Source organism: Chelatococcus sp. HY11 (genome assembly GCF_018398335.1).
Lineage (GTDB): Bacteria > Pseudomonadota > Alphaproteobacteria > Rhizobiales > Beijerinckiaceae > Chelatococcus.
Map to the genome: position 1 here is coordinate 677183 of NZ_JAHBRX010000001.1, position 227673 is coordinate 904855.

A 227673-nucleotide genomic window follows, 5' to 3' on the forward strand; every position below is an offset into this window, starting at 1 on the left:
TCGCGTCGCCGGCCTGTGGGCTTTTCGTACGGCGCCTGACCTCGCGGCCTCGTTGGCGCGTGAGGTCGATGAACCGCGCAAATTGTCGCGGGCGGCCCTCGAGACGCTGGCCATCATCGCCTATCATCAGCCTGTCACACGCGCTGAGATAGAGGACATCCGCGGGGTGGCGACGTCTCGCGGGACGCTCGACACGCTCCTCGAGAGTTCATGGATCCGGCTGCGCGGGCGTCGCCGGACACCGGGGCGTCCGGTTACCTACGGGACGACGGCAGCCTTCCTGACGCATTTCGGGCTTGATGCCATCGATGACCTGCCGGGGCTCGACGAATTGAAAGGCGCTGGTTTCATCGAGGGGCGCGTGCCATCGGCTTTCAGCGTGCCCCTGCCGAGCGACAGCCCCGCGCTGACCGGTGACGAGGATCCTCTGGAGGATGGTCCCCTCGAGGATAACCTGTTCGACCGGCTGAGCGAGGAGCGCGGGTCTGACGACGACAACACCTGATAAGCCTGAGCGTCGCTATTGTCCGGCATAGCGCGAGCTTCGCGGCAGTCACGCAATGGCGATGACGAAGTGCTTGTTTTCGCCGTGACGGACGCCTAGTTTCGAAGAAAGTTCAGCCCGCAGACCGTGCGGGCGATTGTGGTGCGCCGAAGGTGGTGCTCTCGGAGATTGAGTTATGGGTGGAGCTAGCATTTGGCACTGGATCGTCGTCGGCGTGATCGTGCTGCTCTTGTTCGGGCGGGGCAAGATTTCGGACATGATGGGCGACGTGGCCAAGGGCATCAAGGCCTTCAAGAAGGGCATGAGCGAGGACGAGGAGAAGGCGGCGCAGTCCACCGCCTCGGAGCCGCCGCGCCCGCTCAGCCATCAGTCCCCTCCCGGCGCGACCGTCGAGACGCCCGCCGGCGAGCGCAAGGCCGGCTAAGCACGATAATGCGCGCGGCGGCCCGGCCGCATTCATGACTAGGGTGCGATCGGATCGCCGGACGCCGTTGAGCCTGACATGTTCGATATAGGTTGGAGCGAATTACTCCTCATCGGTGCGGTGGCGCTCGTCGTCATCGGTCCGAAGGATTTGCCGCGTGCGCTGAAGACGGTTGGGCAATTCACCACCAAGCTCAAGCGTATGGCGGCCGAGTTTCAGTCCCAGTTCAACGAGGCGATGCGCGAGGCCGAGCTCGACGACATCAAGCGCAGCGTTGACAGCGTGAAGGACGCAACCAAGTCGTTCAACCCGCTCCAGAAGGTGCGGGATGAACTGCAGACGGTTCGGGACGATATCCGCAGCAGCGTCGAGAACAAGCCGGCCGATACGATGGCCTCGCCATCGCCGGTCGAACCCTCGCCTGTCACCGTCACCGAGGTGGCGGAGACTGGTGATACAGTCAGCGGCGCGACCTCCAACACGATACAGGTGTCGGCATCGGACAGCGTCGCCACGCCGCATCCGGACCATCCGCTGCCACCGCTCGATCTTGGCTTGGCCAATGTGCCCGCAACGCCCGAGCCTGCGGCGGTTCTGACCGCGGCGCGCGCGCCCGCGAAGCCAGTCGACCCAAGCAAGCCAGAAGCTCCCAAGGTCGCGCCAGCCGCGGCCGCACCGGTCACTGCCACCGAGCCGACAAAGCTCGCGGCGGCAGGTCCGGTCGGCCAGGTGGAGGAGGCGGGGGCAGCCAAGCCTGCCGCGAAGTCGAGACGGAAGACGCCTGCGACTGGTGTCGCTGATGATAGCGCAACTCCGGTGCCCCGGGCCCGGGCGGCCAAGCCGCGAGCCGCCGCGAAGCCTGCTGTTGCCGGCGGATCCGATGCCGCGGCAGGCCGCAGCGCCGAACCGACTACGGCTGGCAAGGCAAGGGCTCCCTCGACGTCGACCGCCTCAAAGCCTAAATCCGCGGCCAAGACCGCCTCCAAATCCGGGGCCGCCTCCAAATCCGGGATAGTGGCCAGATCAGGATCCGCCGCGAAGTCCAAGCGGGCTTCAGGATCCGAGAATGCCCCGCGAACGGAAATCGCTGCGCTTCCGGGCGTGGGCGAGGGTGCGCCGGCCGGCGGTTCCTCTGTGACCAAGCCTGACGTGCCGGGCGAAGGAAGCCTGACATGAGCGAGGTTCAGACCAGCGTGCCGCCCGTCGAGGAAGAACTCGACGAGGTCGAGGCCTCGCGGGCGCCTTTGATCGATCATCTCATCGAGTTGCGCTCGCGCCTGATCAAGGCGTTGATCAGCTTTATCGTGATGTTCTTCCTCTGCTTCCTCCTGGCGAAGCAGATCTACAACATCCTGGTCTGGCCCTATGTGTTCGCGGCCGGCCCTGGCGCCGACGTGCGCCTGATCTATACGGCGCCGCTCGAATATCTCTTCACCCAGATCAAGATCGCCGTGTTCGGCGCAGCCTTCCTGTCGTTCCCCGTGGTAGCGACGCAGATCTATAAGTTCGTCGCGCCGGGTCTCTATAAGAACGAGCGGCAGGCCTTCCTGCCCTATCTGGTGGCGACCCCTGTGTTTTTCGGCCTGGGCGCGGCCGTCGTCTATTTCATCGCCATGCCGATGGTGATGAATTTCTCCCTCGGCCAGCAGCAGGCGGGCGGCGCGGGCCACGCGGCGATCGAGCTTCTGCCTAAGGTCAGCGAATATCTCTCGCTGATCATGACCCTGATCTTCGCTTTCGGCATCTGCTTCCAGTTGCCGGTGATTCTCACGCTTCTGGCGCGGGCCGGGCTGATCGACAGCCAGTTCCTCAAGGACAAGCGGCGCTATGCCATCGTTGGCGTGTTCATCATCGCGGCCGTGCTGACGCCGCCTGACGTGATCAGCCAGGTAACCCTTGCCCTGCCTACGCTCCTCCTTTACGAGCTTTCTATCGTCTCGGTCCGCATGGTCGAGAAGAAGCGGGCGGAAGCCGAGGCCGCACGCGAAGCGGAGTGAGCCTTGCAGCAAGCACGCCGTTGATGATTGCCCGGCGGCTGAGATAGCACAGGCCCATGCACGACATTCGCCTCATTCGCGACAACCCTGAGCCCTTCGTGACAGGGTTGATTCGCCGTGGCTCCTCCAAGGAGGAGGCGCAAGCCCTTCTCGACAGGCTTCTCGGTCTCGACGACCGCAGGCGCGCGGCGATCGCCGCCGCCCAGTCGGTGCAGGAGCGGCGCAACGCGCTGTCGCGTGAGGTCGGCGAGGCGAAGAAGGCGAAGGATGAGGCACGCGCGCAGGCGCTGATGGCCGAGGTCGCGGCGTTGAAGGACAAGGCGCCCGAGCTCGAGGCCGAGGAGCGTGACGCGCTGGCGGAGCTCGACCGCGAGCTCGCGGCCATTCCCAACACGCCGCTCGATGAGGTGCCGACCGGCGCCGACGAGCACGACAACGTCGAACACCATCAATATGGCGCCAAGCGCAACTATGCCTTCACGCCGAAGCAGCATTTCGAGGTCGGCGAGGGGCTTGGCCTCATGGACTTCGAGACGGCGGCGAAGCTATCCGGCGCGCGTTTCGTCGTGCTCAAGGGCGGGCTCGCGCGGCTGGAGCGGGCGCTCGGCCAGTTCATGCTGGACGTCCACACCGGTGAGCACGGCTACACCGAGGTCAACCCGCCGTTGCTGGTGCGTGACGACGCCATGTTCGGCACGGCGCAGCTGCCTAAATTCGAGGACGACCAGTTCAGCGTGACGGCCGGCCGTCCCCAGGCGGATGGCTCCGCCGGCAGTCACTGGCTGATCCCGACCGCGGAAGTGCCGCTGACAAATCTGGTCCGCGAATCAATCCTTTCCGAGGAAGAGCTGCCAAAGCGATTCACCGCGCTCACCCCGTGTTTCCGCGCCGAGGCGGGCTCGGCGGGCCGGGACACGCGCGGCATGATCCGCCAGCACCAGTTCACCAAGGTCGAGCTCGTGTCCATCACCACGCCGGAGACATCCGGCGATGAGCATGAGCGCATGCTGGCCGCGGCCGAGGAAATCCTGAAGCGCCTGGAGCTGCACTACCGGGTCGTGACCCTGTGCACCGGCGACATGGGTTTTGCCTCGCAGAAGACCTACGACATCGAGGTCTGGCTCCCCGGGCAGAACGCCTATCGCGAGATTTCGAGCTGTTCGGTCTGCGGTGACTTCCAGGCGCGACGCATGCAGGCACGTTTCCGCGCGGCCGGCGCCAAGCAGACGCGGCTCGTCCATACGCTCAACGGGTCCGGCACGGCGGTCGGCCGCGCGCTGGTCGCCGTGCTGGAGACCTGGCAGAACCAGGATGGATCGGTCACCATCCCGCCGGCCTTGCGCCCTTACATGATGGGGCAGACCAACCTCGAACGTCCGGCCTGATAACTGCTCCTCAAGACGCGATCCGCCTGGTCGCGGGCGCGGGGGAGGCGGTCGTTGGCCGGGCGCATGATCCCGTCCGGAAAGTCGGGTAACTTTTCGGGCTTATGCTCTGGTCGTGGCCTCATGCGGCGACGACCAGAGATGTCCGGTTGGGCGGAGTTCCGCCCCTCCATGCAATTCGCGAGACAGGAACTGGATACGCCATGCGCATCATCGTGACCAATGACGACGGTATTCACGCGCCGGGACTGAAGGTCCTGCAGAAGATCGCGCATGAGCTGTCGGACGATGTGTGGACGGTGGCGCCGGAGACCGACCAGAGCGGCGTCTCGCACTCCCTGTCGCTCCACGACCCGCTTCGGCTTCGGCAGGTGGGCGATCGTGAGTTCGCGGTCAAGGGCACGCCCTCTGACTGCGTGATCATGGGGATGCGCAAGGTCCTCGCCGACAAGGCGCCGGACCTCGTGCTGTCCGGCGTCAATCGCGGCCAGAACGTCGCCGAGGACGTGATCTATTCCGGCACCATCGCCGGCGCGATGGAAGGGGCTATCCTCGGCTTGCCGGCGATCGCCATGTCGCAGGCTTTTCCGGCGGGGCAGCGCGACAAGACCCCGTGGGATTGCGCGGCCGCGCATGCCGCGTCGCTCGTCCGCAAGCTTCTCGAAGACGGGCTCGACGAGGGCACGCTCGTGAACATCAATTTCCCGGCCTGTCAGCCGGCTGAGGTCAAGGGCGTTGCCGTGACCATGCAGGGGCGCCGTGGCCTCGACGTGCTGCGGTTGGATGAGCGGGTGGACGGTCGCAACAATCCCTATTTCTGGCTGACGCCGACGCGCGGTACGCCGCAGCTCGCCAATGGCACCGATCTGAAGGCGCTCGCCGAGCATAAGATCTCGGTGACGCCGCTGCAGCTCAACATGACCCATGAGCCCACCATGACGCGATTTGCGCGGCTGTTTGGCTGATACGATGCCGCAACCGGCTGCTCCCTTCACGATCGCGGGCCCGCGCGTTGATACTGAACGCGGGGGCCCCGCCTCGGGTGCGGAGGAGACGGTTGCCTTCCTGCTGAGCCTCAGGGCGCGCGGCATTCGCGATACGACCCTGCTGCGCGCCATGGAGATGGTGCCGCGCGACCTGTTCGCCCCGCGGCGCTTCAGCGATCTCGCCCGGGCCGACGTCTCGCTGCCCTTGCCTTGTGGCCAGACCATGACAGCACCCGCCACGATCGCCACGATGCTTCTTTCACTCGGCGTCGAGCGCCAACACCGCGTGCTGGAGGTGGGAACCGGCTCGGGCTACGTGGCGGCCGTGCTGGGGCATCTCGGCCGGGTCGTGGTGTCCACCGAGCGTTTCCGGACATTGGCGCTGGCTGCAACGGAACGCATCGCCACGCTCGATCTCGACAATGTTGCCATCATGGCGGCTGACGGCCTGGCAATCGGCGAGGCGGGGGACAGCGAGGACGAGGATCTCGGGCCGTTTGACCGTATCCTCTTGAACGGCACCCTTGACGAGCCGCCTCCTCCATCACTCACGGCGAGGCTCGCCCCAGGCGGCCGCTTGGTAGGCGCGCGAACGACCGACGGCCGGCAACAGCTGCTTCGCATGACGCGGGCCGCCGACGGAGCGCTGACGGAAGAGCTGGGGGCCGCCATTCGTCTGCCGCCTTTGGCGCATGGCGTCGCCAAGGCGCTTTGAAGCAGGGGCGTTCTTGAAGATTGTGACGAATCGATAGCGGAAATTATCCATAACACCCCCCAAAGCAACGCTTGCTTAACCTGAATCCGTTTTTAATCAGCCTGCGGATTTGTTGCGTTGAAGTGGGTGTGTCGATGCGTGATCGTCTAGCGTCGTTGCGGCCGCGGCTGTTGTCGCGGGTGGCTATTGTGGGGCTTCTCGCGAGTGTCGCGTCCGGCTGCGGCTCGGACAGCATGCGCTTCGTCCAAAACCCCTTTTCAGACCCCTTCAAGTCGCAGGGGCATGACGAGGTCGCGACCGGCAGTCTCGGGGGCTCGGCGCCCGTCAGTGGCTACGACAGCGGGCAGGGTGGGTATGCTCCACCCGCGCAGGTCGCGAGTGCCCCGCTAGCGGCGCCCATATCCGCACCCCGCTCGACCGCGCCGGCTGAGGCTGTCGTCGGCAGCGCAACCGGCTGGACGGCGCAGGGCGGCACCCCCTTCGTGGTTGGCTCCGGTGACACGCTCGCCGCCATCTCCGGCCGTTACAACGTTCCGGTCTCTGCCCTCGTCGCCGCCAATGGCCTCAAGGGCTCGAGCGTGGCGCCGGGCCAGCAGATCACTATCCCGGTCTACAACCCCTCGGCTGCTCCGACGGTCGCCCGGCAGGTCGCGGCCGCGCCTGTCCAGCAAGTGAGCCAGTCGCTGACGGCCCAGCGCAATCAGGTCCAGTCCACGGTGTCCAACGGCCGCGCGGCGGTCGGCAATCTCGCCGCGCAGCCGCAACGCCAGGTCGCCGCGCTCGATCAGTCCGCGCGCACGCAGATTTCGAAGGTGCAGCCGCCGGCCGCTCCGCGCCTCACCACCGCCACGGTGACGAAGCCCGCGACACAGGCCGTCGACGCCGCGAAGACGCAGGTGCTCACGCCGCCGCCGGCGAAGACCACGGCAAAGCCCAGCGCGCCTGAAACGAAGCCGGCGCAGCAGGCGACCCCGGTCGCGGCGGCGAAGCCTGCTGCCGCCCAGCCGCAACCCGAGAAGCCGGCGGCTCCGCAGCAGGTGGCGGTGGCCCATCCCACCGAGCCGGAGACGACGGCGAGCATTCCGAAGGCAAGCGCTTCCGCCAACGAGTTCCGCTGGCCGGCGCGCGGTCGCGTCATTCAGGGCTTCGGCGGCCGTGGCGGGAACGAGGGCATCAACATCGCCGTGCCGGAAGGAACGCCCGTCAAGGCGGCCGAGGGCGGAACCGTCGCCTATTCCGGAAATGAGCTGAAGGGCTATGGCAACCTCGTCCTGATCCGGCATGAGGACGGCTGGGTCAGTGCCTATGCCAACAATGGCGAGCTTCTCGTGAAGCGTGGCGAGAAGGTGAAGCGCGGCCAGACGATCGCCAAGTCGGGACAGACCGGCAACGTCTCATCGCCGCAGCTGCATTTCGAGCTGCGCAAGGGCTCGACCCCGGTCGATCCCATGAATCATCTGGCCGGTCTCTGACCACCCGCAACAACTCCGCTTCCGAAACAGGAAACCCGGCACACGCGACGTGCCGGGTTTTTTACTGGTGACGCGGAGGGGCGGAGCCTGTCATCGGATGGCGCGAGGACGGGGGCATGCTGGGGAAGCAGGCCACGTTATCCTGGGACCGAGCGTAACGAGGTGCCCGGGATCCAGAAACACCAGCGTCTTGGCCATTAGGCGCTGGAGCACGGGCCGCGAGCATAGCGCATCGGTTCCGGATCCCGGGCTCGGTTTAAGGCCGCCCCGGGATGACACCGTAGTTCCTGGGCTCAATTCCGGCGAAAGCCGAAGCCCCGAATGTCGTTTCAATTCTAGCTCGGTATCACCGTGCCGATCCGGCCAGCGAGATCCTGGACGAATTGCCAGGCCGTGCGCCCGGAGCGCGCTCCACGCGTCGTCGCCCATTCCAACGCCTCGGCGCGCAGCTTGGCCTGATCATAGGAAAGGTCGAGGTGGCTGGCATAGCCGTAGACCATGTCCAGATATTCGTCCTGGCTGCATTTATGGAAGCCGAGCCAGAGGCCGAATCGATCCGACAGCGAGACCTTCTCCTCGATCGCCTCGCCGGGATTGATGGCTGTCGAGCGTTCGTTGTCCATCATGTCGCGGGGCAGGAGGTGCCTGCGGTTCGAGGTGGCATAGAACACGACATTGTCGGGGCGCCCCTCGATACCGCCTTCAAGCACCGCCTTGAGCGACTTGTAGGAGGTATCGTCCGTGTCGAAGGACAGATCATCGCAGAAGATGATGAAGCGATGATGGGAGTCTCGGATCAGCCCCATGAGACCCGGCAGGCTCTCGATGTCCTCGCGGTGGATCTCGATGAGCTTCAGGCGGCGGGCGTCGGAGGAGGGCCCGATATCGGCGAGGCGCTTGTTGGTCTCCGCGTGGACCGCCTTGACCAGCGACGATTTGCCCATGCCGCGCGCGCCCCAGAGCAGGGCGTTGTTGGCCGGCAGGCCGCGAGCGAAGCGTTCGGTATTTTCGGCGAGGGTGTCGCGCACCCGGTCGATGCCGCGGAGCAGGGACATCTCCACGCGGTTGACGCGTGGAACAGGCTGCAGCCGCGCCGGCGGGTGCCAGACAAAGGCATCGGCGGCGGAAAGGTCGGTCGGAGGCGGTGGCGGGGGCGAAAGACGCTCCAGGGCCTGGGCAATCCGCTCCAGCGTGAGATTGAGCACGCTTTCGTGAAGGCTCGGATCCTCATGCTGCTGGTTTTTCGGCGCCATTATCAGCTTCTCCGTTTCGCTCCGCAAATCTTGACCGTTGGATATTGCCTTTCTCGGGTACGGTCCATGCTCTAAGCACACGGCTGGATTGCTTTCCATCGATCGATGGGTATAGTCCGCGCCTCATACAAACGCACTCGTCTACCCGCCCTAGGGTCGGGCCTTGTTTCGGAGGGACTTCTCGTGATCACGCCAGCCTTCGCCCAGTCCACGGCTTCTGCCGGTGGCGGGGGCGACATGCTCATCCAGTTCGTCCCGTTCATCCTCATCTTCGTCATCATGTGGTTCCTGATTCTGCGTCCCCAGCAGAAGCGGCAGAAGGCCCATCAGGAGATGATCAAGAACGTTCGCCGCGGCGACACGATCGTGACCTCGGGCGGCTTCATCGCCAAGGTGACGAAGGTGGTCGACGACGGGGAGGTCGAGGCCGAGATCGCGGAAGGGGTCAAAGTACGCGTCGTGCGTGGTATGATTTCGGATGTGCGTTCCAAGGCCGAGCCGGTTAAGAGCTAAGGCGGAGGCCGCCGCCCATGCTGCGCTATTCAAAAGCCAAGATCATCTCGATCCTTCTGTTGACGCTGCTCGGCTTTGCCTATGCGGCGCCCAACCTGTTTTCCGAGACGACGCGCGAGCGTATCGCGGCATCGGTGCCTGGCTGGATCCCCGCCTGGATCGTGCCGCATCGCGCCATGGTGCTCGGTCTTGACCTGCAGGGCGGCTCGCACGTCGTGCTGGAGGTCGATGAGAACGACCTGATCCGCACGCAGGTCAACAGCCTGCGCGACGACGTCCGGCGCATCCTGCGCGAGACGCGCATCGCGCCCCAAGGCGGCATCGTGGCCTTGCCGCGCGGCATGCAGATGCGTGTGCCGAGCGAGGCGGACCGCCAGCGCCTGCTGGCGCGGCTCAACGAGCTGGCCCGTCCGGCGGGCAACGCCATCCTCGGCACGCCCGGAAACAGCACCATCAATGTCTCCGAGGGCGCGGACGGCCTCATTCAGGTCACCCTGACCGATGTGGGCGTCACCGATCGCGTCCGCCGCGCCGTTGACCAGACCATCGAGGTGCTGCGGCGCCGTGTCGATGCGCTCGGCACGACCGAGCCGAATATCCAGCGCGAGGGCGCCGGCCGCGTGCTGGTGCAGGTGCCCGGCCTGCAGGATCCCCAGCGCCTCAAGGACATTCTCGGCCGGACCGCCAAGCTGCAATTCCGCTTCATCGCGGAAGGCGGGGCTAGTCCGGGTGATGTCGACATGATCCCCTCGCGCGACAATGCTGGTCAGCCGGTTCCTGTCGAGCGGCGTGTCATCGTCGAGGGTGAGGATCTGACCGACGCCCAGCCGGCGTTCGATTCGCAGACGTCGCAGCCGATCGTCAACTTCCGCTTCAACCTGCGCGGGGCGCAGCGGTTCGGCCAGGCGACCTCGGAAGGCGTCGGGCGGCTGCTCGCCATCGTGCTCGACAACGAAGTGATCTCGGCGCCACGTATCCAGACACCGATCACCGGCGGTCAGGGCCAGATCTCAGGCAGCTTCAGCGTGCAGCAGGCCAATGACCTGGCCGTGCTCCTGCGCGCCGGCGCCCTGCCGGCGAAGCTCACGATCGTCGAGGAGCGTACGGTTGGGCCTGGTCTTGGTCAGGACTCCATCGAGGCCGGCACCATGGCGATCTACGTCGCGACGATCTTCGTGGCGTTGTTCATGCTGGCGACCTATGGCCTGTTCGGGATCTTCGCGAATATAGCCCTTCTGGTTCACGTGGTCTTCATCCTGGCCCTGATGTCGCTGCTTGGAGCAACACTCACATTGCCGGGCATCGCGGGCATCGTCCTGACCATCGGCACGGCGGTTGATTCCAACGTGCTGATCTATGAACGCATCAGGGAAGAGGCCCATGGCGGCCGCTCGATCATCTCGGCGATCGACGCGGGCTTCACCCGGGCCTTCGCGACGATCTTCGACTCGAACTCGACGATGTTGATCGCCGCCTTGATCCTGTTCTTTCTGGGATCAGGCCCCGTGCGCGGCTTTGCCGTCGTCTTTATCCTCGGTATTTTGACCACGGTGATCACCGCGGTGACCATGACGCGCATGATGATCGCGTTGTGGTATCGCGTCGCCCGGCCGAAACAACTGCCGTTCTGAACCGGAGCTTTTCGCGCGTGCGCCTGATCCGCATCGTCCCCGACAACACCAAGTTCCGCTTCGTCCGCTTCCGGCGCGTCACGATCCCGTTTTCGGCGGCGATATCGGTCATCACCGTTATCCTCGCCCTGACGATCGGATTGAACTTCGGCATCGACTTCAAGGGCGGCACGCTCGTCGAGGTCCAGGCCCGTTCGGGCAAGGCGGATGTGGGCGCCATCCGCCAGGCCGCCGAGAGCTTTGGTTTCGGCACGCCCGAGGTGCAGGAGTTCGGCAACTCGGGCGGTGTATCGATCCGCTTTCCGATCCAGGAGGGCGGCGAGGAGGCGCAGGGAACGGTGGTCCAGAAGACGCGTGACGTCTTCGAGAAGGACTACGAGTTCCGCCGGGTCGAGACGGTCGGCCCGCGTGTGTCGGGTGAACTGGTGCAGTCCGGCACGCTCGGCGTCGTGCTCGCGATCGTCGCCGTGCTCGCCTATCTCTGGTTCCGTTTCGAGCTGACCTTCGCCATCGGCGCCATCATCGGCACGATGCACGACATTCTCCTGACTGTCGGGTTCTTCGTCGTCACGCAGATCGAGTTCAATATGACCTCGATAGCCGCGATCCTGACGATCGTTGGCTATTCCCTGAACGAAACGGTCGTGGTGTTCGACCGGACGCGCGAGCTTCTGAGACGCTACAAGACTATGCCGATCGAGGAACTCCTCGATCTGTCCGTGAATTCGACGTTGTCGCGCACGTCCATGACGGCGACCACGACGATCCTGTCGCTGGTCGCGCTGGTGGTGGTGGGCGGCGAGGCCATTCAGGGCTTCGCCCAGGTGATGCTGTTCGGCGTCTTCGTCTGCACCTATTCCGCCATGTATGTCTCTACGCCCGTGCTGATCTATCTCGGCATGCGCAGTGCCCGCGCCCCGGCTCCGGCGGTTCAGGCGTCGGCGTCCGACAGCAAGAAGGCGCCGCGCCCGGCGTCCTGACGGAGGGTGTGATGGCCGAGGGCCGACGTTACGACGGTTTCGTTCCCGGCCGGTTCAAGCTCGATGCCTATGGCAACGGGGGCTTCCGTTTCGCCGAGATGTCCCACCGTGGCTCCATCCTGACCCTGCCATCCGGCATCAAGGCCTGGGACGTGACGGACCCTGACGCACTCACGGTCGGTGATTTCGCGCCTGTCATCGCCGAGGCGGCGGATATCGAACTCCTGTTGATCGGCACCGGCCTCGATATGGTTCCGCTGTCGCCCGCCATCCGGCAAGCACTCAGCGAGGCGGGCCTCAAGATCGATGTCATGCAGACGGGAGCTGCGGCGCGCACCTACAATGTGCTGCTTGCGGAGGACCGGCATGTCGCGGCCGCGCTGATCGCGGTGGGCTAGTCATGATGGCCGACGGAGCTGGCCCGGGCGACGATGCGGCCTTATCAGCGGCATTCTCCCATTGCGAGCAGCTCGTCCGCGAGGCGGACATCGACCGCTTCCTCGCGGGCCTTTTCATCCCTATCGAGAAGCGGCGCTACTGCTTCGCGCTCTATGCCTTCAGCCATGAGATCGCGCGGGTCAGGGAACTGGTCAACTCGCCACTGCCGGGGGAGCTTCGCTACCAGTGGTGGCGGGATGCGCTCGGTGACGAGGAGGCGCGCGGCGACGTCGCCGCCCATCCCGTGGCGGCTGCCCTGCTCGCGACGATCGCGCGTTTCAAGCTGCCGCGGCAGGCCCTTCTCGATCTGATCGACGCCAGGATCTTCGACCTCTACGACGATCCGATGGGGCCGACCAGCGATCTAGAAGGCTATAGCGGTGAGACGACATCGGCGCTGCTGCGGCTCGCCTCCCTCATTCTCGCCGATGGGGAGGACGCCGGCGCGGCTGATGCGGCGGGCCATCTCGGCGTCGCCCAGGCCGTGACCGGTCTCATCCGGGCGTTGCCCTGGCATCTCAGGCGCGGTCAGGTCTATGTGCCGGCGGATATCCTGGCCGAGGCCGGACTGCCGGCCGCGACGCTTCTGGCTGGGGAACGGACGCCGGCACTCGCGAAGGTCATCGCCGCCATGCGCAGCCTGGCGGAACGGCATTATCGCGCAGGCCTCGACGGGCTCGCTCAGGTGCCTTCGCGCGTCCGTCCCGTTTATCTGCCGGCGATGCTCGTGCCGGCCTATCTCCGCGAGTTCGACCGACGCGACTATGACCCCTATCGGTCGATCGTCGATCTGCCCCAATGGCGCAAGCAATGGCTGCTCTGGCGCGCCTCGCGGCGGCTGCGCTGAAAGAAAAGATCTGTCCGATCAGGCCACAGCCAGCGCCGGCTCGGGCAAGGTCGCGCGCCAACTCGCGAAATCGGCCCTCGCCCGGTCCGTCAGCGCCTTCTTCTTGGCGACGGCCTTGGCGGGGCCGCGCAGGCGCTTGCCGTCCGGGCTCTTGACCGCGCCTTCGAGCGGCGGGAACAGGCCGAAATTGACATTCATCGGCTGGAAGGACTGCGGTCCGGCATCGATGGCCGCGATGTGGCCGCCAGTGATGTGGTTGAGAAGGGCACCGAGCGCCGTCGTCGCCGGCGGCAGGGTGATCTCGCGGCCCTCGCGTTCGGCTGCGGCGAGCCGCCCGGCCATCAGTCCGACCGCCGCGCTTTCGACATAGCCCTCGCAGCCGGTGATCTGGCCGGCGAAGCGCAGGCGTGGCAGAGCCTTGAGGCGCAGGCGCGGATCAAGGAGCTTGGGCGAATTGAGGAAGGTATTGCGGTGCAGGCCGCCGAGGCGCGCGAATTCCGCGCGCTCCAGGCCGGGGATCATCCGCAGCACATCGACCTGTGCGCCGTGGCGGAGCTTCGTCTGGAAGCCGACCATGTTGAAGAGCGTGCCAAGGGCGTTGTCCTGCCGGAGCTGCGCGATGGCATAGGGTTTTACGTCGGGGTTGCGCGGATTGGTGAGGCCGACCGGCTTCATGGGCCCGTGACGCAGGGTTTCGCGCCCGCGCGCGGCCATGACCTCGATCGGCAGGCAACCGTTGAAGTAGGGAGTGTCCTTTTCCCATTCGCGGAAGTCGGTGGTTTCGCCCGCGAGCAAGGCATCGACGAAGGCCTCATATTCCTCGCGGGTCATCGGGCAGTTGAGATAGTCGGCGCCCGTGCCACCCGGACCGGCCTTGTCGTAGCGGGATTGCGCCCAGACGATGTCCATATTGATGGAATCGCGATGGATGATCGGTGCGATCGCATCGAAGAAGGCGAGCTCACCCTCGCCGGTGAGGCTCCTTATGGCATCCGCCAGCGATGGAGAGGTGAGGGGGCCAGTGGCAATGATGGCTTCGCCCCACTCATCCGGCGGCAGGCCGGCAACCTCCGTCCGGACGATCTCGACATTGGGGTGGGCGGCCAGCGCGGAGGTCACCGCGGCGGAGAAGCCCTCCCGGTCGACAGCCAATGCGCCTCCGGCCGGCACCTGGTGACGGTCTGCCATCGCCATGATGAGTGAGGACAGCCCGCGCATCTCCTGATGAAGAAGACCGACAGCGTTTGTCTCGGCGTCATCGGAGCGGAAGGAGTTGGAGCACACGAGCTCCGCCAAGCCTTCGCCTTTGTGGGCGGGCGTCGCCGTCGTCGGCCGCATCTCATGAAGGACGACGGACTGGCCGGACTGAGCGATCTGCCAGGCGGCTTCGGAGCCGGCGAGACCACCGCCGATGACATGAAGCGGGCGAGAGGAGGAAGGGGACTGAACCATGCGGCTGTTGTGGGAGCGGCCACGTCGGCCGTCAAGCTCTTACCGCCTGTCCTTATGAGTCGGACAGCAAAAGCGTGCCCGTTCTTAACACTCGGCTTCCTGGCTACACGCGGTGGCATGGCTTTCCGGAAAATGGGCTAGGTCGGCGAATCCGCTTCTGACACGTCGGCCGATTTGAGCTTACGCACCTCCAGACCCACAGCAATCACATTCGAACAGCAAGGCCGAACAACCAGAGAGTGCTCCTCGGTGAACACACAGAGCACGAGGTCGCCCCGGCGCGTGTTCCCGTCAGATGGGCAATGGACTTCTAACTCGACGCCATCCTGGGTTCTGAACTTGAAATTATCGACCGGAAATTCCGAGGAAGAACCATCGGCATTAGGCAGGATAATCGTCGCCATGAATTTCAGCTCCGCAATATCGACTGGCACAATGGTCGACAGCGGTATGGATCGATATCGGCTCCTTTGTGACGTCTGGGGCGCTATCACCGCATTCGTCGTCTCAAAACACGAACGCCCGCCAAACGGGCGGGCGTTACGAGCCAGGATCTATGTGATCCCGACGATCAGGCACCGACCTTCGTGTGCTTGCGCGCAATGAAGGGGATATCCCAACGGGACAGGCCGAGATCGTTGAGTTCGCGGTCCGACAGGCGGGACAGCTCACGGACGGTATCGCGGTAACGCAGGTAGCTGCGGATCTTGGCGAGGATATGCGTGACAATCATTTTAATCTCCTGCTGGCGAGGGGCTTCGCGGATGCTGCCGATCTCGCCTTGTTGCGATGCAGCATATAGGCCTTTGCCTCGATTTCAGGCAGGGGAGATTCTGAATGACAGTCATGCGCTGGAAGCATGTCCATGGTGCCGATAGGGTAAGAATTTAGTTACATATGGGCCGAAATCCCCAAAAAAGGGCAAAATCGAGGCTAGGAGCTATTCCGCAGCCGCTTGGTTGCGTGTGCGAAGTGGTCGCCTTTCGAGGACCTCTGCCAAGAATCTGCCCGTGTGACTGCTCGAAGATTTGGCAATTGTCTCCGGCGTGCCTTGCGCCACAATGGTGCCGCCGCCGTCGCCGCCCTCCGGGCCCATGTCGATGACCCAGTCGGCCGTCTTGATGACCTCCAGGTTGTGCTCGATGACGATGACGGTGTTGCCCTGCTCGACGAGCTCGTGCAGTACCTCGAGCAACTTGGCGACATCGTGGAAATGCAGGCCCGTGGTCGGCTCGTCGAGGATATAGAGCGTGCGGCCCGTCGCGCGCTTGGACAATTCCTTCGACAGCTTGACGCGTTGCGCCTCGCCGCCCGACAGGGTGGTGGCCTGCTGACCGACCTTGATGTAGCCGAGACCGACACGCGACAGCGTTTCCATCTTGTCGCGGATCGCCGGCACGGCATGGAACAGGTCACGCGCCTCGTCCACCGTCATATCGAGCACATCGGCGATGGAGCGCTGGCGGTACTTCACCTCCAGCGTCTCGCGATCGTACCGCTTGCCTTTGCACACGTCGCAGGTGACGTAGACGTCGGGAAGGAAGTGCATCTCGATCTTGATGACACCGTCGCCCTGGCAGGCTTCGCAGCGCCCGCCCTTGACGTTGAAGGAGAAGCGTCCCGGCTGGTAGCCACGCGCCTTGGCCTCCGGCAAACCGGCGAACCATTCGCGGATCGGGGTGAACGCGCCGGTATAGGTGGCCGGGTTCGACCGCGGGGTGCGGCCGATCGGCGACTGGTCGATGTCGATGACCTTGTCGAGATGTTCCAGGCCTCCGATGTCATCGAAAGGCGTGGGGTGCTCCAGCGCATTGTTCAGCCGCCGCGCCACCGCCTTATAAAGCGTGTCGATGACGAGCGTCGACTTGCCGCCGCCAGACACGCCCGTGACGCAGGTGAAGGTGCCGAGCGGGAAAGCCGCAGTCACGTCCTTGAGGTTGTTGCCGCGCGCGCCTGATATGGTGAGCTGGCGTCCCTTCTGTGGCTTGCGGCGCTTCGCCGGCAGGGGCACGCCGAGTTCGCCGGTGAGATAGCGGCCGGTCAGCGAGGCTGGATTGGCCAGGATGTCGTTCGGTGTGCCCTGCGCGACGATCTCGCCGCCATGGATGCCGGCGCCCGGCCCGACATCGACAACATAGTCGGCCGTCAGGATGGCGTCCTCGTCATGCTCGACGACGATGACCGTGTTGCCGAGGTCGCGCAGCCGCTTCAGCGTCTGCAGCAACCGCTCGTTGTCGCGCTGATGCAGGCCGATCGACGGTTCGTCGAGAACGTAGAGCACGCCTGTCAGCCCCGAACCGATCTGACTCGCGAGGCGAATGCGCTGGCTCTCACCGCCGGACAGGGTTCCCGAGGCGCGCGCGAGCGTGAGATAGTCGAGGCCGACGTCCAGCAGGAACACCAGACGGTCGCGAATCTCCTTGAGGATACGGCCGGCGATCTCGTTCTGCTTGGCGTTGAGCTGATTGGGAACGGCGTCGAACCAATCCCGCGCGTCGCGCACGGAGAGCTGCGCCACCTCGCTGATGTGGCGATGGCCGACCTTGACCGCGAGCGCTTCCGGCTTGAGGCGGTGCCCGCCGCAGGCCGCGCAGGGCGTCTCGCTCATGAAGCGGCCGATTTCCTCGCGCGCCCAATCGCTTTCGGTCTCCTTCCAGCGGCGTTCGAGGTTGGAGATCACGCCCTCGAAGGGCTTGTTGACCTCGTAGGCGCGCAGGCCGTCCTCATAGGAGAAGCGCACCGACGTCGCGCCGCTGCCGTAGAGGATGACGTCTTGTGCTTTCTCCGGCAGCTCGCTCCACGGTTTCGTCACCGAGAAGCCGTAGTGGCGCGCCAGCGCGTCGAGCGTCTGCCCGTAATAGGGTGACGTCGAGCGTGCCCAGGGGGCGATCGCGCCGCCGCGCAGGGTTAGCTTATGATCCGGCACCACAAGGTCGGGATCGATCCGCATCTCGTGCCCAAGCCCGTCGCAGACCGGGCAGGCGCCATAGGGATTATTGAAGGAGAAAAGCCGCGGCTCGATCTCCGGGATCGTGAAGCCGGACACCGGGCAGGCAAATTTCGACGAGAGCACATCGCGGCGGGGAGCGCCCTTGGCGTCTGTTTCGTCGGCGAACTCAATCACCGCGATACCTTCGGCGAGCTCAAGCGACGTTTCTAGCGATTCCGCCAGGCGCGCCGCGATGTCGGCGCGGACGACAACGCGATCGACCACCACGTCGATATCGTGCTTCAGCTTCTTGTCGAGATTGGGTGCGTCGGCGATCTCGTAATAAGTGCCGTCGATCTTCACGCGCTGGAAGCCGCGCTTCATGAAATCGGCGAGTTCCTTCCGGTATTCGCCCTTGCGGCCGCGCACGACAGGCGCCAGCAGATAGAGGCGCGTCTTCTCCGGCAGGGCCAGGATGCGGTCGACCATCTGGCTGACAGTCTGACTCTCGATCGGCAGGCCGGTGGCCGGCGAATAGGGCACGCCGGCGCGTGCCCAGAGAAGGCGCATGTAATCGTAGATCTCGGTGACCGTGCCAACCGTGGAGCGTGGATTCTTCGAGGTGGTCTTCTGCTCGATGGAGATGGCAGGCGACAGGCCGTCGATCTCGTCGACGTCCGGCTTCTGCATCATCTCCAGAAACTGCCGGGCATAGGCCGACAGGGATTCGACGTAGCGGCGCTGGCCCTCCGCATAGATCGTGTCGAAGGCCAGCGACGATTTGCCCGACCCGGAAAGGCCCGTGAACACGACCAGCTTGTCACGCGGGACCGCGAGGTCGACGTTCTTGAGATTGTGCTCCCGTGCTCCCCGGATGGTGAGCATGCGCGTCGGCCCATCATGGTTGAGACGCCGGCTTTCCGGCAGGACGACCGCGGCTTTCTTGACCGGTGTCGCGGCGGTCGTTGCCACGGCAATCGATGCCTTCTTGGCCGATGCCTCCTTGGCCGGTGCCTTGTTGGCCGACGATTTGGCGACCGATGATTTGGCCGTCGATGATGTGTCCGCCGGGGAGGCGGTGACCGTGGGGTTCTTCTTCGATTTCTGAGCCATGGCTCTCAACGGACAGGTGTGATCGACAGGAGCGGACGGCGCCTGGAGCGCTGAACGACGAACGACATGAAAAAGGAGCCCGCCCTTCTCACATGGCTTGTCGTCATGCGCGAGGGACGAGATCAACAGCCCGTATCCCGGGGCGGGTACGGGCAACTACATGGGCCTTCCGGTCCATTTATGCCAGTGGCTCGCGTTTTGCACGACAAAGCCCCGCGCCTCGACCCGGACGATCGCGGATCGGGTCGCGTGACAGCGTACGGTTCCGTACCGGCGCTGTTACCGGACAGATGCCTATCGAGGCCGCGGCTCCGATCTCTGAATCATCCACGTGTCTTGCATCCACGTGTTTTTGACACCGGGAGAGTTGCAGACTTTGGATATTCTGTCTAGAACAGAAAGAGAACATTTTATCGTGCCGCGGTTCGGTTTCATTGCGGGTTATCATCACGACTGCCATTGCATGTGGACAAGCCCGTGCCCTCGGGCGACGGCGGCGGGGATGATCGGCTAGTGTCCGGACCAATTGTAGGCTTTGGAATGTGCTGAGCCAGATCCCGGTGCCCGCGAGTGGAGAGCCTGCGCAGTCGTTCTGCGTCCCGTTGGGTCTCGACCGGGTGGCTGCGTTCGTGGTTTGGTTCGGCTTGGCCGTGGAGGTCCGTTATGGCAGGCAGCGTCAATAAGGTCATTCTGGTCGGAAATCTCGGGCGTGACCCCGAGACGCGCCGGCTCGGCTCGGGAGATCCGGTCGTCAACCTGCGCATCGCCACATCGGAGACCTGGCGCGACAAGGCCACCGGTGAGCGCCGTGAGCGCACGGAATGGCATAGCGTGGTGATCTTCAACGAGAACCTCGCGAAGATCGCCGAGCAATATCTGCGCAAGGGCTCGAAGGTTTATCTCGAGGGCCAGCTCCAGACCCGCAAATGGCAGGACAAGGACGGTCAGGAGCGCTACACCACCGAAATCGTGTTGCAGCGCTTCCGTGGCGAGCTCACCATTCTCGACAGCCGGGGCGGCGAGGGCGGCGGCGCCATCGAGGACGACAGCTACGGCGGTTCGCGCGGTGGCGACTTCGGCCGCGCCTCGCCCATGGAACAACGCTCTTCAGACAGGCGCCCGGCCGCGAGCGGCGGTTCGAAATACGCCAGTGACCTCGACGACGATATTCCGTTCTAGTCTGAAACGCGGCGCTGGACCCTTCCGCGCCGGGCATCGGGCATGCACGAGGCCGTCTTCGCCGATCCCTCCCCTGAAGGTTAGGGATCGGGCGTTGTTGGACAGGATGGGGCAGGATGTCCCGTCACACACCGGGAGCGCTACAGTCTCCCCACGCTAATCCCCGGACTTCTCGATGACCTCGAAGGCCAGGAACTTGGTGGTCTGCGCGTCGTTGAAATTGTCATCGGAGACGATGACCAGCGTGCGGTTGCCGTTCTCCAGCCGCGGACCGAAGTCCATGCCCTCGAAATTGTCGAGGGCAACGCCAAGGGTTGTAAGATCCAGCACGAGCGCCTTGTCGAGGGGCGTCCATGTCGCGCCGGAGAGCGCGTCGATGGCGGAGACGTCCGTCGCGTTCCGCCGGTGCGTGCGATAGAGACGGATATCGTTGCCCTTGCCCGCGCTGTAGCCGCGCTCCATGACGAGCAGCGTTTCCGCGTCGAGCGCGAGAATGTCCGATACGCCATTGTCCGCGAAGCCGCCCGCCTTGGCCGGGGCCATGCGGATCGGATCGGTCACATAGACCCATTCGGGGCCGGCCTGCCCTGACGCCACGTCGAAGGTGGCAACACGCACGGGGCTCGTTTCCGTCAGCGAGGCTTTCGGACCGTCCTGCACAAGCGCGTTTTCCAGGGCGACGATCAGGGTTGCCGCGTCCGGCGTCAGCGCCAGTCCTTCGAAGGCAAGATTGTTGCGCGGCCCGCGCTTGGCATCGACCTTGGCGTCGATGCTGACGCGGTAGCGCTCCGGCAGCTTGATCTCACGCAGGAAACGCCCGTCGGCGGTGGCTGCCCGCAGCACAGGGTCGACGCCGGTGGTCGCGTCGCCTTCGCTCGTCCAGTAGAGCGCGCCGCCTGCGGGATGAAGGCGCAGGGCTTCCGGGTCGATGCTCCGTATTGGGAATGGCTTGCCGTCCGTTTCGAGCAGTGTGACGGCCCTGTCGACTGTCACGCCGCGGAAGCCGGAGGCGTCATAGTCGAGCCTCAGGGTGTAGAAGCGGGCGGGGGCCTTCTCCGAGCGGTCGTCGCTGAGGGCGATCCAGGTCTTGCTCGCGCCGTCGAAGGCAAGCCCCGAGAGCCCACCGACCCGCGTTCCATCCACATCAGTGTGGGCGGGAAGGCTTCTCTCGCCGATGAAACGCAACGTCACGGCGCGGGGCAGGTTCTCGGCGGCGAGGGCGGCAGGCGCGAGGCCAATTTGGGTGAGGCCAACGAAGGCGGCAGCCAGCAATGAAAGGCGTGTTCGGAGCATCGGCTTGTTCCAGGAGGACCACTGACGGGCTGGCGTTGGTGCGGATCTGGGGCCCGGAAGGTCGCGACCTTAGGGCAGTCCGGCGACGGTCCGGTGACAGGTGGAGGCAGCCGGACAGGTCTTGGCTCGGGGGCGTTTGCGGCCGCCGGCGGCGGGAAAAATGCGCCGCGAATCGTCAGAATCGGCCGTTGTGCGCTTCGCGCGCGGCCGATGGATGCGGATCGAATTACCCGGTTCAGGTAAGTTATTGATATATATTGATAATTAAATCGTGAACAGGGGGTGTCAGCGCTGGCTTTTCGCCCGCGGATGCGTTAGAGCATGGTACTGGTAAAGTGCATCCCTTTCTTCGATGAGATCGCTCATGAAATCGTTGAATCAGGTGCGTTTCCCCATCATGCGGGCGGGTTGCGTCCGGCGGGCTGGGGCCTGAATGGAATGGCTGTCGTGGCATAGACCGCCCTCCATTGCGGATGAGGTCCGTTCGGACGCTCCAAAGGCCCCTTTCTGATTTTTTTGTTGGAACTCTCTCTTGGCAGATGATGACGAGAAGATCGGCGGCGGCATCGCTCTGGTGTCGATCTCCGATGAGATGAAGCGCAGCTATCTCGATTACGCCATGAGCGTGATCGTGAGCCGCGCCTTGCCGGATGTGCGTGACGGCCTGAAGCCTGTGCACCGCCGCATCCTCTACTCCATGTATGAAAACGGCTATACGCCCGACAAGCCCTATCGCAAGTCGGCGCGCGTGGTCGGTGACGTCATCGGTAAATATCACCCGCATGGCGACCAATCGATCTATGACGCGCTGGTGCGCATGGCGCAGGATTTTTCCATGCGCCTGCCGCTGCTCGACGGGCAGGGGAACTTCGGCTCCGTCGATGCCGACCCGCCGGCGGCGATGCGTTATACCGAGGTGCGGCTCGCCAAGCCCGCCATGGCGCTCCTGGACGATCTCGACAAAGACACGGTCAATTTCCAGGACAACTACGACAACAGCGAGCGCGAGCCCACGGTTCTGCCGGCGGGCTTCCCGAACCTCCTGGTGAATGGTGCGGGCGGCATCGCCGTCGGCATGGCGACCAACATCCCGCCGCATAATCTCGGTGAGGTGGTGGACGCATGCTTCGCCTATATCGAGGATCCGGACATAAGCCTCGAGGCGCTGACCGAGATCGTGCCCGGACCGGACTTCCCGACGGCCGCGACCATCCTTGGGCGTGGCGGCATCCGGTCGGCCTATTCGACCGGTCGCGGTTCGATCATCATGCGCGCCCGGGCCTCCGTCGAGCAGATCCGGAAGGATCGCGAGGCGATCATCGTCACCGAGATTCCCTATCAGGTGAACAAGGCGGCGCTGATCGAGAAGATCGCTGATCTCGTTCGCGAGAAGCGGATCGAGGGCATTTCCGACCTGCGCGACGAGTCCGATCGCGATGGCATGCGCATCGTGATCGAGCTGAAGCGCGACGCGGTCGCCGATGTGGTGTTGAACCAACTCTACCGGTTCACCGCGCTGCAGACGAGTTTCGGCGCGAATATGGTGGCGCTGAACGGTGGCCGGCCGGAACTCCTGAACCTCTATGACATGATCCGCGCCTTCGTGGATTTCCGTGAGGAGGTTGTCTCCCGGCGCACGAAGTATCTGCTCAACAAGGCTCGCGACCGCGCCCATATCTTGGTCGGCCTCGGCATCGCGGTCGCCAATATCGATGAGATCATTCAGCTCATCCGCTCGTCAGCCGACACCAATACGGCCCGCGAAGCGCTGATGTCGCGCCACTGGCCGGCCCATGACGTCGCGGCGCTGATCGCCCTGATCGACGATCCGAACCATCGCGTGGCAGAGGACGGCACCTACAGGCTCTCCGAAACCCAGGCCCGCGCCATCCTCGACCTGCCGCTGCGCCGCCTGACGGCACTGGGTCGGGACGAGATCGCCGACGAGTTGAACAAGCTCGCGGTCGAGATCGCGGATTACCTCGACATCCTGCGGTCGCGCGCGCGCATCCTGGGGATCGTGAGGGACGAGCTCGCGGCCATCAAGAATGCCTTCGCTACCCCGCGCCGCACGGAAATCCTCGATTGGGATTCCGATGTCGATGACGAGGACCTGATCCAGCGCGAGGACATGGTCGTCACCGTGAGCCACGCCGGCTATATCAAGCGTGTGCCGCTCTCGACCTATCGCGCCCAGCGGCGCGGCGGCAAGGGGCGTTCCGGCATGCAGACGCGCGACGAGGATTTCGTCACACGCCTCTTTGTCGCCAATACCCACACGCCGGTGCTGTTCTTCTCCTCGCGGGGCCAGGTCTACAAGGAGAAGGTGTGGCGGCTTCCGCTCGCCGCGCCGAACGCCCGCGGCAAGGCGCTCGTCAACATGCTGCCGCTGGTGGAAGGCGAGCGTATCACGACGATCATGCCGCTGGTGGAGGACGAGGCCAGCTGGGCGACGCTCGACGTGATGTTCGCCACCGCCTCGGGCGGCGTGCGTCGCAACAAGCTGTCGGACTTCGTGCAGGTCAACCGCGCCGGCAAGATCGCCATGAAGCTCGACGAAGGCGATTCCATAGTCGACGTCGGCATCTGCACCGAGTCGGACGACGTGCTGCTGACTACGGCCAGAGGCCAGTGCATCCGTTTCGAGACAACGGACGTGCGCGTCTTCAAGGGGCGTGACTCGACTGGTGTGCGCGGCATATCGCTGGCGGCCGGCGACAAGGTCATCTCCATGGCGATCCTGCGTCATGTGGAAGCTTCCGCCGACGAGCGCGCGGCCTATCTCAAGCTGGCGGGAGCCGCGCGTCGCGCGGCCAATGGCGAGTCCGCCAACGGCGATGCGGTCGAGGCCCAGACCGATGCCGACGCGGAGGAGGCAAGCGACACGCTCGAGCTAGGGCAGGAGCGCTACGCGGCCATGGGCGCGGCGGAGCAGTTCGTGCTCACCTTGTCTGAAAACGGCTACGGCAAGCGCTCCTCGGCCTATGAGTATCGCGTCACCGGCCGTGGCGGCAAAGGCATCGTCGCGATGGCTGTCAACAGTCGCAACGGTGCTTTGGTGGAATCCTTCCCCGTGGAGGACAACGACCAGATCATGCTCGTCACCAATGGCGGCCAGTTGATCCGCGTGCCCGTCGATGGCATCCGCATCGTCGGCCGTTCGAGCCAGGGCGTGATCGTCTTCAACACCGCCGACGACGAGAAGGTGGTCTCCGTCGAACACATCAGCGACGACGGCAGCGAGGATGGCGGTGGAATCGACGACGTCGATGAAGCCGGCGCCGACATATAGGTGCTGTCCGGCTGAGAACCTTCCAGGCACGTTGAAAAAGCCCCGGCAATGACCGGGGCTTTTTTGTTGCGCGACGGCCGGAGGCCTCCTCAAGGCGCGATAGTGGGCCATTGCATGTTATTGTTGTGATTCAGATTATTACAATTGCTTCTTGTTTCATCAGGTGAGCTTTCTGCAGTGTGAGCCCTGGCATCCGCGGCTGTCTGCACGCAAGGCTTGGCCTGATCCTTGTTTGTTGCGCGGCCGTAGCCGGCGGCGGGTCGGCCTATGTCGAACGGTTGTCATATTGAAGCTGGCGGCGGTTGTGGGCAGGATGGTGGCGTCCCGTCCTGCATCTTTCTGTTCCTCATGACTTGAGTTCGCCCCATGTCGATCTCCGCTCCGACCTATGATGATGTCGTCCGCGCGTCTGAACGCATTGCCGGCCTGGCGCATCGCACACCTGTCATGACGTCGCATACGGCTGACGAGAGGACAGGCGCATCGCTGTTCTTCAAGGCCGAGAATTTCCAGCGCGTCGGCGCCTTCAAATTCCGGGGCGCTTACAACGCGCTCGCGGCGCTTGATGATGACCAGAAGGCGCGCGGCGCGGTGGCTTTCTCCTCGGGCAATCACGCCCAGGCGGTGGCGCTGGCCGGGCAGCTTCTCGGCGTGCCCACGGTGATCATCATGCCGAAGGACGCGCCGGCGATCAAAGTCGCGGCCACGCGCGGCTATGGTGGCGAGGTTGTGTTTTATGACCGCTACGCCGAGGACCGCGCGGCCATCGGCCGGCGGATCGCCGGTGAGCGAGGGCTCGCTCTTATCCCGCCCTTCGATCATCCCGAGATCATCGCCGGGCAGGGCACGGCGACCAAGGAACTTATCGACGACGTGGGGGAACTCGACCTCCTGCTCGTGCCTCTCGGCGGCGGCGGCCTGCTGTCCGGCTCGGTGCTCGCCGCGAAGGCCCTGTCGCCGCGGTGCCGGGTCATTGGCGTCGAACCGGCGGCCGGCGATGACGGCGCGCGCTCCTTCCGCGAGGGGCGGATCGTCACCATCGATGTCCCCACGACGTTGGCCGACGGCGCGCAGACCACAGCGCTCGGGGCGATCACCTTCTCGATCATCCGGGAGCTTGTGGACGACGTGGTCACCGTGCCGGACGCGGCGCTCGTCGAGGCCATGCGCTTCTTCGCCGAGCGGATGAAGATGGTCGTGGAACCCACAGGCTGTCTCGCCGCCGCGGCTGCCTTCAGCGGCGTGGTCCCGGTCAAGGGCCAGCGGGTCGGCGTCATTCTCAGCGGCGGTAATGTCGATCTTGCCACTTTCGCGCGTTTGCTGATGCCGGCCTGATGGGGCTTGATCGACAGGCGGGAGCGTATATGCCTTCAGGGCGTTTATTGCAGGAGTTGAGCGCGCGATGCCCCATTGGCTCTTCAAGTCTGAACCGTCCACTTGGTCGTGGCAGCAGCAATGCGATGCCGGCGAGAAGGGCACGCATTGGAATGGCGTCCGCAATCATGGCGCCAAGCTGAACCTGATGGCTATGAAGATCGGCGACCAAGGCTTCTTCTACCACTCGAATGAAGGCAAGGAGATCGTCGGCATCGTCGAGGTGATCAAGGAGTATTATCCCGATCATACAGACGCTTCCGGCCGGTTTGGAATGGTTGACGTGAAGGCGGTGGAGGCGCTCCCGCAGGCCGTGACGCTGGAGGTGATCAAGACCGATCCGGCTCTCAAGGACATGGTCCTGGTCAACAACTCGCGCCTGTCCGTCCAGCCGGTGACGGATGCGGAATGGACGCATATTCTGCGCATGGCGGGCCGCAAGGAGTAGGCTGCAAAGCCTCCCTGGGTACGGGCCGATGGTGGCCTGGGCGGCCACGTCACCAGGCGACGGCGGGAGGGAAGCGATGGCCGTTGAGGCCGGACGTGTGCGCGAACTCGCGCTCGGTTTCCCGCATGCCCGGGAGGCGCCGCATATGGACCGGGTGGCGTTTCGCACGCCCCGCAAGACCTTCGCGACATTGGGCGCGGGCGCGAACGACCTCAACCTGATGTTTAATGCGGATCTTCGTGACTTCCATTGCGAACAGGAGCCTCAGGTGTTCACGCCTTTGCCGGGAGGCTGGGGGCGCATGGGAATCACCCGTTGCGACCTCGAAACCGTTGATGAGGCCACCTTGATATCGGCGCTTCAAGCCGCCTATCGGCTTGCCTTGCCTAAACCGCGGCGGCGATAAGGCTCTGGCGCCGCATCGGGGCGACACCGCCGGGCAGCCTGTTCTCAAGCGCCTTTGACGCAGGCGTGAACGCTCCGCGCTTCAATCCGCTTCAAGCCGCTCGCGGAAGCCGAGCAATTTGTGCTGCTCGACTTCGCCAAGCTTCGGATAGTCCAGGCCGAGCTTGGACATCTCGGTGATCAGGGCGGTCATGACCGCGAGCCGCGTGAACCACTTGTTGTTGGCGGGAATGACATACCAAGGTGCGGTGTCGCTCGCCGTGGCCCGGATCGCCTCCTCATAGGCGTGCATATAGGCCTTCCAGTAGGTGCGTTCGTCGACATCCTTGCTTTCGAACTTCCAGTTCTTGGCGGGGTCGTCGATACGCTGGAGCAGGCGCTTCTTCTGTTCGTCCTTCGATACGTTCAGGAAAAATTTGAGGATCAGCATGCCATTGCGGGCGAGATAGCGCTCGTGGTGGCGGATATCCTTCAGCCGGTCATCCCAGATCGACTCGGTCACGAGTTTGGGCGGCAAGCCCTCGTTATCGAGAATCTCCTGGTGGACGCGCACCACCAGCACTTCCTCGTAGTAGGAACGATTGAAGATGCCGATACGGCCTCTCTCCGGCAGGCGCTGGTGGGTTCGCCAGAGAAAATCGTGGTCGAGCTCTTCCGACGATGGCGCCTTGAAGGCATGGACCTGGCAGCCCTGCGGATTGATGCCCGACATGACGTGCTTGATGGTGCCGTCCTTGCCGGCGGCATCCATCGCCTGAAACACGAGGAGAACAGACCAAGTATTGTCGGCAAAAAGCTTTTCCTGGATGGCGCTGAGCGCGGCCACGCCGCGGTCGAGCAGATCCCGCGCGTGGTCCTTGAGGTCAAGGCCAGCGGTATCATCAGGATCGTGATCCTTAATCCGGAAGTTCTTGCCGTCGGTGATCCGATAGGGTGCGATCAGCTTGTCGAGCGCGGACAGCTCGATTTGTACCGGAAGTTTCTTCTTCTTGCCGGTCTTGTCCTCAGCGATCCGCGCGCTCTCCTTGACCGCCGCGTCGGCCAGCGCGTCGGTTGCAACCTCGGCTGGCGGAGCACTGGAGGATGGGGAGGCCGCCTTGCCGTTCTTCTTGGACGATCGGGTCATCAACACTCTCTCGCAGCACGATTGCGGCTGCCATGATAGCCCGCCGGCCCGGAAAGGATATAGCGCCTGTCGCTCGTCGCAATCCATCCGGGCTTGCAGTCGCCGGACCGCCCTTGTAAGCCTTTTGGCCCAAACGGCATCCCATTGACCGCCGCCAACACGGGGGACGCAGCAGACCATGCCGCTCGCCACAGGCTTCTATCCCGGCTCGTTCGATCCGGTGACCAACGGTCATCTCGATGTGGTGCGGCAGGCCTGCCGTTTCGTGGACCGGCTGGTGATCGCCATCGGCGTCCACCCCGGCAAGGCGCCGCTGTTCCCGGCTGGGGAGCGAGCGGAGATGCTGCGGGAGGTCTGCGACCCGGTGGGGACGGCGGCGGGTTGCGCGATCGAGATCGTCACCTTCGATGATCTCGCGGTGACCGCCGCGCGCCGTGCGGGCGCCTCGATCATGGTGCGCGGTCTCCGTGACGGCACGGACCTGAACTATGAAATGCAGATGGCGGGCATGAACGATGCCATGGCACCCGACATCGGCACGATTTTCCTGCCGTCGTCCCCGGATGTCCGCCCCATCACCGCCACCTTGGTGCGCCAGATCGCTGCCATGAAGGGTGACATCTCGTCCTTCGTGCCGGCTCCCGTCGCGGAGCGGCTCAAGGCCAAATTCGCCGGCGGTTAAAGGTCGGCCGTCCCCACCGTTCTCTTGGAGATTATCTGATGAAGCGTTCGACGAATGCGGTTGCTTCCTTCTCGTACCGCGCCCGCCTGTGCGCCATCGCCGGCGCCGCGGCCTGCGCGCTGGCTCTCTCGGTGCTGCCGGCCTCGGCCCAGACGGCCAAGCCGCATCAGGTTGTCCTCGACACCAAGGATGGGCGCGTCGTCATCCAGCTCCGTCCGGACCTTGCGCCCAAGCACGTCGCGCAGATCGAGGCGCTGACGAAGCGCGGCTTCTATGACGGCATCGTCTTCCACCGCGTGATCGACGGCTTCATGGCCCAGACGGGTGATCCGACAGGCACGGGCATGGGCGGTTCCGACCTGCCGAACATTCCCGCCGAGTTCACGAAGACGCCGTTCAAGCGCGGCACGGTCGGCATGGCGCGTTCGCAGAACCCGAATTCCGCCAATTCCCAGTTCTTCATCACCTTTGCCGACGCGGACTTCCTCAATGGCCAGTACACGGTCGTGGGCGAGGTGGTGTCCGGCATGGATGTCGTCGACAAGATCAAGAAGGGGTCGAAGGCCGACAACGGCACGGTCACCAGTCCCGACAAGATCGTCAAGATGCAGATGGCGACCGGCGCCAAGTAGACGGCTGCCAGTCATGTGTCGGCGCGGCGCTCGCCGGCGCCTGCTATCGCGTGGCGCGGGATGGGGATGAACACATTCGACCCTGTCCCTCGGCGCCAATCATGCCTATATCGTCCACCTTGATCAGCGTGGCTGCTGCGAACCGGCGACCGTCGGGCGCAATCCCGCAGCCGCATCGATAGAATCCTCGACCCAAGAAGGAACGCCCGATGGCACCGTCTCCTGAGAACACGCTTATCCTCGACACGACCAAAGGCAAGGTTGTCATCGAGCTCCTGCCGGACCTCGCGCCCAACCATGTGGCGCGCATCAAGGAACTGGCCTCGTCCGGCTTCTATGACGGCATCGTCTTCCACCGTGTCATCGACGGCTTCATGGCCCAGGTCGGCTGCCCGCACGGCACCGGCACCGGTGGCTCGGACCTGCCCGACCTGAAGCAGGAGTTCAACGCCGAGCCGCATGTGCGTGGCATCTGCTCGATGGCCCGCACGCAGAACCCGAACTCGGCTAATTCCCAGTTCTTCATCTGCTTCTCCGACGCCCGTTTCCTCGACAAGCAGTATACGGTGTGGGGCCGCGTCATCGAGGGCATGGATAACGTGGACAAGCTGAAGCGTGGCGAGCCCGTCCGCGATCCCGACAGCATCGTGACAGCCCGCGTCGGCGCCTGAACGGATATCCGGGTTCCGGCGATGCGCGTCGATCTGTTCGATTTTGAATTGCCGGAGGACCGCATTGCCACCCGGCCGGTGAAGCCGCGCGACGCCGCGCGGCTTCTTGTCGTCGGGGGCCCGGAAGGCGCCCTGGCGGATCGCGTTGTCCACGACCTGCCGGATCTGCTCTCGCCCGCCGATACGCTCGTTCTCAATGATACGCGCGTCATTCCCGCCCGGCTCGTCGGCACGAGGCGCAGGGCGGATTCATCCGCCCGTATCGAGGCGATGTTGCACAAGCGCGAGGCGAGTGACCGCTGGCGCGCCTTCGTGCGTCCGGCCAAGCGCCTCGCCATCGGGGATGTCATCCGCTTCGGCGAGGACACGGAAGGCGCCTGCCTCCTGTCCGGTCTCGATGCCACCGTGACTGAGAAGGGTGATGGCGGCGAGATCGTGCTGAAATTCGCCCTGAGCGGCCCGATCCTCGATGAAAGCATCGCCAGCCTCGGCCATATTCCGCTGCCGCCCTATATCGCCTCGAAGCGCCCCGACGATGCCGAGGATCGCGTCGATTACCAGACGGTCTATGCGGCCGAGGAGGGCGCGGTCGCCGCGCCGACGGCTGGATTGCATTTCACCGATGAGCTCTTTGCGCGGCTCGCGGCACGGGGCATCGACAGGCAATTCGTGACGCTCCATGTGGGCGCGGGGACGTTCCTGCCGGTAAAGGCCGACGACACGGCGGAGCATCGCATGCACGCCGAATGGGGCTCGGTGAGCGCCGAGACGGCGGCGGCCCTGAATGCGACCCGCGCGCGGGGCGGCCGGATCGTCGCCGTTGGCACGACCTCCCTGCGCCTCCTCGAAAGCGCGACCACGGCGGAGGGGCATGTACAGCCCTGGGCCGGCGATACCGACATTTTCATCACGCCAGGCTACCGCTTCCGCGCGGTGGATGTGCTGATGACCAATTTCCACCTGCCGCGATCCACCCTGTTCATGCTCGTCTCCGCACTCGCGGGGCTTGAGCGGATGCGCGAAGCCTATGCCCATGCGATCGCCGACGGCTATCGCTTCTATTCCTATGGCGACGCGAGCCTCTTGTTTCGTCAGGACATGCCTGATCCGGAGACTTCCCGATGAGCGACAGCTTCACCTTCTCCGTGACGGGGACTGATGGAACCGCCCGCACGGGTGAGATCCGCATGCCGCGTGGCGTCATCCGTACGCCCGCCTTCATGCCCGTGGGCACGGCTGCGACCGTCAAGGCGATGTATCCCGAGCAGGTCAAGGCGCTGGGTGCCGACGTGGTGCTCGGCAACACCTACCATCTGATGCTCCGGCCCGGCGCGGAGCGCGTCGCAGAGCTCGGCGGCCTCCACAAGTTCATGAACTGGCCCTATCCAATCCTCACGGATTCGGGCGGGTTCCAGGTGATGTCGCTCGCCAAGCTGCGCAAGATCGACGAGAACGGCGTGACCTTTCAGTCGCATGTGGATGGTGCCACCCACCTCCTGACGCCTGAGCGGTCGATCGAGATCCAGGGGCTTCTCGGCTCGGACATCCAGATGCAGCTCGACGAGTGCGTGAAGCTGCCGGCCTCCCCTCAGGACACCGAACGCGCCATGCGTCTCAGCCTGCGCTGGGCGGAACGATGCCAGCGCGCCTTCGGCGATCAACCCGGCAAGGCGCTGTTCGGTATCGTGCAGGGCGGCGAGGACAAAGCGCTCCGCATAGAGAGCGCGCGCGCTCTGGTCGACATGGATTTCAAGGGTTATGCCATCGGCGGGCTGGCGGTAGGCGAGCCGCAGGCCACCATGCTCGCCATGATCGAGACGGTCATTCCCTATCTGCCCACCACGAAACCGCGCTATCTCATGGGCGTCGGCACGCCGGATGACCTCGTGGCGGCCGTGACCCGAGGCATCGACATGTTCGATTGCGTGATGCCGACCCGCGCGGGGCGCCATGGCCTCGCCTATACGCGTTTCGGCAAGATCAACCTGAAGAATGCGCGACATGCGGATGATCCCGCGCCGCTCGATCCCACATCGAACTGCCCGGCTGCCAACAGCTACAGCCGCGCCTATCTCCATCATCTCGTCAAATCGGGAGAGATCCTCGGGATGATGCTCCTGACCTGGGCCAATCTCGCCTATTATCAGGACCTGATGGCGAACCTGCGCAGGGCGATTGTCGACAACACCCTGGAGGACGTCTCCGCAGCCATCCGCGCCGGTTGGGCCACGGCCGGGACCGGTGCGGATGACGGGGCCGATCAGGCCTCGTAGGACGGCAGGCGGACAGTCACCACGTTCGCGACGCCCCAGCGGCCCTTCTTGTCGCGTTCCATGACGAAGAAGGCGAGCCACGGTTCGCCGCGGGCATCCACCAGCCGCAGGAGCTGGGTGAGGCCGTAGGAGGTCTGCTGGATATCGTCAAAGGAGACAAGCTGCGGATTGATGATAACGGGAAACTGCTCCCGCACCATCGTCATGAAGCTGTTGCTGTCAGTGAAGCGGGCCTTGAGTTTTGGCGACACGATCGCGAAGGCGGCTGTCGCGTCCTCCTTCTTCAAGGCGTCCATCTGTTGCGAAATCGTGAGGCGAACGGCCGTGACCTCCGTGCGATCCAGGGCCACGGCCGGCGAGACGCCAAGAGCAATCATCGAAGCCAATAGCAGGGCGCGCATGCAAGCGATCCTTTCGTCGTATTCACCGGCCGGCTCGACCCCCACGGCCGGATTTCGTGGGGATCGTTTACAATCGGGACATGACAACAACGGCGCCGCAACGCTCCCGGTTCCATCCAGGACTTACACTTCGGTAACCATGGCGTTAAAAGATTCGTGAAGTTTCTACGCTACGGGCTTCAGGCGGACGCGTTTGCTAGCCGAGCGCCCCGGCGAGATCGGCGACCGCCCGGCCCGCGCGCATGAAGCCCTGCGCCTTGGCTTGCAACGCCGCCACATGGTCACGATCGTCGATGAGGCGTTGGATCGCCACGGTGAGGGCATCGGCGGTCGCTTGAGCCGCGACCTCGCCCACAGCCCCGAAGCCCACCTGTTCCGGGAGCGCGCCCACCGGCGTCACGATGGAGGGGGTCCCCAGGGCGAGACCCTCCGGGATGATGGCGGACTGGCTTGCCTCCACATAGGGGCAGATGAGGGTGTCCGCTTCGGCGATCAACCCCTGCAAGTCGGGCTGCGAGAGCCATTCCGTGCGCAGGGTGACCTGGGGCATGTCCTTGAAGGCGTCATCCGCATAGGCCTTGTCGGGCCCGCTGCCGGCGATCGTCAGGCGCCAGTCGTCACGCGCCTTCAGAGGCTCCAGCGCGGCGCGCAGCAAGCTGAGGCCCTTGTAGGCGATCAACCGGCCGACAAAGAGCAGCTGCAACGGGCGGCCAATGGGCATCGGACGCCGGTGTGCGGCTGCCGGCTGAAGGGCGTCGGCATAGAACGCGTTGATCGGGACGATCCGCAGCTTGTCGTTGACACCGCGGTGATGGGCGAGAACGTCAGCGCCGACAGCCTCCGACAGCGCGAGCACGCGGTCGGCCGCGGCGACGAGCCGCTTCTGCGTGCTTTCCTGCCACAGTCGCGCGTAGTCGCCCGGATGGGGGGTGTCGTCATGGACGACATAGGTCACGCGGGTGCCCCGTGGCACGAGATGCACCAGCGGCCAGGCGAAGGCGAAGTTCATCGGGATGACCACGCGGCGTGGCTGGAGCCGCTTCATGTCGCGGCGAAAGCGAATGGCCATTGCCAGCACAGCCTGAGCCTTTGCGAGATGCGAGCCGGCGATGCGCGGGTCAGGCTCGACGACGAGCGGCAGGCCGCTGGTGCGCGCTGCCTCCAGCTCCTCGCTGGTCTCCGAAAAGGATAGCAGAAGCCTTTCGTCAGGACGCGCCTCGGCGAGCCAATGCGCGAATTTCAGCGCGAAGACTGGTCCTCCACCGCGCCGTCCCCAGAACCAGACGAAGGTGTCTATAGACCCCGCGGTGCTCATGCGTCGCCGCGCAGTTGCTGGAGGAATCTCTCGATATTGTAGAGCTCCTCGATCCGCTCCCGCGCGGCGACGGCCCGGGTCGCGAGCGCGACTGGCGACCGCCTGATATATCGGAGAATGTCGGCGGCGGCGTCGACATCCGCATCCGCCCAGCGCGCGCCGGGCAGGGCATAGAGCCCGGAGGCGTCCTCCACCGGAATGAGCGAATAGGGAATGGGAAAGCCGCAGCTGTCATCCACGAATTCGGTGGGAGCCGACCAGTCCGTGACGGCGACGGGAACGCCGAGCCGCATCGCTTCCGCGATGGGCAGGCCGAAGCCTTCGGAACGGTGCAGGGACAGATAAAGGTCGAGATTGGCGAGCCAGGTGAGGCTCGCCTCCCGCGACAGATCCCCGGTGACGAGTTCGAAACGCGGCCCCAGGCGCTGCGCGACCTCCCGCAGTTTCGCCTCGACCGCTGGCGAGGCGGACGGATCACGCACCTTGAGCGACAGCATGGTATCCGCCTTGGTCGCGAAGGCCTTCTCGAAGGCGGCCACCACGGCGAGCGGGTTCTTGCGGGCTGTCGTCGAGCCGAAGTCACAGGCAAAGCCAACACGAAAATGGTGGCCGGGCAGGACATGGCTGGCGCGGGTGATCTCCGGCAAGGGCTCGGCGGTCAGCGGATGCACGATTTGGCGCACCGGCTGTCCGAGGGTCGTGGCGATGGCCGCGCAGCCGAACTGCGAGGTGGAGACGACCTCGTGCAGTAACTTGGCGTCCCGCTTCCAGAAATTCGGGGCGCGCTCCAGCTCCCAGAACCAGCAGCCGATCACACGCTTGCCGGCGAGAGCCCGTTTGCCGATCGCCCTCAGCGCATGGCCGGTGGTGGGGGGGACGCCGAAGAGGATCACGGTGCCCGGCCCCTCCGGCAGCGGCGGGCTTTCGATGGGAGGCAGCGCCAGCGGCTGTCGCAGCGCGGCGGTCACATCAGCCGCGAAGACGGGCTCGCCGCTTGCCTTCAGAGCCTCGAGGGCGAGGCGGGCGGCCTGGCCGAGGCCGGTGGGGGAGCGCAGCACCCCCGCGACGATCCAGGGCGCGGTGGCCTGCCGTGGCGCGGCCGGGTCCGGGCGCGGACTGATGAGCGCCGCGAGGCGCGCGTAGGCCGCCTGGCGGGGACCTTTGGGCAAGCGGCGCCAGATCGCGTGGCTGACGGCGTATAAATTCATGATTTCCATGTCATCGGGCGCGGAGAAGCGCAGCCCGGCTATAGGCCAAACTTGAGTTGCCAGCAATGTTGGTATAGTCCGCTCGGGACCGCATTTCGAAGCAGTCTAAACGTCCGTTAGGCCCCTTGCCTTAACGAGACCATGATCGCATGGAATGCCCGCGTTTTCTCAGAAGGATCGAGGCGAATGGCAAAACGGGCGCTGGTAACGGGGATCACGGGACAGGACGGGGCTTATCTCGCGAAGCTGCTTCTCGAGAAGGGCTATCATGTCGTCGGATCGATGCGCCGGACCACTGTGGCGTCTCCCCTGCGCCTCATTGAGCTCGGCATCGCTGATTCCGTCGAACTATGCGACATCGACCTCTTCGAATATAGCAACATCGCCCGCGCGCTGGAGCGCGTGAAGCCTGACGAGATCTATAATCTCGCTGCCCAAAGCTTCGTCGGCCTGTCCTTCGAGCAGCCTTTGTACACGAGCGAGATCGACGGCATCGGCGTCGCCCGTCTCCTGGAGGCGATCCGTTCGGTCGTGCCGACCGCGCGCTTCTATCAGGCCTCGACCTCCGAGATGTTCGGTAAGGTCCAGGAGACGCCGCAGCGCGAGATCACGCCCTTCTACCCGCGCAGCCCCTATGCGGTGGCCAAGCTCTACGCGCATTGGATGACGGTGAACTATCGCGAGAGCTACGGCCTGCACGCGACCTCCGGCATTCTCTTCAACCACGAGTCGCCGCTGCGCGGCCGCGAGTTCGTCACCCGCAAGATCACGCATGGGCTCGCCCGCATCAGCGCCGGCGAGATTGACCGCATCGAGCTCGGCAATCTCGACTCCCAGCGCGACTGGGGTTTCGCCGGCGACTACGTTGATGGCATGTGGCGCATGCTGCAGCAGGACGAGGCCCTCGACTATGTGCTCGCCACCGGCCGCACGACCTCTGTCCGGGCTTTCGTGGAGCAGGCTGCAAAAGCGGCCGGGTTCGATCTGGCATGGCGCGGGGCCGGCATCGAGGAAGAAGGCTTCGATACCGCGACTGGCAAGGTGATCATTGCCATCAGCCCACGTTTCTTCCGCCCGGCGGAAGTCGATCTGCTCATCGGCAATCCCGAGCGCGCCAAGACCAATCTTGGCTGGGAGGCGAAGACCAGCCTGCAGGACCTCGTCACGATGATGGTTGAGGCGGACATGCGCCGGGTGCGCGACGGCAAGTCCGGCATCTGAGGTTGAGATAAGGCAGTCGGGCCGCTTGGCTTTTTCGTGAGCAACACGGCATCGGCCGTGTTGCTTGAGTGACGGGCAGGGATCCGTCTGTCAGGTGCTGTTGATCCCTTGATAGCGTTCCCGGACCGCATTGCGACCCGCCCCGATCGCTCCCCTCCAGGGGGGTGTTGCCTCCGGCTCGACCGGCGTGTCCGCTCAGGCCTGCCCCGAACCGTCGAACTTGCTTTGATAGTTCATGACGGCCTTGATCTTGGCCGCTCTCTCGCGGCCGAACATGCGCTCGAGCGCGGTATCCGCGCGCGCCGTCAGGTGGCGATAGGCCATGCTGGAGCGCCGCTCCTCAGCGAGATCCTTGATGGACAGCAACTGCTCGACATAGGTATCGGGGCCGTGATGCGCCGCCAGATGCCGGAAGCCGTTCAATCCAGTCTGCGCGTAGGCAAAGCGGTCCCGGGCCAGTGTCGTGAGCACGCGATCAAGGTCCGCCGCCTCGGTGTCCTGTTCGATCTTGATGACGGTCTCGTTGGGCAGGTCGCCATACCAGCCCGTATTGGTGACGACGGAGGGCGCCCCGGCGGCCCAGATGCGCATCTGGCTACCCGATGCCTCGCCGATCGAGGGATAGCGCAAGTTGAAGACAAGGTCCGCCCGCGCGATCGCGCTGTCGAGGATCGGCTCCGCGACAAAGCCGACGATCGACACGAGATCGTCCAGCCGCTGCCGGCGGATTTCGGCGCGGACCGCATCAGGATCCCACAGTTCGCCGAAGATGCGCAGGCGAAATGGATGCTTTTCCCGGAAGCGCGAGAGCGCTCCCAGTATGCTGAAGAGACGGCGTTGTGGGCCGATGTAGCCGAACTGCACGAATTCCAGGACGCCAGATGTCCGCGACTTCGAGGGCGGGTTTGGCGGGGCCTGGAAGGCCAGCGGCAGCCTCAGCGCCCCGACGCCACGCGCCGTCACGGCCTCCTCGACGGCCCTGGTATGGCATACGACGGCCAGCGAGGCATCGGCGAGATAGTCGATGAACGGATACTGGCGCGCCAGCTCGTCGATATGCGGCTTGCCCTTCTCCATGTGCTGCTTGGCGGCGAGCAGCCCGGCGGCCCCATACCGCTGCTCGACGAGGGCAAGGTAGCCCGCAGGGTCCTGCCGACGGACCATGTAATCCCAATACATCGAGTGGTGATAGCTCAGCTCGTGCGCCACTAGCACGCCCGGCACCTTGAACATGACCTCGCGGATCGCCGCATGGAAGCGTCCGTCGTTGCCCATGTTGTAGAAGATGAGGTTGCTCTTGTTCAGCTTGCCGAGGTCGATGCTGCGCGGATCATAGACAATGACCTCCGCGTGCCGGGCCAGCGCGGGGTCGGAGCCCGGCTGGTCGGTCCAGAGCCTCACATCAGCGCGTGCCGACAGGGCGGGCAGGATGCGCGCGGAGAAATGGGCGATATCACTGCGGGCTGGCGGTAGCGGCGAGAACCAGTCCACCAGCGGACGAGCAGTCTGCGCGGCCATCACGCTTCCCGCAGCTCGGGCTGGGCCATGAAGGCCTCGAAGGTCGCGCGTTTGAGCGGAAGCAGCACGGAGTTCGTCGTGTCGAGGATGTCGAACCACCCATGCCCGAGATGGAACAGGCGGATGCTAGCCGCGCCCTCGTAACGCTCGGGCTCATCTCCCAGGCGTAGGCGGACGTCGAGCGTTTCACCCGGCCCGACGCTGCGGGGCAGGGCAAGCCGGACAAACTCCTGGGACAGCTCACCATCGTCGTTGAGCCAGCGAACCTCGAGCTGCACGGGGTCCAGGCCATCGTGAAGCCAGGTTACCGGGCTCTTGTTGGACAGCGAGACCTGCACGTCCAAATCCGTCGGGCGGCGGCGCGTGGCCAGAATTCCGCCACGATAGCGCCGCGGATCGGAGCTGTAGAGCTCCAGCGGCGCCTCGGAGGGGCGCAGGTTGCGCGTGCCGCGATAGAGGGTCGTCTCGCCCAACAGAACCGGGTTGCGGCGCCAGGCCATCAGCACGTCGGCGGTCTTGGCCTCGACGGCCTGGTCATAGACATCGGCCGTGCTCAGGCGGTCGGTGTCAAAGCCCGCCTTACGCATCAAGAGTTCCACCTCATGGGGCGTCCACTCGCGTTGATGGCGCCCATGGATACCCATCAGCGGCATGAAGATGCCGAATGAGTAGGGTGAATGGCCGTTGAGGAGGCGGGCGGCCGACTGATGCGACGTGATGTTGGGCGTCGTCACCAGAACCTGGCCGCCTGGGCGCGTGACGCGCGCGATCTCCTCCGCGAAGAAGGCTGGATTGACCGGCAGATGTTCAAGGATCTCCATCGCCAGGACGACATCAAAGCTCGCGTCGGGGAACGGAAGCCGCTCGCGCTCGACGTTGCACTTGACGCGATGCACGTCGAAATCAGGAACTCCAGCGACCTTGGATTTGATCGTGTAGTTCATCGGCGCCGCCGAACCGCGCTCCTCGACGGCGGATATCCACACGTCGGGCGCATAGCGCTTCAGCAGTGCGCCAAAGACGTAGGGCTCGGAAGCGCCGATATCCAGCACGCGCATGCCGGGCTTGAGATCGAGCATTGCGAGCGATGTGAGATAGCGGATGAAGTGGCGCTGGTAGTAGATCACCGCATCCGGCGTATTGAACGCCTCGTCGAGTTCGAAAACCTTGCTGAGTTCGGCGACGCTGTTGATCCCCGTCTTCGCGATGACAGGCGCGATGTCCGGAAGCACGGCGCTGGCGACAACCGCGCTCGGGCTTGGCCTGTGTGCCACGGGAGGCACGTCGATCGCGGTGGCGGCCTCGGTATGCTCGTTCGTGAGCTGCGCGATGACGTTCTGCCAGGAGATGCCCATCGATTGATAGCGATCCCACGCGGCGGAACCCATCCGCTCGGCCTGCGCGGTGTCCTCCCATATTTCATCCATCGCCGCGGCGAGGGAGGTTGGATCGGGCGCGGTAATGAAACCGCTTACGCCATCCTCGACGAATTCAAGCGGACCGCCGGAATCCGCGCAGGTCACCACAGCCTTGCGCGACAGCATCGCCTCAAGCGTCACATAGCCATAGTCCTCATCGCGCGGCGGGTAGACGACGGCCCGGGCGCGGGCGTAGGCGTCCACCATGCCGTCGTCGTTGATCGCGCCGCGCCAGATCACGCGGTCGTCGACCCCGAACTTCACGGCAAGCTCATGAAGCTCCCGTTCCTGCTGCGGGTTATCGGCGGCCCCGGCAAACATGACCTTGACCGGCGCGCGCGTCCGCGCCAGCGCCTCGACCACCAGCGACTGGCGCTTCGGGAGGGAAAGCCGGCTCGGGAAATAGAGGTAATCCTCGTATCCACGGCAATCATGGCGTTCCGCGAGCGGCGGGGGATGATACAGCGCCGTGGAGGGTACCCCGTTATACCGTTGCAGCCGCTTGGTCACGTTTTCCGAGATGGTGAAAACAGCCTTGGCGCGCCGCATGGCCAGGTTGTCGGCCTGCCGGATGGCATCCCGTGCCAGCTTGCCGTCCTCGTGAAAAAGGAGATCGCCATGGCCGGAATCCCACTCGTCATAGGCGCCGCGATATTGGTGCAGCAGCCACATCACCATGTTGGGGTGCTGGCCGAGATAGGCGGGGAACTTGAGGCCGATGGCAAGATCCACCGGGACCGCGTTGTAGTTGCTGAAATCCGTCAGCGTTGCCGCGACCATATGATCGAGCAGCGTCGACGGCGGATACCACTTGAAGGGCAGCGAGACAATTTCGGCATTGTGCCCGTAGAGACGCAGCTGGTCGCGGAGCCTGTCGGCGAGCAACTCCGCGCCGCCGCGAACGAATGGCACCTGGGCCGTGATGATCGCGATGCGCATGGCCTCAAACCCCCGGCTTGCGGGCGAGGACTGCGTAGTCACGCGGCCCGAAGAGCAGTCGCGCCACATCCTGCGGCAAGCTGCCGTCGCGCAGATAACGGTCGCGCCAGGGATGGGGATGAAGCGGACGGATCTTCACAGGTGTGAAACCGATCACTTCCATCAGGCAGGTGGTGAGCTCGGGAGGCAGCGGCTTGATATGGGTCGGGTCGAGGTGGAAGCTGAAAGCGCCCACCAGAAGGCTCTCTGGGTTGGGTGTTTCGAACAGCGCCAGTCCACCCGGCGCCAGCACCCGCATGACTTCGGACGCGAACTGCGTCAGCACCGCAAAGGGAAGGTGCTCGATGAGGTGGAAAGCGGAAATCATCGGTATCGATGCGGGGGGCTGCTCCTTCAGCCAGGCGAGGGCGTCGGCGTTCAGCACCGGCAGCCCGTGCGCGCGCGCGCTGGCGAGTTGCGCTTCGTTGTTGTCGACACCCAGGCAACGGATCCCCGCGCGTGACAGCACCTCGAGCCATTCTCCACGGCCACAGCCGAGATCCACCACGGGGCCTGTGCTGCCGACCGCGCCAATAGTTTCCTGGGCTTCCGGCAGGAAAACAGAGACCCGTTCGCGAATGTCCTCACGCGAACCGCGAAAGCGGTCCTCGAACGTGGCATAGAACGTCGTCAGGAGCGGATCCGGGGTGCCATCGGCCTTATCCTGGAGATCGGCTCGCGAGGTGCCCGCCGGCAGCTTCCGCACGTCCTCGAGCAGGAGCGAGAGGCGATGGGCAAGCTCGGTATATGAGCGCCGGGACGCGCCCCACTCGTGGTCGCCCCGGTCCATGACATCGGCCACGCGCTGCTCCAGTCCCTGCATGCGCAGGTCCAGCCGCTGCACCGTCTGGCCGACGGTTCCCTGAATGCTCGCTTCCGAACGGGCCTGCAATTCGGCGAAGCGTTGGTCTATGCGGCGGGGGTCGATGACAGAGCGAATCTCGTTTTCGATGACCGCGCGCATATCGCGGACTTCATACTCGACACGGGTGAGGCGCTCGGCAAGATCCGCCATGTCATGGCCAAGCCGTGGCAGTTCCAGACGCGCCGCGCGTGCCAGGGCCACCGGCGCGGTGGCCAGCTGATATGTGCGCCGAATGAGGGGGCCGAAGAATGGAATGCGTGCGACGCCAATCTTAAGTTTCAAGAGTAGGGACACGTATTGCTACCTCGACTGCCGCTCGATACTGACAATGGCTCTGCGATTGGAAAGCAGGTCCATATCAGCGCCACATTCTGGATATTGCACAGCATGCTGTTTCCAGCAGATGGCGCCTGTTGGCCTAGCTATATGACTGCGCCTGCCTAAGCAACGCCCGATATGGGCCTTGCGATCAAGGCAGGGGCGCATGTTTACCGCGCTTTGACACTGTTTGGTTAAGAACCTTCATTCGCGTTGCCGCGACAGGAAAATTGAGATTCTCATGGTTGTTTCAGTCTGCGTGGATGTGACACCGGTGCGATCGCGCCTCACCGGAATTGGTCACTATACGCTTGAGGTCGTCAAGGCGATATTTGATATTTCTCAGAATGAGTTATCGCGCAGTAATAATAACGATGAGGTAAGAGTTGACGTATTTGATGGCTTCCGGGTGAGGTCTATCGAGGAATTCGTCTCTTTTTCAAGAGCGCGCGAGAGCGGTAGTGGCCAATATTGGGGAGATAGGCTCGAGAAGCAGATAGGTATCCGCGCACGCGCTGTATTCGAGCGCTATGGCGGAGCGCTGGCGCGGCGCTACCACGGCCGCATCGGCCGGGGGCGCTATGACGTCTTCCATGCCATGAATTTCTTCGCGCCAGCGCCGCTCGGGCGGGTGACGATCCCCGAGATCTACGACATGTCGGTGTTGCGCCATCCCAATCTCCATCCGGAGGAACGCGTGCGGTGGTTCAACAACCGGCTCGCCTCCATTGCGGAAGCTCCGCGCGTGCTGACGATTTCAGAGTTTTCCGCCCGTGAGATCACCGATCTCATCGGGATTCCGCCAGAGCGCATACGTGTCGCCTATCCGGGCGTCGACACGCGCTTTTTTGAGCGGGAGCAGGTCGAGGATGGCGCTGTCCTGTCACGCTTCGGGATCACCAAAGGCCAATATGCCCTCAGCGTATCGACGCTTGAGCCTCGCAAGAACCTGCGCACGCTCGTCGATGCCTATTGCCGTCTGCCCGCGGAGCGCCGTGCGTCCATGCCGCTCGTTCTGGTTGGAGGGGCTGGCTGGGGCGAAATGCATTGGCCGGCAGCCACCGAGGCCCTCGTGCGCGACGGGCAGATTCGCTTCACCGGATATGTCGACGATGTGGTGTTGCGCACGCTCTATCGCGGCGCGGCGGGCTTCTTCTATCCGTCGATCTACGAGGGATACGGGATGCCGGTGACTGAGGCGCTTGCCTGCGGATCCCGGGTCGTCGTCGCCAGCGGCGGAGCCGTGGAAGAGGCCGCCCTTGGCCAGGGTTTACTGGTCGATCCGCTCGATACGCCCGCGTGGACACGGGCTTTCGAGCAGATCGGCGACGAGGCGGGCGGTGAAACCGAGGCGATGCGGGATGTCCGCCGTACCGCTGCAGCTCATCGCAACTGGCGGGAGACGGCCCGCATCACGCGGGACGTCTATATCGAGGCGGCAACGTCCTGACGCCGGCGGTAGTAAAAAATAATACGTGGATAATTTTTACGACGACGCGTGACGGCCTGCGATGCGGCGGCAGTGATTCAATGCCGCCTCGATCAAATTGTCGCTCGCCTCCGGCGTACGGAAAGCCGAATGGGCGGAGAGGGTCACATTGTCGAGGCCGGTCAGCGGGTGCGTGGCGGGCAGGGGCTCCGTCTCATAGACGTCGAGCGCCGCATGGGCGAGCTTGCCTGACCTGAGCGCCTCGATCATCGCGGTCTCGTCGACGAGAGCGCCGCGTGCCGTATTCACCAGGATGGCGCCATCCCGAACCTTGGCCAGCCGCTCACGCGAGAGAAATCCCCGGGTTTCGTCGTTGAGCAGAAGATGCAGCGACAGGACGTGGCTCTCCGCGAGCAAGGTGTCCATGTCGACGAAGGTGACGCCGGGGCAGCTCTTGGCGCTGCGATTCCAGGCGAGTACGCGCATGCCCGCACCCGCGGAGAGGCGCGCCATTTCCGCCGCTATACCACCGAAGCCGATCAGCCCGAGGGTCTTGCCGGTGAGTTGCACGCCGTTCGTCAGGCGCCACTGCCCGGCCCGGATCCCGCGATCCATGAGTGTGAAGCCCTTGGCCGCAGCCCACATCAGGGCAAAAGCACATTCGGCAACCGCCGTGTCGCCATAGCCGCGGATGAGATGCACGGTGATTCCGAGGGCGGCGAGCTCCTCCACATTCATGTAGGAGCGCGCGCCCGTACCGAGGAAGACCACGTGCTTCAGCCCCATGCATTGGCGGGCGATCTCGGTCGGAAAATGCGTGTGATCGATCAGCGCGATCTCCGCATCCGCGATGACACCCGGCAATGCCGCCGGGCGGATATCCGGCTGACGGTTGATATGCAGAGAAATGTCATCAGGGCGATGAAGTCGCTCGGCGACTGCGGCAAGGGTGGGGCTGGCATCGACAAAAACGGCCTTCACGCGGATGGGTCCTTATGTGGCGGCGAGCGGACAGTTCACTCCACGCGCTGCGAAACGGCGAGATGGTCGCAGTGCGCATATCCAATCCGGAGCAGTGCTCGCTCAAAGACAGAGCTTCACCCCGATACGATCGGAGTGCCGTCACTCTAGAGTATGCGGACGGCAGCATGAACCGCTTTTCCCCCTTAAAGGGGCGTATTCATGCTGAAAACAGTTCTCTCCGCTGCTTGGATGATCATCACGTGCAGGAGCTTCTATTTCTTGTCGCCGCCGGGCAGCGTCCATTGGCAGATGCCGCGCCCCGGGCGCCTGGGGATCAGGTCTACGTGCAGGTGATCCTCGTGATAGCCATCCGATCCCGGACCGAGAACCGTGCCGAAACGGTTGCAGGCGCTGGCTTTCAGCAGCTGCCGGGCGTTGACTGTCAGGCCGTCGCCGCGGATCGTCAGGCTCCGCTTGTTCGCGAGCGTCATGGGCCCGAGATCGAAGGCGAGGCCGTTTCCGTGAGCGGAGGGCTTGGCGCCCGCCTGCCGGTTGCGCGGTCGGCAATTGTAGGAATCCGCAACCGCGATCGCGGTGAGCGGCGAACCGGTCGCATCGGCGATCGGGACGATGTCGTCCCTGACCCAGGCGGCGATGGCAGCGGCGGTGGCGCAGGCGAGGACAGCAGGCGGACTGAGTGTGACGCGTCGGTTTTCGCCGATCAGGATTGCTTCCAGCTGAACCGGTCGTTCCACGGCGCATGCGCCCGCCACGGGGACGCGCACCGCCGGTTTGACGATCATCTGGGCGACGCCGTCGCAAGCCTTCGCCAGATCGGTTACCGCAGGCTGTTCCACGGCAGGCGGTAATGCTGGTGAGGGCGCGTCAGCACTTGCGGGGGTATCGGTGGGGGCTGGTTGAGCAGGGGGCAGGCCGATTTGCGGGGGGCGTCGCGGTGGCGCCGGGATATTGGCCAGCGGGACGGCGGGTGAAGCGCCGCCCCTCGCGGCATTGCCGGGCAAGACCGGACCGGGCGTTTCAGCGGAGGGGGGCACGGAAGATGGAGCGGTTTCTTGATGAGGGCGCGGAGGGGGCAAGGGAGCGGTCGCGGGAAGGCGCCCCGCGACCTGCCCTGCAATAAGGCTCTGGCCTGCCTTTCGCTTTTCCGGCTTCGACGCAAGATCAAGCGGTGCCGCGTTCAGACTGGATAGGCCGCAGCCAGCGAGAGCCGCGGTCAGCACCAGATCGCGGAGCTTGATCATTCAACCGCACGAACCGGTCAGCATCCGCGGCAGATACTTTTAATGGCGCGGCGGCTGCTTTCGTTGAGGCGCGCGTCAAGAATAGCCGCGCGGTCCTCGATCACCCGCCCCTCCGCTATATTCTGGCCGACGATTCCGGAAGGCGGCTGGGAGGAGGATGACGGTTGTCGGTGGACGCCGGCCGGCCGACCGATCTGTTCTCCGGACGGTGACGGCGCGGGGACGATCGCTCCAGCGGCCGGCATTCCGGGTGCTGGCGTATTCGGGATTGAGGATGACTGCGCCATCGACGAGAAGGTCTGGGTCATCGACGCCACGGCGAGGGCACCCAAGAAGAGGCTCGTGCGTCGCCACCGCGGCGACGAAGTTGGGGTCGTTAACATCTCAAGCCTCCTTTGGCACTGCACCACAATAGAAAGATCATCCTCCCATGCTCAGGTAGCTATATGCGTCCCAAGAGAAGGAGAATGAGCAGAACTATAAGAATCAATCCAAGTCCGCCGCTCGGATAATAGCCCCATCCTGAGCTGTACGGCCATGTAGGTAGTGCACCGACGACAAGTAGAATGAGTATGATGAGGAGTATGGTTGACATCATATACTCGCAATTGATCGAATTTCTTTGTTTTCGAAGTCCATGTCGCAATTCTCCTCCCCTGCCGAGAAGTCGATCGCTTCATGACATTCCTAGTGCAACGCGCGATCGCGGCATTTTGTTTCCAAATTGTAACACTTTGCCATTGAAAACTGCTCAGGCTGAAGCTTCGCTCCCTAGGTAGGGACGTGTGGCGTGAGGATCGCGCTGTTTCCGGGCAGGCCGCAGGCCTGCTTCCTCGATCCAGAACCAATGCCGCTTTCGATGGTGAGCGGGGGGCTGGCTGCGCTTGTTGCGGATAGGGCATCGGTTTTGGATGATGGCGCCTCGTTCAGCCGAGGTCGCAACATGACGGCGCAGGAGAAGTGTCCAAGCGGTGCATCGCCCGCGATGCGCGCTGGCGATAGCCGAATGACTCAATCAGTGCCGACCCTCGCAAGGAGCCTTAGCGCGCCGGACTGGTCTCAATCGGCCATGCTCGGAAGAGGGGACGTGATGGCCCAGGTCGCCGCTCGATTGCGATCGGTCGGCGACGATCCAAGTCTCAGATAAACAAGTGGGGGCCAGCCGGCTTGCGACCGACCGGCCCAGGGAGTGGCGCGTTACTGCGAAATCTCGTAAGTGACACGGATACGCACGTTGAAGTCCCGCTCGCCGGCCTCGATCGGCACGGCCGATGATTTGGCAAAATCAGCGCGGGCAGCCATCATCATCGGGCGCGGCCCTTCCATTGACGGCTCGGCGATGGCGATGACGCGGCCGAGCTTCACGCCGGCCGCGTCGGCATAGAGTTCGGCGCGACGGCGCGCATCCTTGACCGCCGCGGTGCCAGCCTTGTCGAGAAGTGCTGATGGCTCCGCCACGTCAAAGCTGATGCCATTGATCTGGTTGGCGCCGGCAGTGATCGCCGTGTCGAGAATGGCACCCAGTTTGCTGAGGTCCCGGATCCGGACGGTGACGCCGTTGCGGACCTCGTAGCCATCGATGCGCGGCGCCTCGTCCTGCTGCTTGGATTGCACGTAGCGGGGCTGCACAGAGAAGCCGGAGGTCGAGAGATCGCGGGCCTCGATGCCCGCCGCCTTGAAGCGCTCGATGACCGCCGTCATGGCCTTGCTGTTGGCTTCGGTCGCTTCGCGCGCGGACTTCGCGGTCGTCACGACATTGGTCGATAGCGTGGCGATGTCCGGGGCGGCGGAAACGCTGCCTTCACCGGTAATGGTGATCTGGCCGGGGCGTGCGCGCCCGGCACCCGCTCCATTGTCCTGTGCATTCGCGGCGCCGGCGGCGCCGATAAGGGCAAGGGCAAAGACAAGAGGAGCAGAGATTTTCATGGGACCGTCCTGACAAAAGAGATAGGCAGCGAGAGCTTGACGCAAGAAATACGACAAGCGTGAGGCGACCATACCCGCCGCGAGCAGCCAAAGCGATCTGCAATGGACGCACCGAAGCATGCGCGCACCGTCGCCCGAGCATGATCTTGGCCTTGTATTACGGTTCGGGACAGCGGCTATCATGCCGGCGCACTAGATTTCCAGTGTTGCTGCTCCGCGATCGAGCGGGTAACCTTCAGCCAAGGCGCGAAGGAGCGTAGGCTTGAGCAATGTCCGACCCAAGTGAAGCACACGTCTCCGCGGCCCCATCAAGTCAGTCACGCCGCGCCGATCCCTCCGCTCAGGGGAGGGGGCGGCGCAGGCGCCCGCGGCTCAGCGCTTCCGTCAGATCGGGACGTGCTGGACGTGAACCGCCGCATATCCGAGTTCAGCTCGCGGACCCTCCAGGTTGAAAAGCTGCGCGCGGTTGCTCCCACGCAATAGCAGTCGGCTGAACGGGGACATGCCGGAACGTTCACCTTCCGGCGCATTTATAACTGCCGCCCAGCCTGTCCAAAGGACAGGCGCGACATCAGTCGGACCAGTCTGCTCGCGACAGGCCGATTGGCCCCGCGCTGAAGCGGGCCTTTGCGTGATGGCTCAATGGGCGCTGGCGCTTAAGGCCGGCGACATGCTCTCGACATCGTCGGCCAATGTCCAGATCACGCTGTCGGCATAGCGACGCCCCTCGAGCGCGGCCCTGCCGGGGAGTTGTCCGCTTTTCTCATAGGCCTGTCGGCGCATCTCGGCGAGAAAAACGACAGCGAGGTCAGTCCGCCCTTCCTCTACGGCTCTGCCGCAGAGCATCCACATGGCGCCACGTGCAATGACCTCAAGCACGGCCAGCCGGCCGGCAATCTCATCATCGGACAATGAACTCTCCAATAAAAATTCAGCAGCAATATCTTACGATAACAGATTAGATGCCTGCGGGCGATATGATTGAAGAGAAATAATTCAGATAGTCTTCGATGTGATGTGCATTGCGGGGATGCAATCGAGCGAGGATATGACCATCTGCATTATAAAATTCATGTAAATTGTTGATTCTAATCCCTAATTTACGTCAAAGAAATCACTCTCCCGTGGTGGTGGGACTGTCCGGGCCGGGTGTCGCGCCTCACGATGATCAGTTGTTCTAAGTGAAAGCGTTCCAAATATCAGCGCTCATTATCATTCGTAACCATCGCGCCGATGCGACCGCCATGCGCCATGCAGTCGGGCGGGGGTTTACATCGGGGTGCGGATTGGCAAGCTGACGATCCTTCGATCCGGGCTCGCCGGGCGGCCAACGACAGGGGAGACGGGATGGGGCGCTATGTGGGGGCAATCGATCAGGGAACGACGAGTTCCCGCTTCATCCTGTTCGACCGGCAGGGGGACATCGTCGCGCAGGCCCAGAAGGAGCACGCGCAGATCTATCCCCGGCCGGGTTGGGTTGAGCATGACCCCGCGGAGATCTGGCGCAATACGCAGGCTGTTATAAGCGAGGCGCTGGCTTCGGCGCACATAAGGCCGACGGATATCACGAGCGTCGGCGTCGCCAATCAGCGTGAGACCACGGTGGTGTGGGATCGCAAAACCGGCACTCCGCTCCACAATGCGCTCGTCTGGCAGGATACGCGCGTCGACGCGATGGCGAATGCATTGGCGAGCGACGCGGGCGCCGGCGGTCGCGATAGGCTGCGGGCCAAGACTGGGCTTCCACTCGCGTCCTACTTCTCGGGATTGAAGCTGCGCTGGCTTCTCGATCATGTCTCCGGCCTCCGGGCGAAGTCGGAGGCAGGCGAGGCGTTGTTCGGCACGATCGACAGCTGGATTGTCTGGAACCTCACCGGCGGCCCCGATGGCGGATGCCATGTCACCGATGTGACCAATGCCAGCCGTACCCAGCTGCTCGATATCAACCGGCTGGCATGGGACGAGGAAATCCTTGATCTGTTCGCCATTCCCGCCGCCATGCTGCCCCGTCTCGCATCGTCCAGCGAGGTCTATGGGGAGGCGCGGGGCAGTCTTGCCGGGGTGCCGGTCGCCGGCATTCTCGGCGACCAGCAGGCGGCGCTCGTCGGCCAGACCTGCTTCTCGCCGGGCGAGGCCAAGAATACTTATGGCACGGGCTCCTTCACGCTGATCAACACCGGTGAGAGGCCCTTTCAGTCGACCTGCGGGCTGATCACGACAATCGCCTATCAGTTCGGTCAGGCCAAGGCGGCCTATGCGCTGGAGGGCTCCATCGCCGTGACGGGAGCCCTGGTGCAGTGGCTGCGGGACAATCTGGGGCTCATTCCGTCGAGCAGCGACATCGAGCGCCTGGCGCGTTCCGTGGACGACAATGGCGATGTGTATATCGTGCCGGCGTTCTCCGGCCTCTATGCCCCCCATTGGCGTCCCGATGCGCGCGGCGTGATCTGTGGGCTGACGCGTTTCGCCAACAAGGGGCATATCGCCCGCGCCGCGCTCGAGGCCTCGGCCTACCAGACCCATGACGTTCTGAAGGCGATGGCGGAGGATTCCGGCATCGAGATCACCGCGTTGCGCGCTGACGGCGGCATGGCGGCCAATGAACTTTTGATGCAGTTTCAGTCCGATGTCCTTGGGGTGCCGGTCGTGCGTCCCAAGGTCGTGGAAACGACGGCGCTTGGCGCCGCCTATGCGGCGGGACTGGCGACGGGCTACTGGACAAGCCTCGAGGATCTCAGGGGCAACTGGGGCGTGGACCGGCGCTGGGAACCGGCTATGCCGGCTGAGGCGCGCGCGAAGCTTCTCGCCGCTTGGAACAAGGCCTTGGAGCGGTCTTTGGGGTGGGTGGAGTAGGGGCAAGCTCGGGTTCCGTTGCCCGATCGGCATTGTGGGCGGCGGCAGGCGCACGGGAACCTCACCGTGTCATCCCGGAACGATCGTCAGATCGTGTCCGGGATCCATAACCGATCAGGTCGAAGCGGCCCGGAAGGCCCCCTCAGGGAATTGGTTCGACAGCGGCGATAAGGCCACCCGTCAGCTTGGCCTTGAAAGGCAGATGGTGCCAATCGTTCTCGGGCGTGTCGGCCGAGGGAGGCGGGCTGTCGTCGACCAGCGGGATTGAACCGGTCGCAGCCCCGCGCGCCATGACGGCTCCATCGCGCCCGATATCGACCTCCAGCAATGGAATTCCACCAGGAGCAAGCGCGCCAAAGGCGCCCAGCTTCAGCGTCGGTCCTTGCGCGTCGCGCGCCGATGCCATGAGCGCGACTTCGCCGACCGTCAACATATCCACGACTTGCGCAGCATGGGCCCTGCCGAGCGGCAGCTCAACCGGCGCCTTGTGCACAAGCACGCAGGTGAGCTGGTCGTTGTCCAGAAGACCCGCCTCGGCGAGCAGATCCTCGATCCAGCCCGGAGCGACCAGGGTTGCTGGCGGGTCGGCGCTCAGGTCACGCACGAGTTCGTCGCCGTCGAACAGGGCCTGCATGGTGAGCGGGCAGTCGGCGGCGAGCGCCGCGACGAGGCCGCTCGCCAGGCCGCCGAGATCGTCGGGCGGGAGAAGGCTGACGACCCGGCTTTCGCTGCCGAGCCGGGCGGCGAGCACCAGGGGCAATGTCGCGGCGATCAACGTCGACTCAGGCCTCAGCAGCGGCAGGAAGCTGTCACCATATCGCTCGAAGGTGATCAGTCCGGGCGAGGGGGGCGGGCCTCCGATGTCGCCGAGCTCCTCGAAATCCCTGAGCACCTGGTCGTTGAGTGCCTGGTCCAGCGAGATGACCCCGTCCGGTATTTCGTGACCAAACGAGCAGATGAAGCGCAGGCCGACATTGTCGGCGGCAATCGCACAGGCGAGATCGGCGGGACGCACCTCGCCGAGGCGATCAAGCGTGATGATGGCTGGGATTTTGGCGGCTTCGACCGCCGTCACCAGGTCTTCGCTGCCCCAGCCCAGCGACAGTAGGCAGGGCGTGTAGCCGGCCCGTAGCGCGGCGAGGATGGTCACGCAGGCTTCCGCGCCGTTCGGCAGCAGAATACCCAGCGGGCCGCCGCGTTCGAGAGGCAGGTGCTGCAGAAAGGAAGCGAGGCGCCGCACCTGCGCATAGGCGGCTGTTGTGGTCAGCCCATGGCGGGACCAGGCGGTCACCATGTCCGCAGGCGGCGACGAAAAGGCCATGCGGCTTGGCTCGCGCGAGGCGGCGCCGGCCAGGAGGCGGCCCAGCCTTAACTGTGGTGTCGGCACGTTAGGCCGGCCCGCATCGAGGGGCGCATGGGGCGCGACCAACCTCAACTCCTTGTTGCGATTCGTATGGTGCGAGTTTGCCCTGTCAGGGCACCGCGTGCCACCAGCTTTCGATCGCGGCGCCCGTTAGTGGGGTATAATTCGGGCGTTTCACGTCGGCGCGGCGCGCGATCCATTGATCCGGCGCATAAAACAGCGGCACCACGTAGTTTCCTGAAAGAAGAACACGGTCGAGCGCACGCACTGCGGCGACATAGTCCTCCCAGGATTTTGCGGCGAGCATAGCGCGGATCATGGCCTCCGCCGCGGGCTCGCGGACGCCGGCGTAGTTGAGGGACATCTCGCGATCAGCCGATGCCACGCTCCAGCGATTCATCTGCTCGCTGCCCGGCGAGGCCACGACGTTCCATATGTTGAGGATCATGTCGAAGTCAAAAGACTTCAGACGCTTCCAGTATTGCGCCTCGTCGACGAGGCGGACGCTGGCGATGACGCCAATCCGCTGCAGCGAGCGCGCATAGTTGAGCGCGAGCCGCTCCTGGTCGCGAGAGACGACCATGATTTCGAAATTGAGCGCCTCATCGCGCGGCCCATCCGCGATGGGGCGAACCATATGGGAGCCATTGAGCTCATAGCCGGCGCTGGCCAGGACATCGATGGCGAGCCGGGCGCTCTGGCGATCGCCGCCGGACCCGTCGGATTGGGGTGGCGACCAGCGTCCCTCCATCACATCAGGGCTGACCGCACCGGGAAACGGAGCGAGGAGGTCGCGCTCACGCTGGCTGGCCGGCCGGCCGTGAGACGACAATTCGGAGGCCGCGAAATAGCTGTTGCTGCGCTTGTAGAGGTCGAAGAACAGGTTCTGGTTGATCCATTCGAAGTCCAGCACCTGGGTGAGGGCTTCCCGGACCCGGATATCCGAGAACAGGGGCCGTCGTGTGTTAAAGACGAAACCGGACATGGGCTTCGGCGTGCCCGTCGGCAGATGCTCGCGGATGACGAGGCCGTTCCGCAGTGCCGGAAAATCATAGCCTGTCGCCCAGCGGCTCGCGCTTTGTTCCAGCCGCAGATCGTACGCCCCGGCCTTGAAGGCCTCGAATTGCGTGTTCACGTCGCGGAAATAGGTCAGTCGAATTTCATCGAAATTGTAGAGACCTCGCGTGGTCGGGAGATCCTTGGCCCAGTAGTTCGGATCACGTTGGAAGGTGATGCTGCGGCCCGCGTCGACGTTTGCGACCACGTAAGGGCCCGAGCCGATCGGCGTCGTGAAGGTCGTCGTCTCGAAGGTATCTGGATTGATGGCGTGTTTGGGAAGCACCGGCATCTGCGCGATGACCAGCGCCGTTTCGCGGTTCCCGGCGACGAGGTCAAAGCGAATCGTGTGGGGGTCAATGATGCTGACCTTGGAGACGTTGCTGTAGTAGCCACGCTGGTAAAGCTGGCCCTTTTCCTTCAGGAGCGCCCAGGAGAATTCCACGTCGGCGGCCGTAATGGCCACGCCGTCGGAGAAACGCGCCCGCGGATCGAGGTGGAAGACGATAAAGCCGCGATCATCCGGCAGTTCTACAGCCCTGGCGATGAGAGCGTAGAGGGAGAAGCTCTCGTCCTCTGACCGCGCCATCAGCCCCTGGAAGACGAGCATCGAGGGCGCGCCGATCTGGCGGTTGCCGAGCCAGATGCCCTGTGCGGAGATTCCCTTCGGCACGAACGGGTTGAGGTTGTCGAAGGTGCCGATGATGCTCAGGCGCAGAGTGCCGCCCTTGGGCGCATCGGGATTGGCATAGGGAAACGCCTGAAAGTCAGCAGGAAGCGCGGGTTCGCCATAGGCCGAAATCGCCGTGCGCGATTCGCCTGCCACGGCGATGTCCGAACCGAGCGCCGCGACCAGCAGCGTCACGATCATCAGGATTCGCTCAAGGCAGCGGTATGGCATGCGACTCATTTTTTACTGGCTGCTCACGGGCTCGCGTGTTCCGATTCGACCGCATATTAGTGTATGTGGATTCGCCGGATATACCCGCCTCCGATCACAATAGCAGATGTTATCCGCGGGAGCGCGGCAACCCGCGAACGGCTTGTTGGGGAATAGCGCCCTGCTTGGCGCGGAGATGCGCATTTTCACCGTAGAGCAGGGGCATCACGCTCTGGAAACATCATTGCGAACTCGCTAAAGAGACAGCAGTAAGGTCATTCAATAGCCGCATTCGACGCAGATGCAGCAGGCTGCTTCATCGGTCCGGATCGGAACCGGATCGATGGGCAATGAGCCGGAGCCGCTCTATGCGTATCGAGCTTGGTCAACGCTAAAGAGGATTATTTGATGCCCCGCGTGAGAAAATCGACGCCGATCCGGTTGTCGGTCAGCGTCACAGCGACACTGCTGGCCGGCATCACCGCGCTTGCCCCTGTCGCGGCTTTTGCTCAGGCCCGGCAGCCGCAGCGGCCCCAGGCGCAGCAACAGCAGCAGCCCGCCCAGCAGGCGCCGCAGCAGCAAGGCGGCCCTACCCTGGTGCAGGTCAAGCCGGAGCCGTCGCAGACCGACTGGACGAAGGTTTGCGGCAAGGATCCGGCCAATAACAAGGAAATCTGCTACACGACGCGTGATTTCGTCTCGGATCAGGGGCAGCCCGTCCTGGCGCTCGCGGTCTACGACGTGAAGGGCGACCAGACGCGTATCGTCCGCTTCCTGATGCCTCTGGGCCTGCTGCTGCGCCCGGGCATCCGCTTCACCGTGGATCAGGGCGCGGCGACGCCCGGCGCTTACGCCATCTGCTTCCCGAACGGCTGTTTTGCCGAGGCGCAGGTGAAGGACGACTTCATCAACTCGTTGAAGAAGGGCAATACCCTCAACGTCAGCGTGCAGAACCAGGTCGGTAACGAAGTCACCTTCGCTGTTCCGCTGGCCGGTTTCACGAAGGCCTTCGACGGCGCGCCGATCGATCCGAAGGTTCTCGAGGAGCAACAGCGCAAGCTTCAGGAAGAGCTCCAGAAGCGGTCTGAAGAGATGCGCAAGAACATGGAACAGCAGGGCGCGGCGACGGGTGCCGTTCCGGCTCCTGGGTTGGCTCCCGCTCCGGCAGCCCCGGCGGCGCCCGCGCCCGCGCGTTGATCGAAACAGAGTGACGGGCGCACTTCCCTCAGTCACCCATCATTGGAATGGCCGCCCGACAGCGCTCGGGCGGCCATTTCTTTTGGTTAAGGTCGATCTTAGCGTGGGGACATTGTCCGGCTGTCGTTGAGCGGAGCCCGTCCGGGAGGGGCACAAGCCTGCTCTAGTTCCGATGGCTGCGGCGCATATGGTAGAGCCCGTCGTTGTCCCGCTCGAAGGCCTCATCGACCTGCGGGTGACGGACGGGATCGCCTGATGTATCGGGCACCAGGTTTTGCTCCGACACATAGGCCACATATTCCGAATCCGCATTCTCGGCGTAGAGGTGGTAGAACGGCTGGTCCTTGGACGGGCGGCGATCCTCGGGAATTGCCTGCCACCATTCCTCGGTGTTGTTGAACGTTGGATCGACGTCGAAAATGACACCGCGAAACGGATAGATGCGGTGTTTGACGACCTGGCCGATCGAGAATTTTGCAGTGTGATGTTTCATCAGGCTGGTCGTTCCGAAATTCTGAGGCCTCGGCGGGAAACAGGTGCCGCCATTGGATCGCATCCGCGCGTTCCGGGTGCGCTGTCCCAAATGCCGAGGCGCCGAAGATTTCAATGGTTTCATGATCCTGGATGTGGTCCGCCTGATCCACAGCCATGATTGTGTCTTTTGGGTGAGGTGCGATTTCCTTTCAATCAGCGGTGCGCATCAGTATCAATGATTTGATTGGTGGCGGGCTTAGAGGCCTGTCTCCACGCTCGGTTTCGACGTCAAACGCGCCAGGCGCGATGGCAGGAGCGATGGCCGCAACCCTTCCCGCATCGCAAGTCGCCGGATTGGCGTGACGCTGGCGAGGGCGAGGAGGGCGGCGCCGCGAAGCCCGTCAACGGGCAGCAGATCGGTCATGAGCGAGCGATTCATCAGATCGATAGCACCGGTCCGCAAGGCTATGTCTGTCTTGCGATCGCGGGCGTAGCGGGCGAGGGTGGCCTCCGCGCCGATATCGCCGCCGCGCCCGCGAGCCTCGACAACGACATCCCGCAGCGCCGCGATATCCCTCAGCCCCAGGTTGAGGCCCTGCGCGCCGATGGGGGGCAGGACATGGGCCGTCTCCCCAACCAGCGCCAGGCGTCGGGAGCAAAGGCGGTCGGCCGTCTGCATCGTCAGCGGGAACGCCCCCCGGTCGCCCTCCAGGCGCATGGCTCCTAGCATCGATTGCGCCTGCCGTTCGACCGCGCGTCCGAACGCGGCTGCGTCAAGGGCCTGGAGAGCTTCCGCTTCCTTGTCCGCGCACACCCAGACGAGGCTCGAGCGGTTGCCGGGCAGGGGCACGAGCGTGAAGGGCCCCTGGCGGGTGTGGAACTCGGTGGACCGGTCACGGTGCGGCCGGTCGTGGCTCAGGATGGCCGTGATCGCGACCTGAGGATAGGCGCGCTCATGGCAGGTTATGCCCGCCTCCGCGCGCATGCGGGACTGGCGGCCGTCGGCGGCGATGACAAGTCTGGCCTTAACCGCGGATCCGTTATCCAGAATGACGGTTGCGCCGGTATCGCCTTCGCCGGCATGGAACTCCGTCGCGAGACGTGGAATGAGGACGAGGCCCGGATCGCGCGAGGCCTTGTCCATCAGGAAAGCCACGAGATCCTTGTTCTCGACGTTATAGCCGAAGGCCGGCAGGTCGAGTTCGCCCGCCCGGAATATGACGGGTGGTATCCGGAACAGGCTTCCGGTGTCATCGATGATACCGAGTTCTGCGAGGGGCGATTGTCCGAGCGCGTCCTCGTCCCAGGCGCCGATCGCCGTGAGAAAGCGCACGGATCCATCAAGAAGGGCGGTGGTGCGGCCGGGAGCGGGGGGCGCCTGCGTTGGACCTACAACGGCGACCGCCAGTCCCTCGCGGGCAAAGGCCATCCCGCCGGCGAGGCCGATGGGGCCTGCGCCGACGACGACGATATCGAAATATCGGGGCTCGCGCGTCTGGGCCAAATCGCCGTCCGAATCATTGGTCAAGCCGTTGTTGACCCTATTTGTCTGCATCTCAGTCGATCCAACCACATCCCATCGGCACTGTGTCTCATCGGGCGCTGCGGTGGTAGCGTTCTCGCCGATCAGGCGCCACTTCAAACTTCGTCGCACAGCATGATACAGCGTCTGGACGGTGGGCACGACAGGCATTTTTCGCCGAAACAGAGAGCAGGTTGAGAAGATACGCGCACTGCCTGGGGTTTGTTCTTTGGAATTTCACAAAACTGGGCAACGATGACTTAGCTTGCGAATTGCTGCAGAAGTCATCGTGATATCTCCGTAATAATGGAGCGCCGGGCATGTTTGCATGGATGTCGGATCCGAGTGGCTGGGCGGCTCTTGTCACACTGAGCGCGATGGAGATCGTGCTCGGCATCGACAATGTCGTCTTCATCTCGGTGCTGGTCTCACGCCTGCCGACGGCTCAAGCGGAGCGCGCCCGACGGATCGGCCTGCTGCTCGCCCTCGTCTTTCGCGTGCTGCTGCTCTTCACGTTGACCCTCATACTGACCCTGACGCAGCCGGTGTTCACCGTCTTCGGTCACGGCGTGTCCTGGCGGGATATCATTCTTCTCGCCGGCGGGCTCTTCCTCATCGCCAAGGCGACCCACGAAATCCATGCGGAAATCGAGGGAGACGAGAACGACAACGACGCGGCGGTGCCGGGCGGGATGGGCATGGCGATCCTGCAGATCGCGATCATCGATCTCGTCTTTTCCGTCGATTCGATCGTGACGGCGATCGGCATGGCGCAGGACATCTCGATCATGGTGACGGCCGTGGTCATCTCGATGGCGGTCATGTATGTGGCCGCCGGCGCCGTCAGCGGCTTCATCACGCGCCATCCGACAACCAAGATGCTGGCGCTGAGCTTCCTGATCCTCATCGGTGTATCGCTTGTCGCCGATGGCGGCGGCCTGCACGTGCCGCGCGGTTATATCTATGCGGCGATGGCTTTCGCCGCAGCTGTCGAGGCCATCAATATCTGGGCCGGGCGAAACCGGCGCAAGCGCCGCGCGGCCCAGCGCTGAGGGCGGGGGCGCTGCTCAGGGCGTGGAAGCCAATGTTCCGATCGTTCGGATGGCGAGGGCGCGGGCGCTCTCCACATCCGGCGCATAGGAGACAACCGGCGGCTTCAGCCCCTCCTGCTTCAGAATATGGCGCACCTCCGGCTTCGCGCCACACACGACGACTGTGGCGCCGTTGCTCCTGAGCGTATCGACGGCCAGCTTCAAGGAGAGCGCCGCGGTGGAATCGGCGAGCGGGACCGGTGACAGATCGAGCACGACCGCCTTGGGGAAGATGCCCATCCGCTCGAGGACCGACCCGATCGTCGAGGCCGCGCCGAAGAAGAGCGGGCCGGAGATCTGATAGACCTGCACGTCGCCATCCCCGGATGCGCTGTAGGAAGGCGCCTCCACTTCGCTGTCGGGTATATCGGCACTGCCGGCGGCAATGCTGGCGCCGCCCGTCGACACGGAGACGAGATCGGCCATCCTGTGCATGAACAGGAAGCTGCCCATGACGACGCCGACCGCGATGCCCATGGCGAGGTCGTGGAGAATCGTGACCAGGAAGGTCGCGAGCAGCACGAGTGCCTCACCGCGCGATTGCCTGAGGATCTGCACGAAGACATGGCGCTCGGCCATGTTCCAGCAGACGACCGCGAGCACGGCGGCGAGCGCCGCGAGGGGCACATAGGCGATCAGCGATGCCGCGAAGAGGAGAAACAGGAACAGGAATATCGAATGCAGGATGCCCGACACGGGGCTCGTGGCGCCCGCCCGGATATTCGTGGCGGTACGGGCGATGGTGCCTGTCGCGATCAACCCGCCGAACAATGCGGTGACGATATTGGCCGCGCCCTGGGCAACCAGCTCGCAATTGGAGCGATGCCGGCGGCCTGTCATGGTATCGGCGACGACGGCCGAGAGCAGCGACTCGATACCGCCGAGCAGCGCCATGGCGAGGGCGTCCGGCATCACCGCGACGACGGTATCAAGGGTGATGTCGGGCAGGCGCGGGGCCGGCAGTCCATCCGGGATGGCACCGAAGCGCGTGCCGATCGTCTCGACGGGAAGGCCGAGCAGCGATGTGACGGCGGCTGCCAGCACCACGGCGATCAGGAAGCCCGGCCAGCCCGGGCGCAGCTTTCGCAGTCCGACGATAAGGGCAATCGCACCGAAGGAGAGGATGGCGGCTGCGGGGTTGATCGTGCTGATGCTCTCGCCCAGGGCCTCAAGCTTGGGGATGAGCGCCGCCGGCTCGGTGCCTGGAAGCGTCAGGCCCAGCAAGTCGCGGATCTGGCTTGCGAAAATGATGATGGCAATGCCGCTGGTAAAGCCCACGGTGACCGGATGCGGGATAAACTTGATGTAGGTACCGAGCCGCAGGGCCCCGACGAGCATCAGGATGATTCCGGCCATGATGGTGGCCAGCAGGAAGCCGTCGTAGCCGTGGCGCGAGATGGTCGCGGCGACAAGCACGATAAAGGCGCCTGCCGGACCGCCGATCTGAAAGCGGCTGCCGCCGAAGGCCGAGATGATGAAACCGCCGATGATCGCGGTCACCAGGCCGCGATCCGGCGAGGCGCCGCTTGCGATGGCGATCGCCATGGACAGGGGCAGGGCGACGACGGCCACCGTGAGCCCCGCGACCGCGTCGGCGCGAAGGCGCGCGAGCGTATAGCCCTCGCGCCATACGGTGACGAGTTTTGGTGTGAAAAGGTTGGATGGCGTCGTGGCGGAAGAGGGGAGCGGGTTCATGGCTTTTCGGGAGTAAATTACATTGCGCATTTGTAGTATATGCTATTCGCGAAATCGTTGCTCCGGCGCCACTTGCATAGCTAACATGCGCGCGCCATAAGGAGTTGATCATGAAGGCCATACGCGTTCACGCCCCCGGCGGGCCCGAGACCTTGCGTTTTGAGGATGTCGAGGTCGGCCAGCCCGGCCCGGGCGAGGTACGGATTCGCCAACTCGCGATAGGCTTGAACTTTCTCGACGTTTATCACCGTAGCGGACTTTATCCCCTGCCGACGCCCTTCATTCCGGGCTCCGAGGGTGCGGGTGAAGTCGTCTCCGTCGGCGAGGGGGTTGACGAGTTCGTGCCGGGCGACCGGGTCGCCTATGCTGGCGCCATCGGCGCCTATGCCGAGGAGCGTCTCGTTCCCGCGTCGGTTCTCGTCCACCTTCCAGGCGCCATCGATTTCGAGACTGCGGCCGCGATCATGCTGAAAGGCCTGACCGCGCAATATCTGTTGCGGCGTACCTTCAAAGTGGAAGAGGGCCAGACCATTCTGTTCCACGCGGCGGCGGGCGGCGTCGGCCTCATCGCGACGCAATGGGCCAAGCATCTCGGCGCCACCGTCATCGGAACAGTGGGATCGCCCGAGAAGGCCGAGCTTGCCAAGGCCCACGGCTGTGACCACGTCATACTCTATCGCGAAGAGGATTTCGCGAAACGCGTGAGGGACATCACCAACGGTCAGGGCTGCGCGGTGGTTTATGACAGTGTCGGCAAGGCGACCTTCCCGGCCTCGCTCGATTGTCTCACGCCTCTCGGCATGTTTGTCAGCTTCGGATCATCGTCCGGACAGATCGACGCGTTCAATATCAATATTCTGTCGCAGAAGGGGTCATTGTTCGCGACACGCCCCTCCTTGAACGCCTATATCGCCCGGCGTTCAGATCTCGTCGACATGGCGGCGGACCTGTTCCATGTGGTGCAGAGCGGGGCTGTGCAGGTGCGAATTGAGAAGCGCTATGCGCTCGCCGACGCTGAGGCCGCGCACCGGGCTCTGGAGGGCCGGACGACCACCGGCGCCACGGTTCTTCTGCCGTGATGGAGGACGCGTCGTCGCTCACCGACGGCCTGCCGCAATCCTCGTCGCCCTCGCTCGTCTCGCTGGAGCGCATCTCGAAGCGCTTCGGCGATCTCCTCGCCAATGACGCGGTCGACCTCACCATCGGGCCGGGCGAGATCCATGCGCTGCTCGGTGAGAACGGGGCGGGAAAATCCACCCTCGTCAAAATTCTCTATGGGCTGATCGAACCGACCGAGGGCGAGATCCGCTGGAAGGGCGAGATCGTTTCCCTCGACGGGCCAATGGCGGCGCGGGCTCTCGGCATCGGCATGGTGTTCCAGCACTTTTCGCTCTTCGACAATCTCAGCGTCATCGAAAATGTCGCCGTGGCGCTGTCGCCGGACCTTTCGCTCGACACCATCGCCCGCCGGATCCGCGATCTCGGGGGTACATTCGACCTCGCGCTGGATCTGAACCGACCCGTGTGGACCCTGTCGGCCGGTGAGCGACAACGCATCGAGATCGTACGCTGCCTGCTTCAGGATCCCGAGCTCCTCATCCTCGACGAGCCGACTTCGGTTCTCACGCCGCAGGAGGCGGAGGACCTTTTCGGTACGTTGCAGCGCCTGGCCGCGCGCGGCTGTGCCATTCTCTACATCTCCCACCGGCTCGAGGAGGTCCGGCGGCTCTGCCACCGCGCCACGGTGCTGCGCGCCGGGCGCGTCGTGGCGACGCTCGATCCATCCTCGGTCTCCGCGCGCCATCTCGCCGGATTGATGGTGGGCGCCGAGATCGGGGACGTGAAGCCCGCGCCCGCCCATGACATGAGCATCGAGCGGCTTGTCGTGACGGGCTTGTCGCTGCTTTCGGAAGAGCCGCACGGCATCGATCTTCAGGACGTCGGGCTGAGCGTGCGGGGAGGCGAGATCGTCGGTATCGCCGGGGTTGCCGGCAATGGCCAGAGCGAGCTTTTCGCCGCGCTCTCGGGCGAACGTCTCTGTGACGACCGCGCCATCCTGCTCGACGGCGAGGCGATTGGGCATCGCGACATCACCGCCCGGCGCGACCGGGGCGGGGCCTTCGTGCCCGAGGAACGCCTCGGCCATGGTTCCGTGCCCTCGCACCGGCTGGGAGAAAACACTCTCCTGTCGCTGCACGGCGCGGACGGCTTCGTGACCGGAGGGGTCGTCCACGCAGGCCTCGCGCGCCGATGGGCCGCCCGTATCATCAAGGCTTTCGATGTCCGCAAGGAGGGTGTCGACCCGCGCGCCGAGACACTCTCGGGTGGCAATCTCCAGAAATTCGTCATGGGCCGCGAGATCCTGCGGGAGCCCGCAGTACTGGTGGTCAACCAGCCGACCTGGGGCGTCGACGCGGGGGCGGCGACGACCCTGCGTCAGGCGCTGATCGATCTGGCGGCCAAGGGGTCGGCGGTCATCGTCATCAGCCAGGATCTTGATGAGCTGTTCGAGATCGCCGACCGCATCGCCGTCATTCATGCGGGCGAACTCACCGTCGCGGAGCCCACGTCACGTCTGACGCGCGAGGCGATCGGCCTCGCGATGGCCGGCGCCCGGGAGCATGCCGGGGCGGCGGCGCAGGCCGAAGGCAGGGGCGCGGCGCATAAAGGTGCGACACATGCGCATTGAACTTCTGCCACGGCGCAATGTCTCGCCTGTGGCGCGCATTCTCGCCCCCCTTGCGGCGCTCGCGGTCTCCTTCCTGATCGGCGGTCTCATCCTGGCCGCGATGGGGCGCTCGCCCGTCGGGGCTTTCGACGTTTATGTGGTGCAGTCGCTGTCGGACGCGTGGGCGCTCCAGCAGCTGGCGCTCAAGGCGACGCCCCTCGTCATCATCGCCGTCGGGCTGTCGTTCTGCTTCAGGGCCAACCTCTGGAACATCGGCGCTGAGGGGCAATATGTCGTCGGCGCGTTGTGCGGCGGCTGGGTTGCGCTGGTCACCCATGGCAGCGATGCGGGTCTATGGGTATTGCCGGCGATGCTGCTGGCGGGGATCGTGGGCGGCGCGCTCTGGGCGCTAATCGCGGCGGGTTTGAAGGTCGCGTTCGGCGTCAGCGAGATCCTGACGAGCCTCATGCTTGTCTACGTCGCTGAATACTGGCTCGATTATCTCGTCCGCGGCCCCTGGCGCGATCCCAAGGGTTTCAACTTTCCCCAGACCGTGACCTTCGATCCCTCCGCCACACTGCCGATGCTTGGCGATCTGACCCTGCACGCGGGCGTCGCGATCGCCATCTTGGTCGTTCTGGCTGCGGCCTTCATCCTGCGTTTCAGCCTGTTCGGCTATCGGTTGCGCGTCACGGGCGAGGCGCCGCGTGCCGCGCGTTTCGCCGGTTTCTCGCCCGCCGCGACCACCCTTGCGGTCTTCGCCATATCCGGCGGGCTCGCGGGGCTTGCCGGTGTCATCGAGGTGAGCGGCTCGATCGGCCAGCTCAAGCCGAGCATTTCGCCGGGTTATGGATTCACCGCGATCATCGTCGCCTTTCTCGGCCGTCTTGATCCCATCGGCATCCTGGTCGCGAGCCTTGCCATGGCGCTCACGATCCTCGGTGGCGAGGCGGCGCAGATCGCCCTGCGCGTGCCCTTCGATTTCACGCGGGCTTTCCAGGGCATCCTGCTGATAGCCATCCTCGTCGCCGATTCCCTCGTCACCTATCGCCTGCGCATTTCGGCGGGCCGCCGGGCCGTTGCATGACCATTTTCGAGGCCATCCTTCTCACCATCGTCACGGCATCGACCCCGCTGCTGCTTGCCGCCCTCGGAGAGCTCGTGGTGGAGCGGGCAGGGGTGCTGAACCTCGGCGTCGAGGGCATGATGGTGATGGGCGCGGCCTGCGGTTTCGCCGGCGCCGTGACATTCGATTCGACCATCGCGGGCATCCTGTGCGGCATCCTCGCCGGGATGGTGCTCGCCCTCGTTTTCGCGATCGCCGTCCTCGGGCTGGCGGTCAACCAGGTCGCGGCGGGGCTGGCGCTGACCATCCTGGGCCTCGGGCTCTCCGGCCTTATCGGCCAGCCCTTCGTGGGGGCGCAGCGGGACGTGATCGCGCATCTCAGCCTGCCGGTGCTGACCGATCTGCCGGTCGTCGGGCGTCTCTTCTTCGGCCAGGACGCCTTCGTCTATATCTCGCTCGCCGCGACCATCGCGGTCGCATGGTTCCTGGCGCGCAACCGCGCTGGACTGAGCTTGAGGGCGATCGGCGAAAATCAAGGCTCTGCCCACGCGCTCGGGCTGCCGGTCATCAAGACGCGCCTCATCGCCATTCTCTTCGGAGGCGCCATGGCCGGGCTCGCGGGGGTCTATCTATCGCTCGTCTACACCCGCTTCTGGTCGCCGGGGATGACGGCCGGGCGGGGATGGATCGCCGTGGCTCTTGTCGTCTTTGCCGGCTGGCGGCCCGGGATCCTGCTCATCGGTGCCTATTTATTCGGCGCGGCGACGGTGCTGCAGCTCCATGCCCAGGCCGCCGGCTTCGGTCTGCCGTCCCAGGCGCTCGCGGCCTTGCCCTATCTTGCGACCATCGTCGCACTCGTGCTGCTGTCGCTTCGCCGGAAGGGGGCGACTGCGGCGCCTGGCTCGCTCGGACAGCCCTTCGCGCCGGACAGATGATGCGCGTGACGTGGCGAGCGTCGCAACAGCTGGGGAAAGTCCCAGGCTCACCTGCTCCCGCGGCATGTGAGCCGGCATCAATAATTGTGTGGCACGAGGCTCGCATGTAGTGTCCCGCAATCATTTCCAGCTCGGGATCAGGGGACGGCTGCCTCATGAAGCAATTGATGTCATTGGCCTTGGCGGCGCTCGCGCTTGGCCTCTCGCCAGTTTCCTCCTCGGCGCAGGAGAAGCTCAAAGTCGGGTTCATCTACGTGGGGCCGGTCGGGGATCACGGCTGGACCTACCAGCATGATGTCGGCCGCAAGGCGGTCGAGAAGGCTTTCGGCGACAAGGTCGAGACGACCTATGTGGAAAGCGTGCCCGAGGCCGATTCCGAGCGGGCCATCGAGCAGCTGGCGCGGACCGGCCACAACCTGGTTTTCACGACCTCCTTCGGTTTCATGGAGCCGACGCTGAAGGTCGCGCGGAAATATCCGAAAGTGCGCTTCGAGCACGCCACCGGCTACAAGCGGGCCGACAACGTGTCGACCTACGGCGCGAAGTTCCATGAGGGGCGTTACATCCAGGGGCAAATCGCCGCCAAGATGTCCAAATCGGGTATCATCGGCTATGTCGGCGCCTACCCGATTCCCGAGGTCGTGGCGGGCATGAATGCCTATTTTCTGGGCGCCCAGGCCATCAATCCCAATATCAAGCTGAAAGTCGTCTTCGCCAACACCTGGTATGATCCAGGCAAAGAGGCCGACGCCGCCAAGGCGCTCCTCGACCAGGGCGTGGATGTCCTCACCCAGCACACTGACAGCCCTGCGCCTCTGCAGGCCGCCGAAGCGCGGGGCAAGCTCGCTTTCGGCCAAGCCTCCGACATGGCGCGATTCGCGCCCAAGACGCAGCTAACAGCCGTCGTCGACCATTGGGACGATTACTATATCGAGCGGGTCAAGGCGGCGCTCGAAGGAAACTGGAAGTCCCAAGATACCTGGGGCGGCATGAAGGAGGGTATGGTGTGGATGGCGCCTTACGCCAACATGCCGGAGGATGTGGTGAAACTCGCCAAGGAGACCGAAGAGGGCATCAAGTCCGGCGCGGTCCACCCCTTCGCGTGTCCTGTCTACGAGCAGGACGGCTCGGAAGTGGAGTGCAAGGGCGGCAAAGCTCTGTCGGACGAGCAGATCCTCGGCATGAACTTCTTCGTCAAGGGCATCGACGACAAGCTGCCGCAGTAGGCCACCTGTCCCCATAACCGGCTCGCTCAGTTATCGGCCTGTGGCGTGCCGGCCAGCGATTTTCGGATCAAGGAGGCCAGCCCGGAGGGGCTGGCTTTTCCTTGGGGTGGACGACCGCGCCACCGGCGCCGGGACTGGCCTCGTTGGAAAGGCCGTCCCGTGAACCGTTCCTCCCGGGGTATCGTCGGGGCAGGGCGCGCGAGCCGTAGCCCCCGCACAACGCGCTTATCCCAAGCCCGTGGAGGCCATGCCCGTCAGACTCGTGGGGACTTCATTCAGGGTGAGCGCAACTAAACGGTTCTGGCGGTCGGCAGACGCGCGGTCTTGGCGCTTGGGAGCGCGTGAAGAGAGCGCCGCGCCGGCTTCAGGCGCTCGTATCTTCAAAGCGCTGTTTGGTTGTCCGGCCGTCTCCGGAAATCTCAGCGGCGTCGTTGTCCGCGGCGGCGAGTGCAGGCGTCGGACTCACCATCTGCGGCAGACCTATATTGCGCTGTGAAAGCCTCTCGCGCAGAAGCTCGTTCTCAAGGGTCTTCTTGCCGAGAAGACGCTGCAATTCGCGGATTTCGTTTTTCAGCGCCAGATAACTATTCTGGTCGACCTTGGCCTCCGACGAGACCGGGGCAGACACCTTGCCCGAAAACAGGTGCTTGTGGATAAGTGGTTCATAATACTGCAGAACCTGTACGATAAACTCGTTCACGTCGACGTTGAGGGCTTTTGCCCAAACCGCGTATTTTTCAGTCGGAATTCGACCGCGGCCAATCTCAATCTGTGAGATAAAAGTATAATACTCAATATCGATCAGTCGCGCGAAATCCCGCTGCGAAAGACCGGCGCTTTCACGAAGTGCCTTCAGCCAACGTCCGCCACGACGTCGTAGTTCGAGAGCCTCATCATTCAGGCTTTTATTGCCAGCCATTCATCGGGATCCATTTGTTTACTTACGCGCGAACCTCCCCCCACCTAATTAGTCCAGATCAAGCTCCGGAAATCTCCCAGCAAATTCAATTGCTAGGCATGCCAGCTGAACAAGCTGTATGTGACTTCATATATCGGCGAAAGCCAATCGTGGCAAGTCGGCGTCCAATCGTAGCGTAAGTGCTATACGGATTCGAAGAGCCTTTACTTCTGATTACTATAGTACCGTCAATCGATATTTTCGATGCATTCGCGATCTCTCCGCCACGCAGGCCCCTCGCGTCGGGCGGTCTATCGCGGTTGTAAAAAACTATATGTATTGTCGTATGTTAAAGCGAAAGACGCCGACGCGGGATCATATACGTCGACGCTGTTGCTCCTGGTGAGACGCATGCCTGCCCTGCCAAGGGCGGTTGGCTTGCAATGTGTAACAATCGCCGATTTTTTCAGATTTATGACGACCAGTTCGTTTTGAACTCGCCAAACAGCGTCAGACCGCCGCAGGCATAAATGGTCTGTCCGGTTATGTAGCGCGCCTCATCCGAGGCGAGAAAGGCGAAGATCGGGGCAATTTCCTCGGAACTCGCGGCATAGCCCATGGGAATATGACGCTCGACGTCCGCTCTTTTCCGGGGATCGTCCACCCAGGCTTCGTTGATGTCAGTGGTAATCGCACCAGGGGCCACCGCGTTGACCCGCACATTCTTGTCCGCGAATTCAAGCGCCAGCGTGCGCGTGAGGTTAGCCATGCCTCCCTTGCTCATCGAATAAGCAAGGTAGGTTGGTTTTGGAATAATTTGATGCACGCTGGAGGTGTTGATGACGATGCCGCCTCCCGGTCTGGACAGGAAATGGTGTATAGCACCGCGCGCGCAATAGGCCGCTCCCAGTAGATTGACGCCGAGGATTCGCTGCAGGTCGTTGTCGCTGACCGTGTCACTTGGTGCTGGCGCCTGAATGCCGGCGTTGTTGACGAGGATATCGAGGCGCCCCCAGCCCTTTACCAGGGCCGCGATCATGGCTTCGACGGCGCTGCTTGATCCAACGTCAGCCAGCACCACACGGTGATCGCGTTCGCCGAAGCCAGCTTCCGCGCTCGCCGCCTGGACCGCCGCGAGGGTCTCGTCCGCTGCCTGCCCGTGGGAGACGGCGTTGATGGCGACCGTCGCTCCCTCACGGGCATAGTGTATGGCGACGGCGCGGCCGATGCCGCGCGACGAGCCGGTGATCAAGGCGAAGCGGTCTTTCAGGCGCTGGGGAGTGGAATTCATAGACTGTCCAAACTGTCTTGACGGTGGGGCGCCATAACTGGCGAATACTTAGCAATGCTAACTATTGCCTTCAGGCTCGACGGCGGCGCGGCTCGTCGTCGGCCCGCGTAATGTCATCTCGCGGTGTCGGGCCTCAGTGCGCCGTGCGCACGGAGATAGACAGCGTAAAGGGAGGTTGTGGCGCAAATGTAAAGCCTGTTGCGTTTCGGCCCCCCGAAGCACAGGTTGGCGACGACCTCGGGCACCTTGATCTTGCCGATGAGCGCGCCGTCGGGATGGTAGCAATGCACGCCGTCGCCCGCGCTCGTCCAGATATGGCCGGCAGTGTCGAGGCGCAGGCCGTCGAACAGTCCCACCGTCGCCGTGGCGAAGACCTCGCCTCCGGAGAGCGCGCCTTCGGGCGACACGGCGAAACGCCTGATATGGCGCGGGCCGTTCTTCACGTGGGTCGCGCCGGTGTCGACGACGTAAAGCATGCGTTCGTCAGGGGAGAACGCCAGTCCGTTCGGTTTTACGAAATCGGTGCCCACGGCTGTGAGCTGGCCGTCCGCAGACAGGCGATAGACGTGCGATGCGCCGATCTCCGATGCAGCCGCATCGCCTTCATATTCAGAATCGATGCCGTAGGTCGGGTCGGTGAACCAGATGCTGCCGTCCGATTTCACAACGACGTCGTTGGGGGAGTTCAGGCGCCTGCCGTCGTGGTGGCTGGCGAGCACGGTCCTGCGGCCATCATGCTCTGTGCGCGATACGCATCGCCCGCGATGCTCGCAGGAGATGAGACGCCCTTCAAGGTCGACGGTATGCCCGTTTTCATTGTTGGCGGGCGCCCGGAAAACAGAAACTGAACCATCCGTTTCGTCAAACCGCATCAGGCGGTCGTTCGGGATATCCGACCAGACCAGGTATCGGCCGGCCGGAAAATAGGCCGGGCCTTCGGCCCAGCGGCTGCCAGTCCATAATTTTTCGAGATGCACATTGCCGAAGACGAGCGATTCGAAACGATCGTCGAGAACTTCAAAGGCTTCCGTCAGCATCAATTTCCCCCTTTGTCCCGGTCTTTGTGATTGTGTGGACAATCGCCGATCGACGCTTAAGCCGATCGACCACATAGGATCCGTATTCATTAGGTATCGCGGCCATTGTGGCCGGGCGCAACTCCTTCCATTGGTCGTTTCGCGCGCTGTCGAAAATATGTGCGTCACATGCGTGCGAAATGACGGCGATGGCTATCGGAATTGATCGTGGGAGCAAGGACAGGTACTATCCGTTGATAGATAGCGGCCGGAGCCGGGCTCAATGGACTCGGCAAGTGGACACCACGACTCTCGCCGTTGCGAATTGGCGAGGGACAGGCGCGCTTTCGCCACAATTTTCGGTAGTTTGGTCGTCGGGCGTGAGGCCCGTCGCTTGAGGAAGAGCAGAGCCTCCGCATGAACAGCGATGATCGCAAGGACGATCGCCAGCCCCGGTCTAAGCCTTTGTCTGCGCCCATGCGGGCTTTGCGCATCGCTCCCCGTAGCCCAAGCGAATCGATCAAGCCCATGGCCGCACCTCCGCCTCCACCGCAGATTCGACGCGAGCGCCGACGCAGTGGCTTCGTGTCGCGTTTGAGCGGGGCTCTGACCTTCCTTCTCGTCGCCGCCGTTGTTGTCGGCGGGGCTTTCTACATCGGACGGCTGGAGTATCAGCTACCGGGCCCCCTGCAGGAGGACAAGATTATCACCGTGCGCGGTGGTAGCCAGACGGTTGCCCAGACGCTCGAGCGGGAAGGGGTTATTTCAAACCCGCTGATGTTCGTGATCGGCCTGCATCTCTATGGCGTGAAGGACGACATCAAGGCTGGCGAATATCTGTTCAGGCAGCGCTCGAGCCTCAAGGACGTCATGGACGTGATGGTCACCGGCAAGAGCGTGCTCCATCCCATCACGGTGCCTGAAGGGCTGACAAGCGAACAGATCGTCGCGCGCCTGATGGAGAACGATCTCCTGACAGGCGAGATCAAGACCATTCCACCGGAGGGCAGTCTCCTGCCGGAGACTTATCGCGTACCACGCGGCACACCGCGCCGGCAGATTCTCGACAAGATGATGGCTGACCAGCAGCGGATACTGCAGGAGGTATGGCAGGCGCGCGCGCCAAGCGCGTTGATTGCCTCGCCGGAGCAACTCGTCGTCCTGGCGTCGATCGTCGAGAAGGAAACGGGCCAAGCTGATGAGCGCCCGCGGGTCGCCGGCGTTTTCGTCAACCGCCTGCAGAAGAAGATGCGTCTTCAGTCGGATCCAACCATCGTGTACGGCCTCGTCGGCGGCAAAGGCACGCTGGGGCGCCCGATTCAGCGCTCGGAGATCACCCAGGCGACGCCTTACAATACCTATGTCATCGATGGGCTTCCGCCAGGACCCATCGCCAATCCCGGGCGCGCCGCGCTGGAAGCCGTCGCCAAGCCTCTGGCGACGAAGGACCTTTATTTCGTCGCGGATGGCACCGGCGGTCATGCCTTTGCCGAAACCCTCGACCAGCATAATCGCAATGTCGCGCGCTGGCGCCAGATCGAGGCGAGTGGACGCGCGTCGACGCCGGCTGTGGACCACATCGAGCCCCCTAAGGATGAGACCCGCGGCGAGGCGGCGCCAACGGGCCCTGGGGACGTGCAGAGAACCGTCGCCCAAGGTAACAACGGGCCCGGTTTCGACGCCTCTGAAGGCAAGGCCTTCGACCCCTTGCGCAATACCACCTATGACTTGAACTCGCCGAAGACGGTGCCGCCGGCTCTTCTGAAGCGCTGACCACGGCAGACCCTCGTCCCAGGCGATGAGGGTTGCCAAAGATGCCCAGCGACGTGAGGCGCATCGCCGACGATCCCATGCCCAGGCCGTGCGCGCGGTGGCCAACCCTGGCACCCTGGTCTATCCTGTTGTCAACGCGGCGTATTTTCCGCAACCTTCTACACATCCTCTGCTGATGGGATAAGGTGCCGCCTTTCGCAGGCTGCGATAGATGGGTTGAAGGAAGGCGGATCGTTCGATGACAATTGCGAGCATGACCGGGTTTTCCCGTGAGACCGGCGTTAGCGGGCCATTCCGCTGGGCCTGGGAAATCCGCAGCGTCAATGGGCGCGGACTCGACATGCGCCTCAAGACGCCCGTGGGCTATGAAGCGTTCGGTGAGGAGGCGCGGCTGGCGCTGGCCAAGGCAGTGACACGCGGCACCTGTCATGTCGGCCTTGTCGTCAGCAAGGTTGAGGCCGATCCGACTATCCGCATCAATGAAGAGGCGCTTGCTGCCGTGCTCGCGGCCATCAGCCGCGTGGACCTGCCCGACGGCATCCGCCCGGCCTCGCTTGACGGGCTTCTCGCCATTCGAGGCGTCGTCGAGGCGAGCGTCGAGGATGATGCGCCCGATGTGCAGGAAGCGCTGGCTGCTGATCTCAAGGCGGGCCTCGGCCGGGCCGTTGCCGGCCTCGTGGCTGCCCGGGCAAGGGAAGGCGTCGCGCTTGCTACGGTTCTGAGCGAGCAGCTTGATCGGATCAGCGCTGCAACTGCGGCCGCGGAGGCCAATCCGGCCCGGCAGCCGGAAGCTGTCCGTGCTCGTCTCGCAGAGCAGGTCGCGCTTTTGCTCGAGGCGACCCAAGCTCTGGACGCCTCGCGTCTGCACCAGGAAGCCGCATTGCTCGCGGCCAAGGCGGATATTCGGGAGGAGTTGGATCGTCTGGCGGCCCATGTCGTGGCAGCCCGTGGCCTTCTCGCCGAAGGAGGCGCCTGCGGGCGCAAGCTCGATTTTCTCGCCCAGGAGTTTGGACGCGAGGCCAATACCTTGTGCGCCAAGGCCAATGACGTGTCGCTCACCACGATTGGGCTTGATCTCAAGGCGACAATCGATCAGTTCCGTGAACAGTCCCAGAACGTCGAGTAGGCTGATGGCTTCCGCTGATATTTCCCGCCGCGGTTTGATGCTCATTCTGTCGTCGCCCTCCGGTGCCGGCAAGACGACGCTGACCCGCACTCTGATCGAGCAGAAAGAGCTTGAATTACAACTGTCGATCTCCGTGACGACCCGCGCGCGGCGTCCGTCCGAGGTGGGCGACGTGCACTATCACTTCATCGAGAAGGACCAGTTCATATTCCGGCGCGATCGGGGCGACTTGCTCGAATGGGCCGAAGTCCATGGCAATTTCTACGGAACACCACGGCAGCCGGTCGAAAAGGCCCTTTCCGAGGGGCATGACATGGTGTTCGACATCGATTGGCAGGGCACCCAGCAGATCGTCGAGAAAATGCGCGACGATGTGGTGACGGTGTTCATTCTGCCACCGTCCTTCGCCGAGCTGCGCAGTCGCCTGGACCGTCGCGCCGAGGATGCGGCTGACGTGATCGCCAAGCGTCTGGAAAACGCCCGCACGGAAATCGCGCGTTGGGAGGCCTACGACTATGTCCTGATCAACGACGATCTCAATCAGGCCTTCAAGCAGCTTGTCGCCATTTTAACCGCTGAACGCCTGAAGCGCCAGCGCCGGATCGGCCTGCCCGCCTATGTGGAAGGCTTGCTCGGCGAGAACTGATCGGCTGAGGAGCGCTCCGTCGGGGGGGGGGCTGATCCGATTTGGATGGATTTACATAGAAACATCCAAGCCTTGGTTCTTCGCCGATGTCCGGTCGATACCGGTTTGTAACAGGCCTGATCTTTCCTGAAAAAAAAGCGGAGGGTGCAAGCACCGCTCCGCTTTCTCTGGACCGTTTGTCCGGGCGAATAACCTATGAAGGCTCCGCCCGGACGGTAACGCGATCAGAAGCTCGAGAACTTGTAGTTCAGACCAGCGCGAACCACACCGAACTCCGTGTCCTTGCGGTTGCTGCCACCGAAGGCGGCGGCGTCGTACACGAAAGCGTTGTTGCCGCTCTTGCCGAGGTTCACATAAAGACCCTCGATGCGGGCAGTGATGTTGTCGGTGAAGGCGTATTCCACACCACCACCGACCGTCCAGCCGGTGCGAGTATCGTCACCGTTCTTGTAGTACAGGCCATTGTAATAATAGCCGTTGCTGTCACCACCGCCATAGGCGAAACCACCGGTCGCGTAAATCAAGGCACGATCGACAGCGAAGCCAAGACGGGCGCGCACGGTGCCGAACCAATCGACGCCGTTGCTTTGCGAGCCGATATAGCCCGCGGTGCCACCGTAGAAGCCACCATTGTTGTTCGACTTCATATCGGCGTACTGGATGTCGGCTTCGACACCCGCAACGAACTGACCGAACTGGTAGTTATAGCCGATCTGGCCACCACCGACGAAGCCGCCGTCGCTGCCGCTGCTGCCCGTGCCGACGTAGCCGCTGCCCGGGACATAGACAACGTTGTTGTTGTTATTGTTCGTGTTCCAGCCGTAACCGGCGTTCACACCGACATAGAAGCCGGTCCAGGTGAATATCGGAACGATGGGCGCGATGGGGGCCACCGGGGCCACCGTGCGAGAGGGCAGATCCGCAGCGAGGGCCCCAGTTGCAAGCCCAGCGCTCGCTATAACCGCGGATGCCGCGACTGCTGCGAGAAAAGTGGCGCCTTTCATGATCAACTCCATTTGTACCGTAAGCGCATGGGGCAGGCTGTCCGCCCAGCTAAAAGAAGACCAGCAGCTAAGATCTCGTGCTGCTGACCCCAGATAAGCAATCCCGACCCTCACAGAACTGCTTATGAGCTATCGTTAAGTGCCAAAAGAAGGGCAAAAAGCGGCGAGGGAATGGCACGATTAGGAAAATCGGCCTTCAGAATGCATCTGTAGCGAGTGATGTATTCAAGACACAATCAAATCCCGACGTGTAGGTACTCAGTGCCGCTTCGGCGGGGTTTGCGCGGGCGTCTTACGGTCTGCACCGGTTGGTGGCGGATATTTAGTGGAAGATTTATCGGCTGGTGCCCGCGTCATACTCGGCGGGTCGCTCGCCGGGAAACTGTCCTCAAGGCTCTGGTCGAGTTTGTCTTCGATGGCACGGGCCGTTTCCTTGCGCGCCGGCCCCTTTCGGTCGGAGCCAGAGGCTGGTTGCTGACGCATCCGTTTCTCCCTTCAAGTCTTTAACCTTGCCTTTGCCGAAAAGGTCCTCTGGAAGGGTGGCTTCCAAAGGACGAATGCATGCCCGGCATATCAGCCGGAAAAACAGCTCTCACCGGGGCTAGCGGGTGCTGTGCGAGGCTTGGCCGCCCTTGCGTCCCGCTTGTGCGGCAAGATCGGGATTCTGCGAGAAGCTGCGCTTCTCATCAGGAACGCTACGTCCTCCCTTGCGGCCCGCCTTGGCAGCAAGCTCGCGATTTTGGGAGAAGCTGCGCTTCTCGTTTGGCACGCTTTGTCCGCCTTTCGACGCAATTGCGCGCTGTTTCGCCTCGTCCATAGAGGCAAAGCCTCGGGTCGATGATTTCTCTTTTGGCATACGCCTCTCCTCAGCGTTGATCGCGGCGCTCGGCGACGTCGAGGGGTAAACGCGTTGAAGTAGGTGAGGTTCCCGTCATGATTACGTTTGCTCGACTTCGTCGCATCTGGGGACTGTTGTGGCGAAAAGCCTCTGACGACGCATACGTTCAGGAAGGCTTCCTAGCCTGTGCAATTTTAAGTACGGCGAAGTGTCATGTGGCTACTTAGGCTTGCATCGTTTGCTGCTCGTTGTCCAAAGAGCGATGGCAAAGATTGGGAGTTCGGCGACGATTCGACGGTTGGTCGAATGCATGGATTTTGCCTCAGACTTGCCGCGAACGGAGCCAAGAGGCCCCAGCGGTTCACGGGAAGCGTTGCAGCAATGACGGGGGCGGCCGTCAGATAATCTTTTTGCGGCTCGATCAAGCTGCCTTTTTTCGGCCAAATCCAAAGCGGCTAATGAACCGTTCGATCGCACCCGTTGCGATTTGGAATAAGATATCCACAGGGCCGCTTGACAGCGGGCAGGGGCCCCATTAATCACCCCTTCACACCGCAGCGAGCTGCTGGCTTGCCACGGGGGTGTAGCTCAGTTGGTTAGAGCGCCGGCCTGTCACGCCGGAGGTCGCGGGTTCGAGCCCCGTCACTCCCGCCACCGTTTTCCATTTAATATCAAAGACTTAGGAAAAACGGGCTTTGGCGCGTTACACTTTTGCGACCGGCGCCGTTACACTTTCTGTCGGGTTTTGTTCTCCCGAAGCTTCGCCCGGCCCTCGCGCCTTGCCGCATCCACATCCCGCACGGTCGCCAAGTTGACCGGGTTGTACGTCTTCTGAAGGCGCGACGACGCCGCGAGCGTGTTGGCCATTTTGGTTGAAACCGCATGGTCGCTCGCGCCTCCTGAAAATGCCTCGACGGTTCCCGACCTTCGCATATCGGCAAGTTGCCGCTTATCACCTTCGCCGAAGACCAGGGTGCGGATGATTCGGAAATCTCTTCCCAGTCGGTCCTTTGTATAAGGGGAAGGCGGGTGCGGTTTCCCGCCCTTGGCGCCCGGGTCGAAGCCCCGCGTGCGAAAGATGGGCGACGTCTCGTGAAGCTCGAAGCCGAGCCCAGCGACATAGGCATTAAGAATGGCCGTCGCGCGCCTGCCCAACGTGCCGGCGGCGGCGCGCCCTGTCTTGGCCCTGCTGACGAAGAACACGTCGCCGTGATCGTCGCTGAAGCGCTGGCCTGCCGTGAGCTTCCGCGCGTCGACCGGGGAGAGCTGGCTATCCCAGGCCGTTGCCATGAGCGCCGCCATTCCCTTGAAGTCTTGCCGCCACGCCGCCTTACAAAGGCGGGCAACCTCTCCCTCCGTCCAGAGATCCTGTCGCGGGTCGGCGGCGGAGTTCGCGAAGGCATGGGAGGGGTCCATGTCCTTCTCGCAATATCCCATCGCGGCCATCCGCTTCCAGAGCGCCCGCCACACCTTGACCGTGCGGTGGCGCTCGGTCGCGGACACGCGTGATTCGATCTTGGGGATAAGGCCGCGCAGCTGACCCGTCTTCGGGTCGGCGCTCATGAAATGCTCAGGCTGGATGGTGCGCGGGTCAAGGGTGGCGAACACTTCCAACCAGCGCCAGGCCCTCGGCCAGTCGTCCCGGCTCTTATGCTCTGTTGTCCAGGCTTTACCCTTGTTGGTGCGCTCGGCGGCGCGCAGCCGCATGGCGCGCTCGTATCCATCGCCGACGCTGCCCAGGGGGTATTTTGGAGCCGCAGGCGCCTCGACCTGCCGCCTGATACGGTCCCAATCCTCATTGAGCCTGATGGCCTTGGCCTTATCCTCAGCCGATGGATAAGGCTTGCCATCAATGATGATGCCGGGGCCGAAGGTGAGAAAGTTGAAGCCGTGGGCTTTCATGGCTGCTGTCGGCTTATACCGCCAGCGATTGCGCATGAAGATCAGGTAGCGGATCGAATCCTCGCCCATGTCACAGCTTGTCTATGAGGTTGAACGCGCACTCGCGAGCATCGTGCATGCGGCTCGGTTCGGTCAAATTGATCTGTCTGTCCATCCATAGATCGATCGCCTTGAGGTCGTAATGTCCCGTGTCTGGGTCGGGCGTGGGGAAGCCGCGGGCGCGCAGGCGCGGCTCCACACTGGCGAATTCCGCAAGGGATAGGTGCAGGCGCCGGGCGGCTTTCTTCCTCGGTACGCAACGGGGCTGGACCGTGAAGCGGACAGGCGAGGGAGCTGGGGTCGCGCGACTAGCCATCGCGGTCTCCAGCGTTAAGCACCTGATGAATAACCGATGCCGACGCAGGCTTGTCGCCCTGTATCAGCCCTGCGCCCTTGCAGCGCTCGCAGCCCCCCATCGCGCTGAAGTATCCCATGCCGCAACCGGCGTTGTAGGTTTGGGAATATCGCCCTCTGCCCTCGCACCATCCGCACAGTTCGGCCGTGAAATTTGAGGGAAGGCGTGCCAAACCAGCCTTTAGCGCCTCGGCGTGCTTGTCGTTCTCGCCGTAGGGAATGTAGAAGCCGCGCATCAAATCCCCTCCGGCTCGCTGAGGGCTGGCATCCGCGTCGCCAAGCCGTTCTTCTCGGATGTGGCGTTGAACTTGCGCACGACGGCGCCGGATAGGTCTATTCCCGCTGTCATGGCCGCGAGATCGGCGCAGATCACAACATCTGCCAGCTCGTCAGCGAGATCCAAAAGTGTGGCGCGAGAGCCAACCCATCCATGCCGCTCGCGCTCCAGCTTTTTGATGACGTTGCAGGCCTCCCCGGTTTCGCCCGCAAGCTCATTGCCGCGAAATGCGAGGTCTGGCTTAACGTCCGGCGCCCACTCAGCATCGCGAGCTACGTTCGCGGCGCGCAATGAAACCAAGCTCGCGAAGGGTGCCGCCTCCACATCGGGTTTGCATTCCTGACTAAGATAGCGCCCAAAGTCGCTGTAATCGGTGGTGTCCCATATAGCGCCGATACCGCCGCACTCATGGCAACCAAGACCCAGATGGCATGAAAGCGCCTTGCTGTAGCGGCCGGTCGGACACCCATCATTAAGCTCATGGCACCCGCTGCATGAACGCCAGAAGCCTCGCCCATCTTCTGATGCGCTTTTGACGGAATCAGCGCTGATTGCCTCGATATCCGTCGCCGATTCGGCGCGCTCGGCCGCAACGAGGGTATGCGCGGCGATCGTTGCCGCGAGCGCGATGCGCCGGGTTACCTCGTCGTTCGGTCGGGCTATCCATGCGCTGTTCTCATCAAGAATCCGCTCGACGGCTTTATAGACGGGTTCGAGCACGCGCGGCGCTTCGTTCGCCAGCCTCAGAAGATCCGCCTTGCTATCCTCGTATTCCTGTTTTGAGGCGCCTATCCCGGATGTTGTTGAGCCTTGATCGCTCTGCCATCCCCATTCCATGGCCGCGGCATCAAAACGGGCGATAGCTGCCACGAGTACGTTCTGCGTCATCGCTCACCCTCCAAACAACGAGACGGCCGGCGCCTCAACCTCGATCGCCCTGGCCCTGCGCTTCGGCGGCGGGGTGCATTCAGCTTTCAGGGCGGCGACGGTGGCCTGTTTCATGGCGGCGCGGGCGGCGGCGACGCCCGCCTTCTTGCGCCGGGCCGCCGTGGCGAAGGCCTCGATCCGGCGGGCGCGGACGGATTCGAGGTGGTCAATGGCGCTCTGCATTGGCCTGCTCCGATGTCGCCTCCATCAACAATTCAGCCCTCGTACGCGCATCAAGCAGCGGAGATTCGGCTGTCGCATTGTCGAATGCGCGTTGAAAGCGGTTGATGCACAACCTTCGCAGGCTCGCCATCGAGTCGCGATCAGGCTTGTGCGCGGCCCCGGCGGTCACCGCCACGAGCGCCGCCGCATCGAGCGTGCCGCAAATGGCGGCGGCTGCTTCCTCGCCGGTTATGCCGCTGGGGTAGTGGTTGTCCAAATGCGCCTGGAAGGCCGCAACGACGGCTTCAGCGAAGCCTCCGCCTATCTTGCGTGAGTCCGCCATATCACCCCTCAAGCAATGTGCGATGTGAATGCGATTTCGGACAGGTCATCCGGCGCGGCGCCGGCCGGCGTCAGTCGCCAGGGGATGCCGGGGCCGAAGATCGCGATGGCGACGCTGTTGGCCTTGGTGGCCTTCAGGAGATCGAGCGCCTGCCTGGGGTAGACCTTGAAGGCCTGCGCGCCCTCGCGCTCGCTGTCGATCGCCACCGATGCCGCGACCTCCTCCGCCCCATCGCCGCCGATGGAATCGCGCACGGACAGGGACAGCATCTCGCTCGCGCTGAAGTCGATCGAGGCCGTGCGGCTGCTCGCTTCCTTGGCAACAAGCACGCCGGAGAGGCGATCGAGCGCCGCCGCGAGCGCCGCGCGCTCCACGGTGATGACATGCCAGGGCTCACGCGGAAACTGCCCATCAAAGTCCGGCCATTGCGCCTCCACCACCTTCGTGGTGAGGGTGACGCCGTTGCCCTCCACGCGAATAAGATTGGCCGCGAGGTGCAGCGTGATGCTGGCGCTGTCGGCGGCAATCTTGATGAGGCTGGGGGCAACCTCGCGCGGCACGATCGCGCAGGCACTGCCTGCGGCCTCCTCCACCAGCGGCGCGGTGCGGCGGGTGTATATCTTGCGGGAGTAAGCCTCGACGCGCAGATCGCCACCGCTGAGAGACAGCCGCGTGCCGGCGTTCTGCCAGTCCTTGTCGTCGGCCTGGGCATGGGCCACCGCCGCCATGGCCTCCGCCAGCTCGGCGCCGGCGATGATGAGGCGCGTGGCGCCATCCGGCGCGGTGAGGCGCGGGAAGTCCTCCGCCAGCAACGACGGCATCTTGTAGCGCGAGCGCCCGCATTGGACCGTGACGTCTGCGCCCTGGGGGGTGAGGCGGATGACGCTGCCGGCGGGCATGCCGCGCACCAGGTCCACCAGCTGTTTCGCCGGCAAGGCGACGGCGAAATTTTCCTCCCACTCGGCGCGGGTGATATCCGCCCGCACCTCGCAATCAAGGTTGCTGCCCATGGCATGGGCGCCCTCGCCATTGCCGGCCGCCAGCAGGAGATGCGAGACAATCGGTATGGCTGACTTCGTGGGTGTGATGCGCGAGGCCGCCTCGATGGCCGGCAAGAGGTGATCGCGCTCGACGGTGATGCTCACGGGCGGGCTCCCATGCGGGAAGGGGAATTGCGCGGCGGCACGGCCTTGCCGCAGGCTTCCATGGCCCGGACATAGGCGGCGGCGCAGTCGGCGCGCTTGCGCCACTTCGGGTTGACATAGCTGCGCAGCCGCACTTGCGCCGCGTCGGTGTCGCCCGCCTGAAGGAGGCTTTCGGTTTCCTCGACGATCTGGCGCGCCAGGGTCATGGTGTTGGCGTCTGTCCAGCCCCATTCGGCCTTGCGCGCCTCCGTCATCAGGCTGAGCGCGCGGGGGGCATCGCCATGCTGGAGGCATTTATAGGCATCCTCAATATGCATCATTCCATCCCCAGCGCGTTCTTGTAGAGGTCAACGATTGCGTCTTCCTCGATCCGCTCGTCGCGAGGCTTCTTGCGGATGGAAACGATGCGGCGGACGGCCTTGGGGCTGAAGCCGCGGCCCTTCAACTCGCCGTAGACTTCCTTGATGTCGCCGCCGATGCCTGCCTTTTCCTCTTCCAGGCGCTCAATACGCTCGATGAATTGCTTGAGTTCTTCGCCGGCAACACCGGAATCGGCAACGTCGGTCACCATTGGGATTTCTCCGTTTTAGCGGGGTCGGCAAGCGCCGGCAGGAGGCAGCGGAACAGTTGGGCGAGGCGGGCGCGGGCGATGGGCGATGGCCATGGCACGATGCGCTGATCGAGGGGCGAGGCCTCCTCGACGTCGTCGCCCCACGGGCCGACATCGATCATCAGGTCGCGCTTCTCGGTGTGAAGCAGGCGGCAATCCATCGCGTCGACCGCGAGCGCGACAGGCGGGGTAAGGGGCCACGGCACACCAGCCAGCACATGGATGGCGGCATCGATCCGGCTGCGAAACGCCGCCTCGGCGCGGCGCACGGCCCGATAGGCATCCGGGCTGTCCGGCGCGATCTCCCGCGCGATGGCGCTGATCAGGGCCATGCGCTTCGGCCGGGTGTCGTCGCCGATCAGGTATTCGTGCACATCGTGGAGCAGGAAGGCGCGCGCTTCGGCGAGCTTCTGCATGCGCAGGAATTCTTCCGTACCGATGATGATGTGCTGGGCGACGGAATAGAGGCAGGCCGCGCCATCAAAGCGGGTGGCGCCGTTGAAGCGGTTGGTTGCCGCGAGGTGGATCGCGGCATCCTCGAAATCGAGCGTCTTGATGTCCGGCTCCAGCAGATCGACGTAACGGCCGGAATAGGTTTGCAGCATCGTTGGGGAGGGGCGGTTCATGGGTGATGCTCCCGGCGGGGTTCCCGGTGGAGATCCTGGCGGCGCGGCAGGCCGTGCTCGTCATAGGTGGTGCGGCTGCGGTAGAAGGCGCGCGTCGCCGCAATCGCCAGGAAGAGCGAGCCACACAAGGTGACCGCGATGCCGAACAGTGTGGCGAGGATGGAGGCTGCGACGGCGAGCGCGCCGGCATCGCCGACATTGGCTGCCGCGGCGCTGGCGGGCGGACACAGCACGATGTACCAGCCGAAGAAGGCAGCCATCATGAGCGCAAAGCCGAGGGTGTCCAGCGCGAGAGAAGCGGGGCGGCTCGCACGCCCCTTCCGGCTCATGTCCCGGATGACCCTGATGCGCCCCCCTCGGCCCGCAGGCGTCCTGCTACCGGTGCCGGCATGGGGCGTTTCGGCCTGCGGACCTACGCCCAGGTATGCCTCGCCGCTCGTGCTTATATCACGCTTAGGGGGGCTCGGTGGATTGGGTGCCGTCTCTCCGGCTGTCACGCGAAATCCTTTTTCTCGGCCCGCGTTCGCCTCTGCCCGTTGGTAGACATTTATTGACCGTCTTGAACGGGGCCGAAGCCATCCAGTCATCTCGGGAGCGGGGCGGGGCGTCATGCGCTTGCCCTCCGCGGTGCTGCGTCGGCGATGGCCTGGCGCGCCTCGACGAGGGGCGGAGCCTCGTAGATTTCCTTGAGCGTTGCCTGCGCTGACGCGAGCGCCTGAATAACGCCCGGCAAATCATTGGCGCCGTAACCATGCACCGAGTGAAACCCGCCGCGCTTGACCAGCATGTAGGCGGCAGCGAGCGCCTCGGCGTCGAAGGTCCAGTTTTGGATATCCTGGCCCGTGATGCGCTCGAGCTTCTCGGCGATGGCGATTGCCGCTTCCGTTCTCGATGACGTCTGCGTGCTTTTGTAGCGCGCCTCGCGCTCAACGGATTCGTCGAACGACTTCCGCCGTTCCGCGTCGCGCGCGGCGACGAGACGGTCCACCAACCCCATATCGACAGAATTGGCGTTGCGCAGCACGGCCATCATGAAGCCGGGCGTCAAGGGTTCCGGGTCCAGCTTCGGGGGCTTGACCTTGGTCTTAATCGTGCCGTCCTTCAGGGTGAGCATGCCCCATGTCGCCGGCAGCTCATCCGGCTTCACCAGCCCATCCGGGCAGGCAAGGCACCAGCGGGTGCAGAAACGCATGAGCGCCTGCGCCTTGGCCGGCTCCTTCAGCTCGCGCAGCCAGTCGCCGCGCGAAACCTTGATCTCGATGCCGGTGATCTCGTAGCCCGTGGAGGGCCATATCCCGACCGCGACGGCGTCGATGTGGCGGCGGGCCTGCGCGCCGGTATCGTTGGAAACCTCGAAGAAGACACGATGGGACGGCGGCGCATAGGCCTTCATCAGCCCCGCGCAGATGTCGGTGGAGGTGACGGTCATGGCCGCGCCTCCGAGCAAAGACGGATGCGGCCTCTCCCGGTTCCGTCAGGGCGCTTGCCGTAAAACTCTACTAGGCCAACCCGTGCGAGCGCGTTCCACGTACTACGGGTATGCGGGGCCGTTTCTCCGGCGGCGAGCACAACGCCGTTGCCATCGAATAGACCATCGCCGTTGTGCTCGCGAAGCCATTTCAGCGCATCGGCCTCGGCCTTACTCAGCTTTGGAGGGGGAGGCGCGCGCATCACGTATCCCTCACCATGGCGCCGCGCGGATGCACGGGCTGGCCGATGCCGGAGGCCTCATAGGACAGGGCCACGCGGGAGGTGCGGCGGTGGGAGCGGGTCAGCGCGATGGCGCGGGCATCGTCGGCGTAAAGCTCGATCTGCGTGGCGCTGAAGCCGCGAAGCTTCAAGTCATCGATCGTGCAGCAGCCGCGCGCCGCATCGATCTCGCGCATGGCATCCGCCATCTTGTCGATGACGGTGAATTTCTTGGCGACTGCGGCTGCGTCTGCCTCGATTGCAAGCTGATGGTTGGCTTGGGCGGGCAAGGTTGCCTCCTATGTGGGAATGGAGGCAACGTATTGCGGTTTATTTCCCGCGTCAACAGTTATGCGGGATATTTCCCGTAAATTGTCAGATCATGCCCGCTCTGCGCCGCAGGCGCACGTCCGCAGCGCGCTCGTCCTGCTCGCGCTGGGCGCGCTTGGCAAGCACGTCAAAGGCTTCCGTGACCTGTCGTCGGGGTATGCCGGTATTGGCGAACATGCCCTCGGTCAGCATGTCGTCCTCCAAGGCCGCGCTCAGCACACCTCGAAGAAATCCGGTTGAGGTCGCAGCATTGCGGATGGTGTCGCCGCGCAGCCCTGTCGCGAGCAAGAAGCGTCGGATTTTGCGCTCGTCCTGGCCGATGTAGCCCAGCGTGCGAATGGCGACCGTTTCCGCCCAATCAGCTTCTATGTCAGGCATAGCAAGCCTCCTGCGCCGGCAGCGGCAGCTTTTTGACCGCAACCAGTGTGCCAATGTTGTGCTGGCATCCCGAGCAGCTGAAGGGAAGCCGTAGAATTAGCGCGCTTTCGACCAGATCATCCACGGTCGTCGGCGCGTCCTCCTCGTCTGGTACATCGACGCTCATGACCATAAGCCGCCGGCAGTTGTGACAACGGGTATGAAGGCTGAAACGCGCGACCAATACCGGATGCTCGCCCATGGCGACCTCATATGTTCCTGATATGTTCTCAGTGTCTCAGCGACGATCAGGTGAGTCAATGGGCGCAGTTGACATGATAAGAATTTTTTAACGAGTGGTGATTCGCGTGCGCGGCACCGGCAGGGAGACGCGCCGCACCAGGGCCAGAATTCTCACGGTGCCGTCATCGGCTTCAGGGTCGTGCGAAACGACTATCGGGCGATGCTTCGGGTTGGTCGATCGCGGGTGGTACTCGATCCGGTCATCGTGAAATTCAACTTCCTTGACCGACCACTCGCGCAGGCTCCCGTCTTCCTTCGTCCTCTCTACGACGACGATCATTCCATCCGATATCGCCAGCCCTGTGTCGTCGAAGTCTACGCAGATGACCCGGCTTCCATCAGGGATGGGCGGGGCGGCAGCGTTCATCGAGTCCCCGTGGACCGCAAAGGCTACAAGGCGCGCCTGCGGAAATTCAGGGTCCGGCTCGTCGTATAGTGTTTCGGGCTCATCCTGAGTGAACTCGTCAACCTCGCGAAACCAGCCGGCCTGAACAGGGCCGGCAACAACAATCTGGCGCAGGCGATTTGAGGCAAGGGGAGCCGCCGTGGCGCCTGACGGGGCTGGGTTACCAATTCCAAACGCAAGCCATTCGGCAGTCGTCTCCAAGGCGATCGCGATGCGTTCCATGGTGCGCAGGGAGGGTGACGAGGAGTCCTTGCGGAATATGTCGCGGATTGCGTCGGCGCTCATGCCCGCCTTCAGGGAGGCGGCGCGCATTGAAAGGCCCAGCTCGTCAAGGCGCTGCTGAAGGCGCTCGCGGATGTCGCTGCTCATATGCAGGCTTTTACCCGCATGGCGCGGGATTGCAGAGCGGTCAATTGCCCGTTGACATATGCGGTTTATTTCCCGCATATAAGCGCCATGATGACTGTCGAGCATGTCCTTCGCCTCGTCGATAATTTCCGGGCCGCCCGTCCGATTTCCGACGCGCGCCTGTCGGTGATCCTGTTCAACGACGGGAAGCGCATTGCGCGTCTGCGGGATGGTCATGACGTGGGCTCCCGAAAAATCGGCGGCCTGATCGCGCATCTCGCGGAGATCTGGCCACCTGGCGCCGCTTGGCCTGAAGACATTCCCTGGCCCGCTTCATCCCCCGCTACGGGCAAGGCCCCACATCGCCCCACCGCAGAGGCCTCACCATGAAACGCCGCTCATTCTTGGCCATGGTGGGCTTGGCTCCCGCCGCTGTGATTGTCGGGATAGGGGAAGCCACGGCGAGCATGCCCGTCTTTGTGGGACTCGATTTCTCAACCTCGCCCGATTTCACAGTGCTCGCGGCACGCCTTGACGGGGGCCGAGTTGCCCTTGCCGGCGGCGAATTCCTCATCCCCGCCAACTTCCTCCCTGGCGGGCAAACTGCCCCGCTGCATCCGTCTTTCCCCTCCGGATGCAGCGGGGCGCCTTTGTCTTGAGCGTGACGGCACCCTAGCGGCCAGCGGGCCGGGGCGCAGCGCGTAACTGAATTGGCCTTACCCCTCAACCAGCGAGGCGACCGCTCCATGACCCGATTGCCGCGTAAGACATCAGAGAGCGAGCGGCTGGCGCTGAAGGTCGCCACCCGCCATCTCGTCGACGCCTGCGGCGGCGGCATCAATGCCGCCAGCATCACCCGCGTCGGACAGCAGAAGCTCTCCGACTATGGCAACCGCAATGTCGCCGACGTGTTCGCCGGCATCGACGTGATCGCCGACCTGGAGCGCGACTGCGGCGAACTCTTCGTGACGCGCGCGCTCGCGGACCTCGCCGCATGCGACGTGGTGCCGAGGCCCGGCAGCGCGGCGCCGCTCGCGCCCGCCGACATCCTCGCCCGGATGATCCGCGAAAGCGCCGACGTCTCCGCCGCCATCGCCACGGCGCAGGCCGCGGGCGGGTGGACGCGCGAGATGCGCGCCAAGATCCGCAAGGAAATCCTCGATCTCTATGACGTGCTGGCGCCGCTCAAGGCTGAGATGGAGGTGGAATGATGAGGCTAGCGCAAGCTGCGGTCTTCCATGGCCTGCATGAGGCCAGACGCTTCGATATGTTCTCGCTCGATGGTGATCTGCAGCTGGAGCAGCGCGACCTCGATCATTCTAACGGCCCGACGAACCGCGTGCAGCCGGTCGCGCGCACCTTGTGTAAACCTTTCAACGCTTCCAAAGCTCCATGCTCGATTGGTCTCATAATCAATGCTATTTATTTCCTCGCAGGCCGATCTAAGCGATTGCATTTTTTCATAAATGCGAGCTCCACCGATGATCCCTGCAATATCGTCACTCAGAAAGCCGATCGCCACGCGAGCGGCATCATCAATTTCTTGGAAATAAGGTCGCTTAATTATTGCGGGAACCTCGCCGTCGTCGGTGGCATTCTCAATTACAAAGGGGTCTTCGCTCTCCACATTGAGGCCCATGAGGTGGTATTCGACGGCATCGTATGTCGATTGCGCTCGGTCTATCTCCAGCAATCTTCGCCGCAGAAATTCAAAGCGCTGCAACGCGTTAATTTTCTCCGATTCGGAATTCTGCTTCCACAGCAAGTTCGCGGCAATAATCGCGGTGATCAGAGCCAAGATGCCCGCCGTCAGAGTCTGGTACCGCTCGAACCAGAATTCGGCGCAGCTATAGGCCCATTTTTTTTCAATCGCTGCAATGCAAGCCGGCCCGTCATTCACTGCGGCAAAAAATGCCGCCGCGATTGCCGTCGCCACGAGCACCGCCACGACGAGACCGATTGGCCTCCGGTATTCTCGCCATACCACATCCCCGGGTCTCATCCTCACCCCCCACGCGCCGACAACCGTCGCGCTCAGGATTCCTTACAGGTGGCGACATGAGCAAGCGCGATTCCCGCGAAGGAGGAGTGACGATCCTCCTCGGTGACGTCCGAACGCGTCTGCGCGAGTTGCCTGCCGACTATTTCGATTGCGTCGTGACGAGCCCGCCCTATTGGGGGCTGCGTGATTATGGCGTCGCGGGACAGATCGGGCTCGAGGCGACGCTCGGCGAGCATCTTGCCGTCATGGTGGATCTTTTCCGCGAGGTTCGCCGCGTGCTGAAGCCGAGCGGAACCCTTTGGCTCAACTATGGAGACTGTTACGCGACAACGCCAAATGGGCGCAGCGCGGCGGATGTGAAAGCCGCCGGCGGCGATGATCGCACCTTCCGCGATAAACCGATGTCGACGATCGGCGGGGCCATTAAGGCCAAGGACCTCTGCATGATCCCAAACAGATTGGCGATCGCGTTGCAGGAGGATGGTTGGTGGGTGCGCTCGGAGATCGTTTGGGCGAAGCCAAACGCCATGCCGGATTCAGCGAAGGACCGGCCGGCAGTGGCGCACGAGAAGGTTTTCCTGCTCAGCAAGAGCGCGCGATACTTTTATGATGCCGAGGAGGTGCGTTTCGCCCTCAGGCCGAAGACACTGACGACATACGGCACAACGCGCGCTGAATGTGCCGATGACGGGTCGGGGAAGGTCAAGAAGGCGAATTTCGCGCGCTCGCTCCCGGCGAGAAAGCCACGGGAGGTACGCGGCAGGGACACCTATGGCCGCCACACCCTTGGCGAGGTGCTGCCCGATAATGAGGAGCGAGAGGGTAGAGAGAAGATCCGGGGGCTCACGCCGCGGCATGCCGGGCAAATCAACCATACACGCCTGGACGAAACACCCCGCGGCGAGGGGCGCAACCTCAGGAATTACGAACCCGCGCCGGTCGATGTGTGGGTGATCGCGACGAAGCCTTTTCGCGGCGCGCATTTTGCCACATTTCCCCCGGAGCTCGTAGAGCGATGCTTGCGCGCAGGCTGCCCGCCTGACGGGCGGGTGCTCGATCCCTTTGGCGGGGCAGGCACGACAGCCGTCGTGGCGGAAGCCTTTGGTCTTGAGTGCACGCTGATTGAGCTCAATCCAGAGTATGCCGAAATCGCCAGGGGTCGGCTTGCCCTGATGCGCGCGTCACCGCTCGACGCAAAGCGGATGCGGGCGGTTCAAGCGGGCGCGCGGCCTGAGCCGGGGATTTTCGGGGAGGCCACTTAATGACCTTCCACTTCGGCTCCGTCTGCTCCGGCATCGAGGCCGCTTCCGTTGCCTGGCATCCGCTCGGCTGGCGCGCGGCGTTCGTTTCCGAGATCGAGAAATTCCCCCGTGCCGTGCTGGCGCATCACTATCCCGACGTGCCGCTGCATGGGGACTTCACCACCATTCAGGCGGGTGACTATGAACCAATTGACCTTCTTGTCGGAGGCACGCCCTGCCAGTCCTTCAGCATCGCCGGATTGCGCGGCGGGCTGGGCGACGACCGTGGCAACCTGGCCCTCGAATTTCTTAGGCTTGCTGACCGCCTACGGCCCCGCTGGCTGGTCTGGGAGAATGTCCCCGGCGTTCTTTCCAGCCTCAGCCACGCCGCGCCCGATCCATGTCCGCCGCCGCCACCGCTGGATATGGGATGCAGCGGCGCAGAGCTGGACACTGAAGACGAGTACCATTCGGAAGAGCTACACGCCTTCTACTGCTTCCTGGCCGGACTTTCAGACCTCGGGTATGGGTTCGCCTACCGAATGCTGGACGCTCAGTACTTCGGAGTTCCACAGCGGCGCCGGCGTGTGTTTGTTGTCGGATATCTTGGAGACTGGCGACCTGCCGCAGCGGTTCTTTTTGAGCGCGAAAGCCTGCGCGGGGATCTTGCGCCGCGCCGAGAAGCGGGGGAGAGAGCTACCGTCGGCGCTCTCGCGGGCACTTCGCCAAGTGGCGGATGGCGGATAGGTGCTGATGAGGCAGCGGCTGGGCAGTTGGTCGCATTCGGCGGGAACAACACGGCAGGCCCCATCGACGTCGCGACGGCCATCAATGCGCACGGCGGCCCCTATGGCCGTATGGATTTCGAGAGCGAGACCTTTGTCGCCCACGCCTTCGATGCCCGCCAATCCGACGTGGTCCAATATGGCGATATGACGGGCCCGCTTGATACGGATGGATGGGGTGTCGGCGTTCAGGATGCATCCGCCGTCCGCCGCCTAACGCCCCGCGAGTGCGAGCGCCTGCAGGGCTTTGAGGATGATTGGACCCTCATCCCCTTTCGGGGAAAGCCCGCCGCTGACGGCCCTCGCTACAAGGCCCTCGGCAATTCCATGGCCGTGCCCGTGATGCGGTGGATTGGCGAGCGGATAGCCATGACTGACATGAATCTCAAGGAGGCAGCATGACCTCGCCCTATTTGCGCGCCGGGGAGTATGTGAACCTGCCGCGGCGCACGCCTGACGGCGGCATTGTCGTGGAGCGTGTCTTAAGCTCGACCCTAGTGCCCCCGGCCAAACCGCCCACCAAAACCCCGGCCGAAGTTGCGAAGAGAATCGCCCTGAAAGCCTTGCCAGCCAAGCCCCTGGAGCCGGCCGGGCCTCCGCAGGAGATCGCCTCGCCCGAGGCTGATGCGGCGCGCCAGCACATCGTTGATGAGATCCTTGCGGCGGTCGTCAGGCAGCTCGATGTGCCGCCGGCCGAGATCCTGTTGCGCCAGAGCGGACCGGCGGGACTTGGGCGGCTGATTGCCTGCTACCTCCTGACGGCGATCGGCAAGGTCCCCGCCGGGGAGGCGGAAGCCATCCTGCAACTCTCCCCCGGCGCCGCCCATTCGGCGCGACAGCGCTTCGCCCGCATCATGGCGCGCAGCGGCTTTTCCTTCGCCGCCGAGACGGACGCGGCCGTGAAGCTGCTGTTCACGGCCGAAACCCTCGACGACGACGCCTATAGCGACATCCCGCGCGTGAGCTTCCGCCAGTGCATGGCGGCAGTTGTCGAGGCGACTGGCATATCCGAGGCGGAAATCTGTTCCCCTCACCGGGTGAACCCCGTGGTGCGCGCCCGGCAGATCGGCTTCTGGCTCTGTCGCACCTTCACACAACTGTCCCTGCCGGACATCTCGCGCCGCTTCGGCGGGCGGGACCATACCACGGCCATGCATGGCGTGCGGCGCGTGGAGCCGATCGCCGAATCGCTCGACCTGCCGGGCACGGCGACACCGGAGGAATGGGCGGCGGCGCTATGGGCGGCGGATTGGTCCAAGGTGCCTTCATACAGGAAAGGGGGCGCGTGATGGCGCGCATACGCAGCATTCATCCGGGGCTCTTTACGGACGAGTCCTTCATGGCCGCTACGGCGCATGCGCGGCTGCTCCTGATCGGGCTTTGGACCGAAGCCTGGGATGACGGGGTTTTTGAGTGGAAGGCGCTGACCCTGAAGGCGCGCATCTTCCCCGTAGACGGGGTCGATGTCGCCGGCCTGCTCGACGAGCTTGAAGACCTCTCCTTCATCAGGCGGTTTGAGGTCGACGGGCGAAAGTTCGGGGCCATCCGCAATTTCCGCAAGTTCCAGCGCCCCCAGAAGGCGAATAGTTCGGGAGCGCTTCCCGCCGAGCTGTCGGCTTACGTGGGCATCGACGCCGCCAGTCCGCGACCGGTACGCGACCAGTCCGATACTGGTCAGGGAAAGTCTCCGCAGATGGAGGATGGAGGAGGGAAGAGGGAGAAGGAAGAGGAAGAGAAAACCGGCGGCGGTTGTGCTCTGCCTCCCCGCGTGGCGGCTCAGGGCCGCGAGCCGCCGCCCGCCTCCGAGGATCGGACTGACAAACCAGATCAGGAAGGCAGGGGCCTCGACCATGGCCAGATGCTGGATGCCCTGATGGAGGCTGGCGGGGACGCGCTCGACACGACCTCGCCAGCGCTGGCGCATCTCGGCACCGTCAACGGCTGGCTGCAGGGCGGGGCTGACTTCCGGCTCGACGTTCTGCCCACGGTGAAGGCCCGCTGCGCACGGCGAACGCGGGCCAGCATCAGGGCCTGGGGGCTGTTCACCGACGACGTGCAGGCCGCCTTCGCCCGCCGTCTGGCCGCTTCCGACCGGATGGGCGAACCTGTGCCCATTGCCGCCGCCGCCACCTTCCGGCGGACGGGAAAGGTGGACCGGGCAAAGCTGTTCGCCGGCATCGACCCGGCCAAGCTGCGGGATGCGGGCATCAGCCTTGAGCCCGTCGGAGGTGTGCAATGAGCGGATATCAGCCGGCCTCCTCGGATGAGACGGTGAAGCTCGTCTTCGTCGCGGCGCTGGTGAAGTGCTTCGACGACCCGCCGGGCTCGGACGAGGATGGGTTCTTCAACGAGCTGATTTCGTCCCTCCGGGCCTTCGACGAGCAGGCCTTGCGGGCTGGCGCCAAATCCATCATCCGGTCGCGCTCATCCCGGCGCTTTCCCTCCATCGGCGAATGCGTGAAGGCCTGCGAGGCCGAGGTGCCACGCGAACGGCGCAAGGCCGACACCGACATGGAGCGGGAGAAGGAGGGCTTCGCCATCCGCATCGCCCGCGGCGCCCTTGGCCAGCGCGCCTGGCAAGAGGGCTGGGGCTATGCCCTGTTTGATTTCGTGCAGAGCCACATGCGCACCCCCAACGCGGAAGAGGAGCTTGACCTTGTTGACCTCGCCAAACGGAATGACGACCTCCTCCGACGCGATCGCGCTTCGCTCATCCCCATTGAGATTAAGGTCGTCGATGCTGTCACCCACCGCCGGGAAGTCATCCGAGGAAAGGTGCATGGCCATGACGGCAGGCGGTGACGCCTCGGGCGCCATCCAGGCGGCGGCCAAGGCTGGCGGCTTCGCGTGGATGGTGGTGCGGACCAACATCAAATGCGAGCATCGCGCCAAGACAGGGCTGATCGCGAAAGGGTTTGACGTCTACCTGCCGATCCTCACGCGCTGGAAGACACATGCGGGGCGAAAGCACATCGCCTCGTTTCCGCTGTTCGCCCGCTACATCTTCCTGGGCATCGATCGGTCAAGGCAGTCGATCTATGACATCCTCTCGGTCGATGGCGTGGAATCACTGCTGTCGGTGAACGGGAAGCCGGCGGTTGTCCCCAACAAGATCGTGGCTGATCTCAAGGCCGCAGAGACGCTTGGGCTGATGGATCGGACGGTCAATCACAAGACCGTCAGCATCAAGAAGGGCCAGGATATCCGCGTGCTTGACGGGCCGTTCGCGACCTTTCCTGCTAAGGTGCTGGCAGCGCCAGAGGGGCAGCGCGTCTCGATCCTGCTGTCGATCTTCGGCCGCAAGTCCCGTGCGGTGATTGACGTGCGGGCGATCGAGGTGGTATGAACATTGCCATTGCAGGGCTGGTGTTGCACAATTGCATCACCCGTCCTGCGGATGCATTGGTTAGACCGCCGCCCGGAGCCTCGCGCTGCCGGGCTTTTTTGCGTGTCGATGGGAGGGCGCCATGTAATGCCGACGCGTCCCCCGCTCTTCCGGCCGTCGCAATACAAGGGCAAGCAGCAGCGCGACCGTGAGCATGATGCCAAGCGACGCGAGGCCAAGCCCTGGCGCGCGTGGTACAAGCGGCCCGCATGGCAGGCCGCGCGCGAGGCGCAGTTTAATCGCCAGCCTCTCTGCGAGCGCTGCCTCGCCGAAGGCCGGCTGGAGCCCGCCACCGTCGTCAACCACCGCAAGCCCCATCATGGCGACTGGTCGCTGTTCATCGACCCCGCCAACCACGAGTCCACCTGCAAGCCGCACCACGACCGCGACATCCAGCGGGAGGAGCGGCGAGGGGCTGGGTGATAGCTACTTCTTCTTCGACGGCCTTTGCGTCAACGCGGACGCTGCTGCGGTCTTTGCGGCAGGGCTCGCTTTAGGGTCGCGCAGTACCTTGGAGGCCGCCGTGCCCGCCTTCTTACCGGTGACTTCGTTTGTTGGCTTCTTGGCCATGATCGTCTCCATCGAAAAGCGCGACAACGTACCACGAGCGCCGAGCTCCGCGTAACTCAATACCAGGGCGCGACGGCCCTGGGTCGCGCCTCCCGCGGCCAGCGTCGCCGCCATCCAGGGGGGGGGGGCGGTAAAGTCGAGGGCCTGGGGGCCGGGACCGGTGGGGGAGTGACGCGTTTTTCCCCGCGATATTCGCTGAAATCTTTTTTTGGAGGGGTCGGTTTCGGCCCGTGTGACGATGGCACGTGGACGCAAACCTGACAGCGCGGCGCACCAGGCAGCCAAGGGCTCGCCTGGAAAACGACGGACGCGAAAGCGTACTCCGGAGCAGAAGGCGTCGGATCTGGCGGCGGCTCGCCGCGCTGGTGGTGAGTTCGACCCGCCGCTGTTCCTTCGCGATGAGGGCTTGGCGGATGCCGTCGCGATTTGGAGCGAGCTGGCGCCGGAGCTGAGCCGCAACAATTTGCTCGGCAAGCTCGACCGCTACACCTTCGCGCGCTGGTGTGTCTATCAGGCGGAATGGATCACGGCGACGCGGTCGCTCAGCAAGGATGGCATCTGGCTCAAGGCCAGGAACGTGAATGGCGATGAGATGCCGCGCCGCAATCCGGCCGGCATGCACCGTGATCGTTGCGAGGCCAACATGCGGGCGATCGAGACTGATTACGGCTTAACCCCCGCGAATCGCTACCGTGTTCTGCGCGACCAGTCGCTTGCGCGCGATCAAAACCCCGACATGTTCACGACTCCGAAGGACGCTGCGGCCCAGGCGCCCGCGCCCATCGATGCGGACGAAGCTGAGAGCGGCGCCGATCCTATCGGCTTTATGGGGCGCCATGCGGCGCCTCCGCCGGGCTCGCGGCCGAACTGAACGATGAACATGCACGCGCCGCCGCCGGAGCCGGACTGGCTCGCCGCGGCGAGGACGAAGCCGCAGCTTGCCTTTGCCGCCCTGGGCTGGGATCGGGCAAAGGCCGTCGAGGGAGCCTGGTACGATCACGCGCTCGCTGAGCGGGTCATTGAGATCTGGCCAACCTTCTTCCGGCACACCGAAGGTCGGTGGGCCGGCAAGCCCTTCCATCTCACGCCTTGGCAGGCCTGCGTTGTGCGCCTGCTCGTCGGCTGGAAGATGGCGGACGGCTTCCGGCTCTTCCAGCGGATGTTCCTCTGGGTCGGCCGCAAGAACGGCAAGACCGAGTTCATGGCGGCGCTCTCGCTGCTGTTCTGGCTGCTCGATGGGGAGATGGGCGGACAGGCCTACGCCATGGCTCGCGACGAGAAACAGGCCAAGCTCGTCTTCGACAAGGCCAAGCGGATGATTGCCCTGTCTCCCGCCTTCGCCAAGCGGGTGCAGCAGTTCAAGAAGTCGATCTATTGCCCGCAGCTCTGGGCAAAATTCGAGGTCCTGTCCGGCAACCCGGAGGGCAAACACGGGCTATCAGCCTCGGTCATCGTCGGCGACGAGATGCACGAATGGCGGGACGACCTCCTGTACAACACGCTGCATCAGTCGATCGCTGCGCGCGATCAGCCGATCGAGCTGCTGGGGTCGACGGCCGGCTTCAAGGGGAGGGGCTACGGCTGGACCCTTTGGGAGGAAAGCCTCGCCATCCTGGAAGGGCGGCGGAACGACCCGCGCTCACTCGTCGTCATCTTCGCCGTTCCTGCCGACGCGGACTGGTCTGACGAAAGCCTGTGGCCTCTCGCCAATCCCAATCTCGGGATTTCGCCGAAGCTGGAATATCTGCGCGATGAGGCCGCCAAGGCCGCCGACAATCCGCGGCTCGAATCCAACTTCCGGCGCTATCACCTCAATCAGTGGGTCGCGAACGAGTCCCGGTGGTTCCCTATCCATCGTTGGGACGCGTGCTGCCTCGGCCCGGATAGCTGGCGCCAGCGCGAAGACAATATGCGCGGGCGCGCCTGTTACGGCGGCCTCGATTTATCGCGCACTCGCGACGTCACGGCCCTGTTCTGGTGGTTCCCGCCCGAAGATGGCGGCTCGGTGTGGGATATCCTCTGCCGCTTCTGGGTGCCGGAGGACACGCTCGAGGAGCGGGTGCGCCGCGACCGCGTGAAATATGACCTCTGGCACCGCGAGGGCGCTCTGCTGACGACGCCGGGCGATTGGGTCGACCAGAACGCCATCAAGGCGGCCATCCAGGAGGATGCGTCGCGGTTCGATGTGCGTGGCATCGGTTACGACCCTTGGGGCGCGACCAAGCTGGCTCAGGAACTGCTCGACGAGGGCGCGCCGATGGTTGAGGTGCGCCAGGGTATCCCGTCACTCGGTGAGGCCTCGGTCGAATTCGAGAAGATGGTCTACGCCAAGACCATGGACCACGGCGGACATCCCGTCCTGCGGTGGATGATGGAAAACGTCGTCCTCCACATCGACCGCAACGGCAACTTCAAGCCCGACAAGGGCAAGTCTTCCGAGAAAATCGACGGCATTGTCGCTGGCGTTACCGGGCTCGCGCTGGCGATGCGGGATGTCGACACGACGTCCGTCTACGAGACTCGCGGCATTCTGGAGATCGAGATCTGATGGGCTTTTGGGGTCGCATCTCCGCCGCCGCATTCGGCGCCTCGCAAGGTGTTTCCGACGACGGGCACTGGATTCTTCGCGTTGTCGGCGGCGGCAAGACAAAGTCGGGCGTGAGCGTCGCCGAGATGACCGCGCGCAATCTGCCCTCGGTTTACGCGTGCGTGAATCGGATCTCGAATCCTCTTGCGCGATTTCCGCTGAAGATCCTGCGCCGCAGCAAAACCGGCGGCGCCGAGGAAGTGTTGGACCACCCGCTTTCTGGGCGGCTCGGTGTCCGCCCCAATGATTTCATGTCGTCGCGCACTCTGAGGAAGACGACGCAGGGTCATGCGCTGCTTTGGGGGAACGGTTATATCGAAATCGAACGCAACGGCGCGGGTCAGGCGGTTAATCTGTGGCCGTTGATGCCGGATCGCACGCGACCGATCCGCGAGGATGGGCGCTTATTCTATCGCACAAGCATCGGCGGGCGTTCTTTCGACATAGACCACGAGAATGTCATCCACATCATGGACCAGAGCCATGATGGCTATGTCGGCTTATCGCAGGTGGCGATCGCGCGTCAGGCCATCGGCATGGGCCTCGCGATGGAGGAGTTCGGTGCGAAGTTCTTCGCCAACGACGCCAAATCTGGCGGGTTTCTGCTGCATCCCGGCAAGCTCGGCGCGCAGGCGCGCGCCAACATGGGGCTTTCGACGGATAGGCGGTCAGACCCTGGCGCGGATCTGGAGCGTCAAGGGGGGCTCGACAACGCGCATCGTGTCAAAGTGCTCGAAGAGGGGATGAAGTTTATTCAGACCACCATACCCCCGGAGGATGCGCAGTTTCTTGGCTCGCGCGAGTTCCAGATCGCTGAAGTCGCCCGTATTTACGATGTCCCGCTCGTCCTGTTGCAGAGCCATGAAAAGTCAACGTCCTGGGGTTCGGGGATAGAGCAGCTCATGATCGGCTTCGTCCGGCAGACGATCGACCCTTGGGCAGACGCCTGGGAGCAGGAGCTTAATTGGAAGCTCTTCACCGAGCAGGAGCGCGCCGCGGGCTACTACGTGAAATTCAACATGAATGCCATCCTGCGCGGTGACATGGCGGCGCGGGCGGCGTTCTACCGCGAGATGTTCTCTGTCGCGGGGCTCACGCCGAACCAGATCTGCGCCCTTGAGGACATGGATCCGATTGGCCCGGATGGCGATACCCGGTTTGTGCCGTCCAATTTTACGACGCTCGAGCGCGCCATCAACCCGCCTGACCCACCGCCGCTAGCGCCTGCTGTCGGCGCTCCGCATGGCACCGAGGCGGACAGCGAGAGAGATGCGGCATGAAATACGCACACATCATCATGGCCGTCGCCGGCGAGGTTTGGGCCATTGACGGGATCAAGATGCAGGAAATCGTCGCCTTCCTTGCGGCGCAGGCGTCCGGCGAGAAATTCTCCGCCGAGGAGGTCGAGGCCCGCATAGGGAAATCGCAGGAGCGCGACCTTGCGAGACGAGAGGGCTCGGTCGCTGTGCTGCCGCTCCGCGGGGTCATTGCAAACCGCATGAGCCTGATGGGGGACATCTCCGGCGGCGCCAGCAATGAGGCCTTGAGCCGCCAGTTTCAGGCCTTGGTTGCGGATGACACCGTTAAGGCCATCGTTCTCGATGTCGATTCTCCGGGCGGCGCTGTAGCTGGCACTGATGAGCTGTCGGCTCAGATCTTCAGCGCCCGTGGCATCAAGCCTGTGGTGGCTCATGTGAATGCGACGGCCGCAAGTGCGGCCTATTGGATCGCCACGGCGGCCGATGAGGTCGTTGTCACCCCGAGCGGCGCTGTCGGGTCGATCGGCGTGTTCGGCGTCCATGACGATATCTCGGCCGCCCTAGAAAAGATGGGTGTACGCAAGACGATCGTGAGCGCTGGTCGCTACAAGACAGAGGGCAACCCCTTCAGCCCCCTCGAAGGCGCCGCCCTGGAGGCCATGCAAGCGCGCGTCGACGAGTCCTATGAGGCATTCGTTGCCGCTGTCGCGCGAAATCGCGGCGCGTCCGTGAAGCGGGTCCGCGAAGGTTTTGGCCAGGGACGAATGGTTTCGGCTCAAGAGGCTGTCGCCCAGGGGATGGCCGACCGCGTCGCTACGCTCGAAGAAACGCTGAGGCGGTTCGGCGCGAGCCAATTCACCCCGCCGCCATCGGCGGCTGCGCCTCGGCGGCGCTCTTTTGCATTCGAGCGCGAGAAGAGAGCGCTTGATCTCATCTGAATACCCTCTTTCCCCGAAGGGATTTTGACCCGCCTGGCCGCCGGCCCAGGCGGGTTTTTCTTGGGCCGGCTTCTTCTCGACAAAAGGAACAGCACCATGCTGACCCGCCGTCTTTCTGCGCCGTTTGGTGTGGCGCTTTTCAGCTTGTTCGCCGTGGCGTGCACAGTCGCTTTCGTGGTCGCCGATCCGGCGATGCCCGCCAGGGTGGCCTCCGGGTTTTTTGATCATCAGTTCGTGGCCGCCACCGCGGTTGGCCTTGCCGCTCTGCGCTCACAGCGCGTCGAAGTGGTCGATCAGATGCGCGCTCTGATTACTGGCGCCGAAGCGGAGGACCGCGACCTCAGTGCCGAGGAACAGGCGTCCTATGACGAGTTGAAGGCTCGGAAAGCCAGTCTGGATAACCGCATTCAGCGCAGCGAAGAGCTTGCCAGCTCGACCGCGGCGCTTGATGCGGTTGTCCCAGCAGCCGCTCGACACCAGGGCATTGTTCGCTCCCTCGGACCTGAGGCCTCGCGTGAATTCGAGAGCTTCGGCGAGTTCATGCATGCGGTTCGGTTCAATCCCAACGATCAGCGCCTGAACTTCGTGGAGGGTGTTGGCGCTCAGGCGGATGAGAATGGCCTGCGCTCCGAGATGCGGATGGATAACGACGCATCCGGCGGGTTCATGGTGCCGCCACAACTGCGCCAGGTTCTGCTTGAGGTCCCCCCGCAGGAGGCGCTTGTCCGCCCGAGGGCGCAGATCATCCCCGCGGGATCTCCGCCTGATGCGGGCGTAACCATGCCCGCGCTCGATCAGACCGGCGCAAACCCGGCCAATATGTATGGCGGCGTCGAGGTGAAGTGGATCGGCGAGGGCGAGGAGAAGCCCGAGACGGACGCCAAGCTCAGGGAAATCACCCTGACGCCTCACGAGGTGGCCGGTTTTGTCACCATCACGGACAAGCTGCTGCGAAATTGGCAGGCGGCCGGTGCATTCGTGGAGCGGCTGCTGCGCGGCGCGGTTGCATCGGCGGAGGATTTTGCATTCCTGCGCGGAAGTGGCGTGCACCAGCCTCTCGGCGTCTTGAATGCCGGGGCGACGGCCTATGTTAACCGCGTGGGCGCAAACCACGTGGTCTACAAAGACCTCGTGGCGATGGTCGGCAAGCTTCTCATGCGTGGCGGCGGCCAACCCATCTGGTCTATGCCGCAGTCTGCCCTGGTGGATATAGCCACGCTGAAGGACGACCTTGGAAACCTGATTTGGCATCCCAATGCGCGAGAAGGTTTCGCTGGCACTCTGCTTGGTTACCCGGTGCGCTGGAATAATCGCGCCCCGAGCCTCGGCACAAAGGGAGATATTCTTCTTGCCGACCTCTCGTACTACCTGGTCAAGGATGGCTCTGGCCCGTTCGTGGCGACCTCAGAGCATGTAAAATTCACCTCAAACAAGACGGTCATTAAGATTTTCTGGAATGTTGATGGTGCCCCCTGGCTGACGGCACCAATAAAAGAAGAAAACGGATACACGGTGTCGCCGTTTGTTGGCCTCGACGTCCCGGCTTAGTCGACGTGAAGCCGAGATAAATCTCGGCTCATCTCATCAATTCTATCTCTGACGAAGGAATCGTGCGATGCGCGACTTTGCAAGTTCCATTCACCCCGTACGGGCGATAAGCCCTGCTGCGGCTGTAACCGACAATACCCCTATCGTGTCCCAGATCATCGACGTGTCTGGCGCCGAGGGGCTCGTCTTCCTTCTGATGCTTGGCGCGCTGGCCGATGCGGACGCCACCTTCACGGTCCTCGTTGAGCATGGTGACCAGGCCAATCTCTCCGATGCGGCAGCGGTGCCGGACGCCTACCTCACTGGCACTGAAGCGCTGGCGGGGTTCGCTTTCGACGACGATAACGAGACGCGAAAGATCGGGTATGTCGGGTCAAAGCGCTATGTGCGGCTGACGATCACGCCCGCCAACAACAGCGGGAACGTCTTTGTTTCGATGCTCGCGCTGAAGTGCGGGCTGCGTTACGCGCCCGCAGCAAACCCGCCCGCGTAGCGTCGTCAACGCCCTTTTGGGCAACGCCCCATTCCTTAATTCCATCGGGAGTTCATCCAATGCCTTACGTAGTCAAGGCGGAGTGCGTCGACGTGCGGAGTGGGAAGCGCTTCTTCCCAGGCGACAAATTTCACCCGGAACCTGATGAAGATCAGGCGGCGCGTCTGATCGCGGCGGGGTGTCTTCGCCTGGATGGCGCGACTCCGCCCCGCCCCGCCGCGCCAGTCACATCCCCGTCCAGCAACGAGGGCGGCGTCAACATCGAAGACATGACGGTTGACGCCCTGAAGGCGCTGGCCGCTGAAAAAAGCATCGACCTCGGCGATGCCAAGCTCAAGGCGGATATCATCGCCGCGATCAAGGCGAAGCTGTCGGAAGGCGGCGCCTGACATGACCGTTGCCGTGATCACGCCGCCGGCCCCGATCATCTCGGCGGCTGAGGCGCGTAGCCAGCTATCCATTGGCCCTGAGATCGCTGACGACATTCTCGACGCGCTGATCGCCGCGGCGACGGAAGTACTGGACGGCCCCGATGGCTGGCTTGGCCGGGCCTTGGGCGAGCAGACCCTGGAGCAGCGCCATAGCGGCCTGTATTGGGTCTGTTCGCCCGTTTTCATGCTCTATTACCCGCCTCTCATCGAGGTGGTCAGCGTCAAGTACCGTGATCCCGATGGCGTCGAGCAGACCGTTGATCCCGCCGACTACCGCGTGATCGGCGGGGCTGGGGCCACGGGCATCGCGCGCCTGGCGCCGACCTATGGGACCCCTTGGCCGCGGGCGCAGGCGAGCGAGGAATCCGTCAGGATCACCTTCAGGGCCGGATATCCCGTGGTCGACGGCAAGAGCACCGTGCCGGCGCCGATCCGCCATGCGGTGCAACTCGGCGTGCGCGAACTGCTCGATGTCGGGCGCGAATTATTCCTGAAGCGTGAGGATGTCGAGGGCGTCCTCAACCGCGAATGGGTTGTCTCCGAAGCTGCCGGCAAGGTGATTGGCGGCGCCGTCGAGAAGCTTCTTTCACCCTATAGGGTCTGGATGTCATGAGCCTCGCCGCCGCGACCATAGCCGCGCTCGACCGGGCGATTGACCGCGCCGGCACGCCTGTCACCTTCCGCCAGATCAATCCGCATCCCGCGGCGCCGACCGATACCGCATGCCGCGCCCATGTTCGCGATGGCGACGCGGTTGTCGCCGGCAATGGCGTGTCCCAGGTCAAGGCCGTCGTCATTCTCTCGCCAACTGGCCTGCCTGGCCTGCCGAAGAAGCTCGATCAGATTGTCATCGACGGCAAGGTGCGGACGGTGGATCTGCCGCGCTTCAAGCGGATCGATGGACAGGTCGTGCGCATCGAGCTTGATTGCATCGGGGCGGTCGGCTGATGGCCGTCCGTGTCCGCGCCAAATTTGTCAACCGCGATGTCGTCGCCTTCGTCAAGCAGGGCGTTTCGGCGGAAGCGACGGCCAAGATACGCGCCAATGTCGCCCGGCAGGTTCTTGCCGATGCCCAGGAACAAAACCGCAGGGCCACCGGACGGGTGCCTGAGCATGAAACTTACGTCGATGGCCGCAAAGGCGCTCCCCTCGAAAGCGTGAAGCCTACAGGGACGGTCGTTTTCGAGTTCGATCTTTATGAGGGTGTATTTGCCTGGATAGGCGAGCAGCTCGTGCTGCATTCGCCTGCGTTGACAGGGGACTATCGGGCGTCCCACCTGTTTCTGGCTGACGGTGTCCCGATCGAAGCCGGCGCGAAGGTGCCCGAAGCTGGCGAGTACGTCTTCGTCAATAGTCAGCCCTATGCCCGTAAGATTGAGCGGGGCCAATCCGATCAGGCGCCGGATGGCGTCTATGAGGCGGTTGCCGCACTCGCGGCGCGGCGCTTCGGAAACATTGCCGCCATAAAGTACAGCTTCCGCGCGCTCGATAATGGGGCGCTGCTCGCATACCAGCCGGCCGCCCGCGTGGTGAAGCGCATCGCGCGTGGGCAGTTCGGTGCTGGGCGCTTCACGGCCACGGGTGAGGATCGGACCGCGCAGCGGCGCGAGCAGTCCTTGAGGCAGCCGGCTATCGTCATTCGGTTGAGGTAATCATGCCGAGCCAGCTTGTTGTAAATGCTGTTGAGGCCCGTCTTGCCGCTCTCTGGTCGCGCTGCCCTGTCTTCGGCATCAACCAGGAGGCGACGGCGCCGGACGACGCCTCGCCCTATCTCGCGGTGCAGTATCCCGTCGCCAACCGTGATCAGATCACCATCGGCGCGCCGGGCAACAACGTCTTTCGCGAGGAAGGTGCCTTTCGTTTTGTCCTCCACACCGAGCGCGGCGCCGGCCCCGCCAAGGCCTTGGCCTGGGCGGACGAACTCGCGCTGATTTTCCAGGCCAAGCAGTTCGGCGGCGTCACCACCTGGGCGCCGTCGCCGCCGACGCTCGATGAACGCAACTACGACGGCAATTACTGCGTCGTCTCCTTCGCCGTTCCCTACTTCGCCGACACGCGCGGCTAAGCGCTTTCCCCCTTTTCACCGGCGGGCGGGTTGCCCGCTTTTCACGGGTCGCCTGCGGCTCCCGCACGACCACGCATGGAGGCTCGTATGGCCGAACTTCAGTCAACCAACCGCGTCAAGCTGTCCAAGGTTCGTGAGTCCGTCGCCGGCACCACGCCGGCCAATCCCGCTTTCAAGGAAATCCCGCAGACCTCCAGCGGCCTCAACGCCGCGCCGCAGACCGTGACCTCGAATATCATCCGTTCCGATCGCCAGGTCGCCGATCTCATCCTCGTCGGCCTCCAGGTCGGCGGCGATGTCGGTGGTGAGCTCGCCTTCGGCGCGGCCGATGAGGATTTCGAGGAGGCCCTGCAAAACCTTTGGGTGAACAGGCCGGCGATCGTGGTGGCAACGGCCGACACGGAAATCTCCGATGTCTCGGCGACCACGCTGACGGTCGCCTCCGGCGGCACCAATTTCAAGACCGGCCAGCTGGCGGCGCTCAGCGGCATGCCGACCGCGGGCAACAACAAGATCGCCCGCGTGACGTCGTCAACCTCCACTTCGATCGTGTTTCCGGCCGCGTCCTTTGCGGCCGAGAGCGCGCCGATCCCGGTTGGCGCCGAGGTGCGCGTTGTCGGCATCGAGGGCGCGGCGGCGGATCTCGCGGCGGTCACCGCCGGCGGCAACGGCCTCACCTCGGCCGCGCTCGACTTCACGACGCTCGGCTTCAATGTCGGCGAGTGGGTGAAGATCGGCGGCGCGGCCGTCGGCGCGCAGTTCGCGCCGGCGGCGAATAACGGCTGGGCGCGGATTGCGGCGATTGCCGCGGGCAAGCTCAGCTTTGACGAGGTCCCGGCCGGATGGACGGCCGATGCCGGCACCGGCAAGACCATTCAGCTGTTTGCCGGCGACTTCCTGAAGAACGGCACCACCAAGCTGCCCTCCACCTTCGAGCGCCAGTATCTCGACCATTCCCCGGTGTCCTACGAGTATTTCCGGGGGCTGGAGCTCAACACCCTGAGCATCAGCGCGCCGGCGCAACAGATCGCCACCTATGCCAAGTCCTATATCGGGCGTTCGGCGGAGATCCTGTCCGCCCGGCTCTCCGGTGCGACGGATGTGACTCCCGACGTGGGTGACGTGCTCAACACCTCATCGAATGTCGGGCGCATCAGTATTAGTGGAGTGGAAGTCACCGGCCCCAACTTCGTCATGTCGGCGACCATCGAGATCAACAACAACCTGCGCGCCCAGAACGCGGTCGGCTATCTCGGCGCGGTCGGCATCGGCAATGGCGAGTTCACCGTCACCGGCACGCAGGAATTCTACTTCGGCGACAAGTCCGTCTACGAAAAGGTGCTGGCGAATGCGCCGTCGAATTTCACGATGGTGCTCGGCCGCCAGGACGGCACCCGGCAGTCCATCCTCGTCGATCTCCCGCGCCTCAAGTATTCGTCAGGCGCCCCCGCCGTCAGCGGCAAGAACGCCGACGTGATGCTGTCGGCCAACTACCAGGCCATCCGCCATCCGACGCTTGGCTACACGATGGCTGTCCAGCGCTTCCACTACCTGCCGGCGTAACCCGGCTGCACCGACGTCGTGAGGTCCCGGACGGATCCCTCGCGACCGGCGGGAGGCGGGTCACAGCGCCTTCCGCCACCCTTTCTGTGACAAGGAGATCATCACATGGACATGCAATCAACGAAGGTAGACAGCGTCGTTATCGAGGGCGGCGAATGGGTGAAGGACATCCCGCAGATGGATGACCTTGAACTGAAGGTGCGCGGCCTCGGTTGTGCGGAATTCAAGCGCCATATCGCCAGGCGCCAGCGCGCGCTGCCCAAGGGTGCCCGGCATCGCGACGGTTCCATCGATCCCCAGTTGCAGGAGACCATCGCCACGGAAGCGATGATCGAGACCATTCTGCTCGACTGGCGCAATCTGGATGACGGCGGCGTGCCTGTCCCCTACAGCAAGGAGAAGGCCCGCGAATATCTGACGAATCCGGATTATCGCCTGTTCCGCGATGCGGTGTCCTGGGCGGCGAACACAGTCGCCAATGGTGACGCGCTGGCGGACGACGATATCCTGGGAAACTCCGCGCCTACGTCGAATGGCAGCACGGGTGGAGCCGCCATCACGACGCCCTGATCGCCAATTTCGAGCGGATCGGCCAGCCGGTGCCGGAACATCTGCTGGCGCCGGAGCTTGACCCCGTGGAAGCGGAGATCGTCGAGGCCTTCAACGAGCTGGCATCAGACCGGCCCGTGGCCTTCGGGATCGGCCCGATTCCCTTCTCGTCGATTGCCCGTTATGCCGCTTTTTGCGGCTTCGACACGCTTGGTGAGCGCGACTTTCTCCGCCGCGCCCTGCGCGCCATGGACGCGAAGTTTCTGGAGCTGACGGCGAAACCGCGCGGAAAGACTTGATCCCGCGCGGATCGCGTCGCTAGCATGCCCAAAACTTGGGGGTGATGATGCGTTGGATCGTCGTTGTCGCGCCGTTGGCGTTGGTGGGGTGTGTGGCCGCGAAGCCGGGCGCTGAGACTGTTAGGCTTACGTCGAATGTCGAGCAAGTGAGGGGCTGCTCCTTGATTCGGCAGGAGACGGTCGGCATTCACAACCTCGAAAGCATTAATGCGGTGACGATCCAGAAGGACATTGTGACGAAGTTCAGAAACGCCGCTGCTTCGGCCGGCGCCACTGACGCTCTTACGCAAGGCCCATCCCTCAATGCTTTCGGCACGGCCGCTACGATGACAGGCGATCTATACCGCTGCGGCTAAGCAGCCGCGGGCCAAAGGTATGACCATCACGGGTATACCTTTGCTGAAAATCGGATCACGCAGGCCGCCTCCCGAGGCGGCCTTTTCTTTTGGAGCCGTCCATGGATCTGTCGAGTGCAAGGGCCGTCGCGCGCTCCGAGCTGCATTTCGTCTCGGAAGGGGCGGAAAAGGCGATCAGCGATGCCGAAAAGGTTGCCGCCAGTCAGGAAAAGGTGGGGCGGTCCGCTGATGTCGTCGCCATCACAACCGATAAGGCCTCCAAAAGCATTCTCAGCGCCGAGGGCTCCTACAAGCGCCTGCTGACCTCGGTTGACAAGCAGTTCCGCGCGCAGTCGCAATTGGCCTCCGGGCAGGCGCGGCTCGATCGCGCCTTTGAGCAGGGCGTCATCGACGCGCGCGAATACGACCGTGTGATGGGGTTGATGCAGCAGCGCTTCACCGTGCTGCGCGCCGACAACGATAATTATGCGGCATCCGTTGGCGGGCTGGGTGCCCGGCTCGGCTTGTTGGGCGGCGCTTTCGCGGCCGCTGCGGCCGCCGCGGCCGGCATCACGCAGGTGTTGTCGCCGGGGGCGGTTCTGGCCGTCTCGCGCGAATTCGAGAATCTGGAAGCGTCCTTGCGCACGGTGACCGGCTCGGCGGAGAATGCCAAGACCGCGATGGGCTTTATTGACGACTTCGCGGTGCGAACGCCATTTAACCTGCAACAGGTCACCGAAGCCTTCATCCGGCTGAAGTCCCTCGGGCTCGAGGCGGGCGAGGACGCCTTGACCTCTTATGGCAACACCGCATCCGCCATGGGCAAGCCCATCATGCAGATGATCGAGGCGGTTGCCGACGCCGTCACCGGAGAGTTTGAGCGCCTGAAGGAGTTCGGAATCCGCGCCAAGCAAAGCGGTGAACAGGTTACCTTTACCTTCCAGGGCGTCAGCAAGACGGTCGGCAAAAGTTCGGCGGAAATCGCGAAATATCTCCAGGACATCGGCAACCAGAAGTTTGCCGGCGCCATGGACGAGCAGATGAAGACACTCGGCGGCGCGCTGTCGAATGCGGAAGACGCGATCGCTCGCTTTCAGCGGGAGATCGGGCGCGGCGGCTTTTCCGATGCGGTCAAGGAGGCGGCTGACAGCCTCGCGCAGTTCCTGTCATCGAACGGGGATCTGGCGCGGGGAATAGGCGCCGTGCTCGCCGAAATCACCCGCACCGGGACGCAGATCGGCAATGAGGTCGCCGGCATCGTCACCCGGGTGATCAAGCAGGTGGAGGATCTGCGCCAATGGGCTGAGTCACTAAGCGCGCTCGGCGGCGGCATTCTCGGTGGCGCGAAGACGGGGGCGGATGCGACATCGTCGCAGTTGGGTGGATACTTCCAGCAGTTCGATGACTTCATGACCGACCTGCTCGGCCCAAAGCTTGACGCGCTCGTTGCTGATCTTGCCAACAGCCTGATTGGCGGCTTCGTCGGAGCCTATGAGGCGGTTGTCGCATCATGGGGCCAGTTGCCGGCGGCCTTTGGCCAGTTGGGCGCCGGTGCCGGTAATGCGTTGCTGTCCGGCCTGGAGACCATGGTCAATACCGCCATTGGCTGGATCAATGCCATTATTCGCGCCGTCAACACGGTGGGCGGCAGCCTTTCGGAGGTCGGCACCGTCCAGTTCAAGCGCTTCGAGTCCGGCGCCTCCGAGGCCCTGGGAAACGTTGGCGAGGCCGCGAAAAAGGCTTTCACCACGGCGATGAACACCGACTATGTCGGCTCAGCCGCCCAGGCCGTGAAGGGCCTGGTGAAGCCGGTCGCTGATCTCAAATCCGCCTACGAGCTCGCGGGCGCCGAAAATCAGCGCTTCGCCGGCCGGCTGTCCATGATGGAGGCCGACAAACAGGCGAAGTCCATGGGCTCCCTCGCGAGGGCGACCGACGCCGCGGGAAAGGCCGCGGGTGGCGCCGCCAAGGGCGCGAAGGAGGCCGCCAGCGCCTATGAGAACCTGCTGCAACGCACGCAGGATCGTATCGAAGAGCTGGAGATGGAGCGGCGCTATGTCGGGCAGACCACCGATGCGGTGATCAAGCTGAAGCTCGCCCACGATCTTGAACGGGCCGCGAAGAAGAGTGGCATCGAAGTCACGGCCGATATGCGGCGGGAATGGGACCTGCTCGGCGATGGTCTCGCTGGCGCCACGCGCCGCCTTGAGGACGCGAAAGAGGCGCTGAAAGAGATCCAGGAGGCGCAGAAATTCGTCGGTGGCCTCTTCGAGAACTTCATCGGCGACCTGATCTCCGGCTCCGGCAAGCTGGAAGACGCGCTGAAGGGCCTGGCGGACACGTTCCTGAAATCAGGCCTTCAGGCGCTTCTCACTGGTGAGGGGCCTCTTGCCGGGATTCTTGGCGCCAGCGCGACCGAGAAGGGCCAGCAGGGTGGGCTCGTCGGCATGTTGATGGGCAATGATGTCAAGCTCTTCCGTGAGACGATCGCGAAGGGGACGTCCGATGGCCTGAAGGACTTCGGGAATTATATCGGTCCGCGCACCAGCGACGAAGCGGCGGCGGGGCTCATCAATGGTACCGGCATTAGCGGCAAGGAACTGATGGGTGGCATCACAGCGCTCGCTAGCATTGGCGCTGCTTATGGTAGCGGCTTGTCTTCCGGAAGCCCAATGATGGGAGCTGCGACGGGAGCGCTTAGCGGCGCGCTTGGTGGCGCGATGGCGGGGATGGCTATCCCTGTGATTGGGCCGATTGTCGGCGCGATCATCGGCGGCGTTCTTGGTGGGGGCTCGGGCTTCCTCGGCGGCTCATCCGCGCAGAAGCAGAGGAAGGACGAGCTCAAACGCCAGGCGGAAGAAAACTACCAGGCCGCAAAGCCGCAAGTCGCGCAGCTTGGGCAGCTCTTCCGCGGCGACGACCTTGGCAACATCCAGCAGCAGATTCAAGCCGGCATCGACAAGCTCAACGAGTTGGGTCCGGTGCTCGTCAATGCGGGTCATGTCGATGAGCTGATCGCCCTGCAGAACGATTACAACACCTTCGTCAGCCGGATGAAGGACGAATTCCGGGCTGACTTTGACGGCACGATCGAGGAACTGCGCGCCGGGCTGGGGGCGCAGGGTCCGTTCAAGCAGGCATCCGACGCGGTGAAGCAGTTCGGCGACAGCGCCAAGACCTTCATTGCCGATACGAAAACGGCCTTCGGGGATGGCGCTTGGCAGATCGACGCCGCCCGGGATGCCTCGATCGCCTACGCTCTGTCGATGCTCGATCAGGCCAAGACGCTCACGGAAGTGCAGCAGTCCATCCAGTCGATCAACGGCACGGCAGCAGGCCTGTCGAAGGTGCTTCAGGATCTCGGGATGTCGGCGGAAGATGCCGCCAACGCCATCAACCAGCGCGTCGGCGCGGCAATGGATCGGCTGCGGTCGGCCTTCACCGATGGCCTTGAGCGGCGCCTCAATGAGGCGAGTGATCGCGGTTATATCAATGAGATCAGCGATCAGATCGCGCAGTACCGCAAGGATTTGTCGGATGCGGCGGCGCTCGGGCTCGATGGCGCGCTCGCGGCCAAGGTTTTCGCGGCCGAAGCCCAGCAGATCGTCAATGGCGCCGAACTCGCGGGCGACGCCTTCAACGCCCTCGTGCAGCAGTTCCCGGAGCTGGCCGGCGTCGTGAAGGAGTTCTCGCAGGCGCTCGCCGACATGGGCAACGACCTCGCTGCCATCGCCCAGCGCCAGCAAGGCTACTACGATCGCATCTTCAACGCGGCCAACGACAACAGCACGCTGGAAGGCGCCTTGAAGGCCTTCGACCGCCAGGCGCAGCGCGAGCGTGAAGCGGAAGTGAAGGCCGGCGGGCAGGCTATCACCGATCTCGAGCTTGCCCTTGCCGCCGAGCGCGTGAAGATCGTCAATGACTTCGCGGCCAAGGCCAAAGCGGCTGAGCAGCAGGCGGCCGAACAGGCGGCGCGCGCGGCACAGCAGAAGGTCGACGAAGCGCAGCGCGCGGTCGATGACGCTCGCTCGGATCTTCAGCGGGCCTATGAGCAGCAGGCGTCAAGTATCAGAGCGATTGTGACCCGCCTGGAGGGCGTCTCCGCATCTATTCGTAAGATCAGAAATGATCTGCGCTTCGACGACGCGTTGTCGCCTTACAACGATCGTCAGCAACAGAAAGAAGCCGAAGCGCTCTATCAAGACGTGAGAGCGAAGGCCCTTGCCGGCGATCAGACGGCGATGGACCAGCTGGCCGACGCAGCGCGCCGGTATCTGGAGGAATCGAAGGCCTATTACGGTTTCAACGAGGTCTATGCCCGGATCTTCGAGGAGGTGCAGTCGACCCTTGAGGCTGTCGGCAGCAAGGCGCAATCGGAACTCGACATTGCCCGCGCGCAGCTCTCGGCGCTCGACGCGCAGGTCAGCGGCCTACTCACCGTCAACGACAGCGTGCTGACGGTGGCGGCGGGCATCGAGAAGCTGAATGCGGCGGTGGCCGCCTTGGCGGCGGCGCAGGCGGCGCAGATCGGCAACGGCACGGGCACGCCCGACCAGCGCACGGCCTATGTCACCTCGCTCTACCAGAAATACTTCGGCCGCCAGCCCGATCAGGCGGGCCTTGATTTCTGGGTGAAGTCGGATCTCTCGACGTCGCAGCTCGACCAGGCTTTCGCCGATGCGAAGGCAGCCGGGGCCATGCGTCTCGGCGGCATCGTCGGGGCCTATGCCCGTGGTGGGCTGATCGGCAACGGCATCTTTGACGTCGACAGCGTCATCGCGCGCTACGCAGGCGGCGGCAACATCGCGCTCGCGGGTGGTGAATATGTCATGCCGGCGCATCAGACGCGGGCCAACTTGCCCGTTCTCGAGGCGATGCGCACCGGCCGCGCGCCAGCCAATGACGACAGCGCCAAGGAGGAGATCCGGGCGCTTCGGAGTGAAGTCGCCAACCTCACTGGCGTCGTCCAGCAGCTCCTTGGCCAGAACGTCGAAGCGTCGCGCGCGACGGCGTCGGCGGTCAACAAGCAGACCGTGGCGATTGAACGCCAGGCCATCGGGCGCCGGTAAAAGGACCCTCCATGCTCTATCTCGTCGAGATCGACGCCCATAACGGGGCGGCGCTGCTGACGTTTCGCTTCGCGACAGAAGCCTACATCACCAGCCCGTCTGACAGCCCGGCCAACACCATCTATGAGCCGCGCATCGTCGACCCCGGTTCCTTCTCCGCCAATCTCTACAACGCGGGGCAGACCGGCGGCAGCGCCTCCATCGGCTTCGGCGATCTCATCCTCGCCAATGCTGATGGTGGGCTCGATGCCTGGTTTGACTATGGCTTCGACGGCCGCCGCGTCGAGATCAAGCAGCTCGCGAGCGTCGCCTCGTCCTTCTCGTCGGCGGTGACGGTGTTCAAGGGCACGATCGAGACGATCGACACGACGGACGCCTGGAAGACGCTGCGGGTGCGGATCTTCGACAGCCGGCTGACCCTCGACCGGCCCTTGCAGGTCAACCGCTATGCCGGGACGACGTTGGGCGCTGGCAACACCGCCGAGGGCACCGAAGACCTGCGCGACCAGCCGAAGCCGCTTGTCTTCGGCAAGGTTTTTGGCATCCGGCCGTTCGCCGTGAACCCGTTCGATGGTGTTTTTCAGGTGGCGGACAATGCCGTCAATGACATCGACGTCTTCGACGGCGGCTCCCCGCTCACGAATGTCGGCAATTACACCTCGCTCGCGGCCCTCATCGCCGCGACTGTCCTGCCGGGCCGCTACGCGACCTGTTTCAGCCTTGGGCTCTTCCGCATCGCGCGCTCCGCCTTCCAGCTCACCGCCGACGTGCAGGAGGGCACGCAATGGTACGAGCGTAATGCTGCCGGCCTCGTCCGGCGAATGTTGCAGCGGGCCGGGCTCACCACGGCCGATTACTCGGACGCCAGCCTGAACGCGCTGAGCAGCCTCAGCTCGGCAGAATGTGGCATATGGATCGACAGCGATCAGCATATCCTCGATGCCGTCCAGCAGGTGTTGAACTCGGTCGGCGCCTGGATCGCGCCGAACGCCAATGGCGTGCTGGAGGTCGGTCGCTTCGAGGCCCCGGGAACGCCGGTCACCACCATCACGATGGACGACATCATCCGGCCGGAGAATATGACCTTCGAGGTCACGAATGATGCGGGCCGAGGCGTGCCCGTCTGGCGCGTCGTCGCCCGCTACAAGCGGAATTACACACCGCTGTCGGGATCGGAAGTCGCCAAATGCACGCAGCAGAACGAGGATTACAAAGCCTATCTCGCCACGGAATGGCGGGAGCGTAAGGCCGAAGATGCCGCGATCAAGACCAAGTACAAGAACGCAGGCGAGCTGACGATCGAGACATGCTTCACGCAGCCGACCGATGCACTTGTCGAGGCGACGCGGCTGCTCGCGCTCTACAAGGTCAGGCGTGACCGGGTGAAGGTCGTGCTGTGGGCTGAGCGGGCCGCCGGCATCAAGCTCAACGACACCGTCACCGTGCAGGTTCCGCGCTTCGGCTATGGGGCTGGGCGCCCCATGCGCGTGATCGGACGCAATGAGAACCGCGCCGAGAACATCGTCACCCTTGATCTGTTCGGCTGATCCTCATGGCAGATAGCGCAATCGTCATCACGTCGGTCAACAAGGCTGGCGGGGCGGGCCAGATCACCTTGCTTGTCGGCACGAGCGGCGGGGGAGAAGACGAGTGCCTGATCTACATGACCTTGAACAGGGTCGAGATCTACGCCTCCAAGACCAACAACCGCGCCACCGCCACCAAGATCGGCGACACGACCGGCACCTTCGTGCATGGCAACCTGGGTGTGTCGGAAACTTGGTATTATTGGTTCCGGGCGATCGACAACAACAGCCCGCCGCTGGTCGGTGAATGGTATCCGTTTTCGCCCACTGACGGCGTCGTGGCGACGACCAGCAATCAGGTGCCGCCGCCGAATTCGGTCGGCACGCCGCAGCTCCAGGATGGTGCGGCGACCGCGCAGAAGATCGCCAATCTCGCCGTTGGCTCGGCCCATATTCAGGCGCTCGCCGTCAAAACCGCCAACATCGACAACCTTCAGGTGACCGACGCCAAGATGGTCACCATGTCGGCGACCAAGCTGACGGCCGGCGTTGTTACCGCCACGCTGACGATCAACGCGCCACTGATCAACGGCGGCAGCATCAACGGCGCCCGCATTCGCATCCAGGCGACCGATGGCACGCTCGTCGAGCCTGGCATTATCTTCAATTCGACGGTCGCGCCTAACGTCTCGTCGGTGCGCATCAGCCAGACCGGCGCGAATGGCGAGGCGGCTGTCTATGGCACCAATCTCGGAACGGGGCCGCAGTCGCACGGCGCGCGCTTCAACAGCGTCCCTATTACCGGTCCGGCGGGCGGGGCGGCTCTGCTTGGCCTGCCGCCTGCATCCGGCGGCTATGCTGTGTGGTGCGAGAATGGCACGGTTGGGCCTTTCACGGGTTCTCATCCCGGCTTCATCGACAAAGACGCGCCGGACATTCCGCTCGGGTCAATCCTGGTCGACGGCGATGTCATTGATCGTCGAGGCGTCGATGACACCGTCACGTCGGTTTCGCTGTCGAGAAAGGCGATGGACCCGGCGGCGATTGGCATTCTGACGCGCCGGCACGCTCTCGATGAGGCTTCTTTGCACGCCGTGGTCGATGGATCCAACGTCCCGCCGATGAAATTCGACGAGACGGTCAGTCCGCAACAGCGCCTTGGCAGTGGCGCATTGGCCCTGAGGAAGCATCGCGAAACCTGGAAGCAGAGCAAAGCGAAGCGCGCGAACTGGGCGGGCCGCTTTGATGGCGTCGTGATCAACGGCCTCGGCGAAGGCCAGGTCCTCATTTGCGGGCGGGGCGGCGATATCGAGAAAGGCGACCTGGCCTGCACCTCGGATCTGCCGGGCATCGGCATGCGCCAGCCTGATTTCGATCTCGGTGGCCAGCGCGCCCAACTCGTCACGCACTACACCGTGGCCCGCATCCGCGAGGCCGTGACGTTCTCCGATCCCGACGAGGTCAAGCTCGTCGCCTGCATCTATCTCTGCGGTTGAGGCGCCATGGCCGACAACAGAATCATGCTTCTTTACAACGCCCTATCGGACGGCGGCGCCTTCGCGGCCGGCTATGGCTCGTGGGTCACGGGCCTGCCGCTCGCGAATCTCCAGAACAACCAGCTGTTCAGGCGCGCCCGCTCCACCAATCTCACCCTGACGAGCACGCGCTTTCGCATCGGCTTCTCAGCGCCGATCGCCCAGCGGGTGTTCCTGCTCGGGCCGCATAACGGCTCCGGCGGCATGCAATACCGCATCAGGGGATATTCCAACTCCGGCTATTCATCCCTGATCTTCGACACGGGATGGATAGGCCGCTCGGTCTCGTCGCTCACCCTGCCATGGGAGACCTTCAACTGGTGGCTGGGCGGCGCCGGCACCGAGAACGACGACCCGGAGGTGAGGCCCTGGATCATCCATGTCTTCGACGACCAGGTCGCCGCCCAATATTGGCAGGTCGAGATCGACGACACCGGCAACGCGGCGGGCTATTTCGAGGCGGGCCGGCTGTTCATGGCCGATTGGTGGGAGCCGTCCATCAATTATCAGTACGGCAACAACGGCCTCACCTTCGAGCCCAATGTCATCCGGGAGACGTCGGCATCGGGGGCCGAATATTCAGAGCGCCGTGGGCCGGCGGTGCGTGTCTTCTCCTTCAATCTCGACCACCTGCCCGAAGCCGAGCTCTATTCCTCCGGCTATCGCATGATGCGTCTGGCGGGTGATGACCGGGAAGTCTTTGTGATTCCCGATCCGGCCGACGCCTTTATTCAGCGCCGCTCCTTTCTGGGCCGGCTGCGCTCTTTTGGCTCGCTGTCGCAGAACACGTTTCAGCGCGGCGGGGCCTCCTTCGAACTCAAAGAACGCATCTAGACCGGAGGCCTATCATGGCTTTTGACCCGACCGCACTCGCTGCGGTGGCGCGGCTTATCGCGATCATTCCAGCCAATTTCACCGGCTTCAATCATCAGACCGCGTTCCCCCAGACGGGGAATGACATGGGCGTCGTCGCCAATGCCATCGCGGCGGAGGCCTTGCTCGCGATCAATGCGGCGGCGAATCTGGCGGGCACCTCGACCACGTCAACCGCGATCGGCACCGGCTCCAAGTCGTTTGTCACCCAGGCCGGCAAGTCGTTCAATGTCGGGCGCTATGTGCAAATCGTCTCGGCGGCGAACCCGACGACGCGGCAGATGTCGGGGCAGATCACGGCCTATTCGGGCACGTCGCTGACGGTCGAGGTCACCACCGCGCTCGGCAGCGGGTCGGCTGATGACTGGACGATCTATCTGTCCGGCCCGGCGGGCAAGGGCGAGAAAGGCGACAACGGTGCGGACGGCGCCAATGGGTCGAACGGCGCCAACGGCAGCACTATTCTCAGCGGCACGGGGGCGCCTTCGTCGGGAGCGGGTGTCGCGGGGGATTTCTACCTCGACACAGGCACCATGCTTTTTTACGGTCCCAAGGTCGGCTCGGCCTGGGGATCGGGTGTCAGCTTGAAGGGCGCCAACGGCACCAACGGGTCTGACGGCGCCTCGGCGACGATCGCAGTCGGCGACGTCACGTCCGTTGCGGCGGGGCAGCCGGCGACGGTCACCAATGTAGGTACCCCCCTTGCCGCCGTGCTGGATTTCGAGATCCCGGCGGGGCCGGCTGGCGTGGATGGCGATGACGGGGCCGCCGCGACTATCTCCGTTGGAACCGTTTCCACCCTGACGCCCGGCGCTTCGGCCACCGTGGCGAATGCCGGTTCACCCTCTGCCGCCGTGCTCAACTTCGGCATTCCGGCGGGAGTTCAAGGCCCGGCTGGTCCCGTTATCGCGGCGTCCTGGAATTTTTCCACCACGACGACCGACGCCGACCCCGGCAACGGCAACGCGCGGCTCAACCACGCGACCCCGGCAAGCGCTACCGTCATTTATTTCGACAACCTCGACGCCGGCGGCGCCACCGTCACCGCCTGGCTCGATGCCCTCGACGATTCCACGACCACGGGCAACAAGGGCCGCCTTCGTCTCGTGGCGGTCGATACCCCGACGATCTTCGCCGATTATCGCGTGACCGGCTCCGTCGTCGATGGCACAGGCTACCGCAAGGTGCCGGTCGCCTATGTCGCCGGAAACGGCACGCCTTCCAACGCCGCGAGGCTTGCCTTCAGCTTCGCGCCGACGGGGGATGCAGGCGCGGCCGGTGCGGGCTCTGGCGACGTGACGACGGCTGGCGCTGTGTCTGCCGGCAATATCGCGGTCTTCGCCGACAACACCGGCGATGTCCTTGAGGATGGCGGCGCATTCAGCTCCTATTCCGCCTCGCTCCTTGGTGGAGCCAATGAGGCGGCGTGGAAAGCGGCGCTCAACCTGGAGATCGGCACCGACGTCCAGGCCTATTCCGCAACGCTGGGTTCGTTCGCCTCACTGGCGACGGCGGCCAACAAGGGCTTTTACGCGACTGGCGCGGGCGTCGTTGCCGAATACAACCTGACGTCCTTCGGCCGGACGCTCGGTGGCCTTGCCGATTATTCCGCATTGAAAACTGGCCTCGCCCTGGTCAAGGGGGATGTCGGCCTCGGCAATGTCGATAACACATCCGACAGCACGAAATGGTCGGCCGCAGCCACGCTGACGAACAAGATCATCAACTTCGCCAACAACACGATCAGCGGCATAGCGACGTCCCACTTCGCGGCCAGTGTCGTCGACACCGACAACACGCTGGCTGCCGACAGCGACACGCGCCTTCCGTCACAGAAGGCTGTCAGAGCCTATATCAACAACCTCCTGGCGGGCGCTGACTTCGCCTCGATGAAGGGCGGCATCAACGCCTCAACGAACCCGAACTACCCCGCCGCCAATGCGGGCGATACCTACCGTATCACGACGGCAGGCCGGATCGGCGGCGCTTCCGGCCCTGTCGTCGAAATCGGCGACATGGTGTTCTGCTTCGTGGATGGATCGAGCACCGGCGTTCAAGCCGCTGTCGGCGCGAATTGGAATGTCGTTCAGACCAACATCGACGGCGCAGTGATAGGCCCGGCGTCATCGACCTCCGGCAACGCGGCATCCTTTTCGAACAGCTCCGGCAAGAGCATCCAGGACAGCGGTAAGGCTCTTCCTTCTGGCGCGATCGTTGGCAGCACCGACATTCAGACGCTGACCAACAAGACGTTGACCTCCCCGGTGATCAGTTCACCAACGGGCCTGGCTAAGGCCGATGTTGGTCTCAGTAGCGTCGATAACACCTCAGACGCCAGTAAGCCGGTATCCTCACAGCAAGCCGACGCGATCAAGGCCAAGCCCGAGGCCTTCATCCTCGCCTGCAGCGACCTTACCACGGCGCTCGCTGCCGGCACGGGCAAGGCTTATTTCCGGCTGCCCTATGCCTTCACCCTCACAGCCGTCAAAGCCTCGCTTCTCACCGCGCAGGCATCCGGCAGCATCTTCACCGTCGACATCAACAAGAACGGCACTTCCGTCATTTCGACGAAGCTCACGATCGACAACACCGAGAAGACGTCTGCCACGGCCGCGACGCCCGCCGTCATATCCTCCGCCGCCTTCCTCGCTGACGACGAGGTAACGATCGACATCGACCAGATTGGCAACGGCACGGCGGCCGGCCTCATCGTCGAACTGATCGGGAACCAATCATGAGCCTGATCATCAACCCATACGTTTTCGCATCCGCAAAAAAGCCCCTCCTAATGATAAGCGGGTTCGTCGGCGGTGTTTATCGCATGATCTATTCGCGCGACGGCATCACCTGGACGACGAATACCGGATTTACAGTCCCGAGCAACTATTCGTGGTATGCGGTTGGCTCGCTGTCCGGAACTCCCTGTTTCCTGGCGGGCGAGAATTCTAACGTCAATTCGTATCTCTACACGAACGACCCCATGGCCGGGTGGACTGGGGGCACGGTTCCCGGAACAGCCGGAGGGTCGGGTGCATTCTCTGCGACTGAGGTCGTTATCCTTTCTCTCTCAGGCTCCGGTTCGCAGCGCGCGACGGCGATTGCTGGCTCTTGGACGGCGATAGCGACGATCAACGCCCGCTGCGTCATTCATGACGGGACGGTGTTTGTCGCCGCTGGGACGAACGCGATTTACACGGCAGCGTCTGCGTCAGGTACGTGGACCAATCGAGCCTCCGCGACATACACGATGAATGACGTCGCGAAAGGTGACGATGGGCTTTATGTCGCGGTCGGTGTCTCGGGCGCCATGCGCACTGCGACGTCGCCGACTGGCACGTGGATTTCCCGCACATCGTCATTCGGATCGGATAACATCAACGGAGTTTGCAAGGGCGCATCCTATTGGGTTGCGGTCGGCAATGCCGGAAAGATTGCGACCGCTACGGATCCAACCGGAACCTGGACGCAGCGAACTAGCGGGACATCGGATGCCATCAATAAGGTAGTCTACAATGCCGCGCTGGGGCTGTATGTCGCTTCCACGACGAGTGGAATACTCACCGCCACAGACCCAACCGGCCCATGGACCGCAAGGACAACACCGTCTTCGACAGCGGTTCGCGGTATACTAAGCTTGGAAGAGTGGTGATCCACCGACCGCTGCTTCGCACCCCGGCCTGATTTCTCCCTCAAGAACCGCTCACCCGCCGCCCTCCGAGGCGGCTTTTTCAATTCAGGTGCAAGCCCGCCCCCGGCTGCTGGCTTGCGCCGGGGGAAGTGAGCAGCCAGGGGCGGTGCCTCATCGCCGGGGGAGCGGGTCTGAGGTCGGCCATCGGAACACGGCCTAGACCGCGCCGCAAGCGAGTTTGATCTTCGGAGACATCCAAATGAAACTTTTGCTGATCGTGGCGCTCGTCGCCGCGAGCGCGAGCGCTTGCGCGTCTCGCGACAAGACCGATTGGGCAGGTGTCGCCAAGGGCGCCCACTGCGTGGTGGAGGGTTGCCGGCAATGAGCTTCAACCGCTCCACCTTCTTCGCCTATGCGCGCCGCTCGCCCTTCGGCGACAGACTCACGCAACAGCAGGTCGACGGCATGACCGACATCCTCAACGAGTGGGATGCCCATTACAGCCATCTGCCGCTGGCCTACCTCGCCTGCTACCTCGGCCAGGTCTTCCGCGAAACCGGCGGCACGATGGTCCCGGTTCGGGAGACTTTCGCCACCAGCGATAAGCAGGCCATGACGCGGCTCGAGACGGCGTGGACGTCCGGCAAGCTGCCCAGCGTGAAAACCCCGTACTGGCGCAAGGGCTGGTTTGGTCGCGGGCGCATGCAGATAACCCATGCCGAAAACTACGCCTATGCGCAGGCCAAGTCCGGCCTGCCGATTGTGGCTGACCCGTCGCTGATGCTCGACAGCAAGGCGGATCTCAAGGTCTCGCTGCCCGGCACGATCGAGGGATGGTGGACGCGCGGCAAGCACCGCATGTCGATGTATCTCGATCGCCCGGACCCGGACTTCGAGGGCGCTCGGCGCATCGTCAACGGCACGGACAAGGCGAAGTTGGTGGCGACCTACTGCGAGGCTTTCCTCGCCGCCCTCAAGGCCGCCGAGATCGGCAAGGCGCAACCGGTCGACGCGCTGCCGGCGCTCGCCGTGCCCGATGATATCAAGCCGGCTGAGAGCAAATCGCTCTGGTCGGCGCTGCTCACCTTCGCCACGGGCGGCGGCGGCCTCGCCTTCCTCGGCGCCATCGACAACCCGATGTCGCTCGCCGCCTTCGCCCTTGTGCTGGCGGCCGGCGGCATCGGTCTTTGGCTGGTGCTGACCGGGCGCGTCACCTTCAACCGGCGGCCGGCTCCATGATTGCCGCCGCTCTTGGTGAGGCGCTGGCCTTCATCAGGCGCTACCCGCGCCTCATCGCCACGCTGCTCGCGGCGCTCGCGCTCATTGTCGTGGCCGCTCTCATCTACCGCCAGATCTACACCAGCGGCTACGAGGCCGCGCAATCTGCCATCGCCGAACAGGACAAGGGGGCCGTCGATGCGGCTGACAAAGCTTCTGCCCGTCGTCGGGCTTGCATTGATTCTGGCCGGATGTGGAGCGTCGCGACCGGCCAGTGTCGCTGAAGGTGAATGCCGGGTGTTTCGCGCTCCTGGTGTCCTGATCGATGGCCGCACCGCCGCCGATCAGGACTGGATTGACGACACGATCGAGCGGGGCATCGCCGGCTGCGGCTGGGCGCGGCCGCGACTGAGGGGGCTGTGATGGATGAACAGAAGGCGCCCGCCACGCGCTTGGCCGAACTGCCGGAAGAGACGCTGGATTTCTTGGCGCAGCTCCAGCCCGGTGACATCGTCCTGATGCGCGAAGGGATAGGGCTGTTGCGGGCGGTCTCCACCCTCGGCCGCTTCGCCCGCTGGGTGGCGATCACCGTGCTCGGCCTCGTCGCCGGAAGCGTGCTGTTCTGGGAGAGCGTGACCAAGATCCTGACATGGACGAAGGTCATCAAATAAAAAACATACTGTGTAGGCTAAAAGGCTTGCCTCCGCCTACTCAGTATGCGATAACAAACCACCGAAGCAGTTCAGCTTCGGGTTTGAAGGGAGGTGAGCCGTTTGAAAATCCGGAAGGTAGTGCTGAAGATCAAGTTCCTCGGGTGGCACCTGGTCCTGATCATCAGCTAAGCCAACGGGGATCGGGTGAAAGCCCGGTCCCCACCGGAAAGGAAGCGGCTCACCTCCTTGACAAGGATATTACCATGACCCCCGAGCAGTTCAAGGCGTGGCGCAAGCACATGAAGATCTCCCAGGCAAGCGCCGCCGGGCTGCTCGGCATCAGCGTGCCCTCAATTCAGCTCTATGAGAAGGGCAGCCGCCATGAGGATGGCCGCGCGGTGGTCATCCCGAAAGCCATCGAGCTTGCCTGCGCCGCGCTCGCGCTCGGAATCCGGGAATACGAGGGGCCGCAGGTGGGGTAGGGGCGAGGCGCCGCCCTGTCCTTCGAGATGGGCTGTTTTTTGCGTTGTTTGTTCTTTTTCTGTTCTCATATCGTGGGCTGGCGTAGGATGCCGGGCTATGAACATGACATTAGAAAACATGCGGTCACTGGGCGTGAGATCGCTCCACATTTGGTGCACAGGCCCCCATAGTTGTGGCCGACATGCGATAGCGTCCCTGGACGCACTCAATGATGCGGTCGATCTCGTGGTGCTCTCTCGACACTTTCGGTGCCATGTCTGCGGGAGCCGGGCGAGCTATTCGATGCCCAACTGGACAGAGCGGTCCGCTCGCAATGGTTCGGTGCGAGCGGAGCCGCCGCAATTCTCGGTCCTGCCAAGTCCGCAAAGATGGGGCGGGTGACGGCGGATCGCGTTACACTTCCCCTCAAATCTCGCCCCGTTTGGGCGAAAGCGAGTGTAACGGGGCCTTGAAACCGCTCATTTCGTCCGGCCTGTCACGCCGGAGGTCGCGGGTTCGAGCCCCGTCACTCCCGCCATTGGTTTCAATGGCTTAGCCGGACTTTACGCATAATCGTCCGAGCCGCTGTCGCGAGTGTTCTGATATCCTCCTCTCTGTTCTTCTAAGGCTGAACCCCGACGGCGTGTTCAATGTGTTCCGGCGGATGCGGCGACGTTCGGCTGGCTGTACGGCATGGACAACCATGGTCGCGGACTGGTTACCGCGAGGCGTTCATCGGACGATGTGGTGCGACAGGAGGAGACGGATGAACAGCATCAATGTCATCGCGCCCTACAAACATTTTGGCATGTGGGTATTCGATGACGCCGAGGTGGGGCTGAAGCAGGAGCCGTTTGTCGCGGGCGCCGATAGTCTGATCGACTTCGCGACGGCGGGCATACCGGATGCGGCGCGTGGCTTTGTCATGGTCTTCTCGGCCGCCGCTTTTCCCGGACATCAATACACATTGGAGTGGCGCCGCGCCGAGGGCGACGGAAACGTTTACTACAATGGGGAGTTCCGTCAGGAGGGTTGGCTTTGCCCGGCCCTACTGCGTTATTTCGACCGCCCTCCGGCCCGGATTTATGTCCAGATCAAAGAGCGGGAAAGAACGGCACGTTCGCGCAACCTGCTCGGCCGCTGGGCCGAGCGCTGGCTTTCTTGACGCTCCTCCCACCGAATGGGGCTCCAGGGCGAAGGCCCTCCAGTTTATGGAGGGCATCGACTCATGACGCGATGCGCGTGGGCTGCATGTCCTCAACGAGCGGCAGCCGGCCGCGACAGCGCTCGATCAACTGCTGACCGGCGGCCCCGATGATTTCGCCGAGGGCGTGGAAATCGTTGGTACGAGGGGAGCTGCGCCGCCATGCAAGCCCAATCGTGCGCAGCGGAACCGGGTCCCGGAAACGTGACAGGTTCACGCGGGTGTCCTCGGCCACCTCGACGGCTGCCGCCATTTCGGGCAGGAGCGTGACGCCGTAGCCGTTGGCGATCAGCTGCACCAGCGTCGAGAGATTGCTGGCGCCGTTCTGCTGACGGACAAGCGCGGGCGGCACATTGCAGTAGCTGAGAACCTGCTCGCGCAGGCTGTGGCCGTCTTCCAGCAGGACGAGCTGGTCCGCGGCCACCAGGCTCGGCGAGAGCATGTGTGAGGGCGGGTTGCCGTGGTTCTGCGCCGGCGTGACGTAGAGCAGGTGCTCGTCGAATAGCGGCAACGTTTCAATGTCGGGATGTTCAAGCGGAAGGGAGACGAGAATCGCGTCGATCCGGCCTGAGATCAATTCGCCCACGAGGGCACCCGTCATAGTCTCGCGCAGCGTCAGTTCCAATGCCGGGAAGCCTGCCTTGATCTGGGGCAGCGTACCTGGAATGAGATACCGGGCGATCGAAGGCTCGGCGCCGAGAACGAAGGGGCCGGACAGCGGTCCGCTTGTGCGCCGTGTGAATTCGGTGAGATCGAGCACGGTTGCCAGAATATCACGGGCGCGCCGCGCAACCTCATGGCCGACCTCCGTCAATTGAACGTCGCCGCGCCGGCGTTCGATCAGAGGAGTTCCGAGCAAGGTCTCCAGCTCGCGCATCTGCATGGAGAGCGCTGGCTGCGTCACCGAACATTCTTCGGCGGCGCGTCCAAAATGCCGATGCCGTGAAAGGGCTTCGAAATAACGAAGGTGTCTAAATGTTATCATCATGGAAATTCATTTCTTTTCTAAATATAAAGAAAATAATGAGGAATAATATTGCAAGGATTAGATGATTCCAAGTTTTCGCCAAAGAGGAAATTTATTTTCTATTATTGGCTGGATCTGATTTTCCAGGAAACGTGTGGCTTCTTCGTCGTCCGTGAGGGCGGTGCCCTCGCGTTGCGGGCGCCGCTCCAGCAGCTTGAAGATGTTCAAGGCATGCCGGGTGATGCTGGACAGGTCTTCATGGCAGCCGTCGAAGACGGCGCTCAAGGCAAGAAGATCGAAGTCGTCAACGGGTAATCCGCTGCCCAGAACCGGCGAAGCGATGGAATGATAGACCCGCCCAATTTTCAGTCGCTCCGTGATCCATCGGTTGAAGCGCTGCGAGGGAGCTGGGTCGGTTGGGACGCCAGGCGTCAGCGCGAAGACCTGATGCGAATGGATGAGCAGCGCCAGGCAGTCGAGCAACGTGCCGAGGCTCTCGTTGCGGAAGGCGGGCAGGGCGCGCAGCTCCTCGACCGTTGCGGGTTTCTGCGCGACGAGATCCGCGACAGGCTTGTAGAGTTCCTCCTTTCCTGTCAGCTCTCCGAGAGGGCCTTGGAAAGTGAATTTGAAATCCTCGCGCGGTCGGACGCCGACGAAGCGAACACGTTCCAGCAGCTCGCGATGTTCCGCCTTGGTGAGTGGCGTCATACCTCGGGAGAAGATGTCCCGGCGGAAGCGCTTGTTGGCGGCGTAGTCACGTATCGTCTCCCTCAACCCCACATCGTGGGCGCTCGCCACCATCTCATGAAGGGCCGAGGGTACGGCATATTGATCGAGGTTCTCCGCAATGGTCGCGGAGCCGACATATCCGAGCTTGGCCTCGTCCAACATCGCGGCGACCGTGGCGAAGGGCATGATCTCCCAGTCCGCCCCGAAATATTCGTGCGCGAGATAAATCTTATCCTGTTTCAGCAGGTGATCGAGATGGGCCGCGGCGGGTGGGTTGGCCGTGAAATAGGCGGCACCGCCATTGCGCAATTGTGTCAGCTGATCGAGCGCGAGGCCGACTTGCGTGTCGGAATGGCCGGGGTTGCGCTGGCGGGTATCGAGCATGAACTGCCGCATGGGCAGAATGGAGGCCCAGCCCGGTTGGCAATTGTATGAGATATAGACAAGCCCCTCCGGCCGAAGGCGTTGCCGGATGATCGACAGGATCGCGTCGCGGGCGTCGGCTGAGACCCAGCTCCAGATGCCGTGAAGCGATACGATATCGGCAGGCTCCCGCTGCCCGGCCGCCGCCTGTTCCTGAAAGCTCGCCTCGATGACTTCGATGTTGGACAGTTCGGCATTGGCAATCAGGCGCGAGGCGTGGACCACATGCGCGGGGTTGAAGTCATAACCCTCGAACGCGATGTGGGGGTTCGCGGCGGCGAGCAAGGCAAGACCGAAGCCTTGTCCGCATCCCAGCTCGACGACGCGTCGCGGAGCAAAAGCTCCGCCCGGTGAGCGGCCGGATACCAAGGCAGCGAATGCCAGATGTGCGGGTGCCATTTCTCTATAGAAATGCGCAGTGTAACCGACATCGGTTACGTAACCTCGGGTCCAGTGCATGTGCTGAAAGCTCCACGCTTGAAATTAGATATTGAAATCAAATTCAACCAATGCGTGTAAGTCATCAGAAATTGCTGACTGTGGCAAGCTTACACCCGCAGTTTTTCCCCTTCTCCCGGCCCCTCTCGGCTCGCATTGAACGCAGGAATGATTGCACAGTCCGTAAGTGTTTACGAATCATAAACTAAGTTATGGATGGGCGTCGCGGTCTGGCGGCGTCTGGCGGTGCCTTGGCCATAGCGCCGTTGACTATCAGGGCCGCGCCGATCAGCCCGGGCTTCTTACAGCGCATCGAGGAGGGCCGGGTGATCGGTGTGCTCACCGCCCGGCCCGTCGCAAGGCCGGCGGCGTGGCATCCATGGACACGCGCTGTTGAGGGCGCGAGGCGACTTTTCCGGGACAGGAGGCGGCGACTATGCTAGGCGACCCGTGGGCCTGCTGCGATTGGCGCGGGTTGAGATCGAAGCTTGGGACGGCCACCAGTTCATGACCGACATTTTCCGTGAGATCGAAGACGATCTGAAACGCGACAGATATCTCAAACTGTGGGGGCGCTTTGGCCCGCTGCTGGTGGTCCTTGCCGTTCTCATCGCACTCGCGGCCGGCGGGTGGAGCTTCTGGCGCTATCGCCAGGTGGAGGCGGCGAGAGCCGCGGGCAACCAGTTCGAACAGGCGATCGATCTGTCGCGCGACGACAAGGAGACGGAGGCGGAGGCGGTTTTGCAGGAGCTCGCGAAGACCGCTCCCGCAGGCTACCGTGATCTCGCGCGTTTCCGCCTCGCGGCAGAGATCGGCCGACGTGACGCAGCCGCCGGCGCCAGCGCCTTCGAGGCGCTGTCCAGCGATGGGAGCGTGCCTGCGACGATGCAGCAGCTCGCGACGCTGCGGGCGGCGATGCTGCGGCTCAACGCCGGTGACACGTCGACGATCGAGGCAAAGCTGACCCCACTTGCGGCCCCTGGCCAGGCTTGGCGGAATTCAGCCCGCGAACTCCTCGGTCTCGCTGCGCTGAAGGCGGGCAATTATGAAGCCGCCGGGCGCTGGTTCGATCAGATCGCCGCCGATGCCGAGGCGCCACCCGCGTTGCGCCAACGCGCGGAGCTCTACCTTGCGCTGGTGCAGGGCGGTCCCGTCACCGTCAAGTAGCCAGTACAGAGCCTGCTCCGCTCCCTTATTCGTTTTCCGTCAGTCGAGATCATGGTCGCCACAGTCGCAATCGTCGGTCGTCCCAATGTGGGTAAGTCGACCCTTTTCAACCGGCTTGTCGGCAAGAAGCTCGCGCTCGTCGATGATCGTCCGGGCGTTACCCGTGATCGCCGCGAGGGTGAGGCCCATCTCGGCGATCTGACTTTCACCGTGGTTGACACGGCCGGCCTCGAGGAGGCCGACGCCGACAGCCTGACGGGCCGCATGCGCGCCCAGACCGAAGCGGCCGTGATGGCGGCCGACGTCATTCTTTTCGTCATCGACGTCCGCAGCGGCATCACGCCCTCGGATCGGCAGTTCGCCGATCTCGTCCGCAAGTCCGGCAAGCCCGTCGTGCTCCTCGCCAACAAAGCCGAGGGGCGCAGCGGGCTTGAAGCCTCCTACGAGGCCTTCACGCTCGGCCTCGGCGATCCCGTGCCGATCTCGGCCGAACATGGCGAAGGCACGAGCGACCTCTATGACGCACTTGCCGCCCTTCTGCCCGCTCCCGAGCATGACGATGAAGAGGACGAGGCATCGCGGTCCATTCGCATCGCCATCGTCGGTCGTCCCAATGCCGGCAAGTCCACGCTCATCAACCGCATGGTCGGCGAGGACCGTCTGCTCACCGGTCCCGAAGCCGGGATCACGCGTGATTCCATTTCTCTCGACTGGGAGTGGCGCGGCCGGCCGATCAAGCTGTTCGACACCGCGGGGCTGCGCAAGCGCGCCCGCGTCGAGGACAAGCTCGAGAAGCTGTCCGTCGCCGACGGATTGCGCGCCGCGCGTTTCGCCGAAGTCGTGGTCGTGCTGCTGGATGCCACCATTCCCTTCGAGAAGCAGGATCTCACCATCGTCGACCTCATTGAGCGTGAGGGGCGGGCCTTGGTCATCGGGCTCAACAAATGGGATCTGGTCGCGGATCAGCCCGGCCTCCTGAAGACACTGAAGGAAGAGGCCGCGCGGTTGCTGTCGCAGGTGAAGGGCGTGACGATCGTGCCGCTGTCCGGACTTGCCGGGCGCGGCATCGACCAACTGATGGAAGCCGTCGTCGCCGCCCATGAGGTTTGGAACAGCCGCATATCGACCTCGCAGCTGAACCGGTGGCTTGCCGACGCCACAACGGCGCATCCTCCGCCGGCCGTCTCGGGCCGCCGCATCAAGATCCGCTACATGACGCAGGTGAAGAGCCGGCCGCCGCATTTCGCGGTCTTCGGCAATCAGCTCGCATCGCTGCCGACGTCTTATTCACGCTATCTCGTCAATGGCTTGCGCGAGACTTTTGATCTTCCGGGTACACCTATCCGGCTCTCGCTGCGCCAGGGCGACAATCCCTACGACAAGAAGAAGCGCTGATATCTCGCTTACTCAGGGAGGGGGGCGGTAGCGCTAAGTCCCTTTCCGATCAATGTGAAGCACCTGATCCCCTCCGGTGCCATCCCCGGTCTTGTGCCGGGGATCCCGATCGGAAGGACAAGAAGCCCCACTTATCGGGATGGCCGGGGCAAGCCTGGCCATGACGGCAGAGTTTCATCGACGGCAGAGTTTCATTGCTTCAACCAGATCGGGAAGCGCTGAAAAAAATCAGGCCGGCATTTGCGGCGTCAGGACCCGGCCGGCGGGGAAATCGAAAATCTTGCCCGTCTCGGTCCAGTCCGGCGAAGCCAGCGTCACGAGATGCGGAGCGAGGTCTTCCGGCGTCTTGAGCGTCTGCGGATCCTCGCCCGGCATGGCGGCGCGGCGCATGGCGGTGCGCAGCGGGCCGGGATTGACCAGCATGACGCGCAGGGCGGTTTTTTCGGTCTCGGCGGCGTAGCTTCTTGCCATCGCCTCGACCGCCGCCTTCGAGGCCGCGTAGGGACCCCAGAACGCACGGCAGGAATGAGCGGCGCCCGACGACAGGAAGATGGCGCGGCCCGCGTCCGACACGCGCAGCAGCGGGTCGAGCGATCGGATCAGCCGCCAGTTCGCGGTGACATTGATCGCCATGACATTGTCCCACACCTTCGGCTCGATATGGCCGAGAGGCGAGAGCACGCCGAGAACCCCGGCATTCGCCAGGAGGATGTCCAGCTTGCCCCAGCGCTCATGGAGCGCGGCGCCGAGGCGATCCAAGCCGTCATAGTCATTGAGGTCGACGGGGACGAGCGTGGCGTTTCCGCCGGCGGCGCGGATCTCGTCATCGAGTTCCTCGAGCGCGCCGACCGTGCGGGCTAGCGCGACCACATGGGCGCCGGCGCGGGCATAGGCCAGGGCGGCGGCGCGGCCGATGCCACGGGATGCGCCGGTGACCAGCGCGATGCGATCCGCGAGGGGACGGGACATGGGCATTCCGTTCTAGGTTTAATTGATAGTCAGTTTTCAGTTGTCATGGCCGGGCTGGTCCCGGCCATCCCGATGAATGGAGGCGTCTCTCCGGTCGGGATCACCGGGACAAGCCCGGTGATGACGGTGGTATCTCTTGGCAATTCTTGAATGTTGATTGGCCCTAGAGCATTTCCAGCTAAAGCGCGGAGCGGTTCGGCGTCCGAAAGTGCGTAAAATCAATGAGATAGCGCTTTTCCGGCGCCATGGATTTCACCGGAAAAGCGCGCAGGACGCCGATCAGCCGGCTTCCGCAAGGAGGGACAACTGCGACGTGCGCTCCCCCATGAGGTCTGTCAGTGTGGTGGGATAATCACCGGTGAAATAGTGATCGGTGAACTGCGGCTGGGAGGGGTTGCGGCCGTCCTTCTCGCCGAGCGCCCTGTAGAGGCCGTCGACGGATACGAAAGCCAGGCTGTCGACGCCGGTGAACTCCCGCATCTCCTCCAGGCTCATGCGGGCCGCGAGCAGTTTCTCGCGATCCGGCATGTCGATGCCGTAGTAGTCGGGATACATGATCGGCGGGGAGGCGATGCGGAAATGCACTTCCGTGGCGCCGGCGTCCCGCATCATCTGCACGATCTTGACCGATGTCGTGCCACGGACGATCGAATCGTCGATCAGCACGATGCGCTTGCCCTCGACGAGAGCGCGGTTTGCCGAGTGCTTCAACCGCACGCCGAGCGCGCGGATGGCCTGGGTCGGCTCGATAAAGGTGCGGCCGACGTAGTGGTTGCGAATGATGCCGAGTTCATAGGGGATGCCCGCGGCCTGGGCGAAGCCGAGCGCCGCCGGCACGCCGGAATCGGGCACTGGCACGACGATGTCCGCATCGACAGGCGCTTCCCGCGCGAGTGTTGCGCCGATGGCCTTGCGGACACCGTAGACGGAACGGCCGTTCACGACCGAATCCGGCCGGGAGAAATAGACATATTCGAAGATGCAGGGGCGGGCCGGCTGGGCCGGGAAGGGCCGATGGCTCTCAAGGCCGGCTTCCGAGATGACCACCACTTCGCCATTCTCAATATCCCGGACGAATCGGGCGCCGATAATATCGAGGGCGCAGGTCTCGGAGGCGAGGATGTAGTGGCCGTCGAGTTCGCCAAGCACCAGCGGGCGAATGCCGAGCGGGTCGCGCGCGCCGATGAGCTTCTTGTTGGTCAGGCTGACGATGGCATAGCCACCCTCGATCTGGCGCAGAGCGTCGATGAAGCGCTCAAGAAAGCGCGTGCGGCGCGAGCGGGCCACGAGGTGGAGGATCGCTTCCGTGTCGGAGGTCGACTGGCAGATCGCGCCTTCGGCGACCAGCCTGCGCCGGAGCGTGAGGCCGTTGGTGAGATTGCCGTTATGCGCCACCGCGAAACCGCCGCTCGCAAGTTCAGCGAACAGGGGTTGCACATTGCGCAAAATCGTCGCGCCGGTAGTAGAGTACCGCGTATGGCCGATGGCGATATGGCCCTTCAGGCGCTCTATGGTCGCGGGATCGGAGAAGTTATCGCCGACGAGGCCAAGATGCCGCTCCGACTGGAAGCGGGTGCCGTCGAAGGACACGATGCCGGCGGCTTCCTGGCCGCGATGCTGCAGCGCATGCATGCCGAGCGCGGTGATCGCGGCGGCGTCGGGGTGCCCATAAATGCCGAATACCCCGCACTCCTCATGCAGGGTATCAGCTTCGGAATCGAAATCGTCGAATCCGCGGCTATCTTCCATCATTGAGTCTCCCGCCGGTAACCGAACGCGACCGCAACCGCGGTTTACCGGGACGCACCTGTAGCACCAGTGGCACCGTTTCTAACCGGCGCCTCGCTGCGGCGTTGCGGCGCAGGTTGCCCATTGGCGGGCGTCTGCGGCGATGTCTCGGGTTCGGCCGGGACATCAGCATCTCCATCCGGGCTCGGACGGCGCAACTTCTGCAAGATGGTGCTTTCAGGGTCATCCGGCAACATCGCCACCAGACGATCGCCTGTCGATTGCAGCAGAGGCTTGGTTCTGGCCTGCTGCACCCATTCAGGTTGCATGTCTGGCTTCACGAGCCAATTGAAGAAAAGAAACCCGACAACGCAAATCAGAAAGCCGCGAGCTGCGCCGAAAATGAAGCCCAGCGAACGATCCACGGCACCGATGCGGGAATCCAGCACCAGGTCGGACAACTGCACCGTAATGAAGGACACGATGATCAGCGTGACAAGAAAGACCGCCGCTATGGCAACGACCAGCGCGATCGTCGGGTTAGCGATATGCGGCTTCACATAGGGAAGCACCTGGGCGTGCAGGAAGAGGGCAGCGACGGCCGCGGCAACCCACGAGGCGATTGCGAGGACCTCGCGGGTAAAGCCTCGCACTGCCGCCAGAAGGGCGGACAGCAGGACGACGCCGATAACGATAAGGTCAAGAAGTGCGACGGGCATGATCGAGCCTGGAAACCGCGAATCAGGGCGGGTGTACGGGGGCGTAACGTACTATCAGGTTGGTATAGCTCGCGTTACGGCGGTCGTCACCTCTCGCAAAGCTCTGTCCAATAAAACTTGTTAACCTTTGGAAAGACGCTGATCGCGCCGGTCGCGTTGTCCGCCGGCCGCGATGCGCGCCACGAGATCGACGATGTGACCCGCCGACATCACGTCGAGCGGCGCCTTCTCGCCCTGGTCGCGCGCTGGCGGCGGGGCCACGGCGCGATGAAACCCGAGCTTCGCGGCCTCCTTAAGGCGCGCCTGAGCCTGGGATACCGGCCGCACCGCGCCGGACAGGCCTATTTCGCCGAAATGGACCGTATCCGAAGGCAGAGCGACGCCCGCGAGCGAGGAAACGAGCGCGGCAGCCGCCGCGAGATCGGCCGCGGGCTCGGTGATCTTCAGGCCACCGGCGACATTGAGATAGACGTCGTGCTGACCGAGCTTCAACCCGCCGTGAGCTTCCAGCACCGCAAGCACCATGGACAGCCGGCTCGGATCCCAGCCGACGACCGCGCGGCGCGGGGTGCCAAGGCTCGATGGCGCGACCAGCGCCTGGATTTCGACGAGCAGGGGCCGGGTCCCCTCCATTCCGGCGAAGACCGCGGTGCCGGCCGCGGAGAGATCCCGGCCGGACAGAAAGAGCGCGGAGGGGTTCGACACCTCGGCAAGCCCACGCCCCGTCATCTCGAACACGCCGATCTCGTCGGTCGGGCCGAAGCGATTCTTCACCGCGCGCAGGATGCGGAAGTGGTAGCCGCTGTCGCCCTCGAAGGAGACGACGGCATCGACCATGTGCTCGACGACGCGAGGACCCGCGATCTGGCCGTCCTTTGTGACGTGGCCCACCAGGATGACGGTCGTGCCGGTGGTCTTGGCGAAGCGAATGAGCGCCTGCGCGCTGCCGCGGACCTGCGTCACGGTGCCGGGCGCCGCCTCGACGCTCGAGGTCCACATGGTCTGGATCGAATCGATGATGGCGAGGCGTGGCACCGTCCCATGCGACAGGGTGGCGATGATGTCCTCGACATGGGTCTCGGCCGCGAGCTCGACGGGCGCGTCGTTGAGGCCGAGCCGCTCCGCGCGCAGGCGCACCTGCGCGACCGCTTCTTCACCGGAGATATAGGCGACACGGTGGCCGGCTCGGGCCATGACAGCGCTGGCTTGGGTCAGCAGCGTGGACTTGCCGATGCCGGGATCTCCGCCGATGAGAATGACCGAGCCGGGCACGAAGCCGCCGCCGGTGACCCGATCGAGCTCGCCGATCCCGGACGGCACCCGTGGCGCATCCATGCTGGAGCCCTGCAGACCCTCCAGCGGAAAGATGCGTCCCTTGCCGCGCGCCGCCGCGCGGCTCGCGCCCGGAACGGGCACGGGCGGGCCGGAGGCTTCCTGCGCCAGCGTGTTCCAAGCCCCGCAAGCGTCGCACTTGCCCTGCCAGCGGTTGTAGACCGCGCCGCAGCTTTGGCAGATGTAGCTGACCGCCCCACGCGCCACTAGTCTTCCAGCCCCTTGTAGCGCCGCGCGAACCGGTGGCCGAGACTGGTGAGGATTTCATAGCCGATCGTGCCGGCGCGCGCGCCGACCTCGTCGATGCTGATGCCGTCCCCTATGAAGGTGGCGTAGTCGCCCCGCTTCACCGCGTCCTCGGCGAGCGCCGAGATATCGAGGGTGACGAGATCCATGGAGATTCGGCCGGCGATCGGGCATCGGATGCCACCGACGACAGCGTCGCCGCCGGGTTTCAGGTTGGTGCCGCTGAGGCTGCGCAGGAAGCCGTCGGCATAGCCGAGGCTCACCGTCGCGATCCGCCGACGCCCTTCCGCTGTCCAATGGCCGCTGTAGCCGACGGTTTCCGCGTCCGGCACCGTCCGGATCTGGATGATCCTGGCCGCGAGCCGGACGACGGGCGCCATGGGATTGTCCCGCCCCGGGCGCGGATTGCCGCCATAGAGCGCGTAGCCCGGGCGCAGTAGATCGTAATGCGGCCGCTCCGGCAGATAGATCCCTGACGAATTGCAGAGCGAGGCGGGGACGCCGGGAAGGAGGGCACGCGCGGCCTGGAACGCCTTGACCTGCCTGGCGTTGACCGGCAGCGCCGGAACCTCGGCGGATACCAGGTGGCTCATCACCAGCGTCGGCATGAAGGTTTCCATCAGCGTGGTCTCACTGACAAGCTTCGTCGCGCTGTCCAGCCGTAGGCCAAGCCTGTTCATGCCGGTATCAATATGGACCGCCGCGGCCAGTTTGCTCCCGACGGCGGCGCAATAGGCGCCCCATTCCTCGATTTCCTCGCGCGAACCGAGAACCGGTCGGGCGTTGATCGCGGCGAAATGCGCGGCGGTTCCCGGCAGGAGGCCGTTGAGCACGTAAAGGGTCGCGGCGCTGTTGACGGAGCGGAAGCGCTCGGCTTCGCTGAGATGGGCGACGAAGAACGTCGTGCAGCCCGCATCCGTGAGCGCGCGCGCCGCCTGCTCCAGACCTATCCCGTAGGCATCGGCCTTGATGACCGCGGCGCATTCCGCGTCCGGCGCCTCTCCGGCGAGCGTGCGCCAGTTCTTCACAAGGGCTTTGAGGTCGATGGTCAGCAGGGCGCCGGCGTCTGGCTCACGGACACCGGCGAGGGAAGCATCGGGGAAAGCGGAAGCGGTCACAATGAGGGGAACCTCATCTCAGCGGATGTTGGCGCGGCGCGCCCACCGTCAGTATTGCTCAGGCAGGTGATCTTCCTGCGCCAGATTGCCGAAGCGGGTCACATCAGCCTGGAACGAGAGTTGGACCGTGCCGGTCGGACCATGGCGCTGCTTGCCGATGATCACTTCGGCCTTGCCGTGGGCCTGGTCCATCTCGGCCTGCCACTTGAAGTGCTCCTCGGTGCCCATCTTGGGCTCCTTGTTCTTGAGATAATATTCGTCACGATAGACGAACATGACCACGTCGGCATCCTGCTCGATTGAGCCCGATTCGCGCAGATCCGACAGTTGCGGCCGCTTGTCGTCGCGCGACTCGACCTGACGCGAGAGCTGCGACAGCGCCACGATCGGCACGGCGAGCTCCTTGGCCAGGGCCTTCATGCCGGTGGTGATCTCGGTGAGTTCCTGCACACGGTTTTCGCCCTTCTTGGACGAGCCGGAGAGAAGCTGCAGATAGTCCACCACGAGAAGATCAAGGCCACGCTGGCGCTTCAGGCGGCGCGCGCGGGCGGCGAGCTGGGCGATCGACAGGCCGCCCGTCTGGTCGATGTAGAACGGAATGGTCTGCATCTCACGCGCGACATCACTGATCTTGTAGAACTCATCCTCGCGGATGTCGCCGCGCCGGATCTTGTAGGAGGGAATGCCCGCCTGTTCGGCGATGATACGATTGGCGAGCTGCTCCGACGACATTTCCAGCGAGAAGAAGCCGACGATGCCGCCATTCATGGTCTTCACGGCGCCGTCGGGCTGCTTTTCGCCGCGATAGGCCTTGGCGATGTTGAAGGCTATGTTGGTGGCGAGCGAGGTCTTGCCCATGGCGGGGCGGCCGGCGAGGATGACGAGGTCCGACGGCTGCAGGCCGCCCATCATCCGGTCGAGATCGTGGAGCCCGGTGGCGAGGCCCGAAAGCTTGCCTTCCCGCTTGTAGGCGGCGGCCGCCACATCGACGGCGGCGGTCAGCGCCGTCGCGAAGTTCTGAAACCCGCCGTCGTAGCGCCCCGTCTCGGCCAGCTCGTAGAGGCGCCGCTCCGCTTCCTCGATCTGGTCGCGCGGCGAGACATCAACGGCCGAATCATAGGCCTCGTTGACCATGTCCTCGCCGATCTCGATCAGGCGGCGGCGGACGGCGAGGTCGTGGATGGTCCGGCCGTAGTCCTCGGCGTTGATGATAGTTGTGGCTTCGGCGGCAAGGCGCGCCAGATACTGCGGGATGGTGACGCCGCCGAGATCCTGATCGCCGAGGAAGGTCTTCAGGGTGATCGGCGTCGCGATCTTGCCGGCTTTGATGAGGCTGGTCGCGACTTCATAAATGCGCCGGTGCACCTCCTCCTGGAAGTGCTCCGCCTCAAGGAAGTCTGAGACGCGGAAATAGGCATCGTTGTTGACGAGAACGGCCCCGAGGAGCGCCTGCTCGGCATCGATGTTATGCGGCGCGAGGCGGAACTGTGCCTCACTCACCGTCTCAAGCCGCGCTACCAGACTATTCACCGCCACCTTACCGCCCTAACACGTGAGTCGCTTCGCTCACTCTAGCACGGACCAAGGGTCGGCCTACGCGACGGCTGGGGAAGTCCCGCAACTCACTCGATTCACAACCAGCGGATAAATATTGTCCACTGTTGCCGGATTGCCCGTTGACTGTTCCACGCGCAACCAGCGCGCCGACAGTGCGGCTCGTTCCGCGCTGGAGTCGACACCGAATTATTCACCTGCGAGACGCAGGTCGCGAGGCTTGCCTTCCCGAGCGCGCAGGGCGTTCTCCCGGCGGGCGATATAGTCCCGGGTCAGAGGCACGCTTTCCTGTTGCTTGGCGAGCTGAACCTGGAAGACCATCATACCGTCGTGGCGGAAGGACATCTCGGAACCGGCGAGATAGAAGTCCCACATGCGCAGGAAGCGCTCGTCATAGAGGGCTAGAACCTCCTCCCGGCGCGCGTGGAAACGCTGACGCCAAGCTTTCAGCGTCTCCGCGTAATGCAGGCGCAGGATCTCGATGTCCGTCACAACCAGGCCCGCCTTCTCGATGTGGGGCAGGACCTCCGAGAGGGCAGGGATATAGCCACCTGGAAAAATATACTTGTCGATCCATGAGTTCGTGCTGCCGGGCGGCCCCATCCGTCCGATCGAGTGGATCACCGCCACACCATCGTCGGCCAGGCGATCCCGGACCGTTTCGAAATAGGCCTTATAATAGGGCACGCCCACATGCTCGAACATGCCGACGGAGATGATGCGATCGAAAGTCTCCGTCAGTGAGCGATAGTCCTGCAGGCGGAATTCGACCTGATTGCCGAGCCCGCCTTCCGTCGCCCGGTTGCGCGCGACCGCCAGCTGCTCCTGCGAAAGCGTGACGCCGGTCACCTTGGCGCCACAGCGCTCGGCGAGGTAGAGCCCGAGCCCACCCCAGCCGCAGCCGATATCGAGAACCTTCTGCCCCGGCTCCACCAGGAGCTTAGCTGCCAGATGTCTCTTCTTGGCCAATTGGGCATCATCGAGCGAATAGCCCGGTTCCTCGAAATAGGCGCAGGAATACTGCCTGTCCGAATCGAGGAAGAGCGCATAGAGCCTGCCATCGAGATCATAGTGATGGGCGACATTGCGTTGGGATCGCGACGCGATATTCCGCTGGGTGAATCCGCGACGCAGCCTGCGCCAGCCGCGGAGTAGCCTGACGGGGAGGGTCTCGCCGGTATCGCGGAGGTTGATCATCCCAAGGGCGATCAAATCCGCGATGTCACCGCGCTCCATCACAAGGCGGCCATCCATGTAGAGCTCGCCGAGCGCCGTGTCCGGATCAAGAATGAGGGCAATGGTGGCCCGCCTGTCAATCAGGCGCGCGTGGATGGGATCTCCCGTCCCATCGCCGAAAATCATGGGTTGGCCGTCTGCAATGGAGAGGGTGAGAGACCCTCGCTGAACAAGCCGACCAAGCAAAAATCGCAGTAATGCTTCCATTACTCGCCTCGTCGCACCAAAGCGTCGCCGTCGCGATCGCCGTGATCAGATAAGGGTAAGCTAAGAAGCAAAGCCAAAAAGCGCAACGGGTGCCAGCGGACTGGCACCCTTTACCTCAGCGCATGCCAAGCGCTTGTGTAGGATAACGAATTACTTACTCGTCGTCGCCCGCGGCTTCGGCCAGGGCGGCGCCCACTTCGAGGCCGAGGTCATCGAGGTTGGTCTCCTCACGGGTCGTGACGCTTTCGCCACGGGCCTGGCGCTCGGCTTCCTCCGGGCTGCGGGCGACATTGACGGTGATCGTCACTTCGACTTCCGGATGCAGCGTAACCGGCACGCTGTGCAGCCCAAGCGTCTTGATGGGTGCGTTCAGCACGATCTGCTGGCGGTTGGCGCTGAAGCCGGCGGCTGTGAGCACCTCGGCGATGTCGCGCGGCGAGACCGAGCCGTAGAGCACGCCGGATTCGCCTGCCTGGCGGACGATGAGCACGCTCTCACCATCGAGCTTGGCGCCGACGGCTTCCGCCTCGGTCTTCAGCTCGAGGTTGCGGGCCTCGAGCTGGGCGCGCTGCGCCTCGAAGCGCGACGCATTGGCCTTCGTGGCGCGCAGGGCCTTGCCCTGGGGCAGGAGATAGTTGCGGGCATAGCCGTCGCGGACGCGAACGGTCTGGCCCATCTGGCCGAGCTTGGCGACGCGCTCGAGCAAAATAACTTCCATGTCAGTCTCCTTGTAGAACGTTTGAATGCTTTGGATCGAACGAAACGGGACTTAAGGGGCGGAGCCCGCGATACCTGATCGGCGCGCCCGCAGTCCCATGAGCGTGTCGATGATTCCGAAAAGGGCGAGGATTGGCAGGATCCACACGAGGAAGATCACCAGAACTGCGTAGGTGAGGCCGAGAATGAACGGGCGCCCCGGCTTGCCGCGCGTGAGCGCATGCAGCGCCGCCAGTCCCTGCAGGGCATAGGCGCAAATAAGGGAGCCGACGAGGGCCGTGGCGATGAGGCCGATGAAGCCGCCGCCGACCACCGCAATCACCGCCGCGACGACGAGCGCCGGAAGCATCACGCGCGGCATCGCGGTATCGGCGATAGCGGGCCACGGTCGCGGCAGGCGCTGCGATATGGAGACGGTCTTCGCCGCGAGCCAGAGGTTCAGTGTCAGCATCAGGACGAAGGAGGCGGCCGCCAGCGGCGGAACCGCCGTGATGATGGCGTCAACCAGATCATCCACAGCTATGCCGGATGGCAGGCCAAGCGCGTCGGGCGAGGGGGCCGGCTGTCCGCCGGGCGCGCTCTCCATCGTGAGAAACGCGCGGATGGCACGACCCATGGTTGCCTCGAAGTCGGCATAGCTGCCGCCGATCCCCCAGGCGCCCGCGAATGTGACGCCGGCGGCGATGCCGGCGGCCCAGGCGAGAACCCGCCCGATGGGATACCAAACAGGTCCGTTTTCGCCCGGACGGGCGAGCAGTGTGAGATAGCCGAGCCACCAGGCTGGCAGGCCGATGCCGATGGCGTAGGCGAGGCCGCTTGTCGGGGCGAAGATCACGGCGAGGCTCGCGGCGCCCGTGGCGACCGCAATGAGGCCAGCCCGGTGATTCCAGCCGAGCGCCGCTACGAGAATGGGCAGGGGAGCGATGTAGGACAGCAGCAGCGCCAGTACGGATCCGGAGATCACGACCGCGAAAAGCAGCGCCGATACGATGCCGGCGCCAATGCCGACCAGGAAAGCTGTAGCCATCGTCTGCTGTCCCGCTGCGTCCTGCAGGGTTAGGGAAGGATCAAGGTCCAACCCAACGGATTGTCCCCGGACAGGTCTGTTCGGGGCGATGTTTCACGACGAAGCCGGAGCATGAGGAGCCTTTGCAACAAGAGCCTTGCGTGACGTCGGCTCCGGCACCTCCGGCGGGCAGTCCACGGTCATGGCGATCGAGACGCCATGACCGGTCGAAACGTATCTTACTTGATCACGTAAGGCAGAAGGCCGAGGAAGCGTGCGCGCTTGATGGCCTGGGCCAGCTCACGCTGCTTCTTGGCCGAAACGGCCGTGATGCGCGAAGGAACGATCTTGCCGCGCTCGGAGATGTAGCGCGAGAGCAGACGCGTGTCCTTGTAGTCGATCTTCGGCGCATTGACGCCCGAGAACGGGCAGGTCTTGCGGCGGCGGAAGAACGGACGGCGGGGAGAAGATGTCGTGCTCATGGATCAAGCCTCGTCGGAAGCGTCGTCGTCATTGGAGCGTTCGCGGCGCGGGCCACGATCACCGCGATCACCGCGGTCTCCACGATCGAAGCGGCCACCGCCGCCCTCGCGATCGAAGCGGCCACCGCCTTCGCGACGATCATCGCGATCGCGCTTCTGCAGCATGACCGACTGGCCTTCCTCGAGCTCCTCGACGCGCAGCGTCATGAAGCGCAGGACGTCTTCGCTCAAGCCCATCTGGCGCTCCATCTCGGCGACGGCGGCCGGGGGGGCATCGATGTTCAGGAGCGTGAAATGCGCCTTGCGGTTCTTCTTGATCCGGAAGGCGAGGGACTTGACGCCCCACGGCTCGACCTTCGGAACCGAACCGCCGCCGGCTTCGATGATACCCTTGTACTGCTCGACAAGGGCCTCGACCTGCTGCGACGTTACATCCTGGCGCGCCAGGAAAACGTGCTCGTAAAGTGGCATGACTGGCCTTTCTGTTCATCCCTCGCGTTGCCGCCGGCGCCAAGCCCTTCGAGCCTGCCAAGGCCCGAGCGGAATGTTCGAAGGCGGGAACACGGGACGCTGGGGCAATGCCCCTTGCATGGCCTCATTCAAGGCCACACCGTCCGTTCAGCCCCCGGCCAGGCGAACGCGAAGGCTGCTCGTTAGCGCATCAGGGTGGGAAACGCAAGCTGCGATCGCGGCGGTGGGCTGCCTGCGTCTCTTTCGCGAAGCACGGGTACACAGCCGCGCCTGCCCCCCAATCGCCTTGCATACCCGAGCCGGCCAGGCTCGGTGCGCTCCGGGGTCAACGCAGACGCTCGACCACCCGTGACGGAATGTCAGCCGATTTGCCGGCCGCCGCCATACGCTTGCGGAACTCGGCATAGCTTGCCCGCGCGTCCGCCGTTTCCCCGGCGGCATATTGGGCATCGCCGAGATTGAGATAGGCGATGGTCCGGTCGGGGGCGGCGTCCGTGATGTCCTTCAGCACCGCGATCGCGGGTGTCAGTTGGTTCGACTGGGCGAGGTAGAATCCGAAATCGTTGAACTGGCGGGCGAGCTTCAGGTCGCCGGCATCATTCGTGACGGGGTAGCTCGTCACCACGAGGCCGAGCTCCTTATCCTCTATCGCGGCCTTCATGACAGTCGCCGCGCCGGCAGCGTCTCCATTCTTATAGAGCGTTTGCGCCTTCGCTGCCGCCGCATCGAGCTGCCGTATGAATCTTTGTCGATCGGGGGAGCCGCCGCTGAATCCGACGACAATCCGGCTGACGACCTTGTTGGGGTTTGTCGTGAGATCGGAGACCACCTCGATGATGAGATTGCCATCGATCTCGCGGCTCTCGCTGCGCACCGCGACGGCACGATGGCCGGTCACCTCGTAGTCGTAGTTCGTATATTCGACCGCGCTGCCGAGAATGTGGGCGACCAGCCGGTTGTCCGGACCCACCGTCAAGGTCGTCTCGATGCCGTCATCGTTGAGGCGTTCCAGCGGCGCGAAGCTCTGCGTGTCCGGCTGGTAGATCCAGTAGAGCGCGTTCGTGTTGTTGGCCGCGATCTGCGTGGTGATGGAGAGATCGCCGAGCTTGTCGAAATTCATGTCGGCCGTGTCGAGGGTGAAGCCGTCGGGGAAATCGGCCGTGGCGATGGGAAATTCTCCGGCATCACGCTTGTTGATGCGCAGCCGCTGGGGCTGGCCACCGTCCGCGCGGGCGATCTCGAGCGCTGTCAGTTGCCGTTCCTGGCCACTCCCGGTGAAGACGAAGGTCAGCGCGAACTCTGGCTGGCCGGGGCCCGGCGAGAATCGGCAGGGACGGCAGTCCTTGACAGGGGCCGCGAAGGGATCTGCGGCAAGGGTCGGGCCGGCGATCGCGGACAGCGCCAGGACTGATAAAGCTGCAATTGATAAACCTGAAAGCCGCCCCATCGTCCGATGTCCTCTTGCCGTGATATATCGATCTGCTTCAGCGTCCACGCGAGGCTGAGCGGCTTCCGTATCGTTGCATCAGAGCCAGCGATGGTCCTCCGTCGGTTGAACCGCGGTTCAACCTTTGGCGTTCCCGTGCGACCGGGATAAACGTCTGAAGTGACGAGACTGGAGCGCGACAGATTCGTCCAAGCCTTCACGCGTGAGATCTATCGACCGATGTCCATATATACAACGGCCCGATCCAATCTGCGGCTCGGCGTCAATATCGACCATGTCGCGACCCTGCGTAATGCGCGCGGCGGCTCCTATCCCAGTCCCGTTGCCGCAGCGAAGGTTGCGGCCGCCGCTGGGGCTGACGGCATCACCGCACATCTGCGCGAGGACCGCCGGCATATCCGCGATGAGGATATCGTCGAGCTGCGCGCCGCAGTGGCCCTGCCGCTCAATTTCGAGATGGCCGCAACATCCGAAATGGTCTCGATCGCGCTCAGGGTGAAGCCGCACGCTGTCTGCCTGGTGCCTGAGAAGCGCGAGGAGCGGACGACCGAGGGCGGGCTCGACATCATCGCTGGCCGGGCGCATCTGGCGCCCGTGATCGCCGAGCTGAAGGCGGCCGGCATTCGCGTGTCGCTGTTCGTCGAGCCCGAGCGGGCTGTGATGGAAGCGGCCGCGGCACTCGGCGCGCCGGTCGTCGAACTGCACACCGGCACCTATTGCCACGCCGTCATCGACGGTGAGACGGGGCGTGTGGGAAGGGAAATCGAGCGGCTCGCCGCAGCGGCGAGCCATGGCGCCTCGCTCGGCCTCGAGATCCACGCCGGCCACGGCCTGACGGTGGCTTCGGTGGCGCCCGTCGCGGCCCTGCCGGAAATCGCCGAGCTCAACATCGGGCATTCCCTCATCTCGGATGCCATTTTCGTCGGCCTCGATCAGGCCATTCGGACCATGCGTGCGGCCATGGACGCGGCGCGTCCCGCGTCATGATCATCGGCATCGGCTCCGATCTCTGCGATATCGATCGTATCAGCCGTTCGCTTACGCGCTTCGGGGACCGCTTCACCCACCGTATCTTCACGGCGGGGGAACGGGCCAAGGCAGACGCGCGCAGGGCGCGCGCGCCGACCTACGCACGGCGCTTCGCCGCGAAGGAGGCCTGCGCGAAGGCACTCGGCACCGGGCTTTCGCGCGGTGTGTTCTGGCGGGATATGGAAGTGGTCAATCTGCCGAGCGGTCAACCGACCATGCGTCTGACCGGTGGCGCGGCGCAACGGCTGGCGGCTATGCTGCCACCCGGCCACGAGGCTTTCATCCACGTGTCGTTGACCGATGACCCGCCCATGGCCCAGGCTTTCGTCATCATCGAGGCGCGGCCCCGGTGAACTCTGGTCGGTCCGCGCAGGGTGCATGGCTGGAAACACCCCGGCGCCTTTCCCATATGCTCCAACCGGAGTACCGCAAAGCGGTTACAAGCAGGGCAGGACGAGCCCGGCCCTGCGCAAGGCACGTTTCGGGTGACACGTTGGCGTGATCAGATCTGCCCAAGCATATTTTCGCCGTGCGGCGAGACGTTGATGCGTCGCGTTGCGGGATCGGGAACAGTAAGGTAGACCACACGGCGTGCCGGCTCCGATCGGCGGAAAGGCCAGACATGGATCAGGGCACAGTGAAGCAAGCGGAAAACAAGCGGGCCGATGGCGGCATCTGGGATACCGTCAAGGTTATCGTGCAGGCCCTGCTCATCGCCCTGGTGGTCCGCACCTTCCTGTTTCAACCGTTCAATATTCCCTCGGGATCGCTCATCCCGACGCTTCTGATCGGCGATTACCTGTTCGTCTCGAAATACGCCTACGGCTATTCGCGCTATTCCTTCCCCTTCGGCCTGCCGCCTTTCTCCGGCCGGGTCTTCGGCTCCGAGCCGCAGCGGGGCGATGTCGCCGTCTTCAAGCTGCCGAAGGACAATTCGACGGATTACATCAAGCGCGTCATCGGCTTGCCGGGTGATACCGTCCAGATGATGTCCGGGCGGCTCTACATCAACGGGAAGATCGTGCCGCGCGAGCAGCTGCCGGATTATAAGTCCCAGGATCTCTGGGGACGCGAGGTATCGGTGCCTCGCTACATGGAGACACTGCCCAACGGTGTCAGCCATGTGGTTATCGAGCGCGAGGGTGATACCGGCTATTGGGACAACACCTACGCTTACAAGGTGCCGCCGGGCCATTATTTCATGATGGGCGACAACCGCGACAATTCCACGGATTCCCGTGACGAGAACGTCGTCGGCTTCGTTCCGTTCGAGAATTTCGTGGGGCGGGCCGAAGTCATCTTCTTCTCGGTGGAAGAGGGGGCTTCGGGATGGAAGTTCTGGGAGTGGCCCTGGACCGTCCGGTGGAGCCGGCTGTTCACGCCTGTGAAGTGATGAAGACGAAGAACTCAGGTCTGCGCGCCATCGAGGATCGCATCGGCTATCGGTTTGGCCGTAGCGATCTCCTGGTCCAGGCCTTGACCCATATCAGCGCCGTGCCGTCCGACAAGGCGCAGACTTATCAGCGGCTCGAGTTTCTCGGCGACCGGGTGCTCGGTCTCGCTGTCTCGGACATGCTATTCCGTGCCTTTCCGGATGCGGAGGAGGGCGAGCTCTCGCGCCGTCTGGCCGAGCTCGTCCGTCGTGAGAGCTGCGCCGAGGTCGCGGCCACCTGGGGCGTGAGCGACCATGTGCGGCTCGGTGATGGCGAGATTGCCGCCGGCGCGCAGCAGAACGCGGCCATCCTCGCCGATATCTGCGAGGCGATCGTCGGCGCGGCCTTCGTCGATGGCGGCGCGGCGGCAGCGCAGGGCATCGTGGAGCGCGCCTTCGGCGAGCGACTGCACGCGCCGCGCCGACCCCTGCGCGACGCCAAGACCGCCTTGCAGGAATGGGCGCAAGGGCGCGGACTGCCAACCCCGAGCTATATCGTTGCCAGCCGGTCCGGACCGGATCATGCTCCGCACTTCCGCATCGCGGTCATGGTGCGTGGCATGGCGCCGGCCGAAGGCGCGGGCACCTCGAAACGCGTGGCCGAGCAGGCCGCGGCACGGGAGTTTCTCGTGCGTGAACAGATCTGGACGGCTGATGGTACCTGAGAACGAGAGCGGCGCGGTGAACGATGGCCCGGACGACACGGGACAGGAGGCAACGCGCTGCGGCTTCGTCGCCCTCATCGGTTCGCCCAATTCGGGCAAGTCGACGTTGATCAATCAACTGGTTGGCGCCAAGGTGTCGATCGTCTCGCGGAAGGTGCAGACGACACGCGCGCTGGTGCGTGGCATCACCATCGACGATGCCGCGCAGCTCATTTTTGTCGACACGCCCGGCATCTTCAAGCCAAAGCGCCGCCTCGACCGCGCGATGGTGACCTCCGCCTGGGGCGGGGCGGGCGATGCGGACGTGGTTGCCCTTCTCCTCGACGCGCGCAAGGGCCTTGATCAGGAGAGCACCGCCATCCTCGGCAAGTTGCCTGAGCTGCGGCAACCGAAGATCCTGATCCTCAACAAGATCGATCTCGTTCCACGGACATCGCTGCTCGAACTGGCGGCGGACCTCAACGCCAAGGTCCCCTTCGACGAGACTTTCATGATCTCGGCGCTGACAGGTGACGGCGTCGCGCATCTCCGGGAAAGCCTCGGCAGGCGGATGCCGACCGGTCCGTGGCTCTATCCGGACGACCAGATCTCGGATGCGCCGCTCAGGATGCTCGCCGCCGAGATCACACGCGAGAAGCTGTTCGAGCGCCTGCACGATGAACTACCCTACGCGGTCACCGTCGAGACCGACCAGTGGAAGGTGCAGAAGGACGGCTCCGTCCGCATCGAGCAGACTGTCTTCGTGGAACGGGAAAGCCAGCGCAAGATCGTGCTCGGCAAGGGCGGCCAGACCATCAAGGCCATCGGTTCTGCGGCGCGCCACGACATCACCGAGGCGGCCGAAACCAATGTGCATCTCTTCCTGTTCGTGAAGGTGCGCGAGAATTGGGGCGATGACCCCGAGCGCTACCGCGAGATGGGGCTGGAATTTCCCAAGGGGTAACCAGTGGCCGGGCGGCCTCGGCAAGAGCATTTTTGGGCGGCCCTGCCTTCGGCGAGATGCTTTAGGTCAATCGACATTCGGCATTCTCGGCCGTCATGGCCGGGCTTGTCCCGGCCATCCCGATGAATCGAGATGCCTTTCCTATCGGGATCACCGGGACAAGCCCGGTGATGACGGTGGTATCGCTTGGGCAATGCTCGAATGTCGATTGCCCTTAGGACGAGCCGGGGATCCGGTAGTGGTAGCGATAGGCCTCGCGGAAGCCGATGCGATCATACAGGCGGCGCGCGCCATCATTTTCCGCGCGGACCTGCAGATAGGCGTGGTCGGCGCCAGCTTGGCGTCCCCGTGCCACCAAGGCCGCGACCAGCGCGCGACCATGCCCCCGCCCACGATGCGCGGGGGCCACGACGATATCGAACAGTCCCACCGCCGCGCGCTCATGGACCGCCAGCCCGAAGCCAATGGGCTCGCCACGATCACGCAGGGTCGCGAAGGCGGCCGGCATGGCGATGGATTCAAGAATGCCGTCATGGCTTCGCCGTCGCGACGCGGACACCTCGTTCGCCGTGGCGAAACCGGCAAGCCAAGCGGCGGACGGCTTCGTGGTGATCTCGACGGGGCCGTCGGGAGCGCCGAGGCGGATGCAGCTCGCGGGCGCCCCATCAAGCGGCATCCGCAAGACGATCGACGGATCGAAATGACGATAACCCGCCGCCTCCAGTTGCCTGTCGGCCTCGGGCGGCGCGAGCGGTGACAGACGGAACACCGCAGGCAGCCCATGCCGGCCGTAGACGGCTTCGGCTGCCGCCAGCACGCCCGCGAAGGAAGCACCGGCGACGAGCGCATTGGCGGAATTGGCGCGCTTGGTATAGCCGTCGGTGAGACGGAACAGCCAGCCGCCCGAGATGACGGACTGGCGTGCCGGCCAGGCGTTGAAGGCGCGGTGCTCGAGCGCCTCGATGTCACGCGCGGTCAGCGTCACGGGTCGTTCCTGTGCCGGGTCACCTCGTCAGTTCAATCCGCCGCGCCGGTGGCGATCGGCAGATCCTCGCGGCTACCCCATTCCGACCAGGAGCCGTCATAGAGGCCCGCCACGGGCTTACCGGCGGTCTCCAGCGCGAGCGCCAGAACAGCCGCGGTGACGCCCGAGCCGCAGCTCGTGATCACCGGCTTATCGAGATCGACGCCCGCCTTGGCGAAGGTGGCGGTGATCGCCTCCGGGGTCTTGAGCCGGCCATTCTCGATGAGGTCGCCGAAGGGAACGTTGCGGGCTCCCGGCATGTGGCCGGCGCGCACGCCCGGGCGCGGCTCCGGCGCGTCGCCGCGGAAGCGGGCGGAGGCGCGGGCATCGACGACCTGGGCTGTCTTGTTGGTGAGGCTGCCAAGAACACGGGCGGCGTCCGCGACCTGGGCGGCGTCAAACGCGACGTTAAAGGTCGTGGCGTCGCGCTTGGCGGTCCCGGTTTCGAGCGGCCGGTTCTCCGCTTTCCATTGCGGCAGGCCACCATCGAGGACCGCGACCTTGTCCGCGCCGAAGACCTTCAGCGTCCAGCGCACGCGCGCGGCGGAGAAGAGGCCGGCGCCGTCATAGACGACGATGCGCGCCGTATCGGACACGCCGAGTGCCCCCATGGCCTTGGCGAAATTCTCGGGGCTCGGCAGCATATGCGGCAGGTTGGACGTGGTGTCGCTGATCGCATCCACATCGAAGCGGACAGCGCCGGGAATGTGGCCGGCCTGATATTCGGCATCCGCGTCGCGGCCCTCCGTCGGCAGATACCAGGAGCCGTCGATGACCACGAGATCGGCTGCGCCGAGGTTGTCGGCAAGCCATGCTGTGCTGACGAGAGCCGGAAAATCACTCACGAAACAATCTCCTGTGATGCAAGTCGCCGGTTGATCGCTCATCCGACGCGGGTGTCGGGGCATCCGTAGCACGGACCGCGCAGCGGCGGCCATGACGGGTTCCGGATTCGCCTTGCCGACGGATACCCAACGCGGTTCTCGTGCAAAAGTCTAACGCGCCAAGGCCAAGAGAGACCAAGGCTTCGGATTGTCGCAAAACTGAAATCGAAATAACGTCATGTCCAGAACCACGGAACTGTGGCGCGGCCGGCGGACATCCGCGTGGCCGATCTAAGGGAGACGAACATGACATTGCGCGGTTTCATTCCGGGCTTTGCGGCGGCGCTTGCGCTGACCGTATCGGCCCCAGCGCTCGCGGCCACCGAGATTTCCTGGTGGCATGCCATGACCGGCGCCAATAATGAGGTTGTCGAGACTCTCGCCAAGGAATTCAACGCAAGTCAGAGTGACTACAAGGTGGTGCCGGTCTTCAAAGGCACCTATCCCGAGACGCTGAACGCCGGTATCGCCGCCTTCCGCGCCAAGCAGCCGCCTCACATCATCCAAGTGTTTGACGTCGGCACCGGCGTCATGATGGGCGCCGAAGGCGCGGTCAAGCCGGTGGCGGAGGTGCTGAACGAAGGCGGCGCCAAGTTCGACAAGAGCCAGTATCTGCCGGGCATCGTCGCCTATTATTCGAAGCCCGACGGCACCATGCTGTCGTTCCCGTACAACTCCTCGTCGCCGATTCTCTATTACAACAAGGACGCCTTCCAGAAGGCGGGCCTTGACGTCAACGCGCCGCCGAAGACCTGGAATGACGTGTTCGAGGCCGCGCGGAAGATCAAGGCGAGCGGCGCGGCACCCTGCGGCTATACCTCCACATGGCTGACGTGGATTCACCTCGAGAATTTCGCCGCCTGGAACAACCAGCCCTATGGCACCAAGGAGAACGGTCTCGCCGGCCTTGATGTTCAGCTCAAGATCGACGCGCCGATCTACGCCAATCACTTCCAGGCCGTGGCGGATCTCGCCAAGGAAGGTGTCTTCCGCTACGGCGGGCGGACGTCTGAGGCCAAAAACCTCTTCCTCAGCGGTGAATGCGCTATCCTGACCGAATCCTCCGGTGGCCTGGGGGATATCGTCAAGTCGGGCATGAATTACGGTATCGGCCAGTTACCTTATGACAGCGCGGCGGCCGGTGCGCCGCAGAACACCACTCCCGGTGGCGCGAGCCTGTGGGTCTTCGCCGGTCATAAGCCGGCGGAATACAAGGGCGTGGCAGCTTTCTTCGAATTCCTGTCAAAGACGGATATCCAGTCTCGCCTCCATCAGGTGTCCGGCTATCTGCCGGTGACGCTCGCGGCCTATGACGCGACCAAGAAGTCGGGCTTCTATGAGAAGAACCCCGGCCGTGAGACGCCTATCCTGCAGATGATGGGCAAGGCGCCGACGGAAAATTCCAAGGGCGTGCGTCTCGTCAACCTGCCGCAGGTCCGCGACATCCAGAACGAGGAGTTCGAGAAGATGCTCGCTGGTCAGCAAACGGCAAAGCAGGCTCTGGACAGCGCCGTGAAGCGCGGCAATGCCGCGATCAAGCAGGCCTTGGGTCAGTAGCTTCGGTGTCCCTCTGTTCCGCCCGCGGGTCAACCGCGGGCGGCTCGCCTTTTTTCGATCACCGACCGCCAGGTTTGCCGCGTGACGTCACGAGTGATCTTCCCCCACAAGGTGTTGCCCTATCTGCTGCTTTTGCCGCAGATCGCCATCACGCTGGTCTTCTTCTATTGGCCGGCGTCCCAGGCGCTTCGCCAATCGACCCTGCGCGAGGACCCCTTCGGCCTTGCTACCACCTTCGTCGGCCTTGGCAATTTCCGGCAGGTGCTCAGCAACCCCGACTACATCGGTTCGGTCCAGACGACGATCATCTTTTCCGTGGCCACGGCGCTCATCCCCATGGCGATCGCGCTCGTGCTGGCTGTCATGGCCGACAAGGTGATCAAGGGCAGGGGCTTCTACCGCACGCTCATGATCTGGCCCTATGCGGTCGCGCCGGCCATCGCCGGCATGCTGTGGCTCTTCCTGTTCAACCCGACCATCGGCACCTTCGCCTATATGTTGCGTCGCGCCGGCTACGACTGGGACCCGCTGCTCAACGGCAACCAGGCCATGATGCTCGTCATCCTGGCCGCGGCCTGGAAGCAGATCAGCTATAATTTCCTGTTCTTTGTCGCGGGGTTACAGGCTATCCCTAAGAGCTTGATCGAAGCGGCGGCCGTGGACGGCGCCCGCGAGATGAAGCGCTTCTGGACCATAGTTTTTCCGCTGCTCGCGCCGACGAGCTTCTTCCTGCTCGTGGTGAACACCGTCTATGCCTTCTTCGACACCTTCGGCATCATCCACGCCGTCACCGGCGGCGGGCCGGGCAAGGCGACGGAAACGCTGGTCTACAAGGTGTACAACGACGGCTTCGTCAATCTGATGCTCGGCAGCTCCGCCGCCCAGTCAGTGATCCTCATGGGCATCGTCATCGCCCTGACGGCAATCCAGTTCCGCTATGTCGAGCGCAAGGTGCATTATGCCTGAGCGCGTCAAGAAAAAGAGATCCTGGCTCAGCCATGCCGTGCTGATCGTAGGCATCCTCGTGGTCGTTTTCCCGATCTACTACACCTTCGTGGCCTCCACGCTGTCGTTGCAGCAGATCCTGCGGCCGCCGCTGCAGCTCGTGCCGGGCAGCCATTTCCTCGATAATTATTATGAGGCGTTGTTCGGGGAGCTTGGGCGCGTGGGCGGGGTCAATGTCTGGCGCCTCCTGATCAACACATCGATTGTGGCGCTCGCGGTCGCGGTCGGGAAGATCGTCATCTCAATCCTGTCCGCCTACGCGATCGTCTTTTTCCGGTTTCCGTTCCGGATGACGTTCTTCTGGGTGATCTTCGTCACGTTGATGCTGCCGGTCGAAGTGCGCATCCTGCCGACCTACAAGGTCATGGTGGATCTCGGGCTCATCGACACCTACACCGGGCTCACCCTGCCGCTGATGGCCTCGGCGACGGCGACGCTCTTGTTCCGCCAGTTCTTCATGACCATTCCGGGTGAGCTTCTTGAGGCGGCGCGCGTGGACGGAGCGGGGCCGTGGCGGTTCTTCTTCGATTTCGTGCTGCCTTTGTCGAGGACCAATATCGCGGCGCTCTTCGTCATCCTCTTCATCTACGGATGGACACAGTATCTCTGGCCGCTTCTGGTCACCAACAGCAACGATATGAACACGATCATCATCGCGCTCCGCAAGATGATCTCCTATGCCGATGCCGACACCCAATGGCACCTGGTGATGGTGACGACGATTTTTGCCATCCTGCCCCCGGTGGCCGTGGTCGTGCTGATGCAGCGCTGGTTCGTGAAGGGCCTTGTCGAGACGGAAAAGTAAGATGGCGACAGTTGCTCTGAAGACGGTGCGCAAAGTTTATGCAGGTGGCATGGAAGCAGTGAAGGGCATCGAGCTCAGCGTGCCGGACGGCGCTCTCTGCGTGCTCGTCGGGCCCTCCGGTTGCGGCAAGTCCACATTGCTGCGCATGGTCGCCGGGCTCGAGGATATCACCGCCGGGACCATCGAGATCGACGGGCGCGTCGTGAATGCGCTTGAGCCAGCGGAGCGGGACATCGCTATGGTGTTCCAGAACTACGCCCTCTATCCGCATATGAGCGTCTACGACAATATGGCTTACGGTCTGCGCAACCGTGGCACGCCTAAAGCCGAGATCGAACGCAAGGTGCGCGAGGCCGCCCGCATGCTGGAGCTGGGCTCCCTGCTGGACCGTCGGCCGCGCCAGCTCTCCGGTGGCCAGCGCCAGCGCGTGGCCATGGGCCGCGCGATCGTCCGCGATCCCAAGGTCTTCCTCTTCGACGAGCCTCTGTCCAATCTCGACGCCAAGCTGCGTGGCCAGATGCGCGTCGAGATCCGCCGCTTGCAACGCGATCTCGGCGTCACCAGCATCTATGTGACGCATGATCAGCTTGAAGCGATGACGCTCGCCGATGTTCTCGTCGTCATGAACAGCGGGAGGATCGAGCAGGTGGGGGCACCGCTCGATGTGTATGAGGAGCCCGCGACGACCTTCGTGGCGAGCTTCATCGGCGCGCCGCCCATGAACCTGCTCGCCCCGGAGCGCCTTTCGGCCGTTGGCGCCGCGCTTGAAGGCGTTCTGCCGGCCGGTGCCGTGACAGTCGGCATCCGTCCCGAGGATCTCGGCACCGTTGAAGCCAAATCAGCCGAAGCCGGGTCTGACGGCCTCATCGCCTTCGATGTGACCATCGATGTGCTGGAGCCGGTCGGGGCTGAGAGCTATCTCTACGCCCGCATCCAGGATGGCCCGATCGTCGTGCGCCTGCCGGGGCGCGCGGCCGTGCCGGAGAGCGGCAAGCTCAAAGTCGCGGCCCCCATCGACAAGCTCCATTTCTTCGACGCTGACGGCAGAAGGCTGGATCCCCTTCCTGGCGCCGCGCGGCCGACTTGATGGCATGCCAGGTTTGATCCCTGCCCGTTTGGGGAGGGTGGCCTCGCGTGAGCGAGGTCGGGTGGGGGCACCAGCGCATCCCCACGCTCACCTCTCCCCGGCGGGGAGAGGTCGCGCCCCCGCCAGGTCGAGTATTGCCGACTTGGCGCCTTCCTGATGAGCAACACGGCTACAGCCGTGTTGTCATGCGCGGGTGAGGGGGAGCGCCTGCCGGGGAAGGATTATCTCCTCACCCCAGCCCTCTCCCGGCGGGAGAGGGAGAGCGGTTGCGGCTGACTTGATGGCCCGCGCATTCCCGCGTTCACCTCTCCCCGGCGGGGAGAGGTCGCGCCCCCAAGTCGGGTATTGCCGACTTGGCGCCTTCCTGATGAGCAACACGGCTACAGCCGTGTTGCCATGCGCGGGTGAGGGGAGCGCTTGTCGGGGAAGGATTATCCCCTCACCCCAGCCCTCTCCCGCCGGGAGAGGGAGAGCGGTTGCGGCTGACTTGATGGCCCACGCATCCCCGCTCTCACCTCTCTCCGGCGGATGAGGGGGGGGCGCCCGCATCAATGAAAGTCGCGTGAGCGCGGCAGGATCCGGACATTGCGCGGGTGGCCGCCCGTTCGTGCGGCCCGTCTCACAGCGCCATCATCCTGAAGGTCTTCTCCCTCGCGGAGGTGGCCGAGATCGCGGCTGCGGTCGGTTAGCCGTCGGGCGATGACATGGACGACATCGTCCTCGCTGCGCTGGATCTGCCCGGCGACCTCGATGATGCGCGCGCCCATGACCTCGCCACGAAAGCGCGCGAAGAGATTGGCCCAGACCACGATATTGGCGATGCCTGTTTCGTCCTCGAGGGTTATGAACACGACATTGCCCTGGCCTGGACGCTGGCGCACCAGCACGATCCCGGCCGTGCGCGCCCAGAGGCCGTTGCGGCTCTGTCGCACCTCCTCGCAGGAGAGGAGGCCCTCACGTCGGTAGAGCGGGCGCAGGAAATGGACGGGATGCGCCTTCAAGGATAGCCGGGCCGTCTGATAATCGGCGATGACATGTTCGGGAAGCGGCATGGCTGGCAGGTGAACATCCGGCTCGGCCGCCAGTTCGGCCGCATCCGCGGCGGCGAACAGCGGGAGAGGCACACTGTCGGGCAAGCGGCGCACAGCCCAGGCCGCTTCACGCCGGTCCAGGCCTATCGAGCGGCAGGCATCGGCATCAGCCAGGATCTCCAGGGCGCGGCGGGGCAGGGCGGTGCGCCGGGCGAGCGTTTCAAGATCGGGAAAGCCCATGCCGCGGCGGCTGGCGAGCGTCGCTGCCCAGGTCTTCTGGAAGCCGTCAAGCTGGCGCAGGCCGAGGCGCAAAGCGTGTTTTCCCCCTGAGCAAGCCTCCAAGGTGTTGTCCCAGTGGCTCGCATTGATATCGACGGCGCGGACTTCAACATCATGCTCGCGCGCATCCCGCACGATCTGCGCCGGGGCATAGAAGCCCATGGGCTGGGAATTGAGGAGCGCGCAGGCGAAGACGTCGGGGTAATGGCATTTGATCCAGGCCGAGATATAGACGAGATGGGCGAAGGCGGCGGCATGGCTTTCGGGAAAGCCGTAGCTGCCGAAGCCCTCGATCTGCGCGAAGCACCGCTCGGCGAAGTCGCGCTCATAGCCGCGCCGCACCATGCCCTCGATCATCTTGGCCTTGAAGGTGTGGATGGTGCCGACATGGCGGAAGGTGGCCATGGCGCGGCGCAGTCCATTGGCCTCGTCCGGTGTGAAATCGGCCGCGACGATGGCGAGCCTCATCGCCTGTTCCTGGAACAGCGGCACGCCTTCGGTTTTGCCTAGGACATCCTCAAGCTCATCCTGAGGATAGCCCGGCCCCGGCGAGGGGAAGACAACAGCTTCCTTCTTGGCCCGTCGGCGCAGATAGGGATGTACCATATTGCCCTGGATAGGGCCGGGCCTGACGATCGCCACCTGAATGACGAGATCGTAGAACTCCCGGGGCTTCAGGCGTGGCAGCATGCTCATCTGGGCCCGGCTTTCCACCTGGAAGAGGCCGATCGAATCGCCCCGGCACAGCATGTCGTAGACCTTTTGGTCGTCAGCCTCGATCGAGGATAGCGATTCCTCTCGGCCCTTCTCATCCTTGAGCAGCACCAGCGCCTTGCGGATGCAGGTGAGCATGCCGAGCGCCAGCACGTCGACCTTCATCAGGCCGAGTACGTCGATGTCGTCTCGGTCCCATTCGATGAAGGTGCGCTCCGGCATGGCCGCATTGCCGATGGGCACGGTCTCGTCGAGCCGGCCGCGCGTGAGGACGAAGCCGCCCACATGTTGGGAGAGATGGCGCGGCGCGCCCATGAGGCGATTGGCGAAATGGACAGCCCGCGCGATCTCCGGATTGAGGGGCTGGTGCCCGGCCTGGCGGATATGGCCCTCCGGCAGTTCCTCGCCATGGCTGCCCCAGACCGTCGAGGCGAGCGCGGCGGTGACATCCTCGCTCAGACCGAAGACCTTGCCGACCTCGCGGATGGCGCTGCGCGGGCGATAGCAGATGACCGTCGCGGCAATGCCGGCGCGCTCGCGGCCATAGCGCTCATAGATATGCTGGATGACCTCCTCGCGTCGCTCATGCTCGAAATCGACGTCGATATCCGGCGGCTCGTCACGCTCCTTGGAGAGGAAGCGCGCGAAGAGCACATCGATCTGTTCGGGATCGACATTGGTGATGCCGAGGATGAAGCAGACCACTGAATTGGCGGCCGAGCCGCGTCCCTGGCAGAGGATGCCCTTATCATCGGCGAAGCGCACGATGTCGTGGATCGTCAGGAAGTAGCGCGCATAGTCCATCTCGGCGATGAAGGCGAGTTCCTGTTTGAGCAATGCCTCCACCTTCGCGGGCGTGCCCTCGGGATAACGTAGCTCCGCGCGCCGCCAGACGAGATCCTCCAGATGACCCTGAGGCGTCTTGCCCGGCGGCACCGGCTCCTCGGGATAATCATATTTGAGCTGCGACAGGCAGAAATCCGAGCGGGCAAAGAGATGCTGGGTCTCGGCGATGGCCTCCGGGACGTCCCGGAACAGGCGCGCCATCTCCTCCGGCGCCTTGAGATGGCGCTCGGCATTGGCTTCCAGGATGCGCCCGGGGCTGGCGATCTTCAGCCCCTCGCGGATGCAGGTGACCACATCCTGCAAGGGGCGTTCCTCAGGCGTTGCATAGAGCGCGTCAGTGGTGGCGATGAGCGGCACGTCATGGACGGCCGCCAGTGCCTTCAGGTCGAGGAGGCGCCGACGGTCCGCCCCGCGCTGGGGCCGGGTGGCGCCGAGCCACAGCGCCCCGGGGGCGGCCTCCGCCAGGATGGGCAGCACGTCGGCGCAAGCCCTGATGTCGCGCGGCGGCATGAGGATGAGGAGGAGGTTGCGCGTGTCGGCGATGAGGTCATCGCGGGTGAGGAGGCATTCACCTTTGAGGCCGCGCCGGTTGCCGACCGTGAGCAGCCGGCAGAGGCGACCCCAGCCATCGCGATCGGCGGGATAGACGACGATGTCAGGTGTGCCGTCGGTGAAGGCAAGGCGGGCGCCGACCAGGAGCTTGAAGGGCAGGGCGGCGCCAGCATTCTCCTTGGCATAGGCGCGCGCGGCATCCCGCACCGGCACATAGGCGCGCACGACCCCGGCCACGGTGTTGCGATCCGCGACGCCGATGCCGTTCTGGCCGAGCGCGGCGGCGCGCCGGACCATATCGGCCGGATGCGAGGTGCCGCGCAGGAAGGAGAAATGCGTGGCGGCGACCGGATCGCCATAAAGAAGAGGGGGCGGGATGATGTCGTCCGGCATGGCGGTGTCTCGATGCTGGCCTCAGGCAAACAGGCCGTGCAGGAACCAGCGGGGATGCTTGATCTCCACCGCATAGAGGCCCTCGCGGAACAGCCAGAAGCGGTGGCCGTTGCGGTCCTCGACCCGGAAATAATCGCGGGTCAGCGCGCCCTCAGCCTCGCGCCACCATTCCGGCGCGATGCGTTCCGGCCCTTCGGCGGCGGCGATTTCATGTAAGATCCGCCGCCACAGGAAGCGCAGCGGCGGCCCATCCGGCACCTCGGCCAGGGTCTCAATGGGCTGCGGCGGATCGAACAGGCAGAACGGCTGGGCCGGGGGATCACCGGCGAGACCACCGCCGGCCAAGCCAGTGCCGGCCAGATTCTGGAGCCAGGCTGTCCCGGATTTGTCCGGCCTGCCGCCAGGGGCGATCGCCGGAACGAGGCGCGCCATGCGCTCCGGGACATGGCTGTCCTCAGGCGTGAAGCGCAGAACCCGTGCCTGGCCATAGCGCACACTCAGCCGGTCGATGAGATCGGCCAGGCTTTCCGTGTCACGCTGGCGGCCGTCGAGGCCGCTCTGGACCGTGGTCATGGTCTCGGCGGCGAGAACGTCAAGGCGTATCATGTCGAAGCCGAAACCCGGGTCGATCGGATCGGCGAGGGCGGCTATCCTCTCGGACAACAGTTTCATCACGATGGCAGCGTCGCGCAGGGGGCGTCCCGTCTCGATCCGGACGCGGCGGATGGCGCCATCCGCCCGATAGAGGGAAGCCTCGAAATGGCGCCCGCCGGCGCCCCGCTCCGCCAGCATGGCCTCCAGCTCCCGCCCCAGCCCGCGCAAGGTTGCCAGCACCGTATCCATGAGGGCGATCGGCTCGGCGAAGCGACGTGTCGCGATGAGCTCCGGCACAGGCCGGCGCGGCGAGATGGGATGCTGGGCCTCGCCAAGGGTGCGGGCCAGCCGGTTGACGAGATCCGCGCCAAACCGCGCGGCGAGCGGGGCACGCGGCCGGCTGGCGAGATCGCCGATGGTGGTGAGGCCGGCGCGGGTGAGGGCGCGGAGGCTCTGCCCCTCCAGGCCGAGGGCCGCGACGGGTAGGGGGCGGACGGCGTCCTTTTCCTGGCCTGAGGGAACGAGCCCTCCCCGGCCGTGGCGGGCGACGGCCCGCGCCGCATCGGGCGTATCGGCGATGGCGCTCAAGGCGGTAAAGCCCTGCGCCGCCAGGCGTGCCATGAGATCGTCGCGCAATTCAGCCTCGCCCCCGAAGAGATGCGCGCAACCGGTGATATCGAGCTGGAGGCCGTCCTCGCCATCGAGACCGACCAGCGGCGTATAGCGATCACACCAGTCAGCGATGTGATCGCGCAGGGCAAGATCCGCCCTCTGATCCTCATCGGCCAGAATGAGATGGGGCACGCGCGCACGGGCATCAGCCAGGGTAAGGCCAGGTCGCAGTCCAAGCCTACGTGCGTGGGCATCGGCCTGGACGATGCGCAGGGCGCTCTTGATCTTGGCGACGACGACAAGGGGAGGCGCGGGACAAGCGGCCTCAGCCCGCGGCCCGTCTCCGGCCGGTCTGGCTGGGGTGCTCGACACGGCTGTCGCCATGGAAGGGACCTTGGAGGGGGACGACATTCCAGCCGGCCGGCCGGTTCTCGCGGACAGGCGATGCAGGCGGTCGGTCGCCAGAAGAGGCAGCCACAGGGCGAGATAGCGCCGCTTTTCGGAAGGCACGGTCATCGCGATTCCACTCCACGCGGAAAGTCTGTGGTGGATAGCCCTCCCTGTGCAGCAGCAGGCCGATCTCGAAGGCCGGCGCGCCGGGAGCCCCGGCCGCGAGAGGAGAGGAGGGCGCCGCGCACACGCTCCAGCGGGTCAGCGCGGCGCTCGGCTGCGGCGTGGCACCCGTGCCGCTGCGAATGAGGAGGGCGGTGACGCCGGCCTTGGCCGCGGCACGGTTGAGGCGCTGGCTCGCCGTGAGGTCGAGGGCCTTCGGCGCCCCCCAGAGTTCGACGACCACGACGCCGGGCGCCTGGCAGCGTAAGGCCTCATGCCCTGCCCGCAACGCCTGCAGGGCATCAGGCATGCGCAGCAGCACGACGTCTTCAGGCGGCAGGCCGAATTCCTGGAGGCCGGGCGCGTGCAATTCACCTTGTTCCTGCGCGACCATGTCCTGACGGACCCAGATGATGGGACGGTAGGCGGCCGCGCAGGCGGTGAGGGCGAGGCCGAATCCGCGCGTGGCAGCTGCGTCCCCCGCGCTGGCCGCGAAGATTTCATGCAAGGCCGCCCGCCGCAGCCCGCCGCCGATGGCCGTATCGAGGGCAGGCAGCCCAAGGGGAAAGCGCCCTTCATCCAAGGCCTGCGGCGACACGGTCTCTATCGCCCTCTCAGCCGTGACGATGGTGGCAATATCGTGCCGAAGCCCGACGAGAGACCCCCTCGCGGTGCCCATGGAAAAATCCTTGCAGTATAATGTTCTCTGTTTGTTCTAAAATAGGCTCCTCTTTCGGATGAGTCAACACGTGCGAATCGAGGGCTGACGGGCTGGGATGTGCCTCTTCGGCATCCCGGGCAGGCATTTTTCAAGCGAAGAGAGGAGTGTTCGCGAGGGGACGACAGACGACGAGGCTGGATTCGCAAGGAATTGTTAACATTATCAAGTAATTGCGACCTAATGGCGCAGTTGGGGCTTCATGGTTATCCAAGCGTTGACTGGCGCGGCGGACAGCCGCCACCCGCATAGTCCCGAACAGCGGAACAAGAAGGCGGACTGCTGCTGAGCGATGCCAGATTCAGCCCGCGATATCGGGGGCGCGGCATTCATGGGAGATGGGAAACAACGGGGACTGCGGCACGCCTTCGGCGGGGCTGATCACAGATCGCTGTCAGGCCCAATAGTGATCATGAACCATGTTGCCCAGGCGGTGCCTGTCAAAGCCATGCTATCCCCGAAGACAAGGCTAAGCGGGCATCAGGGTGCGCGCCAGCAAGGCAAGCAGCCCAATCAGCGATGAAACAGAGGAATCTCAAGGGATAAGGGGCGTTGCGGCGTGAATACAACCCAGCCTGTCATCCAGTCCATAAGCAGGTTTATAAGCACCGCCGCTATAAAGACCAGATTGTGGATTGATTGGCTCCCCGAGCAGGACTCGAACCTGCGACAAAGCGGTTAACAGCCGCTTGCTCTACCAACTGAGCTATCGGGGATCGCTAACGCAGGGCAGTGGGTACAGTATGTCCGTGGGGACTGCAACCCCCCTTTTCGAGGAACGCGAAATTTTTGCGCGAGTTGTTCCGAGTTTTTGTGAATGGGAGGGTGCTGGACCAATTTAGCGCACATTGCGGTGTTGCGGCGGACGGTGGAGCTTTGCTATGAACCCTCCACGAGGCCTCGTGGCGGAGTGGTTACGCAGAGGACTGCAAATCCTTGCACCCCGGTTCGATTCCGGGCGAGGCCTCCAACAAGTTAGACCATGCGCCGATGGAAGTGCCAGGCGGCATCGACGCCCGTCTGAGGGCGGAAGTCAGCGCTTTTTCAAATATTTAGAGATGCTTCTTAGCTCTGTGAGGCTTTGCGTATCTCCCACTTGCCTACGGTGGAGTAGCCGATGAATGACTTCGCGCGGTTGCGCCGGACCATGGTGGATAATCAGGTCCGAACCTATGATGTCACGAGTCGTGGTCTGCTCGCTGTCCTCGAGGATGCGCCTCGTGAATTGTTCCTGCCGGAGGGGCAGGAGGATTTAGCCTATAGCGACCAGAATCTGGTGTTCGGCGATGCCGCCGGCGGTCGTTATTGCATGCTCGCGCCGATGATACTGGCGCGCCTCATTCAAGCTCTCGATATCGCGCCCGGGGCCCGTGTTCTCGATGTGGGGAGTGGCTTTGGTTATAGCGCTCTCATCATGTCCCGGCTCGGTGCCGAGGTTGTCGCAGTTGCCGGTGGACAAGAGCTGGCGGAAGAGGCGCGGAGACGGCTAGAAGCTTGTCAGGCCTCGGGAATCGACGTCGTAATCGGAGACGTTGCGTCAGGTCACGTGGCCCGCGCGCCCTATGATGCCATTCTCGTCAACGGGGCGTTCGAGGTGTTGCCCGACGCCTTGAAAGAGCAGTTGTCCGATGGGGGGCAGCTTGCCGGGATCGACGGAGCCAGCGGTGCTGGTAAAGCTGTCGTATATCGGCGCAGCGGAGTTTCGTTCGGTCGCCGCGCTCTGTTCGAGGCATCGGCCCCTATTCTCCCAGGCTTCGCCAAGGCTGCTGCGTTTGATTTCTAACGTTTGTCAAGTGTCATATTTTTGCGGCACAACTCGATAGATTAGTAATGCTGCGCTTGCGCCTGTTTCCGCTGAAGAAGCATCGGACTATCTTCAGATTAGGGCTGGGGCGAGATGAATGGTGTTGAGCATAGGGAAACCGGTTCGGTGTTTCTCCGCTTTGGGAAGGTGATCGTGGCAGGAACAATCCGAGCTACAGGCAGTCATGCTCTTCGTCTTGGCCTTCTCGTGGGGGCGGCGTGGGCATTTCCACTGTCGGGTGTCCATGCTGAAACGCTCTATGGCGCCCTCGGCAAGGCCTATACCGCCAATCCGACGCTCAATATGCAGCGGGCATCGCTGCGGGCGACCAACGAAGGTGTGCCGCAGGCCCTGTCAGGTTATCGGCCGACGATCACGGGATTGGCGAATGCCGGTGTGCAGAGTTCCAACTTCCAGATACCGGCCGGGGTGACCGCCGCAGGAGGCGGCGAGGCGGCCTGGAGCACGCTTTATCCACGGGGGCTGACGCTCCAGATCAACCAGAACATTTTCACGGGCGGCAGGACCATGAACTCCGTCCGCCAGGCCGAGGCGGCCGTGCAGGCTGGCCGCGAGCAGCTGCGCTTCCAGGAACAATCGATCCTGTATGATGGCGCGCAGGCCTATATGAACGTGCTCCAGGATACCGCTGTGCTCAGCCTGCAGCGCAACAACGTCGAGGTGCTCGAGGAGCAGCTGCGTCAGACGCGGGACCGCTTCAACGTCGGCGAGGTGACCCGGACCGACGTGGCGCAGGCCGAGGCTGCGCTTGCCACCGGACATGCCCAGGAAGCCGCGGCTGCCGCCACGCTGAAAAGCAGCATCGCGACTTATCGCCAGATTATCGGCGATGATCCGCGCCAGCTGGCGCCGGGGCAGCCCGTCGAGAAGTTCCTGCCGCGCAACGTTGATGCCGCGGTGAAGGTTGCGCTTGGCGCCCATCCGGCGATCATTGCCGGGCTCCACAGTGTCGATGCCCAGGAATTCCAGGTCAAGATTCTGGAGGCTCAGCTGCTTCCGCAGCTTGGCGTCACCGGTTCCGTATCGCGCACCTATGACAACAGCTATCGCAACGATCTAAGGACATCCGCGTCCGTGGTCGCCCAGCTCAATGTGCCGATCTATGAGGGCGGCTTGGTGTACTCTCAGGTCCGCCAGGCCAAGGAGCAGGTGGGGCAGGCGCGCATCCAGGTCGATGTGACGCGCGAACAGGTCCGCCAGCAGGTGATCGCGTCTTGGGCGGCCCTCGATTCCGCCAAGCAGCAGATCGCCGCGTCGCAGTCGGCGGTCGAGGCCAACGAGATTGCCCTGGCCGGTGTTCGTGAAGAGGCAAAGGTCGGCCAGCGCACGACCCTCGACGTTCTGAACGCCCAGCAGACCCTGCTCAGCTCGCGCGTGCAACTTGTCCGCGCCCAGCGTGATCGCATCGTTGCATCTTACAACGTGCTCGGCTCCATCGGCCGGCTTTCGGTCACGACGCTTGGCGTCAGGGTGACGAAGTACGACGCGAAGAAGCACTACGAGCAGGTGCGTGACAAGTGGGGCGGTCTCCAGACGCCAGACGGCCGCTGACGGAAATGGGCGCGGGAAACCGCGCCATCTCGGCCCTTATGCGTTTTCATCATGGTCCGCAGGCAGGCTGCGGCTGTCCGGTCTATCCGTTCAGGTTCACGCCACGGTTTGATCGTGGCGCGCCTCCATGACGCCGTTCTCGCCTTCGAGCCTCTTTCCAGGCTATCAGCGCTTCCTATCCTGCTGCGGCGCGCGGCGAAGTGGCCTTCTCGTGCTTCAGCAAATCCGTCTATCGTGGACTTGCGCCCTTGAAGGGAGCGACGAGCCAATCGGACTGGATGGCATCCCCGTGATTCAATGCAGGCCGGATTCCCCAGCGACCTGATGATAACTCCGCCCATTGCAAGCTCAGCTATTGATCTTTGAGACGCGTTCAAGCTTTCTGTGCAAGGCTATTGTTTCGTCAGCCTGTACCGCCTCGGCCGGGTAGGATTCTGGCCAAAGGCCAATATGGTTGGATCATCGACAGGTTGATTCTGGCCTGTCATTCAAGGCGGTGGAGCGGCATGAGCTCAGCTAATCCCAAACTCCATGATGCAGCTTCAGACATGGCCCGGGCCGACGCGGCACGTGGTGCGGAGCCCTCGATGGACGAGATCCTGGCATCCATCCGTCGCATCATCGCCGACGATCAGGCGCAGGGATTCGCGGGGCCAGCCCGTCGCAGCCCGCCGCCGGAGGCTTATGCCGCGGAGCGTGGTGAACCGCGTCCCGATCCCAGGCCGGAAGTGCGGGTGGAGCCGCGCCGCCCGTCTCGTCCTCTCCTTGAAGGAGCGCCCGACATGCGACTTGGCGATGCGGACCGTTTGGCTCGAGCACCGAAAAGTCTCAACGAGACCGTCGAGGTGAGGTCTCCGGCTCCTCCCGTCATGCGCGAGCCCGCGCCGCATACTTTCAATCCTCCGCCCGCGGAGGCCGTTCTGCGTGCGCAGGCCGTCCCGGCCGAGACCCCGGATCCGGCACCGAAGCTTCGCCGCAGCGAGGGCGCCGACATCGCCGAGCGCCTGCTTTCCCCGCATAGCCATGCTTCCGTTTCCACCGCTTTCGATGCCTTGGCTTCATCGGCCGCGCAGCATGTCAGCCCGTCCATGGAAGATTTCGTGCGGGAGATGCTCCGGCCGATGCTGAAGTCCTGGCTGGACGAGAATCTCCCATCGCTGGTCGAGCGTCTCGTCAGGCAGGAAATCGAGCGCGTGGCGCGGGGACCGGGCCAGCGCTGATCTTCGCGATCGAAACGCGTCGCTCTTATGCGGATGCGACGCGTTGTTGAAGACCGCGCCCTTGAAGACGCTTTTCTCGAGCCTCCTTTCCTTGGAAAAAGCCCGAGGCTACCGGTTGGTGGCCTCCTTTGCATTGACTCAAGACCCCGCTTCGTCGTCTACCTCAAGCCAATAGTATCGGCGCGATAGCGGTTGGCATCATGGATAAGACGTTTGAACCCTCCCTCGTCGAGGCGCGGATCTCGACAGTTTGGGACGAGGCTGAGGCCTTCAAGGCGGGCCGTCCGGAGCGGGCGGGCGCAGAGCCTTACTGTATTGTCATTCCGCCGCCGAACGTGACCGGCTCGCTCCACATGGGGCATGCGCTCAACAACACGCTCCAAGACGTGCTTTGCCGGTTCGAGCGCATGCGCGGCAAGGACGTGCTGTGGCAGCCGGGGATGGATCACGCGGGCATCGCCACACAGATGGTGGTCGAGCGCCAACTCGCCGAGCGCCAGCAGCCTGGACGCCGCGACATGGGTCGCGAGGCTTTCCTGGAGCGGGTCTGGGCGTGGAAAGAAGAGTCGGGCGGCACGATCGGCCGTCAGCTCAAGCGTCTTGGCGCTTCCTGTGACTGGTCGCGCGAACGCTTCACCATGGACGAGGGCCTTTCGCAGGCCGTGCGCAAGGTGTTCGTCGAGCTTTACCGGCAGGGCCTGATCTACAAGGACAAGCGGCTGGTCAATTGGGACCCGAAGTTCCAGACAGCCATTTCGGACATCGAGGTTCAGCAGATCGAGGTGAAGGGCAACCTCTGGCATCTGCGCTATCCCGTGGTCGACGATGCCGGCGCGCCAACCGGCGAGGTTATCGTCGTCGCGACGACGCGCCCTGAGACTATGCTGGGCGACACCGCCGTGGCCGTTCATCCGGATGACGAGCGTTATGCGCATCTGCATGGCCGCCATGTGCGTCTGCCTCTCGTGGGCCGCCTCATTCCCATCGTGACGGACGCCTATTCCGATCCCGAAAAGGGGACCGGTGCTGTCAAGATCACTCCGGCGCATGATTTCAACGACTTCGATGTCGGCAAGCGGCATGGCCTCGCGGCTGTCAACATTCTCGGTCCGGAAGCGCAGATGCTGCTCGCGGGCAATGAGGATTTCCTCGAAGGCGCCGAAGCCGGTGACGATCTCCAGTGGGTGCTCGGCCTTGATGGCCTCGACCGGTTCGAGGCGCGCAAGCGGCTCGTCGCGCGGTTCGAGAAGAGTGGCGTGCTCGATACGATCGAGCCGCATGTCCATATGGTTCCGCACGGCGATCGCTCGAATGTGGTGATCGAGCCGTGGCTCACCGACCAGTGGTACGTCGACGTCAAGCCTCTGGCGGACAGGGCGCTGGCGGCGGTGAAGGATGGCAAGACCTCCTTCGTGCCGAAGAACTGGGAAAAGACATTCTTCGACTGGCTGGAGAATATCGAGCCGTGGTGTGTCTCGCGCCAGCTCTGGTGGGGGCATCAGATTCCGGCCTGGTACGACGGCTTCGGGCATGTCTTCGTTGCGGACAGCGAGGAGGAGGCTCTCGCAGCCGCGCTTGGCCAGAACGTCGCCGACGGCAATATCGACGAGACGGAGGCGGCCGCGATCATGGCCGATGCGGGCAAGAGCGCCGCATTCCTGACGCGCGACGAGGATGTGCTCGACACCTGGTTCTCATCGGCGCTGTGGCCGTTCTCGACGCTCGGCTGGCCCGACGCCACGCCGGAGCTCGCCCGCTACTACCCGACCAGCGTGCTCGTGACCGGCTTCGACATCATCTTCTTCTGGGTCGCCCGGATGATGATGATGGGCCTCCATTTCATGGACGAGGTGCCGTTCCGGACCGTTTACATGCACGCGCTCGTCCGTGACGAGAAGGGCGCCAAGATGTCGAAGTCCAAGGGCAATGTCATCGATCCGCTCGAGCTCGTCGACCGCTACGGCGCGGATGCCGTGCGCTTCACGCTGGCGGCCATGGCGGCCCAGGGACGCGACATCAAGCTCTCCCCACAACGCGTTGAGGGATATCGCAATTTCGCGACAAAGCTGTGGAATGCCGCGCGTTTCGCCGAGATGAACGGTTGCGTCCGCGTTGCCGGCTACGCACCGGCCAACGTGACGGAGACCCTTAATAAATGGGTCATCGGCGAATGCGCGCGCGCTGTGAGCGAGGTGACGTCCGCGTTGGACGCGTTCCGCTTCAACGATGCGGCCGGCGCCGCCTATCGCTTCGTCTGGAACGTCTTCTGCGACTGGTATCTCGAGCTCGCCAAGCCGATCCTGCAGGGCGCCGATGGCGCGGCCAAGGATGAGACCCGGGCGACGACAGCCTATCTCCTCGACCAGATCTGCAAGATCCTGCACCCCTTCATGCCCTTCCTCACCGAGGAGCTCTGGGCGATCAAGGGGGCCGAGGGCCCGGCGCGTACATCGGTGCTCGCGCTCGCCCGTTGGCCTGATGTCACTGGTGTGGACGATGCCCAGGCGGAATTGGAGATCGGCTGGCTGGTGGAGCTCGTGTCCGAGATCCGCTCGGCGCGCGCCGAGACGAATGTGCCGGCCGGTTCCCAGGTGTCCCTCGTCCTCGTCAAACCGGGTGCGGAAACCGCTGCGCGGGCCGCGCGCTGGGATGAGACGCTGCGGCGTCTCGCCCGTCTCGGTGACGTGACCGTTGCCGACACGGTGCCTCCCGGTTCGGTCCAGCTGGTGGTGCGAGGCGACATAGTGGCCATGCCGCTCGCGGGCATCGTCGATCTCGCGGCCGAGCAGCAGCGCCTTGCCAAGGAAGCGGCCAAGCTGACGTCCGACATCGCCAAGATCGACGCCAAGCTGGGCAACTCCGACTTTCTGGCGCGGGCGCCGGAAGAGGTCGTCGATGAGCAGCGTGAGCGGCGTGAGGAGGCCGAGGTCCGCCTCGTCAAGATCCGCGATGCCGCTGAGCGTTTGGCGCGCGCGGCAGGATAAGCCGCGCGCCGCTGAATCTGTGGCGAACACGCAACAGGCCTGCTGCAATCGGTGTTGGTCTTCAGGACGACCAACGCTCGCCGCGATGCCGCCATAAACCCGTTGCTAGATAAGCTCACGAGCAACTTGTTGAAAGCATTGCTTTTTGCCGATGCTTACGCGTTGCTTGGCTTGTAGCCGGCAACTTGCCAAACGTCAGCGGGGCATTTGCATAACGGGATGCCTCCGTGTCATTTGGTGAGACTGATCGAGGAACATGCGACGATCGGCAGAGGCCGGAGCCGGGCATGTCGATCGGTTGCTGGTGTTAATCGACCGGGGTGGGGCTGCCATGGTCTCGCGCGAAGTTTTCGGACTTCGTCGAGGGGGGGCGTGGTTGTGGTTTGAATAGCTCTTGGGATGAAATTGAGAGCGATGCGGATCAGCAAGCTTTGTGCGTGGGGTTTTTCTGCCGCAATGGCTCTGGGGGGAGCTTTGCCGGCAGCCGCTTTTGACGGCCCGCGGCCCGCCACACCCCCAGCCGCGACGCCCAATGCGCCCGCAGGGGCGTTCAAGTCCGTTCGTGAAGCGTTCCGGAGCGGCATGAAGAATTACAATGCCGGCGACAAGCGGAGCGCCGTGCAGGCTTTGGAATATGCGGCGACCCAGGGGCATACGCCAGCGCTCTGGAAGCTTGGCCGCATGTATGCCGAGGGTGACGGGGTTACCCACGACGACCTCAAAGCCTTCGAGTACTTCTCCAAGGTTGCCGATGAATACGCGGACGAGAGCCCGGATTCGCCGAATGCGCGCTTCGTCGCGAGCGCTTTCACGGCGCTTGGCGGCTATTTCATCGATGGCATTCCGAACACCTATGTGAAGGCGGACCTGCGCCGCGCGGTCGATCTGCTGCAGTATGCGGCGTCCTATTACGGCGATCCCAACGCGCAGTACGATCTCGCCCGGCTCTATCTCGACGGGCAGGGCGTCGCCAAGGACGCCCGGCAGGCAGCGCGCTGGCTGAACCTGTCCGCGGAAAAAGGCCACCACCAGGCTCAGGCATTGCTGGGCCATATTCTGGTCAACGGTCTCGGCGTGCCGCGGCAGAGCGCTCGCGGTCTGATGTGGCTCACGATGGCGCGCGAAGCCGCCGATCCGGACAAGGACGAGTGGATCATCGAACTCCATCAGAAGGATTTCGCCAACGCCAGCGAGAGCGATCGCCAAGCGGCTCTTGCCTATCTTGAGGGCTATCTCAAGAAGGACCGCTGATCGTGATCGCGGCCTCGTCAGCCCCTCCCAGTGACATTTGGTGAGGCATCGGATTGGCGTCCGGAACCATCGAGAGATCCTGGTTCACGCCTATCGACGCCTATTGTGAGCGTCTCGACCCGAGCTTCTGGTCAGAACCCGTCAACGCCCTCACCAACGGGGCATTCTTCGCTGCGGGTATCGCTGCCTATCTAATGCTGCGCGATCGCCGCGATTGGCCGGCCCTGTTGCTTGTCGGACTGACATTTCTCATCGGTGCCGGCAGCTTCCTCTTTCACACCTTCGCCAATCGCTGGTCGGCTCTGGCCGACGTCGTGCCGATCGGCATTTTCATTCTGGTCTATTTCTTCCTGGCCATGCGTCGCTTCCTGGGGCTGTCCCTCGTCGGCGCCGTCGTCGCGACCATCGGCTTCCAGGGGGGATCAGTCCTCATCACATGGATCTGGCGGAACGCCATCGTGACGCCGCTCGGCTTCGACCCCATCAATGGCTCGGCCGGCTATCTGCCGGCTCTGATCGCCATCGTGGGCGTCGGCTTGGCAGCCTGGCCGCGCGATCCCGCCACGGCGCGGCGGCTTTGCCTTGCTGGCGGGGTCTTCATGCTATCGCTCGCATGCCGAGCGCTTGATGCGCGGATCTGCGGCGCGGTCCCGCTCGGCAGCCATTTCCTCTGGCATCTCCTCAACGGCACCTTGCTGTTTCTTCTGATGCGCGCGGCGATCATCCGGGGGCGCGGGACAACCGTGGGGTCCGGACGCGCGGTCAGAGCCTGATGTCGACCGATACGGGGACGTGGTCGGAGGGCTTTTCGAGGGCGCGCATATATTTGTGAATCGCTGTCGTCTCCAGGCGATCAGCCGCCTGCGGTGACAGGAGGAGATGGTCGATGCGGATGCCGTTGTTTTTCTGCCAGGCACCGGCCTGATAGTCCCAGAACGTGTAGAGCCCGCTCTCCTCGGTGCAGGCGCGCACGGCATCGGTCAGGCCGAGATCAAGGAGAGAGCGGAAGGCGCTGCGAGTCTGCGGCAGGAAGAGGGCATCGTGCACCCAGGCTTCCGGCCTTGCCGCGTCCCACGGCTCTGGAATGACGTTGTAGTCGCCGGCGAGAACGAGCGGTTCCTCGAAGGCGAGAAGCTCGCGGGCATGCGCCGACAGGCGGTCCATCCAGCGGAGCTTGTAAGGATATTTCGCGGTATCTGGCGGATTGCCATTGGGCAGATAGATCGAGGCAACGCGTAAAGCACCGCTCGCCGTCGAAATGGTCGCTTCGAGGTAGCGCGCTTGGTCGGGGCCTTCCTCATCAAGGCCATCGCGACCGGGCAAGCCTCGCCGGACATCCTCCAGAGGCGCGCGCGAAAGAATGGCGACGCCATTGAAGGTCTTCTGGCCGTAAACGGCCAAGTTGTAGCCGGCAGCCTCGACTTCCGCGACCGGGAAAGCCTCGTCGACACATTTGATCTCCTGGAGGCACAGGACATCCGGTGTCTGTTCGGCCAGGAAAGCCGTGAGATGGCCAAGGCGTTGCTTGACGGAATTGATGTTCCAGGTGGCGATGCGCATGCTTCACGACATTTGAATCGAAGAGCCTATCGCCACCTTTGCCACATCATGTCCGTCAAGTCATGTCCACCGTGCCTCGCCAATTCTGGCGTCCGGTGCGTGAGCCGATCCGGATCAACCGATCAGCGCTGCCAGCATACGCGAACCCGTCGCGGACCCCAGGGCGAGGGTTGCCAGCGCCAGCCACATACCACTCGCGGGCGGTACCGTGGCGGGCCGTAGCCATAGCCGTAGTAGGGCCGGGGCCGGTAGTAGCGGCGGGGTGGTCCGTAGTACCTGCGGCCGTAGTAGCCGGGTGGGCCCCAATACTGCACCTGCTGCACGAGGTCCGCGGCGCTCGCGGGGAGAGCGGAGGCCGCGCCGCCGGCAATAGGGCCGGCGGCTTGGGCGCTGCCACCAAAGCCTATCCCGCCAGCCGCAATCGCGACGGCCAGGAAAGCGCCTTTGAGGGAAAAGTGCATCGATATCGTCTCCTGACGCCCCCGATCCACCTCACAGCCCCCGGTGAGGTCTAACCCAACCTATTTCACTCTGCCGTGATCCAACTGAACCACGGCTGTTTGAGCTGTTCAGTTTCAGTTCACGAACGGAACTGTTGTCCCAAGGAAACGCGCGGAGAACGGCTGAGTTCCCGCTCAGGCTGCGGCGTCAGCCAAGGACGGATAGTCGGTGTAGCCTTCCGCCCCACCGCCATAGAGCGTTTCGCGCTTGACCTCGGCCAGAGAGGCATCGCGGCGCAGGCGTTCCGGCAGGTCGGGATTGGAAATGAAGGCGCGGCCAAATGCGATGAGATCGGCATTGCCCGATGTGAGGGCGGCGATCGCCAGATCACGTGTATAGCCGTTGTTGGCGATGTAGGCGCCTCGGAAGGCCTTGCGCAGCGCCTGAAAGTCGAACGCCGCGATATCGCGTGGGCCACCTGTCGCGCCTTCGATGACATGGATGAAGGCGAGTTCGAGTTTGTCGAGCTCGGCAACGAGATGATTGAACAGGGGCTGTGGATTGCTGTCGGAAATATCGTTGGCGGGGGACACCGGCGAGAGCCGGATGCCGACGCGGCCCTTGTCCCATGCCTTGACCGCGGCTGTAGCCACTTCCACCGCGAAGCGGACCCGGTTCTCGATCGAGCCGCCATAGCGGTCGGTGCGATGGTTCGTGCCGTCCTTAAGGAACTGGTCGATCAGGTAGCCGTTGGCACCGTGCAGTTCGATCCCGTCGAAGCCTGCCTCGCGTGCATTGCGCGTGGCGGCGGCATAGTCGTCGACGATGCCTTGGATCTCCTCCAGCGCCAAGGCACGCGGCGCGGACACCTCGGCAAAGCCTCCGGAGAGATAGGTCTTGGTGTGGGCCGGTATCGCGGAGGGCGCGACGGGTGCGCCGCCGCCGGGCTGGAGTTCTGTGCTCGATACGCGGCCGACATGCCATACCTGGGCGATGATCTTGCCACCCAAGTCATGAACCGCGTCGGTGATTTTGCGCCATCCCGCGATCTGCGCCTCGGAATAGATGCCGGGGGTCGCCATATAGCCTTGCCCCTGAGGGGAAATCTGTGTCCCTTCCGAGATGATCAATCCCGCGCCCGCGCGTTGACGATAATAATCGATGGCAAGATCGCTCGGTATGTCGCCGGAGATCGCGCGGTTGCGGGTCAAGGGCGCCATGACCAGACGGTTCGCGACGTCGATGGCGCCCAGGCGAAAGGGAGAAAAAAGGATCGAGGCGTCAGCACTCTTAGCGGCACTATTGGCGGCACTCGCGTCAACACTCATCGGGAACTCCATCCGAGCGATGTGGATAAAGGGATTATCCAATCAATATGGTGGAGATGGCGTGAGCTGAGCAGGGGCAGATGGATGCATCCAGTGCATGTGACCCCTGCTTCAAGCGACGACGTCGCCGGGTGTCTAGAGGGCCTGATGCCCCACCGCGGCCGATCCGCTTAGAACGGATCGGGAATTGCTATGGCGCTGCAAATTTCTCCGCCGAGGCGGACCCGGTCGGGACTAATGCTGCTGCGGCGCCTCAGGAGGAGCATTACGCTTCACGGCGCGCGCAAGGAACTCGGCGAGACGGCCGCATTCCGCGAAGGGAACGGCATAATGCAGCCACCCGAAGCGGGGGTCGCGCAAGTGAAGGACGGTGAAGTCCTTGTCCTGCGGGAGCTCGGCCGAAAACCGCGGGTTGGAGATGGCCTGAACAGGGCGCCCGGGCTGCCAGTCCGCCTCGACGCGTGGCTCCATCCGCGCCCGCATTTCACCCAATCCCTGCAGGATCTGCTCAAGCTGCGCGGCATCGATCTCGAGGGCAATGGCGGGGTTATTCTCATCCGACAGGGTGATGGTTTGCGTCTCGGGATTGTGGTGCAAGCGAACGACAGCCATACGGATCTCCTGACAAACATTAAGCGACGCTAGAGGACCCGCCCTCAACCGTCCACCGTGAGCTTAGCGGGCATAGAGTGTTCGCTATATCAGGCTTTTGTAAAATGCATACCGTGCAAAACCGGTCTTCCAAAAGGATCACCCCCGGCTGTGAGGGCCGGGGGTGATGGAAAATAATCAGCGGGGCGCTGAAAAGAGAGCGGCTTTACAACCGGTCCGGGTTACCGACGGTAGCACCTCTGAACACGTTCTGTCCGCCAGCCGCCATAGGGACCGCGTACACGCACAGTCTCCCACCGGCAGACGCGACGCGGGGGCGGGCGGTAGCCATATCCGGGAGGTGGCGGGGGACGGTAGCCGGGGCGATAACCTGGAGGCGGCGGCCGGCGATAGCCGGGCGGCGGCGGCGGATAATACTGCGCGGGCTCGACATTCAACACGGATGTCGGCGTCGAGAGTGGCATTCCCGCCGGCGCTGCCGAGGCGGGGGCCGCGACGAGGCCCGCGCCAACCAGCAGGCCCGCGGTAGCCAGGATACGACCTAAGGATTTCAACATGTATTGGTCCTCCTGTAGATGAAAGTCTTGCCTGCCCGCGCGGTTCCAATGCGGGATGTATAACTGTGCATCTGTGGCAATTCAGTCGACTGCCGGTGATGCGAGGGTCGCCGTGATCTCACGCTTCCCTGCCGGTGACGAGCAGGCATTCATAAACCTCGTTGAAGACTTGGCGGTAATTGCCGTTGCTTTGCCATCTTACGAAGCAAGTAGAGAATTTTTCAGATGAACCGCAGATTAATGGCCCTCAATGTTACAAAAGCTTAATGTGAACCGTACTGGATAGGATGTGTCGCAATATGGCGCCATGGTTAATTTTTAATAAATCAGAATTTTTGATGTTTTGACAATCGAGCGACATACTTTCGCTAAGTTTCTTGTTCGCCGCGTTTATATTGATGCATCCCAGTCTAATGACGCATGATGGTTCTTTCGCGGCTTCCACTATCGACTCGTCGCGCGATCGGCTTGTCGGCTCAGCCTGATGGTTTCCTCCTTTCCCGCTGTCACCTAGAATTGGCTCTGGAATGGAGAGTTTCATGATCGATCGCTTGCCCGATTCCCCGCGTGCACAGAGCGGTGCCAATCCCTTGCCGGAATCCAATCCCTTGCTCTCCCCTTGGGAGACACCGTTTGGCGTAGCCCCCTTCGCGCGTATTAAGCCGGAGCATTTCGAGCCAGCCTTCCGGGTGGCGCTCGCGGCGCATGAAGCGGAGATCGAGGCCATAGCCGGCAATCCGGCCGAGGCGGACTTCGACAATACGCTCGCGGCGCTCGAACGCAGCGGCCGCGGTCTCACGCGGGTGGCTGCCGTTTTCTACAATCTCACGGGCGCCCATACGAACAAGGAGCTGGAGGCGATCGATCGAGCCATTTCGCCGGTGCTCGCGGGCCATCGCAACGCCGTCTACCAGAACGCCGCGCTTTTCCGGCGCGTCGAAGCGGTGGTGGAGAGCGGAGAGGGGGTGTCGTCGGCTGAACAGGCACAGGTTCTTGACCGCTACCACAAGGCTTTCGTGCGGGCGGGGGCGGGGCTTGAGTCGGCGGCCAAGGAACGTCTGGGGACGATCGCCAAACGCCTTGCGCTGCTGGGCACAGAGTTCGCGCAGAACGTCCTGGCCGATGAGGCCTCCTACAGCCTCGTGCTGAAGGGCGAAGAGGATCTCGCCGGCTTGCCGGACTTCCTGCGCGACGCGGCGGCGCAGGCGGCGACCGAGCGTGGCCATGACGGGCAGCACGTCATCACGCTCTCGCGCTCCAGCGTGGAGCCCTTCCTGATGTTCTCGGCGCGGCGCGACCTGCGTGAGCAGGCCTTCAAGGCCTGGATCGCTCGTGGTGAAGCGGGCGAGACGGACAATCGCGGCCTCATCGCGGAAATGGTTGCCTTGCGCGCCGAGCGTGCGCGCCTGCTCGGCTTTCCGACCTTCGCCGATTTCCGTCTGGATGATTCCATGGCAAAGACGCCCGGGGCGGCATTGGCCTTGTTGCATTCGGTCTGGGAGCCGGCGCTCCGGCAGGCGGATGCGGAACGCGCCGCGCTCGAGGCGCGTATGGCGGCGGACGGGGTCAATGGCCCCCTGCAGCCCTGGGACTGGCGCTATTATGCGCAGCAGGTGCGCAGGGCCGACTTCGACCTCGATGAGAGCGAGATCAAGCCCTATCTCCAGCTCGACAACATCGTCGACGCCGCTTTCGATGTGGCTCACAAGCTCTTTGGTCTCAGCTTCAACGAGCGCCGCGATCTCAGCCTCTATCACCGGGACGTCCGGGCCTTCGACGTGAAGAACGCGGCGGGGGATGTGATCGGCCTTTTCCTGGGGGATTATTTCGGCCGCGCTTCCAAGCGCAGCGGCGCCTGGATGAGCTCTTTTCGCACGCAGGAGAAGTTTGACGGCGAGGTGAAGCCGATCATCGTCAATGTGATGAATTTCGCCAAGGCGCGGGACGGGGAACCGACCTTGCTCTCCTTCGACGACGCGCGCACGTTGTTCCACGAATTCGGCCATGCGCTGCATGGGCTTCTGTCGGATGTCGATTATCCGATGATCGCCGGTACGAGTGTGGCGCGTGATTTCGTGGAGTTTCCCTCGCAGCTCTACGAGCATTGGCTGGAGCGGCCGGAGGTCCTGCAGCGTTTCGCGCTGCATTACCGGACGGGGGAGCCGATGCCGGACGCCTTGATCGCGCGCATTCTCGCAAGCCGCAACTTCGGGCAGGGCTTCGCGACGGTCGAATATGCCTCATCGGCGCTGGTCGATCTCGATTTTCATAGTCTCACGTCGGCGGATGACCTCGATGTTACGGCTTTCGAGGCCGCATCGCTCGCCCGGATCGGCATGCCCGATGCCATCGTCATGCGCCACCGGCCCACGCATTTCACCCATGTCTTCGCCGGCGAGGGTTATTCCGCAGCCTACTACAGCTATCTCTGGTCCGAGGTGCTCGACGCTGACGGCTTCGGCGCCTTCGAAGAGGCCGGTGACATCTTTGACCCCGCCACCGCGCGGCGACTGAAGGATTGCGTCTATGCGGCGGGCTACCGGCAGGCGCCGGATGCGGCCTATCGGGCCTTCCGCGGCCGTGATCCCGATCCGGCGGCGTTGTTGCGCAAGCGCGGCCTCGCCTCGGCTTGAGGCGGGGCGCGCCGATCCCAATTCAGTACCTTTGGTGGGATTGGACGCTCAGGAACCCCCGTGTCATCCCGGAAACCGCAAAGCGGCTGTCCGGGATCCAGAACCATCGCGCTCAAGAAAAAAGCGCCCTGTGCAAAGGCATATGGCGACTCCAGAACGGTAACGGTTCTGGATCCCGGGCCCGCGCTGATGCGCGTCGCGGGATGACCGGCGTGGCCGACCCTTGCATGTCGGTTCGGTCCACCCCGTCCCCATGTACCCGATCGGCTATCTCCGCCGTGCCGCCAGGAGCGGCATGGCGAGCCCGCTCGCAATGATGAGGGCCGTGCCCGCGAGGGCGAGCGCGTCCGGCATGATGCCCAGAACCGCGATATCGAGCGCCAGCGCCAGCGGAACGCTCGTGTAGCGCAGGGGGCTCGTGATCGCGAGTCGCGCGTTGCGGATGCCCTGCGCGATCAGGACGTTGCTGGCGATGTAGAGTGCGACGGCGGCGACGAGAATGCCGATGTCGCCGATGTTGATGGGCTTCCAACTGCTTCCCAGGGAGAGCGCGAGCCCCAGCATGAGCGTTGCCGCGTTGGCCATGGCGGTCATGCGCAGCGCGCCATAGTGGCGCGGCATGGAGCGCGTCAGCACGTCACGCAGCGCGAAGGCGAGCGCACTGAGCGTCACCATGGCAAGGCCCGCCGGCGAAGCATCGAGGCCGGGACGCAGCAGCAGCAGCGTGCCCGCAAGCCCGAAGCCGATGGCGACCCAGGCCGTCGCCGGCGTGGCCTCTTGCAGCACGAAGCGGCCGATCAGCGCCGTCATGATCGGGATGGTCATCAGGACGGCGGTGACCAGGGCGAGCGGCATCCGCGTCACGGCGAAGATAAGGCAGGCGGTGGCGGTGGCCTCGCAGGCCGCGCGGACGAGAACCGCGCGCGTGAAGGGTGACGGCCGCGGCGGCTGGCGCTGGCTGCGCCAGGCGATCAGCGGCAACAGCACCAAGAGGGCCGATCCTGAACGCAGAACGATGATCTCCGAGACAGGCAGCGTCGCGAGCAACTTGAAGAAGAAGTTGTTCCCGACACCCGCTGCCACCGCGACGAAGGTCTGCAGAATCCCAAGCCGCTCCTGGTCAAGCCGCTCCTGGTCAAGCCGTTCCTGGTCATGCCGCTCCTGATCGAGGCGCTCCTGGTCGTTCGTCTGGGTGGTGACCGAGGCAGGGGCCGGCTGGCCTGCGCGACCGGGCTCATCTGGGGCGGGGGAAGGAGACGACATGAGGTGAAACGACCGAGCGTGCGTCGGGAAGCGGAGGTCCGGGCGTCGCCGCAGACCGCTTGACGGTAACAGGCGTTCGGCATAAGGTCCACAATGAAAAACATGAGATCCAATATATGGATCAAAAAGGAGGATCGATTGCTCCAAGGCCTATCGCTCACCGGCATCCTGCCCGTCCTGCCCACGCCTTTCCGCGGCGATGGGGCGGTCGATCTCCCAGCGATGGAGCGCATCGTCGATTTCGCGCTCGCCTGCGGCGCCAATGGCCTCGTCTTTCCAGGCTTCGCGAGCGAGGTCGATGACTTGACCGCTGATGAGCGCGCGACGCTCCTGCGCAGGGTAGTGGCGCGCGTCGGCGGCCGTGTTCCCGTGGTCGCGGGAGCCAGCGCGCCGAGCGCGGAAGAGGCCATTGCCCATTCTCGGGATGCGGTTGCGGCCGGCGTCACCACGGTGATGATCCAGGCGCCGAAGAGCGTCGGCGTGGGGGCTGAGGCAGTGGGCGCCTTCTATCGGACGATTGCCGAGGCCGTTCCGGAGATCAGTATCGTCCTGCAGAATGCGCCCGCGCCGCGCGGCTCGGATCTGAATGCGGAGACCATCCACACGATCGTCGCAGGCAACCCGTCCATCACCTATGTCAAGGAAGAGACGCTGCCGTCAGGTCCGCCGATCTCCGCGATTCTCAAGGGCAAGCCGGCGCATCTCAAGGGCGTGATCGGCGGCGGCGGTGCGCGCTACATCATCGATGAATATCAGCGCGGTGCCTGCGCGGCGATGCCGGCCGTCGAGATCACCGACGTCCATGTCGCCCTCGACCGGGCCTTCCGCGCCGGCGATGTCGCCAAGGCGCGCGAGCTCTACATGCGCACCTTGCCGCTGCTCGTGATCCAGGCGAACTACCGCATGCGTTTCACCAAGCATGTGCTGAGCCGCCGCGGCATCATGGACAACGATGTCGTGCGGGCGAAGCTGCTCACCTTTGACGATTACGACGTGGCGGAGATCGACGCCTGGCTCGATCTGGCGCACGACCTCCTGACCGTGGAGGGCGCGCATGTCTGAACGGCCGGCCGGTCATAAGGCTGATCAAGTCGCCAAGGTCGAGGTCTTTTCGATCACCATCCCACGTGACACGCCCTATCTCGGGGCGCTTCGTCCCGGCGAGAGCGTCAACGAGAAGGGATACATCGTGCGGCTCGGCAACCGCACGGTCTATCCGACCGCCGACCGCACGGTCGTCGTGCGCATCGAGACCCGCGACGGGGCGGTCGGCTGGGGCGAGACCTACGGTATCGTCGCGCCCGGCGCCGTCATCGCCCTGATCTCGGATCTGCTCGGCCCCTTCGTGGTTGGGCGCGACCCCCATGACGTGGTCGTGATCCACGAGGATCTCTACGATCTGATGCGGGTGCGCGGCTATACCGGTGGGTTCTATCTGGATGCCCTAGCCGCGATCGATATCGCGCTGTGGGATCTCTCGGGCCAGCTCGCCGGACTGCCGATCGTCAAAATGCTGGGTGGCCAGCGGCATGATGATTTGCCGGCTTATGTTTCCGGGCTTCCCAAGCGGACCCTGGCCGAGCGGGCAGATTTCGCGGCGGAATGGCAGGGCAGGGGCTTCGACAGCTTCAAGTTTGCCGCGCCCGTCGCCGATGATGGCGTGGTGGCCGAGATGGAGAGCCTGCGCGGCCGCCTCGGGCCGAAGGCGCGCATCGCCTGCGACATGCACTGGGTCCATACCGCAGAGGAGGCGGTTGCGCTGATCCGCGCGATGGAGCCGCATGGGCTCTGGTTCGCCGAAGCCCCCGTGAAGCCCGAGGATATCGACGGGCTCGCCCATGTCGCGCGGTCGGTTTCGACGACGGTGGCGGCGGGTGAGGAATGGCGCACCGTCTTCGATCTCGTGCCGCGGGTCGCGCGCCGTGCCTGTGGTATCATCCAGCCGGAGATGGGCCATACGGGGATCACCGAGTTCATGCGCATCGGCCGTTATGCCGAGGCGCATCATCTCAAGGTCATTCCGCATGCGACCATCGGCATCGGCCTGTTCATGGCGGCGAGCCTCCATGCGAGTTCGGCGCTCACCGTGGTCGAGTGCCACGAGTACCAACATTCGGTTTTCGAACCGAACAGGCGTCTTATCGAGAGTGACATGGACTGCGCGGCGGGACTCTACAGTCTGCCAACCGGGACAGGGCTTGGCGTCAAGCCCTCCCAGGAAGCGCTCAAGCTGCTGCAGAAGCACTGATGCGGAAGGCCGCGTCGGCGGCCGTCCGTTCTGAATGAATTCTCCAGTCCGGGTGGCCGACAACGGCCTCCTTCGTTGAACAGATAATTGTCGGGAGGGACACAGAATGACATTCAATGGGATGAAACGCTGGGCGGTCGGCGCGGTTGCGGCGGCAGCTCTCATGGCCGGCTCCGGCCAGATCTTCACGGGCCAGGGCTTCATGGGCCAGGCTTTCGCCGCCGACAAGGTGCTCAAATTCGTCTCGTGGCAAAAGGACGAGCGCGGCGTCGGCGACTGGTGGGCTTCGATCATCAAGGAATTCGAGGCGAAGCACCCCGGCGTCAAGATCGAGTGGACGAAGGTCGAGCGCGGGGCCTTCGCCGACACGATGACAACCCTCTTCGCCGGCGGCACACCTCCGGATATCGTGCATCTGGCGTCATTCGAGTTCCAGAAATTCGCCGACAACGGCTGGCTGGCCGACCTCGATCCCTTCATCAAGAAGTCGAAGCTCGATCTCAACAACTGGGCCGGCCAGGAAAAGTGCAAGTGGGACGGTGAAACCGTCTGTATCATGATGCTCTATTACGGTGGGCTCATGGCGTATAACGAGGATCTGCTCAAGAAAGCCGGTGTGAGTGTCCCGAAGAACTGGGACGAGTTCATCGAAGTCGTTCGCAAGACCACGAAGGACACGAACGGCGACGGCATCATGGACCAGTTCGGGACCGGCCATGAGACCAAGGGCGGTGGCGGGCAGTATCTTGCCGAGATGATCAGCTATCTCCTCGACGCCAAGGCCGCCTTCACCGACGCCAAGGGCAACGTCACCATCGACACGCCGCAGATGATCGAGGGTCTGCGACGCTGGAAGACGGTCATCAAGGACAATCTCACGCCGCGCGACCTGTCGGCCGGTGAAATCCGCCAGCTCTTCGCCGATGGCCGCATCGCCATCCGCATCGATGGTCCCTGGCTCTATCCGATTATCGAAAAGGCCAAGCCCGAGGTGCGCCCGAACCTGAAGCTCGCCGCCCCGCCGTTCAACCCGCCGCTCGGTGGCACATCGAATATCCTCGGGATCGCAAGCGAGGTGTCCGAGGAGAACCAGCAGCTTGCGTGGGATTTCATCGCGATCGCGACGTCCGACCAGTTCCAGTCGAGCTTCGCTACTCTGGCCAATTCAACGCCGCCGAGCCCGCGCGCCGACGTGACGGAGGCCAAGAAGACGACGCCGCATTTCGATCTCCTGATCGAGACGCAGCAGGCGGCCTCGAAGGCGGGTGTCGACCGCATCCCCGTCGGACTGGAGATCCAGTTCAACGAGTTCGCCAAGATGATCATGGAGGAATCCCAGCGCATGATCATCCAGGACCTCGACCCGGCCCAGGTCGCCAAGACCATGCAGGCCAAGGCCGAGGCCATGAAGTAGGGCGTAGGACCCCCACCCCTTACCCCTCCCCGCAAGGGGGAGGGGCATCGGTTGGCGGCGCACCTCTTTCCCGAGTGCACAGCATGGTTTCGGATTTATCCGCAACGGTGCCGCGCCCCTCCCCCTTGCGGGGAGGGGTAAGGGGTGGAAGGCGCAGCCTTCCCGCGGGTGACCGCAAGACGTCGATCCGTGACCGAAGCCCTGAATAGCGACCCGGACCGCTCATGACCGCTGAAAGCCCGACCATCGCAGATGCCGCACCGCGCGAGGATTTGGCCGCCTTGCGCGACCGCGCGACGTCAGTCAGCGCGCAGATTGAAAAAGAGCGCCGCCACGCCGGGATCGCGTGCCGGGACCTCAGCCCCTTCGCGCAAGGCGCGGGCGGCATCCCTTATGCCTTCACCTTCGACAGCGGCCGCGCCGGCCCGCATGTGGTGGTGACCAGCCTCGCCCATGGCAACGAGCCGGGCGGGCTCGAGGCAGTGGTGACGCTGCTCGAGCGGGGCATTCGCCCGGAGATCGGCCGGCTGTCACTCGCCATCTGCAACGTAGCCGCCTATGCCGCGACCAATGGCGTGGATCCCTACGGCATCCGCTTCATTGAGGATGACTTCAACCGACTGTGGGATGATGCGATCCTGAACAGCGATCGCCGGTCCATAGAGCTCGATCGCGCGCGGCAGCTCAGGCCACTCATTGCCGGCGCCGACGTGCTGCTCGACCTTCACGCGACGCCCTATGAGGCGACGCCTTATTTCGTCCTGAAGCCGGGCTCGCGGGCGGCCGCGCTTGCAGACCGCATCGGCCAGCCGCATACCCGCTTCGTCTTCAACACGGGCAGCGTCCACAGCCCGACCCTGACGAATTACAATCAGTTCAGCGATTCCACGGGAACGGCCGTCGGCCTGACCGTCGAATGCGGACTGTTTTTCGCGCGCTCGGGCGCGGATGTGGCCCTGTCGACCATCGGCAAGCTGCTCGCCATAGAGGGCCTGATCTCTGACGAGACCGCCGCCTCGCTCATCGTCTGGCGGGATCCGTCGCCGCGCCGGCTGATCACGGTCGAGGAGACGCAGGCCGTCCGGACGGCCGATGTCCGCCTTCTCAGCCGGCCCGGCGACTTCATTGCCTATGCCAGTGGCGAGGTTGCCGCCTTCGACGGCGAGGCGCCCATCCGCGCGCCGTTCGACGGGGCCGTTCCACTCTGGGTCAAGCAGACCTTCGTCGCCGGCGACACCGCCTTCATGTGGGCCCGCCAAAGCCTGGAGAGCCAATGAACCAGCACCACACCATCGCGCGCCCCTTTACGCCACGTCCGGCCCCGGCACGCCGGAGGTTCGGTCTTGATCTCGCCAGGCCGAGCCGCCGTCACTGGCTGGGCTATCTGCTGCTGGCACCCGCCGTGGTGCTGATCGCGCTGATCATCATCTATCCGCTGTTCGTTTCGGTCGACATGTCCTTCCAGAACGTCGGCCTCGTGCGGCTCGGCGCGCCGCGGCGTCCCTTCACGACGATCAACTACGAGCGGCTGTTCACGTCGCCCGAGTTCTGGATGGCCTGCTGGGTGACCTTCAAGCTCATCGTCGTAGTGACGATCTCCTGTTTCGTGCTGGGCGTCGGGACGGGGCTGTTGGTGAACAACAAGTTCCGGGGCAGGGCGATCGCGCGGCTGTTCGTGGCCTTGCCCTGGGCCGTGCCCGAGATCGTCGCCGTTGTCATCTTCGCTTGGATCTTCGATTCCTCCTTTGGCCTGATGAATTGGTTCTTCATCAAGCTCGGCCTCGTCAACACGACCATCAACTGGTTCTCCGACCCGACCGCGGCCTTCGCGGCGGTGGCGGTGACCATGGTGTGGAAGGGCTACCCCTTCGTCTCGATCATGACGCTGGCCGGCCTCCAATCCATCCCGGAGGATTTCTACAACGCGGCCCGCGTCGACGGCGCCAATGCCTGGCAGCGCTTCATCAACATCACCTTGCCCTGCCTGATGCCGGTGCTCGGCGTGACCATGGTGCTGACGATCCTGTGGGTGTTCCGCGATTTCTCCATCATCTACGTGCTCACCGGCGGTGGCCCGCTGAAGGCGACCCAGACCCTGTCGATCATGACCTACGAACAGGCCTTCAGCTTCTTCAAGATGGGCTATGCCTCGGCGGTCGGCGTCGTCACGTTGATCCTCTGCGTCGTCGCGAGCCGCCTGATGGTCGGGCGCTCAACTGAATCGATCTACTGAGGAGGTATCGCGATGCGCGCACGCTCCAGCCGTCAGGCTCTTCTCTATCTCGGCGTCGTCCTCACCTGCGGGGTGCTTCTGTTCCCCATCTACTGGCTGGTGGTCACGGCGCTCTCGCCGGCGGATTCATTGCATCACCTGCCGCCGAAGTTCTGGCCGGACGTGCCCCAGTGGGGCATCTTCCGTGAGATCATCGAGCAGCGGCCAATTCCCCTGTGGCTCGGCAACTCGATCCTCGCGGCGCTCGGCTCCGTCGGCATCTCGATGTTCGTGTCCGTCTTCGCCGGCTACTCGCTGTCGCGCTTCCGGCTCAGGGGCGGGCCCTCGCTCGGCCTGTTCATCCTGACGGCGAAGATGCTGCCGGCGACCCTGCTCGTCATTCCCTTGTTCGGCATCTTCCGCCAGCTCGGCCTGATCGGCAGCCTGTGGTCGATCATCCTCGCCCACGCGACGCTGATCGTTCCCTTCAGCACCTGGATGTTGAAAGGCTATTTCGACACCATTCCGCGTGAGCTCGAACAGGCAGCCATGGTCGACGGCTGCTCGCCGCTCGGCGCCATGTTCCGCGTCATCCTTCCAGTCGCGACGCCCGGGCTCGCCGCGACCGCCCTCTACGGCTTCGTGCTGTCCTGGTCGGACTATGCCTATGCCCGCACCTTCCTGACCAACTCGCAGACCAACTGGACGGCCAATCTGGGCATCACGACCATGAAGGGCGAGTACATCACCAACTGGAACCAGATTTCGGCCGCAGCGGTGCTCGTCGCCCTGCCGATCATCGTCATCTACCTGTTCCTTGAGCGCTACCTTGTCGGCGGGCTGACCGCTGGCGCCGAAAAGTGAGGCCGTGAAACACGCATGGCGGGAATCCGTATCGAACACGTCACGAAATCCTATGGCCCGCTGGCGGTCCTGAAGGATTTTAATCTCGACATCGCCGACGGTGAATTCGTGGTCTTCGTCGGCCCATCCGGCTGCGGCAAGTCGACCATGTTGAAGATCCTCGCGGGGCTTGAGGAGGCGACATCAGGTCGCGTGCTCATCGGCGACCGCGAGGTCACGGACCTGGCGCCAGGCGATCGCGACATCGCCATGGTGTTCCAGAACTACGCGCTTTATCCGCATCTGACGGTCGCCAAGAACATGGGCTTCGGCCTGAAGATGCGCGGGACGCCGGCTGCCGAGATCGACAGGCGCGTCAAGGACGCGGCCCGCATTCTCGGCGTCGAGCACCTGCTCGACCGTCGCCCGCGCGCGTTGTCCGGCGGCCAGCGTCAGCGCGTGGCGCTGGGCCGCGCCATCGTGCGCGAGCCGCAGGCCTTCCTGATGGACGAGCCCCTGTCGAACCTCGACGCCAAGCTCCGGGTGCATATGCGCGCCGAGATCAGCGCGCTGCACAAGCGGCTCGGGGTCACCACGATCTATGTGACGCACGATCAGATCGAAGCGATGACCATGGCGGATCGCATCGTCATCATGCGCGACGGCGAAATCCAGCAGATCGCCGCGCCGGACGAAATGTTCGCGGATCCTGCCAATCTGTTCGTCGCCGGCTTCATCGGCTCGCCGGGGATGAACTTCCTCAAGTCGAAGCTGACGCTCGGCAGCGGGGCAGGGACGGTGTCGCTCTATGGGCAGGACGTGAAGCTCACGTTACCGGCGGAACGCCTCAAGCCCCTCGATGGCCGGGAGGTTATCCTTGGCCTCAGGCCCGAGCATATCACGGAGGGCAACAGCCCGGTCACCTTCACCGTGAGCCCACGGCTCGTCGAAAGCCTCGGCAGCGAGAAATACGTCTATTGCGACATTCCGGAGGCGAACCGGACAGACATCGCGCGTGCCGCCGGCGTCGATGACGAGCGGGGCGACGCCCAGATCGCGCGCCTGATCAACGCGGGCGACATCGCCCTCGGGCGGCCGGTGCAGCTCGGCTTCGATCCGGCGCGCCTGCATGTGTTCGACGCCGAGACCGGCCGTGCGGTGCGGTGAGGGGAGCTCGAATGCGGCGGTCATCGGGAAGGTGTTTTACCTCTCCCCGGCGGGGAGAGGTCGGACGCGCAGCGTCCGGGTGAGGGGGAGCATCCCTCGCGGTATCGGTTGGCTCACAACAATAATCGTTCGGCAGAATAGAGGACAGTCATGACCATCGTCGTCACCGGCAGTGCCGGCCGTATCGGCTCCAAGGTGGTGCAGGCGCTTATTGATCGCGGCGAGCAGGTCGCGGGCTTTGATTTGCGGCCGCTCGGGCTCGCGCATCAGAACTACCGCGAGGTGGTCGGGCCATTCGACGATCGTGAGGCGGCGAGGCGCGCGCTGGAAGGCGCGACCGCGGTCCTGCATCTCGGCGCCTTCATGTCCTGGCTGGCGGCCGACGCCGACAAGCTGCACCGCGCCAATGTGGACGGGACGCGCGTTATCCTGGAGGCGGCCGCCGCCGCCCGGGTCGGGCGCATCGTGTTCGCCTCGTCCGGCGAGGTCTATCCCGAGAATATGCCGGACTATCAGCCGATTGACGAGAAGCATCCGCTGAAGCCGCGCTCGCCCTATGGACTGACCAAGCTCCTCGGTGAGGAACTGGTGCGTTTCACCGAGCGCACGGCCGGCATTCCCTCCGTCATCCTGCGCTTCTCCCACACGCAGGACGCGCGCGAACTCCTTGATACCGGGAGCTTCTTTTCTGGGCCGCGCTTCTTCCTGCACCCCAAGATCCGCCAGCAGGAGGCCTTTGGCAACCGTGCGGCCGTCGAGGCCTTGAAGCGCGTCGACGATGGCCGCGAGGCGCTCGTGCTATCGCGCAACGAGAACGGCCGACCGTTCAAGATGCACATCACCGACACGCGCGACATGGTGTCGGGCATCCTGCTCGGGCTCGACCATGAGAAGGCGATCGGCGAGGCCTTCAACCTGGGGGCAACCGATCCCGTTGACTTCGCCGATGCACTGCCGCAGATGGCCGCAGCGACAGGCTTGCCGCTGCATACCGTCGATCTGCCGGGGGCGGGCGTCTACTATCACACCTCCAACAGCAAGATTCGCCACCTATTGGGGTATCGACCGACATGGACGATCGATCGCATGATCGGCGAGGCGGCACAGACATGGACCAAGATGCGCGCGTCCTGACGCCCGAGGAGCGCGATGTCCCGACGGGCGCCGCTGCGCTCGCCAAGGGCCTCTATCTCCTCGACGTTATCGGAGAATATGCCTCGCCGCCGCGCTTCAAGGATCTGCAGGCGGCGACCAAGCTGCCGAAGGGCACGCTCGCGCGCATGCTCAACACGCTCGTCCTGTTTCGCCTCGTGCGGCACGAGGACAGCGACAACACCTACAGGCTCGGCCACCGGCTGTTCGAGCTGGCGCACCGGGTCTGGGAATCCTTCGACCTCCGGGGTGTTGCAGGGCCCGTGCTCGACCGGCTGGCGGACGAGACGCGCGAGACGGTGGCGATCTGCGCGGTCGACAACGGCGAGGTGCTCTATATCGACCAGCGTTCGCGCGGCGGGGCCTTCGGTTTCCGCATCGAAATCGGCCGGCGCGCCCCGCTGCATTGCACGGCGGGCGGCAAGGCCCTGCTCGCCTTCGCCGCGCCGCATGAGCAGAGGGCGCTGCTCGATGACTTGACGCTCGATCGCTATTCCGAGCGGACGATCACCGACGAGGGGGCACTGGTGGCCGATCTCGCTTTGTCGCGGGCGCGGGGATACGCGATCTCGCTGGCCGAGCACGTGCCGGGTGTATCCTCGGTGGCAGCGCCGGTGTTCGACCATACGGGCAAGGCGGTCGCTGCGCTCGGGGTCTACGGGCCGAGCTCGCGCCTCTCCAACGATCGCCTGCATGTCACCGGCCGCGACCTGATGGCCGCCGCCCGGCAGATATCCGGCAATGTCGGCGCTTCCCAGCTCAACATCACCTCTTACGTTCGTCCGGGGCGCGCCGCCGACGCGGATGTGGAATGCGTCCTGCCCTGGGGCGCCCATCTCGCGGAGGGGCCGGTGTGGTCGACGCGGGAGCAGCGCCTCTACTGGGTCGATATCCTCGCGCCCGCCGTCTACCGCTTCGATCCGGCGACGCGGAGCAACGAGGAAGTCGTCATGCCGCGCCTCATCAGCGCGGTCGCGCCGCGCCACGACGGCGGGCTCGTGGCCTTGACCCAGGATGGCCTCGAAGCCTTCGATTTCGCGACTGGCCGCCTGACGCGGCTCGTCGATCCTGAAGCCGATATCCCTGATAACCGCTTCAACGACGGCAAATGCGATGCGCGCGGGCGCATGTGGGCCGGCACCATGCGCCTCGACGCGAGCCGAGCCGCGGGCGCTCTCTACGCCATCGGGCCGGATCTTTCGTGGCAGCGGGCCGATACGGGCTTCACCGTGGCCAACGGGATAGACTGGAGCCCGGACGGTCGGACGCTCTATTTCGCCGATTCGGCCGGCCGCATCTATTCCTATGCCTTCGATGTCGAGAGCGGCACTGTTGGCGAGCGTCGCATCTTCGCCTCGGTCGACAAGGAGGAGGGCCGCCCGGACGGCCTCGCCGTCGATGCCGAGGGCTATGTCTGGTGTGCCATCTGGGATGGCTGGTGCGTGAGGCGCTTCGCGCCGGATGGCAGCCTCGATCGCGAAGTACGCCTGCCCGTGCCGCGTCCGACCAGTGTCGCCTTCGGCGGGGCCGATTTGAAAACGCTCTTCATCACCTCCGCGCGCATCCGCCTGCCGTCCCGCGTGCTGACCGACGCGCCGTTCTCCGGTGGGCTTTTCGCCTTGCCGGTCGACGTGCCGGGCCTTCCGGCGCACGCCTTCGCGGGATGACATCATGAGCCAGGCCCGATATCCCGACCTCGCAGCCAAGCCCGTGCTCATCACCGGGGGCGCCGATGGCATCGGCCGCGCCATGGTGGAAGCCTTTGCGGCGCAGGGCGCTCCTGTCGGTTTCCTCGATATCGACGCGAGCCTTGGCCAAGCGCTGGCCGACAGGCTCGCCGGGGAGGGCGCGACAGCCCACTTCGCGGCTGCCGATCTGCGTGACATCGCGGCGACACAAGCGGCCATCACCGCCCTCTCCGCGAGGCTCGGCCCCTTTTCCGTGCTCGTCAACAATGCGGGCCACGATGAGCGGCACCGTTTTGACGACGTCACGCTGGCTTATTGGGACGACCGGATGGCGGTGAACCTCCGGCACATGATGTTCGTGACGCAAGCTGTCGTACCCGGCATGCGCGCGGGCGGGAGCGGGGCGGTCATCAACCTCAGTTCGACCTCGTGGATGCAGGGGGCGCCCGGCATCATCGCCTATACGACAGCGAAATCGGCGGTGGTCGGCTTCACGCGCTCGCTGGCGCGGGAACTCGGGGGCGATGGCATTCGCGTCAATGCCGTCACCCCCGGCTGGGTGATGACCGAACGCCAGCGGGCAGCCGCCACGCCGGAGCGCCTGGTCAAGGCGCAGGAGCGGCAAGCGCTCAAGGGCGAGATCATGCCCGGCGATATCGCGGCCATGGTCCTGTTCCTCGCCTCCGAAGCGGCCCGCATGTGCACGGGCCAGAACTATATTGTCGACGCCGGAGTGGTTTGATGGCCGTGGACAAGCTCGGCGCGCTCACGAACGTCCTCGATCCCGCCGCGATACTGGTGGCCGATGACGACATGGCGCCCTATCTCGCCGACTGGCGTGGGCGCTATGTCGGTCGGGCCCAGGCGGTCCTGCGCCCGCGCAGCGTGGAGCAGGTTTCCGCCGTTCTGCGCTGGGCCAGCGAGACCCGCACACCGGTTTTCCCGCAGGGCGGCAACACCGGGCTCGCGGGTGGCGCGACGCCTGACGAGGGCGGCACAGGGATCGTGCTGGCGCTCGGCCGGCTCAACCGGATCCTTGATATCGATACAGCCGGCAACACGATGGTGGTGGAGGCCGGCGCCATCCTCGCCGACGTCCAGCGGGCGGCAGACGATGCGGAGCGTCTTTTCCCGATGAGCCTCGGCAGCGAGGGAAGCTGCCAGATCGGCGGCATCATTGCGACCAATGCGGGCGGGATCAACGTGATCCGCTATGGCACAACCCGCGAGCTCGTGCTGGGGCTCGACTACGTGCTGGCCGACGGCACCATCGTGCGTGGCCTCAAACGCCTGCCGAAGAACAACACGGGCTATGACCTGCGCCACCTCCTGATCGGCTCCGAGGGGACGCTCGCGGTGATCACCGCGGCTGCGCTCAAGCTCTTCCCACGCCCAACGGCGAGCGCCAGCGCCTTCTGCGCGGTGTCGAGCCCGCAGAAGGCGGTGGATCTCCTGTCCCTGCTCAGGCAGCGGCTTGTCGGGCGTATCTCGAGCTTCGAATTGATGTGCGACGGCGAGATGGGTTTCGTGCTCGACGGTGACGTTGGTGGAGATCTGCGCTTGCCTGTCGCGGAGAGAGCGCCCTGGTATGTCTTCATCGAGGTGGCCGACAGCGGGGAGGAGGCCGTGCTTGTCGAGATGCTGACGGCAGCGCTCGGCGAGGCGTTTGAGCGGGATTACGTGCTTGACGCCGCGATCGCGCAGAGCGAGGGCCAGGCCAAGGCGATCTGGCATCTGCGCTTCGCCGTGTCGGAAGCCAACAGGCGCGCCGGCCCCAATGTCTCCCACGACACGTCCGTGGCGACCGCCGATGTGCCCGCCTTTCTCGCGGAGGTCTCGACCACGCTCGCGGACCGATTCCCTTCGGTGCGCCCCTTGTTCGTTGGCCATGTTGGAGACGGCAATATCCACGTCATCGCGCTTTTTCCGCATGACAGCTTTGCCGATCGCGCAGCCTTCGAGACGGCTGCGTCAGCCGTGAATGATTGCATATTTGGCGTGGTCGACCGTTTCCATGGCAGCATCAGCGCCGAACATGGAATCGGGCGTTCGCTCGCCCGCCGTTTGCCCGATCATACCGATAAAGCGGCCTATCGGCTGATGAACGGCATCAAGCAACTCTATGATCCGCTTGGGATCCTCAATCCGGGCAAGGTTCTTCTGAGGGGCTGAACAAGCGGGGTCGGCGAGGGCCGGGATGCGGTCCTCGCCAGGTCAACTCTAATGCGCGGGCTCAGCCACGGCCGCGGCCTCGAGGGCCGCGAGGAATTTCCGCGCGTCTTTCTCGAAAACACTCCAGTTTGGCTTGGTCTTCGGAACCTCCGTCGTGCTGTCACCAACCTGGATGGTTTCCGTCAAGCCAGTGCCGAGAAGCTTGTCGGGATCCTGTCCCTCAGCCTCGCACAAAGCGCGCGCCACGCGCTCAATCGCTTCGTTCGTCATAGCGACTCCTTCTCGATCTGTTTTCCTGTCGCGACCGCGGTAGCACGGAAGCAGCATGGAACACAAAACCTGCGCTCCGCATCGTCTTTGTGACGAAGCGATAAAGGCGATCGATTTTGTCCGCATTCAATGACGAAATCCGGGAAGCGCTTGCTCTTCCCGGATAGAACGCGCCCGCTTGGATATCGCCTCAAGCGTGCAAAGGATGCGGAAGCTCAATTTCCAGCTGATGCGACTTGTCGATGACACCTCTCCACCAGGGGCGCGCCTTCTGGAGTGGGGACAAGGAAGCGTTGGCGTCTTCCGGCAATATCATTCCTCTCAGAAGGAATTCCGTGCGCAGGTCGCGCCGTGCGGTCCCGGCTGCTTCTGCGGAATCAGCCGCGAACAAATCACCCAGAATTTTGACCCAACAAGGATCCGGCTCATATTGAATAAGTTTCTGCACGACGATGATAGCGTCATTAATATTGGTAATATGCGCGATATTCCCTTCCCAAGGAAGGTAGACGTCCAGACTAGGTCTTATGGATATATTATGCTTATCCAACGCGTTGTACATGAGACCCTCTCCCCCAAATCTCATTCAAACCTAGCATTTTTTGCGAAGCCCATAGGTTCCCCGCTCCGCATAAATAATGTGGCAAACAGTGCAACTTTCAGTCTATTAGACTAAAGTATAATTCTTTGCTTCAGGACGGTGAGATGCGCTCAAAATGAGAGGGGCTGCATGCCGGGGCGGGTTCAATCGTATTGTTTCCATGCATTTTTTTCTTTTGCCACGTTCGAGCGGGGAAGAAGAGGTTGCACAAAAAATGTTGCGCGATGCGCATCACAATCAACCGGACGGCGTTTTTAGAGGGATGCTGATCAGCCTGCGAACGATGAGGATCGTTCGCGCCGGAGCTGTTCGGCGAATGGCGCGCGCATCTCGCATCTCGACGACAAGAAAGCCGGCGGAGATCCGCCGGCTTTGTTCAAGGTGGTCTGTGATCTTTTGAAAAGAGATATGCTCGTATATTAATATGATTTACTTAATCGGAATTGTATTGAAAATTGACAAATTTATCATTTTGAATATTATATAAAATACTCTATCTTAGAAGCCGCCGAATCTATAGTTTAGTCCAGCTCGGACGACGGCGAATTCCCTGTCATTTTTTTGCCGTGCTCCGTAGTAGTAAGGATATGCTACGGGGGTTGTGTAGTTGTACGCATACAGATAGTCGCCATCATTGTTCTTGTCGCTGCCGAGGTTGACATAAAGGCCCTCGAGCTTGGCTGTCAGGCTGTCGGTGAAGGCGTATTCAAGTCCACCGCCGACAACCCATCCGCCCGAGTTGCTGTTGCCACGTCGTCCACCATAATACCAGGGATAGCCGGAGGCCGCTGCTTCGCCGCCATAGTAGCCGTAATAGCCGTTGTTATTATTGTTGTCGCCGCCGCCGTAGGCGAAGCCGCCGGTTGCGTAGACAAGAACGCGGTCGAAGGCTACGCCGAGCCTTGCACGTACCGTCCCAAACCATTCGACGGCGTTATTGCGACCATTCTGACCGTAGGCGTAAGGCCAGCCACTGTTGCTCTGGGCATAGTAATAGGCGGAATAAGAATAGGCCCAGTCATTGTTATTGCGAGACGATCCAAGGTCCGCATATTGAATATCGGCTTCGACACCCGCAACAAATTGTCCGAATTGATAGTTGTAGCCGACCTGGCCGCCGCCTACGAAGCCACCATTCGATGAGTCGTTGCCATAAAATACGCCCGTATAGGGATCGAAGCGGTCATTGCTGTCATTGGTGCTGCTGCCATAGCCGGCGTTGACGCCAGCATAGAAGCCTGTCCACGTGAATAGCGGGATGACGACGACTGGGGCGACCGGAACGACGGTTCTGCTGGGCAAATCCGCTGCCAGCGCCGAAGCGCCTCCGGCGGCAACAACGGCAAGCGCGACGCAAGATGACTTGAACATCCTCATGTGGAAATCCCTCCAATGGTCGAGGCTTGGCAAAAACCTAGCAGCGAATCCCGGCCATTGGGAGGGGTGTAGAGGACTTATCCATGCTTTCGTTCAGTATGTTGCTTTTTTGTTGTTTAGTAGATTTTATGGTTATTTATAAATCGTAATGTTTATCGTGATTTTTGATGTATATTTTCTTATATAGATCGAAATGTTCGTAATTTTATTTGATGATATAAGTATTTCTGTCGGTCACGGCGTTTGCCGTGACCTTTTCTTGCCGCTCCGCGTCAACGCGCGGCGGATGGAGCCCTCGGCGCTGCTCCCTGCATTGATGGAGGAGGTGGAATCACCGTTGTGTCCTCAAGAACGCCCGGGGGACGTTTCTTGGAGCAGCCTGTAAGCGGCACGAGGCCAACGATGGCGCCAATAACAAAGACAGCGAGGAGCGGTTTGACAGGTTTCATGCGCAGTCCTTTCGGGTCCGAAACGCAGGGGCGAACAGTCAATTCCCTGTGTAGCTTCCCTGCCGTCCCAGGCCAAGGCAGCTCTGATCTCGCCCAGGCTCCGGCGGCGCGGGCGCGGAGCAGCCGTGTGACTGCGACGGTTCGGCAGGGACGGCTGGCGCCAAGGCGCGGCGAATCGCCCTACGGCCGCTGCGAGCGCCCACCGTAGACAATAGATATAGCAGCGCGATTGCGCCCGAGGCGTGCCCCCGATAATACACGCTCACATCGGGACGACAGGATTGTCGCCCGAGCGGGCCGACGGTGGGGCGCCGGGAAGGTCCGCATTGGCGGGAAGGCGTTTTCGCGGCGGCGTGCCGTGGTTCCGCCACGCATGATACGGCGAGATACAGGAAGCGGATGGCTGCCCTGAACGGTACGGATAGCAAGGCGCTCGATCGGGGCGCGATGATAGGCGGTCCCCTTGCTGGGGGCCGCTTCCTGGACGTTGTCGGGAGCCGCCATTGGATCGCGGTCACCATCCTGCTGCTGATTGCTCTGGCGGCTTTCCTGCCGGGATTTTCATCCCTGCAGCCCATGGATCGTGACGAGCCACGCTTTGCCCAGGCGACGAAGCAGATGTTGGAGAGCGGTGACTTCATCGATATCCGCTTCCAGGACGAGGCCCGCCACAAGAAGCCGGTCGGCATCTACTGGCTGCAGGGCGCGGTGGTCGCCTCGGCAGAGGCGCTCGGCGTGCCGCAGGCGCGAACCACGATCGCACTCTACCGTATTCCCTCGCTGGTCGGTGCCCTCGCGACTGTCCTATTGACCTATTGGGTGAGCCTGGCGCTGGGTCTCGCCCGCCGTGAGGCTTTCCTCGCGGGCGCCTTCATGGCGTGCTCGGTCCTTCTCGGCGTCGAGGCGCGCTTCGCCAAGACCGATGCGGTGCTCACGGCCTGCTCGGTTGCTGTCATGGGCGGGCTGGCATTGGCTTTCCTGCGGCCGCAGCAGCGCTTTTCCCTGCTCGGGACCATTGCCTTCTGGGGGACGGTGGCGCTCGCAATCCTCGTGAAGGGGCCGATCACGCCGATGATCGCGGGCCTCGCCACCGTCATCCTCTGCATCCACCAGCGCTCCGGCCGGTGGCTCATGGCGCTGCGGCCCGGTCTCGGCGTGCTGCTGGTCGCCTTGGTCGTGGCCCCCTGGTTCATAGCCATCTCGGTCAAGAGCGGTGGCACCTTTTTCAGCGAGGCCATCGGCAATGACATGCTGGGCAAAGTGGCAAGCGGACAGGAGAAGCACGGAGCCCCCCCAGGCTTCTATCTCCTGGCGTTCTTCGGCACGTTCTGGCCGGCAGCGGTGCTGACAGCCATTGCCGTCCCCTTTGTCTGGCGCAGTCGCCGCGAGCCGTGGGTGGTCTTCTGCCTCGCGTGGATCCTGCCGTCCTGGCTCGTTTTCGAGGCAGTGCCGACAAAGCTGCCGCATTATGTCCTGCCGCTCTATGCGGCCATCGCGGCGCTCACGGTCCGCGCCATTTTCGCGGGTGCGGTTGGCCCGCATCGGCCGCTGGCAAAAAGCGCCACCGTCCTCATCCCGCTCATTCCGCTCGGGCTCGGACTCGGGCTCAGCTATTTCGGCCTGACATATGATGGCGTTCTGCCCTATGCGGCTATCCCCGGATTCGTGCTGACGGTGGCGGTTGCTACTGTCGCCTGGCTGCTATTTTTGCGGGGCAAGGTCGTCGGAAGCGCTCTCGTCTCGCTTGTCGCCGCGCTTGCCTTCTCCGTCTCCGTTTTCGGCCTCGCACAGCCGCTCCTGCGTGCCTTGAAGCTGTCGCCGCGCCTGGCGGAAGCTGTTGCCGCTGTCGGCTGCGAGAAGCCGGCGGTGGTCACGGCAGGCTATCGCGAGCCGAGCCTCGTGTTCCTCGTGGGCACGGATCTCGCGATGGCGGACGGCGTGAGCGCCGCGCATTTCATGAACGCGCCGGGATGCCGGGTGGCGTTGATCGAGGCGCGTGAGCGCGATGGCTTCACGCAGGCGAGCGCCGCGTTGGGACTTTCTCCCACGCTCGTCACAAGCGTGCCAGGATTCAACATCAATGGGGGACGGCGCCTTGTTGTCGACGTCTACGCGGTCGGGCGGGATTGACCCGGCGCGCGCGGGCGCGCATCCATCCGGGCGCACTCCTTCGTTTCGCTCCAAAGGGTTCTGAATGTCTGAAACTTCCAGCGTCGCCGGCGAACGACAAGCGACCGCGTTGGCGCCGCTTCTGAGCGTCGTCGTGCCCGTACGCAACGAAGCAGGCAATATCGCCCCTCTCGTCGCGGAGATCGAAAAAGCCTGCGGCCCCCTTGGCGCCTACGAGATCATCTACGTCGACGATGGGTCGACGGATGGCACGGCGGCCGAGCTCGCCGCGCTCGCGGCGGGCCGGCCCTATCTTCGGCGGCTTCGCCATGCCGCGAGTTGCGGCCAGAGCGCCGCTGTCCGCACGGGCGTGCGGGCCGCCGCTGCGCCAATCGTGGTGACGCTCGATGGCGACGGGCAGAACAACCCGGCCTTCATTCCGCAGATGCTGGCCACGCTTCAGGCCGGCGGCATGAAGGCGGGCATGGTGCAGGGCCAGCGCGTCGGCCGAAAGGACACCGGCTTCAAGAAATTCCAGTCACGTGTCGCCAATGCGGTGCGGGGGCGCGTGCTGCGCGATGGCACCCGTGATACGGGCTGTGGTCTGAAGCTGTTCCGACGGGATGTCTATCTGTCGTTGCCCTATTTCGATGCTCTCCATCGCTTCATGCCCGCGCTTGTTCGTCGCGACGGCCATGAGGTCCTGCTTGTTGACGTCGTCGACAGGCCGCGCTTCGCGGGGGTCTCCAACTACGGGTTTTTCGATCGCCTCTGGGTGGGAATCGTCGATCTCATGGGGGTCCGCTGGCTGATCGTGCGGCGCAAGCGCGTACCGGTGGTCGAGGAAGCCGAATAATGCTGATTTCCCTGTCTCAGGCCGTCGGTGGCTATCTCTATGAGGTGTTCATCGAGAAGCTGGACTTCTGGCTGGTGCTCGGCCTTTTCGGCCAGATGCTGTTTGGCGCGCGCTTTATCGTCCAATGGCTGGTCAGCGAGAAGGAAGGGCGCAGCGTCATTCCCGTCGCGTTCTGGTTCTTCTCAATCGGCGGGGGGCTCATCACGCTGGCCTATGGCCTGCATCAGCGCGAGCCCGTGATTATCCTCGGGCAGGCGTTGAGCATCTTCATCTATGTGCGCAACCTCATGCTGATCAGCCGCGCCAAGGTACGCGGCAAAAGCAAAGGGGACGCTCCGCAATAGCGCGCCTCAAGGCTTGAGGCGGACAGGGCCAGGCGTGGTCAGGGCGTGATCAGGATTTGGCGCGGACGGCCGCGAACCGCTCCAACCCATCGTTGAGATCAGCCTTCAGGTCCTCGACGTCCTCGAGGCCAATATGCAGGCGTAGCGCTGGGCCGCCAGGCGTCCACCGCGTCGCCGTGCGCAGTGGCGCGCAGTCGAACGGAATGGCAAGGCTCTCGAAACCGCCCCACGAATAGCCCATGCCAAACAGCGCGAGCCCGTCGAGCAAGGCAGCGACCGCCTCGTCCGGCCCGGGTTTCAGCACGATCGAGAACAAACCCGATGCGCCGCGATAGTCGCGCGTGAAGAGCGCATGACCTGGATCTGTCGGGAGCGCAGGGTGCAGGACGCGCTGGACTTCCGGATGGCCCGCCAGCCAGCGTGCCATCTCCAGCCCGGCCTGATGGTGCCTGGCCATGCGCAGCGGCAGCGTGCGCAAGCCACGCAGGACGAGAAACACATCGTCCGGCGCGACCGTGACGCCAAGATCACCCCAGGTGCGCTTCAGCGCCGGCCAGGTCGCGGCATTGGCGGAGATCGATCCGGACATGACGTCGGAGTGGCCGCCGAGATATTTCGTGGCCGCCTGGATCGTTATATCGGCGCCATGCTCGTGCGCGGAATAGAACAGGGGCGTCGCCCAGGTGTTGTCCGTGAGAACGACCGCGCCATGCGCGTGGGCCACTGCCGCGATGGCGGGAAGGTCCTGCACCTCGAAGCTCTGCGAGCCGGGCGATTCGGTGAAGACCGCACGCGTGTTCGGCTTCAGCAACTGCGCGATGCCAGCGCCGAGAAGCGGATCGTAATAGGTCGTCTCCACACCGAATCGGCGCAGCACGCCGTCGCAGAAATTGCGGGTCGGACCGTAAACGCTGTCGGTCATCAGCAGGTGATCTCCCGCTTTCAGGCACGAGAGGAGGGCGGTGCTCACAGCCGCGAGCCCGGACGGGCAAAGGACGACCCCTGCACTTTCCTTGCCTTCGAGCGCCACCAGCGCTTCTTCGAGCGCGCCCATCGTTGGAGAGCCGCGGCGGCCGTAGCTGTAGCGGCCGGTATGGCCGAGGAGATCGGCCATGGTGGGGCTGAGAACCGTCGATCCGTGCACGACGGGTGGGTTCACAAAACCAAAATTCTCGTCGGGATGACGCCCGGCCACCACCATCCGCGTGCCCTCACCCAAGCCTTCGATATCGCTTGTTGTCAGCTTGCGCATGTCGGCGCCTCCCGGATTTCTGCCAGTCGAGAAAAAGGTGTCGTGCTCACTGCACCGTGCACGGCATCTCCGTCAAGCCACACGAAAGCCCTATGATGCGGCTCTTGACCGCCGCCTTAATCTCGAATGTGATGCGATTATCGAGGTTTCGTGCTGACTGGATCGATCTGCAGGTGCCGGAGGAGCGGTACTGGCAGGCGCCAAGAAAGGTCCGTCGTCGGCGGGTAAGCGGAACCAGAGCGGGAGAACTGCAATGAAGGCAAAATTCAAGGCGCTTGCGACGGCGCTGGGTATCGCAGCGCTCGGCGCCACCACTGCCATGTCCTCCGCCGCGGCCGCGACGCTGGATCAGGTCAAGCAGCGCGGCGTGCTGCAATGCGGCTCGAACACCGGCCTTGCCGGTTTCGGTGTCCCGAACGACAAGGGTGAATGGACTGGCTTCGATGTCGATATGTGCCGCGCCATCGCGGCCGCGATCTTCGATGATCCGACCAAGGTGAAATTCGTACCTCTGTCGGCGAAGGATCGCTTTACGGCGCTTCAGTCGGGTGAAGTGGACGTCTTGATCCGCAACACCACCTGGACCATGTCGCGCGATACATCGCTCGGCTTGAATTTTACGTCCATCAACTATTACGACGGCCAGGGCTTCATGGTCCGCAAGGGCTTGGGCGTGAAATCCGCGCTCGAACTCAATGGCGCTTCGGTCTGCGTGCAGCAGGGGACGACCACCGAACTGAACCTCGCGGATTTCTTCCGCTCCCATAACATCAAATACGAGGTGGTGGCCTTCGCCTCGTCCTCGGAAGCCGTGAAGGCCTACGACTCCGGCCGTTGCGACGCCTTCACCACCGATGCGTCGGCCCTCTATGCTGAGCGCCTGCGTTTGGTCGCGCCGGACGACAGCATCGTCCTGCCCGAGATCATTTCCAAAGAGCCTTTCGCTGCGGCGGTTCGCCATGGCGACGACCAGTGGTACGACCTCGTGCACTGGACGTTATTTGCGATGATCAATGCCGAGGATCTTGGCGTCGCGCAGGCCAATGTCACCGAGCAACTGCAGTCGCAGAACCCGGAGGTGAAGCGCCTGCTTGGCACGGAAGGCAATTATGGCGAGAGCATTGGGCTGACGAAGGATTGGGTGGTGCGCATCGTCAAGCATGTCGGCAACTATGGCGACGTGTTCGAGCGCAATCTGGGTGAGAAGACACCGCTCAAGATCAAGCGCGGCCTGAATGCTCTGTGGACCAAGGGCGGCCTGATGTACGCGCCGCCGGTGCGCTGATCACGACGAGACCGGGCCGATCATATCCGGCCCGTGCTTGACCTCCATCGATGAGCGGTGCTTCGGCGGATCGCCCGCCAGAGCGCCGCTCACGTAAAGCTTGGCGAGCGGCGCCCCAAGGGTCTCCGTCGCGGTGGGCATCAGAGGGGTATCTCGTCAGGCGTGACGTATGGGCCGTCGAGGGTCGCCCCGTGTTCGGCGTCTTCTGCCACGGTCGCAGCTGTAACGCGCGTCTTGACTTGATCAGCCTCGCTTCGGGTCGGGCGTGTGCGTCGACTTCGACTGCGATCTCATGGCCTGATGCCGCTATTCCAGGTGCGAGAATTCCGCTGTTGTGCCCCCGGAGCCGCCAGGCAGCAGAAGGAGGGGTTTCCATCCAACGCCAGCGCGTGGCTTGCCGGGCTGGGCCCCGCCCTGACGGCTCCGTCCGCTATTCGCTGGCCAGATGCATTGCTCGTTTGTTGGTCTCTTAGACTATTGATGGAGCAAATTGCGTGTGACTTGTTGCGCATGCAAAATTGCCAAAGCCCGTTAGTCTGTTAAGGTTTATGGTTAAGCAATCGCAGTCTTCGCCGCGAGCAAGGTGAAGCGCCGACTTCGTTGATCTTGCGCCGTCATTGCGGCTCGTCAGGAGTGGCGGTGTCTTGGGATTGTGGTTTGGGATCGTGGTTTGGGATTGTAAGCGCACTACCGCAATCGTTCCGCGGCGGGCGGGCCATGCGGACCTTGAGCTGAGCCCTGTTGGCATGGGTTGTGCGTGGAAGACATGGGTTGTGCGTGGAAGAGTTGACTTGATGCGCGCGCAAGCTGCGCGACAGGCGCCCGGTCGTGATCAATGTCGGCGACGGATATGGCACGGAGCGGTGGACCTCCGCAGGAACGGGCGACGGCTTCTGTGCGTTGAATGCAAGCAGCTGGAAAGAAAGAAGTATCGGGCTGGGAGAAGCAGGTACGGCCGGCCCTATGGCATCCGCGGCCGACGCGTTCCGAACCAGACTTCGTGCGCATATGGCCAAGAGTTTGCGGTTCTTCTCCTGCTCTTTCGCAATCAGGATTATGATGAATTTGACGCGAAATTCGGATCATAGGGCGACAACATCGGGGAGTGGCCGTGTCCAGCGCTGACGTTTCCGGACCCAAACGCGGGTCGCTGATCAACGACCCGAAGATCAGAGGCCTCATCTACCAGTTCGTATTGGTCGCTGTCCTGGCATTCCTCGTCTATGGAGCGGCCAGCAATGCCATCGAGAATTTGCGTGCTGCGCGCATTGCCTCCGGCTTTGGCTTCCTCAATCAGCCCGCCGGCTTCGACGTCAACCAGAAGCTCATTCCATTTTCCTCGTCGGGCTCCACCTATGCTGACGCGTTCTTCGTCGGCCTGCTGAACACCCTCCTCGTCGCGGCCATCGCGGTGGTCGTCGCCACCGTCCTCGGCTTTGTGATCGGCGTGGCGCGACTGTCCCAGAACTGGATCGTCGCGAAGCTCGCGGCGGTCTATGTCGAATGTGTCCGTAACGTGCCGCTGCTGCTGCAGCTGTTCATCTGGTACAACGCGGTGCTGAAGCCGTTGCCTGGTCCTCGGCAGTCGCTCGAGCTCGGTGCCGGAACCTATCTCAACAGTCGCGGTCTCTTCCTTCCCCAGCCCTTGTTCGGTGAGCGGTTCGGGTGGGTCTGGATCGGTCTCGCCGTGGCGATCGCAGGCTCTTACCTGTTCCATCGCTGGGCCCACCGTCAGCAACTGGCGACCGGCCGGCAATATCCGGTGATCCGCATCGCCATCGGCCTCATCATAGGCTTGCCGTTGGTGATCTATTTCCTGATTGGGCAGCCGCTGACCTTCAATTATCCCGAGCTGCGCGGTTTCAACTTCGCCGGCGGCATCCAGGTCTTTCCGGAATTCGTGGCCCTTCTGATCGGCCTCGCGACCTACACGGCCGCGTTCATCGCCGAGATCGTGAGAGCAGGGATTCTCTCCGTCTCGCGCGGGCAGACCGAAGCCGCCTACGCGCTGGGGCTGCATTCCAGCCCGACGCTGCGGCTGGTAGTGATTCCCCAGGCCATGCGGGTGATCATACCGCCGCTGACCAACCAGTACCTCAATCTCGTCAAGAACTCCTCGCTGGCGGTCGCGATTGGCTATCCCGATCTGGTCCAGGTTTTCATGGGCACGGTGCTCAATCAGACGGGGCAGGCGGTCGAGGTCATCGCGATCACGATGGCCGTCTATCTCGCCATCAGCGTCGTCACTTCGCTGCTGATGAACATCTATAACCGCCGCATGGCAATCGTCGAACGGTGAGGCTGCGATGTCGATGCTTGTGACCCAACAGCCCTACCTTCGTCAGACCCAAGTGGATCCGGAGCCGCCGCCGGCCCTTGTCAGCGGTCCGATCGCCTGGGTCCGCGCCCATCTCCTGTCGTCACCGCTCAATATCGCGATGACGGTCATCACGCTGTATCTGGCCTACCTGGTCTTCGTGCCGCTGATCAAATTCGCGTTGATCGACGCGGTCTGGACCGGGCAGGATCGCGAGGCCTGCCTCGCCGGTCCGGGTGGAGGCGAGGTCGGCGCTTGCTGGGCTTATGTCAGAGCGAGGTTCAGTTATTTCGTCTATGGCTCCTATCCGTGGGAGCAGCGCTGGCGGGTTGACGTCTTCTTCGTGCTCACGGCGATCGGCGTCGTCTGGATGCTCTGGCTCGATGCGCCGCGGCGGAGCCTCGGCGCCATCTATTTCTTCATCATCTATCCGATCGTCTCCTTCATCCTGCTCAGCGGCTGGAGCGCCATCGGCCTGAGCATCGTCGACACCTCGCTGTGGGGCGGCATTCTCGTCACCCTGATCGTGTCGATCGTCGGCATCGTGTTTTCTCTGCCCTTTGGCGTGGTGCTAGCACTTGGCCGGCGGTCGGCGCTTCCGGCGATCAGGCTCGCCAGCGTCATCTTCATCGAGGTCATCCGAGGGGTGCCGCTGATCACCGTGCTGTTCATGGCCAATACCATGCTGCCGCTGTTCCTGCCGGGCAACATGACGCCGGATAGGTTGCTGCGTCCGCTGGTCGGCGTTGCGATCTTCGCCGCCGCCTATATGGCGGAGGTGGTGCGCGGGGGCCTGCAGGCCATCCCGAAGGGACAGTACGAGGGCGCGATGTCGCTTGGCCTCGGCTATTGGACGATGATGCGTCTGGTGGTGCTTCCACAGGCCCTGCGCATCGTGATCCCCGGCATCGTCAATGTGTTCATCGCGCTCTTCAAGGACACGACGCTGGTGTCCATCGTCGGCATCTTTGATCTCCTGCGTACCATTGAAGCGACTTTGACGGACCCCACCTGGAGCACGCCCACGACCCGTTTCTCGGGTTACGCTTTCGCGGCGGTGTTCTATTTTATCTTCTGTTTCGGTATGTCTCGCTATTCACTCGCGATCGAACGGCGCTTCGCGAGGGGACACAAGAGGTGAATGCGACAATGGCCACTGCAACTGCCCCTCAGACATCTGCCCGTTTGAAGCCGACACCCCTGAACGGTGAGGTGGCGGTCGAGATGGTCGACGTGCACAAGTGGTATGGTGAATTCCATGTGCTCCGAGACATCAATCTCAAGGTCACCCGTGGCGAGCGCATCGTGATCTGCGGGCCGTCAGGCTCGGGCAAATCGACGATGATCCGCTGCATCAACCGCCTCGAAGAGCATCAGCGCGGCTCGATCGTCGTCGACGGGATAGAGCTGACGAACGATCTCAAGCGCATCGACGAGGTGCGGCGGGACGTCGGCATGGTGTTCCAACATTTCAATCTCTTCCCGCATCTGACTATTCTCGAGAACTGCACGCTCGCGCCGATCTGGGTCCGCAAGATGGCCAAGAAGCAGGCCGAGGAAGTGGCCATGCATTATCTCACGCGCGTGAAGATCCCCGAGCAGGCCAACAAATATCCTGGCCAGCTCTCGGGCGGTCAGCAGCAGCGCGTGGCGATCGCCCGTTCGCTCTGCATGAACCCCAAGATCATGCTGTTCGACGAGCCGACCTCGGCGTTGGATCCGGAGATGGTCAAGGAGGTCCTCGACACCATGGTAGGGCTTGCCGAAGAAGGGATGACGATGCTGTGCGTTACCCATGAGATGGGCTTCGCGCGGCAGGTCGCCAATCGGGTCATCTTCATGGATGCCGGGCAGATCGTCGAAATGAACACGCCCGACCAGTTCTTCGCCAATCCACAGCACGAGCGCACGAAGCTGTTTCTCAGCCAGATCCTCCACTAAGACCATCCGGGTCGGCTCTGCGGCGTGTCATCACCGCGGAGCCGGTTCTCACCGGAGGCTCGTGATGCGTTTCCTGATCATTGCTTTCGCCGCAATCGCCGTGGCTTTCGCCGTTTCGCTCGTCCTCGGACGGCGCGGAATCTATGTGGCCACGGTCGCCTTGCTGATCGGCGCCGGGATAGCGCTGCTCTCGGTTTTCATCACGAGTTGCTCGCAATGCTGGACGTCGGCATTGCCGGTGGGCGCCTTCTTTTCAGCGCCCTTCTACATCGTCGGATGGATCGCCCTGGCGCAGGCGGAGATGGTGGAGAGCAGACGCTCTCTGCTCTACGGCTTGTGCGGCGTGATGGTCGTGCAGGTCCTATGGGCGAGCAGGGTCATCCTGTTCGCGACGGTCGATGGCCGCTGCCCGTGTGGCGCGGGCCTTTTCGGCCTCATCACCACCGAACTGTCGGCGGTCGGGTTCGATCGCTGGGCGGGTCCCTGGTTCCTGGCCGAGGCAATCGTCACGCTGGCCATTCTCATCGCCGCCCTGCGGCGGCCAACCGAGCTGCCCGCCGCTTGATTCGGCTATCTCAGATGGCCGGGTAAGTGCCCACGTTCCCGCCTCTTGCTCCTCTTGCCCATTTTGCCGGCTAGCCTATCCCGGCCATTCGGCGGACAGTCGACGCGGTTGTCATGTGACGCGCTCAGTTCGATGCGGCGCGCGTCCCTTCAAGGCGCGAGGCAAAGTAGCCGATCGTGCGCGAGTAGACGCTCGCCCGGTTCCATTGCTTCAGCACCTCGGCATTGGCGGAGCCCGGCTCCCACGAGCCGCCCGCGACCCAGCCGTGGCCTTTCAGGAAGTTGGCGGTAGAGGCCAGCACGTCCGGGACGCTGCGAATGAGGTCACGACGGCCATCGCCGTCGAAATCCACCGCGTAACGGTAGTAGGACGTGGCCATGAACTGGGTCTGGCCTATTTCTCCAGCCCAGGCGCCACGCATCTCGGAGGGATGCAGATCGCCGCGATCGACAACGCGAAGCGCGTCGAGAAGCTGCGCGCGGAACATGTCGGAGCGCCGGCAGTCAAAAGCCAAGGTCGCGATGGAGCGAATGGCCGGCAGTTTGCCCATATTGCCGCCGAAATCGGTCTCCAGACCCCAGATGGCCACGATGATCGCGGGCTGGACGCCATAGCGCTGTTCGATCTGCCGCAGCAGGCCGGCGTGCCGCTTCAAGAGGCCTGAACCTTTCTGCACCCGATAGGGCGGCACCATGCGCTGTGAGAACTGCTCGAAGCTCTGGCGAAAATGGCCCTGGCGCCGGTCTTGGCGCACAACGGCGGGATCAAAGGTTACTCCGTCGAGCGCCGCCAGGCCGCGCGGCGATACGCCCTGGCTTGCCGCCTGCTGGCGGAAGCTGGCGATAAAACCCTCAAAGCTGCCAGTCGTCTGGCAACCCGCATTGGGCTGGGCCTGTGCGGGGCTCAAGGACGACAGGAGCAGGACGGGGAGCGCGGCCAGCAGAGACCTATGGAGGGAACTCAGTGAAACTCGACGCAGTTTGGCCGATATCATGGCGCGCCTCTCGCGTTGTTTCCAAAGAAGTGCCGTTTCAAAACGGCATCGGTGATGGTAGGCCGCAGCCTGTAGCTTTTGCAATGTCGCGCGATCGGCGAACCGCTCATGCAGTGGCAGGATGATGGTATCATTATAGGGGTCAAGCGTCACGGTGAGGGGAGTGTCATCCTCGAATTGATGACGAAGGTCCACGGACGACATCTCGGTCTCGTCCGGGGCGGCCGCTCGCCACGCCAGCAAGCCACCTTGCAGGCCGGCAATCGTGTTGATGCGGTCTGGCGCGCACGCATCGAGGAGCAGCTCGGCACCTATGCGGTCGAGGCCGTGAAGCTGAACACGGCGCGCTTTCTCGGGGTGCCTGCCGCGCTTTACGGGCTGGCGTCCGCCGCGGCGTTGCTGCGCCTGTTGCCCGAGCGCGACCCGCATTCCGGCCTTTTCGATGCGCTTGGGGTGCTTGTCGACCACCTGGACGATACGCGAATCGCGCCTGCGCTGCTTGTGCGCTTCGAGCTCGAAATGCTGGCCGAGCTGGGGTTCGGCCTCGATCTTGGGGCCTGCGCCGTGACGGGCGCCACGTCAGAACTCGTCTATGTGTCGCCGAAATCCGGACGCGCGGTGTCGGCTTCGGCCGGCGAGCCCTATCATGAGCGCCTGCTCGCTCTTCCAGGCTTTCTCCGTGAAGATCGATCCCGCGATCATCCGACCCATGCGGAACTCGTGGCCGGGTTCACACTGACGGGCTATTTCCTGAGGCGGCATGTATTCGCGCCGCGAGGTATCGCCTGGCCTGACGCGCGCGATCTATTCGTTGCTCGGCTCAAGGATTGAGCGAGGAGGGGCTCGCTCGGAGCTCCTCACCTGAAAACGCCTACTGGTGCAGGTCGATCATCTCTTTGCGCGGCGCTGTGCGTGGCGGCCATTCCGGCGAGCGCTCGATCATGCGGTGAACTTTTGGCCGCTCCGGTCCGCTGTGCAACGCGCGCAGCCGTTCGCCCACGGCGGCATCGGCCTTCGTGATCCGCTGGTTGTGCCTGATGTAGTCGATCCAGGTAGGCGTCTGGTAGCTTTCCCACCAGATGTCGGGCTTCTCAAGGCTGCGCGTCAGCGTCCAGTAGCGGGCGCCGTCGCGGCGACGGATCCGGCGCCGCTCGGCCATGGCGCTCAGGAAAGCCGGCAAGTTCTCATCCTTGATGATGTATTCGATGATGATGACGATCGGCCCGCTTCGCGGCAGCAGATCGAGCGCGAGGTGCGGCTCCTTCCAGCTGTTGAGCGGGTCGAGGTTGAGGGCGGTCTGCTCTGGAAGACCGAGGCGTTTCAAGCCGAGTGCAGCACCGGCCAGCATAAGCGCCGATGCGATCATCAGCGCGGTCGCCGGCCCCGATTGCTGCGCGACCGCGCCCCAGACCCAGCTTCCGAGCGCCATGCCGCCAAAGCTCGCGGTCTGGTAGAGCGAGAGGGCCCGGCCCACGACCCAGCGCGGCGTGGATAGCTGTACGGCGACGTTGAAGAGCGAGAAGGCGATGACCCAACTCGCGCCGCCGACGAGCAGCGCCGCGCCGGTGAGCCAGGCCTCCCGGCTCAGCGCGAGCGTGAAGGCGCACACGGCGAAGCCGGTGAAGGCGAGGCGGATGCGGATTTCCGCCGAGAGCGTCTGTCTCAGCCATTCCGCGATGAGCGCGCCGCCGACAGCACCCACACCAAAGGCCCCAAGGAAGATGCCGTAGAGAAGGGGGCCGCCGCCAACGATGTCACGCGCCACGAGTGGCAGCAGCGCGACGACCGAAATCACCGTGAAGCCGAAGACGCAGGAGCGCAGAAGGACCTTCTCGATGTTGGGCGACATCGCGACATAGCGCAGCCCGGCGGCGATGGCCGAGCCGATGGTCTCACGGGGCAGGGTGCTGGCGGGACGCTTGAGGTCCCAGCGCCAGAGCACCGCGATCAACGCGAGATAGCTCATGGCATTGACAGTGAAGGCCGCGGCCGCGCCACCGAACGCGACGATGGCGCCGCCGATCGCCGGCCCCACGCTGCGGGTGAGGTTGAAGCCCATGCCATTGAGCGCGACCGCGGCCGGAAGGTCTTCGCGCGGGACCATGTCACCGACCGATGCCTGCCACGATGGATTGTTGAGGGCGGTGCCGCATCCGATCAGGAAGGTGAACGTCAACAGCAGCCAAGGCGTGATCACCCCGAGATAGGTCGTGACGGCGAGGCCGACAGAGACCACCAGCATCGTGCTCTGGGCAACCAGCATGACGTCGCGGCGGTTGAAATTGTCGGCGATCGCGCCGGCCGCGATCGAGAACAGCATGATCGGCAAGGCCGCGGAGGCCTGCACAAGGGCGACCATGTCGGCAGAATCCGAAATGGTCGTCATCATCCAGGCGGCGCCGACGCCCTGAATCAGCGAGCCGAAGTTTGACGCGAGATTCGCGGTCCATATGGCACGGAACGTCTCATGCCTGAACGGCGCCAGCGGCGAAATTTTCTCGGTCAACGAATCAGTCTCGATTACAAAGACGGCACGCATGCCGAAGTTGACTAATTAGAAAGCATCGAAGGCAGGGATACCAGTCCCGCGGTACGGAATCGTAAATTCTGCGGCCGGCCGTGCTGAATGAGTGACCTCGCGACCGGGAGGGCGAGGAGCGCTCGGCGGTGTGGCGGCGAAAAGCCGGGCCTGGTATCTGTTATGGACCGCTTGCGCCGCGGTTGTTTGTTCGCTACCTGTTCTCTCTTGCGGGAGCCTGTTGTCGCGCAACGCGTGTCGGGGCTTGGGATACACGTTATGGACCGACAATGCCTGGCGGTGGATAGCGTGTCGTGAGGGCAGAAAGTCGCCTTTCGCTTTCACGGTCCATGCTCTAAGGAGCGAACTATGGGAAAGCCAGTCGACCCGCCGGATCATGACGGCGTCGAAAGCGTCGGTTTGAAGGACGCGCTCGAGGAGCGCTACCTCGCCTATGCCTTGTCCACGATCATGCACCGTGCCTTGCCCGATGCGCGCGACGGCTTGAAGCCGGTGCATCGTCGCATTTTGCACGGCATGCGGCTGCTCAGGCTTGAACCCGGCGCCGCCTTCAAGAAATCGGCCCGCGTCGTCGGTGACGTCATGGGTCAGTTCCACCCGCACGGCGATCAGGCCATCTATGATGCGCTGGTGCGGCTCGCGCAGGATTTCTCGCAGCGCTATCCGCTTGTCGACGGGCAGGGCAATTTCGGCAACATCGACGGGGATAGCGCGGCGGCGATGCGCTATACCGAGGCGCGCCTGACAGAAGTCGCACGGCTTCTCCTACAGGATATCGACGAGGATGCCGTCGATTTCCGCGACACCTACGATGAGGCCAACCGCGAGCCGGTCGTCTTGCCGGCGGCCTTTCCCAATCTCCTGGCGAATGGAAGCCAGGGCATCGCGGTGGGCATGGCGACCTCGATCCCGCCGCATAACGCAGCCGAGATCTGCGACGCGGCGCTCTATCTCATCGGCCACAAGGATGCGAGCTCCGACCAGTTGCTCACCTTCGTGCAGGGACCGGACCTGCCGACGGGCGGCATCATCATCGATGACCGCGACAGCATCGCGGAGGCTTATCGCACGGGGCGCGGCTCGTTCCGTGTTCGCGCGCGCTGGCACCGTGAGGAGACCGGTCGCGGCGGCTGGATTGCTGTCGTCACCGAGATCCCCTATGGCATCGCCAAGGCCCGGCTGATTGAGAAGATCGCCGAGCTCCTTCAGGAGAAGAAGCTGCCGCTTGTCGCCGACGTGCGCGACGAGTCGGCGGAAGACATCCGCGTCGTCTTTGAGCCGCGCTCGCGCACCGTGGACGACACGCTGCTGATGGAATCGCTGTTCCGGCTCACCGAACTCGATTCGCGCGTGTCCCTGAACATGAACGTGCTGACGAGCGGGCAGATCCCGAAGGTGCTTGGCCTCGCCGAGGTGCTGCGCGAGTGGCTGGATCACCGCCGCGACGTCCTGCAGCGCCGCTCGCGCCATCGGCATGGTGTGATCGAGCGTCGCCTCGAGATCCTGAACGGCTTGCTGATCGTCTATCTGGACCTCGACCGGGTGATCAAGATCATCCGCGAGGAGGACGAGCCGAAGGCCGAACTGATCAAGGTCTTCACGCTGACCGATGTGCAGGCTGAAGCCATCCTCAACACGCGCCTGCGCAGCCTGCGCCGGCTCGAGGAAATGGAACTGAAGCGTGAGCTGGAAAGCCTGACGGCCGAGAAGGCTGACATTGAGGCGCTGCTTGCGTCCGAGCCCACCCAGTGGAAGCGGGTGACGCAGGAAATCCGCGCGGTTCGCAAGACATTCGGTCCGGAGACGCCGCTGGGGCGTCGGCGAACCACCTTCGCTGCCCCACCGGCGGCCAGCGATATCGATCTCACCGAGGCGATGGTCGAGCGCGAGCCGATCACGGTCGTCATTTCCGAAAAGGGCTGGATTCGTGCCCTCAAGGGGCAGGTGTCGGATCTGTCCGGCCTTCAGTTCAAGGGGGACGATCGTCTCAAGCTGTCGCTCGCCACCGAGACGACCGCGAAGCTTCTCGTCTTCGCCACGAACGGCAAGGTCTTCACGCTCGATGCAGCGAAGCTGCCCGGCGGCCGTGGCTATGGCGACCCCATACGCCTGATGGTCGATCTCGACGACGGTGCGGATATCGTGACGGCAATCGCTTTCCTGCCGGACACGAAGCTCCTCGTCGCCTCGCACGAGGGCAGGGGGTTCATCGTCAAGAGCGAGGACCTGACCGGCACTACCCGCAAGGGCAAGCAACTCCTGAACGTCGATGCGTCGGGACGTCTTGCTCTGGTGGCACAGGCCGAGGGCAGCCACATCGCGGTCATCGGCGAGAATCGCAAGCTGCTCGTCTTCCCGGCGACGCAGGCGCCTGAGATGACGCGCGGTCGCGGCGTCCGCCTGCAGAAATATCGTGATGGCGGTCTTGCCGACGGCAAGGTGTTCAATCTCGCCGACGGTCTGACATGGAAGGACAGCTCAGGCCGCACCTGGACCGTGGGCGAGGCGGACCTGCGTGATTGGGTCGGTAACCGTGCCGAGGCCGGACGGCTGCCGCCAAAAGGCTTCCCCAAGAACAACCGGTTTGGAGATTAGGCGAGGGGGCCATTTTGCCGCCGAGCGCTCAGAATGCGAACGGCGCCGACCGGGTGCCCTATGAAGCGTCTGGCGGTGAATAGTCGGACTGACCGACGAGGCCGGGTGTTTGCGGATGAGACCCGGCATCCGTCGTCGAGCATGGCGGCCGAACCGGCGACGAAGGCGAACTCTTTAGCCAGCAGATCGCCCAGCTTAAAAAATTCGAGCTGTCGGGGGCGTTATTCTGCCCGGCTTCCTGTTCCTCGTCCTGAAAATGCATGTGAAACATGAGGTTGCTCCTGAACGCATGCGGCGATGGGCGCCAAGTATTATATTTTTGATGGGAGGATCTCCCTGCTGTGGATATTTCTGTATCAGTGATGTTTTTTATTTCTCGATTTTCCTGATAAATTTGATTTATCTGATTTATATTCATGTTTTTATTTTCAAATCATCGGTATTTATCGATGTGTTAATGTGATTGCACTTATAGGATGCATTATTCAACTACCACAATCCCGAGATTTATATCAAATGTTTGAATTTCCGGGCAAAATGCCTGGATTTTCCAGATCCGCTGAAGGCTGTCGGAGCGTCGCAAAGGCCGTTTGCTCGCGGATCGCGTCAGCCTTATTTTGCGTCAGCTGGTGATGACACATGGCGGACGCATCCACTCATGAACGCAGTCGCATTCTCGGAAGACGAGCTTATCTCCCAATTCTTCGCGCCCCTGGCCGGGGCAGGGGGGCTCGGGCTCCGGGACGATGCGGCATGCTTCCCCGCGCCCGCAGGCGCGGACATCGTCGTGACGGTCGATGCGCTGGTCGCCGGCGTGCATTTCTTTGCGGACGACCCAGCGGGCGACATCGCCCGCAAGGCACTCCGCGTTAATCTCTCCGACCTTGCGGCGAAGGGCGCGGCACCGCTGGGCTTTCTGCTCACGCTCGCCATGCCGGCGCCTTGGCCGGATCAGCTCGTGCCGCCGACCGGTTGGCTAGGGGCTTTTGCGCAAGCGCTGGGTGAGGACGCTAAGGCCTATGGCTGTCCGCTCATCGGCGGAGATACGGTCAAGACACCGGGACCTCTCACGCTCTCGGTGACGGCTTTCGGGCGGGTTCCTGCCGGCGGGATGGTGGCGCGGACCGGGGCCCGCCCTGGAGATCTCATTGCGGTCACGGGCACGATCGGCGACGCTGCGCTCGGCTTGCGCTGTCGGCTCGACCCGGATGCTTCGTGGATCGCGATGCTTAAGCCGGTGTACCGGGAGCATCTGGCCCGGCGCTATCTGCTGCCTGAGCCGCGCAATGCGATCGCCGGTCTCCTCGGCGCCCATGGTCATGCGGGGATGGATGTGTCTGACGGCCTTGTCGGTGATCTCGAGAAGATGATGCGTGTATCCGGTGTGTCGGCGCGCGTGGCGCTCGACGCGGTCCCGCTGTCAGACGCGGCACGCCACGCGATCGCGGCTGAGCCTGCGCTGTTTGAGAGCGCGATGACCGGCGGGGACGACTACGAAGTCCTGTTGACGGCGACGCCGGCGGCAATGGAGCGTCTCAGGGCGGAGGCCGGCGCGGTCGGGGTCGCAATCTCTGTCATCGGAGAGGTGCTTTCAGGCACCGATGCCGTCACTTTCAGCCGCGGGGGAGCGCCCATGACCGTCTCGCGGCCTTCGTATAGCCATTTCTGAGCCGATTTCGGGGTCTTGGGCGCAATGGCGTTTGCTTTGTTCCCGCAATTTTGATGCACTGGCTACCGCCAAAAAGGGCTGGGGGAATCCGACGTTCAGAATGCAGGATCGCACCGTCCGAGGGTGCGTAGACCCCCGTCGATCAAGGGACGGAAACATGACCGCATTGCTTATCATTATGCTGGCAGGCGCTCTATCCATCGTCTACGGCGTTTATACGATCCAGGTTGTCATGGCGGCGGATGCCGGCACAGCACGTATGCAGGAGATCGCGGGAGCGATCAGGGAAGGGGCGCAGGCCTATTTGCGTCGCCAGTACAGCACCGTCGCGGTTGTTGGCGTGGTGCTTTTCATAGGGCTTGCATGGTTTCTGGGTATCGTCGTGGCCGTGGGCTTCGCGCTCGGTGCCGTCCTGTCGGCGGCCGCTGGCTTCATCGGCATGAATGTTTCCGTCCGCGCCAACGTTCGCACCGCCCAGGCCGCGACGCATTCGCTGGCGGCCGGACTTGACCTCGCCTTCAAGTCCGGTGCCGTGACCGGCATGCTGGTCGCGGGCCTCGCCCTGCTCGGCGTCGTCGTGTACTACACCGCGCTTGTCATCTTCATGGGGCACGCGCCGGGCGACCGGCTGGTGATCGACGGCCTCGTCGCGCTTGGCTTCGGCGCCTCGCTCATCTCGATCTTCGCGCGCCTCGGCGGCGGCATCTTCACCAAGGGGGCGGACGTCGGCGGCGACCTCGTGGGCAAGGTCGAGGCGGGCATCCCGGAGGATGACCCACGTAATCCCGCGACCATCGCAGACAATGTCGGCGATAATGTCGGCGATTGCGCCGGCATGGCGGCCGACCTGTTCGAGACCTATGCGGTGACGGTGGTCGCGACGATGGTGCTCGGCTCGATCTTCTTCGCGGGAGGGCCGCTGCTCGAATCCGTACTGATCTATCCGCTGGCGATCTGCGCGGCCTGTATCGTCACGTCGATCATAGGCACGTATTTCGTGAAGCTCGGCGCCAACCAGTCGATCATGGGCGCGCTCTACAAGGGGTTCATTGGCGCTGGCGCACTGTCGATCGTCGCCATCGCGCTGGTGACCTGGCTCGTGTTCGGCGGCTTCTCGACCGTCATGACGACGACGACGGGCGTCACCTTCACATCGGGGGCGCTTTTCATCTGTGCCTGCGCGGGCCTCGTCGTCACGGCGCTGATCGTCATCGTGACGGAGTACTACACGGGTACGGGCTACCGGCCGGTGACCTCCATCGCCTCCGCCTCCGTGACCGGGCATGGCACCAATGTGATCCAGGGGCTTGCCGTCTCGCTTGAATCAACGGCCTTGCCGGCCCTGATCATCATCGCCGGCATCCTGGTGACCTATGGCTTCGCTGGCCTGTTCGGCATCGCGATCGCCGTCACGGCCATGCTCGCGCTGGCGGGTGTCGTCGTCGCCCTCGACGCCTTCGGGCCGGTGACGGACAACGCCGGTGGCATCGCCGAGATGGCCGGGCTGCCGAAGGAAGTGCGTGTGTCCACCGACGCGCTCGATGCGGTCGGTAATACGACCAAGGCGGTCACGAAGGGCTATGCCATCGGCTCCGCCGGCCTCGGCGCGCTGGTGCTTTTCGCGGCCTACACCTCCGACCTCGCGCATTTCACCAGCAACAGCGCCAACTATCCCTATTTTGCCGGTGTGACGGTCGATTTCTCGCTGTCAAATCCCTATGTCGTCGTCGGCCTCCTGTTCGGTGGCCTCCTGCCTTTCGTCTTCGCGGGGATGGGTATGACGGCCGTCGGCCGTGCCGCTGGTTCCGTTGTCGAGGAAGTGCGTCGGCAGTTCCGCGAACGGCCCGGCATCATGAAGGGGACCGATCGTCCCGATTATGGCCGGGCGGTCGACATGCTCACCAAGGCAGCCATCCGCGAGATGGTGATTCCATCATTGCTGCCGGTGCTGTCGCCGCTCGTCGCCTATGGCGTCATCTACGCCGTAGCCGGCAAGAGCAATGCATTCGCCGCGGTCGGCGCCATGCTGCTGGGTGTCATCATCACCGGTCTTTTTGTCGCAATCTCGATGACCTCTGGCGGCGGGGCCTGGGACAACGCCAAGAAATATATCGAGGAAGGCCATCACGGCGGCAAGGGGTCGGACGCGCACAAGGCGGCGGTGACCGGTGATACGGTCGGTGATCCCTACAAGGATACCGCGGGTCCAGCCATCAACCCGATGATCAAGATCACCAATATCGTGGCCTTGCTCCTGCTCGCGGTGCTCGCGCATTTCTAATCATAAAAACGTTCGGCACGGCCCGGGTGAGGGCTGTGCCTTGCTGGAATTGCTGGAAAAATGTCGCAAAAAAAGGCCCCGCGAGCGCTCGCGGGGCCTCTTGCATAGACGAGGTTCCTGGACGTCAGGCGCCGAAGGGGTTGAAGCTGCCGCCACCCGCGCCCCGGAAGATCTGGCGGAGGAAGTTCTGCTCCTGACCGCTCGACGCGGTGGTGCGGGAAATGAAATCGAAAATCTGGCCGTCCTGGATGCCGTAGTTGGCGACGCGCTCGACCTTGAAGGCCGAATTGAAGTAGACGGCGATCACGCGCTGATCGACGATCGACGGCTCCATGAACTGGACCGTCCGTTTCAGCGTCTGGCTGATATAGTAGAAGGTCTTGTTGCCGACGGTTGAAACGGTGGAGGGCGTTCCCAACTTGGCGAGGACCGTATCGACGCTTGTTCCCGGCCTGATCTCCGCCAACGCGCGCTCGTCCAACACATAGCCGCGGGTAATGGTTTCGCGGCCGGAGCAGGCGGCAAGGCCCGTGAGAAGAGTGGCGCCAAGCGCCAACGTCATCGAACGCCGTGAGAGAAGTCGAGTCTCGCGCAGTTTCATTCGGCCCATCCGTGTCGTTTCAATGCCGTCTTTGCAGCTATCATATTCTCGCTTGCACTAACGTAGCCCGATGCCGTAACCCGCGGTTATGTCTTTGGCAAGGCGATGCGGAGGGCGTTGCCCGTCATGATTCTCAAGTTATTTCGTTCCCGACCGCGTGATGATGCCGCGGCGTCGCTGTTCGAGCGCGTGAACGCTGCCGCTCGGGCGCCGCAACTTTACCGCGACGGTTGGATCGTGGATACCGTCGAAGGCCGATTTGAATCGCTTACCCTGCATGCGGTCTTGCTTCTTCGGCGCCTCAGGGGCATGCCCGAGCCGGCTCCCGATCTCGCGCAGGAATTTGTGGATCGTCTGTTCCTTGAAATCGAACGGGCTTTCCGAGAGATCGGAATCGGCGATCTCGCCGTGCCGAAACGCATGAAAGCTTATGCCAAGGCCTTTTATGGGCGCGCGGCGAGCTACGACGAGGCGCTGGCGGAAGAGGATGATACGGCCTTGCGCGCGGCGGTGGAGCGCAACATCGGCGTTACCGGCGGGGATGCGCAAGTTGAGCTGGCTGCTTATATCAGAGCCGCGGACAAGCATCTGGCCGGTTTCGATTTTGACGCGCTTCTTGCATCGGCGTCGCTTTTTCCGGAACCGGGCGTGATACCGAGGTGATAGATCGATCGGGGCAGGGCTCCGGATGCGAATCCTGATAGGAAAGGAGACTGATCACAGCAGTCGGCCGGGTGATTCGTCCTGCTCGCGGTGATCGAGGGAACTGCCATGGCAGCACGAGAAGACCATTTTTTGCATTGGCCTTGCGCCGTTGTGGATATCCCGCCGCAGGGCCTTGAAGTGGAGCGTAGCGCGACACCCGAGGAACGCGCGGCTCTGGCCGAAAGTTTCGGGCTGCCTGCGATCCATCGGCTTGATGCGAGTTTTCGCCTCTCCGGTACGCCGAAGCGCGTCAAGGTGAAGGGTGAGGTGCGGGCGCGGATCGAGCAGATCTGCGTCGTGACGTTGGAGCCGTTCGCCAGTGATGTGGTGGAACCGATCGAGGTGGACTTCGCGGCGGAGCCATCCAAACGCGCGCTCGAGGAGCGTCGGTTGGACGACTGGGACGGGGACGAGAGCCGTTCTCGCGGGGGACGGCGGGGAAGCGAGCCCGAAGGCCGCAGCGCGGAAATGCGGTTGTCGGATGCGGATCCACCGGATGAAATCGTCGATGGCTCGATTGATCTCGGCCAATTGGCGGCCGAGTTTCTTGCCCTTGGGGTCGACCCTTATCCCCGCAAGCCCGGGGCGGTCTTCCAAACGGAGGACGAGGAGGGTGACGGCGCGTCTTCGCGAAGGGATGAACTGAGGGAGCAGGTTGACAAACCGTCGCCTTTTGCCGCGTTGTCACGGTTGAGAACAAAGTCCGAGGGGCAAAACTAGCAGTCCTGCTTGCATTTTGGTCTGCGATCATCTCAGCTGATATCGTTAGGTTTTCCCGACTCCCACCATGACCGGCGCCTATTCAAAATACAGGTTGCGAGCCTATGACGAGGCGCTATTGTCCGCCGCGCGTCGACTGCGGCCCTCGGCGTTGCGGAGATCAATATAGGCACCATGTCCTCACCGATTAGGATCGCTCTCGACGCGATGGGCGGCGATCACGGGCCTGCCGTCGTCATTCCCGGGGCCGCCAAAGCGCTTGAGCGGCGGCCGGACATCCGTTTCATCATCTATGGTGACGAGGCGCAGGTTCGGCCTTTGATTGACGCGCATCCCGCGCTTGCCAAGGCTTGTGAGCTACGCCACGCGGAAATCGCCGTGCGGATGGATGACAAGCCGAGCCAGGCGCTTCGGGCTGGCCGCTACAAATCATCCATGTGGCTCGCCATCGAGGCGGTCAAGAAGGGCGAGGCGGACGTCGCTGTCTCGGCGGGCAACACCGGCGCGCTCATGGCGATGGCCACGTTCTGCCTGAAGACGCTGGTCCAGGTCGAGCGGCCGGCGATTGCCGCCATCTGGCCGACCTTGCGCGGGGAGAGCATCGTGCTCGATGTCGGCGCGACGATTGGCGCCGACGCGCGCCATCTCGTGGAATTGGCGGTGATGGGCGCGACGCTCGCCAATGTCATTTTCGACATCGAGCGCCCGACGGTCGGCCTGCTCAACGTCGGCGTGGAGGAGATCAAGGGGCTCGACGCCATCAAGGAGGCGAGCCGGATCCTACGCGAGGCCAACCTTCCGCAGATCGAATACAAGGGCTTCGTCGAAGGCAGCGACATCGGCCGTGGCACCGTGGATGTCGTGGTGACGGAGGGCTTCTCCGGCAATATCGCGCTCAAGACGGCCGAGGGAACGGCAACGCAGATCGCCACGTTCCTCAAAAACGCGATGGGCCGGACACTGATGTCGCGTATCGGCTATCTCTTCGCCAAGGGCGCCTTTGATTCGCTGAGGCGGACCCTCGATCCGCGCCGTTCGAATGGCGGTATCTTCCTTGGGCTGCAAGGCAGCGTCATCAAGAGCCACGGCGGCACGGACGCGCTCGGTTTTGCAAGCGCCGTGGAACTCGCCTATGACATGGCGCGGCATGATTTGGTCCATCAGATCCGCGCCATGTTGGAGAAACTGCAGCTTGAGCCGGTCGTTGACGCCTGACGGGGTCTGCGCCGGACAAGAAGCGGCCCGCCGCCGCGAGAAGTGGTGGGCGAGGGACTGAGGAGCAAACAAGTGTCTCGGCTGAGATCAGTCGTTTGCGGCGGCGGGGCTTACCTGCCTGAACGCATCATGACCAATAGTGACATCGCCGGTTTGGTCGAGACCTCCGACGAATGGATCGTGCAACGCACGGGCATACGCGCGCGACACATCGCGGCCGACGGGGAAACCACGTCGATGCTCGCCGTGCGCGCCGCGCAGGCCGCGCTCGCCGACGCAGGTGTCTCCGCCGATGAAATCGATCTCATCGTCGTCGCGACATCGACACCAGATTACACCTTCCCGGCAACCGCCACCCAGGTGCAGGCGGAGCTTGGCATCACCCATGGTGCGGCTTTCGATCTTCAGGCAGTCTGTTCGGGCTTCGTCTTTGCCCTGGCCACGGCCGACAAGTTCCTGACCTCGGGGTCTCATCGCCGGGCTCTCGTCATTGGCGCCGAGACTTTCTCACGCCTGCTGGACTGGAGCGATCGCACCACCTGCGTGCTGTTTGGCGATGGGGCAGGCGCCCTGGTGCTGGAGGCGCAGGAGGTCTCGGGCGGCGGTGCCGGTGATCGAGGGGTCTTGACCACTCATCTGCGGTCCGATGGCCGACATCGCAACAAGCTCTTCGTGGACGGCGGTCCCGGCTCGACCCGCACAGTCGGGCATCTGAGGATGGAGGGGCGTGAGGTCTTCCGTCACGCGGTCGGCATGATCACGGATGTCATCGAGGACGCTTTCCGCGCCACCGGCTTCACGGCCGAGGATATCGACTGGTTCGTTCCTCATCAGGCGAACAAACGGATCATAGACGCCAGCGCCCAGAAGCTCGGCATCGCACCCGAGAAGGTGGTCATCACAGTCGACCAGCATGGCAACACGTCCGCCGCGTCCATACCGCTGGCGCTGGCTGCGGCGCGTGCCGACGGACGCATCAAGCGCGGTGATCTGGTGCTCCTCGAAGCCATGGGCGGCGGTTTCACCTGGGGCAGCGCGCTTGTCCGCTGGTGAGGGGCGGGGATCGACCTGCCATCTGGTCCGCTCTTTACGGGCCGACAATATATGTCGTGGAACGGTCGCGTCTGTGATTGACCGGGCTGCCGCGACTGAATATCGTTGTAATTCAGTGAGATGCTTCTGTTGTTAAAGGTTGCTTGCAAGAGGGTGCCATGGCAGGTCGGACGGTAACGCGCGCGGACCTCTGCGAAGTGGTCTATCAGAAGGTCGGACTATCCCGGACTGAATCGGCCGCGCTCGTCGAGCTCGTTCTCAGCGAAATGTGCGATTGCCTGGCGCGCGGCGAGACTGTGAAGCTCTCGTCCTTCGGCTCGTTTATCGTGCGCGACAAGGGCGAACGTGTGGGACGCAATCCCAAGACCGGCATTGAAGTGCCGATCGATCCCCGGCGCGTGATGGTGTTCAAGCCCTCAAACGTGCTGCGCGCCCGCATCAATGGCCTGGAAGTCGAGGACGAAGCCTGAGGCTTCGTCGTCGTTTTTTGCACGAGCGTGCCTTTTGAGGGCCGCTAAGGGCGGCTGTCGAGATTCCTGTGCGCTTTTCTGAAAACGCTCATGGCTGCGCCATCCACAACCAAGCGGCCTATAACGTGTCCGCTTTTCATCAGTTTTGCCATTAGCTTTTGCAAGCGAGTGCAATCGCGTCTTATTCTTGGAAGGTCGCGTCATCTGAGTCGGTGATGTTTTCAGGGGCAGACCCGGTTGAGCCAGGACGGTTAGGTCTGAGCGGGGGGACGATTTCGGATCTCAGGCATAGAGCCGAGGCCGGCGGAATCGAGAACGAGTGCACGGAGGAGTAGACGGTGGACAAAGGCCCAGACGCCTTTCGCACCATCAGCGAAGTCGGGGAAGAACTCGACGTTCCGCAGCACGTCCTGCGTTTCTGGGAAACGCGTTTCACACAGATCAAGCCGCTCAAGCGTGGTGGTGGGCGACGCTACTATCGCCCCGATGATGTCGAGCTTCTTCGCGGTATCCGCCATCTGCTGTACGGTGAAGGCTACACGATCAAGGGTGTCCAGCGCATCCTGAAGCAGGAAGGCGTGCGCTTCGTCCAGCAGGTCTGGCAGGAACCCCATCAGCTTTCGTCGATCAATGCCGGCCAACGTTTCGCCGATGATTTCGATGAAGCCGACACCAATGACGGCCGCGGTCATGCCACCGCCGCAACGGGTGAGATGAGGCCGGCCGGCGGCCCAGAGCAGCACGCTCATCACGGCGAGCAACAGAGCCTCGAGGCGGTGTGGCAGCAGACCCCGACCATGCCCGTGGTCGATGCCGATCTGCGAGAGCCAGTCGCCCAAGCGGGTCCAAGAACCTATCAACTGCGCAACCACGAGGCCTTGCACGGCCCTGACATGGCCCGCAGCGCGCGGAACGTGGATGTTGACTCGCTCGACAGCGCGGATGAAAGGCTGGAGCCTGACGATGCTTTCGCGGCCCTCGGACATAGCGGCCTCGATGAGACGTCGGCGACTCGCCTCAGCATGGTGCTGGATGAGTTACGCGAATGCCGCCGCCTGATCGCCATCGCGCGTGGCGCGGTTGATGATGACAATTGACATTATGTTTTTTGTTTAGTTGATTGAATTGTCTTGCTTATTATCCGATGCGTGACCAGCCGTGCGGCAGCAGGCGTTCCTGGGGGCGGAAGCGCGTCTTGTAGTGCATCTTCCGCGAGCCTTCGACCCAGTAGCCCAGATAGACATAGGGCAAGCCGAATTCCCGCGCCTTGGCGATATGGTCTAGGATGATGTAGCTGCCAAGGCTGCGGTTGCCGTCATCGGGCTCGTAGAAGGAATAGACCATCGACAAGCCGTCGGCGAGAATGTCGGTCAATGCCACCGCCACGAGATCTCCAGCGCCGGAGCGGTCGAGATAGGGCCCGGTACCGGGCGTCCTGTACTCGATGAGGCGAGTCGTGACGTGGCTGTCCTCCACCATCATCGCATAGTCGAGCACGGTCATATCAGCCATGCCGCCATCGGCGTGGCGTGTGTCGAGATAGTGCCGGAACAGGCCATACTGCTCGGATGTCGGTGTGGCGCTGCGCACCTCGGCCGTGAGATCGGAATTGGCGGTGAGGATCCGGCGGAAGCTGCGCGATGGCGCAAACTCGTTGACCAGGATGCGGACAGAAACACAGGCCCGGCAGGTCTCGCAGGCAGGGCGATAGGCAATGGTCTGGGAGCGTCGGAAACCGCCTTGCGTGAGGATATCATTGATCTCCGACGCGCGTTTTCCCACAAGATGCGTAAACACCTTGCGTTCCTCGCGCCCAGGCAGATAGGGGCAGGCCGAGGGAGCGGTCAGGTAAAACTGCGGAGTATCGCGCGGCTGTGTGGTCACGCTGGCGCCCGCTCATTCAATTGGTGCGATCCTTTCACCCTCTTCACGATAGCACCGAGCCCGCGGCTCTTAAATATCGAATACGCGCGAGCCACGGCTGGGAAACGAGAACCGGGTCGATCGTTCAATCACGGATCACGGTGAGTTGCGCGAGCACATCATGGAGCATCCGCCGGTCGCTCCGCACGAAGGCGGTGACGATGTCGATGGCGAGGAGGAAGCCTGTGCTGGCGGCGACATAGAAAAATAGGGCGTGGATGGCCGCCGTGATGAAGTCCGGCCGACCATAGGGGCCGATGACCTTCAGGCCCATAAGGCGCATGCCGATGGTCGACTGGCGTTCGCCGCTGACCGTCACCGCGCTGTAAAGAATGCCCGTGCAGGCGCCGATCAAGGGAAACAGGAACCAGGCGAGGCCGAAGGTGATGACCCCAAGGACGGCCACAACCATGAACAGCACTAGCATCAGTAGCGCGATGACGACGATGTCGATGAGATAGGCGAAGAAGCGCGGCGTGATGACCCCGCGAATCGCACCATAATCGTCCATTGTCATCGGCTGGGGCGCCTGGCGCGGCGGCAAATGGCTCACAACTTCACTCCCGTACGATTCGCACGCTTAGTGAATGATAATACGAGAGCGAGGTTCCGTCGCGGGCCTCAATGACCCTGTTCGGCCCGACTTCTGGCATCGACCCGGGTCGGGGCGAGGCCATCCTCGGCGAGCGCGCTGAGAATGCGCCGCGAGTGCTCGGCATCCCGGGTCTCGATGGTGAGGTCGATCGACACGCCCTTGGCCGGCACGTCAAGGAAAAGGCGCCCGTGCGAGACCTCGAGAATGTTGGCGCCGAGTTCGCCGAGCCGGCTCGCGATGCGGCCGAGCAGCCCCGGGCCGTCGTTGGTGATGACCCGGAAGGAGACAATGCGGTCGGCGCGCTCCAGCGCCCGCACCATCACTGAAGCCAGGAGCCGGGCATCGATATTGCCGCCACTCAGGACCAGCCCGACCTTGCGGCCCTTGAAACGCTCGGGATAGGCAAGGAGGGCGGCCAGCGCCGCCGCGCCCGCGCCCTCGGCCATGCTGCGCTGAAGCGTGGCATAGGCGTTCACGGCGCCTTCCAGCACCTCCTCATCGACCACGAGCACGTCGCTGGCGAGCTGGCGCACCACCGGCAGGGTCAGCTTGCCGACGTTCTTCACGGCGATGCCCTCGGCGATGGTCGGGCCGCCGATCGGCGTGTCTCTGCCTGAAAGCGCGTTGGAGAAGGACGGATAGAGCGCCGCCTCGACACCGATGAGCTCGATCCCGGGCTTCAGCGCCTTGGCTGCCGTGGCAATGCCGGCGAACAGGCCGCCACCGCCGATGGGAATAACCAGCACATCGAGATCGGGATTGTCGGTCAGGATTTCGAGTCCGACCGTTCCCTGGCCGGCCATGATGGCCTTGTCGTCGTAGGGGTGGATGAACACCAGGTTCTCAGCGGCGGCGATGGCCTCCGCCCGGACGGCGGATTCGGACAGGGTCTCGCCATCCAGCACGACATGCGCCCCATGGGCGCGCGTATTCTCGACCTTCACCAGCGGCGTGGCCTGCGGCATGACGATTGTCGCGGGGATACCAAGGCGCTTGGCGTGGTAAGCGACAGCCTGCGCGTGGTTGCCGGCGGACATCGCTATGACGCCGCGCAGGCGTTCCTCCGGTGTGAGGCTTGAGAGTTTCACGAGCGCGCCGCGCTCCTTGAACGAGCCGGTCGGCTGCATGTTCTCGTATTTGACGTACACATCCGCACCGGTCAGCGCGCTCAGGGACGGCGAGGCGAGGAGTGGCGACCGGACAACGGCGTCGCCGAGGATGCCGGCGGCCCTTTCGATATCCGTAAGGTTCAGGATTGCATCGGTCGTTGTCGGCACGGCGGAATCTCCACTGGTGACATTGTCTTGCTTCGTTCCGTCACCGCTTAGCACAGATTTTTCGTGCATCTGTGATTGCGGCTCAAATCACGATTTGAATCTATTATTTTATAATGATATCAATAAATTAAAGAATATTTCTCATGTTTTTGACGAATTGTGGCTTATCGTGTGATCCGGGTCTGCTCCGAACAGACCCTGCGGACGCAGGACGAGAATGACCGCAAGCAGCGCATAGATCGCGATGTCGCGGCTCTCGATGGGCAGGGTGGCCGACCACAGCGCCTCGGCCGCGCCCACAATAAGCCCGCCGAGAAAGGCTCCCCCCACGGATCCGACGCCGCCGAGGACGGCAGCGATAAGGGCCTTGAGGCCCAGGGACATGCCCGAGGTATAGCCGACATTGCCGTAGTAGATCGCCATGATGAAGCCGCCAAAGCCGGCCAGCATGCACGCCAGCAGGAACGTCTGGTCGAACAGTCGGCCGCCGTTGATGCCGCACAGCGCCGCGGCGCCCGGATCATCGGCATAGGCACGCCATGCCCTGCCAAAGCCGGTCAGGCGCATGACGGCGATGAGAGCGATCGCGACGACGAAACCGGCCATGCTGATCGCGAGATTCATGGGTGTCGTCGTCACGGCGAAGCCTTCTGCTTCGGCCAGCGGCAGGGGATTGTTCCAGAGCGGTGGCAGCCACTGGGCATAACTACCCTGCGCCAGGCGTAGATACTCCGCCATGGCAATGGACAGGCCGAGGCTCGCTATGAGAACGCGCTGGCCGCTGGCGTCACGCAGGGGGGCGATCGCAACGCGGCCAAGCACCACCCCATGCAAGCCGGATGCGAAGAGCGCGAAAACAAGTCCCAGGCCGATGCCGACGAAGGGGGTGGAGATGCCCCCAGCGAGCGCGATGGCGACGCCAAGAGTGGCGGCGGTTCCGCCAAGAACAGCGAACTGGCCGAAGGCGAGGTTGATGCGGCCGATCAACCCGAAGATCAGGGCATACGTGCTCGCGATGAGGCCGTAGATGGCCAGCAAAGGCAGCGCGGAGACGGTCTGCTGGAGGCCGAGGCCGACGCTGCGCGATACCTGTGGTACGGGCCTTGCCGTCGCAATGTCGGCTTTCTCCTCCTCGGGAGCGTCCAGGTAAAAGCGCTTCAGGAAGTAGAAATTGGCATCGGAAACCGGCCCCCGTTCCGTGGCGATGCCGATCAGAAGCGACTTGTCGGCCGCGAGGCCCGTGCCCGCGAATCGGCAAAGCAGGACGCGCCCGCGCAATCGTCCGGCCGGGTCCTTCGCGGTGTAGTCGATGCGCAGGCTGTTGGGCAGGGGCCCCGATAAAGGGGCCGCGACGTCGACGATCTCACTTTCCAGATTGATCGCCGGCAGCACGGCGCGGCAGACCCTCTCCTGGTCGGCGTCCACCAACCTGGAACAGGCGGCCACCGTCATGACGCCGAGACCGATCAGGAGCAGGACGACAAGGCGGCGCATGGACAGGCCAACGGTGTGAGTGGGTGCCTTGCACAGGCTGGTCCGGCCTTTGAGCGGCCGGCCGATATTTCCGGATTGCGCGGGGCCGCCCGCCACCGCGGCCGACCGTTCCTGTATCAGCGGCGCCGCCTACTTCACCGCCTTGAGCATCGCGGCGACCCGCGGCGCGAAATACGTCAGAATGCCGTCAGCGCCGGCGCGCTTGAAGGCGATGAGACTTTCCACCATGGCCTTGTCGCCATCGATCCAGCCATTGCGCGCCGCACCCTCGATCATCGCGTATTCGCCGGATACCTGATAGGCGAATGTCGGCACACCGAAGGTTTCCTTGACCCGGTGGATGATGTCCAGATAGGGCAGGCCAGGCTTGACCATCACCATATCAGCACCTTCCTCGAGATCGAGCGCGACTTCGCGCAGGGCCTCGTCACTATTGGCGGGGTCCATCTGATAGGTACGCTTGTCACCCACCAAAGTCACGTTGCTGCCGACCGCATCACGGAAAGGCCCGTAGAAGGCGGAGGCGTATTTGGCCGCATAGGCCATGATCTGGACATCGGAATATCCGGCCTGGTCGAGCGCGGCCCGAATCGCGCCGACGCGTCCGTCCATCATGTCGGACGGAGCAATCACATCAGCGCCAGCGGCGGCGAGGGTCATGGCCTGGGCGACCAGAAGCGCGACGGTTTCATCATTGAGAATGGTGTCGCCGTCCATCACCCCGTCGTGCCCGTGACTGGTATAGGGATCGAGGGCCACATCGGTGACGACGCCGATGTCGGGGACAGCGGCCTTGATGGCTCGAACCGCGCGGCATACGAGATTGTCAGGATTCACGGCCTCGCCGCCCTCGGCGTCGCGGAGCGCCGGATCCGTATAAGGAAAGAGGGCGACGGCCGGGATATCGAGGTCGCGGGCGCGTCGCGCTTCAGCGACGATCTGCTCGATCGGGAGACGCTGGACACCCGGCATCGACGCGACATCCTGGGATTGGTTGCCCTCGATCACGAACAACGGCCAGATGAGGTCGTTGGTGGACAGCGTGTTCTCGCGGACCAGCCTGCGAGCCCATTCACTCTGTCGGTTGCGTCGCGGCCGGACAGTCAGGCCGAGCGACGCCGCTCCGGTTCGTGCCGAGCCGTGAAACGCCGCGTGCCGTGCATCGCCGGCAGCGTGACCGTTGACATGGCCCGTGAAGGGGGAGGGATTCTTGACAGACATCGGATCCGATCCAGCCTTGAAGTGATACTCTCTCGCTTAGCATCTCATCCTTCATATCGAAATGCCGGACGAGGCATCTTGCCCGCCATGACGTCGCAGGGGCATGGCGCCGGGGCGTCTTGCCAGGGCATCCTGCAGGGGGCATCTTGCAACGCGATTGACGTCGCGCCCTCTGGCCTCCAGTCTCTCGCCCCTTCGCCATCCGTCGGTACCCGGGTTGATCCTCGCAAGGACTTTTCCGGGGACTCCTGCGCCAAGGGCGGTGGGGCTGCAACGGCGCTCGCCGCATTTCGCGTATACCAGACGCGGAGCGTGAAGGGGATTCGTCTCCCGAAGTGACCTGCGCGACGTGATAGTGGGTAGGAATGGCAATGGCAAAAGCACGGCAAGACCGTTCGGGCGCACAGCAGGGCTTTGCCGATGCCCTGACGAATGATGAATCCCCGGGGCTGCAGTGGGATGTGGTGCTGGTGTGGTTCCTGCGCGCGATGGCTGTGGTCTGGCTGGTCACGGGCGTCGGGCATTGGGCGATCTTGCTCGGCGTATTTCCCGGTGACGCGCCTTTCGAGGGGCGGCCGATGGCCTACCAGGCCACCACGATCTACTTCGCGATCATCGATCTCGTCGCGGCCGTCGGCTTGTGGCTGACCAGCACTTGGGGCGGCGTCATGTGGCTGCTCGCCGTGATGAGCGACCTGATCCTGGCGATCTTCTTTCCGCATATCATCGGTCACGGATTTGTGACCATTGCAGCCATGGTCATTCTCGTCGCGACCTATTTCCTGATCTCATGGCTTGCCGCGCGCGCGACTGATTAAGTCTTTGTGGCTGTGATTCCAGGAGGTTTTCATCGTCGGATTTCGCGCAATTTGCACCAGAATTACGTCCGATGAAGAAATATCTTGTTCATTTTATTGATTAAATCGCTTTTCAGAGATCTAGCGTAGTCTCTGCCTCATTGGTTCGCAGATCCGATCAACGGATCGCAAAGATAATTTATGAGGCGTCAAATGACTATTGCAGCACAATTGATTGGAAAAAGTGTTCCCGCGCCGGTCGAAGACGAGATCAGCGGGCTCTATCTGGAATCGCTGACGCTCGTCGAGCGTCTCCATCGCCGTCTTCTCGACGTCATCAAGGATGAATTCGAGCGGCGCGGTGGCAACGAGCTGAACAGCGTGCAGGCGCTTCTGCTCTACAATATCGGCGACAAGGAACTGAGCGCCAGCGAGTTGCGCTCGCGCGGCTATTATCTCGGCGCCAACGTCTCCTACAACGTCAAGAAGCTCGTCGAGATGGGCTATCTGCAGCAGACCCGCTCCCGCGTCGACCGTCGCTCGATGCGTATCACGCTGACCCCGAAAGGCAGGGCGGTGCACGATGTCGTGACCGCGCTCTACGAGAAGCACATGCAGACGATTGCGCCGCTCGGCGGCATCTCATCCGAGGACTTCAAGCTCATCAATCGCTCCCTCCTGCGATTGGAGCGCTATTGGACAGATCAGATCCGCTACAAGCTCTGAGTGGGCAATGGCATCGATGCAAAAGGTGGCAAGTAGATCTGGCATGTCTCCTGGGGCGCGCCGGGATCTCCTTGCCGCTTGTTGCGCGGTGGCAACACGGGATTGACGATGCGATACAGGTCCCGCTAGATGCCACAAATTAGCCCGACTGCTCATGGTTGTTTAACGGACTACCGCTTACAGTTCGACCGATCGGACCCGGCGGTTGTTTGCCTGCGCAGATGCGCGGGCGTCGGGGCATGTTGAGTTCAACAGTGGGATTGGGTCTGTGAGCCTTCGGTACTCATTATCGAACGTCGGATTGCTGGCTGTCACGCTCGGCGTAACGTCGATCGCGGCGGTCGAAGTCGTGCAAGCGCAACAAGTGGCACTCGGCTCTCAGGCCGAGTGGGTGCAAAGCTACGATGCCGCATCAAGCATGCGGCTGCGCCGTTCCAATACGCCGACGCTGTCGGCCGAGGCCGTCGCGGCGACAGAAGCAGCGATCGCACAGTATCGCGATATCGTGAACCGTGGCGGCTGGGGACAAATCCAAGGCCGCCAGACGCTGAAGGTCGGTATGCGCAGCCCGGCTGTCGTCGCGCTTCGCCAGCGGCTTGCCATCAGCGGCGACCTCTCCGTCCAGTCCAGCGATACGGATATCTTCGATTCCTACGTCGAGGCCGCCGTGAAGCGCTTCCAGGGGCGCCATGGCCTCGCGCCGACGGGCGTCGTCAACGCCAGCACGATTGCCGCGATGAACGTGCCGGCGCAGGTGCGCCTGCAGCAGCTTGAGACGAACCTTGTCCGCCTGCGTTCGCTCTCCGGCAACCTCGGCCAGCGCTACGTGATCGTGAATATTCCGGCTGCCCAGGTGGAGACCGTCGAGAACGGTCACGTCGCGACGCGCCACGCGGCCGGCGTCGGCAAGATCGATCGGCAGTCGCCGATCATGAACGCCAAGATCACCCAGGTGAACTTCAACCCCTTCTGGACCGTGCCGGCATCGATCATCCGCAAGGACCTGATCCCGAAGATGCGGACTGATCCGAGCTATCTCTCGGACCAGAAGATCCGCGTGTTCAACGGACAGGGACAGGAAGTCCCGCCCCAGAGCATCAACTGGAACTCGAACGAGGCGACGCGCTACATGTTCCGGCAAGACCCGGGCGCGGACCTGAATTCGATGGGCATGGTGCGCATCAATATCCCGAACCCGCATGGCGTCTACATGCATGACACCCCGTCCAAGGGTGTGTTCGGTGACGATTTCCGCTTCGTGTCGTCCGGCTGCGTGCGCGTGCAGAACGTGCGCGACTACATCACGTGGCTGCTCAAGGACACGCCCGGTTGGGACCGCAGCCGCATCGACGCGGCGATTGCTTCGGGCGACCGCATCGACGCGACGATTACGTCGTCGGTTCCGGTCTACTGGACCTATATCACGAGCTGGGCCACGGCTGACGGCGCTGTGCAGTTCCGTGACGACATCTACAATCGCGATGGCTTGAATATCGCGAAGGTGATGAACTATTCGGCGATCGACGAAGACATCGACGCGACGAACTGATCGCTCTCAACGCAATGAGACGAAAGGCCCGCCTCTTCGGCGGGCCTTTTGTTTGAGCGGCAGCCTGGCCTCTAGAGGTGCCTGGGCTCAGCCCCTGCCCCTAAAGAGCCAGCGCCCATTCATGTCCCGGATGGAGGCGATCAAGGCATCCCTTCAGCCACGCGCGTTCCGCCGGCGGCATAAGCGGCATGGCTCGCGCAAAATCCGCCTCATCCTTCGGACGCCGATATTTGGCCTTGAACAGAAGGACAGCGGAAGGCTTGAGGTAAGGGATGCCTTCGGCGGTCGTTGCCACCATTTCGGCCCGTGGAAGCCTGATCGTCGGATCCCGTTTGTAGACCCATGTCTCAGGCGTGCCGGCTTCGATCATCATGTCAACCCGCCATCTCTGCGCGGCGCGGTCGAAGCACCAGATCTGGACGACATCCGGGGCCGGCTCCTGGTTGGGCGACAGCCGTTCGATCAAGCCATCCCTGACGCTGTAGAATTCGAGCGCCGCGAGGCTCTGGCGGAAGGTGGCGAGGTTTTCGCGCAGAACAGCGAATTCGAGATCGCCATGCTCCCGCGTCTCACGGCCGTGCCAGAGATCGAGCGCCCAGCCTCCGACGATGCACCACGGGCTCGCCACGCCGGCGATACGGCGGGATAGAGCGGCCGGGTGCCACGAAGCCCAGGCATCCTGATCCGGGACAGTCGATTGATTCGGCATGTCGGCCCATGAAGTTGGTTGTTGTGGCTCCGGCCGCTCCTTAGAACGAGGCGCGCGATCATGCAATTCACGCAGGACGGGTCGTCCTGTCCGCCGACCAACGGCCATCACGCCCTTGGAGCTGTGCCCGAGGTGCGTCCAATAGCCCGTCCGCCGCTGTTTTCGCCGTCCTGTGTTGGCCTTGATCGTGGCGCGTGATATGGGGACGGCGCGGTCAAGACGCCGTCGTTCCAGCACATCGTTCGGCACGGCTGGCCGAGCTTGGCACCGCTTGCGGTGGCGCATACATATCGCGCCATCGATACCGTTCTGTCACGGGAGTAGAGACGATGAGCGCACATGAAGCCGCGGCCGGAAGCCATTTGACCAACAGCTTTTTCTCCGCGTCACTCGCGGACGCCGATCCGGAGATCGCGCGCGCCATTGAACTCGAACTCGGTCGCCAGCGCGATGAAATCGAATTGATCGCCTCCGAGAACATTGTCTCCCGCGCCGTCCTCGAGGCCCAGGGCTCGGTGATGACGAACAAATACGCGGAGGGTTATCCGCGCCGCCGCTACTACGGTGGCTGCCAGTTCGTCGATATCGCGGAGGATCTCGCGATCGAGCGGGCCTGCCGCCTGTTCGACTGCCGCTTCGCCAACGTGCAGCCTAATTCCGGCTCCCAGGCGAATCAGGCCGTGTTCATGGCGCTGATGCAGCCTGGCGACACGTTCATGGGACTGGACCTCGCCGCCGGTGGCCATCTGACCCATGGCGCACCGCCGAACATGTCGGGCAAGTGGTTCAAGCCCGTCCCCTATCCGGTTTCGAAGACCGACCACCGGGTCGATATGGACGAGGTGGAACGTCTCGCGCACGCGCACAAGCCCAAGGTCATCGTGGCGGGTGGCTCGGCCTATGCCCGCCATTGGGATTTCGAGCGCTTCCGCGCTATCGCCGATGCCGTCGGCGCCTATTTCATGGTCGATATCGCCCATTTCGCGGGTCTCGTGGCCGGTGGCGCGCATCCTTCGCCGTTCCCGCATGCCCACGTGGTCACGACCACGACCCATAAGACCTTGCGCGGCCCGCGTGGCGGCATGATCCTCACCAACGACGAGGACCTTGCGAAGAAGATCAATTCAGCGATCTTCCCCGGTCTTCAAGGCGGACCGTTGATGCATGTCATCGCTGCGAAGGCGGTCTCCTTCGGTGAGGCGCTGAAGCCGGACTTCAAGATTTACGCGCGGGCGGTCGTTGATAACGCCAAGGTGCTGGCTGATGGAATCGCGGCCGGCGGCTATGACATCGTCACGGGCGGCACCGACAACCACCTCATGCTCGTCGACCTCCGGCCGAAGAAGCTGACGGGGAAGGCCGCCGAGGCCGCACTTGGACGCGCTGGCATCACCTGCAACAAAAATGGTGTGCCGTTCGACCCGGAGAAGCCGACGATCACATCCGGCATTCGTCTTGGCACGCCGGCGGCGACCTCGCGCGGCTTTGGCGTGGCCGAGTTCAAGCAGGTAGCGTCGCTCATCGTCGAGGTGCTCGACGGCCTGGCGGCTCATGGTGACGTCGAGAACGCCGCCACGGAGGCCTCCGTGCTGAAGCGCACCCATGGACTGACCAAGCGCTTTCCGATCTACGGGTGATAGGACTCGCCTGGCCTTATCGGAGCCTGATATGGTTTTCGGACGCAGCGCCGGGGGGCGCTGCGTCGTGAAACCGGAGTGAAACCATGCGTTGCCCGTTCTGCGGCAGTCTCGACACGCAGGTGAAGGACTCCCGGCCGACCGATGATCATTCCTCCATCCGCCGTCGGCGTGTCTGTCCGGACTGCGGTGGTCGTTTCACCACGTTCGAACGCGTTCAGCTGCGCGAGCTGATGGTGTTGAAGCGGTCCGGGCGGCGGGTGCCCTTCGACCGCGACAAGCTCACGCGATCCGTCAATGTCTCGCTGCGCAAGCGGGCGGTCGATCCGGAACGCGTCGAGCGGCTTATCAACGGTGTGGTCCGCCAGCTCGAGAGCACAGGCGAGTCTGAAGTCACCAGCCAGATGATCGGCGAGGTCGTAATGAAGGCGCTGCGCAATCTTGACAGCGTCGCCTATGTCCGCTTCGCTTCCGTGTACCGGAACTTTCGTGAGGCGCAGGATTTCAAGGCGCTCATTGGCGAGCTCGCCCTTGAAGAGTTGCCCGTCGAGGCCGATGTTGGGGAGGCCGCGCGAGGGGTTGACGCTTCCGGTGGGGCAGATGCTCCCGGCTCGGCTGACACGAAGACTTGAGCTTTGTCCGCGACCGATCGCCCCTCGCCGCGCCAGATGTCCCTGGATCGCCGTTTCATGCGCGATGCGCTCGCCCTTGGCGCGCGGCATCTGGGGCTGACCTGGCCTAATCCCTCTGTCGGCGCCCTCATCGTCGCGCCGGGGCCGGAGGGGATCATCCTGGGCCGTGGCATGACCCAGCCCGGGGGGCGCCCCCATGGCGAGCCCGTGGCGCTAGCCGCTGCCGGCGCGGCGGCGCGCGGCGGGACGCTCTATGTCACACTCGAGCCCTGTTCGCATTGGGGGCGAAGCCCGCCCTGCGTCGACGCGGTCATCGCCGCGGGCATCGCGCGCGTCGTCTCGGCGCTCGAGGATCCTGACCCGCGGGTCGCGGGCTCGGGGCATGCGCGTCTCAGGGCGGCGGGTATCGCCGTGACCACCGGCCCTTTGGCCGTCGAGGCCGAGCGCGCCCATCGCGGCCATATCCTGCGTGTACGCGAGGGACGACCGGCGGTCACCGTGAAGCTCGCGATGACCGCGGACGGTTTCGCCGGCGTCGCGGGTGAGCGCCTGCGCATCACGGGGCCCATCGCCAACGACCACGTCCATCTCATGCGCGCGCATGCCGATGTGATCATGGTGGGCGTCGGCACGGTGCTCGCCGATGATCCCGCCCTGAATGTGCGGCTGCCGGGGATGGAGGCTCGCTCGCCCGTGCGCGTGATCATCGACACGGCACTCCGCACGCCACCCTCAGCGGTGGTCGCGCGAACGGCGCTCAAGCATCCGACATGGATCATCGCTGGCCGGGACGCGCCGGTCGAGGCCGAGCGAGCACTGGTCGCGCAGGGCGTCGAGGTGATGCGGCTTGGCTCCGTCGGCACGGTCGATCTCGCTGCGGCGCTGCGGCTTCTGGCGACGCGTGGTGTGACACGCGTCTTTTGCGAGGGGGGCCCGCGACTGGCGGATGCGCTCGCCGCCGCCGGCTTGGTCGATGAGCTCGTGACCGTGACGGGACCGCGCGCGCTGCGGGCGTTGTCGGCGCGACTGGGCATCACCGCTCTTGGACCGCATCTTGGTGGACTTGTTCGCGGCGGGATTGTCAAAGCCGCCGCCACATGGGATGTCGCCACATCTGACGTTGCAAGGAATGACGCGGGCGGCGCGGTCGACGGGGCCGTTGATCGCTTCACCGTCCTTGAAAGGCCAAGTTCATGTTTACCGGAATCGTGACCGATGTCGGCGAGATCGTCGCCGCGGAGGACTTCCAGGGGACCCTGCGCCGTCTGCGCATCATTTCCCGCTATGACCCGGAGACGATCGCGATCGGCGCCTCGATCGCCTGTGGCGGTCCTTGCCTCACGGTTGTCGCAGTCGGCCCGCACGGGCAGGGTTCGTGGTTTGAGGTCGACGCGGCTGCCGAAACGCTTGCCTTGACGACGGTGGGCGACTGGACAGTCGGCACGCGTATCAATCTCGAACGCTCCCTCAAGATCGGTGACGAGCTCGGGGGACATATCGTCACGGGCCATGTGGACGGGATCGGCACGATCGTCGCGCGTCAGGACATCACGGAGGCGGGCGAGGGGAGTTCCTGGGGGGCGACCGCCCGGTTCGACATCCGCGCCCCCGAGGCTATTGCCGCGTTCATCGCCACCAAGGGTTCGGTTGCGCTCGACGGCTGTTCTCTGACGGTCAATCACGTCGAGGGCAGCGTGTTCTCCATCCTCCTCATTCCGCATACGCTCGAGGTCACGACCTGGGGCGCGAGAAATGTTGGCGACCGCCTCAATCTAGAGGTGGATCTCATGGCTCGCTATGCCGCACGCCTTGCGGAGGCGCGGGGGGCGGGTTACTGAGCACAGGTTCGGTTCGTGGCGAGGTTTGCCCGGACCCCAATTTTTCATCTGTCCCGTTTTATCTTGTCCGGATCATCTCATGGCCGCTCCACGCCAAAGCACACCTGTCGCCTCCTCCTCGGGCCCAGCGCGCGTTCTTATTGTCGAGGCGCGCTTCTATGATGACCTGGCAGACGAACTGCTGCGGGGCGCGCGCGGCGCGTGCGAGGCTGCAGGCGCCGCCGTCGACGTTCTTACAGTGCCGGGCGCGCTTGAATTGCCGGCTCTTTTGGCGATCGCGCTTGACGCGGCCGAGGCGCGGGGCCTTCCCTATGATGCGGCGGTGGCACTCGGGTGCGTCATCAGGGGCGAGACGGGCCACTACGAAATCGTTGCCAATGAG

211 protein-coding genes and 3 tRNA genes (2 of these 214 only partly in view) are annotated in these 227673 nt (G+C 63.7%); 128 read left to right on the forward strand and 86 right to left on the reverse strand.

Annotated elements, in window-relative coordinates:
* The 8 genes from scpB to KIO74_RS03390 form a co-directional block, all read left to right on the forward strand.
* A protein-coding gene (gene scpB / locus KIO74_RS03355) for an SMC-Scp complex subunit ScpB (RefSeq protein ID WP_213330504.1) crosses the window boundary here: on the forward strand, positions 1-505 show its 3' portion. It extends 209 nt beyond the left edge of the window; 505 of the gene's 714 nt are visible here — the last part of the coding sequence; its start codon lies beyond the left edge, outside the window; its stop codon occupies positions 503-505.
* 175 nt (positions 506-680) lie between these two features.
* Positions 681-929, forward strand: coding sequence for a twin-arginine translocase TatA/TatE family subunit (locus tag KIO74_RS03360; RefSeq protein WP_213330506.1), 249 nt, complete (start codon positions 681-683; stop codon positions 927-929).
* 78 nt (positions 930-1007) lie between these two features.
* The gene (tatB, locus tag KIO74_RS03365) at positions 1008-2105 is read left to right on the forward strand and encodes a Sec-independent protein translocase protein TatB (protein WP_213330508.1); all 1098 of its coding nucleotides are present in this window, start codon (positions 1008-1010) and stop codon (positions 2103-2105) included.
* On the forward strand, positions 2102-2926 hold the full coding sequence (gene tatC / locus KIO74_RS03370) for a twin-arginine translocase subunit TatC (RefSeq protein ID WP_213330516.1): 825 nt from the start codon (positions 2102-2104) through the stop codon (positions 2924-2926). Before tatB ends, tatC begins: the two co-directional genes overlap by 4 nt.
* Before the next feature lie 56 nt (positions 2927-2982).
* A complete protein-coding gene (gene serS, locus KIO74_RS03375; RefSeq protein WP_213330518.1) occupies positions 2983-4311 on the forward strand; it encodes a serine--tRNA ligase in 1329 nt (442 codons plus the stop codon).
* A 203-nt stretch (positions 4312-4514) separates the two neighbouring features.
* Entirely contained in the window at positions 4515-5276 is a 762-nt protein-coding gene (surE, locus tag KIO74_RS03380; RefSeq protein ID WP_213330520.1) for a 5'/3'-nucleotidase SurE, read from the forward strand.
* 4 nt (positions 5277-5280) lie between these two features.
* On the forward strand, positions 5281-6012 hold the full coding sequence (locus KIO74_RS03385; RefSeq protein ID WP_213330522.1) for a protein-L-isoaspartate O-methyltransferase family protein: 732 nt from the start codon (positions 5281-5283) through the stop codon (positions 6010-6012).
* A gap of 134 nt (positions 6013-6146) precedes the next feature.
* Positions 6147-7484: a peptidoglycan DD-metalloendopeptidase family protein gene (locus KIO74_RS03390; protein ID WP_249730841.1), complete on the forward strand. Its 1338-nt coding sequence runs from the start codon at positions 6147-6149 to the stop codon at positions 7482-7484.
* A 335-nt stretch (positions 7485-7819) separates the two neighbouring features.
* Here KIO74_RS03390 and KIO74_RS03395 read toward each other — a convergent pair whose 3' ends face one another.
* Positions 7820-8737: an ATP-binding protein gene (locus tag KIO74_RS03395; RefSeq protein WP_213330524.1), complete on the reverse strand. Its 918-nt coding sequence runs from the start codon at positions 8735-8737 to the stop codon at positions 7820-7822.
* A gap of 183 nt (positions 8738-8920) precedes the next feature.
* Here KIO74_RS03395 and yajC point away from each other — a divergent pair, with 183 nt between their 5' ends.
* Genes yajC through KIO74_RS03420 form a run of 5 tightly spaced genes read left to right on the forward strand, consistent with a single transcriptional unit; the run spans position 8921 to position 13146 of the window.
* Complete coding sequence (gene yajC / locus KIO74_RS03400) at positions 8921-9250, forward strand: preprotein translocase subunit YajC (RefSeq protein ID WP_291958708.1); 330 nt, start codon at positions 8921-8923, stop codon at positions 9248-9250.
* A gap of 17 nt (positions 9251-9267) precedes the next feature.
* Complete coding sequence (gene secD, locus KIO74_RS03405; protein ID WP_213330525.1) at positions 9268-10881, forward strand: protein translocase subunit SecD; 1614 nt, start codon at positions 9268-9270, stop codon at positions 10879-10881.
* A 17-nt stretch (positions 10882-10898) separates the two neighbouring features.
* Positions 10899-11861 (forward strand): protein translocase subunit SecF, encoded by a 963-nt coding sequence (gene secF / locus KIO74_RS03410; RefSeq protein WP_213330527.1) that lies wholly within the window; start codon positions 10899-10901, stop codon positions 11859-11861.
* A gap of 11 nt (positions 11862-11872) precedes the next feature.
* Entirely contained in the window at positions 11873-12259 is a 387-nt protein-coding gene (locus tag KIO74_RS03415; RefSeq protein WP_213330529.1) for an Mth938-like domain-containing protein, read from the forward strand.
* A gap of 5 nt (positions 12260-12264) precedes the next feature.
* A complete protein-coding gene (locus tag KIO74_RS03420) occupies positions 12265-13146 on the forward strand; it encodes a phytoene/squalene synthase family protein (protein WP_502762098.1) in 882 nt (293 codons plus the stop codon).
* A gap of 18 nt (positions 13147-13164) precedes the next feature.
* Here KIO74_RS03420 and trmFO read toward each other — a convergent pair whose 3' ends face one another.
* The 4 genes from trmFO to uvrA all read right to left on the reverse strand — a co-directional run bounded on the left by trmFO (position 13165) and on the right by uvrA (position 18412).
* Positions 13165-14598, reverse strand: coding sequence for a methylenetetrahydrofolate--tRNA-(uracil(54)-C(5))-methyltransferase (FADH(2)-oxidizing) TrmFO (gene trmFO / locus KIO74_RS03425; protein WP_213330533.1), 1434 nt, complete (start codon positions 14596-14598; stop codon positions 13165-13167).
* Between the two features lie 137 nt (positions 14599-14735).
* Positions 14736-15002: a hypothetical protein gene (locus KIO74_RS03430; RefSeq protein ID WP_213330535.1), complete on the reverse strand. Its 267-nt coding sequence runs from the start codon at positions 15000-15002 to the stop codon at positions 14736-14738.
* A 167-nt stretch (positions 15003-15169) separates the two neighbouring features.
* Entirely contained in the window at positions 15170-15331 is a 162-nt protein-coding gene (locus KIO74_RS03435; protein WP_213320940.1) for a DUF1127 domain-containing protein, read from the reverse strand.
* Positions 15332-15538: 207 nt separating this feature from the next.
* Positions 15539-18412: an excinuclease ABC subunit UvrA gene (uvrA, locus tag KIO74_RS03440; RefSeq protein ID WP_213334028.1), complete on the reverse strand. Its 2874-nt coding sequence runs from the start codon at positions 18410-18412 to the stop codon at positions 15539-15541.
* 891 nt (positions 18413-19303) lie between these two features.
* Here uvrA and ssb point away from each other — a divergent pair.
* Complete coding sequence (ssb, locus tag KIO74_RS03445; protein WP_213330537.1) at positions 19304-19819, forward strand: single-stranded DNA-binding protein; 516 nt, start codon at positions 19304-19306, stop codon at positions 19817-19819.
* Between the two features lie 156 nt (positions 19820-19975).
* Here ssb and KIO74_RS03450 read toward each other — a convergent pair whose 3' ends face one another.
* Positions 19976-21112 carry an esterase-like activity of phytase family protein gene (locus KIO74_RS03450; protein ID WP_213330539.1) on the reverse strand — a complete coding sequence of 379 codons (1137 nt, stop codon included), beginning with the start codon at positions 21110-21112 and terminating at the stop codon, positions 19976-19978.
* 592 nt (positions 21113-21704) lie between these two features.
* Between KIO74_RS03450 and gyrA the strand changes: the two genes are divergently transcribed.
* The 4 genes from gyrA to KIO74_RS03470 all read left to right on the forward strand — a co-directional run bounded on the left by gyrA (position 21705) and on the right by KIO74_RS03470 (position 26632).
* Positions 21705-24404, forward strand: coding sequence for a DNA gyrase subunit A (gyrA, locus tag KIO74_RS03455; RefSeq protein WP_213334030.1), 2700 nt, complete (start codon positions 21705-21707; stop codon positions 24402-24404).
* A 366-nt stretch (positions 24405-24770) separates the two neighbouring features.
* Positions 24771-25739 carry a threo-3-hydroxy-L-aspartate ammonia-lyase gene (locus tag KIO74_RS03460; protein ID WP_213330541.1) on the forward strand — a complete coding sequence of 323 codons (969 nt, stop codon included), beginning with the start codon at positions 24771-24773 and terminating at the stop codon, positions 25737-25739.
* A 67-nt stretch (positions 25740-25806) separates the two neighbouring features.
* A complete protein-coding gene (locus KIO74_RS03465; RefSeq protein WP_213330543.1) occupies positions 25807-26226 on the forward strand; it encodes an EVE domain-containing protein in 420 nt (139 codons plus the stop codon).
* A 76-nt stretch (positions 26227-26302) separates the two neighbouring features.
* Entirely contained in the window at positions 26303-26632 is a 330-nt protein-coding gene (locus KIO74_RS03470) for an MmcQ/YjbR family DNA-binding protein (RefSeq protein WP_213330545.1), read from the forward strand.
* An 81-nt stretch (positions 26633-26713) separates the two neighbouring features.
* On the opposite strand, the gene KIO74_RS03475 is transcribed toward KIO74_RS03470, so the two are convergent.
* A complete protein-coding gene (locus KIO74_RS03475; RefSeq protein WP_213330547.1) occupies positions 26714-27757 on the reverse strand; it encodes a polyphosphate kinase 2 family protein in 1044 nt (347 codons plus the stop codon).
* A 178-nt stretch (positions 27758-27935) separates the two neighbouring features.
* Between KIO74_RS03475 and coaD the strand changes: the two genes are divergently transcribed.
* The 5 genes from coaD to tgt all read left to right on the forward strand — a co-directional run bounded on the left by coaD (position 27936) and on the right by tgt (position 32015).
* A complete protein-coding gene (gene coaD, locus KIO74_RS03480) occupies positions 27936-28439 on the forward strand; it encodes a pantetheine-phosphate adenylyltransferase (RefSeq protein ID WP_213330549.1) in 504 nt (167 codons plus the stop codon).
* A gap of 38 nt (positions 28440-28477) precedes the next feature.
* Positions 28478-29071, forward strand: a complete 594-nt coding sequence (locus KIO74_RS03485; RefSeq protein WP_213330551.1) for a peptidylprolyl isomerase — start codon at positions 28478-28480, stop codon at positions 29069-29071.
* 209 nt (positions 29072-29280) lie between these two features.
* Complete coding sequence (locus KIO74_RS03490) at positions 29281-29742, forward strand: peptidylprolyl isomerase (protein WP_213330553.1); 462 nt, start codon at positions 29281-29283, stop codon at positions 29740-29742.
* Between the two features lie 21 nt (positions 29743-29763).
* The gene (gene queA / locus KIO74_RS03495) at positions 29764-30867 is read left to right on the forward strand and encodes a tRNA preQ1(34) S-adenosylmethionine ribosyltransferase-isomerase QueA (RefSeq protein ID WP_213330555.1); all 1104 of its coding nucleotides are present in this window, start codon (positions 29764-29766) and stop codon (positions 30865-30867) included.
* Positions 30864-32015, forward strand: a complete 1152-nt coding sequence (gene tgt / locus KIO74_RS03500; RefSeq protein ID WP_213330557.1) for a tRNA guanosine(34) transglycosylase Tgt — start codon at positions 30864-30866, stop codon at positions 32013-32015. The genes queA and tgt overlap by 4 nt, the downstream gene beginning before the upstream one ends.
* Here tgt and KIO74_RS03505 read toward each other — a convergent pair.
* The 3 genes from KIO74_RS03505 to KIO74_RS03515 form a co-directional block, all read right to left on the reverse strand.
* Positions 32003-32416 carry a DUF4864 domain-containing protein gene (locus tag KIO74_RS03505; protein ID WP_213330560.1) on the reverse strand — a complete coding sequence of 138 codons (414 nt, stop codon included), beginning with the start codon at positions 32414-32416 and terminating at the stop codon, positions 32003-32005. The two genes, tgt and KIO74_RS03505, sit on opposite strands and share 13 nt — an antisense overlap.
* 196 nt (positions 32417-32612) lie before the next feature.
* Complete coding sequence (locus KIO74_RS03510) at positions 32613-33731, reverse strand: glycosyltransferase family 4 protein (RefSeq protein WP_213330562.1); 1119 nt, start codon at positions 33729-33731, stop codon at positions 32613-32615.
* Positions 33728-34939 (reverse strand): glycosyltransferase, encoded by a 1212-nt coding sequence (locus KIO74_RS03515; protein WP_213330564.1) that lies wholly within the window; start codon positions 34937-34939, stop codon positions 33728-33730. Before KIO74_RS03515 ends, KIO74_RS03510 begins: the two co-directional genes overlap by 4 nt.
* Before the next feature lie 186 nt (positions 34940-35125).
* Here KIO74_RS03515 and gmd point away from each other — a divergent pair, with 186 nt between their 5' ends.
* On the forward strand, positions 35126-36160 hold the full coding sequence (gene gmd, locus KIO74_RS03520; protein ID WP_213330566.1) for a GDP-mannose 4,6-dehydratase: 1035 nt from the start codon (positions 35126-35128) through the stop codon (positions 36158-36160).
* A 195-nt stretch (positions 36161-36355) separates the two neighbouring features.
* Here gmd and KIO74_RS03525 read toward each other — a convergent pair whose 3' ends face one another.
* The 3 genes from KIO74_RS03525 to KIO74_RS03535 are packed head-to-tail and all read right to left on the reverse strand — an operon-like array spanning position 36356 to position 41221.
* Positions 36356-37678, reverse strand: coding sequence for a glycosyltransferase family protein (locus tag KIO74_RS03525; RefSeq protein WP_213330568.1), 1323 nt, complete (start codon positions 37676-37678; stop codon positions 36356-36358).
* Entirely contained in the window at positions 37678-40035 is a 2358-nt protein-coding gene (locus KIO74_RS03530; protein ID WP_213330570.1) for a glycosyltransferase, read from the reverse strand. The genes KIO74_RS03525 and KIO74_RS03530 overlap by 1 nt, the downstream gene beginning before the upstream one ends.
* 4 nt (positions 40036-40039) lie before the next feature.
* Positions 40040-41221 (reverse strand): class I SAM-dependent methyltransferase, encoded by a 1182-nt coding sequence (locus tag KIO74_RS03535; RefSeq protein WP_213330572.1) that lies wholly within the window; start codon positions 41219-41221, stop codon positions 40040-40042.
* A 277-nt stretch (positions 41222-41498) separates the two neighbouring features.
* On the opposite strand from KIO74_RS03535, the gene KIO74_RS03540 reads away from it, so the two are divergent.
* On the forward strand, positions 41499-42707 hold the full coding sequence (locus tag KIO74_RS03540) for a glycosyltransferase family 4 protein (RefSeq protein ID WP_213330574.1): 1209 nt from the start codon (positions 41499-41501) through the stop codon (positions 42705-42707).
* Positions 42708-42743: 36 nt separating this feature from the next.
* On the opposite strand, the gene KIO74_RS03545 is transcribed toward KIO74_RS03540, so the two are convergent.
* From KIO74_RS03545 to KIO74_RS03565, 5 genes are all read right to left on the reverse strand, one after another.
* A complete protein-coding gene (locus KIO74_RS03545) occupies positions 42744-43667 on the reverse strand; it encodes an NAD(P)-dependent oxidoreductase (protein WP_213330576.1) in 924 nt (307 codons plus the stop codon).
* A 254-nt stretch (positions 43668-43921) separates the two neighbouring features.
* Positions 43922-44911 (reverse strand): extensin-like domain-containing protein, encoded by a 990-nt coding sequence (locus KIO74_RS03550; RefSeq protein ID WP_213330578.1) that lies wholly within the window; start codon positions 44909-44911, stop codon positions 43922-43924.
* A 442-nt stretch (positions 44912-45353) separates the two neighbouring features.
* Positions 45354-45509, reverse strand: a complete 156-nt coding sequence (locus tag KIO74_RS03555; RefSeq protein WP_213330580.1) for a DUF3309 family protein — start codon at positions 45507-45509, stop codon at positions 45354-45356.
* A gap of 599 nt (positions 45510-46108) precedes the next feature.
* Positions 46109-46837 (reverse strand): SIMPL domain-containing protein, encoded by a 729-nt coding sequence (locus tag KIO74_RS03560; protein ID WP_213330582.1) that lies wholly within the window; start codon positions 46835-46837, stop codon positions 46109-46111.
* A gap of 639 nt (positions 46838-47476) precedes the next feature.
* On the reverse strand, positions 47477-47749 hold the full coding sequence (locus KIO74_RS03565) for a hypothetical protein (protein WP_213330584.1): 273 nt from the start codon (positions 47747-47749) through the stop codon (positions 47477-47479).
* A gap of 435 nt (positions 47750-48184) precedes the next feature.
* Between KIO74_RS03565 and glpK the strand changes: the two genes are divergently transcribed.
* Complete coding sequence (gene glpK / locus KIO74_RS03570; RefSeq protein ID WP_213330586.1) at positions 48185-49690, forward strand: glycerol kinase GlpK; 1506 nt, start codon at positions 48185-48187, stop codon at positions 49688-49690.
* Between the two features lie 142 nt (positions 49691-49832).
* Here glpK and KIO74_RS03575 read toward each other — a convergent pair whose 3' ends face one another.
* Positions 49833-51119 (reverse strand): AMP-binding protein, encoded by a 1287-nt coding sequence (locus tag KIO74_RS03575; protein ID WP_213330588.1) that lies wholly within the window; start codon positions 51117-51119, stop codon positions 49833-49835.
* Between the two features lie 43 nt (positions 51120-51162).
* Complete coding sequence (locus KIO74_RS03580) at positions 51163-53019, reverse strand: extracellular solute-binding protein (RefSeq protein ID WP_213330590.1); 1857 nt, start codon at positions 53017-53019, stop codon at positions 51163-51165.
* A gap of 378 nt (positions 53020-53397) precedes the next feature.
* Here KIO74_RS03580 and KIO74_RS03585 point away from each other — a divergent pair, with 378 nt between their 5' ends.
* Entirely contained in the window at positions 53398-54186 is a 789-nt protein-coding gene (locus KIO74_RS03585; RefSeq protein WP_213330592.1) for an invasion associated locus B family protein, read from the forward strand.
* A 163-nt stretch (positions 54187-54349) separates the two neighbouring features.
* On the opposite strand, the gene hspQ is transcribed toward KIO74_RS03585, so the two are convergent.
* On the reverse strand, positions 54350-54679 hold the full coding sequence (gene hspQ / locus KIO74_RS03590; RefSeq protein ID WP_213330594.1) for a heat shock protein HspQ: 330 nt from the start codon (positions 54677-54679) through the stop codon (positions 54350-54352).
* 237 nt (positions 54680-54916) lie between these two features.
* Positions 54917-56215 carry an FAD-dependent monooxygenase gene (locus tag KIO74_RS03595; protein ID WP_213330596.1) on the reverse strand — a complete coding sequence of 433 codons (1299 nt, stop codon included), beginning with the start codon at positions 56213-56215 and terminating at the stop codon, positions 54917-54919.
* A gap of 287 nt (positions 56216-56502) precedes the next feature.
* On the opposite strand from KIO74_RS03595, the gene KIO74_RS03600 reads away from it, so the two are divergent.
* Positions 56503-57234 (forward strand): TerC family protein, encoded by a 732-nt coding sequence (locus tag KIO74_RS03600; protein ID WP_213330598.1) that lies wholly within the window; start codon positions 56503-56505, stop codon positions 57232-57234.
* Between the two features lie 15 nt (positions 57235-57249).
* Here the strand turns inward: KIO74_RS03600 and KIO74_RS03605 are convergent, their stop codons facing one another.
* A complete protein-coding gene (locus KIO74_RS03605) occupies positions 57250-58968 on the reverse strand; it encodes a SulP family inorganic anion transporter (protein ID WP_213330600.1) in 1719 nt (572 codons plus the stop codon).
* A gap of 110 nt (positions 58969-59078) precedes the next feature.
* Between KIO74_RS03605 and KIO74_RS03610 the strand changes: the two genes are divergently transcribed.
* The 5 genes from KIO74_RS03610 (at position 59079) to KIO74_RS03630 (ending at position 64863) form a co-directional block, all read left to right on the forward strand.
* Complete coding sequence (locus KIO74_RS03610) at positions 59079-60047, forward strand: quinone oxidoreductase family protein (RefSeq protein ID WP_213330602.1); 969 nt, start codon at positions 59079-59081, stop codon at positions 60045-60047.
* On the forward strand, positions 60047-61657 hold the full coding sequence (locus tag KIO74_RS03615) for an ABC transporter ATP-binding protein (RefSeq protein WP_213334032.1): 1611 nt from the start codon (positions 60047-60049) through the stop codon (positions 61655-61657). The genes KIO74_RS03610 and KIO74_RS03615 overlap by 1 nt, the downstream gene beginning before the upstream one ends.
* The gene (locus tag KIO74_RS03620; protein WP_213330604.1) at positions 61647-62723 is read left to right on the forward strand and encodes an ABC transporter permease; all 1077 of its coding nucleotides are present in this window, start codon (positions 61647-61649) and stop codon (positions 62721-62723) included. The genes KIO74_RS03615 and KIO74_RS03620 overlap by 11 nt, the downstream gene beginning before the upstream one ends.
* Positions 62720-63637, forward strand: a complete 918-nt coding sequence (locus tag KIO74_RS03625) for an ABC transporter permease (RefSeq protein WP_213330606.1) — start codon at positions 62720-62722, stop codon at positions 63635-63637. Before KIO74_RS03620 ends, KIO74_RS03625 begins: the two co-directional genes overlap by 4 nt.
* Positions 63638-63804: 167 nt before the next feature.
* Complete coding sequence (locus tag KIO74_RS03630; RefSeq protein ID WP_502762011.1) at positions 63805-64863, forward strand: BMP family ABC transporter substrate-binding protein; 1059 nt, start codon at positions 63805-63807, stop codon at positions 64861-64863.
* 364 nt (positions 64864-65227) lie between these two features.
* On the opposite strand, the gene KIO74_RS32610 is transcribed toward KIO74_RS03630, so the two are convergent.
* From KIO74_RS32610 to KIO74_RS03645, 3 genes are all read right to left on the reverse strand, one after another.
* Positions 65228-65782: a helix-turn-helix domain-containing protein gene (locus tag KIO74_RS32610; protein ID WP_502762012.1), complete on the reverse strand. Its 555-nt coding sequence runs from the start codon at positions 65780-65782 to the stop codon at positions 65228-65230.
* A 451-nt stretch (positions 65783-66233) separates the two neighbouring features.
* Positions 66234-67052 carry an SDR family oxidoreductase gene (locus tag KIO74_RS03640; RefSeq protein WP_213330610.1) on the reverse strand — a complete coding sequence of 273 codons (819 nt, stop codon included), beginning with the start codon at positions 67050-67052 and terminating at the stop codon, positions 66234-66236.
* 113 nt (positions 67053-67165) lie between these two features.
* Positions 67166-68089 carry an SMP-30/gluconolactonase/LRE family protein gene (locus KIO74_RS03645; RefSeq protein ID WP_213330612.1) on the reverse strand — a complete coding sequence of 308 codons (924 nt, stop codon included), beginning with the start codon at positions 68087-68089 and terminating at the stop codon, positions 67166-67168.
* Between the two features lie 396 nt (positions 68090-68485).
* Here KIO74_RS03645 and mltG point away from each other — a divergent pair, with 396 nt between their 5' ends.
* From mltG to gmk, 3 genes are all read left to right on the forward strand, one after another.
* The gene (gene mltG / locus KIO74_RS03650; RefSeq protein WP_502762013.1) at positions 68486-69841 is read left to right on the forward strand and encodes an endolytic transglycosylase MltG; all 1356 of its coding nucleotides are present in this window, start codon (positions 68486-68488) and stop codon (positions 69839-69841) included.
* Between the two features lie 238 nt (positions 69842-70079).
* Positions 70080-70967, forward strand: a complete 888-nt coding sequence (locus KIO74_RS03655; protein ID WP_213330616.1) for a YicC/YloC family endoribonuclease — start codon at positions 70080-70082, stop codon at positions 70965-70967.
* A 4-nt stretch (positions 70968-70971) separates the two neighbouring features.
* Positions 70972-71613 (forward strand): guanylate kinase, encoded by a 642-nt coding sequence (gene gmk, locus KIO74_RS03660; protein WP_213330617.1) that lies wholly within the window; start codon positions 70972-70974, stop codon positions 71611-71613.
* A 224-nt stretch (positions 71614-71837) separates the two neighbouring features.
* Here gmk and KIO74_RS03665 read toward each other — a convergent pair whose 3' ends face one another.
* Both KIO74_RS03665 and KIO74_RS03670 read right to left on the reverse strand, forming a co-directional pair.
* Positions 71838-72617: an outer membrane protein gene (locus KIO74_RS03665; RefSeq protein ID WP_249730842.1), complete on the reverse strand. Its 780-nt coding sequence runs from the start codon at positions 72615-72617 to the stop codon at positions 71838-71840.
* A gap of 601 nt (positions 72618-73218) precedes the next feature.
* Positions 73219-73473, reverse strand: a complete 255-nt coding sequence (locus KIO74_RS03670; protein ID WP_110375364.1) for a con-10 family general stress protein — start codon at positions 73471-73473, stop codon at positions 73219-73221.
* A 559-nt stretch (positions 73474-74032) separates the two neighbouring features.
* On the opposite strand from KIO74_RS03670, the gene KIO74_RS03675 reads away from it, so the two are divergent.
* Positions 74033-74109: transfer RNA gene (locus KIO74_RS03675), tRNA-Asp, on the forward strand.
* A gap of 72 nt (positions 74110-74181) precedes the next feature.
* Here the strand turns inward: KIO74_RS03675 and KIO74_RS03680 are convergent.
* The 16 genes from KIO74_RS03680 to KIO74_RS03755 all read right to left on the reverse strand — a co-directional run bounded on the left by KIO74_RS03680 (position 74182) and on the right by KIO74_RS03755 (position 83510).
* Positions 74182-75426, reverse strand: a complete 1245-nt coding sequence (locus KIO74_RS03680; RefSeq protein WP_213330621.1) for a hypothetical protein — start codon at positions 75424-75426, stop codon at positions 74182-74184.
* 1 nt (position 75427) lies between these two features.
* Entirely contained in the window at positions 75428-75712 is a 285-nt protein-coding gene (locus tag KIO74_RS03685) for a hypothetical protein (RefSeq protein ID WP_213330623.1), read from the reverse strand.
* Entirely contained in the window at positions 75705-75986 is a 282-nt protein-coding gene (locus KIO74_RS03690; RefSeq protein ID WP_249730843.1) for a hypothetical protein, read from the reverse strand. Before KIO74_RS03690 ends, KIO74_RS03685 begins: the two co-directional genes overlap by 8 nt.
* Complete coding sequence (locus KIO74_RS31580; RefSeq protein WP_249730844.1) at positions 75986-76747, reverse strand: MazG-like family protein; 762 nt, start codon at positions 76745-76747, stop codon at positions 75986-75988. The genes KIO74_RS03690 and KIO74_RS31580 overlap by 1 nt, the downstream gene beginning before the upstream one ends.
* Positions 76748-76918: 171 nt before the next feature.
* The gene (locus KIO74_RS03700) at positions 76919-77137 is read right to left on the reverse strand and encodes a hypothetical protein (protein ID WP_213330627.1); all 219 of its coding nucleotides are present in this window, start codon (positions 77135-77137) and stop codon (positions 76919-76921) included.
* Positions 77121-77459, reverse strand: a complete 339-nt coding sequence (locus KIO74_RS03705; RefSeq protein ID WP_213330629.1) for a hypothetical protein — start codon at positions 77457-77459, stop codon at positions 77121-77123. The genes KIO74_RS03700 and KIO74_RS03705 overlap by 17 nt, the downstream gene beginning before the upstream one ends.
* Before the next feature lie 8 nt (positions 77460-77467).
* Positions 77468-78604: a DNA polymerase III subunit beta family protein gene (locus KIO74_RS03710; protein WP_213330631.1), complete on the reverse strand. Its 1137-nt coding sequence runs from the start codon at positions 78602-78604 to the stop codon at positions 77468-77470.
* Complete coding sequence (locus tag KIO74_RS03715; protein WP_213330633.1) at positions 78601-78924, reverse strand: hypothetical protein; 324 nt, start codon at positions 78922-78924, stop codon at positions 78601-78603. The genes KIO74_RS03710 and KIO74_RS03715 overlap by 4 nt, the downstream gene beginning before the upstream one ends.
* Complete coding sequence (locus KIO74_RS03720; RefSeq protein ID WP_213330635.1) at positions 78921-79175, reverse strand: DUF2312 domain-containing protein; 255 nt, start codon at positions 79173-79175, stop codon at positions 78921-78923. Before KIO74_RS03720 ends, KIO74_RS03715 begins: the two co-directional genes overlap by 4 nt.
* Positions 79169-79840, reverse strand: a complete 672-nt coding sequence (locus KIO74_RS03725; protein WP_213330637.1) for a hypothetical protein — start codon at positions 79838-79840, stop codon at positions 79169-79171. Before KIO74_RS03725 ends, KIO74_RS03720 begins: the two co-directional genes overlap by 7 nt.
* Positions 79837-80169: a hypothetical protein gene (locus KIO74_RS03730; RefSeq protein ID WP_213330639.1), complete on the reverse strand. Its 333-nt coding sequence runs from the start codon at positions 80167-80169 to the stop codon at positions 79837-79839. The genes KIO74_RS03725 and KIO74_RS03730 overlap by 4 nt, the downstream gene beginning before the upstream one ends.
* Positions 80170-80447: 278 nt before the next feature.
* Positions 80448-81269, reverse strand: a complete 822-nt coding sequence (locus tag KIO74_RS03735; protein ID WP_213330641.1) for a hypothetical protein — start codon at positions 81267-81269, stop codon at positions 80448-80450.
* A gap of 241 nt (positions 81270-81510) precedes the next feature.
* Entirely contained in the window at positions 81511-81819 is a 309-nt protein-coding gene (locus KIO74_RS03740; protein ID WP_213330643.1) for a hypothetical protein, read from the reverse strand.
* An 85-nt stretch (positions 81820-81904) separates the two neighbouring features.
* Positions 81905-82237 carry a DUF3572 family protein gene (locus KIO74_RS03745; RefSeq protein WP_213330645.1) on the reverse strand — a complete coding sequence of 111 codons (333 nt, stop codon included), beginning with the start codon at positions 82235-82237 and terminating at the stop codon, positions 81905-81907.
* A complete protein-coding gene (locus KIO74_RS03750) occupies positions 82230-82478 on the reverse strand; it encodes a hypothetical protein (RefSeq protein ID WP_213330647.1) in 249 nt (82 codons plus the stop codon). Before KIO74_RS03750 ends, KIO74_RS03745 begins: the two co-directional genes overlap by 8 nt.
* A gap of 87 nt (positions 82479-82565) precedes the next feature.
* Entirely contained in the window at positions 82566-83510 is a 945-nt protein-coding gene (locus KIO74_RS03755; protein ID WP_213330649.1) for a LexA family transcriptional regulator, read from the reverse strand.
* 509 nt (positions 83511-84019) lie between these two features.
* Here KIO74_RS03755 and KIO74_RS03760 point away from each other — a divergent pair.
* Entirely contained in the window at positions 84020-84484 is a 465-nt protein-coding gene (locus KIO74_RS03760; protein WP_213330651.1) for a hypothetical protein, read from the forward strand.
* A gap of 5 nt (positions 84485-84489) precedes the next feature.
* Here the strand turns inward: KIO74_RS03760 and KIO74_RS03765 are convergent, their stop codons facing one another.
* Positions 84490-85209, reverse strand: a complete 720-nt coding sequence (locus KIO74_RS03765; RefSeq protein WP_213330653.1) for a hypothetical protein — start codon at positions 85207-85209, stop codon at positions 84490-84492.
* Between the two features lie 122 nt (positions 85210-85331).
* On the opposite strand from KIO74_RS03765, the gene KIO74_RS03770 reads away from it, so the two are divergent.
* From KIO74_RS03770 to KIO74_RS03800, 7 genes are all read left to right on the forward strand, one after another.
* Positions 85332-86537, forward strand: a complete 1206-nt coding sequence (locus tag KIO74_RS03770; RefSeq protein WP_213330655.1) for a DNA-methyltransferase — start codon at positions 85332-85334, stop codon at positions 86535-86537.
* Positions 86537-87703 carry a DNA cytosine methyltransferase gene (locus KIO74_RS03775; protein WP_213330657.1) on the forward strand — a complete coding sequence of 389 codons (1167 nt, stop codon included), beginning with the start codon at positions 86537-86539 and terminating at the stop codon, positions 87701-87703. Before KIO74_RS03770 ends, KIO74_RS03775 begins: the two co-directional genes overlap by 1 nt.
* On the forward strand, positions 87700-88590 hold the full coding sequence (locus KIO74_RS03780) for a helix-turn-helix domain-containing protein (RefSeq protein ID WP_213330659.1): 891 nt from the start codon (positions 87700-87702) through the stop codon (positions 88588-88590). The genes KIO74_RS03775 and KIO74_RS03780 overlap by 4 nt, the downstream gene beginning before the upstream one ends.
* Positions 88590-89540, forward strand: a complete 951-nt coding sequence (locus KIO74_RS03785; RefSeq protein ID WP_213330660.1) for a hypothetical protein — start codon at positions 88590-88592, stop codon at positions 89538-89540. The genes KIO74_RS03780 and KIO74_RS03785 overlap by 1 nt, the downstream gene beginning before the upstream one ends.
* A complete protein-coding gene (locus KIO74_RS03790; RefSeq protein ID WP_213330662.1) occupies positions 89537-90103 on the forward strand; it encodes a hypothetical protein in 567 nt (188 codons plus the stop codon). Before KIO74_RS03785 ends, KIO74_RS03790 begins: the two co-directional genes overlap by 4 nt.
* A complete protein-coding gene (gene nusG / locus KIO74_RS03795) occupies positions 90081-90647 on the forward strand; it encodes a transcription termination/antitermination protein NusG (protein WP_213330664.1) in 567 nt (188 codons plus the stop codon). Before KIO74_RS03790 ends, nusG begins: the two co-directional genes overlap by 23 nt.
* Before the next feature lie 126 nt (positions 90648-90773).
* Positions 90774-91109: an HNH endonuclease gene (locus tag KIO74_RS03800; RefSeq protein ID WP_213330666.1), complete on the forward strand. Its 336-nt coding sequence runs from the start codon at positions 90774-90776 to the stop codon at positions 91107-91109.
* Positions 91110-91112: 3 nt separating this feature from the next.
* Here the strand turns inward: KIO74_RS03800 and KIO74_RS03805 are convergent, their stop codons facing one another.
* Positions 91113-91256: a hypothetical protein gene (locus tag KIO74_RS03805; RefSeq protein ID WP_213330668.1), complete on the reverse strand. Its 144-nt coding sequence runs from the start codon at positions 91254-91256 to the stop codon at positions 91113-91115.
* A gap of 238 nt (positions 91257-91494) precedes the next feature.
* Here KIO74_RS03805 and KIO74_RS03810 point away from each other — a divergent pair, with 238 nt between their 5' ends.
* From KIO74_RS03810 to KIO74_RS03930, 27 genes are all read left to right on the forward strand, one after another.
* Entirely contained in the window at positions 91495-92127 is a 633-nt protein-coding gene (locus KIO74_RS03810) for a phage terminase small subunit P27 family (protein WP_213330670.1), read from the forward strand.
* A 3-nt stretch (positions 92128-92130) separates the two neighbouring features.
* On the forward strand, positions 92131-93804 hold the full coding sequence (locus tag KIO74_RS03815; RefSeq protein ID WP_249730845.1) for a terminase large subunit: 1674 nt from the start codon (positions 92131-92133) through the stop codon (positions 93802-93804).
* Positions 93804-95123, forward strand: coding sequence for a phage portal protein (locus KIO74_RS03820; RefSeq protein WP_213330672.1), 1320 nt, complete (start codon positions 93804-93806; stop codon positions 95121-95123). Before KIO74_RS03815 ends, KIO74_RS03820 begins: the two co-directional genes overlap by 1 nt.
* A complete protein-coding gene (locus KIO74_RS03825) occupies positions 95120-96040 on the forward strand; it encodes a S49 family peptidase (RefSeq protein WP_213330675.1) in 921 nt (306 codons plus the stop codon). The genes KIO74_RS03820 and KIO74_RS03825 overlap by 4 nt, the downstream gene beginning before the upstream one ends.
* A gap of 96 nt (positions 96041-96136) precedes the next feature.
* Positions 96137-97588, forward strand: coding sequence for a phage major capsid protein (locus tag KIO74_RS03830; protein WP_249730846.1), 1452 nt, complete (start codon positions 96137-96139; stop codon positions 97586-97588).
* A gap of 67 nt (positions 97589-97655) precedes the next feature.
* On the forward strand, positions 97656-98081 hold the full coding sequence (locus KIO74_RS03835; RefSeq protein WP_213330683.1) for a hypothetical protein: 426 nt from the start codon (positions 97656-97658) through the stop codon (positions 98079-98081).
* A 59-nt stretch (positions 98082-98140) separates the two neighbouring features.
* Positions 98141-98470, forward strand: a complete 330-nt coding sequence (locus KIO74_RS03840) for a hypothetical protein (RefSeq protein WP_213330685.1) — start codon at positions 98141-98143, stop codon at positions 98468-98470.
* A 1-nt stretch (position 98471) separates the two neighbouring features.
* A complete protein-coding gene (locus KIO74_RS03845; protein WP_213330687.1) occupies positions 98472-99125 on the forward strand; it encodes a head-tail connector protein in 654 nt (217 codons plus the stop codon).
* Positions 99122-99460, forward strand: coding sequence for a hypothetical protein (locus tag KIO74_RS03850; protein ID WP_213330689.1), 339 nt, complete (start codon positions 99122-99124; stop codon positions 99458-99460). The genes KIO74_RS03845 and KIO74_RS03850 overlap by 4 nt, the downstream gene beginning before the upstream one ends.
* Entirely contained in the window at positions 99460-100164 is a 705-nt protein-coding gene (locus KIO74_RS03855) for a hypothetical protein (protein ID WP_213330690.1), read from the forward strand. Before KIO74_RS03850 ends, KIO74_RS03855 begins: the two co-directional genes overlap by 1 nt.
* Before the next feature lie 2 nt (positions 100165-100166).
* A complete protein-coding gene (locus tag KIO74_RS03860; RefSeq protein ID WP_213330692.1) occupies positions 100167-100577 on the forward strand; it encodes a phage tail terminator-like protein in 411 nt (136 codons plus the stop codon).
* Positions 100578-100664: 87 nt separating this feature from the next.
* Positions 100665-102140 carry a phage tail tube protein gene (locus KIO74_RS03865; RefSeq protein ID WP_213330694.1) on the forward strand — a complete coding sequence of 492 codons (1476 nt, stop codon included), beginning with the start codon at positions 100665-100667 and terminating at the stop codon, positions 102138-102140.
* Between the two features lie 105 nt (positions 102141-102245).
* Entirely contained in the window at positions 102246-102710 is a 465-nt protein-coding gene (locus tag KIO74_RS03870) for a phage-derived protein YdaY family protein (protein WP_213330696.1), read from the forward strand.
* A 17-nt stretch (positions 102711-102727) separates the two neighbouring features.
* Positions 102728-102988 (forward strand): phage tail assembly chaperone, encoded by a 261-nt coding sequence (locus KIO74_RS03875; protein WP_502762099.1) that lies wholly within the window; start codon positions 102728-102730, stop codon positions 102986-102988.
* A 457-nt stretch (positions 102989-103445) separates the two neighbouring features.
* Positions 103446-108392, forward strand: coding sequence for a tape measure protein (locus tag KIO74_RS03880; protein WP_213330700.1), 4947 nt, complete (start codon positions 103446-103448; stop codon positions 108390-108392).
* 11 nt (positions 108393-108403) lie between these two features.
* Positions 108404-109939 carry a hypothetical protein gene (locus tag KIO74_RS03885; protein ID WP_213330702.1) on the forward strand — a complete coding sequence of 512 codons (1536 nt, stop codon included), beginning with the start codon at positions 108404-108406 and terminating at the stop codon, positions 109937-109939.
* A gap of 5 nt (positions 109940-109944) precedes the next feature.
* Positions 109945-111414 carry a phage tail protein gene (locus tag KIO74_RS03890; protein ID WP_213330704.1) on the forward strand — a complete coding sequence of 490 codons (1470 nt, stop codon included), beginning with the start codon at positions 109945-109947 and terminating at the stop codon, positions 111412-111414.
* Between the two features lie 6 nt (positions 111415-111420).
* On the forward strand, positions 111421-112287 hold the full coding sequence (locus KIO74_RS03895) for a hypothetical protein (RefSeq protein WP_213330706.1): 867 nt from the start codon (positions 111421-111423) through the stop codon (positions 112285-112287).
* A gap of 14 nt (positions 112288-112301) precedes the next feature.
* Positions 112302-115064, forward strand: a complete 2763-nt coding sequence (locus tag KIO74_RS03900) for a beta strand repeat-containing protein (protein WP_213330708.1) — start codon at positions 112302-112304, stop codon at positions 115062-115064.
* Between the two features lie 83 nt (positions 115065-115147).
* Positions 115148-115975 carry a hypothetical protein gene (locus KIO74_RS03905; RefSeq protein WP_213330710.1) on the forward strand — a complete coding sequence of 276 codons (828 nt, stop codon included), beginning with the start codon at positions 115148-115150 and terminating at the stop codon, positions 115973-115975.
* 238 nt (positions 115976-116213) lie between these two features.
* Entirely contained in the window at positions 116214-116339 is a 126-nt protein-coding gene (locus KIO74_RS32135; RefSeq protein ID WP_283772111.1) for a hypothetical protein, read from the forward strand.
* Positions 116336-117193, forward strand: a complete 858-nt coding sequence (locus KIO74_RS03910) for a hypothetical protein (RefSeq protein ID WP_213330712.1) — start codon at positions 116336-116338, stop codon at positions 117191-117193. Before KIO74_RS32135 ends, KIO74_RS03910 begins: the two co-directional genes overlap by 4 nt.
* Positions 117190-117456 (forward strand): hypothetical protein, encoded by a 267-nt coding sequence (locus KIO74_RS03915; protein WP_213330714.1) that lies wholly within the window; start codon positions 117190-117192, stop codon positions 117454-117456. The genes KIO74_RS03910 and KIO74_RS03915 overlap by 4 nt, the downstream gene beginning before the upstream one ends.
* Positions 117457-117469: 13 nt before the next feature.
* The gene (locus KIO74_RS32140) at positions 117470-117595 is read left to right on the forward strand and encodes a hypothetical protein (RefSeq protein ID WP_283772112.1); all 126 of its coding nucleotides are present in this window, start codon (positions 117470-117472) and stop codon (positions 117593-117595) included.
* Positions 117595-117843 (forward strand): hypothetical protein, encoded by a 249-nt coding sequence (locus KIO74_RS03920; protein WP_213330716.1) that lies wholly within the window; start codon positions 117595-117597, stop codon positions 117841-117843. The genes KIO74_RS32140 and KIO74_RS03920 overlap by 1 nt, the downstream gene beginning before the upstream one ends.
* Before the next feature lie 245 nt (positions 117844-118088).
* Positions 118089-118307: a helix-turn-helix domain-containing protein gene (locus tag KIO74_RS03925; protein WP_213330717.1), complete on the forward strand. Its 219-nt coding sequence runs from the start codon at positions 118089-118091 to the stop codon at positions 118305-118307.
* A 746-nt stretch (positions 118308-119053) separates the two neighbouring features.
* Positions 119054-119452, forward strand: a complete 399-nt coding sequence (locus KIO74_RS03930) for a DUF6717 family protein (protein ID WP_213330719.1) — start codon at positions 119054-119056, stop codon at positions 119450-119452.
* A 61-nt stretch (positions 119453-119513) separates the two neighbouring features.
* Here the strand turns inward: KIO74_RS03930 and KIO74_RS03935 are convergent, their stop codons facing one another.
* Together KIO74_RS03935 and KIO74_RS03940 are read right to left on the reverse strand one after the other, a co-directional pair.
* Positions 119514-120479: a hydrogen peroxide-inducible genes activator gene (locus KIO74_RS03935; protein ID WP_349629141.1), complete on the reverse strand. Its 966-nt coding sequence runs from the start codon at positions 120477-120479 to the stop codon at positions 119514-119516.
* A gap of 57 nt (positions 120480-120536) precedes the next feature.
* Entirely contained in the window at positions 120537-122069 is a 1533-nt protein-coding gene (locus KIO74_RS03940) for a methyltransferase regulatory domain-containing protein (protein ID WP_213330721.1), read from the reverse strand.
* A gap of 486 nt (positions 122070-122555) precedes the next feature.
* Between KIO74_RS03940 and KIO74_RS03945 the strand changes: the two genes are divergently transcribed.
* Complete coding sequence (locus KIO74_RS03945; RefSeq protein ID WP_213330723.1) at positions 122556-123215, forward strand: tetratricopeptide repeat protein; 660 nt, start codon at positions 122556-122558, stop codon at positions 123213-123215.
* Positions 123216-123266: 51 nt separating this feature from the next.
* Positions 123267-124610, forward strand: a complete 1344-nt coding sequence (gene der / locus KIO74_RS03950) for a ribosome biogenesis GTPase Der (RefSeq protein ID WP_249730847.1) — start codon at positions 123267-123269, stop codon at positions 124608-124610.
* Between the two features lie 228 nt (positions 124611-124838).
* Here der and KIO74_RS03955 read toward each other — a convergent pair whose 3' ends face one another.
* The 12 genes from KIO74_RS03955 to KIO74_RS04010 all read right to left on the reverse strand — a co-directional run bounded on the left by KIO74_RS03955 (position 124839) and on the right by KIO74_RS04010 (position 137842).
* Positions 124839-125579, reverse strand: a complete 741-nt coding sequence (locus tag KIO74_RS03955) for an SDR family NAD(P)-dependent oxidoreductase (RefSeq protein ID WP_213330725.1) — start codon at positions 125577-125579, stop codon at positions 124839-124841.
* A gap of 279 nt (positions 125580-125858) precedes the next feature.
* Positions 125859-127331, reverse strand: a complete 1473-nt coding sequence (gene purF, locus KIO74_RS03960) for an amidophosphoribosyltransferase (RefSeq protein WP_502762015.1) — start codon at positions 127329-127331, stop codon at positions 125859-125861.
* Positions 127332-127372: 41 nt separating this feature from the next.
* Positions 127373-128026, reverse strand: coding sequence for a CvpA family protein (locus tag KIO74_RS03965; protein WP_213330727.1), 654 nt, complete (start codon positions 128024-128026; stop codon positions 127373-127375).
* A gap of 120 nt (positions 128027-128146) precedes the next feature.
* Positions 128147-129565, reverse strand: a complete 1419-nt coding sequence (gene radA / locus KIO74_RS03970; RefSeq protein WP_213330729.1) for a DNA repair protein RadA — start codon at positions 129563-129565, stop codon at positions 128147-128149.
* Positions 129565-130722 (reverse strand): alanine racemase, encoded by a 1158-nt coding sequence (alr, locus tag KIO74_RS03975; RefSeq protein ID WP_213330731.1) that lies wholly within the window; start codon positions 130720-130722, stop codon positions 129565-129567. The genes radA and alr overlap by 1 nt, the downstream gene beginning before the upstream one ends.
* Before the next feature lie 48 nt (positions 130723-130770).
* Complete coding sequence (locus KIO74_RS03980) at positions 130771-132258, reverse strand: replicative DNA helicase (protein ID WP_213330733.1); 1488 nt, start codon at positions 132256-132258, stop codon at positions 130771-130773.
* A gap of 207 nt (positions 132259-132465) precedes the next feature.
* Positions 132466-133719, reverse strand: coding sequence for a cyclopropane fatty acid synthase (locus KIO74_RS03985; RefSeq protein ID WP_213330735.1), 1254 nt, complete (start codon positions 133717-133719; stop codon positions 132466-132468).
* Between the two features lie 154 nt (positions 133720-133873).
* Positions 133874-134437, reverse strand: a complete 564-nt coding sequence (rplI, locus tag KIO74_RS03990; protein WP_213330737.1) for a 50S ribosomal protein L9 — start codon at positions 134435-134437, stop codon at positions 133874-133876.
* 51 nt (positions 134438-134488) lie between these two features.
* Complete coding sequence (locus KIO74_RS03995) at positions 134489-135463, reverse strand: DUF2232 domain-containing protein (RefSeq protein WP_213330739.1); 975 nt, start codon at positions 135461-135463, stop codon at positions 134489-134491.
* A 218-nt stretch (positions 135464-135681) separates the two neighbouring features.
* Positions 135682-135924 (reverse strand): 30S ribosomal protein S18, encoded by a 243-nt coding sequence (gene rpsR, locus KIO74_RS04000; protein WP_110375350.1) that lies wholly within the window; start codon positions 135922-135924, stop codon positions 135682-135684.
* A 3-nt stretch (positions 135925-135927) separates the two neighbouring features.
* Entirely contained in the window at positions 135928-136395 is a 468-nt protein-coding gene (gene rpsF, locus KIO74_RS04005; protein WP_213330742.1) for a 30S ribosomal protein S6, read from the reverse strand.
* 325 nt (positions 136396-136720) lie between these two features.
* Entirely contained in the window at positions 136721-137842 is a 1122-nt protein-coding gene (locus KIO74_RS04010) for a tetratricopeptide repeat protein (protein ID WP_213330744.1), read from the reverse strand.
* Between the two features lie 219 nt (positions 137843-138061).
* Here KIO74_RS04010 and KIO74_RS04015 point away from each other — a divergent pair, with 219 nt between their 5' ends.
* The 5 genes from KIO74_RS04015 to era all read left to right on the forward strand — a co-directional run bounded on the left by KIO74_RS04015 (position 138062) and on the right by era (position 141911).
* Complete coding sequence (locus KIO74_RS04015; protein WP_213330746.1) at positions 138062-138829, forward strand: pyridoxine 5'-phosphate synthase; 768 nt, start codon at positions 138062-138064, stop codon at positions 138827-138829.
* Positions 138826-139224, forward strand: coding sequence for a holo-ACP synthase (gene acpS / locus KIO74_RS04020; RefSeq protein ID WP_213330748.1), 399 nt, complete (start codon positions 138826-138828; stop codon positions 139222-139224). The genes KIO74_RS04015 and acpS overlap by 4 nt, the downstream gene beginning before the upstream one ends.
* A 269-nt stretch (positions 139225-139493) precedes the next feature.
* Positions 139494-140264 carry a signal peptidase I gene (lepB, locus tag KIO74_RS04025; protein WP_213330750.1) on the forward strand — a complete coding sequence of 257 codons (771 nt, stop codon included), beginning with the start codon at positions 139494-139496 and terminating at the stop codon, positions 140262-140264.
* Positions 140264-140968, forward strand: a complete 705-nt coding sequence (rnc, locus tag KIO74_RS04030; RefSeq protein WP_213330752.1) for a ribonuclease III — start codon at positions 140264-140266, stop codon at positions 140966-140968. The genes lepB and rnc overlap by 1 nt, the downstream gene beginning before the upstream one ends.
* Entirely contained in the window at positions 140958-141911 is a 954-nt protein-coding gene (era, locus tag KIO74_RS04035) for a GTPase Era (RefSeq protein ID WP_213330754.1), read from the forward strand. The genes rnc and era overlap by 11 nt, the downstream gene beginning before the upstream one ends.
* Positions 141912-142125: 214 nt before the next feature.
* Here the strand turns inward: era and KIO74_RS04040 are convergent, their stop codons facing one another.
* The gene (locus tag KIO74_RS04040) at positions 142126-142896 is read right to left on the reverse strand and encodes a GNAT family N-acetyltransferase (protein WP_213330756.1); all 771 of its coding nucleotides are present in this window, start codon (positions 142894-142896) and stop codon (positions 142126-142128) included.
* Positions 142897-142928: 32 nt separating this feature from the next.
* Complete coding sequence (sseA, locus tag KIO74_RS04045; RefSeq protein ID WP_291978770.1) at positions 142929-143780, reverse strand: 3-mercaptopyruvate sulfurtransferase; 852 nt, start codon at positions 143778-143780, stop codon at positions 142929-142931.
* Between the two features lie 285 nt (positions 143781-144065).
* On the opposite strand from sseA, the gene ugpB reads away from it, so the two are divergent.
* The 4 genes from ugpB to KIO74_RS04065 all read left to right on the forward strand — a co-directional run bounded on the left by ugpB (position 144066) and on the right by KIO74_RS04065 (position 148273).
* Positions 144066-145376: a sn-glycerol-3-phosphate ABC transporter substrate-binding protein UgpB gene (gene ugpB, locus KIO74_RS04050; RefSeq protein WP_213330760.1), complete on the forward strand. Its 1311-nt coding sequence runs from the start codon at positions 144066-144068 to the stop codon at positions 145374-145376.
* A gap of 81 nt (positions 145377-145457) precedes the next feature.
* The gene (gene ugpA, locus KIO74_RS04055) at positions 145458-146342 is read left to right on the forward strand and encodes a sn-glycerol-3-phosphate ABC transporter permease UgpA (protein WP_213330762.1); all 885 of its coding nucleotides are present in this window, start codon (positions 145458-145460) and stop codon (positions 146340-146342) included.
* Positions 146335-147186 (forward strand): sn-glycerol-3-phosphate ABC transporter permease UgpE, encoded by an 852-nt coding sequence (gene ugpE / locus KIO74_RS04060; RefSeq protein WP_213330764.1) that lies wholly within the window; start codon positions 146335-146337, stop codon positions 147184-147186. The genes ugpA and ugpE overlap by 8 nt, the downstream gene beginning before the upstream one ends.
* A gap of 1 nt (position 147187) precedes the next feature.
* Complete coding sequence (locus tag KIO74_RS04065; RefSeq protein WP_213330765.1) at positions 147188-148273, forward strand: sn-glycerol-3-phosphate import ATP-binding protein UgpC; 1086 nt, start codon at positions 147188-147190, stop codon at positions 148271-148273.
* Positions 148274-148821: 548 nt separating this feature from the next.
* On the opposite strand, the gene KIO74_RS04070 is transcribed toward KIO74_RS04065, so the two are convergent.
* The 4 genes from KIO74_RS04070 to KIO74_RS04085 all read right to left on the reverse strand — a co-directional run bounded on the left by KIO74_RS04070 (position 148822) and on the right by KIO74_RS04085 (position 155280).
* Positions 148822-152088 (reverse strand): error-prone DNA polymerase, encoded by a 3267-nt coding sequence (locus KIO74_RS04070; RefSeq protein WP_213330767.1) that lies wholly within the window; start codon positions 152086-152088, stop codon positions 148822-148824.
* Positions 152089-152109: 21 nt separating this feature from the next.
* Positions 152110-153678: a Y-family DNA polymerase gene (locus tag KIO74_RS04075; protein ID WP_213330769.1), complete on the reverse strand. Its 1569-nt coding sequence runs from the start codon at positions 153676-153678 to the stop codon at positions 152110-152112.
* Positions 153620-154525 (reverse strand): ImuA family protein, encoded by a 906-nt coding sequence (locus KIO74_RS04080; protein WP_213330771.1) that lies wholly within the window; start codon positions 154523-154525, stop codon positions 153620-153622. Before KIO74_RS04080 ends, KIO74_RS04075 begins: the two co-directional genes overlap by 59 nt.
* 679 nt (positions 154526-155204) lie before the next feature.
* Positions 155205-155280: transfer RNA gene (locus KIO74_RS04085), tRNA-Asn, on the reverse strand.
* A 180-nt stretch (positions 155281-155460) separates the two neighbouring features.
* On the opposite strand from KIO74_RS04085, the gene KIO74_RS04090 reads away from it, so the two are divergent.
* The 7 genes from KIO74_RS04090 (at position 155461) to KIO74_RS04120 (ending at position 164168) form a co-directional block, all read left to right on the forward strand.
* Positions 155461-155534: transfer RNA gene (locus tag KIO74_RS04090), tRNA-Cys, on the forward strand.
* Positions 155535-155681: 147 nt separating this feature from the next.
* Positions 155682-156347, forward strand: a complete 666-nt coding sequence (locus tag KIO74_RS04095) for a protein-L-isoaspartate O-methyltransferase family protein (protein ID WP_213330773.1) — start codon at positions 155682-155684, stop codon at positions 156345-156347.
* Between the two features lie 174 nt (positions 156348-156521).
* Complete coding sequence (locus tag KIO74_RS04100) at positions 156522-157940, forward strand: TolC family outer membrane protein (RefSeq protein WP_291960334.1); 1419 nt, start codon at positions 156522-156524, stop codon at positions 157938-157940.
* 587 nt (positions 157941-158527) lie between these two features.
* Positions 158528-159160 carry a DUF2497 domain-containing protein gene (locus KIO74_RS04105; RefSeq protein ID WP_213334077.1) on the forward strand — a complete coding sequence of 211 codons (633 nt, stop codon included), beginning with the start codon at positions 158528-158530 and terminating at the stop codon, positions 159158-159160.
* 197 nt (positions 159161-159357) lie between these two features.
* On the forward strand, positions 159358-162144 hold the full coding sequence (locus tag KIO74_RS04110; protein WP_213334091.1) for a valine--tRNA ligase: 2787 nt from the start codon (positions 159358-159360) through the stop codon (positions 162142-162144).
* Between the two features lie 414 nt (positions 162145-162558).
* Positions 162559-163395, forward strand: a complete 837-nt coding sequence (locus KIO74_RS04115; RefSeq protein WP_213334094.1) for a tetratricopeptide repeat protein — start codon at positions 162559-162561, stop codon at positions 163393-163395.
* A gap of 53 nt (positions 163396-163448) precedes the next feature.
* Positions 163449-164168: a hypothetical protein gene (locus KIO74_RS04120; protein WP_249730850.1), complete on the forward strand. Its 720-nt coding sequence runs from the start codon at positions 163449-163451 to the stop codon at positions 164166-164168.
* Here KIO74_RS04120 and xth read toward each other — a convergent pair.
* From xth to KIO74_RS04145, 5 genes are all read right to left on the reverse strand, one after another.
* The gene (gene xth, locus KIO74_RS04125; RefSeq protein WP_213330777.1) at positions 164158-164955 is read right to left on the reverse strand and encodes an exodeoxyribonuclease III; all 798 of its coding nucleotides are present in this window, start codon (positions 164953-164955) and stop codon (positions 164158-164160) included. The two genes, KIO74_RS04120 and xth, sit on opposite strands and share 11 nt — an antisense overlap.
* Before the next feature lie 122 nt (positions 164956-165077).
* Positions 165078-165416 (reverse strand): hypothetical protein, encoded by a 339-nt coding sequence (locus tag KIO74_RS04130; RefSeq protein ID WP_249730851.1) that lies wholly within the window; start codon positions 165414-165416, stop codon positions 165078-165080.
* Between the two features lie 174 nt (positions 165417-165590).
* The gene (locus KIO74_RS04135) at positions 165591-166724 is read right to left on the reverse strand and encodes an alkene reductase (RefSeq protein ID WP_213330779.1); all 1134 of its coding nucleotides are present in this window, start codon (positions 166722-166724) and stop codon (positions 165591-165593) included.
* 234 nt (positions 166725-166958) lie between these two features.
* Positions 166959-167336 (reverse strand): hypothetical protein, encoded by a 378-nt coding sequence (locus KIO74_RS04140; RefSeq protein WP_213330781.1) that lies wholly within the window; start codon positions 167334-167336, stop codon positions 166959-166961.
* A gap of 221 nt (positions 167337-167557) precedes the next feature.
* Entirely contained in the window at positions 167558-167893 is a 336-nt protein-coding gene (locus tag KIO74_RS04145) for a hypothetical protein (protein WP_213330783.1), read from the reverse strand.
* A 539-nt stretch (positions 167894-168432) separates the two neighbouring features.
* On the opposite strand from KIO74_RS04145, the gene KIO74_RS04150 reads away from it, so the two are divergent.
* Positions 168433-170526, forward strand: coding sequence for a M3 family metallopeptidase (locus KIO74_RS04150; RefSeq protein WP_213330785.1), 2094 nt, complete (start codon positions 168433-168435; stop codon positions 170524-170526).
* Positions 170527-170793: 267 nt separating this feature from the next.
* Here the strand turns inward: KIO74_RS04150 and KIO74_RS04155 are convergent, their stop codons facing one another.
* Positions 170794-171789, reverse strand: coding sequence for a DMT family transporter (locus KIO74_RS04155; protein ID WP_213330787.1), 996 nt, complete (start codon positions 171787-171789; stop codon positions 170794-170796).
* 138 nt (positions 171790-171927) lie between these two features.
* Between KIO74_RS04155 and KIO74_RS04160 the strand changes: the two genes are divergently transcribed.
* The 11 genes from KIO74_RS04160 to KIO74_RS04210 all read left to right on the forward strand — a co-directional run bounded on the left by KIO74_RS04160 (position 171928) and on the right by KIO74_RS04210 (position 184685).
* Positions 171928-172851 carry a dihydrodipicolinate synthase family protein gene (locus KIO74_RS04160; RefSeq protein WP_502762017.1) on the forward strand — a complete coding sequence of 308 codons (924 nt, stop codon included), beginning with the start codon at positions 171928-171930 and terminating at the stop codon, positions 172849-172851.
* Positions 172844-174037: a mandelate racemase/muconate lactonizing enzyme family protein gene (locus KIO74_RS04165; RefSeq protein WP_213330791.1), complete on the forward strand. Its 1194-nt coding sequence runs from the start codon at positions 172844-172846 to the stop codon at positions 174035-174037. The genes KIO74_RS04160 and KIO74_RS04165 overlap by 8 nt, the downstream gene beginning before the upstream one ends.
* Positions 174038-174200: 163 nt before the next feature.
* The gene (locus tag KIO74_RS04170) at positions 174201-175451 is read left to right on the forward strand and encodes an ABC transporter substrate-binding protein (protein WP_249731153.1); all 1251 of its coding nucleotides are present in this window, start codon (positions 174201-174203) and stop codon (positions 175449-175451) included.
* A gap of 224 nt (positions 175452-175675) precedes the next feature.
* Positions 175676-176728 (forward strand): M14 family metallopeptidase, encoded by a 1053-nt coding sequence (locus tag KIO74_RS04175; protein WP_213330793.1) that lies wholly within the window; start codon positions 175676-175678, stop codon positions 176726-176728.
* Positions 176725-177684 (forward strand): carbohydrate ABC transporter permease, encoded by a 960-nt coding sequence (locus KIO74_RS04180; RefSeq protein ID WP_213330795.1) that lies wholly within the window; start codon positions 176725-176727, stop codon positions 177682-177684. The genes KIO74_RS04175 and KIO74_RS04180 overlap by 4 nt, the downstream gene beginning before the upstream one ends.
* Before the next feature lie 12 nt (positions 177685-177696).
* Positions 177697-178527 carry a carbohydrate ABC transporter permease gene (locus KIO74_RS04185; RefSeq protein ID WP_213330797.1) on the forward strand — a complete coding sequence of 277 codons (831 nt, stop codon included), beginning with the start codon at positions 177697-177699 and terminating at the stop codon, positions 178525-178527.
* Positions 178528-178542: 15 nt separating this feature from the next.
* Positions 178543-179673 carry an ABC transporter ATP-binding protein gene (locus tag KIO74_RS04190; protein WP_213330799.1) on the forward strand — a complete coding sequence of 377 codons (1131 nt, stop codon included), beginning with the start codon at positions 178543-178545 and terminating at the stop codon, positions 179671-179673.
* 150 nt (positions 179674-179823) lie between these two features.
* Entirely contained in the window at positions 179824-180807 is a 984-nt protein-coding gene (locus KIO74_RS04195; protein WP_213330801.1) for an NAD-dependent epimerase/dehydratase family protein, read from the forward strand.
* Positions 180783-182492, forward strand: a complete 1710-nt coding sequence (locus KIO74_RS04200; protein ID WP_213330803.1) for an SMP-30/gluconolactonase/LRE family protein — start codon at positions 180783-180785, stop codon at positions 182490-182492. Before KIO74_RS04195 ends, KIO74_RS04200 begins: the two co-directional genes overlap by 25 nt.
* A 4-nt stretch (positions 182493-182496) precedes the next feature.
* Positions 182497-183255 carry an SDR family NAD(P)-dependent oxidoreductase gene (locus KIO74_RS04205; RefSeq protein WP_213330805.1) on the forward strand — a complete coding sequence of 253 codons (759 nt, stop codon included), beginning with the start codon at positions 182497-182499 and terminating at the stop codon, positions 183253-183255.
* Entirely contained in the window at positions 183255-184685 is a 1431-nt protein-coding gene (locus tag KIO74_RS04210) for an FAD-binding oxidoreductase (RefSeq protein WP_213330807.1), read from the forward strand. Before KIO74_RS04205 ends, KIO74_RS04210 begins: the two co-directional genes overlap by 1 nt.
* A 48-nt stretch (positions 184686-184733) precedes the next feature.
* Here the strand turns inward: KIO74_RS04210 and KIO74_RS04215 are convergent, their stop codons facing one another.
* From KIO74_RS04215 to KIO74_RS04225, 3 genes are all read right to left on the reverse strand, one after another.
* On the reverse strand, positions 184734-184955 hold the full coding sequence (locus tag KIO74_RS04215; protein WP_213330809.1) for a hypothetical protein: 222 nt from the start codon (positions 184953-184955) through the stop codon (positions 184734-184736).
* 190 nt (positions 184956-185145) lie between these two features.
* Complete coding sequence (locus KIO74_RS04220; RefSeq protein WP_213330811.1) at positions 185146-185517, reverse strand: hypothetical protein; 372 nt, start codon at positions 185515-185517, stop codon at positions 185146-185148.
* A 537-nt stretch (positions 185518-186054) separates the two neighbouring features.
* Positions 186055-186933 carry an outer membrane protein gene (locus KIO74_RS04225; RefSeq protein ID WP_213330813.1) on the reverse strand — a complete coding sequence of 293 codons (879 nt, stop codon included), beginning with the start codon at positions 186931-186933 and terminating at the stop codon, positions 186055-186057.
* Between the two features lie 848 nt (positions 186934-187781).
* Here KIO74_RS04225 and KIO74_RS04230 point away from each other — a divergent pair.
* The 3 genes from KIO74_RS04230 to KIO74_RS04240 all read left to right on the forward strand — a co-directional run bounded on the left by KIO74_RS04230 (position 187782) and on the right by KIO74_RS04240 (position 190691).
* Positions 187782-189512, forward strand: coding sequence for an ArnT family glycosyltransferase (locus KIO74_RS04230; protein WP_213330815.1), 1731 nt, complete (start codon positions 187782-187784; stop codon positions 189510-189512).
* A gap of 64 nt (positions 189513-189576) precedes the next feature.
* The gene (locus KIO74_RS04235) at positions 189577-190347 is read left to right on the forward strand and encodes a glycosyltransferase family 2 protein (protein WP_213330817.1); all 771 of its coding nucleotides are present in this window, start codon (positions 189577-189579) and stop codon (positions 190345-190347) included.
* A complete protein-coding gene (locus tag KIO74_RS04240; protein WP_213330819.1) occupies positions 190347-190691 on the forward strand; it encodes a lipid-A-disaccharide synthase N-terminal domain-containing protein in 345 nt (114 codons plus the stop codon). The genes KIO74_RS04235 and KIO74_RS04240 overlap by 1 nt, the downstream gene beginning before the upstream one ends.
* A 49-nt stretch (positions 190692-190740) precedes the next feature.
* On the opposite strand, the gene metC is transcribed toward KIO74_RS04240, so the two are convergent.
* The gene (gene metC, locus KIO74_RS04245) at positions 190741-191943 is read right to left on the reverse strand and encodes a cystathionine beta-lyase (RefSeq protein WP_213330821.1); all 1203 of its coding nucleotides are present in this window, start codon (positions 191941-191943) and stop codon (positions 190741-190743) included.
* Positions 191944-192196: 253 nt separating this feature from the next.
* Here metC and KIO74_RS04250 point away from each other — a divergent pair, with 253 nt between their 5' ends.
* A complete protein-coding gene (locus KIO74_RS04250; protein WP_213330823.1) occupies positions 192197-193228 on the forward strand; it encodes an amino acid ABC transporter substrate-binding protein in 1032 nt (343 codons plus the stop codon).
* On the opposite strand, the gene KIO74_RS04255 is transcribed toward KIO74_RS04250, so the two are convergent.
* Entirely contained in the window at positions 193229-193369 is a 141-nt protein-coding gene (locus KIO74_RS04255; protein ID WP_213330825.1) for a hypothetical protein, read from the reverse strand. It abuts the gene before it with no gap.
* A gap of 970 nt (positions 193370-194339) precedes the next feature.
* Between KIO74_RS04255 and KIO74_RS04260 the strand changes: the two genes are divergently transcribed.
* The 4 genes from KIO74_RS04260 (at position 194340) to KIO74_RS04275 (ending at position 198051) form a co-directional block, all read left to right on the forward strand.
* Positions 194340-195527, forward strand: coding sequence for an amino acid ABC transporter permease (locus tag KIO74_RS04260; RefSeq protein ID WP_291978786.1), 1188 nt, complete (start codon positions 194340-194342; stop codon positions 195525-195527).
* A gap of 7 nt (positions 195528-195534) precedes the next feature.
* Positions 195535-196686, forward strand: a complete 1152-nt coding sequence (locus tag KIO74_RS04265; RefSeq protein WP_213330827.1) for an amino acid ABC transporter permease — start codon at positions 195535-195537, stop codon at positions 196684-196686.
* An 83-nt stretch (positions 196687-196769) separates the two neighbouring features.
* Entirely contained in the window at positions 196770-197486 is a 717-nt protein-coding gene (locus KIO74_RS04270; RefSeq protein ID WP_213334130.1) for an amino acid ABC transporter ATP-binding protein, read from the forward strand.
* 64 nt (positions 197487-197550) lie between these two features.
* Positions 197551-198051, forward strand: coding sequence for a hypothetical protein (locus KIO74_RS04275; RefSeq protein ID WP_213330829.1), 501 nt, complete (start codon positions 197551-197553; stop codon positions 198049-198051).
* A gap of 124 nt (positions 198052-198175) precedes the next feature.
* Here the strand turns inward: KIO74_RS04275 and KIO74_RS04280 are convergent, their stop codons facing one another.
* On the reverse strand, positions 198176-199045 hold the full coding sequence (locus tag KIO74_RS04280) for a lytic murein transglycosylase (protein ID WP_213330831.1): 870 nt from the start codon (positions 199043-199045) through the stop codon (positions 198176-198178).
* 108 nt (positions 199046-199153) lie between these two features.
* Here KIO74_RS04280 and recO point away from each other — a divergent pair, with 108 nt between their 5' ends.
* Positions 199154-199876 (forward strand): DNA repair protein RecO, encoded by a 723-nt coding sequence (gene recO, locus KIO74_RS04285; RefSeq protein WP_213330833.1) that lies wholly within the window; start codon positions 199154-199156, stop codon positions 199874-199876.
* Between the two features lie 40 nt (positions 199877-199916).
* On the opposite strand, the gene KIO74_RS04290 is transcribed toward recO, so the two are convergent.
* A complete protein-coding gene (locus tag KIO74_RS04290) occupies positions 199917-201584 on the reverse strand; it encodes an MFS transporter (RefSeq protein WP_213330835.1) in 1668 nt (555 codons plus the stop codon).
* A 348-nt stretch (positions 201585-201932) separates the two neighbouring features.
* Between KIO74_RS04290 and parC the strand changes: the two genes are divergently transcribed.
* The 3 genes from parC to KIO74_RS04305 all read left to right on the forward strand — a co-directional run bounded on the left by parC (position 201933) and on the right by KIO74_RS04305 (position 208129).
* On the forward strand, positions 201933-204179 hold the full coding sequence (gene parC / locus KIO74_RS04295) for a DNA topoisomerase IV subunit A (protein ID WP_213330837.1): 2247 nt from the start codon (positions 201933-201935) through the stop codon (positions 204177-204179).
* Between the two features lie 658 nt (positions 204180-204837).
* A complete protein-coding gene (thiL, locus tag KIO74_RS04300; protein ID WP_213330839.1) occupies positions 204838-205848 on the forward strand; it encodes a thiamine-phosphate kinase in 1011 nt (336 codons plus the stop codon).
* A 157-nt stretch (positions 205849-206005) separates the two neighbouring features.
* A complete protein-coding gene (locus KIO74_RS04305) occupies positions 206006-208129 on the forward strand; it encodes a sodium-translocating pyrophosphatase (protein WP_213330841.1) in 2124 nt (707 codons plus the stop codon).
* A gap of 124 nt (positions 208130-208253) precedes the next feature.
* Here KIO74_RS04305 and KIO74_RS04310 read toward each other — a convergent pair whose 3' ends face one another.
* Positions 208254-208730: an outer membrane protein assembly factor BamE gene (locus tag KIO74_RS04310; protein ID WP_249730853.1), complete on the reverse strand. Its 477-nt coding sequence runs from the start codon at positions 208728-208730 to the stop codon at positions 208254-208256.
* Between the two features lie 126 nt (positions 208731-208856).
* On the opposite strand from KIO74_RS04310, the gene KIO74_RS04315 reads away from it, so the two are divergent.
* The 6 genes from KIO74_RS04315 to KIO74_RS32400 all read left to right on the forward strand — a co-directional run bounded on the left by KIO74_RS04315 (position 208857) and on the right by KIO74_RS32400 (position 213990).
* On the forward strand, positions 208857-209393 hold the full coding sequence (locus KIO74_RS04315) for a ubiquinol-cytochrome C chaperone family protein (protein WP_213330843.1): 537 nt from the start codon (positions 208857-208859) through the stop codon (positions 209391-209393).
* A gap of 108 nt (positions 209394-209501) precedes the next feature.
* Positions 209502-210155, forward strand: a complete 654-nt coding sequence (locus tag KIO74_RS04320) for a YceD family protein (protein WP_213330845.1) — start codon at positions 209502-209504, stop codon at positions 210153-210155.
* A gap of 174 nt (positions 210156-210329) precedes the next feature.
* Positions 210330-211370, forward strand: coding sequence for a phosphate acyltransferase PlsX (gene plsX / locus KIO74_RS04325; protein ID WP_213330847.1), 1041 nt, complete (start codon positions 210330-210332; stop codon positions 211368-211370).
* A 72-nt stretch (positions 211371-211442) separates the two neighbouring features.
* Positions 211443-212423 carry a beta-ketoacyl-ACP synthase III gene (locus KIO74_RS04330; RefSeq protein WP_213330849.1) on the forward strand — a complete coding sequence of 327 codons (981 nt, stop codon included), beginning with the start codon at positions 211443-211445 and terminating at the stop codon, positions 212421-212423.
* 158 nt (positions 212424-212581) lie between these two features.
* Complete coding sequence (locus KIO74_RS04335; protein WP_213324835.1) at positions 212582-212893, forward strand: integration host factor subunit alpha; 312 nt, start codon at positions 212582-212584, stop codon at positions 212891-212893.
* A gap of 338 nt (positions 212894-213231) precedes the next feature.
* Complete coding sequence (locus KIO74_RS32400; protein WP_291978792.1) at positions 213232-213990, forward strand: MerR family transcriptional regulator; 759 nt, start codon at positions 213232-213234, stop codon at positions 213988-213990.
* 40 nt (positions 213991-214030) lie between these two features.
* Here the strand turns inward: KIO74_RS32400 and KIO74_RS04345 are convergent, their stop codons facing one another.
* The 5 genes from KIO74_RS04345 to hemB form a co-directional block, all read right to left on the reverse strand.
* A complete protein-coding gene (locus KIO74_RS04345) occupies positions 214031-214777 on the reverse strand; it encodes an arginyltransferase (protein ID WP_213330850.1) in 747 nt (248 codons plus the stop codon).
* A 124-nt stretch (positions 214778-214901) separates the two neighbouring features.
* A complete protein-coding gene (locus KIO74_RS04350) occupies positions 214902-215369 on the reverse strand; it encodes an RDD family protein (RefSeq protein ID WP_213330852.1) in 468 nt (155 codons plus the stop codon).
* A gap of 68 nt (positions 215370-215437) precedes the next feature.
* Positions 215438-216757, reverse strand: a complete 1320-nt coding sequence (locus KIO74_RS04355) for a threonine ammonia-lyase (protein ID WP_213330854.1) — start codon at positions 216755-216757, stop codon at positions 215438-215440.
* A gap of 72 nt (positions 216758-216829) precedes the next feature.
* Positions 216830-218278, reverse strand: coding sequence for a branched-chain amino acid ABC transporter permease (locus KIO74_RS04360; protein ID WP_213330856.1), 1449 nt, complete (start codon positions 218276-218278; stop codon positions 216830-216832).
* Positions 218279-218311: 33 nt separating this feature from the next.
* On the reverse strand, positions 218312-219403 hold the full coding sequence (gene hemB / locus KIO74_RS04365; RefSeq protein WP_213330858.1) for a porphobilinogen synthase: 1092 nt from the start codon (positions 219401-219403) through the stop codon (positions 218312-218314).
* 371 nt (positions 219404-219774) lie between these two features.
* Here hemB and KIO74_RS04370 point away from each other — a divergent pair, with 371 nt between their 5' ends.
* From KIO74_RS04370 to KIO74_RS04380, 3 genes are all read left to right on the forward strand, one after another.
* Positions 219775-220221 carry a DUF6163 family protein gene (locus KIO74_RS04370; protein WP_213330860.1) on the forward strand — a complete coding sequence of 149 codons (447 nt, stop codon included), beginning with the start codon at positions 219775-219777 and terminating at the stop codon, positions 220219-220221.
* 192 nt (positions 220222-220413) lie between these two features.
* Positions 220414-220926 carry a transcriptional regulator LdtR gene (gene ldtR, locus KIO74_RS04375; protein WP_213330862.1) on the forward strand — a complete coding sequence of 171 codons (513 nt, stop codon included), beginning with the start codon at positions 220414-220416 and terminating at the stop codon, positions 220924-220926.
* A 331-nt stretch (positions 220927-221257) separates the two neighbouring features.
* Positions 221258-222475, forward strand: coding sequence for a L,D-transpeptidase family protein (locus KIO74_RS04380; protein ID WP_291979001.1), 1218 nt, complete (start codon positions 221258-221260; stop codon positions 222473-222475).
* 100 nt (positions 222476-222575) lie between these two features.
* Here the strand turns inward: KIO74_RS04380 and KIO74_RS04385 are convergent, their stop codons facing one another.
* Positions 222576-223184, reverse strand: coding sequence for a nucleotidyltransferase domain-containing protein (locus KIO74_RS04385; protein ID WP_213330864.1), 609 nt, complete (start codon positions 223182-223184; stop codon positions 222576-222578).
* A 329-nt stretch (positions 223185-223513) separates the two neighbouring features.
* Here KIO74_RS04385 and glyA point away from each other — a divergent pair, with 329 nt between their 5' ends.
* From glyA to ribH, 5 genes are all read left to right on the forward strand, one after another.
* The gene (gene glyA, locus KIO74_RS04390) at positions 223514-224821 is read left to right on the forward strand and encodes a serine hydroxymethyltransferase (protein WP_213330866.1); all 1308 of its coding nucleotides are present in this window, start codon (positions 223514-223516) and stop codon (positions 224819-224821) included.
* Positions 224822-224907: 86 nt separating this feature from the next.
* Positions 224908-225453 carry a transcriptional regulator NrdR gene (gene nrdR / locus KIO74_RS04395; RefSeq protein ID WP_213330868.1) on the forward strand — a complete coding sequence of 182 codons (546 nt, stop codon included), beginning with the start codon at positions 224908-224910 and terminating at the stop codon, positions 225451-225453.
* A 36-nt stretch (positions 225454-225489) separates the two neighbouring features.
* Complete coding sequence (gene ribD, locus KIO74_RS04400; protein ID WP_213334139.1) at positions 225490-226665, forward strand: bifunctional diaminohydroxyphosphoribosylaminopyrimidine deaminase/5-amino-6-(5-phosphoribosylamino)uracil reductase RibD; 1176 nt, start codon at positions 225490-225492, stop codon at positions 226663-226665.
* The gene (locus tag KIO74_RS04405; RefSeq protein ID WP_213330870.1) at positions 226647-227291 is read left to right on the forward strand and encodes a riboflavin synthase; all 645 of its coding nucleotides are present in this window, start codon (positions 226647-226649) and stop codon (positions 227289-227291) included. The genes ribD and KIO74_RS04405 overlap by 19 nt, the downstream gene beginning before the upstream one ends.
* Positions 227292-227370: 79 nt before the next feature.
* A protein-coding gene (gene ribH / locus KIO74_RS04410; protein WP_213330872.1) for a 6,7-dimethyl-8-ribityllumazine synthase crosses the window boundary here: on the forward strand, positions 227371-227673 show its 5' portion. The gene runs 198 nt beyond the window's last position; the window shows 303 of its 501 coding nt (coding positions 1-303); the start codon lies at positions 227371-227373; its stop codon lies off the right edge, out of view.

Coding starts and splice junctions, on each gene's coding strand:
- gmd (WP_213330566.1), top strand. CDS start 35,126: ATGGCAAAACGGGCGCTGGTAACGGGGATCACGGGACAGGACGGGGCT.
- KIO74_RS03730 (WP_213330639.1), bottom strand. CDS start 80,169: ATGAGCCGGAAGGGGCGTGCGAGCCGCCCCGCTTCTCTCGCGCTGGAC.
- KIO74_RS03775 (WP_213330657.1), top strand. CDS start 86,537: ATGACCTTCCACTTCGGCTCCGTCTGCTCCGGCATCGAGGCCGCTTCC.
- ribD (WP_213334139.1), top strand. CDS start 225,490: ATGTCCCTGGATCGCCGTTTCATGCGCGATGCGCTCGCCCTTGGCGCG.
- KIO74_RS04185 (WP_213330797.1), top strand. CDS start 177,697: ATGCGCGCACGCTCCAGCCGTCAGGCTCTTCTCTATCTCGGCGTCGTC.
- ugpB (WP_213330760.1), top strand. CDS start 144,066: ATGACATTGCGCGGTTTCATTCCGGGCTTTGCGGCGGCGCTTGCGCTG.
- rnc (WP_213330752.1), top strand. CDS start 140,264: ATGAAGACGAAGAACTCAGGTCTGCGCGCCATCGAGGATCGCATCGGC.
- parC (WP_213330837.1), top strand. CDS start 201,933: ATGGGAAAGCCAGTCGACCCGCCGGATCATGACGGCGTCGAAAGCGTC.
- purF (WP_502762015.1), bottom strand. CDS start 127,331: ATGATGGAAGATAGCCGCGGATTCGACGATTTCGATTCCGAAGCTGAT.
- KIO74_RS04255 (WP_213330825.1), bottom strand. CDS start 193,369: ATGCCCACCGCGACGGAGACCCTTGGGGCGCCGCTCGCCAAGCTTTAC.
- KIO74_RS03515 (WP_213330564.1), bottom strand. CDS start 34,939: ATGAATTTATACGCCGTCAGCCACGCGATCTGGCGCCGCTTGCCCAAA.
- KIO74_RS03665 (WP_249730842.1), bottom strand. CDS start 72,617: ATGAAAGGCGCCACTTTTCTCGCAGCAGTCGCGGCATCCGCGGTTATA.
- ugpE (WP_213330764.1), top strand. CDS start 146,335: ATGCCTGAGCGCGTCAAGAAAAAGAGATCCTGGCTCAGCCATGCCGTG.
- KIO74_RS03915 (WP_213330714.1), top strand. CDS start 117,190: ATGATTGCCGCCGCTCTTGGTGAGGCGCTGGCCTTCATCAGGCGCTAC.
- rpsF (WP_213330742.1), bottom strand. CDS start 136,395: ATGCCACTTTACGAGCACGTTTTCCTGGCGCGCCAGGATGTAACGTCG.
- gmk (WP_213330617.1), top strand. CDS start 70,972: ATGGCTTCCGCTGATATTTCCCGCCGCGGTTTGATGCTCATTCTGTCG.
- lepB (WP_213330750.1), top strand. CDS start 139,494: ATGGATCAGGGCACAGTGAAGCAAGCGGAAAACAAGCGGGCCGATGGC.
- KIO74_RS04105 (WP_213334077.1), top strand. CDS start 158,528: ATGGACGAGATCCTGGCATCCATCCGTCGCATCATCGCCGACGATCAG.
- KIO74_RS03435 (WP_213320940.1), bottom strand. CDS start 15,331: ATGATTGTCACGCATATCCTCGCCAAGATCCGCAGCTACCTGCGTTAC.
- KIO74_RS03685 (WP_213330623.1), bottom strand. CDS start 75,712: ATGGCTAGTCGCGCGACCCCAGCTCCCTCGCCTGTCCGCTTCACGGTC.
- KIO74_RS03620 (WP_213330604.1), top strand. CDS start 61,647: ATGCGCATTGAACTTCTGCCACGGCGCAATGTCTCGCCTGTGGCGCGC.
- KIO74_RS03890 (WP_213330704.1), top strand. CDS start 109,945: ATGGCAGATAGCGCAATCGTCATCACGTCGGTCAACAAGGCTGGCGGG.
- KIO74_RS03720 (WP_213330635.1), bottom strand. CDS start 79,175: ATGGTGACCGACGTTGCCGATTCCGGTGTTGCCGGCGAAGAACTCAAG.
- KIO74_RS04270 (WP_213334130.1), top strand. CDS start 196,770: ATGGTCGACGTGCACAAGTGGTATGGTGAATTCCATGTGCTCCGAGAC.
- KIO74_RS04075 (WP_213330769.1), bottom strand. CDS start 153,678: ATGGCGACAGCCGTGTCGAGCACCCCAGCCAGACCGGCCGGAGACGGG.
- KIO74_RS03940 (WP_213330721.1), bottom strand. CDS start 122,069: ATGCACTGGACCCGAGGTTACGTAACCGATGTCGGTTACACTGCGCAT.
- era (WP_213330754.1), top strand. CDS start 140,958: ATGGTACCTGAGAACGAGAGCGGCGCGGTGAACGATGGCCCGGACGAC.
- KIO74_RS03835 (WP_213330683.1), top strand. CDS start 97,656: ATGCGCGACTTTGCAAGTTCCATTCACCCCGTACGGGCGATAAGCCCT.
- KIO74_RS03680 (WP_213330621.1), bottom strand. CDS start 75,426: ATGGGCGAGGATTCGATCCGCTACCTGATCTTCATGCGCAATCGCTGG.
- KIO74_RS03450 (WP_213330539.1), bottom strand. CDS start 21,112: ATGCTCCGAACACGCCTTTCATTGCTGGCTGCCGCCTTCGTTGGCCTC.
- KIO74_RS03785 (WP_213330660.1), top strand. CDS start 88,590: ATGGCGCGCATACGCAGCATTCATCCGGGGCTCTTTACGGACGAGTCC.
- KIO74_RS03465 (WP_213330543.1), top strand. CDS start 25,807: ATGCCCCATTGGCTCTTCAAGTCTGAACCGTCCACTTGGTCGTGGCAG.
- KIO74_RS03900 (WP_213330708.1), top strand. CDS start 112,302: ATGGCTTTTGACCCGACCGCACTCGCTGCGGTGGCGCGGCTTATCGCG.
- KIO74_RS04290 (WP_213330835.1), bottom strand. CDS start 201,584: ATGCGTGCCGTCTTTGTAATCGAGACTGATTCGTTGACCGAGAAAATT.
- KIO74_RS04070 (WP_213330767.1), bottom strand. CDS start 152,088: ATGCCGGACGACATCATCCCGCCCCCTCTTCTTTATGGCGATCCGGTC.
- KIO74_RS04165 (WP_213330791.1), top strand. CDS start 172,844: ATGTCTGAACGGCCGGCCGGTCATAAGGCTGATCAAGTCGCCAAGGTC.
- KIO74_RS04140 (WP_213330781.1), bottom strand. CDS start 167,336: ATGGCTGTCGTTCGCTTGCACCACAATCCCGAGACGCAAACCATCACC.
- surE (WP_213330520.1), top strand. CDS start 4,515: ATGCGCATCATCGTGACCAATGACGACGGTATTCACGCGCCGGGACTG.
- nusG (WP_213330664.1), top strand. CDS start 90,081: ATGGCCATGACGGCAGGCGGTGACGCCTCGGGCGCCATCCAGGCGGCG.
- KIO74_RS04275 (WP_213330829.1), top strand. CDS start 197,551: ATGCGTTTCCTGATCATTGCTTTCGCCGCAATCGCCGTGGCTTTCGCC.
- KIO74_RS03870 (WP_213330696.1), top strand. CDS start 102,246: ATGGACATGCAATCAACGAAGGTAGACAGCGTCGTTATCGAGGGCGGC.
- KIO74_RS03385 (WP_213330522.1), top strand. CDS start 5,281: ATGCCGCAACCGGCTGCTCCCTTCACGATCGCGGGCCCGCGCGTTGAT.
- KIO74_RS03705 (WP_213330629.1), bottom strand. CDS start 77,459: ATGGCGGACTCACGCAAGATAGGCGGAGGCTTCGCTGAAGCCGTCGTT.
- serS (WP_213330518.1), top strand. CDS start 2,983: ATGCACGACATTCGCCTCATTCGCGACAACCCTGAGCCCTTCGTGACA.
- KIO74_RS03745 (WP_213330645.1), bottom strand. CDS start 82,237: ATGCCTGACATAGAAGCTGATTGGGCGGAAACGGTCGCCATTCGCACG.
- KIO74_RS03910 (WP_213330712.1), top strand. CDS start 116,336: ATGAGCTTCAACCGCTCCACCTTCTTCGCCTATGCGCGCCGCTCGCCC.
- KIO74_RS03605 (WP_213330600.1), bottom strand. CDS start 58,968: ATGAACCCGCTCCCCTCTTCCGCCACGACGCCATCCAACCTTTTCACA.
- KIO74_RS03430 (WP_213330535.1), bottom strand. CDS start 15,002: ATGGCGACGATTATCCTGCCTAATGCCGATGGTTCTTCCTCGGAATTT.
- KIO74_RS03715 (WP_213330633.1), bottom strand. CDS start 78,924: ATGATGCATATTGAGGATGCCTATAAATGCCTCCAGCATGGCGATGCC.
- KIO74_RS03475 (WP_213330547.1), bottom strand. CDS start 27,757: ATGACCCGATCGTCCAAGAAGAACGGCAAGGCGGCCTCCCCATCCTCC.
- KIO74_RS03925 (WP_213330717.1), top strand. CDS start 118,089: ATGACCCCCGAGCAGTTCAAGGCGTGGCGCAAGCACATGAAGATCTCC.
- KIO74_RS04240 (WP_213330819.1), top strand. CDS start 190,347: ATGCTGATTTCCCTGTCTCAGGCCGTCGGTGGCTATCTCTATGAGGTG.
- KIO74_RS04080 (WP_213330771.1), bottom strand. CDS start 154,525: ATGGGCACCGCGAGGGGGTCTCTCGTCGGGCTTCGGCACGATATTGCC.
- acpS (WP_213330748.1), top strand. CDS start 138,826: ATGATCATCGGCATCGGCTCCGATCTCTGCGATATCGATCGTATCAGC.
- KIO74_RS03360 (WP_213330506.1), top strand. CDS start 681: ATGGGTGGAGCTAGCATTTGGCACTGGATCGTCGTCGGCGTGATCGTG.
- KIO74_RS04230 (WP_213330815.1), top strand. CDS start 187,782: ATGGCTGCCCTGAACGGTACGGATAGCAAGGCGCTCGATCGGGGCGCG.
- ldtR (WP_213330862.1), top strand. CDS start 220,414: ATGACTATTGCAGCACAATTGATTGGAAAAAGTGTTCCCGCGCCGGTC.
- tatB (WP_213330508.1), top strand. CDS start 1,008: ATGTTCGATATAGGTTGGAGCGAATTACTCCTCATCGGTGCGGTGGCG.
- KIO74_RS03860 (WP_213330692.1), top strand. CDS start 100,167: ATGCCGAGCCAGCTTGTTGTAAATGCTGTTGAGGCCCGTCTTGCCGCT.
- KIO74_RS03530 (WP_213330570.1), bottom strand. CDS start 40,035: ATGCGCATCGCGATCATCACGGCCCAGGTGCCATTCGTTCGCGGCGGC.
- KIO74_RS03700 (WP_213330627.1), bottom strand. CDS start 77,137: ATGCAGAGCGCCATTGACCACCTCGAATCCGTCCGCGCCCGCCGGATC.
- KIO74_RS03815 (WP_249730845.1), top strand. CDS start 92,131: ATGAACATGCACGCGCCGCCGCCGGAGCCGGACTGGCTCGCCGCGGCG.
- KIO74_RS04190 (WP_213330799.1), top strand. CDS start 178,543: ATGGCGGGAATCCGTATCGAACACGTCACGAAATCCTATGGCCCGCTG.
- KIO74_RS03995 (WP_213330739.1), bottom strand. CDS start 135,463: ATGGCTACAGCTTTCCTGGTCGGCATTGGCGCCGGCATCGTATCGGCG.
- KIO74_RS04355 (WP_213330854.1), bottom strand. CDS start 216,757: ATGCACGAAAAATCTGTGCTAAGCGGTGACGGAACGAAGCAAGACAAT.
- uvrA (WP_213334028.1), bottom strand. CDS start 18,412: ATGCTCACCATCCGGGGAGCACGGGAGCACAATCTCAAGAACGTCGAC.
- KIO74_RS04155 (WP_213330787.1), bottom strand. CDS start 171,789: ATGTCGTCTCCTTCCCCCGCCCCAGATGAGCCCGGTCGCGCAGGCCAG.
- hspQ (WP_213330594.1), bottom strand. CDS start 54,679: ATGAAACATCACACTGCAAAATTCTCGATCGGCCAGGTCGTCAAACAC.
- KIO74_RS03780 (WP_213330659.1), top strand. CDS start 87,700: ATGACCTCGCCCTATTTGCGCGCCGGGGAGTATGTGAACCTGCCGCGG.
- KIO74_RS04335 (WP_213324835.1), top strand. CDS start 212,582: ATGGCAGGTCGGACGGTAACGCGCGCGGACCTCTGCGAAGTGGTCTAT.
- KIO74_RS32135 (WP_283772111.1), top strand. CDS start 116,214: ATGAAACTTTTGCTGATCGTGGCGCTCGTCGCCGCGAGCGCGAGCGCT.
- KIO74_RS03595 (WP_213330596.1), bottom strand. CDS start 56,215: ATGCAGACAAATAGGGTCAACAACGGCTTGACCAATGATTCGGACGGC.
- KIO74_RS03670 (WP_110375364.1), bottom strand. CDS start 73,473: ATGCCAAAAGAGAAATCATCGACCCGAGGCTTTGCCTCTATGGACGAG.
- KIO74_RS03800 (WP_213330666.1), top strand. CDS start 90,774: ATGCCGACGCGTCCCCCGCTCTTCCGGCCGTCGCAATACAAGGGCAAG.
- KIO74_RS03895 (WP_213330706.1), top strand. CDS start 111,421: ATGGCCGACAACAGAATCATGCTTCTTTACAACGCCCTATCGGACGGC.
- KIO74_RS03790 (WP_213330662.1), top strand. CDS start 89,537: ATGAGCGGATATCAGCCGGCCTCCTCGGATGAGACGGTGAAGCTCGTC.
- KIO74_RS04095 (WP_213330773.1), top strand. CDS start 155,682: ATGAATGACTTCGCGCGGTTGCGCCGGACCATGGTGGATAATCAGGTC.
- KIO74_RS03825 (WP_213330675.1), top strand. CDS start 95,120: ATGAAATACGCACACATCATCATGGCCGTCGCCGGCGAGGTTTGGGCC.
- KIO74_RS03930 (WP_213330719.1), top strand. CDS start 119,054: ATGAACAGCATCAATGTCATCGCGCCCTACAAACATTTTGGCATGTGG.
- queA (WP_213330555.1), top strand. CDS start 29,764: ATGCGCGTCGATCTGTTCGATTTTGAATTGCCGGAGGACCGCATTGCC.
- KIO74_RS04320 (WP_213330845.1), top strand. CDS start 209,502: ATGGCAGCACGAGAAGACCATTTTTTGCATTGGCCTTGCGCCGTTGTG.
- KIO74_RS03725 (WP_213330637.1), bottom strand. CDS start 79,840: ATGAACCGCCCCTCCCCAACGATGCTGCAAACCTATTCCGGCCGTTAC.
- KIO74_RS03920 (WP_213330716.1), top strand. CDS start 117,595: ATGGATGAACAGAAGGCGCCCGCCACGCGCTTGGCCGAACTGCCGGAA.
- KIO74_RS03820 (WP_213330672.1), top strand. CDS start 93,804: ATGGGCTTTTGGGGTCGCATCTCCGCCGCCGCATTCGGCGCCTCGCAA.
- ssb (WP_213330537.1), top strand. CDS start 19,304: ATGGCAGGCAGCGTCAATAAGGTCATTCTGGTCGGAAATCTCGGGCGT.
- KIO74_RS03485 (WP_213330551.1), top strand. CDS start 28,478: ATGAAGCGTTCGACGAATGCGGTTGCTTCCTTCTCGTACCGCGCCCGC.
- KIO74_RS03645 (WP_213330612.1), bottom strand. CDS start 68,089: ATGCTGACGGAAGCCTTTGAAGTTCTCGACGATCGTTTCGAATCGCTC.
- plsX (WP_213330847.1), top strand. CDS start 210,330: ATGTCCTCACCGATTAGGATCGCTCTCGACGCGATGGGCGGCGATCAC.
- rpsR (WP_110375350.1), bottom strand. CDS start 135,924: ATGAGCACGACATCTTCTCCCCGCCGTCCGTTCTTCCGCCGCCGCAAG.
- KIO74_RS04250 (WP_213330823.1), top strand. CDS start 192,197: ATGAAGGCAAAATTCAAGGCGCTTGCGACGGCGCTGGGTATCGCAGCG.
- KIO74_RS03550 (WP_213330578.1), bottom strand. CDS start 44,911: ATGATCAAGCTCCGCGATCTGGTGCTGACCGCGGCTCTCGCTGGCTGC.
- nrdR (WP_213330868.1), top strand. CDS start 224,908: ATGCGTTGCCCGTTCTGCGGCAGTCTCGACACGCAGGTGAAGGACTCC.
- recO (WP_213330833.1), top strand. CDS start 199,154: ATGCAGTGGCAGGATGATGGTATCATTATAGGGGTCAAGCGTCACGGT.
- KIO74_RS04170 (WP_249731153.1), top strand. CDS start 174,201: ATGGCCGGCTCCGGCCAGATCTTCACGGGCCAGGGCTTCATGGGCCAG.
- KIO74_RS03750 (WP_213330647.1), bottom strand. CDS start 82,478: ATGGGCGAGCATCCGGTATTGGTCGCGCGTTTCAGCCTTCATACCCGT.
- KIO74_RS04135 (WP_213330779.1), bottom strand. CDS start 166,724: ATGAGTGTTGACGCGAGTGCCGCCAATAGTGCCGCTAAGAGTGCTGAC.
- KIO74_RS03735 (WP_213330641.1), bottom strand. CDS start 81,269: ATGACCGTCACCTCCACCGACATCTGCGCGGGGCTGATGAAGGCCTAT.
- KIO74_RS03505 (WP_213330560.1), bottom strand. CDS start 32,416: ATGCGCGCCCTGCTATTGGCTTCGATGATTGCTCTTGGCGTCTCGCCG.
- KIO74_RS03525 (WP_213330568.1), bottom strand. CDS start 37,678: ATGGCCGCGCAGACTGCTCGTCCGCTGGTGGACTGGTTCTCGCCGCTA.
- KIO74_RS03805 (WP_213330668.1), bottom strand. CDS start 91,256: ATGGCCAAGAAGCCAACAAACGAAGTCACCGGTAAGAAGGCGGGCACG.
- der (WP_249730847.1), top strand. CDS start 123,267: ATGGTCGCCACAGTCGCAATCGTCGGTCGTCCCAATGTGGGTAAGTCG.
- KIO74_RS03460 (WP_213330541.1), top strand. CDS start 24,771: ATGTCGATCTCCGCTCCGACCTATGATGATGTCGTCCGCGCGTCTGAA.
- KIO74_RS03630 (WP_502762011.1), top strand. CDS start 63,805: ATGTCATTGGCCTTGGCGGCGCTCGCGCTTGGCCTCTCGCCAGTTTCC.
- KIO74_RS04115 (WP_213334094.1), top strand. CDS start 162,559: ATGCGGATCAGCAAGCTTTGTGCGTGGGGTTTTTCTGCCGCAATGGCT.
- KIO74_RS03610 (WP_213330602.1), top strand. CDS start 59,079: ATGAAGGCCATACGCGTTCACGCCCCCGGCGGGCCCGAGACCTTGCGT.
- KIO74_RS03470 (WP_213330545.1), top strand. CDS start 26,303: ATGGCCGTTGAGGCCGGACGTGTGCGCGAACTCGCGCTCGGTTTCCCG.
- xth (WP_213330777.1), bottom strand. CDS start 164,955: ATGCGCATCGCCACCTGGAACATCAATTCCGTCAAGCAACGCCTTGGC.
- rplI (WP_213330737.1), bottom strand. CDS start 134,437: ATGGAAGTTATTTTGCTCGAGCGCGTCGCCAAGCTCGGCCAGATGGGC.
- KIO74_RS04195 (WP_213330801.1), top strand. CDS start 179,824: ATGACCATCGTCGTCACCGGCAGTGCCGGCCGTATCGGCTCCAAGGTG.
- KIO74_RS03880 (WP_213330700.1), top strand. CDS start 103,446: ATGGATCTGTCGAGTGCAAGGGCCGTCGCGCGCTCCGAGCTGCATTTC.
- KIO74_RS03600 (WP_213330598.1), top strand. CDS start 56,503: ATGTTTGCATGGATGTCGGATCCGAGTGGCTGGGCGGCTCTTGTCACA.
- KIO74_RS32610 (WP_502762012.1), bottom strand. CDS start 65,782: ATGGCTGGCAATAAAAGCCTGAATGATGAGGCTCTCGAACTACGACGT.
- KIO74_RS03830 (WP_249730846.1), top strand. CDS start 96,137: ATGCTGACCCGCCGTCTTTCTGCGCCGTTTGGTGTGGCGCTTTTCAGC.
- KIO74_RS04010 (WP_213330744.1), bottom strand. CDS start 137,842: ATGGGGCGGCTTTCAGGTTTATCAATTGCAGCTTTATCAGTCCTGGCG.
- KIO74_RS04315 (WP_213330843.1), top strand. CDS start 208,857: ATGATTCTCAAGTTATTTCGTTCCCGACCGCGTGATGATGCCGCGGCG.
- KIO74_RS04015 (WP_213330746.1), top strand. CDS start 138,062: ATGTCCATATATACAACGGCCCGATCCAATCTGCGGCTCGGCGTCAAT.
- KIO74_RS03540 (WP_213330574.1), top strand. CDS start 41,499: ATGGTTGTTTCAGTCTGCGTGGATGTGACACCGGTGCGATCGCGCCTC.
- tgt (WP_213330557.1), top strand. CDS start 30,864: ATGAGCGACAGCTTCACCTTCTCCGTGACGGGGACTGATGGAACCGCC.
- KIO74_RS04265 (WP_213330827.1), top strand. CDS start 195,535: ATGTCGATGCTTGTGACCCAACAGCCCTACCTTCGTCAGACCCAAGTG.
- KIO74_RS03840 (WP_213330685.1), top strand. CDS start 98,141: ATGCCTTACGTAGTCAAGGCGGAGTGCGTCGACGTGCGGAGTGGGAAG.
- KIO74_RS03640 (WP_213330610.1), bottom strand. CDS start 67,052: ATGAATTCCACTCCCCAGCGCCTGAAAGACCGCTTCGCCTTGATCACC.
- KIO74_RS04175 (WP_213330793.1), top strand. CDS start 175,676: ATGACCGCTGAAAGCCCGACCATCGCAGATGCCGCACCGCGCGAGGAT.
- KIO74_RS03945 (WP_213330723.1), top strand. CDS start 122,556: ATGACCGACATTTTCCGTGAGATCGAAGACGATCTGAAACGCGACAGA.
- coaD (WP_213330549.1), top strand. CDS start 27,936: ATGCCGCTCGCCACAGGCTTCTATCCCGGCTCGTTCGATCCGGTGACC.
- KIO74_RS04235 (WP_213330817.1), top strand. CDS start 189,577: ATGTCTGAAACTTCCAGCGTCGCCGGCGAACGACAAGCGACCGCGTTG.
- gyrA (WP_213334030.1), top strand. CDS start 21,705: ATGAAGCGCAGCTATCTCGATTACGCCATGAGCGTGATCGTGAGCCGC.
- KIO74_RS03905 (WP_213330710.1), top strand. CDS start 115,148: ATGATCTATTCGCGCGACGGCATCACCTGGACGACGAATACCGGATTT.
- KIO74_RS03420 (WP_502762098.1), top strand. CDS start 12,265: ATGGCCGACGGAGCTGGCCCGGGCGACGATGCGGCCTTATCAGCGGCA.
- KIO74_RS04280 (WP_213330831.1), bottom strand. CDS start 199,045: ATGATATCGGCCAAACTGCGTCGAGTTTCACTGAGTTCCCTCCATAGG.
- KIO74_RS04145 (WP_213330783.1), bottom strand. CDS start 167,893: ATGTTGAAATCCTTAGGTCGTATCCTGGCTACCGCGGGCCTGCTGGTT.
- KIO74_RS04370 (WP_213330860.1), top strand. CDS start 219,775: ATGGCAAAAGCACGGCAAGACCGTTCGGGCGCACAGCAGGGCTTTGCC.
- KIO74_RS04310 (WP_249730853.1), bottom strand. CDS start 208,730: ATGAAACTGCGCGAGACTCGACTTCTCTCACGGCGTTCGATGACGTTG.
- KIO74_RS03865 (WP_213330694.1), top strand. CDS start 100,665: ATGGCCGAACTTCAGTCAACCAACCGCGTCAAGCTGTCCAAGGTTCGT.
- thiL (WP_213330839.1), top strand. CDS start 204,838: ATGAACGCAGTCGCATTCTCGGAAGACGAGCTTATCTCCCAATTCTTC.
- tatC (WP_213330516.1), top strand. CDS start 2,102: ATGAGCGAGGTTCAGACCAGCGTGCCGCCCGTCGAGGAAGAACTCGAC.
- KIO74_RS04215 (WP_213330809.1), bottom strand. CDS start 184,955: ATGACGAACGAAGCGATTGAGCGCGTGGCGCGCGCTTTGTGCGAGGCT.
- KIO74_RS04150 (WP_213330785.1), top strand. CDS start 168,433: ATGATCGATCGCTTGCCCGATTCCCCGCGTGCACAGAGCGGTGCCAAT.
- KIO74_RS03555 (WP_213330580.1), bottom strand. CDS start 45,509: ATGATGTCAACCATACTCCTCATCATACTCATTCTACTTGTCGTCGGT.
- KIO74_RS03810 (WP_213330670.1), top strand. CDS start 91,495: ATGGCACGTGGACGCAAACCTGACAGCGCGGCGCACCAGGCAGCCAAG.
- KIO74_RS03955 (WP_213330725.1), bottom strand. CDS start 125,579: ATGTCCCGTCCCCTCGCGGATCGCATCGCGCTGGTCACCGGCGCATCC.
- KIO74_RS03560 (WP_213330582.1), bottom strand. CDS start 46,837: ATGAAAATCTCTGCTCCTCTTGTCTTTGCCCTTGCCCTTATCGGCGCC.
- KIO74_RS03935 (WP_349629141.1), bottom strand. CDS start 120,479: ATGATGATAACATTTAGACACCTTCGTTATTTCGAAGCCCTTTCACGG.
- KIO74_RS04200 (WP_213330803.1), top strand. CDS start 180,783: ATGGACCAAGATGCGCGCGTCCTGACGCCCGAGGAGCGCGATGTCCCG.
- KIO74_RS03490 (WP_213330553.1), top strand. CDS start 29,281: ATGGCACCGTCTCCTGAGAACACGCTTATCCTCGACACGACCAAAGGC.
- KIO74_RS03625 (WP_213330606.1), top strand. CDS start 62,720: ATGACCATTTTCGAGGCCATCCTTCTCACCATCGTCACGGCATCGACC.
- trmFO (WP_213330533.1), bottom strand. CDS start 14,598: ATGGTTCAGTCCCCTTCCTCCTCTCGCCCGCTTCATGTCATCGGCGGT.
- KIO74_RS04205 (WP_213330805.1), top strand. CDS start 182,497: ATGAGCCAGGCCCGATATCCCGACCTCGCAGCCAAGCCCGTGCTCATC.
- KIO74_RS03690 (WP_249730843.1), bottom strand. CDS start 75,986: ATGCGCGGCTTCTACATTCCCTACGGCGAGAACGACAAGCACGCCGAG.
- KIO74_RS03845 (WP_213330687.1), top strand. CDS start 98,472: ATGACCGTTGCCGTGATCACGCCGCCGGCCCCGATCATCTCGGCGGCT.
- KIO74_RS03415 (WP_213330529.1), top strand. CDS start 11,873: ATGGCCGAGGGCCGACGTTACGACGGTTTCGTTCCCGGCCGGTTCAAG.
- KIO74_RS04210 (WP_213330807.1), top strand. CDS start 183,255: ATGGCCGTGGACAAGCTCGGCGCGCTCACGAACGTCCTCGATCCCGCC.
- KIO74_RS03760 (WP_213330651.1), top strand. CDS start 84,020: ATGACCCGATTGCCGCGTAAGACATCAGAGAGCGAGCGGCTGGCGCTG.
- KIO74_RS04405 (WP_213330870.1), top strand. CDS start 226,647: ATGTTTACCGGAATCGTGACCGATGTCGGCGAGATCGTCGCCGCGGAG.
- KIO74_RS04130 (WP_249730851.1), bottom strand. CDS start 165,416: ATGCACTTTTCCCTCAAAGGCGCTTTCCTGGCCGTCGCGATTGCGGCT.
- KIO74_RS03770 (WP_213330655.1), top strand. CDS start 85,332: ATGAGCAAGCGCGATTCCCGCGAAGGAGGAGTGACGATCCTCCTCGGT.
- mltG (WP_502762013.1), top strand. CDS start 68,486: ATGAACAGCGATGATCGCAAGGACGATCGCCAGCCCCGGTCTAAGCCT.
- KIO74_RS04225 (WP_213330813.1), bottom strand. CDS start 186,933: ATGAGGATGTTCAAGTCATCTTGCGTCGCGCTTGCCGTTGTTGCCGCC.
- glpK (WP_213330586.1), top strand. CDS start 48,185: ATGGGGCGCTATGTGGGGGCAATCGATCAGGGAACGACGAGTTCCCGC.
- glyA (WP_213330866.1), top strand. CDS start 223,514: ATGAGCGCACATGAAGCCGCGGCCGGAAGCCATTTGACCAACAGCTTT.
- KIO74_RS03390 (WP_249730841.1), top strand. CDS start 6,147: ATGCGTGATCGTCTAGCGTCGTTGCGGCCGCGGCTGTTGTCGCGGGTG.
- KIO74_RS03395 (WP_213330524.1), bottom strand. CDS start 8,737: ATGGCGCCGAAAAACCAGCAGCATGAGGATCCGAGCCTTCACGAAAGC.
- KIO74_RS03855 (WP_213330690.1), top strand. CDS start 99,460: ATGGCCGTCCGTGTCCGCGCCAAATTTGTCAACCGCGATGTCGTCGCC.
- KIO74_RS03985 (WP_213330735.1), bottom strand. CDS start 133,719: ATGGAAGCATTACTGCGATTTTTGCTTGGTCGGCTTGTTCAGCGAGGG.
- KIO74_RS03510 (WP_213330562.1), bottom strand. CDS start 33,731: ATGAGCACCGCGGGGTCTATAGACACCTTCGTCTGGTTCTGGGGACGG.
- KIO74_RS03850 (WP_213330689.1), top strand. CDS start 99,122: ATGAGCCTCGCCGCCGCGACCATAGCCGCGCTCGACCGGGCGATTGAC.
- hemB (WP_213330858.1), bottom strand. CDS start 219,403: ATGTCTGTCAAGAATCCCTCCCCCTTCACGGGCCATGTCAACGGTCAC.
- secD (WP_213330525.1), top strand. CDS start 9,268: ATGCTGCGCTATTCAAAAGCCAAGATCATCTCGATCCTTCTGTTGACG.
- KIO74_RS04305 (WP_213330841.1), top strand. CDS start 206,006: ATGACCGCATTGCTTATCATTATGCTGGCAGGCGCTCTATCCATCGTC.
- KIO74_RS03585 (WP_213330592.1), top strand. CDS start 53,398: ATGCCCCGCGTGAGAAAATCGACGCCGATCCGGTTGTCGGTCAGCGTC.
- KIO74_RS03755 (WP_213330649.1), bottom strand. CDS start 83,510: ATGACCATCCCGCAGACGCGCAATGCGCTTCCCGTCGTTGAACAGGAT.
- KIO74_RS03965 (WP_213330727.1), bottom strand. CDS start 128,026: ATGCCCGTCGCACTTCTTGACCTTATCGTTATCGGCGTCGTCCTGCTG.
- KIO74_RS03615 (WP_213334032.1), top strand. CDS start 60,047: ATGGAGGACGCGTCGTCGCTCACCGACGGCCTGCCGCAATCCTCGTCG.
- metC (WP_213330821.1), bottom strand. CDS start 191,943: ATGCGCAAGCTGACAACAAGCGATATCGAAGGCTTGGGTGAGGGCACG.
- KIO74_RS03885 (WP_213330702.1), top strand. CDS start 108,404: ATGCTCTATCTCGTCGAGATCGACGCCCATAACGGGGCGGCGCTGCTG.
- KIO74_RS03580 (WP_213330590.1), bottom strand. CDS start 53,019: ATGAGTCGCATGCCATACCGCTGCCTTGAGCGAATCCTGATGATCGTG.
- KIO74_RS04385 (WP_213330864.1), bottom strand. CDS start 223,184: ATGCCGAATCAATCGACTGTCCCGGATCAGGATGCCTGGGCTTCGTGG.
- KIO74_RS04180 (WP_213330795.1), top strand. CDS start 176,725: ATGAACCAGCACCACACCATCGCGCGCCCCTTTACGCCACGTCCGGCC.
- KIO74_RS03655 (WP_213330616.1), top strand. CDS start 70,080: ATGACAATTGCGAGCATGACCGGGTTTTCCCGTGAGACCGGCGTTAGC.
- KIO74_RS04065 (WP_213330765.1), top strand. CDS start 147,188: ATGGCGACAGTTGCTCTGAAGACGGTGCGCAAAGTTTATGCAGGTGGC.
- KIO74_RS04220 (WP_213330811.1), bottom strand. CDS start 185,517: ATGTACAACGCGTTGGATAAGCATAATATATCCATAAGACCTAGTCTG.